Origin of the sequence: Martelella endophytica (assembly GCF_000960975.1) — a bacterium.
GTDB classification, from domain to species: Bacteria; Pseudomonadota; Alphaproteobacteria; order Rhizobiales; family Rhizobiaceae; genus Martelella; species Martelella endophytica.
Map to the genome: position 1 here is coordinate 4041810 of NZ_CP010803.1, position 223708 is coordinate 4265517.

Genomic DNA, 223708 nt, shown 5'->3' on the forward strand with positions numbered 1-223708 from the left:
AGATCCTCGTCACCTTCGGCCTCGCGATCGTTCTACAGGAAATCATCAAGAAGTTCTTCGGCGCCAACCCGATCCCGCAGACAGCCCCGTCCGCCTTTGCCGGCACCGCCAATATCGGCGCCTGGATCGGCATGGCCGATTCTTTCATCGTCTACCCTTGGTGGCGGCTCATCTATTTCGTGACCGCGCTCGCCATCATCGGCGCCGTCTTCGCCTTCCTGCAATTCACCACCTACGGCATGGTGGTCCGCGCCGGCATGCGGGATCGCGAAACCGTTGGCCTGCTCGGCATCGACATCGAGAAGCGCTTCACCGTGGTCTTCGGCATTGCCGCCGTCGTCGCAGGCCTTGCGGGCGTCATGTACACCCCCATCCTGCCGCCGAACTATCACCTCGGCATGGATTTCCTTGTGCTCAGCTTCGTCGTCGTCGTGGTCGGCGGCATGGGGTCGCTGCCGGGCGCCATCATCGCTGGCTTCACGCTTGGCATCCTGCAGTCCTTCGCCTCGATGAACGAGGTCAAGGCCATCATCCCAGGCATCGACCAGGTGATCATCTATCTCGTCGCCGTCATCATTCTCTTGACCATGCCACGCGGGCTCATGGGCCGCCGCGGCGTCATGGAGGAATAAGATCCCATGTTCGCCAATCTTTCCCGCACCGACTGGCTGCTGTTCCTGATCTTTTCGGCGATCGTGCTTCTGGCACCGATCCTGTTCATGCCGCTTGGCGCCGCATACCCCGCGCTTCTGCAGAAGTTCGCGATCTTCGGCATCTTCGCCATCGGCTTCAACATCCTGTTCGGGCTGACCGGCTATCTCTCCTTCGGCCACGCCGCCTTTCTCGGCGTCGGCTCTTATGCCGCCGTCTGGTCGTTCAAGCTGCTGACGATGAACGCGATCCCGGCGATCCTGTTCGCAATGATCTGCGCCGGCCTCTTTGCCGCCCTCATCGGCTATGTCAGCCTGCGCCGTTCGGGCATCTATTTCTCGATCCTGACGCTCGCTTTTGCCCAGATGAGCTACAATCTCGCCTATTCGGTGCTGACCCCGATCACCAACGGCGAAACCGGCCTTCAGCTTGCGCACAGCGATCCGCGCATTCTCGACCGGATGTTTTTCGAAGCCGGCGCCGGCCTGCCCTCGCCCGATTTCTTCGGCATCGAGCTGCAGGGCTATGCCGGCTTCTATTTCTGCGCGATCGCCCTGCTGATCTGCTTTTTCATCACCATCCGCATCTTCCGCTCACCCTTTGGCATGATGCTGAAAGCGGTCAAGTCGAACCAGAACCGGATGATGTATACCGGCTTCAACACAAGGCCTTACCTCCGCACGGCCTTCATCATCTCCGGCATGTTCGCCGGCCTCGCCGGTGCCCTGATGGCTGTCACCGATCCGCTGGCCGGGGCCGAGCGCATGCAGTGGACCGCGTCGGGCGAAGTCGTGCTGATGACCATCCTCGGCGGCGTCGGCACGCTGGTCGGTCCGGTCATCGGCGCCGTTGTCATCAAGTATTTCGAAAACATCTTCTCGTCATTCAACGAGCAGGCCCTGCACCAGACCTTCTCCTTCCTGCCGGACGTGATCGAGACACCGGTCGTCAAGCTTCTGTCGCTGTTCGTCGGCGATGGCTGGCACCTGACGCTGGGCCTGATCTTCATGGCCATCGTCATCTTCCTGCCGGGCGGCATCATGGAGGGCGTCAAGCGACTCAGGGCCCGCTTCGGCGGTGGTGGCGGTCGTGCCGCAGAGACCAAACTTCAGGCGGCGGAGTAGCACCATGTCCGACATCGTTCTCCACGTCGACAATGTCCACAAGAGCTTCGGCGGGCTCCGCGCCCTTTCCGACGTCAACCTCGAAGTCGAAAGCGGCAAGGTCCACGCAATCATCGGCCCGAACGGCGCCGGCAAGTCGACGCTGCTCAACGTTTGCATCGGCCGCATCCGCCCGAGCCACGGCAAGGTGGTCTTCGATGGCCAGACGCTGACCACCCATGCACCACATGAGATCAACCAGATGGGTGTCTCGCGCGTGTTCCAGACACCGGAAATCTTCCCCGACCTGACGCTTTTGGAAAATGTCATGATCCCGGCCTTTGCGCGCCGCGACGGCGCCTTCAGGCTCAACGCCATCCGTGCACTTTCCGGCGAGAGCGAAATCCGCGAGGAGGCCGAATTCATCCTCGAGGACATCGGCCTGTCGGCCCGTCGCCATCATGAGGCCGGTTCGCTGTCGCGCGGCGACAAGCGCCGGCTGGAACTTGCCATGTGCCTGATCCAGAAACCAAAGCTCCTGCTCCTCGACGAGCCAACCGCCGGCATGGCCCGCCACGACACCAACCGCACCATCGAACTGCTGCAGCGCATCAAGGCCCGCGGCATGACCAAGGTCATCATCGAGCACGACATGCACGTGGTCTTCTCGCTCGCCGACAAGATCTCCGTTCTGGCGCAGGGCCGCATCATCGCCGAGGGCTCGCCCGATGAAGTGCGCGGCAATCCCAAGGTCCGCGAGGCCTATCTTGGCGAGGCAGAGGCATGAACATGCACAAGAACATTCCCGTCGAGGAGCAGATGGTCACAAATCAGGGCGACGCCTTCTTCAGCGTTCGCGACATTCACGCATGGTATGGCGAAAGCTATATCGTACAGGGCGTCTCCTTTGAGATCGAGAAAGGCGAAGTCCTCTCCCTCCTCGGCCGAAATGGTGCCGGCAAGACCACGACACTGCGCACGCTCGCACGTCTCGACAATCCGACGCTGAAAAGCGGCGAGATCTGGCTCGACGGCGAACCGCTCCACACCCGCCGCGCCTTCCAGGCCGCGAAATCCGGCGTTCAACTCGTCCCCGAGGACCGTCGCATCATCGGCGGGCTGACCGTCGAGGAAAATCTGGTTCTGGCGCAGGTCTCGGGCGAAAAGGGCTGGTCGGTCGAAAAGATCTACGATCATTTTCCCCGGCTTGCAGAACGCCGCAAACAGGAAGCCGTCACCATGTCCGGCGGCGAACAACAGATGCTCGCGGTTGCCAGAGCGCTCGCCCGCGACATCAAGATCCTGTTCCTCGACGAACCCTATGAGGGCCTCGCGCCGGTCATCGTCCAGGAGATCGAAAAGATCGTGCGGCAGATCCGAGACCTCGGCATCACCACCATCATCGTCGAGCAGAATGCCGTCGCGGCACTCCGTCTCTCCGACAGGGCGGTGATCATGGATACCGGCCAGGTCGTCTTTTCCGGCAGCGCGAAGGATGTCCTGGACAACGCCGAACTCCGTGAGGAATACCTCGCCATCTAGACCGGCCGCCGACTCAGCGCCCGGTGCGTCAAGAGCCGGGTGCCTATGGTTAACATCTTTCTAACGATTTCCGCCTAAGCTCCTGCCAGAGTGACAATAAACTGCCGGGAGCAAGACCGTGGTCGACCGTTATCGGGAACTGGAAGGGCTTAAGAGCACGCGCAAGCTGGATGTCGTGCTGATGGCAACCGTCTCGAGCTTCGGTGCGCTCGGCAATCCGGCCTCCGGCGAGCTTCGCCGCTTCGCCGAACTCTTCCCCCCCGTCTACGAGGCCTCCAGCGTCGAAGCGCGCCGTCAGGCCGTCGCCGCGCTATCGGCGCTGCCGAACATTCCGCAGAGCGTCTGTCGCTTCATCGGCTCGCAGGAAATCGCGATCGCCGCGACATTCCTCGCCCGCTCGCCCGCAATCTCGGATGAAACGCTCATCGGCATCATCGAGAGCATGGGCGAGGAGCATGTCCGCGCCATCATTCACCGCAACGATCTCTCCCAGCGCGTCGTAGAGGCCCTCATTGGCACCCATCGCCCGGAGGATACGGTCGAACCTTCCGGCAATTTCGACATCGGCGCCGGGAGCCGCGACGATACCGAGGCCCTGCGCCAGACGCTGAAGGCCATGGCCGCCAAGGTCGCCGACGATGCCGACGACCGGCTCGGGCTTTCGACGCTCTCCGAGCTACAGACCGCCCTCCTCGTCCGTTTCGCCCGCCGTGGCGAGACGCCGCTGTTTCTGGAGACCTTCGCCCGCGCGCTTGGCGGCGATCGGGTCCTGGCGCATCGCATCATCGATGATATCTCCGGCCGCCGGCTCGCCATGGCGCTTGTCGCGCTCGGCATGAACAGCGCCGACACGACCTATATCCTGCCGCGGCTCTGCGCACCGCTAGCCGGCGAAGACGCCGAGACGGAGAACCTCGTCGCCTCGCTGAAGCCCGCGCAGTGCATCGAAAGCCTTCTCGTATGGCAATCCGAACGCGAGCAGGAAGTCGAAATCGAGGCCCCCGCCGAAGAAACGGCCGAAGACCGTCGCCGCCGCTCCGCCTGAAGGCACTATTCCTCGGCCAGAGCGAACAAACCTTCGACGGTTTCGGTTTCGAGCGCGACGACCCAGAGGTCGCTGTCGAACTTCAGTTCCTTTTCAAGAGCCTCGGACACCTCGAACGATGCCGCATCGTCCTTGCGCACCTCGAAAAGCCGGTCGACGTCGCCCTCTTCCATGAAACTCTGCGGCGCCGGCATGAAGAGCGTCTCTGTGCCATCCCGCTTCAGCTGCCTTATCGCGATCGCTCCGGCCTCGGGCGAGCCCTTGTGTTCGACGGCCGCAAAACCACCCGCGGAAAACACCCGCCGGATCAGCGCCGAGACGAAGATATCGGATCGAACCCGCATCATGGCCGGGTCACCTTTCAGGGGCGTCAAAGCGCCCCGATTTCCTTGAGCTTGTCGAGCACACTCTCGCTCGGTTCGCCGGTTTCGGGCAACCGGTAATGCTTCTGGAATTCCAGAATGGCATGCCGCGTGCCGGGACCGGCGACGCCATCGACGGTCACGCCATCATAAGCGATATTGATCAGCCCGCGCTGGATTTCGACCACCATCGGATCCGAAGTCTGGGGGGCGGCGCTTTGAGAAAGAAGGCCCGCAACGGGATCGGCGGAGGCAACCTGATCCGGCCGCGGCTGCGGCAAAGGGGTCGACTGCTTCAAAAGCGCCTGAAGACCGGCGTCGGCGACACCCGTTTCGGGCAAGCCTTCAGCCGCCTGAAACTTCCGGATCGCCGCCTCCGTCATCGGCCCGTTCACACCATCCGGCTTGCCGTTGTAATAGCCGCGGGCTGCAAGCGCTGTCTGGATGTCGAGAAGGTTGACAGGAACCGGGGCTTCGGTGTCGGCAGCAGGCGGCGCGGTTTCAGGCACCGGCGGCGCAATATCGGCGGTCGAAACGGTCTCCGCAGCCGGAACGGGCGGCTCTTCCTGAACCTGTTCGAGGATCGCCATCAGATCGTCACCGCCGGCCTCACTTTGCAGGCTGGCAACCTCCACGCCATCCTCTTCGCGCTCGATGCGGAAGGTATCGACGGCGCCGGTGTCCGCCGCCATGTGGCGTCCGGGCACCGCATAGGGATCGGAAAGCTGCCGCGTTTTCATCAGCGGCTCGGGATGCGGGCCGGCCTGATACCAGAGCGCATTCGCCGAGACGAAGCTGAAGACGACGCCAAAAACCAGCGGACCGCCAACCCAACCCGGGTGACGCGCCACAAAGGCGCCCGCCCCGCCCACCGCGCGCAGCACGAGCGGCGTGGATTTCTTCCTGCGTTGTCCTGACTTCTTTTTCTTCGTCTTCGCCATTCACCCGTCATCCGCGATTTTTTTGCACGTTTCGCGAGCCTTCCGCTGCGGTCCGGCAAGGCCCGATTCCGCGCCACCATACAAAGCACGGTTTAACGAAGGGTAATGCAGCCGGCCACCGCCATCCAGTCAAACCGGCCATGATGGGCGAGCCCATCAGCCGGTTTTCTTGCATCATGGTTAACGGAAACGGTCGGCGAAATCGCACGAGAACGGCAGGTTGTGCAAGCAAGCCCTTGAAATCGAAGGGGCCGTCCAAAGCAAGACAAGAACAGGCGCGCAGACCTGTTAACGCCTGTGGCGATCAACCTTGCCCTTTTAGCGGCTCATTTACCCTCATAGATTAAAGTCTCCACCAGTGCCGCAAAGCGGCCGGGACAAAGGACGAGACGCGGACGGGTTCATGAGATTTCTTCTGAAGTCAGCTTTCACGATTTTTCTGCTGCTTCTGGTAGTGCCCTTCTTTGCGCCCTTCCTGCTCGACAGGCCGGTGACGCGCGAAGAGCAGGCCATGCCTTCCGGCCGCGATATCGGCGGCGCAATCTCCGCCGCGCGTGGCACGATCGACTATATGAGCGGCATCTGCAACGACCGCCCGGATGTCTGTGAGGATGGCGCCGGGCTGCTCGGCTATCTCGGCAGTCGCGCCCGACAGGGGGCCGAGATCGTCTATCTCTATCTCGGCCAGCAGTTTGGCGACGAGCAGAAGCCTCCGCAGCAATCTCCCAAGACCGACCGCCCCGAAACTACGTCCGAAAGCATTCTTGTCGATGAACCGACTGTCGCGCAGGAGCCCCCGCCGCCGGCCGACATGGACCCGGTGCGCACCGGTGCCATCGTCGAGACTGCGCCAGCCCCCGACATCCCCGGCCCCGTCCCGGGCCTTGTAACGCCGTCGGCCGAAGTTCCGGTGGCACTGCATATCCCGGGCTATCCCGACCGGGGCCCGGTTCCGACACCGCGGCCGCGCTGAAACGGTGCCTGTTTTCTGCCCGCGGCGATTTAAATCCCCGGCTCACGGGTCTATATGGAACCCAACAGACATGAAGGGCCGGCCATGACCACCAAACTCGACCAGATTCTCGAAGACTTTGCCTTTCTCGATGACTGGGAAGACCGCTATCGCTATGTGATCGAGCTCGGCCGCGAACTGCCCGATCTGCCGGATGCCGAGAAGACCGAGGAAAATCGCGTCCATGGCTGCGCCAGCCAGGTCTGGCTGGTGACCGAGATCGGTAACGGCGACGACCCGATGATGACCTTCAGGGGCGATTCCGACGCCCATATCGTGCGCGGCCTGGTCTCGATCGTCCTCACCGTCTATTCCGGGCTGAAGGCCTCGGAGATCGCCCGGACCGACGCGATCGAGACCTTCCGCAAGATCGGCCTCGTCGAACACCTCTCCGCCCAGCGTGCAAACGGCCTCAATGCGATGGTGACCCGGATCCGCGACCTTGCGGCCCGGGCCTTCGCCGCCTGAGCTGAAGGCTGCCAGTTCAATCCTCAGCAAAAAGTGCGGCAATCTCCGGCCGATAACCCGCCTCACCCCAATGCCTGACACCGCCCCGCGCCGGCGGCGGCGCATAGTGGCGGGCAAGGGCCTGAAGCGCGGTGCGCACCATCAGCTTGGCCGAGCGAACCGGCCACTGCCGCTCCCGCTCCATCCGTTCGAGCCCCTTCATGAAGCAGCAGAAATCGATAGCGACATCGGCGAGTTCCGGCCCGATTGCGCCCAGTGCAGCGCTGACCCGCTTTCGGGCGTCGAGCATTGCGTCGGTCATGTCCGACGGCCCTCGCCATCCGCCGCGTCCGCGGCTTTCGAGCCTTGGCGTCAGCGCCGCTGACACCCCCGGCAACATACCAGCGCGGTAGAAATCCCGCGCCAGCCTCTCGCCCGCCTCGAAGGCAGCCTCCGACAGGAAAGGCTTGCCGTCGCGCGCAACCATCCGCGCCATGACCTCCAGCGGTGACTTTTCGCCGCGCTCAGACATCGTCATGCACCCCCGCAGCGACCACGACCGAAAGCGCCAGGCGCTCCACAGAGGCAATGAACTCGTCGAAATCCCGCTCATCGCGGCGATCCTCGATGACCCGGCAGGAATAGGCCACGGTGGTTCTGTCACGCCCGAAAGCCTGGCCGATCTCGCTCAGCGAGAGCTGCAGCGTCACGTGGCAGACATACATGGCGATCTGCCGGAAATGCGAAACCGGCCGCCGCCGATCCTGATGGAACGAGATCCGGTCGCCGGCGACGAATGCCATTTCCTTGGTGATCAGAAGGACAATCCGGCAGGCCCTGCGGATGGCGCTGGCATTGCTGCAATTCTCCCAGTTTTCCCGCATGCCCGCACCACCGGCGTAGCGGTCCGATACGTATCGGGTCTCGGTAGCAAGCTCTGTGTGTGTGCTCATCGTTCTCCCCAACATGGATAGGAATTAATTCTTACATATCCTACCTAAGCGGGGAGACAACATGGCCTTACATCGGGAGCCTCATTTGTTTTCGTTCAATTTTCAATTTTTACGATAGGATTATATTCCTATTTCGTTCCACCATCAAAATTGCGGCGAATCAGGCAACCCACCGACAGCGTTTGCCCGTCAGCCTAAAAGGTCACAACCAAGAGTAACGAAAGATCAGGTGGAGAACCCGTAAGTCATCATGTCGTCTGCGGCATTAAAAACAACGAGAATGCTGAGGATACAGATCCCAAAACAAGAAACCGGCCCGCTTTTGGCGAGCCGGTTCAAAAAAAAGGATCAGGCCTGATCAGCGCTTGCGACGCTGGCCCAGCCCCATTTCCTTGGCAAGCCGCGACCGGGCTTCGGCGTAGGAAGGGGCCACCATCGGGTAATCGGCCGGGAGATCCCACTTCTCGCGGTAAGAGTCGGGCGACAAATCATGATGGGTCATGAGATGGCGCTTCAGCGACTTGAATGTGCCGCCGCATTCCAGGCAGACCAGATGATCACCGCTGATCGACTTGCGAACGGAAACCGCCGGCTTCTGCTTTTCGGCAGCCGGCAGACTGCCGACCGGCTTGGAGGTATTGCTGAGAGCAGCGTGGACTTCCATGATAAGCCCAGGCAAATCAGTAGTTTGCACGACGTGATTGCTGACATAGGCCGCAACGATATCGGCGGTCAGTTCAACCAGATTCTGGGTCTCCTGTTCGACCACAGCGTCCGTCATCATAAACTCCTATCCAATCAAAATATCTGTCTCAACCAACAAAGCAGCGCGTCGCATGCATCGCGACGGTATTCCCCCAACACGCCTTAGAGCGGCACTGCTTAAGCGCGGCCGATCACAAGACATACACGTCCTAAAGCATTTGATCCGTAACGATCTCTTAACCGTTTTCCGGAAAGACAGAGGTTGTTATAGTGACGAGGCGCGCATATGCGCACATCTGCTGGTGAAATATCACTACCCGCACAAATGTAAAGTTATAAACGCTGAAAATTCTTTTTTATTTGCAAAAAAGTCGTTTTTCGGCTCCGAAAGCATACAGAGACGCTTTAATACTTAAAAACATTCAAAACAGGAATGACGGCCTGTCAGGCTTTGTCATCTCTACTGTCGAGATCATCCAGAACAGTCTTTTCGTAAAGAGGGTAACCAATCTCGTGGGCCGCACGGGCAAGCAGATGGGCAGAAATCGGTGCGGTCAGGATGAAGAACAGGATACCGGCCAGCGCCCGTACAAAGGTCGGAATATCGCCCGAATGAATGCCGACGGCGAGGAAGATCAGCCCGGCGCCGACGGTACCGGCCTTCGAGGCGGCGTGCATGCGGGTATAAAGATCAGGCAGGCGCAGGATGCCGATCGCAGCCGTCAAAGCAAATGCAGAGCCGCCAAGCATCAGAACCGAAACCAGGATTGCAACGACATAGGCCATCCGTCAGCCCTCCTTGTCCGCATCGGCGGAAACCACCGGAATGCCATCACCGCTTTCGCCCTCGTCATAGGCCATCGGGTGCGGCTTGACGGCAAAGCCGGCCTCCGTCTCCGCGCGCATGCCGCTTGAGCGGATGAAGCGGGCGAAGGCAACGGTGGCGAGAAAGCCGACTAGGCCAAGCGCGATCGCGATATCGATATAGAGCGTGAAGCCGCTGCGGATCGCGATGACCACGATAAAGCCCATGCCGACCGCGACGATCATGTCGAGTGCCAGAGCCCGGTCCGGCAGCGTCGGCCCCTTGACTGCCCTGAAGGCCGTCAGCAGAAGCGCGATCGACAGGAATATGATGGAGATATCCGCAGCCCAGCGGACGATGAGGTCAGGCGTCATCAGGCAAAGGCCTCCCTGATTTTCGTCTCGAACCCGTCCGCGATGCCGCGGCGGATGCCGTCGGGGTCGGCGCAGTCAAGCGCATGGATGTAGAGGTACTTCTTGTCATCGGAGACATCGACCGAAAGCGTGCCCGGCGTCAACGTGATCATGTTGGCAAGCAACACGATCTCGAAGTCCCGCTCGAGGCGAAGCTCGTAGCGGAAAATACCCGGCTTCAGCTCCATACGCGGCGAGCAGACAAGTTTCGCGACGCTCCAGGCCGAAACCATCAGCTCGTAGAGAAACAGCAGGAACAGCGAGATGATCCGGCGCATGCGGGTATAGTATCCTCGCCCGCCCACCTGATAGCGCACCAACGCCACGCAGATTGCCCCGACAATGAAGCCGAAGACCAGATTGTGCAGGGAGGCGCTACCAGTCACTGCGACCCAGATGATGGCAAGAACGAGGTTCAGCACAAACATGTTCATCAGAGCCCTCCTCCCGGAAATACCGACATGAAGTAGCCTTCCGGCGAAAGAATACCCTCGACAGCGCGGGAAACGACGGCAAGCAGCGGCTCCGGATAAAGGCCGAAGATGATCACCAGCGCCGAGAGCCCGATGAGCGGCAGCCATTCGAGCGTCGAAAGCCGGATCACGGGCCCGCCTCCGCCAAGCGGCGCCGGGCGCCAGTAGGCCAGAAGGAAGACGCGGCCGAGCGCGAATGTCGAGAAGAAGCCACCGATGAGAATGGCGGCGGCCAGCCACCAGCTGCCATCGGCGAGCGCGGATTTCACCAGGATCGCCTTCGGCCAGAACCCGGAAAACGGCGGCAGACCGGCGGCTGCGAAAAACAGCGCAAGACTGAGCCCGGAGAAAGCCGGCGCGCGCCGGTAAAGTCCGGCGATCGCGCCGATCGAAAAGCCTCCCGCAAGCTTGCCCGCAAGGCCGGTGACGAAATAGAGCGCGGTCATCAGGATGATGGAGTGCAGCGCATAGAACACCGCGCCCTCAAGCCCTTCCACGCTGCCGATCGCGACACCGGCGAGCATGTTGCCGATGCCGACGATGACGATGTAGCCGACGGCGCGGCGCATGTCGTGCTGCGCGATCGCACCCATGCCGGCCAGCAAGATCGTGAGAAAGGCGGAAATGCCGATCAGCATGCCGAGATTGGCCAGGTCCCCCGGCAGGATCATCACCATGACCCTGAGCAGCGCGTAGATGCCGACCTTGGTCAGGAGACCGCCGAACAGCGCCGAAACGACGGTGCGTGGCGTGTGATAGGAGGCGGGCAGCCAGAAATTCACCGGAAAGGCCGCTGCCTTCATGCCGAAAGCCAGCACGAACAGCGCGGCGATCGTCGCCGTCGGCAGCGTCGCATCATCACGCGCCCGCATGGCGACGTCCGCCATGTTGAGCGTGCCGAACACGGCGTAAAGATAAGCCACAGCGATCAGGAACAGCGTCGTGCCGATAAGGTTGAGGACGGCATATTTCATCGCGCCGTCGAGCTGCTCGTGGGTCGAACCCAGGATGAGCAGGCCGAAGGAGGAAATCAGCAGGACCTCGAACCACACATAGAGGTTGAAGATGTCGCCGGTCAGGACGGCGCCGGAAACGCCTGCCAAAAGCAGCATCAGGAAGGGATAGAAGCCATAGCGGCGGCCGCTTCTGTTGACGTCGTCGACAGCGAAAATCGCGCCGGCAAGGCCAACGATACTGGCCGCCAGTGCAAACAGCGCACTCATGATATCGGCGGAAAACGCAATACCGAATGGCGGCAGCCAGCGACCGGCGACCATGGTGATCGGTCCAGTGGTGCAGACCGCGTAAAGCAGCATTGCGTCGATCACCACCAGAAGAACGAGCGCCGGAATGGCGATGACGGGGTGCCAGAACGTGTGCTTTCGCACCAGCATCAGCACCGCGCCGACGATAATGCATAGCGCCACCGGAAGAATGACCAGCCATTCGCCAAGCGGCGACGGCGCGGTAATCATGGCCTGGGCAATATCGACGGCATGTGTGGAGGAAGAGGAAGCCATGGTGTTCTTGTCGTTATCCCCGTTCAGTAGCCGGTCGGCGGCATTGGCTGATCCTTGGGTTCAGCCGATCGCATGTCGTCGGTATCGTCGGTGTTGAGGTCCTGGTAGGCCCGGTAGGTCAGCACCAGCAGGAAAGCCAGGAAGGAAAAGGAGATCACGATCGCCGTCAGGATCAGCGCCTGCGGCAGCGGATTGGCCGTCCCGGCACCCAGCGTATCCGCCCCCTCCTCAATGATTGGCGGCGTCAGGCCGGTTATCCGCCCGGCCGTGAAAATCAACAGGTTGACGGCATTGCCGAGAATGGCGATGCCCAGCATGATGCGGATGCTGTGGCGTGAGAGCATCAGATAGATGGCGGCGGCAAAGAAGATGCCGACCAGGACCGCGAGCACCGATTCCATCAGCAATGGTCCTTTTCTTCAAGGGCCAGAAAGATCGACGAGATCGACCCGACCACGACGAGATAGACCCCGATATCGAAGGTCGTCACGGTCGAGATCGGCACCTCGACGCCGAAGATGACCGGATAGATCCAGTGCGCGGTCATGAACGGCACATGGGCGAAGATCGAAATGAAGCCGGAAAGAGCTGACAGCAGCAGGCCCGACCCCGCGATCGTCATCGGATGAAAGTAGAGTGCCCGACGCACGGCGGAGACGCCCATGGCGATGCCGAAGATCGCCAGCGCCGAGGCTGCGATCAGCCCGCCGATGAACCCGCCGCCCGGTGCATTATGCCCCCGGAGCAGCACGAAGATCGAAAACAGCATCATCAGGGCGGAAAGAAAGGGTGCCGCCGTGCGAAAGATCAGCGTGTTCATCGGACCGTCTCCTCGTCCACGGGATTGTCGGTGCCCTGCCGCCCTTCGGCGCTGCGGCCCGCGCGAATGCGGATGAGCGCCAGAATGGCAAGGCCGGTAATCATCACCACCGCAATCTCGCCCAGCGTATCCGTTCCGCGGAAGTCGACGATGATCACGTTGACGACGTTGTGCCCGTGGGCAATCACTTTCGAGTAGCTGTTAAAGAACTGCGTCAGCGCATCATTGAACGGCACTTCGGTTGCCCGCATCAGCAACAGCGAGAAGCCGAGGCCGCAGGCAACGGCGATGGTCCCGTCGAACACCTTCTGGATCATGGAGCGATGGTCGGAGGGCACCAGGTTCAGCCGGGTCATGACCAGCGTCAGGATCACCACCGACAGGGTCTCGACCATGAACTGCGTGAACGAAAGGTCCGGCGCGCCGAGCAGCAGGAACAGCACCGCCACCGCGAACCCCTGAATGCCGAGGGTAACGATCGCGGTCAGGCGGTTATGCGCATTGATCACCGCAAGGAGGCCGATGATCGCGAGCGCAAAGATCACCCAGTGGCCGAGCTCGAAATTCCGCGGAATGCTCGGCAGGTCCGGCATCTCGCCGAAAGAGACCAGCGAAATCAGCAACACCGCCGCGACCGAAATGAATGTCGCCGTGATGTAGAACTCAAGACGGCCCGGCTGAACACGCTGGCTCACCCGGAAGGACAGGGCGACAAGCCCGCGCACGAAGCCATCGAACCAGGTGTCCGGCCCCGGCCCGAGGCGCGTGAACAGCGTATCCGCCGCAGCCCTCGCTGCGGTCAGCCGCATATAGACAACGATGGCGATGATCACCGTCAGCACCGAAAGCGCAAGCGGAATGCCGATATGGGGAATGAGCGAAAGATGGATTTCGACCGTCTCGCCAGCGACGGCGCTTGCCATCGGCCCGGAGAAATGGCCATTGAAATAATGCGAGAACAGGGCGGCCAAGAGAGCCGTCACACCGAGCGCAACCGGGCCGATCCACATCAGTGCCGGGCCTTCATGGGCGTGTTTCGGCGTCTCGACCTTGGGTCCGACGAACGGCTTCAGCCCGACACCGAACCCGACCGCAAACATCAGCGCATTGCCGATGATGGCGACCACCAGGAAGATCAGCGCGAAAACGCTGCCTGTCGCCAGCGCCTCGTAAATCCCCTCCTTGGCGAGGAAGCCGACGAAGGGCGGCAGGCCGCCCATCGAGATCGCGCCTGCAAGTCCTGCAGCGAAGGTGATCGGCATTGCCTTTGCCAGCCCGCCGAGCCTGGTGAGGTCACGCGTGCCCGTCTCGTGGTCAATCAGACCTGCGACCATGAACAGGCCGCCCTTGAACAGCGCGTGAGCGATCAGGTAGAGCACCGCGCCCTCGATGGCATGCGGCAGCCCCATGCCGGTCATCATCACCATCAGGCCGAGCGATGCGACGGTGGTATAGGCAAGCATCTGCTTCAGGTCCGTCTGACGGATCGCGAGCAGCGAACCGACCATCAGCGTCACCCCACCGAACAGCGGCAGAACGGTGGTCCAGAGCGCTGTGTCGCCCATCACCGGGTTCAGCCGCATCAGCAGATAGACACCGGCCTTCACCATGGTGGCAGAGTGGAGATAGGCCGACACAGGGGTCGGCGCTTCCATGGCGTTCGGAAGCCAGAAGTGGAACGGAAACTGCGCCGACTTGGTGAAGGCGCCGCCGAGCACCAGGATAAAGGCCGCGAGATAGAGCGGGCTGTCGCGCAGCACATTGCCGGTGGCAAACAGTTCGGAAAGCGAATTGGCACCAGTGATGTTCTGGATCAACAGCACGCCGGCGAGCAGGATCAGCCCGCCGCCACCGGTCACCACCAGCGCCTGCAGCGCCGCGCGCCGCGAGGCTTCCCGCTCATTGTCGAAGCCGATCAGCAGGAACGAGGTGATCGAGGTGAGCTCCCAGAAGACGAACAGCATCAGAAGCCCGTCGGAAATCACCACGCCCAGCATAGAGCCCATGAACATGAACATGAAGGACAGGAATCGCGCCTGAAGGGCATGTCCCTTCATGTAGCCGCCGGCATAAAGCACGATCATCGTGCCGATACCGGTGACCAGGATCGCAAAGGTCAGCGAAAGCCCGTCGAGGAGGAAGGAGAAACGGATGCCGAGACTCGGAATCCAGTCATAGCCGCCGGTCAGCGTTTCGCCGGCAGCGACCCTCGGAACGAGCCGCAGAAATTGCAGCAGCGAGAAGAGCGGAAGCAGCGCCAGCAGCCAGGGGGCAACCGAGCCAAAGAGCCTGTAGAAGATGGGAGACAGGACCGCGCCCAGGAAAGGCAGGCCGAGGGCCAGAAGGATCAAAGCCGTTTCGCTGGCGGTCATGGCGTCTCCAACAACAAGTACGTACCTGAGCGGCCGCGACCACGGCCTTGGTTCAATTACGGCAATATCTACGCCATCTCAAGTGCTTGGAGGTCATTTTCCGCAGTTGCACAATGGCAGCGAGAGCCCAGCACCGGTTCCGCGCCGGCCGGGCATTGCTTTTCTTCAAGCTCAACCACATTTTAAGGGCCGAAATGCCATTAAACGGCAAAAAGGATCGGAGCGCGACATTGACACAAGGCAATAAACAGAAAAAAGCACTCACGGAACAGGAATGGCGCGAACAGCTGACGCCGGAACAGTTTCACATTCTGCGCGAGCATGGCACCGAGCGCGCCTTTACCGGCCCCTATTGGAACAGTTTCGAGACCGGAACCTACTACTGCGCCGCCTGCGAAACCCCGCTTTTCAAGTCCGACACCAAGTTTGACGCCGGCTGCGGCTGGCCGAGCTTTTTCGAGCCGGTCGCTCCGGATGTGGTGACCGAACTCCGCGATGATTCACTCGGCATGGTACGGACGGAAATCCGCTGCGCCAATTGCGGCGGCCACCTCGGCCATGTTTTCCCCGACGGACCACCGCCGACCGGGTTGCGCTACTGCATGAACGGTCACGCCATGCATTTCGTCCCGGACGCCAAGTAAAATTTCCGAGAGCATGCAAGAAACCGGCCTTCAGGGGCCGGTTTTTCTTTGGAAAGCTAAGGAGGCGCATAAAGCAAGCGCTAACATAAGACCGGCCGACCGATTTCCCGGGACACGAGGAATCCCTTTGGGTCATCGGCCGGCCGACCCCACGACTCCAGGAGATGCGGCGGACCTGAGCATCATGGGGTATTGGTAAATGCTGAAATAGTTAATAAGTCCGGACCAACTCGAGAATCAACCATTTTCGCTAGTTTTACGCGAAATCTGTCGATTATATGGTTAATGACGCGCCAGGCGCAGTCGCACTGCGCGCGTTACTTCCCAAATAAACATCACGTTATCGCTCACTAGGCAGAAAAACGACGGGCTTTCAAAGCGTTCGGCGATATCTGTTGCAGTGCAGTATAAAACTTGCTTTTCGTCAAATCTAAGTCTTAGCTGACATCCATTAGCGCTGTCCGCAGATCGGCACCCTGGGTGCCCTCCTCGGCGTCGGCGTGCAAGCGCTGAAGATTGCTCCAGCGGGCATCAAGCCGGGCCCGCAGCAGGTCGATGGCGGCCTCGGCATCGTCGCGAAGGCGATCGGGGTAGAGGATGGCAAAAAGCCCTTCCTCGACCCGGCTTGCCGCCTCGCGACCCTCAAGGTGGGCGCGGATGAGCGCGGCAACGGCCTCGATCGCATCGTCCTGTGTGCCTTCCGGCAGACGGACAATCCCCATGAACAGAGGCGTGCCGGCCGAACCGGCATCCCGCCGCATCGCACTCAGCGTTGCGGCGAAGCGCTCCGGGGCCAAAAGTCCGGTAATGCCGTCGAGCGGCGCGGTCTCCTCGATGCTGGCATCGACCTGCTCGGTGAGCGTCTCCAGATAGCGCTTGCGGCGCAGGTGCAGCAGTGCCCGCAGCACCAGTTCGCCGGTCTCTCCGGGCCAGGTCATGCAATCGTCGGCATTGCGCGCGGCATCACCCGCGGCGGCAATATTGCCGCCCGGTTCGCTGAGCGCGATCAACGGGACGAAGCGCATCGCGGGGATGCATCGAAGCTGGCCGCAGATGCGCAGCGCATCGGCAAGCAGCGGGCCGCCGTCAACGAGCACGAGGTCGAAGCTTTGCCGGGCCGCAAGATAGAGCGCTTCGGCGAGGTCGCCGGTGGCCACCGTCGCCGTCAGCGACAGCATGCTTTTCAAGAGATCCTGCCGGGTTGCAGGGTCTTCGGCGACCACGAGCACGCGTACTGAAGTGTCCGGCACCGCGCTCGCATAGGCGAGCCTTCCCTCGCCGATGCCAGCCTCGCTCTGCAGCGTGTTGTAGCGCAGCAGCGCCGATATCCGTGCCGCCGCGGATGAGAGATTGTGCTCGAGGCCGATAACGTCGTCCGCCCCTGCGCGCAGCGCCGCCAGGCGCAGCACGGCATCGGCATTCTCCGCCGTGACCAGGGCCACCGGAGCGCGGACGCCGGAATCATGTTCCTTCAGGATTCCGCAGCAGGCCAGCGCCGGACCCGCGTCCTCCTCGTCGACCGCGACAAGGATGAGGCTTGCGGCATTGACCGCCTCCATCGTGCCGTCGCTGTCGCTGAAGTCGGCCTGATGAAACGCCACGGGCCAGTTCGCAAGCATCGCCTGCAGCGTCAGAGCCACAGCGCCCTCGCCGCCGATCAGAACTATGCTTTCATGCCTTGCGGTATTCACGTTCGCTCCCTCACGCGTCGCCGAGATAGGACTTCACCGTCTTGATGAAGTGCGGCACGGAAACGGGTTTGGACAGATAGGCGTCGCAGCCGGCCTCGCGGATGCGCTCCTCGTCGCCGCGCATGGCAAAGGCCGTGACCGCGATGATCGGAATCTTGGCAAGTTCCCGGTCGGCCTTCAGGCTGCGGGCGATTTCAATGCCGGAGAGTTCGGGCAACTGGATATCCATCAGAATCAGTCCGGGGCGATGCCGGCGGGCGAGCTCCATGGCGTCGACGCCGGTGCGCGACAGCACCGCCTCGTAGCCGGAAGCTTCGACGAGATCACGAAACAGCTTCATATTCAAATCGTTATCTTCAACAATCAAGACCTGTTTCGCCATCAAACGCCATCCCCTTGCCCGGCTTGGAAAGCAGCCGGCGAAGCGCTAGAATCGCTTCCACCCCGTCATGGGCACATCTGCCGCCGAGTTTAGGGCGATTTGGTTAAGAAACGGAAATCCCGCGTGCAACATTCTGAAAATCCTTCCGCCGCCACAGCGGAGCATGAGCTCGCCGTCGCCATCCTCGTCTGGCTTGCCAGCGAACCCGAGCTCCTGTCGCGCTTTTGCGCACTCACCGGCGTTGATGCCGGCGAACTGCGCGCGCTTTCGGAAGGCGATGGCTTCGAGGCCGCGATGATCGGCTTCATCGCCGGCCACGAGCCGACCCTGATGGCCTTTTGCAACGACAATCAGATTGCCCCCGAAACCATCACCCGCGCCTGGCAGAAGCTCGAATATGGCAGCGGAGGCAACGATTTCTGATGGCCGACAAACTGAGCGACATCGCGGCCGACGACCTTGATATCGGCCACAGACCGCTTGTCGTCTGCGATGTCGACGAGGTCGTGCTGCAATTCGTCGCGCCGTTCAAGGCCTTCCTCAAGGCGAACGGCCACGAACTGGTGCTGCGCACCTTCTCGCTGAACGGCAATGTGTTCTCGCTGGAGACCGGCACTGAAATTCCGGATGCGGAGGTCGAAGCTCTGCTGACCGCCTTCTACGATGCGCAGGAGGATTGGCAGGAGCCGTTCGAGACGGCACGCGAGACGCTCGAAGGCCTCACCGACATCGCCGACGTGCTGCTGCTCACCGCCATGCCGCCCCGCCACCGCGAGAAGCGCCGGCGCCTTCTCCGGCGCAACGGCTTCGACTTTCCGCTGATCGCCACCGAGCGCCCAAAGGGTGAGGTCCTGAGCGCGCTTTGCGCCACCCACCCGCCTGCCCTCGTCTTCATCGACGACATGCTCTACAACTGCCGCTCCGTCACCCGGCACCTGCCCGGCGCGCTTGCGATCAATCTGCTGATCGATGACGATTACCGGGCGTTGGCGCCGAAAACCGAGCCGCCCTCGGTTGTCGCTGCCGGCTGGAAGGAGGCGGAGATGTTGATCCGCCGGCACATCGCCGAAAGCCGTTGAGCGTTTTTGCCACCGGCTTGCTTTCGCTTCTGCCCGGGGTTAATTTCGGACGTTCAACTTTTGTTCCTGGCTGCCATGGCTCCGATTGCGCCTTCCCGAAACGGTCTCTGCCGCGATTGCCTGACCGGCACTTCGGGCGACGAGCGGCGTTGTCGCCGTTGCGGCAGCCCGCGCCTGTTGCGCCATGCGGAGCTCGACACCCTTTCGATCGCCCATATCGACTGCGACGCCTTCTATGCGGCGATCGAGAAGCGCGACAATCCCGAGCTGGCCGACAAGCCGGTGATCATCGGCGGCGAGAAGCGCGGGGTCGTTTCGACAGCGTGCTACATCGCCCGCATCAGTGGCGTGCGCTCGGCGATGCCGATGTTCAAGGCGCTTGAGGCCTGTCCGAACGCCGTCGTCATCCGCCCGAACATGGAGAAATATGTCGCGGTCGGGCGCCAGTTGCGCCAGATGATGCTCGAGCTGACACCGCTTGTCGAACCGCTCTCGATCGATGAGGCATTTCTCGATCTCTCCGGGACTGAACGCCTGCACAAGGCGACGCCCGCCGAAACGCTCGCCCGCTTTGCCAGGCGCGTCGAGGACGAGCTCGGCATCACCATTTCCATCGGCCTCTCCTACTGCAAGTTCCTCGCCAAGATCGCCTCCGATTTCCAGAAGCCGCGGGGCTTCTCGGTCATCGGCAAAGCGGAGGCGCAAAGCTTCCTCGCGGACAAGCCGGTCGGCATGATTTGGGGCGTCGGCAAAGCTTTCACCGAGACGCTGAAGCGCGATGGCATCACGACCATCGGCCAGTTCCAGCGCATGGAAAAGAACGACCTGATGCGTCGCTACGGCACGATCGGCGCGCGGCTCTATCATCTCGCCCGTGGCGAGGACAACCGCAGCGTCACGCCGGAACGCGCCGCAAAGAGCGTCTCAAACGAAACCACCTTCGTCACCGACATTGCCGATTTCGACAAGCTGGCTGCAATCCTGCGCCGTCTCAGCGAGAAGACGGCGCGTCGTGCCAAGGCGGCCGAAACCGCCGGCCATACCGTCGTGTTGAAGCTGAAGACCGCCGATTTCAAGACCCGCACCCGCAACCGCAGGCTAGAGGCACCAACCCAGCTTGCCGACCGGATCTTCGCGACCGGCCTGTCGCTGCTGAAAGCCGAGATCGACGGCACGAAATTCCGCCTCATCGGCATCGGCATTTCCGACCTTTGCGACCCGGCGCTGGCCGATCCGCCCGATCTCGTCGACCGGCAGGCCACGCGCCGCGCCGCCGCCGAAACCGCCATCGATGCACTGCGGGGAAAATTCGGGCTCTCGGCCGTGGAGACCGGCTACACCTTCCGCCCGCATCCGAAGGAAGACCGCGGCAGAAAAGAGTAGCCGCCTCAGCTCTTCAGCCGCTCGGCCTTCACCGCCTTCTGGAACCGCGTCAGCGCGGCGCCGGTCAGCCGGTCCTCGACGATGAAATGCACCGACATCGGGTCGACCTTGCGGCCGTTGATCGCGACCTCGTAGTGCAGGTGCGATCCGGTCGTCAGTCCCGTGTGGCCGACATAGCCGATCAACTGCCCCTGCTCCACCTTGACGCCGGACTTGATGCCCTTTGCGAACTTGCTCTGGTGGGCATAGGAGGTTTCGTAACCGTGACCATGGTCGATGGTCGTCATTTTGCCGTCGCCGCTGTTTGTGCCGACAAACGTCACGACACCATCGGCCGCGGCATAGATCGGCGAACCCGCCGGCGCCGCCCAGTCCTGACCGGAATGCATGCGCGTATAGCCGAGCACCGGGTGGCGCCGCATGCCGAAGCCCGACGTTGCCCGTCCTTTCGGCACGGGATTGCGCAGAAGATACTGACCAAGCTTCTCGCCCTTGGCGTCGTAGTAGGCGGCCTTGCCGCTGTCCGGATCGCGGAAGCGGAAGAACTTCACCTGATCATCCCCGAACCGCATCACCATGTTGAAGGCGGAGGATGCGCCCGTGAGCGTCTGCGGCCCCGGCGTTGGCGCATAGGCGAGCCGCAGCTGATCATCCGGCCCTGCCGTCGCCGTCGCATCCCCTTCAAGCGGGCTGACGAAGTGGTCGACGACATTCTCGCTGCTGTCGGTCATGAGCTCCGAAGTACAGCTCGAAAGCATGATGGCCGAAGCAAGCGCGATAAACGTAACCCTGTTCACGAATTTCTTTCATCTCTGTTTTCACAAACGCCGCCAATGGCCTGCAAAGACGACGAAAAACCGGATGAGAGAGTGGAAAGAATAGGGCAGAATCAGGCGAAATAGAGTTTGTAAGTTTTCGCCGAATTACTGATGCCAGTGCCGGAATAGAAAGATTGCAGTTTTCAGTTGGAAGAGCGGCCTCGCAAGCGCTATATTGCTTGCATGAGCGACATTGACCGACAGGTTCCGAAACAAGCACTTTTGACGGCCGCTGACAGCCGGGCGGAAGAGGCAGGTTATGCGCTTTGGAAAGAACGCAAAGTCAAAAAAAGCGTAGAAGCGTCGCAGGATCGCAAAAATCTCGTTCCTGCGAAGGACGTCTGGAAACTGTTCGGCTTTGAACGTTAACTTTACGCAGCAGGCGGTTGATGACCTTCGGGAAATTCATGCCGCGATCGCTGAGTTCGATGCCCCGACCGCAGGGCGCGTCATTTCGCGGATCAGACAGGTTGTCGAAATATTCGAGAACTTTCCGCTTCTCGGAAGGCCCGGTATTGTAGACGGCACCCGTGAATTTGCGATTTCCGGCCTTCCCTACACGATTGTCTACCGGATCGCATCCGCGACCGAACTTGATATTCTGACAATTATCCACCAGCGCCGAAAATATCCGCCCGAACAGAACTAAAGGAACACTACGAGTTCTTCGGCATCCGGCGGAGATCAGGAAACCGCCCGTGAAAGCCGCGTCCGGTGGAACGGGATGCCGAGGTCGCGCGACTGGGTCTCCCTTTGCCAGACGATCACAAAGCCGTGGCGGCGATAGAGGCGGATGGCGCCTTCGTTCAGCGTCCAGGTTTCGATGAAGGCGGTCGAGACGCGCTCCTCCGCCATCTTCGCAAGGAAGTGTTCTATCAGGGCGGAGCCGACGCCCCTGCCCTGCGCGACGGGCGCAATCCAGAGGTCCGAGATCGTATCCGGCCCCTCGCTGCGAGCGCCCCAGCCGGCGGGGACACCATCGACGAACGCCATCTGGATGTCGCCCTTGAGGATTTCCGGAAACTGCGCGAAGGCGGATTTCGCCCGCGCCCTGATTTCGGGCGCGGTGAAAACCGGATCGGCGATGCTGCTGGTCAGCCAGGCCTGATAGCCCGTCTCGCTCATCGCGGCAGCATCCTCATCCGGCACGAACGGCCGAATGACGAGGCTTACCACCACTTGGACGGCGCAAACCGACCGGCCGCCTTTTCCATCACCGCGGCGGTGCGGAACAGCGTCTCTTCGTCGAAGGGCTTGCCGATGAGCTGCAGGCCGAGCGGCAGCCCCTTGGCGTCGAGGCCGGCCGGCACGGAGATGCCGGGAAGGCCTGCCATGTTGACCGTCACCGTGAAGATGTCGTTCAGATACATCTTCACCGGATCGTTCGCCATGTCCTGATCGGCGATGCCGAAGGCGGCAGACGGCGTGGCCGGCGTCAGGATGGTGTCGACGCCTTCGGCGAAGACCTTCTCGAAGTCGCGCTTGATCAGCGTGCGCACCTTCTGCGCCTGCAGGTAATAGGCGTCGTAGTAGCCGGCCGACAGCACATAGGTGCCGATCATGATGCGGCGCTGCACTTCCTTGCCGAAACCTTCCGCGCGCGTCTTCTCATACATGTCCATGATGTCCTTGCCGGGCACGCGCAGGCCGTATTTCACGCCATCATAGCGGGCAAGGTTGGACGAGGCTTCCGCCGGCGCGACGATATAATAGGCCGGCAGCGCATATTTCGTGTGCGGCAGGGAGATATCGACGATCTCCGCGCCTGCATCCTTCAGCCAGGCAATGCCCTGCTGCCAGAGCTTTTCGATCTCTTCCGGCATGCCGTCAACGCGGTATTCCTTCGGAATGCCGATCTTCATGCCCTTCACCGACTGGCCGATCGCGGCCTCGTAGTCCGGCACAGGAAGGTCGACGGAAGTGGTGTCCTTGTCGTCGACGCTCGCCATCGACTTCAGCAGGATCGCCGCATCGCGCACGTCGCGGGCAATCGGGCCTGCCTGGTCAAGCGAGGAGGCGAAGGCGACAACGCCCCAGCGCGAGCAGCGGCCATAGGTCGGTTTGATGCCGACCGTGCCGGTGAAAGCGGCTGGCTGACGGATCGAGCCGCCGGTATCGGTCGCCGTGGCGCCGGCGCAGAGATTTGCGGCAACGGCAGCAGCCGAACCGCCCGACGAGCCGCCCGGAACCAGATCCTGGTTCGAGCCCTCGGCCTTCCACGGGTTGATCACCGGACCGTAATAGGAGGTCTCGTTGGACGAGCCCATCGCGAACTCGTCCATGTTGAGCTTGCCGAGCATCACCGCACCATCATCCCAGAGGTTCTGGGTGACGGTTGATTCATATTTCGGCTTGAAGCCGTCGAGAATGTGCGATGCCGCCTGGGTGTGGACATCGCGGGTACCGAACAGATCCTTGATGCCGAGCGGGATGCCTTCCAGCGCGCCCGCCGTGCCTTGCGAAAGCTTCAGGTCCGAAGCCTTCGCCATGGCCAGAGCCTTTTCATGGGTCACAGCGACATAGGCATTGAAGGTGCCGTTATAGTCGTCAATCGCCTTCAGATAGGAGGCGGTCAGCTCGGTCGCGGTGATCTCCTTCGCCTGCAGCTTTTCACGGGCCTCGGCGATGGTCAGGCTGGTCAGTTCGGTCATTTCTGTCACTTTGTCGCTTTACTTGAGCGCCTTGCGGAAAAACACGGAATGTTTCGAAGGCGCGTGATTGAGCACTTTTTCGGTCCGCTCGAAGCCGGATAGCTCACTGAAGGCAATGGAATCGGCGAGCCGTGCGTCGGTCACCATCACCAGTTCCTTGAGCCCCTCGGATTTCGCCAGCGTGCTGATGTGGCGCAGCACCGCCTTGCCAATGCCGTGCTTGCGATAGCCCGGCTCGGTAAAGAGCCGCTTGACCTCGCCAACCCCGCCGCCATGGCGCACCAGCGATCCCGTCGCGACCGCCTTGCCGTCGACACGGGCGACGAAGGTCGTCGTACCCGGCGAACTGACGTCGACGGTCAGCTGGTAATCGATCACGTCGGACGACGACATATGCGCCATCGACGTCTTCAGTTCGGTGAAAAGCGACCGCAGGTCGTCCTGTTGCGGGCTTTCGATGTCAATTGTCGGCCGTACCATCCCTCACTCCACTACTTTTGGCACCAGAAAGAAATTTCGCTCCGTATCTGGCGCGTTGGCCACGATGTCGTCGGCTTTATCGCCGTCGGTAATAGCATCTTCGCGCTTTTTCATGTCCATCGGCATGACAGAGGTCATGGGCTCGACGCCTTCGACATCAACTTCGCCGAGCTGCTCGACGAAGCCCAGGATCGCATTGAGCTCGCCCGTCATGCGAAGGGCGGCCTCCTCGTCAACGGCGATACGGGCAAGGCGGGCAACGCGCTTAACTGTTGCTGTGTCTACGGACATGAAAGGTCTCCGGAACAAGAATTCATCTGACGCTATAAAGGGCCCCGCCGCCCTTCGCAACGGGGCATTTGGTCAGAACTCGATCGTTTCACCCGGTTTGGGCGTGCGCACTTCCGTCGGCCCGGCGCCCATGCCCTCGACAAAGGCCTCCGGTGTCTGGTCGATGATCGGGAAGGTGCCGTAGTGGATCGGAATGACCGTATCGAAGGTGAAGTAGCGCTTGCAGGCAAGGGCCGCCACCGCGCCGCCCATGGTGAACCTGTCGCCGACCGGCACCAGCCCGATCGAAGGCTGATGCAGTTCGTTGATCAGCGCCATGTCGGAGAAGATGTCGGTATCACCCATGTGATAGACCGTCGGCTCGTCATCGATATGCAGCACAAGCCCGTTGGGATTGCCCAGCGCATGCGACACGCCATCCTCGGTCAGGAAGGCTGAAGAATGCAGCGCATTGGTGAAGGTTACGGTGAAACTGTCGAAATCAACCGTGCCGCCGGTATTGCCGGGCTGCAGGTTTTCCACGCCCTTGGTGGAGAGCCAGGTCGCCAGATCGGCGTTGGCGAGAACGGTCGCGCCGGTTTCCCTGGCAACCTCGATGGTGTCGCCGAGATGGTCGGCGTGACCATGGGTGAGAAGGATGTGCGTGACGCCCTTCGTTACGGCGGCGCGGTCGAGCCCCTCAAAGGAGGCATTGCCCGTCAGGAACGGGTCGATCAGGATCGTCGCATTCGCGGTTTCAAGGCGGGTTGCGGAATGTCCGAGCCAGGTGAGCTTCATTTTGCTTTTCCTTTCTGCTGGGGCTAAACGGTGATTGACCAAACCTAATGCGGCCGCCCGCCTTTTTCCATCAAAGAGCGGCAAACGCGCGAGAAAAGAACGATGACAATCCTCACCGTGGAGGAACTGGCGGCGGCGCTTCCCGAGCGGGCCGCAATCGCAGGCCTCGATCTCGGTACCAAGACCATCGGCCTTGCCGTCTCCGACCTGTCGCGCCGGTTCGCCACGCCGCGTCCGGTGCTGAAGCGGGTCAAATTCACCCGCGACGCCGACGACCTCCTGGCCTTTGCGGCAAAGGAGAGTATCGCCGCCTTCATCATCGGCCTGCCGATGAACATGGATGGCAGCGCCGGGCCCCGGGTGCAGGCGACCCGCGCCTTCGTGCGCAACATGGAGCCGAAGACCGCCCTGCCCTTCACCTATTGGGACGAGCGGCTCTCGACCGTGGCCGCGGAACGGGCCTTGTTGGAAATGGATGTCTCGCGACAGAAGCGCGCCGAACGTATCGATTCGGCGGCGGCGGCCTTCATTCTTCAGGGAGCCTTGGACCGGCTATCGGCACTTGGCTGAAGCTCATCCTGCGCCGGCGGCGTGAGATGGGCGCTCAGCATCCGCTCGGCGTCGAACATATAGGCAATGAAGGCGACCACGATCAGCAGCGCACCGCTGACGGCAAGGTCCATCGGCAAGCCGGCAAAAGCCACCGCGAGCACGCCGATATTGAAACCATCCCGATTGCGCATTGATCTGTGCCTCTTCTTAAGTCCTTCTGGCAGAATTCCGCCCCGCATGGCAAGCCTTGTTCAGCCGCAACGGTTAACTTACGAAAAACGAAAGCCCGGAATAACCCGCATGCTGATCATCTTCGAAAGCGTCCTGCCTATTTTCCTGACCGTCGCGCTTGGTGTGGCGCTGAAGCGCCTGCCGATCTTCGACGCCGGTTTCTGGGCCGGGCTCAACCAGCTCGGCTACTACGTGCTGTTTCCGGCACTCCTGTTCACTACGCTGTCGCGCAGCGACTTCTCGTCGCTGGCAACGGGCGACATCGGCGTCGTTGCCTTTGGCGGCGTCGCAGTGCTGACAGCGATCGTTCTGGCGCTCTGGCCGCTTCTGAAGCGCGCCGGGCTCAACAAGCCCGCCTACACCTCGGTGTTCCAGACGACCACGCGCTGGAACGGGTTCATGGCGCTGGCCATCGCCGACAAGCTCGCCGGTGCGCAAGGCATGGCAGTCGTCGCGCTGATCATGACGGTCAACATCGTGCCGCTCAACGTCATCAATGTCTTCGTGCTGGTCTCGTTCTCGGAGGAGCGGAGCGATCTTGGAATGATGATCCGGAAGATCCTTACCAACCCGCTCATCATCGCGGCGCTCGCCGGTATCTTCTTCAATCTCCTGTCGCTACCCGTCTATGAGCCGGTCTTTGTCGCCTTCGATCTGATCGCCCGTTCCGCGCTCGGCATGGGCCTCGTTCTCGTCGGCGCAGGGCTGGTGCTGACGGATGCGCTCAAGCCGAAACCGGTGGTGCTGCTGCCTTCGGTGCTGAAGCTCATCGTCTTCCCGGTGACCGTCTTCACCCTTGCCCGGTTCCTCGGCATCACCGGAACCCCTCTCGCCATGCTGGTGCTCAGCGCCGGCGTGCCCACAGCGATGAACGGCTATGTCCTTGCCCGCCAGCTTGGCGGCGATGCACGGCTCTATTCGGCGGTCGTCACGGTGCAGACGATCCTGTCGTTCTTCACGCTGCCGGCCGTTCTTCTGCTCGCCGGCGGACAATGATCTCCCTGTCACCGACCGCCTTCGGAGCCGGACATGAAGTCACCCGTTTTCATCAACACGCTGATCTTCGTTGCCGATCTCGACCGTGCGACGCGGTTTTACCGTGACGTGCTCGGTCAGACTGTCCTTGAAAGCGCAGGAGATTTCGTCCGGCTTGAAAACGGACTGGCGCTGCACACCGGACGTGCTCTGGAGGAAACGACCTTCGGCGAGAGCGAGCCGGACAGCCGCCCCTATGGCCGGCGCAACCTCGTCCTCTATTTCGAGAGCGACGAAATTGAGGCCATGCTCGAGCGCGTTTCAACCGTTTCGGAGCTGATCCATCCGATCGAAACCCAAGCCTGGGGTCAGCGTGTCTTCCGGTTCCATGACCCCGATGGCCACATCGTCGAAATCGGCGAACCGATGTAACGCTACGAAAAAGGCCCCGCCGGTTTCCCGACGGGGCCTTTCTGGAATTCGATGAGTCGAACTTACTCGACGATCGAAGCGACGATGCCGGCGCCGACGGTGCGGCCGCCTTCGCGGATCGCGAAGCGCAGCTTTTCTTCCATCGCGATCGGAACGATCAGCTGAACGTCAACGGTGACGTTATCGCCAGGCATGACCATTTCCGTGCCTTCCGGAAGCGTCACGATGCCGGTCACGTCCGTCGTGCGGAAGTAGAACTGCGGACGGTAGTTCGTGAAGAACGGCGTGTGACGGCCACCCTCTTCCTTCGTCAGGATGTAGGCTTCAGCCTTGAACTTCGTGTGCGGCGTTACAGAGCCGGGCTTGCAGAGGATCTGGCCACGCTCGACCTGGTCACGGTTGATACCGCGGATCAGCGCGCCGATGTTGTCGCCTGCCTGGCCCTGGTCGAGCAGCTTGCGGAACATTTCAACGCCGGTAACCGTCGTCTTCTGCGTCGGGTTGATACCGACGATTTCGACTTCTTCACCAACCTTGACGATGCCGCGCTCGACACGGCCGGTCACGACCGTACCACGACCCGAGATCGAGAAAACGTCTTCGATCGGCATCAGGAACGGCTGGTCAACCGGACGCTCGGGCGTCGGGATGTAGTCGTCGACAGCAGCCATCAGCTCGCGGATCGCGTCTTCGCCGATCTTCTTGTCCGAATCTTCCAGAGCAGCAAGAGCAGAGCCCTTGATGATCGGGATTTCGTCGCCGGGGAACTCGTAAGTATCGAGCAGCTCGCGAACTTCCATTTCGACGAGCTCGAGAAGCTCTTCGTCGTCGACCTGGTCAACCTTGTTGAGGAACACGACGATCGCCGGAACGCCAACCTGACGGGCAAGCAGGATGTGCTCGCGGGTCTGCGGCATCGGGCCGTCGGCAGCCGAGCAAACCAGGATCGCGCCGTCCATCTGGGCAGCACCGGTGATCATGTTCTTGACGTAGTCGGCGTGGCCGGGGCAGTCGACGTGCGCGTAGTGGCGCTTGTCGGTTTCATACTCGACGTGCGCCGTCGAGATGGTGATGCCACGGGCCTTTTCTTCCGGGGCCGCGTCGATCTGGTCGTAGGCGCGGAAATCACCGAAATACTTCGTGATCGCAGCCGTCAGCGACGTCTTGCCATGGTCAACGTGGCCGATCGTGCCGATGTTTACGTGCGGCTTGCTCCGCTCAAACTTTGCTTTTGCCATGTGAATGCTTCCTGTAACTGGTAAACACGGATGCCCCGGCGAACCGGTTTAGTGCCGCCGTTTAAGGCTTTCCACCACAATAAGCAAGACAAAATCTGCTTTGGCCGCCAAGCCCCCGCAAAGCCCCTGCCAGCGCCACGGCCATCGCCGCCGCCAGCGCTCCCAAAAGCAGAACCGGCGAACGACCGCTCAAGAGCGGCCTCCCCGGAAAAACTTGCGATTTCATAAGAATACGGGAGCGCGCGGCGGTATGACGGCCGCTGAAAGCCTCAGCCGAAATCTTCCGCCCGCCGTGGCTCACGCATCAGCGGAACCACGGTTCCAGCATCATCAGGGCGCTCCCCGGCGGGTGGATTGGCACCGCCGACAACGCGGTTCCGGCCAAGCCGCTTGGCCTCATAGAGCGCGGCATCGGCGGTCACATAAAGCGTCTCGTAACCGCGCTCGATCTGCAGGGTGGCCGCGCCGACGCTGCAGGCAGCCGGCAGCTCGTGCCCCTCGACGTAGACCTTGTCTTCGCCAAGACGCCGGCGGATGCGCTCGCCGAGCGCGAGGGCGCCGGCGGCGTCGAGGCCGACGGAGAGGATCGCGAATTCATCGCCGCCGAGGCGCCCGACCACGTCGCCATCCCGCGAATGATCGAGAAGCACGGAGCCGACCCGTCGCAGCACGGCATCGCCGGCAGGATGGCCTAGCGCATCATTCGTCGACTTGAACTCATCGATATCGAAAAGCACCAGGCTCACCAGCGCCCGCGACTGGCTCGCATAGATCGCAGCCACGGCCCGCTCGAAGCCCGCGCGGTTCAGCACGCCGGTCAGGTGGTCGCGGTCGCGCAGCGTGTGGATCTTCTCGATCCGCTCGACGAAGTGCGAGGCAAGGATCGCCAGCGTCAGGATCATCGCCAGAAGCAGGATATAGAGCTGCATGAAGCCCCAGAAGGCGGATTGCGGATCGACGATGTCCTCATTGAAGAATACGCCCGTGGACCGCACGGTGTGCATCACGCCCAGTGTGATGAAGGTCCAGAAGATCAGCTTGTCGTGCATGTCGTCGTCGCGCCGGATCCAGATATGGCGGAGCGTCATCACGAAGACGAGGAGCAACCCGCAATTGATCCCGACCGTCCGAACCGTGAGCGTCGACGTGGCATAGAGCAGGCAATAGAGCATCGACATGGTGACGAAGAGCGTGACGATAACGCTGAGCCCGAACGTCTTGCCGCGCCGTTCGAGCAGTGATTCGCCAAACGCGATCTGCGCGGCGATGAACAGGATGTTGGCAAGCGGCAGTGCGACGTCGGCCGGCATGATTGGCCGCAAAAACATGACGACGACGCCGAGATCGACGAAAACAAGCGCGGCGGCAAAGATCAGCAGATAGTTCGGACGGCCACCCGTATACCAGGCAAGGATGAAGCTTGCGGCCAGAATGGCCAGCCCACCCGTCACGATCATAGCCTGCATGATACCCACTGGCCGCAGAACCCCGTCAGTACGTTCCCCACCGCCGCCGCCGCAACGACGGGCGGCCCGGACGACACGAGGACTTGAATGTGTTGGTACCGGACGCGCATCATCCCCTCAGAAAGGCTCGTAAATTGCGACACGCGAGCCCCTTTTTCACGAGAAATCGGCGCCCAAGTCAAGTCTCATCCCCGTGCGACCAGATGATACAGCAATTACGGGTTGCACAAAATAGAAAATGATCGGCTTGCGGTTTCATCGCGACTGTGGATACTCGCATTCAGGGTGGCGACAGGGGGAAACATGATGATGAGACCGGCACTTGCGCTTCTGGTGACGCTGATCGCCGCGACCGGCTGCGTAACGGCTCCAGAGCCGAAAACGGCCTTCAATGCGGATGAGGCGGCCTTCGTTCACGCCGAGGGCCGCAACACGATTACCGGACAGGCGTTCCTTCGACGCAATGACGGCGTCGTCGTTTATGCCGCCGGCTCCGACGTTCATCTGATCCCGAAGACCGCCTATTCCACCGAACGGATGGACGGCATCTATCGCGGTGCCAAGATCAATACCTACATCCAGTCGCCTCCAATGCCTGACGGTTATCTTGCCGCCATGCGCGACACCCGTGCCGATGGCGAAGGCCGTTTCGCATTCGCCGGCGTGGCCGATGGCAGCTACTACATCGTGACCACGGTGGAATGGCTGGTCGGCTACACGCCCCAGGGCGGCAATCTGATGGAAGAGGTTTCGGTGAAGGGCGGCGAGACGCGCGACATCATCATGACGGGGCGCTAGAGCCTTGCCGCAGACGCCTGGCAGAAACAGAAAGTTGGGATGCTGTGCGCTGGAGCGGGTAGCGGGAATCGAACCCGCATATTCAGCTTGGAAGGCTACGAATTTCGCCAATAGAATCAACATTCTATTTCAATGCCCAGCTGACCCGCTCCAATCAAAATGTAACAGCGTTTCACTGATGTTCACGTTGAAGAAAACATGGATTGCCCGTTTGGGCTCAGCTTGTTGATAACGCCACGAAGCGTTTCGGCGCTCCCTCTAGGCCCACTTACGACCCCCAGTCGCCGCAATTACATCTGATCCAGTCTACCGCCTTGGACTTCGGTCCGGAACAAATTGTCCTTCCAATGGTTCAGCTGGCGTTCCATCCCAAGCAAAAGGAGGATACGCTCATGCACACGCAACCGAACTCGATCGGCAGATATCCCTACCGCACCATCTTTGTTCCCTTTCCGCTGGTAGCGTTTACCTTTGCGCTGGTGACGGACATCCTCTACTGGCAGACGTCCGTTCTGATGTGGCAGAATTTTTCGGCCTGGCTGCTCCTGGGCGGTCTGGTTTTTGGCGCACTGGCGATCCTGGCCGGCCTTGGCGACGTTCTGCGCGCCAATGCCCGGCATTACAGGCCGGGCTGGGCCGAAACCATCGGTTTTGCCGTCATCCTCATTCTCGGTCTGGTCAACAGCTTCGTCCACGCAGGCGATGGCTGGACGGCTGTCGTGCCGGGAGGCCTGATCCTCTCCGCCCTCACCTTCATCGCGATCATTGCCACGCTCTGGCTTGCCGCCGTCAGCCCGCTTTCCCAAGAATGGAGAATCCTCCATGACTGATTTCTGCCCCGCCCGTAAACGCATACTCACTCTTGCCGCGAGCTCGGCGCTCATCACCCTTGCAGCCTGCGGCGATGGCGGCCAGATCGATCCGGCCGAGCAGATCGGCGCCGATCCCACCCTGCCCGAACCAGAACATGCGCTTCTGCCCAGCATGAAGGTAGCCGAGGTCGTCGGCTGGGAAGACGGCCAGACCCCACAGGTACCCGATGATCTGACGATCTCGGCCTATGCTACGGACCTCGCCAATCCGCGGACGGTCCACACCCTGCCGAACGGCGATGTCCTCGTCATTCAGGCGCGCGGCCCCTCCGGCGAACCGGTGACACGGCCGAAGGATTTCATCCGCGGCTGGATCATGTCGATCGCCCATGGCGGCGGTGGCGGCGAGCAGAAGGAAAGCAATCTCATCACGCTGCTGCGGGATACAAACCGCGACGGGGAGGTCGACGAACGCCATGACCTGCTGACCGGCCTGAACTCGCCTTTCGGCGTCGCCTGGGCAGACAATACGCTCTATGTCGCTGCAACCGACGCAATTCTGGCCTACCCTTATGAACTCGGACAGGACGAGATCACGGCGACTCCCGAGGTGCTGACGCCGCTGCCGGGCGGCCCGATCGACCATCACTGGACCAAGGACCTAGCATTGAGCCCGGACGGCGAAACGCTCTACGCCTCGGTCGGCTCGAACTCCAACATCGTCGAGAACGGTATCGAAGCCGAAAAGGGCCGCGCCGCGATCTGGCAGGTTGATCGGGAAACGGGTGCGGCCCGGATCTATGCCTCCGGCCTGCGCAACCCCAACGGCCTTTCGTTCAACCCCGACACCGGCGAGCTCTGGACCGTCGTCAACGAGCGCGACGAACTGGGGCCCAACCTCGTGCCGGATTACATGACTTCCGTCCAGGAAGGCGCCTTCTACGGCTGGCCATGGAGCTATTACGGCGATCATGTGGATAAGCGTGTGCATCCGCAACGGCCGGACATGGTGGAAAAGGCCATCGCTCCAGACTATGCGCTTTCGAGCCACGTGGCGCCGCTCGGCATGGCCTTCTCGCATGGCTCCGCCCTGCCGGATGACTATGCCTCCGGCGCTTTCGTCGGTGAGCACGGGAGCTGGAACCGTACGGTGTTCAACGGCTACAAGGTCGTCTTCGTGCCGTTCGTGAACGGTGAACCGGCGGCCGCTGCGGTGGACGTCGTCACCGGCTTCCTCGACGGAGACGAGGCTCATGGCCGCCCGGTCGGAGTCGGCATTGACGGCACTGGTGCGCTGCTCGTTGCCGATGACGCCGGAAATACCGTCTGGCGGATCGCATCCGACGATGGCGCGATCGCGCCGGAGCCGCTCGGCACAGACGAAATGCCGGAGGGCTCTGCAGCGGCCAGCACCGCGGCATCCGGCGGTGGCGAAGGCATAACCGGTGCACCGGCAGCAGGAAGCTCATCGGGTTCAGTTCCAGAGAGCGCGAGCGAAACGACCGACGAAGCGCCGTCACCTTCCGTTGACGAACAGCTCACCGGCCAGGAGCCGGCCGAAAGCAGCGAGACGGAAACGCCCTCCCAGACCGAGATCGTGCCGGCAACCGAGCCGCCCGGTAGTGTCGAGGCCAGCCAGTAGCAGAGAAAAGTGCGGGCGGGAGCACTCTCCTGCCCGATATGGAAACGTGGTGGCGTCATGCCACCCGGCAGGAGGAGACAGACATGAAACCTTGGAGCATTGCAGGCGCGGCGGTCATCATCGTGGTGATCATCGCCGCCCTGGCGATCGGCATGAACGGTAACGACAATAACGACCAATCGGAAAAGGCACCGCCGAACGCCATGGATCCGAGCAACTGACCATGACAAAAAAGCGCCGGGCAAAGCCCCGGCGCTTTTCGTTTCGGAGTTGACCTCTCTTGATCAGGCTGCCTTGACCTTGGGCTCGCGGTCCCAGACGCGCAGCTTGGCGCAGGCGGCGATGAAGTCCTCGGCATCATCCGCCACGGAGAGTTTTATGCAGCCATCGTCCAGGTCCGATGCAAGCCCGGTCTTTTCGAACAGCGACATGACGGCCGCATTGTAGGCGATGAACTTGCAATGGGCGAAGGCGTCGTTGACGAAGTCCTTTGCCGTCGATTCCTGCATCAGCGTAACGATCTCTTCCTCGCTCGCGAGGATCGCCACGGCATCATAGAGCACCGACGGACCGCCGTTGACCTTCTGGTCTGCCTCAACCCAGGTGCCGTCGCTCGCTTCGACGCCGCCGACCATCGGGGCGACGAATTCGATCATCGCGCCAGCCTTCTCCGCGGCCTGCTTCAACGCCTTGACGAGGCCGATATCAACGCCATCGGTCAGAAGCACGCCAAGCTTGCGGCCGACGAAGCCCTCCGGACCGTTGAGAATGATCGAAAGCTTCGGCGAGAGCTTCAACCCGTCCTTCACAGGCATCGCGCTTTCCGCCGGCTCCGGCATGGTCTTGAGCCTCAGCCCCGTCCCGACCTTTTCGGCCAGCGCCTCGTCGACGTTCAGCAGATGGGCGACCATGCGCGCGCGGATAGCCGGTGTTTCGACCTTGGACAGCTCGAAGGTGAAGGCATCGGCGATGTGGCTCTTCTCCGTGTCTGTCTGCGACAGGTAGAACTGCCGCGCCTGGCTGTAGTGATCGGCGAAGGTTTCCGAACGGTAGCGGCCCTTCGGCGCCTCGATCTCTTCCGGATGCGAGGTGAAGCCGCCCTTCGGATCCTCGCGCGGTCCGCCGGTTTCCGGTCCCCAGGAGTTGGGCTCGTAGTTCGCCCGCGTCGTCGGGTTATGGAAGGCCATGTGGCCATCCTGCTGGAAATGGTGGAAGGGACAGCGCGGCGCATTGACCGGCAGGTGGGTGAAGTTGGTCGAGCCGAGGCGGCTCAGCTGGGTGTCGAGATAGGAGAAGTTGCGCCCCTGCAGCAGCGGGTCGTTGGTAAAATCGATGCCGGGCACCAGATTGCCGGTGTGGAAGGCGACCTGCTCGGTCTCGGCAAAGAAGTTGTCGACCACGCGGTTCAGCGTCATCTTGCCGACGATGCGCACCGGAACCTCTTCCTCGGGGATGATCTTGGTGGCGTCGAGCACATCGAAGTCGAACTTTTCGGCAAAGTCCTCATCGAAGAGCTGCATGCCGAGCTCCCATTCGGGATAATCGCCCATCTGGATCGCGTTCCAAAGATCGCGGCGATGGAAATCCGGGTCCGCGCCGTTGAGCTTCAGTGCCTCGTTCCACATTACCGACTGCATCCCCTGCTTCGGCTTCCAGTGGAACTTGACGAAGGTCGACTTGCCCTCGGCATTGACGAGACGGAAGGTATGGACGCCGAAGCCCTCCATGAAGCGGAAGGAGCGCGGAATGGTGCGGTCGGACATGATCCACAGCGCCATGTTCATCGATTCCGGCGTCAGCGATATGAAGTCCCAGAAATTGTCATGCGCGGTCTGCGCCTGCGGAAAGCCGCGGTCCGGCTCCTGTTTGGCGGCGTGAATGAGATCGGGAAACTTGATCGCGTCCTGAATGAAGAAAACCGGAATATTATTGCCGACGATGTCCCAGTTGCCTTCCTTGGTATAGAATTTTACTGCAAAGCCGCGCACATCACGGGCGACATCGGCCGAGCCCTTGTTACCCGCCACAGTCGAGAAGCGCACGAAGACCTCGGTCTTCTCGCCCTTGCGCTGGAACAGATCAGCGCTGGTGATATCGGTAAGCGGCTCATAGGTCTCGAAGACGCCATGGGCACCGAAGCCACGAGCATGGACCACGCGCTCGGGAATGCGCTCATGATCGAAGTGGAAGATTTTCTCGCGAAAGACCTGATCCTCCATCAGCGTCGGACCACGCGTACCCGCCTTCAGCGAATTCTGATCGTCGGCGACCGGCACGCCCTGCGCAGTGGTCAGCCTTTCGACGCCGTCGCCGCTGGTCTGGTGGATTTCGCCGCCGGTGCCGCGCAATACCTTCTGGTCCGCGATTGTGCCCTGCTTGAGGGTTTCGGTCCGCCTCGTCATGATCAATCTCCCGAACACGGTTCGATGGAAGGTCGAAACGCGCCCCGTGCTGTCAGCACGCCCGACCTTTGGCCTAACCGCAACCCGTGGCGATTGTTCCAGCTTTGGCAGAGATTTCCGGACAGGAATTTTCGGCACGGCAGAGCGCGGCCCGGACGCTCCGCTCAATCATGATCTGTCGTCGATAAGGCGTGCGTTGCGCTGACCTGTGAGGAAGGTCCAGATCCACTGAACGCTGACAAGCAGGCGCTTCTCGAAGTTCACCAGCAGATAGACATGCACGATCGCCCATAGCCACCACGCAAGCCGACCCGTCAGCTTGAATCGGCCGGACTGGAACACCGCCGCGTTGCGGCCGATGACGGCGGTGATGCCGCGATTGCGGAAGCGGAACGGTGCATCATCATGTCGGCCCTCGGCCGAAAGTCGCAGCTTTCTTCCAAGATATTGACCCTGCTGCTTGGCAACCTGCGCCAGCGCCGGAAACGGCCCACCTTCGCCCTGAACAGACGCCGCATCGCCCAGAACGTAGATATCCTCGAAGCCAATGGCGCCAAGATCGGGCGCGACCGCCACCCGGCCACCGCGCTGCGGCTCCACGCCAAGCCATTCCGCCACCGGCGTTGCCCTGACGCCCGCGCCCCAGATGACGCAAGCCGTCGGGATTTTCTCACCGCCCGCAGTAACCTCTTCAGCAGCGATAGCCTCAACCGGTGTGTTGACGCGGACATCCACGCCCCGCGCCTCAAGCCGCCTCAGCGCATACTGCGCCAGCTTCTCATCGAATCCCGAAAGAATGCCCGGCCCGGCTTCCAGCAGGATGATGTTCAGCTCCTTAGGGGCGATGTTCCTGAAATCGCGCTGCAGCAGAAAAACGCCCAGTTCGGCGATGGCGCCAGCCAGCTCGACTCCGGTCGGGCCTCCGCCGACGATCACGAAGGTCAAAAGCTTGCGGCGCTCTTCCGGATCGAGCGTCAGTTCGGCACGCTCAAAGGCGAGAAGCAGCGTCTCGCGCACCTGCCGGGCATCGCGGTTGGTCTTGAGGCCGGGGGCATGTTGCTTCCATTCGTCATGGCCGAGATAGTTGTCGACGGAGCCGGTTGCGATCACCAGCGTGTCGTATTCCACCGGCGCTCCGTCACGCGTCAGCACCGCCTTACGCTGCGCATCGATGCCGACGACTTCGGCCATGACCACATCGATATTGCGCTTTTTCCCGAGCGTTCGCCGCAGCGGCTCGGAAATATCGGCGGGCGACAGGATGGCCGTCGCGATCTGATAGAGCAAAGGCTGAAACAGATTGTGGTTACGCTTGTCGATCAGTGACACATCGACCGGCGCGCCGCCAAGCTTCGAGGCACAGGCCAACCCGCCAAAGCCACCGCCGACAATGACAATGCGATGTCCGCCGACCTGTGGCAGATCTAGACCGACCGTCTCGGCAGAACCTGCAATGCTTGTGTCTTCGCTGATTGCGGTCATGGGCAATGCTCCTTGTCTGTCGGGGAAAACGATCTCGGTTGCCCATCGAACCTGATCAGGCAGCAAATGTTCCGCGACGGAGAAAAGTTCAGGAACAAATCCCAAGCCTCGATGTTCGACGGCAGCGATGACGTTGCTGGACTTGCATGGCCAGCACCAGAAGCCGGAACCGAACGGGCATGCCGGTGTGAATGAAAGAAGTTGCTCCCGCGGGGCAACGCCGATCAAGGGGACCGGCGTGGCACAGATTTTCACCGCTTCAGCGGATGCGAAGCTTCGGCTTTTCGCCGGAGCGGTCGCGCTCGCCATCCTGATGGCGGGTGCCCTGTGGTGGTCGGCGGCCAGTTCCAGCTATCGCACCGGCGTCGACTGGGTCAGCGAACAGCCTGTGCCCTTCAGCCATCAACACCATGCCGGCGAACTCGGCATCGACTGTCGCTATTGCCACGACACGGTCGAGACGAGCGCGAAAGCCGGCCTGCCGCCGACCGAGACCTGCATGACCTGCCATTCGCAGATCTGGACCGATGCGCCGATGCTGGCTCCGGTGCGCAAGAGCCTCGCCACGGGAGAACCGCTTGAGTGGAACCGCGTCGCGCGGGTTCCCGACTATGTCTATTTCGATCACTCGATCCATGTGGCCACCGGCGTGCCTTGCAAGACCTGCCACGGACGGGTGGACCTGATGCCGCTGATGAAACAGGCAAAGCCGTTCGAGATGGGCTGGTGCCTCGATTGTCATCGCGATCCCGCCCCCGAACTGCGCCCCCCAAGCGAAGTCACCCGCATGGACTGGTCGGGCTTTGACGACGATCTCGCGGCGCATCGCGATTACGGCGCGCTCGTCGTCGAGGCACGCGGGATCGAGCCGGACCGTCTCGACGACTGCAATGTCTGTCACCGATGAAGGAGGGCACGTGACGCAAGGATCCGATATCTTCCGCAAGCATCTCGACGGCCGTTCGGGCAAGGCGCTCTGGCGCGGGTTGGAGCAGCTTTCCGCGACAGACGAATTCAACGCTTTCCTGACGTCGGAATTCCCGGCGCTTCAGGCCATCGGCGACGGCATCACCCGCCGCGGGCTGTTGAAGACCATGGCCGCTTCCTTCGCCCTTGCTGGCCTTACGGGCCGCGAGGCCCGCGCCGACGAGGATGCGCTGCCCTATGTGCGCGCCGCCGCAAACAGCGAAGAGCCGGTGCTCTATGCGACCGCCACGCGTCTTTCCGGCTATGCGCTTCCAGTGCTCGGCCAGACGGTCGCGGGACGGCCGGTGAAGCTCGAGGGCAATCCCGATCATCCGGCCACCGGCGGCGCCACCGATGTCTTCCTGCAGGCAGCCCTCCTCGGCCTCTACGACCCCGACCGGTCGCAGGCACCCAGGGAATTCGGCGATCCGGCGAGTTGGGCTTCCTTCGACGCCTTTCTGGCGGAAAAACGCGCGACCCTCGACCCGACCGCGGGCGCGGGGCTCAGCATACTCACCGGTCAGATCACCTCCCCCACAATGATCCGTCAGCTGGAGACGCTGCTTGCCCGCTGGCCGCTGGCGCGCTGGCACATCACAGAGCCGGTCAACGAGGACAATCGCATTCTCGGCGCCGAGGCGGCCTTCGGCCGGGCACTGATGCCGCAGCCGGATTTCAGCCGCGCAGAAACCATCGTCTCGTTCTCGGATGATTTTCTGGGCCCCGGCCCGCGCCAATCGGTCAACGCCCGGCAATGGAGCCAACGGCGCAAGGCCTTTCGCGTCGGCGACGGCGAGAGCCGCATTCTTGTGGCCGAGGCAAGCCCGAGCCTTACCGGCGCCCGCGCCGACGAGCGGCTGATCGCCGCCGAACAGCGGATGCCGGCCCTGCTGTCGGCACTTGCGGCACGGCTTGGCGTCGTCGATGAGGCGCCGGAACTGATTGAAAGCGAAAGCCGCTGGGTCGACGACGCCGTGTTGAAGGTCGAAGCCCGGCCGGAACGCGCGCTGGTAACGGTCGGGGCGCATCACGCGCCGGCGCTGCATGCGCTTGCCTACCGGATCAACCAGCATCTCGGCGCAATCGGCGAGACGCTCGCCTTCACCGAACCCATCGTCGTAACGCCGGCTGGCCAGCGCGATCTCGACAGCCTGATCGATGACATGGACGCGGGCACGGTCTCGACCTTGATCGTGCTCGACTGCAACCCCGCCTATGCCGGGCCGCCCGCTTTCGCCGAGGCGATGGCCAGGGTCGAAACGTCGCTTCATGCCGGGCTCTACTACGATGAAACAGCCGCGCTCTGTCGCTGGCACCTGCCGATCCCCCACGATCTTGAAAGCTGGAGCGATGCGCGCGCGGCCGACGGCACGGCGAGCGTCCTGCAGCCGCTGGTGCAGCCCTTCTATGCCGTCCGCTCGCCGCATACGCTTCTTGCCAACCTGATGGGCGAAGCCGAGACGGATGCCCGCGCGATGGTGATGGCGACTTGGCGGGAACGGCTTGCGGGCGACTTCGACGCGCAATGGAATGAAGCCCTGTTTGCCGGTTTCGTTGACGGCACGGCGGCCCCGACGATTGCACCAACTGAAGCCGCGGGCGGGCCATTGGCGATGCCGGCCACAGAAAACGCCGCGCTCACACTGCTCATCCAGCCGGACCCGTCGGTCTGGGATGGCCGTTTCGGCAATAATGGCTGGCTTCAGGAAACGCCGAAGCCGATGACCAAGCTGACATGGGGCAATCCGATCCTCATCAGCCCAGCACTTGCTGAACATAAAGGCCTCGCCGCCGGCGACGTCATCCGGCTCCGCCATGGCGAGAGAACGGCGGAAGGCCCGGTCTGGATCCTGCCCGGCCAGCAGGCCGAAACGCTCATTCTCGCCCTCGGCTATGGCCACCGAAGCTTCGGCACGCTCGCCGATGGTCTGGGCACCAATGCCTATCCGCTGGCGGCGGGCGGCACCATGCTGAGCGGGATCACACTGGAGAAAACGGGCGTGCGCGAAAAGCTCGCCTCGACCCAGCTTCACCAGGCAATGGAGGGGCATGATTTCGTCAGGACCGTCACCGCCGAGGCATCGCGTCAGAGGGCCGCAAAGCACGAAGAAAAGCCGGTAAGCTTCTATCCGGAAAAGCCAAAAACCAGCCCGGCCTGGGGCATGTCGATCGATCTTGATGCCTGCATCGGCTGCAATGCCTGCGTCGTGGGCTGCAATGCGGAGAACAATATTCCGGTCGTCGGCAAGGACCTTGTGGCCGAGGGGCGTGAGATGCACTGGCTGCGCATCGACCGCTACTACGAAGGCCCGCCGGAGGCGCCGCTTTCCTATTTCCAGCCCGTGCCCTGCATGCATTGCGAGGATGCGCCCTGCGAGATGGGCTGTCCGGTCAATGCCACCGTCCACAGTTCCGACGGGCTTAACGTGCAGGTCTATAACCGCTGCATCGGCACCCGCACCTGCGCCTCCTACTGCCCCTACAAGGTGCGCCGCTTCAACTGGTTCGACTATACCGGCGACGACCCCGAACAGGTCCGCGCCATGCGCAATCCGCAGGTCACCGTCCGCTCGCGCGGCGTCATGGAGAAGTGCACCTACTGCGTCCAGCGGATCGAGACCGCGCGCATCGACGCCGATCGCGAAAATCGGTCGCTTCGCGATGGCGAGGTGGTTACGGCCTGCCAGCAGGCCTGCCCGACACGGGCGATCAGCTTCGGCGATATCGCCGATCCGGACACCGAGGTCAGCCGACGCAAGGCCGAGGCGCGCGACTACCTGCTGCTGGAAGAGGTCAACACCAAGCCGCGCACGTCCTTTCTCGCGCGGGTGGAGGGGTGATGACGGAGGCAAGGCCACTTTCTGCCGAACGGATCGACGTCGTCACCGACCTGCCGCTCGGCTTTCCGGCACCACGGACGTGGGCGCTCTGCTTCGCCTTCGCGCTGCTGCTGCTCCTCTGCTTCGCCGTCGCCGTCACGGTGCTGTTCTGGCGCGGCGTCGGCGTGTTTGGCAACAATATCCCGGTCGCCTGGGGCTTTCCGATCGTCAACTACATCTGGTTCCTCGGCATCGGCCATGCCGGAACGCTGATCTCTGCGCTGCTGCTTTTGACCGGCGTCGGAAAGCGCAATGCGCTTAACCGCTTTGCCGAGACGATGACGCTCTTTGCCGTCATCTGTGCCGGCCTCTATCCGATCCTCCATCTCGGCCGGCCGTGGCTGTTTTACTGGACGGCCCCCTATCCGAACACGATGAGCATCTGGCCGCAGTTCAAGAGCCCGCTCGCCTGGGATTTCTTCGCCGTGCTGACCTATCTCGTGGCCTCCGCCGCCTTCTGGTATGTCGGCGCGATCCCCGATTTCGCCCGTCTGCGCGACCGGGCAAAGGGCCGCCTCGGGCAGGTCTGCTACGGGCTCGCCGCCCTTGGCTGGCGCGGCTCGATGCGGCACTGGCGGCGCTGGGAACAGGCCTATCGGCTCTGCGCCGGGCTTGCCGTCACGATGGTGTTCATCATCACCGCGGCCTATTCGCTGCTGCTCGGTGGCGGCCCGATCCCCGGCTGGAACTCGTCGATCTTTCCGCCCTATTTCCTCTGCGGCGCGGTATTTTCAGGCTTTGCGGTGGTGGCGGTGATCATGGCGGTGCTGCGCCGCGCCTTCCGGCTCGATGACATTCTCACCGATGCCCATAGCGACCTGATCGGCAAGCTGCTGCTCGCGGTCGGGCTGATGACGGCATACGGCTACCTCGCCGATATCTTCAACGCGCTCTATTCCGGCGAACAATCGGAACTCGAAACGCTGCATGACCGGATTTCCGGCGCCTATGCCTGGAGTTTCTGGGGCGCGGTCATCTGCAATTTCGTGCCGTTGCAGCTGCTCTGGCTGCGGCGCGTGCGGCGAAACAGCCTGCTGCTTGCCGCCATCGGCGTTTCGGTCGCCGCCGGCATGTGGATGGAGCGCTACATGCTGATCGTTACCGGGCTTTACCGCGATCATCTCGTCTCCTCCTGGGGCATGTTTCAGGCAAGCCTCTGGGACTGGGCGCTGTTTGCCGGCATGATCGGCGTCTTCCTGGCGCCGTTCCTGCTGTTCGTCCGCCTGCTGCCGATCGTCTCCGGCTTCGAGCTGAAAAAGGCGTCAGAGGAGGCCCGCCATGCCCGCTGACCGCTCCGAGACGCATTATCACGCCGCAGCCGCCGGCTTCGCCGGACCAGAGGGGCTTGCTTCCCATCTCGCAACATTGCGGCAGCGCGGCTACCGCAAGCTGGACGTTCTCGGCCCTTATTTCTCCAGGGAGATCGCCGATGGGCTCGACGCCGGCAACAACCGCGTTACCTGGATCACGCTCGCCGGCGGGCTTTTCGGCGCGCTCGCCGGGCTCGGCGTGCAGATTTATGCAAATTATGCCTATCCGCTGAATATCGGCGGGCGGCCCGTGTTCGCCTGGCAACCGCTGCCGATCATCACGCTGGAAGTCGCGGTGATGTCGGCCATCGTCTTCGCTGTGATCGGCACGCTTCTGTCCTGCCGGCTGCCGAAGCTGCATCACCCCGACTTCGAAATCCCGGATTTTTCCACGAGCGACCGCTTCTACATCCTCGTCCACGCAACGGACGAGCAATTCGATACCGCTCGAACTCTGGATGACCTGAAGAACCTCGGCGCAGAAACCGTCGCCCTGGTGCCGCTGCCGGAGGCGCCATCATGACCCTGCAGCCCTTGCCCCTTCTCGCCTGCCTTCTCATCCTTGCCGCCTGTGACGGCATGGACCACCAGCCGCGCTATGACGATTATGAGGAAAGCTCGCTCTTCTCCGATGGCAAGGCGCTCCAGCATCCGCCGCAGGGCACCGTCTCGCGCAGCGCCCCGGCCCAAACCGCCGCGCTTCAGACCCGCCCGCCGATGGACCGGGCGTTGCTGGAGCGGGGGCAGGAGCGCTACGCGATCTTCTGCGTGCCGTGTCACGATCCCGCCGGCTACGGCCATGGCCGCATCCCCTCGCGCGGCTTTCCCGCCCCGCCGAGCTTCCATTCCGAACGTCTGCGCAACGTCGATCCGCGTCATATCGTGGATGTCATCACCGAAGGCTATGGCGTGATGTATTCCTATGCCGGCCGCGTGCCGCCACGCGACCGATGGGCAATCGCGGCCTATGTCAAGGCGCTGCAGCTCAGCCAGGATGCGCCGGAGCGGCTGCTATCGGCGGAAGACCGGCAAAAGCTTGCGGAGGCGCGGCCATGACCCTTCGACCAACCGCTCCGTTGATCCGCCTGATTGCCGGCCTGCTGCTGTTGGCGGTCGCCGGATTGCTGATCGCCGACCGGCCGGAACCAGGCCTCGCCGGCCTGCTGACGGCCAGCGTTTTCGCGAGCGCCATCCCGATCGGCGCTGCCTTCCTGCTGCTCGGCATGGCGCTCACTGGCGGGCGCTGGCAGCGCGAGTTCGCCGGGGCGACGGACGGTCTCGCCCGGCTTGCGCCGATCTTCGTCGCCTTTCTGCCGCTGCTACTGTTCTCGCCAGCGCTCTATGGCTGGCAGGGGATGGAGCGCGACTCCACGTTCCGTGCTCTGTTTCTCAACGAATGGTCCTATGCGCTCGTAACGATCGGCCTCCTGCTGGCACTGCTGATCGCGCCATGGTGCGCGACGCGCTCCCGCGCCACAGCGGCCGTTGCCCTCATCCTGTTCGTCATCCTGCAGGGGCTGGCGACAAGTCTGTGGCTGATGCCGCTCGCGCCGGGCTATTTTTCCTCCGGCTTCGCGCTCTATGTGCTGTCGCTCCAGGTCAGTATCGCGCTCTGCCTGCTCGTGCTTTCAGCCCCTGCAGCGCGCACGCCGCTCTCCGGCACGCTGCTGCTGGTCGCCGTGCTGTTCTGGCTCTATTTCGCCTACATCCAGTATTTCGTGTCCTGGAACGTCAATTCCGCCGCGGGGCTCGAATGGTTCGAACCGCGCAGCGCGGGGCTCTGGCGCTATGTCGAATACCTGCTGGCAGCAAGCGGCGCAGTGCCCGCAGCGCTGCTGCTCTTCCCCCCGATCCGCCAGTCGCGACGCTGGGCGGTGGCGCTCGCCGCCATCATCCTCGCCGGCAAGATAGTCGAATGCCTCTGGCTTGCACTTCCCGGCCGCGGCGGCCTTGCCGTAGCATTCCTTTCCGGCGCGGGCCTGATGCTCGCGGCAAGCGCCGGGTTTCGCCTGCCACGGGAGGCCGGGCCATGAGCGAGAACAATAAAGGCGCCAAGTATGAACAGCGCGATGTCTCCGTCCGCATGGTCCTTTATGCCGGCGCCATCCTCGTGGTCTTCGTGGCCGTGTCGCTGGCCTTCGTCGCTTTCCTCACCGGCCTTTTCAGCGTGCCGGATCGCGAACCGACGCCCGTCCGGACCGCCGAAAGGCCCGTCGCCGGCCCACGGCTGGAAGTCTATCCGAAGGCCGATCTTGACGCGCTGAACGCAAACAACCGACGCCTTGTCGAAACCTACGGCCGCAGCGAGGACGGCCGCATCCGCATTCCCGCCGCTCGCGCCATCGACATCCTCGCCGACCGCGGCTGGCCGAACGATACCAATGGAGATGGCCGATGACGAAGCTCCCGTTCCTGGCATTGCTCCTCGCGCTTCTAGCCGTTCCAGCACTCGCCGCCCGCGACGCCAATTTCGACCCGTTCGGGCTTGCGGGCATTGACGAGCGGCCGGACGCCGAGATCCCCCTCGATCTGCCTTTCCGGAACGCCGACGGCGAGACGGTGACGCTCGCCGAACTTGCCGACGGAAAGCCGATCGTGCTGGTCCCGGTTCTGCACGACTGCCCGAACATCTGCGGCGTGACGCTGTCGGGCGTCATGCAGGCGATCCGGGCGCAGGAATTCAAGCCGGGCGAGGATTTCACCATGATCGCCTTCGGCATCGATCCGGCCGAAGGGCCGGAGGTTGCCCGCGCCGATCTCGCAGTGCTGCAAAAATCCTTCCCGGACATCGATATGACCGGCGTTTACGCGACGACCGGCACGAAGGAGAACATCCGCGCGGTCACCGATGCGCTCGGCTATCGCTATGCCTATGACGAGCGCATCAGCCAGTACGCCCATGTCGCCGCCACCGCCTTCCTGACCCGCGACGGCCATTTGAGCCGCTGGATCTATGGCCTCACGCCGCAGCCGACCGACATGAAGCTGGCGCTGACGGAGGCCGGCGAAGGCAGGATTGGCGACTGGGGCGACCAGATCCTGCTGCTCTGCTACCACTATGACCCCGTCACCGGCCGCTATGGCTCGCTGGTGCAATCCATGCTGAGGATCGGCGGCGGACTGACGGCGCTCGCGGGCGGCGGACTGATCGCGGTGGCGCTGGTGCGCGAGCGCCGGAAGCGGAAGGAGGCAGCGGAATGAGCGATTTCATCGCGCTCTGGCCACAATCCGCCTCCGCCTATAGCGGCCGGATCGACCTTTTGATGTGGGTGTTCACGGCGCTCGTCGTGGCGCTCTCGGCGCCGGTCTTCATCCTGATCGCCTATTATGCCTGGAAATACCGTGCCGGCCGCAAGGCGGACCGCAGCGACCGGGTCAACCGCAACACTTTGCTGGAGATCTCCTGGGCGCTGATCCCTTTCATCCTGATCGTCATCCTTTTCGTCTGGTCGACGCGGATGTTCTTCACCGTCCATCAGCCGCCGCCGGATGCGATGGAGATCAACGTCGTCGCCAAGCAGTGGATGTGGAAATTCGAGCATGCCGGCGGCCAGCGCGAGATCGACGAACTGCATGTCCCGGTCGGCGAGCCCGTGCGCCTGTCGATGGCCTCGCAGGATGTGATCCACAGCCTCTACATTCCGGCGCTGCGGCTGAAGCAGGATGTGGTTCCCGGCCGCTATACCTCGCTCTGGTTCACAGCCGATAAGCCCGGCACCTACCACCTCACCTGCGCGGAATTCTGCGGCGCCGACCATTCGGAGATGACCGGCCGTTTCATCGTCATGGAAAAACCCGCCTTCGCCGCCTGGCTGGAACAGGCGGGAACCGATGCGTCGCTGGCGGCGGAGGGCGAAAAACTCTTCCGCAGCAATGGTTGCAGCGGTTGCCACGGCCCCGCCGCCACCGTGAAGGCGCCCGATCTCGAAGGGCTTTACGGCAGCCCGGTTCCGCTTGCCGACGGCAGCATGGTGACGGCCGATGACCAGTATATCCGCGACAGCATCCTGTTGCCGCAATCCGAGATCGCCGCCGGCTATCCGCCGATCATGCCGACATTCAAGAACGTGCTGAGCGAGGACGAGGTGATGAAGCTCGTCGCCTATATCAAGTCGCTCGCCACGACGGAGGACACGCCGTGACCGCCAACCCGCCAAGCTATCTCAATGCCGGCCATACCATCCGCTCCTGGCTGCTGACGACCGATCACAAGCGCATCGCCGTTCTCTATCTGGTTTCGGTGACCTTCTTCTTCCTGGTCGGCGGGGCAGCCGCCGGGCTGGTGCGCGCCGACCTTTTGACGCCCGAAGGCGATTTGCTGACCAATGAGGGCTATAACCGCGCCTTCACGCTGCACGGCGTCATCATGGTCTGGTTCTTCCTGATCCCGTCAATCCCCAATGTCTTTGGCAATTTCCTGATCCCGCTGATGATCGGGGCGCGCGATCTCGCCTTTCCCAGGCTGAACCTTCTGAGCTGGTACATCTATATCCTCGGCGGCCTGTTCACGTTGATCGTGCTGCTTGTCGGCGGCGTCGATACCGGCTGGACCTTCTATACGCCGTTGTCATCGATGTTCTCGAACGGCAATGTCGTGCTGGTTGCCGCCGCCGTGTTCATCGTCGGCTTTTCGTCGATCTTGACCGGCCTCAACTTCATCGTCACCATCCACAGGCTGCGCGCGCCCGGCATGGGCTGGGGACGCATGCCGCTGTTCGTCTGGTCACACTACGCCACCTCGATCATCCTGGTGCTGGCAACGCCGGTGCTGTCGATCACGCTGGTGCTGATTGCGGCCGAACGGCTGTTCGGCCTCGGCATCTTCGATCCGTCACTCGGCGGCGATCCGCTGCTGTTCCAGCATCTCTTCTGGTTCTACAGCCACCCGGCGGTCTACATCATGGTGCTGCCGGCGCTCGGCGTTATCAGCGAACTTGTGGCCGCCGCCGCCCGCAAGCCGGTCTTCGGCTACAGCTTCGTCGCCGGCTCATCGATTGCGATCGCGATCATCGGCTTCTTCGTCTGGGGCCACCACATGTTCGTCTCCGGTCAGTCGATGTATGCAAGCGCGGTGTTCTCGTTTCTGAGCCTCGCCGTCGCTGTTCCCTCCGGCATCAAGGTCTACAACTGGACGGCGACGCTCTACAAAGGCAATATCCTGCTCGATCCGCCCTTCCTGTTCGCCATGTCCTTCATCGGGCTCTTCGTCGTCGGCGGGCTGACGGGGCTGGCGCTGGCGATGCTCTCCATCGACGTGCATGTCCACGACACCTATTTCGTCGTCGCCCACTTCCACTACATCATGGTCGGCGGCACGATCTCGGCCTATTTCGGCGCGCTGCATTTCTGGTGGCCGAAGATGTTTGGGAGGATGTACCCGCTCACCTGGGGCCGGATCACCGCGGCCACGATCTTCTTCGGCTTCAACCTGACATTTTTTCCGCAGTTCATCCTCGGTTTTCTCGGCATGCCGCGGCGCTACCACGTCTATGCGCCGGAGTTCCAGACGCTGCATGTCCTCTCGTCCGCAGGCTCCACCCTGCTCGGCTTAGCCTACCTGCTGCCCTTCGTCTATCTCGGCTATTCGCTCGTCGCTGGCAAGCGCGCGAGCGCCAATCCCTGGGGCGCGACCGGGCTCGAATGGACGGTACCCTCGCCGCCGCCGAAGCATAATTTCGTCGAGATACCGACCGTCACCGGCAGGCCCTACGATTATCCGGTCGACAAGGAGGACAGAAGATGACCGAGGATCTGCCGCGCCTGAAGGAGCCCTACAGCACGCGCGGGCAGCAGCGCGAGGCCGACATGCTCGGCGTGTACCTGTTTCTCGCAAGCGAGATCATGCTGTTCGGCGGCCTGTTCGCCGTGATCTTTATCGCCCATTTCCTCCACCCGGAAGAATTTGTCGCGGCATCGAAGAAGATGCATGTGGCGATCGGTACCGCCAACACGATGATCCTGTTGACATCGAGTGCTCTGGTGGCGATCGCGGTAAAGGCGGCGCGTGCCGGCCATGCCCGGCCGGTCTGGCGCTGCCTTGCGCTTTCGGCACTGCTCGGCGTCGCCTTCCTCGGCCTCAAGGCCTATGAATACTGGAGCGAATATCAGGATGGCCTGCTGCCTTTGCCGGGCGCCCGAACCGATTTCACCTCTCCCCGCGAGCATCTGTTCATGAACATCTACCTGATCGCAACCTCGCTCCATGCACTGCATCTGACGATCGGCATCGTGGTGCTGAGCCTGTTCGCATGGCTCGTCCGTTCCCGACGCGTGAAGCTCCCGGCAGGCGCCACGGCCACCGAGACGGCGGCGACCTACTGGCATCTGGTCGACATCATCTGGATCTTCCTGTTTCCCGTCCTCTACCTCGCGCGGTGATCGCTATGCGCCAATATCTGCAGACCTCCGTTATCTGGCTGCTCCTCGCCCTCCTGCTGGGCCTGACGGTGCTGGCAAGCCATGTGCTCACCGGCCCCGTCAGCCTGTTCGCAGGCCTGTTCATCGCGGCGATGAAGGCGGGACTTGTCCTCTGGTTCTTCATGGGCATGCGCCACGAGACGCCGATGATCCGCCTATTCGGCACAGGAGCGCTGTTCTGGCTTGCAGCACTGCTTCTACTCAGCTTCATCGACTATCTGTCGCGGGGTGCCGTCTGACGGGAAGGGCCTGCTTGAAACAAAATACGCCGAAAGGTGTTCGGTCACTAAACAGCTTGTTCAATCGAACCTCGCCCGCAGCAAACAGAAAGGAACGATCCCGTGCCTGTCTGGATCCATATTCTCTCCATTCTTTCGCTGATCGTCGCGATCGCCTGTGCCTTCATCATCGCGCTCGACCTAAACCGTCATCCGCAGCACATGTGGATCATGAACCTCGTCTGGCCGCTGGTGGCGCTTTTCGGTTCCGTGGCCGCGCTCTGGGCTTATTTCCGCTATGGCCGGCTCGCAACAGCCGCCGCGCACCACGAGGCGATGGAGCACGGCCGAAAGCCACCGAGCCAGACCGAGACGCCATTTTCGGCCATGGTCGGCAAGGGAGCGGCCCATTGCGGCAGCGGCTGCGCGCTGGGCGACCTGATAGCCGAATGGCTGGCCTTCTTCGTGCCGGCGGTAGCCGTCTGGTTCGGCTGGCAGACGATCTTTGCGGAGAAGATGTTCGCCGTCTGGGTGCTGGACTATTTCTTCGCCTTCTCGCTCGGCGTCGTGTTCCAGTATTTCACGATCAAGCCGATGCGCGGCCTGTCTGTCGGCCAAGGCATCATCCAGGCGATCAAGGCCGACTTCCTGTCGTTGACGGCCTGGCAGGTCGGCATGTACGGCTTCATGGCCTTCGCCCAGTTCTTCCTCTTCCGCCACCTCCTCGGCATCAAGCTGGAGGTCCCGACCGTCGAGTTCTGGTTCATGATGCAGATCGCCATGTGGGCCGGCTTCGCCACCGCCTATCCGGTCAACTGGTGGCTGCTTTCGAGAGGCATCAAGGAGAAGATGTGATCGCAAGGCCCGAAGCTTTTTTGCACGATCAGGGCTGGCGCGATATGAACGGCCAATGGCCCTGACGAATCCTTGGCCCGACCAGCGCGACAGGAACCCGCATGACGCTCACTCCAAGAACCTTCCTGACTGTCGGCGTAAGCGCCTCGGCGCGGGATATTGCCGCCGTGGAGCGCTTCTTTCGGGGCCTGCCGCAAGACCATGATATGGCATTTGTGCTCCTGATCCACCACCACAAGGAAGCGGGAGACCTGGTCGAGACCCTGCGCAGCCTGACGTCGATGCGGGTGATGAAGGCAGAGGATGGCCAGCAGCTGGAGAAGCACAACGTCTATCTCGCCACTGAAGATACCTCGCTTTCGATCCGGGACGGCGCCTTCTGCCAGCTGCCGCCCTCGGAGACCTCCGACCTGCGCCCCGCCGATACGCTGTTGAGTTCCATCGCAAAGGACCAGGGCGATCATGCCGCCGCGGTGATCCTCTCGGTCCCGGATGGCATGCTCGGCGCCAAGGCGATCAAGGAACAGGGCGGCCTCACTCTCGCGCAGACGAGTGATACTTCATCGGCAAAATCAGGGTTCTTCCGCAACGCGCTGCGCGAAAGCGTGATCGACATCACTGACGATGCCGCGAGCATGGGCCAGCGGCTCGCCGACTACGCCCGCGGGTTTGTCCTGCTCGCCGATCTCGAACGCGACGACGATCACATCGACCGCATTCTCGATGCCGCTCGCCTGTCGATATGTTCGGTGCTGAAGGAACATACCGGACACGACTTTTCGGGCTACAAGACCAAGACCTTCCTGCGCCGCGTCCGTCGCCGCATGCAGCTGAAGAATATCGAAAAGATCGATGACTATCTCGATTTCTTTCAGAAGGAAAAGGAGGAGGTCGACGCCTTCTATCGCGACCTGCTGATCAATGTCACGAGCTTCTTCCGTGATGCCAGGGCGTTTGAGATCCTCGCAAGCGACGTCCTGCCGCGCATCTTCAAGAGCAAGGGCGCTTCCGACAGCGTCCGCATTTGGGTGCCGGGATGCGCGACCGGCGAGGAGGTCTATTCGATCGCCATTCTGGTGCGGGAATACCTGAACGCGCATGACGGGCCGAAGCCGCGCATCCAGATCTTTGCAACCGATATCGATGAGGACGCGCTGACGATCGCGCGGGCCGGCCGCTATCCGGAAATCCTGCTCGAGGGCGTATCCGCGGAACGCCGGCGCCGGTTCTTCAACCGTGACGGCAACACCTATGTGGTCAAGAACGACATCCGCGAACTGTGTATCTTTTCGCCGCACAGCGTCATCCAGGACCCGCCCTATTCACGCATGGAGCTTGTGTCCTGCCGCAACCTGCTGATCTATTTCGGCCCGGAGCTACAGAACCGGGTGATCCCGACCTTCCATTATGCGCTCAAGCCTACCGGCTATCTGTTTCTCGGTACATCCGAAAGCGTCGGCCGCCACAGCGATCTCTTCACGCCGGTGGACAAGCGCAACCGCATCTATCAGGCAAGCCCCTACGCCAACCCGACCAGCCATCTGCGCCATTTCTTCGGCGAAACGCCTGGCGTGACGCGCAATATCAGCGGACGCGGAGAGAGCCGTCGCTCGTCGAGCTTCGCGCTGACGACAAATGTCGAAAAGCAGGTGCTGGAACACTTCTCCCCGCCCCATGTCGTCACCGACAAAGATGGCGACATCGTCTACTATTCCGCCCGCACCGGACAGTTCCTCGAGGCCCAGCAGGGCCTGCCCAACCGCCAATTGCTGGCGATGGCGAAATACGGTCTGCGGCTTGAGCTGAGGGCCGCCTTCGCAGAGGCGGTAGCCCGCGGCGAAAGGGTTGTTCGTGAAAACGTCGCATTCGAGCAGGCCGGAGACCGCGCGAAGATCGTGCGGATCACCGTCGAGCCCCTAAGTCACGAAAAGGACGTCGCCGACCCGCTCTATCTGGTGCTTTTCGAGACGACCGGCACCAAGCCCGAACTTTCCGACCGGCAAACGCCGCCGCCCGGTGCCGACGCGATCGCGGGACTGGAGCGCGAACTCCAGGAAACGCGCGAGCGCATGCACTCAACCATCGAGGAATACGAGACGGCGCTTGAGGAGTTGAAGTCCTCCTACGAAGAACTGATGTCGGTGAACGAGGAGGCGCAATCGACGAACGAGGAGCTCGAAGCCTCCAAGGAGGAAATGCAGTCGCTGAACGAGGAACTGGGCACGATCAATGCTGAGCTCAACAGCAAGATTGAGGAGCTCGGCCAGGTCAACAACGACCTGAAACACCTCTTCGCCAGCACCGAGATCGCCACGATCTTTCTCGACAAAAGCCTTGTCGTTCGGAATTTCACGCCTGCGGCGAGCGTTCATTTCAACCTCAGAAGCCACGACGTCGGCAGGCCCCTCACCGAGCTGTCGAGCACGCTCGATTATCCCGACCTCGCAGACGACCTCGCGACGGTTCTGAGAACGGAAACCGGGCTTGAAAGACATATCCCGCAGGATGGCGGCGCGCGGACCTATCTCGCCCGCATCCTGCCGTACCGCACTGCCGACGGCACAACCGACGGCGCCGTGTTCACACTCACCGACATCACCAATCTCAAGGAAGCGGAAGCGCATCAACAGGTGCTGATCTCCGAGCTCAATCACCGGGTCAAGAACATGCTGGCGGTTGTCTCGGCCGTGGCCGACCAGATGCTCGATTCCTCTTCGTCCATGGAGCAGTACCACAGAGCACTGATCGGACGGCTCGATGCCATGTCGCGCGCCTATGTGCTGCTGTCGCGCGAGCAATGGCGCCAGGCCTCGATCCGCCAGATTCTGACGGCCGGACTTGAACCCATCAGCCTGCCACGGATCATCCTAGACGGCCCGGAGCTGAAAGTCGCGCCGGAAACCAGCCTGGCGCTTGGCATGGTGGTTCACGAGTTGGCGACGAATGCGGCCAAATACGGCGCACTCAGCACCAACGACGGCACGGTCGAAATCTCCTGGCTGGTCGGCGACGGCCAATTCCAGATGAACTGGCACGAAAAATGCGAGGTTTCGATCGACCCGCCCGAAAGCCATGGCTTCGGCAGCAGCCTCATCAAGGGCGAGATCTCGTACCGCCTCGGCGGGACCTTCGAGACCGAATATGCCCCCTCTGGGCTGATCGCCACGATCCGCATACCGTTCGAAAAGCTGAATGCCGCTGAGGAATAGGGCCTTCAGGCCGATCTTGCACAGGGGGGTATCTTTTGCCGGACAATGCGCCTATGCTCTTCGCCAAGGTTGCAACATCTATCCATGCCGGACAAGCACTTGCGAAACCCGCGAGCATGCATCCAAGGGAACAGCAACCGTTCCCGCGCGTGCTGTCCAGGAAGCCGGCCACTCCATCGAGACACCTGCTTTTTAGGAAAGTTCAGTCGCGAATGCGTTTGGATCACCGACCGTTTTCGGCTGGTGAGCCCTGCGTCGTGCATACTGACATTCACCGAATTGGAGACCTCAGATGCAATACCAACCGGAAATGCCGGACCAGGATATCCAGGACCTCGATGACCATGCCCTGCAGGGAAACCTGGGCAGGCTGCGCGGATCGCGGATCCTGATCGTGGAGGACGAATACCTGATCGCCCGAAACCTTTCCCGCACCTTCGAAAAGGTCGGAGCCCGCGTTCTGGGTCCCGTTGCCTCAATCGCGCAGGCGATCCCGCATCTCGGCAAGGCCGATGCCGCCGTCCTCGACATCAACCTCGACGGCACGCCGGTGTTTCCGCTGGCGGATATCCTGCACCAGAACCACACGCCCTTCGTGTTCTTCTCCGGATGCGCCGAGATCGTCATCCCAGATCGCTTCCGCTTCATCAGTGCGCTACCGAAACCGAACGGCATCCGCGAGATCATCGCCTCTCTCGTTTCGACCTATGATCGCCCGGGAACGGACAGTACCCGCGATGAAGGCGAGGACGTAACGGCACTCGTGCCAAGCCTGCGGCTCGCGGCGCGTCTATTGATCACCGACGATGCGGCCGCCGACAGGCTCGTCGAACGGACGCTCGAGCACGCGATCACCCATGTGGACGACAAGCCCGCCGATGCCTCACGCCTCGAATGGCTGCTTTCGGCGCTCGAGGACATGCGCCTGAACGACGGCCGGAGCGTTTTGAACTAGGCCCCGCCCGGTCCCGCCGATGCCTTGGTGACGGGCACTTGGCGTTCGACCCAGATCTTCTGGACGAGCACGAAGGCGACGACCGTCAGCGGTGCGCTTAGCAGAAGGCCACCGACACCGAGCAGCGCGCCGAAAGCCAGAACTGCGAAAATCATCACACCCGGTGGAATATGCACCGACCGTTTCTGGATCAGCGGCGCGATCAGCACGCCTTCTGCCTGCTGGATCACCAGATAAAGCAAGACCACCCAGACGGCATCCCAGATGCCGCCGGTCAGCGCCACGGCGATGGCCGGAACGGCGCTGGCGATCGGTCCGATATAGGGCACGATCTCGAGAACGCCGGCAATCAGCCCAAGCGCGAAGGCAGATGAGATGCCGAGGCTGACGAGCCCCGCCGTGGTCAACACGCCGATGATCACCATCGCCACGAGCTGGCCGGCAAACCAGTGAAAAAGCGCATTCGAAAGCGCCGAAAGCAGATCGTCGACCCTGGCCCGCGCGCGCATCGGCGCCAGAGCCAAGAGACCGCGCCGATAGACCGCCGGATCCACCGCGAAGTAGATCCCGCCCGCGACCATCAGCAGGGTTCCGGCCGCCGCGGAAACAAGACCTGTCGAAAAGCCCGTGATGTTGCCGACCATTGCGCTGTCCCCGATGAGAGATTGTGCGTGGGCGCCGATCCAGTCTTCCAGTTCACCGAGGTCGATATAGTCGCTGACGTCCGACATCGTCTGCGGCAGTTCACCAGCAAGCCGCGTCATTTCGGATGCAATGCGAGCGCCGAGGAAAAAGAAAAAACCCGAGAGCGACAGAGCAAAGATCAGCACCGTGGCGATCAGGCACAGCCGGTATCCGATGCCGGAGCGCTTGCTCAGCATCGCGGCGGAGCGGACAAGCACCAGCGCGATCAGGCTCGCCCCCAGCACCATCAGAAGCAGATTGGCGAGTTTCCAAGCGACAAGCGCGAGCAACCCAAGCGCCACAACGGCTACGATATTCGGCAGCAGCAGGCCACGCCTGGTGCGGTCATCGTTTGTTGATGTCGTGATAAGCGTCTCCCTGAAACCTCGTTCGCCCGCCTAATCCGATCCGGCACGATATGTTCCAGGACCGCATCAACGGATTGCCCGGAACAAACATGCCACCATCACGATTAGGCAACACGTGTCGCAACAGAGGTTCCAAACCATGACATCATTGCCTATCCACGCAACGCCAGACCACCGCACCGTGGTCTTCAAAACGGTGAACAATGCCACGGTGACGGTCACCTTTCCGCAGCCGGTCGAAAACCCGGAATATTCCGCCCGCTCAGTGATCACCCGGTTGGGGGATTCCATAACGAGAAGCGAGCTCGAGGCCGAGCAGGAAAGCGCGCTAGAGGAAGGACTGGAAGACAGTTTTCCGGCGAGCGATCCCGTTTCCGCCAGCATCACCACGGTACTTCCCAAGGGGCATAACGGCGAAAGCTGATTGACCGCACCGGGCCGGGAACATTTCCCTGAACGTCCTGTTAGGGCTGGTCAATACGCCAACAAGGGAGAGGCATCCATGGCTGAGAAAACACTCAACGACCTGTTCTACGAAACGCTGCGCGACATTTATTATGCGGAGCGCAAGATCGTGAAAGCCCTGCCGCGCATGGCCCATGCAGCCAATGATGACAAGCTGAAGCAGGCCTTCGGTCACCATCGCGAAGAGACCGAGGATCACATCAGCCGCCTGGAGGACATTTTCGAAATCCTCGAAAAGCCGGCGCGCGGTCGCACCTGCGACGCGATCAACGGCATCCTCGATGAAGGCGACGAAGTGATGCAGATGTTCAAGGGCACAGCCGCCCTCGATGCCGGCCTTGTTGCCGCGGCGCAGGCCGTCGAACATTACGAGATCGCCCGCTATGGCACGCTGAAGACCTGGGCCAAGCGCCTCGGCCATGATGACGTGCAGGCGCTGCTCGAGCAGACGCTTTCGGAAGAAGGCAACGCTGACAGCAAGCTGACAGAGATCGCCGAAACGGCAGCCAATGCCGAGGCGGAAAAGAAGGTCGCCTAAGCGCGGCCGGGAGTGGGTGCGCCACTTCGAAGCCCGTCGCTTGCGAGCGGCGGGCTTTTCTTTGTGTGCGGAAATAATAAGCAAGAGCGTAGAGGCAGGCAACAACTCGGCTAGCCTGCCCCTCACCTGACTATCGATCGTTGTTGTTCAGCTGCGATGCCGGGGAATCGAAATTGCCCTCGGGCCTGACCCGCAAGTTGTTCTGAACATGGGAGACGCCGGAGACGCTGTCGGCGCAGTCTTCGGCACGGCGCTTCTGCCGCCGGCCAATGACGTAGCCGTCAAGCGTCACTTCGCCATTTTCGACGGAGACGGAGATGTCGCTTGCGTCCAGTGTCGGTTCGTCGGTCAGGCGGTCGTGCACATCCTCGTTGATACGATCGTCGGAGCGTTTGTAGCCGCGCGGCCCCTTGCCGCTATGGTCGGCCTCGCGGCGCTGCTCGGCATCGTCATCGCCGAACCAGGACTGAACCTCGTCACTGGCCTTGTCCCAGAAATCTCGGTCATCGCGACCTCGGCCGCGCCTGCGGTTATCGCCGCCGCCGTAATATCGGTCCGAACGGGTACGGGCCGGCGGATAAAGTCCGGGAAAGACCGGATAACCGAATTCGTCGTAATCGGAATAATAGCGATCCTCGTCATAGCGTGGATTGCCTTCTCGGCCGCGACGATCGCCATAGCCGAGATCGTCGGTCTGCCAGTCCTCGTGCGCCGGGCGGCCGCGCCATGGGCGCGACGGCATGTTCCGCTCGCGATCGCGCATCTGTCTGAATCTGTCGTCTGCCATTTTTCTACTCCCTGTTTCCTCTTTTCTCGAGGTGGCGACCAAACAGGGAAACCGGCGCAATGTTCCTGAATTATTTGGCCCTATTGCGTTTCGCCGAGCTCCTCGAGCAGCAACTGGCGGGCCCGGTTGATGCGGCTCTTGACGGTACCGATGGCGCAGCCGCAAATCTCGGCGGCGTCGATATAGCTTTCGCCAAGTACCATCACCAGGATGAACATTTCGCGGTAGTGCGGGGGAATGCGCGAGAGCGCATCCATCAGTTCCTGACCGCGCATCGACCAGTCCTGCGTCGCATCATGCTGCGGCAAACCGGCAACGCAGTCCTCCGCCCCGGGCGCCTCGCGGTTCCTGGCCTTGATCTGGGTGTAGAAGGTGTTGCGCATGATCGTGAACAGCCACGACTTCAGCCGCGTTCCGGGCTTGAACTTGTCGAGGTTGGCGATGCCCTTCAGCATCGTCTCCTGAACCAGATCATCGGCATCGTTCGGATTTCGGCAGAAGGTCCGGGCAAAGGCCCGCAGCGCAGGGATGAGATCGACAATCTCCTGGTGTTGCTGGCGCGTCAAATCTTTATCGTGCTGGTTCATCGCCAACTCCCTGGATACCTGTGATCCTCGGAGAGCAACGAACCAGGTAGCGCTGTGGTTCCTTACTTTCTGGCTGAACGTCGTTTGGCGCTCTTCCTGAACGTGAAATGGCGGTCGAGGCCGCCATTCTTTTCGCATGGTCCGGAAGGCCCGATCAACCGCCGCCGGTGACCGGGAGCACTTCACCGGTGATGTAGCTCGCCGTGTGCGACGATGCGAGAAAGACATAGGCCGGGGCCAGTTCCTCCGGTTGCGCCGGCCGTTTCATCGGTACCGATCCGCCGAACTGCGCGATGTCTTCCGCTTCCCGATCCGAGGGGTTGAGCGGCGTCCAGACCGGGCCAGGCGCGACGGCGTTGACCCTGATGCCGCGCGCGATCAGGCTGGATGCGAGCGAGCGGGTGAAGGCGTGTATGCCGCCCTTGGTGATCGAATAGTCGAGCAGCTGCGCCTTGCCGTGCAGGCCGACGACCGAACCGCTGTTCACAATCGCCCCGCCCTCGCCCATCTGCGGCACAGCGGCCCTGCACATATTGTAGAGACCGTAGAGATTGGTTTTCATCGTCTGGTCGAAATGCTCTGCCGAAAGGTCTTCCAGCTCATTCGCGTGGACCTGAAAACCTGCATTGTTGACCAGAATATCGAGCTTGCCGAGCGTGGTCACAGCCTCATCGACAAGGCTGCGGCAATAGTCGAGGTCGGCGATATCGCCGCGGCTCAGGATACAGCGGCGCCCTTCCGCCTCGACCGCACGCTTGGTCTCCTCGGCATCGGTATCTTCGGAGAGATAGGAGACGACGATATCCGCGCCTTCGCGGGCATAAAGGATCGCGACGGCGCGCCCGATGCCGGAATCAGCACCCGTGATGATCGCTACCTTGTCCTTGAGTTTTTCGGAGCCCTTGTAATACGGCGCGTCGTACATCGGGCGCGGCTCCAGCTCATGCTCCTGACCAGGTTTTGGCAGGCTCTGCTCGGGTAGCGGCGGCTCCGGATAGTTTCGGGCGCCTGCCTGCATAGCGCCACTGTTGCCCGATGACGTTCCACGCTGGTCGCGCTCGTGGATTTCCTCCTGGATATCGCGCTGGTGATCCGCGGTCCGTTCGCTCGGTTGCTCGTTTGTCATCTCTGGTCCTTTCGCTGGTGTCGATCTGGAGTGGTGCTGTTCGGCTCGTCGCCTTCCTCGTCGTAGAGACGCTCGATGGAGGCGTCGCTTTCCGCCCGTTCCCGGCGCGAATAACGGCGTTCGCGGTACTTGCCATAGGCGATGGCGCCTCCAAGCAGCACCGGGCCGACGGCAACCGCGAAAAGCCAGAGGGCTACGGAGAGAGACATTGGCTTTCCTTTCGGTCGTGATCGCCCCCGAACAGGAAGAAGGCGTCGATGTTCCCGTTCGCGGCCGACAAAAATCCGGGAACAACCTTCGTTCAGATCAGTTCTGCGGCACCTCAGTTGAAAGAAAGGAAAGAATATGGCCCCGTCCTTCCGTCGCTATTCAAAGGAAGCCGCAACCCGCGACACTGTTCTCCTGCGCGTCATCCAGCGCGGCGATCGCCCCGTCGGCTTTGTCGATTCGATCGACTTTGGCAACGAGGACACGCCCTACTACCCGACCGAGGAACTCCCCATGCCCGACGCCATCCGCCTAGCGGAGAACCGCAACGACACCGGCGGACCGATCATGGTCGAACTTGAGGAAGATGCCGAATGGAACCCGGAATGGGGCACGCTGGAATGAACGGGCTGCCGAAGCCATCGGTCCTCGAGGACAAGACCCTGTCGCTGCTGCGGGAGGGCTATCTCTTCCTGCCGCAGCGGCTTGCGCAACGCGAGCCGCCGATCTGGCGCACGCGGCTGATGCTGCGCGATGTCGTCTGCCTCGCCGGTCCCGAAGCCGCAGAGCTATTCTATGCCGGCGACACCGTCACCCGCCGTGGTGCAATGCCGGGTACGACGCTGCGACTGCTTCAGGACAAGCACAGCGTTCAGCAGCTCGACGGAACGGCCCACCGCAGGCGCAAGGCGATGTTTGTCCGCATGCTGGTCGATCATCCCACGAGCGTCGATGACCTCTTGCTCCGGTTCAGGGACGCCTGGATTCGGAGGCTGCCGCAGTGGGAACAGCGGGGTCAAGTGAGGCTTTCCGAGGTCGCGGAGACTACACTCACCGAGGCGGCCCTCTCATGGGCAGGGCTGCCCGCCACCCGTCATGCCGTGATGCGCGACGCGCGAGCGCTTTCCGGCATGGTTGCCAATGCGGGACGCTTTGGCCCGCAAACCGCGCTGGCGCTGCTGCGCCGCAGCCGGATGGAAAAGCGTTTACGGGGAGAAATAACGGCCCTGCGGGCCGGTAGGCGGGCGGTCCGCGAGGGCGCGCCGATCGCAGACATCGCCAGTCATCGTGACTGCGACGGCCGGGAGCTGCCCGCCTCCGTCGCTGCGGTCGAATTGCTGAATGTCGTGCGGCCGATCGTAGCCGTCGCCCGCTATGTCACCTTTGCCGGGCTGATGCTGCATCACAAGCCCGCCTGGCGCGAGCGTTTTGCCGATGGTAGCCGCGAGGGCCTCTCCCAGTTTGCCGAAGAGGTGCGGCGCTTTTCACCTTTCTTTCCCTTCATCGGCGGCGTCCTGACGCGTGAGGCCGAGATTTACGGCCATCGCCTCGAGCGAGGCCAATGGTTGCTGTTCGACCTCTACGGAACTTGCCACGATCCACGCTGGTTCAGCGAACCGCAGGACTTCCGTCCCGAGCGTGACCTGTCCTGGCAGAAGGACAAGAGCCGCTTTGTGCCTCAGGGCGGCGGTGACGCCACCCAATCGCATCGCTGTCCCGGTGAGAAGGTCACGGTTGCGCTGATTGCCGAAGCGGTGCGACTGATGACGCATGAGATGACCTTTGACGTCCCCGCGCAAAACCTCGAAGTTCCACTCGCAACCGTGCCGACCGGCCCCGCGAGCGGCCTCCTTCTCGACAATATCCGCAGGCGCTGAACACCCTATTCTGCGGCGAGACCGTTTGCCTCGATGCCGGGACTTCCAGAAACAAATTTCAGGTCGTCCGTGGAATGTCCCCCGAACAGCCCCGCTTCCAGTGCGGCCGCGATGAAGGCCTCGCGTGCAAGCGCGAGCCAGCCCGGCCCCGCGAGTGCGAGATCGCAATAGGTCACAGCCGTGGCGTAGTGCGGGCCCGCCCTCCAGGGCCAATGCCCCGACAACAGGCTCCTGGCCTCCGCCGGCCCGGTGACGGCAAGCGGATGTCCGTCGCCAAACCTTAGGTAGACCGGCGCGATCCATTGGGCGAAAATGCCTGACATGCTCTGATCCTCCATCTGAACGCTTCCGCGTCCGCTAGTCCTTGCGTTTTGTCTTCGGGGCGTCGGTCAGGTCGCGCTTGCGCGGATCCTTGAGATTTTCCCGCATAGCATCGCGATCCTTTTCGGGATCGTCCTTTGCGGGCCGATAAGCGCTCGGGCGGCTTTCCTCTGGCCCCTCCCAGCGCGGCCGTTCATCGCTTGTGCCCGGACGGGCGGCGGATGGCTTCCTGTTCATGACACATGCCTCCTGTTTTCCGATCCGATGCGAACCATGGACGGAGCAATTTGTTCCTGTCAGTTTTTCTGGAACAATAAATCGGGGTCATTGTTTGTGGGTCGCGGCACCCGACAGCAGAGTGATGGTTGCCTGAGCGGATGTGATCAGCGCAACGCTCCCACAGAAAAGTGAACGGGGCTTGGAAACCGACTTCGGTTGAAAGCGCTGTCGGTCGTTGTGCCCTGAAACTGGGCTACGACGGATCTTCCTTCGCAAGCAGGCAAACCGAAAAGGTCCCCAAAAGGCCAAAATGTGGCACTTCCGTACTATCGAAGGTTTGATTCGGGGGGCAGATCGTGCAAAGAACCTGATCCGATCGGACTTCAACAGCGTAAGGTCGGATAACGTCAAAAAATACGAAGAAGACAGGACAGGGCACTATAATGGCGGAAGACGGTAACAATAGCCTTGGTGCGGCGAAAGATCCGGAATCCAAGCTGGACCGCAAGACGACCGAGTTGCTTTCCCAGATCAAGCAGGAACCGATCCCCGATCGGCTGCTGGAGCTTGCCATGAAATTGCAGCAAGCGCTGAACGAGCGGGAAACCAAGCCGTCCTGACTTCAATTGCCGCTCTTCGTCACTGGCCAAAAAAACGCCGTGCGAACCCGCACGGCGTTTCTGTATCGAAGTCTTTTTGCGTTTACCGCATCATGAACTCATCCGGATTGTCGCCGAAGGCGTTGGCATCATATTCCGGCTGATCCTCAAGCTGAGACTCCGTGAACTGCGTGAAGACCGCGAAATCGTCACCATCGCGGCGCACCGTCAGGTTTTCCGATGACATGGCGACCTCTTTTTCGCCAAGACCGAGAAAGCCCCCGACATCCACGATGAATGCCTGGACTTCGCCTTCCGGCTTCAGGATAACATCCCCAATATCCCCGATCTCATCGCCATTTTCGCCATAGACCACAGCGCCAATCAGGTCGTCGGCCCTGAGGCTCTCATTGGATACCTGCTCCATGTCGCGCCACGCCATGCCGGCGCTGGAATCGGTCATGGTATTATAGCCGATGTCGCCTGCCCCTTCCGGCGCGGTGCTGCTGCCCTCGCCCGCCATGCGGTCGGTCGGAGTCGTCGGGGCGGTCTCGCCATCAGGATAGCGATCGCTGCGATCGGCAGCCATGTCCTCATTGTCGGAAATATCGGTCCGCATATCGGCGGAAGGTGTGACCGCCCGATAGTCGAAATCCGGAGCGTTTTCCAGTTCCTCACGGCTCGTGGCGAGCGTCAGATGCAGCATGTTTTGATCGTCGCGGGTCTGCCCGACCTTCGCAAATGGTACCGCCACGTTCTTCTCGGCAATCCCTAGAAAGCCGCCGACGCCGATGATCAGGCCAGCGATCTCGCCGTCCTCATCAACAAGCAGGTCATCGACATCGCCGACGGCATCAGCATCCTCATCCTGCGACGTATAGACCGTGGCCCCCAGCAGTTCCGAACCCAGAAGCTGATTCGGGGACGTCTCGACCGTCGACATGTCCATGGTCTTCATGGTGTCGGCCTGCGTTGTCGTCTCGTTTGCGGGCTGATCCTGCGCATAGACACTGCCGGCAAGCAGTGCGCAGGCCGCTACGGTCGTCGTAAATCTGGTGACAGACATATCAATCCCTCTCTGTTGTTGCACATGTCCGCGAACGGGAGCGAGAGCCCGAGAGGCTCGCTCCGTTCGCTGCCCCCTGCCAACTGTGAGGCGCCGGCGATGTTCCAGCCGAGGCCGGAAAACCAGGAATTTCTGCCTCCGTGCTTGGCAGGCGCGTGCGCAGGACGGCACGGGAACAAAACCGGTGCGACCCGGTTCGGGCGAAAACACGTATCCAACGACGGAGATTGGACCTTGGCTAGAGATAGAAAAACGACCGACCGTTCTTCGGCGCGACCGGAATTTCCGGAGGAACAGGCGAAGCAGGGAACAACGGTGCTCAGGACACGGTTTGCGCGGCTCGTCTTCATCGGCGGGCTCGTCCTGATCATCCTCCTTGCCTTTTCGACGATGTTCTATCCTTGGCGTAAGGACACGGACGCGGCGAACCCGACGATCACCACGCCCGGCTAACCGGGTGGCACGAGGAAACGGATCGCCGCCGACCGCGTTATTCAGAAAAGCGAGAGAGAGGAGTGCGCAATGGAAAAGGAACTTCCCCCTAAGAAGGCGAGACAGGGGCGCCGATCCCCCCGCGCCTTCGTCATTCTTGCGATCTCGATTGCGCTGGCGCTGGTCGCCTGGGCAGCCGTCGAGCTTTTCTACAATGTCGCAATGGAACCGGAAGGCGCCGATCAGAACGCCGACGCTCCGGCAGTCGAGCGGCCTTCGTCCCCGTCCGAGGACCGGGCGCTGCCGCCGGCCAATGAGTAACAAGGGCCGACGGCCTCAGCCTGATCAGGACTTGTGATCCGGCTTTCGCTTGCGCTTTCCGGAGGCCATGTCGTCGAGTTCCTTCTCCGACATGGACTTCTCCATCTGGCGAGCCGGCCCCTTGAGATCGCTTTTCTTCTGCTCGCCACGCTTGGCGGCGAGTGCAGCACCGGCGGCTTTCTGCTGGGATTTCGATTGTGCAGGCATGATCATCGTTCTCCAACTGTTGGACATGCCCCCGAACAGCGAAAGCCATCCCATGTTCCAGTCGCGAACAAAAATCCGTTTCAGGCGTTTGGCAGGACGATCCAGCATCAACGATGCCCAAAAGGAAATCATCATGACCAACAATTCTGAGAGCAATCAACCCGACATAGTACACTCCCCTGTTGGCGCAGAAGCAGATGTCGAAAGCGTCGCAGAAGAGATTACCTCGCGTCAGATCTCGGCGCAGACGTATGGCGGCGATCCTGTAGAGGAACGCAAGCAGCGCCTAAAGGACATTATTGCGGAGTTGGAAACCCGGACACAGGCCAGCGAGCGCGGAGAGGATCTTAAGCCATTGCTCGAGGAAGCACGATCTTCCCTTGAAATCGTCGAAACACAATCCGCGCGTGGCGAGCGTTGAAGCCTCCCGTCAATTGGCCCGTCGCTAGAAACCTATCCAACATCTTCTTCGGTAGGGTTTTCAGCCGGGCTGTCGCTCGACCGACCGGTGACGGTGCCCTGACCTCTGTATGAACTGCGACCGGGCAAACAGCCAAGGCCGTTATCCCAGGCGCGATGCAAGTTGATTAGCTAGAGGAGATGGAACGATGTTTGACAGGCCTGTGGTCAGACATGACAGAGAAGTCCCTGAAGAAGTCGTTGAAGTCGGCAATAAGAAGCGGGCCAGATTCCGGATGTTATTTTCGGCTGATCGTACGGAGACCCACAGCCTGACCTGCGGCATCGCCAACCTTGACCGTGATAATCCCTTGCCTCTGCACCGGCATGCACACGCGGAAATTTACATAGGACTGTCGGGAGAGGCGGAGGTCAAGGTCAAGGGGCAGAGCTTCCGCCTCTCTGAAGGGACCGCTGTGTTCATACCTGGAAACCTTGAGCACGCCGTGCATAGCGGGTCGAACGCCAAGCTGCTCTTCATGTTTTCGGCCGACAGCTATCAGGACGTCCACTACGTCTATCTGGACGATGATTGAAAAGAACATCAGTGAGACTCACGCCTTATTGTCACGGGAGCTGATACATTTGACCCACAGTTCAACCCAGCCCTAAACTTTAGCCTCGACTTTAGGCTTTGAATTTAGCCTCAGACTGGGCAACCCGCGCGGTGCCAAATACCCGCAAGGGCAAGGGGCTGAGGAAGGACCCACCGTTTTGTTGGAGGCTGGCGGACCCGGTAAACCAAAGGGCGGACCGCCGAAACGATCCGCCCCTCTACACCCGTCCCAGGCACTCAGTCAGAAGCTCTGATTCTGCACGCCGGGAACGCGATGATTTAACAACGCATCAATGACGCCGACAATCCGGCCACTCGGCTACACCTTGCTGACACAAGCCAACGGCACGATCATCGGCGTCATCCGCCCGAACAGATCGACCTCGATCACGACATCACCCTTGCCCGTGGTGTTGGGCGTCACCACCGTCCCGACCTGCCCGGCAAAAATCCCGTCCTCGACGGTCACCCTGTCACCGGCAACGACCTGCACATCGCTTTGCCGCTCATAATCGAAAGCGCCATTGTCCGCCTTGCGCATCAGGGCTGAGATGGCATCGGCCTTGAGCGCATAGGGTGTTTCCCATCCGCCGAGGATCGCCGTCACATGCTCCTGCCTCAGCAATCCTCTCAGTGCCTTCGCCGTGCTGACGAAGCGGACGAGGACATAGCCGGTCATCAGCACCTCGTCCTGCGGCGGCAGCAGCTTTCCACGTCGCTTGCGCCGCTTGCCCCGGCGCATCGGCACCAGCGCCTCTGCCCCGATCGCCTTCAGGGCTGTCTCCGTCTCCTGCTCATGGCCCGGATGAACAACGGCCACATACCAGCTGGCCGTGTCGCTTTCGGTGTCGGAGGCTAGCGCCCCCTGCTCGTCCCGCCGCATCCGCCGGAGCGCATCATCCCGCTCCAGCTTTCGCAGACTGCGTTCACCGAGTTCCGCTTCCATGCTGCTCGTCATTGTGATCCTTGCCGTTGCTGCTGCCGTCATCTCCGCCACCGTCCCCACTATCGTCATTGTGCTGCCGCCTCGCTCTGTCCGATCCGCTGTAACCTGTCGAAGAAGCCGTTGAGCGCCGTTGCCGGCGTGCCGTCATCAAGCGGCGGGAAGTAAATCCATTCCGCCCTGCCCGTATCTGAAAGCCACGGATACCCCCGGGCCTTATGCTCCTGCTCCCATGCCAGCCAGAGATCGTTTCCAACCTTCACCGGCTCGAAGTCAGAGCCGAGCAGCACCGTTTCTGGCGAGACCCGGACACCCCGGCCCGGATAACGCACCGCCTGGTCATGCATCGCATTCACCGACGGCCAGCCCATCTTCTGCATCCGCTCATGCTGGAGGGCGTTGCGGTCCGTTCTGCCTGCCGCGATCTCATGCTCCTGGAACCGGGTGAGCGGCGGTAGCGGTGTGCAGGGCTCTGCTAGCCGGATGAAGCGTTCGGCCATCCAGGCCTTGCCGAAGGTTGCGGCCATGGCAGGGCCGGTGGCCGGGGCTTCCATGCCTTCAGGCACATCCTGCCAGCGCTTGTCCCGGAGATAGGTGCTGGCAGCAAACTTCACCGCCCTGCCCTTCATTGCGGCAAGGGTGAGGAAAGCCGGAAGCAGGCTCGATGCCCTCTCCCGGTCTTCTGCCGTCAGTCCCTGCCATTCGACAAAGGCCCGCTCGTCGCTGTCATCGCCGAAGGTCGGCCATTGCCGGTAGAACTTCAGGAAGCTCTTTCTGAGTGTCCTGCGGTCTTCGCTGTCAGTGGCGGTCATCGTGGCCTCCTGTGGTTCGGTGAGCCGCGGCTCCGGCGATCAGGGCCTTGACGGCTGCGACCTTCTCCCGACGACGCTGCTTCTCCTCCGGTGAGAGCGATGCGGAAAGCCGCCGGCGTTCTTCGATGCCACTCACCCGCTCGCGCTCGATCCGAAGCATCTCCCGGTCATGGCGGGCGGCGTCATCGACAAGGACGGAGAGTTCGGCCGGCTTCGGCAGGAACGAGCGGAAGCGCTCATAGCGGCCAAGCCTGAGGTTCTCGAACACCCGGCGCATGGCACCGACGGGTTTGTCCCTCAGCACGTCCGCATAAAGCTCCGGCGCCATCTCCGGATCGATGCTGTCGGGGAGGATGAAGCCGTATTGCATCAGCTTCGCCAGCATCAGATCGGAGCGGTGTGCACCTGCCGGTTCAAGTGCGGCTCTCAACCGTCCAGTCAGTTCTGTCGATGTCGATGATGTCTGCATCTCGTTTGCCATTGTTCTGCCCTGTGCGTTTGTCGAAGGATGCCTGCGCCCGCCTGTGGTGTTCACGCAGATGATCGGCGCGTGATGGCGGCCATGGCGGTGATCTGGCCGATGATGCGGCGGGCGACGTCGCAGGCTGCACGGCCGGCCTGTCGGTCCAGCGATCCTGATTGAGCCATGTCGAGAGGTTGCACCACGGCCGATCGTCGGTCTTGGCGACGTAGCGCTTCAGACCGGCGATGATCGTGTCGAAGTCGGCCCGCTGCCGTGCCGAGGCCCATGCCTTCAGCGCGGTCTTGCGGGCAACCTTCTGCGGATAGATCGGCCAGACAGCGTCGTCGAACTCCGCCGTCAGGCCGGTGATATCGCCACCGTGACGACGCGACCGGCGCTTGGCGGTGCTGACGGCATCGCCTGTTTCCCCTGCCCCTGCCGGTTCGGCTCCGAGGTCTGCCCCGGAACCGGTGCTGAGACCGGTATCCGGTTCTGCTGCAAACAGACCCGCTTCAGCCCCGACGGGGGGATCTTTCTTTTGGGCCCCTTTAGGGGCCTTTTCTTTCAGGGGGGAATTTTTCTGATAGGGGGTTTGGGGGGAAGTGTCTTTTGCCGGGTCGGCGCAAACGCCGCTGACCGTCTTAAATTCAGACGCAGGCGTCTTAAAACCGTCTGACACCGTCTTAATTTCGCTGTCAGGCGTCTTAAAGTCGCCCTCACCCGTCTTAATCCCGTCTGAAAGCGTCTTAACGGCGTCTGAATCCGTCTGATCAAGACGCTTCGCAGATGCCTTGCGCCGCTCATAGTATCGACGGTTGCGCGCACGCCGGGACGCACCGGCACCTTCGTTGGTACCGGTGTCGTCATCCGCCTCGCCGGTGGCCGGCACGAACACAGGTTCGCGCTCGGCCAGCGCTGCAGCCGTGCGGCCGATCAGATCGGCATCAACGCCTGCACGCACCAGATCGGCTATGAGGGCGGCAACCGGGGTCATCAGCCGAGTTCCCGCTCGATCCGCTTGCCGATGCGGGCAATCTCGTCGGCCTTGCCGGAAAGATCCAGGGCCAGCTTCAAGAGCCGGTCATGTTCCTCGCAGTGCGCCTTGCGGGCCGCCATGAAGCCGGCATGGAGACGGTCAAAACCTTCTTTCTCGGCGGTGTATTCGTCCAGCAGCGGATTGCTGCCCTCCGGCCCGAAGAAGGCCTCGCGGACGTCGCTCACCCAGGCCCGCGGAACATTCAGGTCCCGGGCGAGCGTGGCATCGGTCCAGGATCCGCGATAGCCGCGGTCGCCATAGACGTCATCCAGCTTCTCGGTGATGATCCGCCGGTCTTCCCGGTCCATCGCCGGTGGCGGGTCTGCCTGCGGCGCGGTGGTGGCCTCTGAGGATACCGGGGCTGCTGTGAGGGCTGTTGTTGCCTTCACGGCGAAGGCCTTCGTTGCAGCCTTTCGCGGCTTTGCGGTTGCCATGTCCTGTCCTTTCGTTTGGGTTCGGGTGTTTCGGCGGCAGGCCGGGCACCGGTCGTCTGCCGGTGTGGCTCCGACCTTCCAGCCGCCGGTGCGGAAGTGGTCCGTGATGGCCTCGGCTGGTGCCTGCCGCAGCGTGGCGGTGAGGATCGCGTAGCCGCTCGCCTCGCAGCAGCCGCAGACGATCCGCAGGGCTGCAGCCATGCTGCTGCCGTGCGCGACGGTGGTGCGCTCGAAGTGGCGAAGCGGAGGTGAGGCGATCACCATGCCGGCGTCCTCCTCTCGTAAGGGCGGTACATCAGCTTCTGGTGTTCCGGGCAGTAGGCAGCGCCTTCTGCCACCGGTCTGCCACAGCAGGGTGCATCCGGGCCGAGCCGTTCGCCGCCCGGGGTCAGCACCAGTCGGCAGCGGAATTCGCCGCAGTCGATGAACGGCACGGTGGGACTGCCCGGGAGCTGCATGTGCTGCGTGTCATAGGCCTCGATCGGCACCTGCCTGCGGATCGGTGCATCGATGGCAGTTGTTGGTGCAGGCTTCTTCTTCCGCTTCGCCAGCAGCCTTGCCGCCTTCGCCTTGCGCTCGGCCTCGATGGCGGCTGCCTTCTCCGCTTCGGTCTTCCTCTCCCTGACGGGAAACAGGTCCGGATTGCGGCGGGCAATGCCGGCAACGACCATGCGCGAGACACCCCACGCTTTGGCAATCGCCGTCAGCGCCTTGCCATCACGGCGCATCGCGGCCATCGCCTCGATCTCCTGACGGTCCCAGTGCTTCATGCTGCACCAGCCTTCCGATCGACCGTCAGGCCGGATCCGTCCGCCAGAAAGTGTTCACGCGGCCGCCAGTCGGTACCGCTTTCGATCACCCTGCGGATGGCCGCGTCTTCGGCCTCCTCCTGTGCATCGGCACAGGGCGCCTCGATCATCGGATGATCGCTCCAGCCGCAGCGGCAAAAGCTGAACCCTGCCACCGAGACGAGATGGCAGGAGATGCGGGGCGAAAGATCTGTGCCCGTCATCGGCCGGCTTTTCCGTCGATCACCGAAAGACCGCCGCCGGCAATCGCGCCGATCAGGCAGCGCTTCAGCCGATCCTCGCTGATTTCCTTGTCGGAGAGCTTCTGCAGGCAGAGCTGCGCCTCGGTCGGCGTCACATGACCGTCGGCCAGCGCCTCGAGGATCGTGCTCATCAGCTCGCCTTCGCTCGCCTGATCGCCCGCCATGCACTGGATCAGCGACAGTGCCGTCCTGCTGCGCTCATCCGATTCCGTCAGCCTGCGTCCGGCAGCGGCTGCCATGGCTTCGGTCACCAGCGGTGCATCGGTATCCTCTTCCAGGATCCTGACCACCGGGATCGGCATGATGTCGGTATCGCGCTTGCCGTTCCAGCGGCCGACGGCACTGGTCGAGCGGTTGGTGATCAGGGCAACGCGCTCGATCCCCCCTGCCCTTTTGATCAGGTCGCGCTGGGCGCAGCGGATGGTGAGGATGAACGGATCGATGGAGGGCTCTTCGGCCATGTCTCTCCCTTTCGAAAACAACAAAAGCCATGCGCGCCGGGAAAGGCCCGGCGTCGTTTCCCATGGCGGGACGGTGGATCGCGGTTTAGGGTCAGGTCAGTCGCAAGGAGCGCCTAGGCGGGTGCAGCCGGGAAGGGACAGCTTGACCTGCGCGAAAGGCAGAATGGGAAGACCGGGCAACAAACGCTGGGCCGCAATAGCGCGCAGCAATTACGAGAAAGAGCGACCAAGGTCTCCGGCCTTCCGCTTTCGTCGATGCACGGCTGGGGCTCGATGAAGAGGTCATCCAGGTCATTTGGAGACGTCCTCGGCTTGATCCGAAAATTCCATATCAGCCAGGGAGAGACGTCCCGCTGTGCTCTCGATTATCTTAAGTTTCCACCGAGCAGGTATGTTCGATCTCTCGAGCCATTTCCGACGAGCCCAATAGCCAACCCCACAGGCTTCGGCAGCCTCACAGATTTCGTTCCAGCGCGTTGGGGCATTTCGACAACTCATAGCGCATAAATCGGACATTTTGTCCAACCTGTCAACAGCGCAAATGTCCCAACACAGACTTATTGTCCAATGTTAAGATTGAGATATGAGCGAATCGGAAGAATTCATCTTCAACAACGAATATTGCGGCCGCGTGAAGCGCTTCCGTCAGGAAACCAACATGTCTGCAGCTCAGATGGCGACCCTGCTGTCAATTCCACCTGAACGTTATCGCAAGTACGAAAGCCGTAGCCCACTTCCGCCATATCTTGTCGGCAAATTCTGCCAGATTGTAGGCTGCGACCTGGAACACCTGCTGCTCGGAAAGCCTCGATCGCGCGTAAAGCCCATGATCGTGGCGCGTGGAGATGCCACACCTTCGCAAAAGAAGAAAACAGGCACCAGCGAATAGTCCAGCGGGCAACGGACCTCGTGAGGGCAACCGAATATCTCGCTTGACGTTGTTCAACTCCAGAAAACAACCTGCCGAACAACTCAAAGCAACATTCCCTTAGCATCCCTTAATCGAGACAGGCACAGCAGAGGCACCAAAGCCCCAGCTGCACGCATAACTCGTCACAAACCCCGGCATTAAACCTTCTGGTCCAAAACGTCCAGAACAAAATTTTGTCCATTTTGTCCAATTACTGTATTTAAATATTGGACATATTGTCCCATTTTCGCTTCAGAAATCGCTATTCCATTCAAACGGCAAGCAGGAAAATGGGAAGGACGCTGATGAAAGCCTCAGATCAGGACCACCTCTCGGAAATCAACTCCGCAATAGGTGGCAACGCTCTCGGTGATAGTCTCCGTTTGCTCCCGCCATCCCCTCACTTTGGCAGACTGCGTGTCAATCAGCGTTGTAATGGGACCCCATTTAGGCGTCCAAAAGGAACCCCTCCCTTGGGTTGCACTCGGCGATCAGCGCGCGCAGGCCCGGAGCCATCAATTTAGCGTAGAGGCTTGCGGGCGCGGGTTGTTTGGCTTCTTCGGCTTTAGCTTTGAGAACGGTTTCTGAAGCGCCAGGATTCGTTTCCGGTTTCGATGATCTCGCAGTGGTGCGTGAGCCGGTCGAGGAGCGCAGCGGTCATCTTTGCGTCGCCAAACACGGCTGGCCACTCGCCGAATGCAAGATTGGTGGTGACGATGATTGATGTGCGCTCGTAGAGCCTGCTGACCAGATGGAAGAGAAGCTGGCCACCAGCCTGGGCAAACGGAAGATACCCCAGTTCATCCATGATAACGAAGTCGAGTCTGGTGATGAAGTCGGCGAGCCGCCCTTGTTTGCCATTTCGTGCTTCTGTCTCGAGCTGATTGACGAGGTCGACAACATTGAAGAACCGTCCTCTTGCCCCGTTGCGGATCAGGGCGCGGGCAAGTGCGATCGACAAATGCGACTTTCCTGTTCCCGTTCCGCCGACCAGAACCAGGTTATGTTGCGGAGAGAGGAAGTCGCCTGTGGCGAGCTGGCGGACCAATCCTTCGTTGACCGGCGTATCCGAGAAGTCGAAGTCATCAATGTCCTTAGCCAGCGGCAACTTGGCGACGGTGAGCTGGTATTTGATGGAGCGCGCCTGCTTCTCGGCGATCTCAGACTGCAGCAGGTTACCCACGATGCGCGGCGGCTCATGCTGCCGCTTGATACCGGAGGCCATGATCTCGTCGTAGGCGCCACGCATACCGAACAGCTTCAGCGCACCCATCATGTCGAGGATTTGGGATCGTTCCATATCAGCTTGCCCTCCGGAGGCTATCGTAACGTGCGCAATCTGCCAGAGGCTCATGGGTCAGACGAAGGGCGTCGGGAATGGAGAGAATGGCGGGTGGCTGCGGATCACGATTGCGAGCCAGGATATTGATGATGATGGCGGCCGAGAACACGCCTTGATCGAGCGCTTCCTGGCAGGCCGCCTCGACAGCGGGAAGTCCGTCCAGCCCTACACATTCCAGGATCGACACCATCTGACGATCACCGTCAGCCATGGCCTTTAGCCGACGGCGCACCTTCTCCATGGCAGCCGGCAGAACCCAGTCATGGAAGGGCGCGCCGTTTCTGAGTGCTCCCGGCTTGCGGGTCAGGACCGGTACATAATGCCAGGGATTATAGATCGTCTCGCCGCGGCCGAAGCAGCGCTCATGCTGACCGATCTCGACGCCATCCTGGCGAATGACGATGTGCTCAGCGTATGCGTGGATCTCGGCCGGACGGCCCACAGCGGTCGACAGTACGGAATACTTGTTGTTGTCGAAGCGGACGAGGCAAGTCTTGCCGATCGCGGCCTGAACAGCATGGAAGCCATCGAACTTGCCCGGGTATCCGATCAGATTGGATCGCTCTTCCTCGAAGACGTCCCAGACCGTGCGCTGTGGCTGATCGACATGTTTGTGGGCACGGGCGTAATTGATGCATTTGTCCAGCAGCCACCCGTTCAGCTCCCCATAGGACTTGAAGCGTAGTCTTGGTGTGAAGAAGCGCTCCCTGACCAGGTTAACCTGGTTCTCGACCTGTCCCTTCTCCCAGCCGGACGCCGGCGTACAGGCCACTGGCTCGACAAGGAAATGACTGCACATCTGTGAGACAAACGGCGGTTGTATTGCCTTTCCTTGCCGACAAAGACCGTCTCCACCGCGGTCTTCATGTTGTCATAGATCCCGCGCGTACAAGCCCCGCCGAAGAAGGCGAATGCCCGGTCATGGGCGTCGAAGACCATCTCCTGTGTCTCTCGCGGATAGGCCCTTACATACATCATCCGGCTGTGGCAGAGCCGGACATGCGCCACCTTGATGGTTGTCGTCACGCCGTTCAGCACGACAATCTCGTGGCTCCAGTCGAACTGGTAGGCCTCACCGGGTGCGTAATAGAGCGGCACATAGGCTTCTGTCGAAACAGAACCGCGCTCCTTAGACCATTTGCGGGCATAACGCCGGACGGCATCGTAGCCGCCTTCGTAACCTTGATCGCGCAGATCTTCATATATCCGGATGAGCGTCAGCCGTTCGCGCGACGGCTTGGCATCATTGGCGAGCAGTATTCCATCGAGCTGGTCCTGCCACGGTCCAAGCTTCGGGCGAGGCTGCGTCGTGCGCTCATAGGAGAACGCTGTCTCACCACCGCGCAGAACCTTCCGTACCACTTTACGCGAAATGCCCAATTCCCGGCAGATCGCTTTGATCGGCATGCCTTGCGTCAGGGCAAGCCGGCGTATCTTCGCAATTGTTTCCACAACAAGCATCCAAATAAAAAGCCTCCGAGATAAACCGGAGGCTGTTGTAACCCCTGTGCCAGAAGGGGTCCCTTTTGGAAGCCGATCACCCCTCTAACGGGGTCCTTATTCCACGCCTAATCACAACCGTGCTATTTCATCGCTTCGTGCCTCCGATTTTCGGCGTTGGTTCGAGAAATGGCGTACCAAGGGTCATCGTCGCGCCTCAGGTGCGATCAAGTTATTACGGGTGATATTGTCCTATGGCGCAGGCGAAAGGCTTTCTGGCTGTGCCCAGGCCCGCGAAATCCTGGCGGTAATGCGCTTCGAGCAACCGAAAGGACGCAGTGTTGCAATGACATACGACCATTGCCTTGCGATTATCAGGGCAAGTGCTGCGATGGGTTGCCCGTCAATCGGCTTTGTTGAAGCGCTTAAATTCGAGACAGGGCTGCGACGGATCGATGTCATTGGGGAATGGATGCCGGGCGATGCTGGTCAGCCGTTCCACTGGCGCGGTCTCACCGCCGGTAACATATCGAAGGATCTGATCCTCACAATTGAGACAAGCAAAACACATGTCGGTGTAGTGCGCGACCTGACGGTGTTGCCGCTCGTAGTCGAAGCCATGAAGGCCTATGCGCTCCCTAAATTGGGGCCGGTCGTCATCAACGAGGAAACTGGAAAGCCCTATTATGACAACCGGTATACGAAAAGATTCGCACGGGTCCGGGAAACGGCGGGTGTTCCACAATATGTTTGGTCCATGGATTCGCGGGCTGGGGCAGTCACGGAGACCATTGCAGCAACCGGATCGATCGAGCGTGCACGAGATCTTGCCACGCACACTACCGCGAAGATGACAGAGAGGTACGCGAGGAGTAATGGCCTCGAGGAGGCTCGTCAGGTTGCCGAGGCCCGCGAAAAACTGCGCCAGTGTAACGCAGTGAAACGAGTGTAACGGCAACCACATAAGTTATTGAAAACGTTGGAGCGGGTAGCGGGAATCGAACCCGCGTATTCAGCTTGGAAGGCTGCTGCTCTACCATTGAGCTATACCCGCCCGGGTTCGTTCATCAGGTCAGGTGGTGGAGGAGGTTGGATTCGAACCAACGTAGACTAAGTCAACGGATTTACAGTCCGTCCGTTTTAACCACTCACGCACTCCTCCAGTACCAGCCTGGATCGCGGCTTTGCCGCCGATCGGTTCGGTGCGTCCCTCGCCGATCTGCGCCGCGTATATGACCGGCTGCTTCCGCTCTGTCAACACGGGTCACCGGAAAAAAATGACGAAAAAATAACAAGCCGCCGACAGTCCTGACGGGAATTCGAGATAAACCACGCGCGATCGGCCTAGCGAGAACGCTCTGCCAGCTTTATAAGACCCCATGAGCAAAAAACACGATTCCGACGGTGGCGGCAAAGACGCCCATTACGCCAAGCTGAGACGCGCCCACCGCGATGCCAAACGCGCCCGCGGCGAATTGCCGCCTGCACCGCGCCGACCCGGCGGCAAGGCGCCTGCCGGTCCGCTGCCCGTCAGCGACGACGAGGTGCTGCTTTACGGCCTGCACACGGTTCGCGCGGCGATCGAGAACCCGGAGCGCACGCTGATCGCGCTGAAGATCACCCAGAACGCGCTTGCCCGGCTGACCGACGGGCTGACGCTGCCGGAAGCGCTTCCCGTCGAGATCGTCCGCCCCAAGGACATCGATGACATTCTCGGCACGGACGCAATTCACCAGGGCGTGATGCTGACGGCAAAGGCGCTGCCTGTGCGCCGGCTCGATGCGCTTCAGGAAAGCCCGCTGCTTCTTGTGCTCGATCAGGTCACCGACCCGCACAATGTCGGCGCCATCCTGCGTTCGGCGGTGGCATTTTCGGCCGGCGCGGTGATCACCACCATGCGCCACAGCCCGGCGGAATCGGGCGTGCTCGCCAAGTCGGCCTCCGGTGCGCTGGAGCTGATCCCCTATATCCAGATCACCAATCTCGCCAATGCGCTCGACGAACTGCACCGTATGGGCTTCACCAGCATCGGTCTCGATTCGGAAGGTCCGGCTCCGCTCGAAGGCACGCTGAAGGGCGGCAAGGTCGCCCTCGTTCTCGGCGCCGAGGGCAAGGGACTGAGACAGAAGACCCGCGAGACCGTCACCGCGCTGGCACGGCTCGACATGCCGGGGCCGATCAAGTCGCTCAACGTCTCGAACGCCTCGGCCATCTCGCTTTACGCCGCTCGGCAATATCTCGCCGGCTCCAACCGGAGCTGATTTTTTCGACGCAGCACGAACATCTTGCCGCGTCAGGCGTTTATAGGGCGGTTCCAGAGGGCGTGCCGAGCCGGACCGGCTCGGAGCTGCGTCAGCGAAATCCGAAGTTCACGCATCGCTTCAGCGCTGCGTGACCGTCCTTGAAGCACTCCGCGCCTGCGAAAGGTCTGCCATGCATATCGTCTTCACCGACCTCGACGGCACCCTCCTCGACCACGAAACCTATTCCCTTGAACCCGCCCGTCCGGCGCTCGCAGCGCTGAAGCAGCGCGGCATTCCGCTCATTCTGGCGAGCAGCAAGACCGAAGCCGAAATGCGCCCGATCGCCGCCGATATCGGCATTGACGACCCGATGATCGTCGAGAATGGCGCAGGCGTCGTCAATCTTCCCGATGGCGCGGCCGGCGAGGACGGCGTCTACGCTCGACTGCGCGCCGTGCTCGACGACATGCCGCGTGACCTGCGGCAGAACTTTGCCGGCTTCGGCGATTGGAGCGACGAAGAGGTTGCGCAGAAGACCGGAATGCCGCTCGAGACGGCGAGGCTCGCCCGCATGCGACGCTTTTCGGAACCCGGTCTCTGGAACGGCAGCGAAGACGAGCGCGATGCCTTCCGCGGCATCCTCGATCAACACGGCTTTCAGGCTGTGCAGGGCGGACGGTTCTTCACCCTGATGCCGAAGACTTCCAAGGCCGATGCCATGCGGAAGGTGGCTGCCCTCTACCGCGAAATGAGTGACGAACCGCTCGTCACCGTCGCGCTCGGCGACGCGCCCAACGATGCGGCCATGCTGGAAGCGGCCGATATCGGGATCATCATCGCCAATCCGGCCCATGCCGCCCTGCCGGAAACCGCCCGAGAGCGGGCCGGCTTCATCCGCCGCTCCGAAAAACCGGGACCGGCCGGCTGGAACGACATGATACTGCAATTATTGGTATAATAGTTTTCGCAAGGGCCTTCCCCAGGCCGAATCAGAACAGGAGCGCCCGCATATGGCTGACTTTCATCAAAACGGCGTCGTCGCCACGCTTCACAATCTGCGGGAGCGCTCGCTGCACCGCGTCGAACGCGAACTGACGAGCTTTTCGGCGACCCGGCCGATCACGCTGATACTGCCCTCGCTGTTTTCCGAGCTCGAGGCCGAGGCGCTGGACAATATCGTCAATCACCTTACCGAGGTGCCGTACATCTCCAATATCATCATCGGTCTCGATCGTGCCGATGAGGAGCAGTACCGCTTCGCGCTGAATTACTTCAAGCGCCTGCCGCAGAGCCACGTCGTCTTGTGGAACGACGGGCCGCGGATGAAGGCAGTGCATAACCGGCTGGACGATGCGGCGCTGGCGCCGAAGGAACCCGGCAAGGGCCGCAATGTCTGGTATTGCATCGGCTATGTTCTCGGCGCCCGCAATTCCTCCGTCGTGGCGCTGCACGACTGCGACATCGTCACCTATTCGCGCGAAATGCTGGCGCGACTGGTCTATCCGGTCACCAACCCCGCCTTCCCTTACGTCTTCTCCAAGGGCTACTATCCGCGCATCGCCGATGGCTCGCTGAATGGCCGCGTCACCCGCCTTCTGGTGACGCCGCTGCTGCTGAGCCTCGAGAAGACCATCGGCCATCAGCCTTATATCGACTACCTGAAGGCCTTCCGCTATCCGCTCGCCGGCGAGTTCGCCATGCGCACCCACATCCTGCCCGATATCCGCATTCCGTGGGACTGGGGTCTGGAGATCGGCGTTCTGTCAGAGCTCTGGCGCAACTATTCCAACACCGCCATCTGCCAGGTCGACATCTCCGACGCCTATGACCACAAGCACCAGCCGCTTTCGGCCGAAGACGCCAAGGCCGGGCTGTCGCGCATGTCGACCGATATCTGCAAGGCGGTGTTCCGCAAGCTCGCCACCGACGGGGTCACCTTCTCGCAGGAGACGCTGCGAACGGTGAAGGCGGCCTATTTCCGCACCGCCCTGGATCTTGTCGAAATCTATCACAACGATGCCCGGATGAACGGCCTTTCGACCGACCGTCACAAAGAAGAACAGGCCGTCGAACTTTTCGCCAAGAACCTGATCGACGCCGGCAATTCCTTCCTGGAAGAGCCGGACGCCACCCCGCTGATGCCGCGCTGGAACCGCGTCTTGAGCGCCATTCCGGACATTCTTGACGAAATGCAGGCTGCCGTGGCCGCCGACATGGCGGAATACGGCTGAGACGAGGGTTTCCGGCAGAACGGTCACAAATCCATTACGCAGCAGTAATAGTTTCCATTCGTCCAATCGCCGTATTAATCTCAGGCTGGTTGTATCCTTTTGGGAGCTCTCGTGATGTCCAATACGTTTTTCGACCATTCCGCCGACTTCGGCCGCCGTCATTTCCTCACGCTTTCGGCTGCCGCCATCGCTTTCGCGACGGCGCTGCCCGGCATCTCCGCGGCAGCGGATTTCGACCAGGCGCTTGTCGACGCCGCCAAGGGCGAAGGCACGCTGAACTCGATTGCCCTTCCGCCGGACTGGGCCAATTATGGCAAGATGATCTCGACCTTCGAGGAGAAGTTCGGCCTCAAGGTCAACAACCAGTCGCCGAACGCCTCCTCGGCGCAGGAGCTGCAGGCGATCCGCTCGACCAAGGGCCAGTCCCGCGCCGTTGACGTTGTCGACGTCGGTTCCTCCTTCGCGCTCGCCGGCACAAAGGAAGGCCTGTTTGAGCCCTACAAGGTCTCGACCTGGGACAGCATCCCGGCCGAGATGAAGGATGCCGATGGCAACTGGTACGGCGACTATTTCGGTGTGATCTCGTTTGTCGTGAACACCAACATCGTCAAGAACGTCCCGCAGAGCTGGTCCGACCTGCTGAAGCCGGAATACAAGGGTCAGATCGCGCTGAACGGTTCGCCGATGGGCGCTGCCGCCGCCTTCTCCGGCGTCTGGGCAGCGTCTCTGGCCAATGGTGGTTCGCTTGACGATATCGAGCCCGGTATCAAGTTCTTCGCCGAGCTTTCGAAATCCGGCAACTTCATTCCGGTTGACGCCACGCCGGCGACGCTGCAGAGCGGCCAGACCCCGATCGTCATCGACTGGGACTATCTGAACCTCGGCTACCAGAAGCAGTTTGCCTCGACCACGCCGCTTCAGGTCGTGATCCCCTCCGACGGCGTCTTCGGCAACTATTATGCCCAGGCGATCAGCGCCTTTGCCGCCAATCCGTCGGCCGCCAAGCTCTGGGAGGAATTCGTCTACTCCGACGAGGGCCAGCTCATCTACCTTGAAGGCTTCGCCCACCCTGCCCGCTTCAACGACATGGTCGAACGCGGCGTCATCCCGGAAGAGCTGATGAACGCGCTGCCGCCGGCCGAGCCCTATCAGCAGGTCAAGTTCCCGAACTCGGACCAGTCGGAAAAGGCGCAGTCGACGCTCCAGGCCAATTGGCAGAACGAAGTCGGAAACTGAGCAGATGGCCGACAGTCATCTGCCGGCCAGCGCCGCCCTTCCGGGCGGCGCATCCGACGGCCACTATCCCGAAAAGCCGGCAGTGCGCAGGCGGCAGGGGCTCGCCTCCCTCATCCCCTGGTTCTTCATCGCGCTCTTTTTCCTCTTCATCACCGCATTCCTGATCCTGCCGTCGATCACCGTTCTTCTCGGCGCCTTCTTCGAAAATGGTGCACCGACGCTGAAATTCGTCCGCCAGATCTTCGGGCGGCACTATCTCCACGCCTATATCGTCACCACCGAGCTTGCCGCGCTGACCGCCCTGATCGCGACCGTCGCCGGCCTGGTAACGGCCCATATCGTGCAGATGCGCGGCACGCCCCAATGGGTGCGCACCGGCATCACCTCGTTTTCCGGCGTCGCGGCGAACTTCGCCGGCGTGCCGCTGGCCTTCGCCTTCATCTCGACGCTCGGCACGCTCGGCATGGTCACCGTCTGGCTGAAAGTGATCGGGATCGATATCTACAGCCAGGGCTTCTCGCTCTTTACCTTCACCGGCCTCACCATCACCTACCTCTATTTCCAGGTTCCGCTGATGGTGATCGTGATCACGCCCGCCGTTCAGGGCATGCGCAAGGAATGGCGTGAGGCCTGTGACAATCTTGGCGGATCGTCCTTCACCTACTGGCGCAGGATCGGCATCCCGATCCTCACGCCGCCGACGCTTGCCGGCTTCATCCTCCTGTTCGGCAATGCGTTTGCCTCCTACGCCACGCCCTATGCGCTGACTTCGGGCCTCATCCCGCTGGTACCAACCGAAATCGGCAATCTGCTCTCCGGCAATGTCATGGCCGCACCCCAGCTCGGTCAGGCGCTGGCGCTCGGCATGATCGTCGTCATGGGGCTTGCCATGCTCCTCTACTGGCTGCTGCAGAAGTGGGCTTCGAAATGGCGATAGCATCCCGCGCCGCAAGGCAGGCGAAACTTCATCGCGATCGGCCGGGCCTGCTCGCCTGGTTCTGGCTTGTGGTGGTCGCCGGCTATTTCATCCTGCCGCTGATCGCCATGGGAATGTTTTCCTTCTGGGCCGGCGGCTCGAACTACAACTTCAGCGCCTATGTGGCATTGTTCCAGGACGGCGACATGTGGCGCTCGCTTACCTTGTCGCTCAGGCTCGCGGTCGAGACCATCGTCATCACTCAGGTGCTGCTGATCCCGACGGTTCTGTTCGTGTCGCTGCGGGCGCCGAAGTTGCGCCTTGTGCTGGAGATGATCTCCAACATGCCCTTCGTGGTGCCAGCCATCGTCCTGGTGGCGGGCCTTTCGGCGCTCTACCGCGGCCCGTCCTGGTTCGTCTCTTCGCCGGAGTTCATGATCCCCGGCTATGTGATCCTGGCGCTGCCCTATACCTATCGTGCGCTCGACGTCGGTGTGCAGGCACTTGATGTGAAGACACTGACTCAGGCCGGCCTCAGCCTTGGCGCCTCCTGGACGCAGATCTTCCTTAGGGTGATCATCCCGAACCTGCGCAGCGCCATCATCGGCTCGACGCTCCTGATGCTCGCCATCGTGCTCGGCGAATTCACCTTCGCGAATGTGCTGCTGTTCAACACCTTCGCCGTCTATATCAACTATATCGGCCAGACCTCGGGCACGGAGGCTGCGGCATTGTCGCTGTTCTCCTTCCTGTTCACCTGGCTTGCGATGCTCGGCATCATGATCACCGGCGCCAAGCGCGGTGGCCGCTGAAGGAACTGCACCATGGCAAACCTCACCGTCAGACAGGTCAACAAGTCCTATTCCGGCCGACCGGTTCTGAAGAACATCGATGCCGAGCTGAAGTCCGGCGAACTCGTCACGCTTCTCGGTCCTTCAGGCTGCGGCAAGACCACGCTTCTCAGAATCATCGCCGGGCTGGAAAACACCGATAGCGGCGAGATCCTGCTCGATGGCACCGATATCGCCGGCCTCGCCGCCAACCGCCGCAACATGGGCATGGTGTTCCAGGCCTACAGCCTGTTTCCGAACATGACGGCTGCCGAGAACGTCGGTTTCGGGCTCACCGTGCGTGGCCAGGGCTCCACCCGCATCAAGGCCCGTGTCGGCGAGTTGCTCGACCTTGTGGGCCTTACCGATTTTGCCCACAGCTATCCGCACCAGATGTCGGGCGGCATGCAACAGCGCGTGGCGCTGGCGCGTGCGCTTGCGATCGAGCCGAGCCTTCTGCTGCTCGATGAACCGCTGTCCGCACTTGATGCCAAGGTCAGGGTGCAACTGCGCGAAGAGATCCATCGTATCCAGAAGGAAACCGGCATCACCACCATCTTCGTCACGCATGACCAGGAAGAGGCGCTGTCGATCTCCGACCGGGTCGCGGTGATGTATCAGGGCCGCATCGACCAGTTCGCCGCCCCTGCCGATATCTACTACAATCCCGCCACCCGCTTCGTGCTGGAATTCATCGGCACCTCGACCCGCCTCGACGGCAAGGTCATAGACGGCCAGTCCGGCGTCATAGACCTCGGCGGCCACCGCTTTGCCCACGAGGAGGCCAGAGGACTCGGCTCCGGCGAAGCGGTCTCCGTCTATGTACGCCCGGAAGCCTTTGCGCTTGCCGAACCCGACGGCGCCTCGGCCTTGCTCGGCAAGGTCAGCGATCGCACCTTCATGGGCGCCAATACCCGTGTCGAAGTCACGCTTGGCGACCGCCGCAGGCTCGTTGCCGATATGCCGAGCACCGATGCCCGCCATCTTCCAGACGGCGCCGAGATCGCGCTGAGTTTCAGGCCCGATCACGCGCATCTGGTCAAGGGTGATCCGGCGTCCGGCCAGTGACCGCCGGAGCTTTGCCCCAAACACAAAAAGGCGCGGCCCCGGAGGGACGCGCCTCAGTGTGTTGACAAACCTTTCCTTAAACTCGGCGTCATCCTCGTGCTTGACACGAGGATCCAGGCAGTGTGGCAAGGGCGCGCGATAAGTCTTCGGCAATTCAATGCGTTAATCCGCCTGGATGCTCGGATCCAGTCCGAGCATGACTCCTGTGGGGAGGCTCGCGGCGGGATCAACATACGCCTCCAAGGGTTTGCCAGTGTTCTGAGGCGCGGCCCCGGAGGGACGCGCCTTTTCTTTCGGCCAGATATCTCGAACTAGTCGAGCATATAGGCAATGACCGAATCGCCTGGCGTGGTGCCGAGCGAGCCGTGGCCACCGGCTGCAATCACGATATACTGCTTGCCGTCTTCGCCGCGATAGGTCATCGGCGTGGCCTGGCCACCTGCCGGAAGGTGATGCTTCCACAGCGTATTGCCGGTCTTCATGTCATAGCCGCGGATCGTGTCGTCGAGTGCGGCGCCTGAGAAGGCGACGCCACCGGCCGTCGTCAACAGGCCACCATGAGCGAGCATGCCCATCTCGAACGGGATCGGGAACTTCACCCCAGCGATCTTCTCGCCGGCGACCGTACCGTTGCGATACTTCCAGGCGGTCTTGCCGGTCGTGAGATCGACGCCGACGCGCACGCCCCATGGCGGGGTATTGCACGGAAGTGCCAACACCGGCGATTCCATGTGCTTGATCGAGACCGCGTAAGGTCCGCCGAGGTTCTCGTTGCCGGGCTTCGATTCGCCGCCGGCACCGCCGGAGGAGAACATGCGCTTGTCGAGGTCGTCCTCGGGGCGCGGCACGAGGTGATAGACATAAGGCAGGAACTGCGGCGTCGCGATCATCCACTTGTTGACCGGATCGACCGAGACCGAACCCCAGTTGAACACACCGATATTGCCCGGCCAGACGATCGAGCCGTCAATGGTCGGCGGCGTGAACGGATTGCCGTCATAACGGTTGGAGCGGAAGGTGGTGCGGCAGACCATCTGGTCGATCGGCGTGACGCCCCACATGTCGCTTTCCTTCAGCGGTGCCGGCGTGAAGGAGAGCGACGACATCGGCTGAATCGGCGACAGATTCTCGTTCGGAATGTCGGTTTCGGTCGAAACCTTCATTTCGTTGACCGGCAGGACCGGCTTGCCGTCGCGGCGGTCGAGAACCCAGACATTGCCGCCCTTGGTGGGCAGAACGACCGAAGGCACGTCCTCGCCATCATGCGGCAGCGTCATCAGCACCGGCTGGGACGGATTATCGCGATCCCAGAGGTCATGGTAGGAGGTCTGGAACGTCCAGATCAGCCTGCCGGTCTTCAGGTCCAGCGCGGCGAGCGCATCGACGAAGCGCTGGTCTTCCTCCGAACGGAACACGCCGACCTGGTCGGGGCTCTTGTTGCCGAAGGGAATGTAGACCATGCCGAGGTTTTCATCGGCCGAAAGCTGCGTCCAGGCGACGGCCGAGTTCGGCTCGTAGAGTTCACCCGGCTCCAGCGGAGACGTGTCCTCCGGCTTGCCGGCATCGAACTTCCACACGACGTCGCCGGTGCGCACGTCATAGGCGCGGATCACGCCCGACGGATTGTTTTCGTAGTAGTTGTCGGCAATGGCGCTGCCGAGGATCGCCAGATCCTCGGTGACAAGCGGGGCCGAGGTTTCCTGGTAGGTGGCGCGCTCAAGGTTGGGCATCTGCGCCTTGAGGTCGACGAAGCCCTGATCGCCAAACGTCTCGCAAAGCGCGCCGGTATCGGCGTTCATCGCGTAGAGGCGGGCATCGACGCTGGTGGCGATGATGCGGCGCGGGCATTCGGCAACGGCATCGGCAATCGCCTGGGCCTTTTCCGGATCCGTGCCAGCCGGAGCGACATAGCCGGTGGAGTCGTTATAGGAAACGCCACGGCAGGTCTGGTGCTGATACTGGCTGTCGCGCTCCATCATCGGGTCGAACTTCCACACCAGCTTGCCGGTTTCCGGCTGCAGTGCTTCGACGATGTTGTGCGGGGTGCAGAAATAGAGCAGGCCGTTCACCTTGATCGGCGTCGCCTCGAAGGTGTACTCGCCCGAATCCTGGTCCGCCTGGCGCAGATCACCAGTGTGATATTCCCAGGCAACCTTCAGGTTCTTCACCGTGTCGGTGTTGATATCGTTCAGGGCCGAATAGCGCTGGCCGAGATTGGTGCCGCCATAAGCGACCCAGTCGTCGGCGGGATAGGCCACACCGGAGGGATCCGTCGAGGCGTCGGCGGAGGCCGTCTGCTGCGGGGCGAGATCACCCTTGAGCATGATCGGGTCCATGAACCAGGATACCACGCCGAGAACGACGATGACGGCAATGACGGCACGCAGCACGAACGGTCCGTTGGAAAGCGCCGGCGACCAGAGCTTCGCGGGACGATCCTTGAGGCCACGCACCACGAAAGGCAGTGCCAGCCAGATGCCGAGGAAGGTGATCAGCGCGCCGCGCGGAATCCACTGCCACTTGTCGAAGCCGACTTCGTAGACTGTCCAGATGAAAGTGAGAACAAGGGTGAGAGCATAGATCCAAAGACCGGCCTGGCGGCGCAGCATCAGGAGAATGCCGGAAATGGTGAGCCCGAGGCCCATGATAACGTAGAAAGGCGTGCCGCCGACAAGGGCAAGCTTGCATCCGAAGTAGAGGATGACAAGGCCCAGCAGAGCGGCAACAGCCCCACTGATACGAGAAATCATTGATTATATCCTTTGTCAGGATTTGATGATCATCAATTGATGGAAGCGCCGGGAGGAAGCGCTTTAGAATGGCTGGGAGGAGCCACTTCTCGTCATTTATCCCTGTATAATGCAGGCTTCAAGCAACCAAAGGTAGCGTAAACGCTGTGTTCACACCGCCGAGGCAACGGTCGACACTTTTGACGCTCGTCAAAAAAGACATTGCAGCGGTGCCCAAACAGATCCAGGGCCGGAACGAAGGTCCCGGCCCTGGTTTGTGCGGTCTCGCTTATGCGGCGCCTCAGAAGTCGTACGAGAACCGCAACATGCCGGAATTACTCGACGTGTTTTCCGAGAAGGCTCCGTCATATTCGGCGCGCAGATGCATGCCGTTGCCGAGATTGGTCAGTTCCGCGCCAAGGCTGATCCGGCCGAAGACACCATCCATCGGCAGGGTGACATCGAAGGTCCCTGCTCCGGCTGGCGCCGCGGTGAAGCGGGCCTTCGTGGTCCAGTCGTCACGCGACGAGAAGGTCACGCCCGCCCGCGCATAGCCGCGCAGCTGGTAGGTCTCCGACAGGGCGAAGCGCGATCCGATCTCGAAGGAGGGCGATGCCATGATTGCCCACTGATCGCTGTCGTCCACCGTCTGGTTGAAGACGCCCGCCCCGGTTTCGGTGTAGCCGCCGGCATTGGCGTAGATCAGGTCGATATCGACATAGGGCTTCGCATAGAAGCTGTCCTGCGCGAAGGTGTAGGCCACGCGCCCGCGGGCGGCGAAGGTCGACACGTCGCTAGAGCTTGTCGCCAGCCCACCTGCCGAGCCGAGGATCGACTGGCGGCTGTTGTCGAACGAGCCGTAGCTGCCGGAAAGCGCGCCGGCGAACGTCCAGGGGCCCGGATTGTATTTGAGGCTTGCCCCGACCGCGAAGGTGTCGCCGTTGACCGAGGTGCGGCCGTCCGCGCCGTTGATGTTGCTGTTCTCGTAAGCGGCCGTCAGCCCCATGAAAAGATCATCGGCAATGGCGAACTGTCCGCCAAGCGCATAGCTATAGGTGGTATCGTCATAGCCGCTGACGCCATCGATCGTGCCCTGATTGAAGCGCTGGCCGCCGAACTGCGCCCAGATGCATTCCGTCTGGACAATCATCGCCGTCGGGCCGTCGAAGACCGGGCAGCTCATCAGCCGGTCGAGACGCTGCTGCGCCATCGAGGCCGACTGCGCCGCGGGCACCGCCGGCATTGGCGAATGGATTGCGTCGATGGCATTGGCAAGTCCGCCGCCGCCGGCCCTGGCGAGCTCGGCAAACGCCGTGCCGAAGCCCTCGCCGCCCGCGTCCCAGACCCTCTGGAAATAGTTGGCGATGCGGGCGCGGTTACCGGTCAGGCCGAAGCGCGAGCCGTCGAAGTCGGCATCCACCGACAAGGCCAGCGAGGAGCCCTCCTCCAGAACCCGGTAAGTGAAGATGTCATGCAGCTTGCCAGTCAGCGTACCGGTGCGCGCGCCATCCACCGTGAGGAAGGACAGCTTGCGCGGCAGAAGCGAGATCGGCGCGACGTCGAGCGTGCCCGAAAGCGTCGCATCCTGCTGGAGGATGAGCTGGTCGATCCTGTTGTTCTCGAAATCGGCATCGACCACCAGCGTGCCGCTGTCTTCCTGCCGGAAGTCACCGGTCACGCGGGTCTCGCCGATGCCGTTCTCGTCGCCGACGAAGAGCTGGCCGTGGTTGACCACATTGGCCTGCAGCGTTTGCGCGCCCCGGCTTATGCCGAAATTGTTGAAGGTGCCGGCGTTGTAGGGCACAGCGATGAACGCGGTCGAGGCGAAACTCTGAGTCGCAAGGTCATATTCATCGCCAGCGCCCGAGCCGTTGCCGTCGGCGTTTTCCAGCAGGACATCGCCAGCCACGACGCCGTAGCTGTAGATGTCGAGCCTGCTGCCGTCGGCCGACGACCTGTCGCCGACGAAACGGACCGCCGTGCCGGAATAGGCGCTGACCATGGCCCCGTTATCGACGAGCAGCACGTTATCGCGTCCGCCGCTGACGAACACGCCGGCGCCCTGATTGGTGCCGCCGCCGACCGTGCCGCCAACCTCGATGCTGATCGTGCCGAGATCGGACGCATCGGTGCTGGCAGCGCCCTGGCTCTGCGCGAAAATGCCGATGCCGTTCGAACCGATCGCGTTGATCTCGCCGCTCTGGACCACGTTGACATCGCCGCCGTGACCATCGCCGAACAGGCTGGTCGAGCCCGCGAACGCGCCGGAACTGTCGCCGCCGAACCCGCCGCCGCCGCCGATCGACTGCGCGACGATGCCGAAAGCGTCGACGCCGGAGACGTTGATCGTGCCGTCGAACTGAACGCCGACATCGCCGCCGTCGCCGCTGCCCTCGATACTGTCGAACTTGCGGTCGAGCGAGAGCGTCGAGGTGGTCGCGTCGCCGGCAATGCCGCCGCCGCCGCCGACCGACTGGGCGACGATGGCATGCGCGCCGCTGCCATTGGTTTCGATATAGCTGCCATTGCCGGAGATGATGGTGACATCGCCGCCATCGCCGCCGGCCCCGCCAAGGCCGCCAAGCCCGAGCGACAGGATGACATCGGACGCGCCGACCGCGCCGATGCCGCCGCCACCGCCGACCGACTGGGCGAGCACGCCGAAGGCGCGGCTGCCATTGGTGGTGATGTTGAGGCCGGACTGTATGTTGACATCGCCGCCATGAGCGCTGCTTCCGCCCGTTCCGCCGACCTGCAGCTGCAGCGTCGCATCACGCAGGCGATAGGAATCCTGTCCGCTGCCGATCGCGCCGAGCCCGCCGCCGCCGCCGACCGACTGGGCAATGAGGCCGATCGCGTCATTGCCATAGGTCGCGATGTTGGCCGTGCCGCCATTGACGGTGACGGTGTCGCCATCGGACCCCTCCCCGCCATCGCCGCCGAAATTGGCGCCGAGCACCAGCGCGCCGAAGGGATTGTCGGTCGCATCGCCGCCGACACCGCCGCCGCCGCCGATCGATTGCAGCAATGCCCCATGGGCCATCACGCCGTTGGTGACGATCGCATTGGCGTTTTCGAAACTCGCCGTCACCGTGCCGCCATCGCCGCCGTCGCCGCCCGTGCCGCCGAGCAGAAGGTTGGCTTCGCCGGTCACCCGCCCGCCGGGGATTGTCGCCGCGCCGCCGAGGCCGCCGCCGCCGCCGATCGACTGGGCCATGATGCCGATCGCGTGATCACCGTAGGTGCCGATCGAGCCGCCGAAGGTGAGATCAATCGCGCCGCCAACACCGCCGGTACCGCCCGCGCCGCCGATGCCGACATTGCCCTGATAGGTCTGGTAAAGCAGCGAGAGGTTGGAGCCCGCCGCGACATCATTGCCGGCAACCGAGCCGCCGATGCCGCCCCCGCCACCGATCGACTGCGCCGCGATGCCGATGGAGCCGACGCCGGTCGTCGTGATTGTGCCATAGTCGGAAATCGTCACGTCGGAGCCGTCGCCGCCGAGGCCGCCCTTCAGCCCGAGCGTCATGGACAGCGAGCCGGTCACCGTCATCGGCGTTCCGCTAACGCCGACCTTGCCGGAAATGCCGAAGGCGCTGCCCTGCGAGGTGCCGCCGCCGCCGCCAATCGACTGCGCCACGATGCCGTGGGAATTGTCGCCCGAGGTTGCGACGCCGGCGCCATTGGCGAGCGTCACCGTGACATAGTCGCCATCGCCGCCCGCGCCGCCATCGCCGCCGAGCTGCTTCTTGCCGGTGAAGCCGGCGAGGCCGAACGAGGCCGAGGCCCCTGTCGAGGCCCGGCCGGCATTGCCGCCGCCGCCGCCGATCGATTGCGCCACGATGCCATCGGCATTGTTGCCGCTGGTTGTGACCGAGGCCGTGTCGTTGAGCGCCACCGTGACGGTGTCGCCCTCGCCGCCGGACCCGCCCTGGCTGCCGAGCGTCTCGCCGAAGGATGCGGTAAGCACGCCGGCGCCGAGGCCGCTGGTCATGGCATAGGTCCAGGAATTGCCGCCGGTGCCCCCGCCGCCGCCGATCGACTGGGCGAGAATGCCGTGCGAGCCGTCGCCGCCGGTCACGACGCCGGTCGCGCCGTTGAGTTCGACATCGACATCGCCGCCCTTGCCGGCCGCGCCGCCGTCGCCGCCCGCAGACAGGGTAAAGCTCATCGAAACCGGCACTTCGACCGGAATGACCTGGGCAATCGCCGCGGACATGGCCCGCCCGCCGATGCCGCCGCCGCCGCCGATGGATTGCGCGATGATGCCGATCGAATCCGAGGCGTCGTCGCCGGCCGCGCCGGTGGAAATCAGGCTGTCGGTCAGACTGACATTGACGCGGTCGCCGTCGCCGCCCTCTCCGCCCGTGCCGCCAAGCGAGAATGTCGAGGCGAAGACCAGTGATTCATCCGCGCCATAGGCCGCGCCGCCAATGCCGCCACCGCCGCCGATCGACTGGGCGACAATGCCGTTGGCATTGGAGCCGAGCGTCGAGGCCTGCAGATTGCCGAAGGCGACATCGACCCTGCCGCCGGTGCTGCCGTCGCCGGCATCGCCGCCGACCGTCAGCTGCGCCACCGTCAGAACGGCCTCGCTCACCGCATTGCCGCCGGTGCCCCCGCCGCCGCCAATGGACTGGGCGAGAATGGCCGAGGCATTGTCGCCAGCGGTGCTGACGAGCGGCGCGCCGGTATAGGCCCCGGTGTCGAGATTGCGGTTGCCGACGGAGACATGGCCGCCATCGCCGCCGATCCCGCCGCTGCCACCGACGCCAACGCCGATCAGCACGCCGAAATCGAGCACATCGCCGCCATCGCCGCCGCCGCCGCCGATCGACTGGGCGGAAAGGCCATAGGAGAAATCGCCGCCGGTATAGATCGAGCTGTCTTCGAGGAAGGCCTGCACTTCGCCGGCATCGCCGCCCTCGCCGCCCTGGCCGCCGACGGAAATCAGGCCGAAGCCGCCCGCCCCCGCGCCGCCGCCGCCGCCGATCGATTGCGCCAGGATGCCTGTCGAGGCGTCGCGGTTGGTCTGCACGGAACCGCGATTATAGACCTGCACGAGGCCCCCGGCCCCGCCGCCGCCGCCGGTTCCGCCGACGATGAGCTTGCCGCCGCCAAGCGTGCCGGCAGCACCCCCGCCGCCGCTGATCGACTGGGCAATGATGCCGCGTGAACCATAACCGAAGGTGGCGATGGTACCGGTATTGGTGACCGAGACATCGCCGCCATTGCCGCCAAGGCCGCCATCGCCGCCGAGACTGATGATCGAGGCGACCGGCAGGTCGCCGGCCCCGCCGCTCCCGGCGATCGACTGGACCAGCATGCCGGGCGCCAGATTGCCGGAGGTATAGAGGAGGCCGACATTGGTTGCGGTGATCGCGCCGCCGTCGCCGCCCTGGCCGCCCGCGCCGCCGGCCCCGAGCACGGTGATGAAATCGCCGCCGGTGCCCCCGCCGCCGCCGATCGACTGCAGCGCGATCGCCGCGGAATAATCGCCGGAGGTCTCCGTTGCCGTGCCGCTGTCAGCCGTGAAGGTAATGCGCCCGCCATTGCCGCCGACGCCCCCGCCGCCGGTCTGTCCCACAAGCGCGGTGTTGTCGCCGCCATCGCCGCCGGTCCCGCCGATCGACTGGGCAAGGAAGCCATAGGCGGAGGTTCCCGAGGTGGTGATCGTCGCGGTATCGTAGATGCCGACGGAAACGCGGCCGCCATTGCCGCCATCGCCGCCGGAACTGTCGCGCGAGCCATCCTCGCCATCGCCGCCGTCGCCGCCCCGGCTCATCAGGACAACGCCCGAGATTTCCTCGCCCTGGGTCGAGATCCCGGCGCTGCCGCTGAGTTCGGCCTTGCTGATGCCCGCGACATCGCCGCTCGTGTCGCCGGCATTGGCGCCGTTGCCGCCCTTGTTGCTGCCGGGCGCCTTGCCGCCGTCGCCGCCCTGGCTGATGGCGACCACCGCGCCGGAAAGCCCGTCGACGTGGTTGTCGGAGACGATATGGATATCGTTGTTGACGTAGACCTCGACCTGGTAGCCGGCCTCTCCCTTGCCGCCCTCATCGCTGTTGTCTTCGGAATCGCGGCCATCGCCGCCCTTGCTCAGCGCGTAGATGCCGCGCACGCCGTCATCGGAGCCGTTGTGGTCGTTCCAGTAGATGTCGATCGTGCCGTTATTGGTGACGACGATATTGCCGCCCGTGCCGCCATTGCCATTATCATGGCCGCCCTTGTTGCCTTCGGCGATCGCGGCAATGCCCCAGCCGAAATCGCGGCCATCGATGTGGGCGCTGCTCGTGCCGAGCGTGATCGCGCCATTGTTGACGATGGCCATATCCTTTGCGTCGCCGCTACTGCCGCCGCGCTGGTTGCCGACCGTCGAATCCTGGTCGCCGCCCTTGCCGGCATGGGCGAGCGCATAGATGCCCGCGCCGCCGTTCGGCAGCGCCTGCTGCAGCGAGATGGTGGAATTGTTCTCGATATAGATCGTGCCGCTGTCGCCGCCGCGTCCGCCATCATCGCCGCCGGCGCCGGTATCGTCCTCGTCGCCGCCGCCATGACCGCCGAGGCTCTGGACGAGAATGCCGTAGACCTCGTCATTCGAGGATCCGGCAATGGTGATCGGGGCGTAGTTGTAGACCGAGAGATTGCCGCCATCGCCGCCATCCGTATGGCCGTCATCGTCGCCGTCGCCGCCGCTGGAGGAAAGCGCCAGACCATAGCGGCCGTCATCGCCGATGGTGATCGTGCCGTAATTGTCGAGCCGGTAGTCGGGGCCATCGTCGCCGTTGCTGTCGTCGTCGCCATCATCGCCCTCGCCCACAAACGGGTAGCTGGCGCTATAATTGCCGGCCGAAATGGTGCACGAGCCGGCATTGTCCGGGGACGGGCAGAACACGGTCTGCGCCCCGGCCGTCGGCGCCATCAGCAGGGCGAGCGCGGAAACTGTCGACAGAAAAGCCGAGACCTTGATTGCTCCCCTCATCCCGTTAGCGCGCAATCCGTCGCGATCGGACCCCATACGCTTCCAATCTTTGGTCATGAACCCATCCCCGTTGCATAAACTGACAAAACCGGCGCATTGCGACTGCGGAACAAGACGGCCGCGGAGGACCTGGCAATCGTCAAGCTCTTCGCGGCTATAAGCCGGCTGGCGGTAAGTCAACGCGAACTCGATGAAACGGTCGTTTGGCTAGATGAACCGACATACAGATCCTGCATTGCAACTTAAGGAAGCATTCAACTTCACCGTTCTCGCAAGCACTTCGATGTTTACCCGGGCAAGGCGCTCTTGCATGCCGCTCTGACCGGGGCTGGAGCAGCTGTCCGCCACGGACGAATTCTAAAAGAGGTGGCTCGGCTTATTCGAACCGTTTAGCGTTTGTTCTGAAGTGGATTTCCGCCTCGATTATGTCGGCGCCAGCGCGTTGAAATAGGCCTGATCCGGCGTTTGTCGGTCAAGGGATGAGTGTGGGCACCGAGTGTTCTAAAAGGCTAGATAGCCATCGATGCGAGCGCGGGCCACGGACACTGTTTTTTATGCATGGAGATAGACCTCCCCATATTTGTTTGACTGCCACAGTCGTTCAACGAAGACATTGTCCCGCCAAGCACCCTTGCCGTCCATCGAGATGTCAATCTCCGACTTTTTCAACATGGTGATGAAGTCAATAGAGGTGAACTGCGATCCTGATCTGTGTTGAAAGTTTCCGAACTGCCGTAACATGGAAGCGCTTCCTCCACAGCTTCGATGCAGAAGGCTGCTTCCATCGTGATCGACAGCAGCTCGGCCACCATATCAAGCAAGGCATGCGAGCGATCCGCTTCGACGCGAAGATCGTTCAAACGACCGTCCAAATCGGACACCCTATCTGCCCCGCCACATCTTGAGCGCTGACATTTGGTTTGTGTTTGGCGGCTGCTTGTGGGAAGCCGTGAACTCCACTCCCTGTCGAGATACTTCCTATGACTGACTATTTCATCGGCATCGATGCCGGTTCATCCGTCCTCAAATGTGCGGTCTTCGACCGTGCCGGTCGGCAGCTTAGCGAGTCTGTCGAACGCACCCCCATCGGCCGGCCGAGACCCGGCTTCAGCGAACTTGACCCTGCCCGTTCCTGGGAGGCAGCGAAGAAAGTAATCGCTGAAGCGGTGAGACAAAGCGGCGTCGATCCGGCAAAGATCGTTGGCATGGGGCTCTCGGCGGCGATGGTCGGGGCGTGGATCGTCGATGCTGCGGGCCAAGCACTGAGGCCCGGCATCATCTGGGAGGACAGCCGCAGCCAGTCGATTATCGATGAGATGCTCGCGGAAGATCCCGGCATGATGAGCCGGATCTTCGACAGTTCGGGCTCGGTGATGCAGCAGGGCTGCACCCTGCCGGTGCTGGCGTGGCTTGCCCGCCATGAAGCCGATGTTCTGCAACACGCGTCGCACGTGTTCGGTTACAAGGACTTCCTCAGGATGAAGCTCACCGGGCTTGCGGCAACCGACCGGGTGGAAGCTTCCGTCATTCCGGGCGATGCCAGAGCCCGCACGCGCAGCGATGCCATGATTTCACTGTTCGGCCTCGATCCGTGGCGTCATCTCCTGCCGGAGGTCCGCGATTCGGATACCGTTCATGGCGGCCTTCTTGCCGAAGTTGCCGCTGAGCTCGGCCTGCCCGAAGGCCTGCCGGTTGCCATTGGCGCCGGCGACGTGGCGGCGACGGTGATCGGGGCAGGCGGGCTGGTTCCCGGGTCCATCACCGCCGTGCTCGGGACGACCGGCATGGTCGGCCGCTGCCTCGACGAGCCGCTGTTTGAACCCCGGGACATGGGGCTCCTGTTCACCCTTCCGGGCGATTGCTGGTACCGGTCCATGGTCAATGTCGCCGGCACGCTCAATCTCGACTGGGCCATCGATTCGCTGGCGCCGGACCTGCGGGCGCGTCCGGATTGCTATGCCTTCATCAACGAAATGGTGGGCGCCGTGGAGAAAGGTGCGGACGGCGTCACTTACCTGCCCTATCTCAGCGAGAGCGGCATCATCGCGCCGGTTGTCGACGCCAATGCCCGTGCGGGCTTTTCCGGGCTGGCGCCGCGTCACGGCCGCCCTGCCCTCTTCCGCGCCGTGTTCGAGGGCGTCGCCTTCGCCTTCGCCGATCTCTTCGAGGTGCTTGGCGCGCCGGAAGGACAGATCGTACTGACCGGTGGCGGCGCGCAGAGCCCGCTCTGGTGCCAGATGATCGCCGACGTCACCGAACGCGACCTGTTTGTGCCCGATGGCACCCAGTTCGGCGCGCGTGGCGCGGCGCTGCTGGCGGCAACGGCAACAGGGAAATTTTCTGATATCCGGGAGGCTTCGGCCGCAATGAAAGGTGAAGGCCGGCATTACAGACCCGACCCCACCTCGACCGCAGCCTATGCGCCCGCGCTCAGGCGCTACCGCGATACGCGCGATGCCGCATTGAGACAAAGCGCCTGACAGCTTCGTTTTTCCGCTTGCCTTTTCCAAACTGGTATATACCATGATACGCGTGGTATATACCGGAAGGAAGTCATGTGACCGGAGAAGACGTCCCGCAATATCTGCAGATCGCTGACAGCCTGGCAGCGGAGATCGTTGCCGGTCGCCTGAAGGCCGGGCAGAAAATCGCCTCCGAGCGCACTATCGCCGATGATATGGGCGTCAGCCGGATGACGGCACGTCACGCCATCCGCGTGCTGACAGAGCGTGGACTTGTCGAGGCGCGCGCCGGTCAGGGCACCTTCGTCGGCGCCCGCGTCATCGAACAGAAGCTTCATTCGCTGACCGGCTTTACCGAGCAGATGGCGCTTCTGGGGCGCAAGAGCTCCTCCATCATCGTCGGCTGCGACCGGCGCGCTGCCGATGCCGAATGCCAGCGCGCGATGAAGCTTTCCGCGGACGACCAGGTCTACCGGCTCGAGCGTATCCGTCTCGCCGACAATGCGCCGGTCGCGCGGGAAACCACCGAGGTGCTGGCCTCGGTCGCACCCGGCCTGCTCGATCTCGCCGATTTCGGCCGCGAATCCCTTTACCGCACCCTGACTGAGAACTTCGGCCTTCGGCCGACCACAGCGAGCCAGACGCTTGCCGCCGGTATCGCCGACGAGACCAATGCTCGCGTGCTTTCGCTCGCCGTTGGCGATCCCGTTTTGAAACTCACCCGCCTGACCTTCGACGATCGCGGCGCGCCGTTCGAATATGTCCGATCGGTCTATCGCGGCGATGCCTTCGTCATGAAGGTCAACCTCACTGTTTCCGAAGAGCATACCCAATGACGACTGCCTCAGACCGATACCTTTCCGAACTCATCGAGCGGCTCCAGACAATCCGCACAGCGCTGGCGGACCCGATGGCGGATGCCGTCGACGCGATCGTCGAGGCCGCGCGCTCCGACCACCGTTTGTTTGTCTTCGGCACCGGCCACTCGCACATGCTGGCCGAGGAAGTGCATTACCGCGCAGGCGGACTTGCCATCACCGTGCCGATCCTTGCCGGACCGACCATGCTGCACGAAGGCGCCGTTGCCGGCACACAGTATGAACGCACTGTGGGCATCGCCCGCGCGGTGTTCGAGCGCTACACGATCGGCGAAGGCGACGTGCTGTTCGTCATCTCCAATTCAGGCGTCAATGCCGCGCCACTGGAAGCCGCCCGCGCAGGACGGGAACGTGGCGCGAAGATTATCGCGATCACCTCGAAATCCTATTCCACGGCGGCCGCCAAGGGAGGCGACAGGCTGATGGATCTCGCCGACATCGTGCTCGACAACAACGCACCGCCCGGCGATGCGGTGCTCGATGTGCCCGGCAGCGAGCTCAAGGTCGCGCCGGTTTCCACTGCCATCGGCGTCGCCATCATCAACGCCATCCTGGCCGAAGTAGCGACCCGGCTTGCCGGCGATGGCGGCGCTCCGATCTATCTCAGCGCCAATATGCCGGGTGCTGACGACATAAACCGGAAGCTCGTGGAACGCTTCCGGCCCCGCAATCCGCATCTGTGAACTACCCGAACCAACCGACAACAAAGGGGAACTGACATGAAAAGATTCGCATCCATGACCCTGGCCGCTGTGCTCATCAGCTCGGCGGCCTATGCCGCACCGGTCGAGCTGACGCTCTGGCACATGGAACAGCCGCCACAGCGCGTTCAGCGCATTCAGGAAATGCTCGACGCCTTCAACGACAGCCACCCCGACATCTCGGTCAGCCAGGAACCGCAGAGCTGGGGTGAGGTCTACGCCAAGGCGCCCGCCGCTCTTGCCGCCGGCGCCGGTCCGGACATGATCTTCACGATCCCGGATTTCACCCCGGTCCTGAAGGATCTCGGCAAGGTCCAGTCGGTCGCCGATTTCGTCGAGAAACTCGACAGCGAACACCATTTCATTCCGGCTACGCTGGAGCCCTACACCTATGACGATGGCGTCTGGGCCGTGCCGCTCTACAACATGTCGATGAACATGTGGTACCGTAAAAGCGAATTCGAAAAGGCCGGCATCTCCGTTCCCGAAACCTGGGACGACTGGCTGAAGGCGGCCGAGACGCTGGCTACCAGCGAGATGTACGGCATTGGCGTTCCGGCCAACAAGCAGCTCTACACCGACCAGACGATCTATTCCGTCATGGCCAATGGCGGCGCCAGCGAACTCTACAACGAGGACGGCACGCTGCGTTTCGACAATCCTGAAACCGTCGCGGCCTATGATTTCTATTCGAAGCTCGTCGCGCTTTCCCCGCCGGACGTCAATTCCTGGACCTGGGGCGAGGCCGAGGCCTGCTTCACCTCGAAAAGCTGCGGCATGATCATGCAGTTCTCGGTGATCTCCACCTATGACACCCAGGGTGGCGGCGCGCCGGAGGACCTCGGCATCGCGGCCATTCCCACCAAGAATGCCGGCGGCGAACACAACACCATCGCCTATCCGAACGGCGTAATGCTGCTAACCGACGACAAGGCCAAGACCGAAGCCTTCGAGACCTTCGTGTCCTGGCTGCTGGAACCGGAAAACTACGGCAAGTTCCTCAACATGGAGCCGGGCCTGTTCATGCCGGTGACCGAAGACGGCGCCAAGGCCGAAAGCTTCTGGAGCGACCCGATGGTCGAGAAGTACAAGCCGCAGATCGAAACGGCGATCGCCAATTCGAAGAACGGCAAGCTTTTCGGCTTCACCTCCGGCCGCATCTTCCCGTCGATCGCCGCGATTTCGGCCCAGAACCTCCTGGCCGCGACCGTCCAGGACGTCACCGTCTCGGGCGACAGTGCCGCCGATGCGGTTGCCGCCGGTCAGAAGACCATGGAAGAAGCCGCCGAATAAGGCTGGCGTCGAGGATCAGGAGACCGTTTCATGCGCAATTCCAGCCTGCTGGCATTCGCCTTTGTTGCCCCGGCCATGCTGGTACTGCTCCTGATCCTCGGCTGGCCGCTCGTTTCGGCCGTCATCCTGAGTTTTCAGGATGTCCGCTATGTCGGAACCGAACCGCACTGGGTCGGTTTCGCCAACTATATCAAGGTGCTGTCGGGCTCAAAGCTCTTGTCCTCGATCGGCCTTTCGCTGATCTGGGTCGTCGCCAATGCCGTGCTGCAGACTATGCTGGCGCTGGCAGCCGCCCTTGCTCTCAACGAGCGCTTCCGCGGAGCGAAGGTCGCCCGCACCTGGATCATCCTGACCTGGATCGTGCCGACCGTGGTGGTGGTAATGATCTGGCGCTGGCTGTTCTCGACATCGGGCGGCATGATCAATCCGCTCCTGATCCAGATGGGTATCATCGATCGTCCGATCGGCTTCTTTGCGAGCCCCGCCGGCGCCTTCGCCACCCTCGTCTTCATCAATTCATGGCGCTGGTTTCCGTTCATCACCCTCATGCTGCTGGCCGGCATGACGCGCATTCCAGGCGATCTCTACGAGGCCGCCCGCATCGACGGCGCCAATGCCTGGAAGCGGTTCACCCGCATCACCTGGCCGCTTCTGAAGCCGACGCTCGGCGTGCTTGCCGTCATCGGCACGCTCCTGTCCTTCAACGTGTTCGATATCATCTGGCTGCTGACGGCCGGTGGCCCGGCCAACGGAACCCGCACAATGCCCGTGCTGATCTACGAGACCGCCTTCAAGGGCTATCGCCTCAGCGAGGCGGCGACCGTTTCGGTGATCGCCACCATTCTTCTGCTCGCCTTCGCGCTGATCACCGCGCGGGCGCTTGATCGCGAGGAGAACTGATCATGAAGCGTTCACTCGCCGTCAACATTCTGCTGGCGCTTACTCTTCTCGCGCTCGTTATTCTGGTGGCACTGCCGTTCTGGTGGGTCATCTCCGGATCGTTCAAGCTGCCGCAGGACATCATCGCGCGGAAACCGACCTTCTTTCCGCATTCCTTCACGCTGCAGCATTATGTGAAACTGCTCGCCAATTCCGCCTACACCACCTATGTCGGCAACAGCCTGATCGTGGCGACGTTTTCGACGCTGATCACCCTGGCACTGGCGGTGCCAGCTTCCTTCGCCTTCTTCCGACTGAAATTCCCCGGTCGGCGTACGCTGTTCCGCATCATCCTGCTCGCCTACGCGTTTCCAAGCATCGTGGTGCTGATCCCGCTTTTCGGCATGTTCACGAAACTCGGCATCATCGACACCCTGCCCTCACTCGTGATCGTCAATGTCGCCTTCGCGCTGCCGTTCTCGATCTGGATGCTGCGTTCCTTCTTCGCCACCGTGCCGAAGGAAATCGAGGAAGCGGCGGTGATGGACGGCGCGCCGCCGACGGTCATTCTGCGCCGGGTGATGTTGCCACTGATTGCACCGGGCATGGCAAGCGTCGGCATCTTCGCCTTCATCTCTTCATGGACCGAATATGTGTTCGCCTCGGTTCTCATCATCTCCGACGACAAGCGCACGGTTCCTGTCGGCTTTGCCGGCATTATCGGCCAGTACCAGATCGACTGGGGCCTGCTTCTCGCCGGCGTCGTTCTGGCGGTCGCGCCGGTCGTCATTCTCTTCGCCTTCATCGGGCGCTGGTTCGTCAGCGGCCTGACCGAAGGCGCGGTCAAATAGGATAGCTTCGATGGCAGAACTCTCGCTCCGCAATGTCCGCAAGTCGTTTTCCGGCACAGAAGTCATCCACGACGTCAATCTCGATGTCGAAAGCGGCGCCTTCGTCGTCTTTGTCGGCCCGTCCGGCTGCGGAAAGTCGACGCTTTTGCGCATGATCGCTGGCCTCGAAGAGGTGACCGCCGGCAAGATCGCGATCGAAGGCCAGGACGTCACCAACACCGATCCCGCCAGGCGCGGCATCGCCATGGTGTTTCAGTCCTATGCGCTTTACCCGCACATGACGGTGGAAGAAAATATCGGCTTTCCGCTGGAAATGGCGGGCATGAGCAAGGAAGCCCGCAAGGCGGAAGTGCAGAAGGCCGCCGACATCCTGCATCTCGGCCCCTATCTGCAGCGCAAGCCCAAGGCGCTTTCCGGCGGCCAGCGCCAGCGCGTCGCCATCGGCCGCGCCATCGTGCGCAATCCGAAGATCTTCCTGTTCGACGAACCGCTTTCCAACCTCGACGCGGAACTCAGAGTGCGCATGCGCCTCGAGATCGCCCGGCTGCACGAGGAGATCGGGGCTACGATGGTCTATGTCACCCACGACCAGGTGGAGGCGATGACGCTCGCCACCAAGATCGTGGTGCTGCGCGATGGCAATATCGAGCAGGTCGGCGCACCGATCGAGCTCTACAATGACCCCGACAACATGTTCGTCGCCGGCTTCATCGGCTCGCCGAAGATGAATTTCATCCCCGCCCGGGTGACCGGACGCGGTGATAGCGACGCGGCCATTCTCACCGTTCCCGAGCTTGGCCTCGAAGCGCTTGAAGTCATGCCGCGCGATCCGGCAGCTTCACTGGCAGGCGACGTCATGCTCGGCATCCGGCCGGACTGTTTTGGCGCCGAGGGCGCTGCAGCGCCCGTCGCCGTGAACCTGACCTGCGAAGTGACCGAGCGGCTCGGCAACGTCACCTATATGCACGCGCTGGCCAGCGACGGCGAAAGCATCGTCGCCGAACTGCGCGGGCAGCCCGCGATCCGCACCGGCGATACAGTTCCCCTGTCGCTCGATGCGGGTCGCCTGATGCTGTTTTCCAAGGATGGGCGGCGCCTCTAGAGACACTGGAGCGGGCCGCGGAACAGCAGTCGGTCAGGGCGCGGTTTCGAAGATTGCGAGATCCTGCGGGGGAATGGTTCTGTTGCCGAGCAGAAAGCGGCGGGCGGCAAAGGGTATGGTGTATGGCTCCGGGCCGTAGTTGAAGATCACCGCCATGTTTCCGCGCCGCACCAGACGCACGGCCTCCGGCATTTCGACACGGGCAATATCGGCCTCATCCAGCAGGCGGCCGAAGAGTGCGTGGAGAAGCGCGGGATCGAGCCACGCGCCGAGATAGCTCGCCATTTTGCTTGAAACCATCACCGGTTGGCCGTCTTCGGTGGCAAGCCGCGAAGGAAGCGCCGTCTCCAGTTGCTCCAGCCAGCGGGAAGCCGTGCCGGAGAGCGCCTCGCCGGAAACGGGAATGGCAAGGCCAGGCCGGAGCGAGGAGACTTCTGCGACCTTCAGCGGCAGGAATGCCTGAAGCGGGCCCGGTGGCAAGCTGTCCGGAATCGCGAAATTCTGAAGTTTCGAACCGGAGCGCGGACCGAAGACGATATGGGCATCCGTCTCCTGAAAGGCGCTGCGGGCTGCTTCGGACACCACCGGCATCGACGGCACGAAGACAAGTTTGTAGCCCGCAAGCGACCGGCCCGGCACCAGCACATCGACATTGATGCCATGGCGGCGCAAGGCCTCGTACCAGCGGTGCAGCAAGAGCTTGTAGTTGAAATCCGCACCCTGCGGCTCGATCGTGGTAATCCAGGCGGCCTCGTAGTCGAGCACGATGGCGACATCGGCGCGTGCGATCGGCGGTAGCGCGCCCACCTCGGCGGTCTCACGGCCGAGCCGTGTCACCTCCTTGCCGCCCGGCGAAAGCTGGCGGTCCGGGCGGGTGAGACCCGCATGCATCTGCTCCTGGGCAAACGGCACCTGCCGCCAGCGGAAATAGCTCACCACCTCGGCGCCATGGACCAGCGCCTCCCAGCCCCAGAGCCGGACCATGCCCGGCTTTGGCGCCGGGTTCCAGTGAGCCCAGTTCACCGGGCCGGGCTGCTGCTCCATGATCCAGAAGCGGTCATTGCGGAGCTTGCGGTAAAGCTCGTGGTGAAAAGCGGAAAAGTCGGGATGCGAGGTGTTGTACCAGCGCGCCCGCTCGCTGTCGGAAAGCGGGAAATGCTCGATCTTGCCAAGCGGATAGGAATCCCAGGAACAGAAGTCGAGGCTTTCCGACAGCCTGTCGTGATCGAACTGGTGAAAGAAACCCATGAAATTGTGGGTTATGAAGCGTCCGGGCGAGTGCTTCCTGAGGATTCTCGCTTGCAGCCCACAATAGTCCGACAGGCTGTCGGAGGAATAACGCCAGAAATCGAGAAGTGCCGCCGGATTGGCGTCGGAAACTTGACCGGCCGGCGGGATCACTTCGTCGAACGAGCGAAATTCCATTGACCAGAAGACATTGCCCCAGGCGCGGTTCAGCGCTTCGACAGACTGGTAGCGCGTTTTCAGCCAGTCCTGAAAACCCGCCGCATCTTCGGGGCCGTAGAGCAGAACCGTATCGTCGCCGCCGAATTCATTGTCGATCTGCCAGCCAACGACCGCTTCGTGGGAGCCATAGCGTTCTGCCATCGCGGTGACGATCCGGTCCGTCTCGGCGCGGAAGGTTGAGGAAGCGGCGGTATAGTGCCGGCGCGAGCCGAAACCACGGGCGCGGCCATCGGCAAAGACCGGCAGCACATCCGGATGGGCGTCAATCAGCCATTTCGGTGCAGCGGCGGTCGGCGTGCCAAGCACCACCTTCAGCCCTTCCGCGGCAAGCGTATCGATGGCGCGATCGAGCCAGGCCCAGTCATAGCGACCGGGCTCGGGTTCCATCCGGCTCCAGGCGAATTCGGCGATACGGACGTAGGCTATGCCCATTTCGCGCATCTGCCGGGCATCCTCGGCCCACCAGTCTTCGTTCCAGTGTTCGGGGTAGTAGCAGACGCCCAGCATGGGAATATTTTCCTTAAACTGCCGCAGAAGCGACGGAAGCGAAGATGATGGTTTCGCCGGCGGCATCGAAAACCTGGCAGGCTTCAGGGCGCAGGCCAAGGGAAATCGCATCGCCGTAACGCAGGCGGGAAACGCCATCCGCCTTGACGGTCAGCACCGTATCGTCGTCGACGCGAACGGTCAGCAATGTTTCCGATCCGAGATGCTCGACCAGTTCGACCGTTCCGGACAGTGTCGCCTGAGCCGCCTCGCCGACGACGAAATGCTCCGGCCTTACGCCGAGCGTCACAGCAGCTCCCGGCGCGACCGTCGTAGCACCAGCCGGCAACGCCACCACTCCGCCGCCGGGCAGCGGCAGGCTGGCAAAGCCATCGGAAAGCGTGGCGACCGATGTCTCGATCGTGTTGATCTTCGGCGAGCCGAGAAACTCGGCAACGAAGCGGTTTGCGGGCTTCAGGTAGAGATCGAGCGGGGAGCCGATCTGCTCGATCTTTCCGCCCGAGAGCACCACGATCTTGTCGGCCATGGTCATCGCCTCGACCTGATCGTGCGTTACATAGATCATGGTCGAGCCGAGGTCGCGGTGAAGCTTCAGGATCTCCACCCGCATTTCGTGACGCAGCGCCGCATCGAGGTTCGAAAGCGGCTCGTCGAACAGGAACACGCTCGGATCACGCACGATGGCGCGGCCGATCGCGACACGCTGGCGCTGGCCGCCGGAAAGCTGGGCGGGCCTGCGTTCGAGCAGCGGTTCCAGATGCAGCATCTGCGCCGCGCGCGAAAGCCGCTCGGCAATCAGCGCCTTGTCGACCTTGTTCATCCGCATGCCGAAGGTGATGTTGTCGGCAACCGTCATATGCGGGTAAAGCGCATAGGACTGAAACACCATGGCGATGCCGCGATTGGCGCTGTCGAGCCTGGTGATGTCACGGCCATCGATAGCGAGCGCGCCGCCCGTGACCTGTTCGAGCCCGGCGATGAGACGCAGCAGCGTCGACTTGCCGCAGCCCGACGGGCCGACAAAGACGACGAACTCGCCCTTTTCGATGGCAAGCGAGATGTCATCGATGACGCGGGCCGGACCAAAGTCCTTGGTGATGTGATCGAGGGTTACATAGGACATGGGAGTTCCCTTGGTTCAGCCCTTGGTGGCGCCGAAGGTGAGGCCGGCGATGAACTGGCGCTGCATCAGGAAGAAGACGAGAACCGGCGGCACGGCGGCGAGCAGCGAGCCCGCAGAGATCAGGTGCCAGGTATTGGTCCAGGTCTCCTTCAGCGCCTGAATGCCGGCGGTCACAGGGCGGGCGCTGTCCGACTGTACGAGCACGAGCGACCAGAAATAATCGTTCCAGACGAAGGTGAAGATCAGCACGAAGAGCGCGGCCATGGCAGGCCGCACCAGCGGCAGGATCACATGGAGAAAGATCTTGATCTCGCTGACGCCCTCCACCCGCGCCGCCTCGATCAGCTCGTTCGGCAGTTCGGCGATGAAATTGCGCATGAAAAGCGTGCAAAAACCGGTCTGGAAGGCGATGTGGAAGATCACCAGCGCCCAGATCGTGTCGTAGACCGGGATGACATGGAGCGCGATGTCGCGCACCGGGATCATCAGCATCTGGAACGGTACGAAATTGCCGGCGATGAACAGCGCCAGAAGCAGCGTCGCGCCGCGGAAGCGGTAGCGGCTGAGCGCAAAGCCAGCCATCGCCGAAAGCGCGATCGATCCGACGCAGGCAAGAAGCGTGATCACCGTCGAATTGAACAGGAAACGCAGCATCGGCGAGGAGGTGAAGACCCGGGTGTAGTTGGCGACAGCGCTGATGTCCGTCGGCCAGCCCCAGTAATTGCCGGCATTGAGATCCTGGACCGAGCGGATCGAGGTGACGGCGATGCCGATGATCGGCAGCAGCCAGACGATCATCGCGATCCAGACGGTGATGTAATAGGCCCTGCGGCGGGCGGGCGTGGCGTTTTCGATCGGGGTCGGAAACATCAGCGAGCCCTCGCGCGCGGCAGCGACCGGATCAGATAGATCACGATGCAGATATCCATGAGGAAGAACAGGCATGAGGCGATCGCCGCGCCATAGCCGATGCGGAAGGCGCCGAAAGTCTGTTCGTACATGTAGTAGGCGAGCACTGTGGACGACTGGTAGGGGCCGCCATCCGTCATCACCGAGACGAGGTCGAAGGAGCGGAGCGCGCCGACGACGGAAACGATAAGCGCGATGGAGGTTGCGGGCTTCAACTGCGGCAGCACGATATGCCAGAGCAGCTTGAAGCCCTTCACCCCTTCCATTCGGGCAGCCTCCAGAAGCTCCGGGTTGATGGCCGTGAGCCCTGTCAGATAGAGGATCATGCAATAGGCGACCTGCGGCCAGAGCCCGGCGGCGATGATGACGAAGGTCGCGCTGTTTTCGCTTTCCAGCAACGCCACCGGCGGCAGGCCGAAACCTTCGAGGATGTGGTTCAGCAGTCCGAAATCGGCATTGAAGAACCAACTGAACATCAGCCCGACCACCACCTGCGAGATGACGAATGGCATGAAATAGAGCGACTTCACGAAGCGCATGCCAAAGCCGGACTGGTTCAGGAACAAGGCCAACAGGAGACCGAGCGCGGGCGAGACCAGGAAGGCCACCAGCCAGTAGATATTGTTCTTCAGTGCCGTCCAGAACACCGGATCGTCACGGAAGAGTTCGACATAGTTGCCGAGCCCGATGAAGCGTGGTGCTGAAAGCCCGTCCCAGTCATAGAGGCTTAGGCGCAGGCTCTCGATCACCGGAACAACCACGAACACGGTAAACATGATCACGGCGGGGGCGAGAAACAGGATAGGCGCAAGCCGCCGTTGGTTGCGGCGCCAGAAACCCGGCGCGGCGGGGCGCTGCCCCGTCATCATCTGGTCGGCCAAGCGGAATTCTCCTTCGTCGGCGGGCGGAGCCCAGCCTGTTCTTCAACCGATATCCCGCCGCTGGCATGACCAGCGACGGGGAAAGGTGCGGTTGCAGACGGAATTATTGCGGATAGGCGCGCTGCTGGGCCCGGTCGATATTGGCGAGGATTCGATCCAGCCGCTCGGGATGGACCAGGAACTCCTGGAAGCCGTCCATGGCGACAGTGGCGACCTGGCTATCGGTATCGCGGTCGATGAACTGCGCATAGTATTCGGCACCGGCAGCAAGTTCGGCGCTGTCCTTCAGGAGACGGACATCCGGCGGGCTCGCTTCCGGGTTTGCCGGCAGAACCGGATAGATTTCCGACATCAGCGACTGGGTCGAGGGCTCCATCAGGAAGGCGAGGAACAGCTTGGCTTCAGGGATATTCTTGGCCTTTGCGGGAATGTGATAGGTTTCGATCGGCGCATCCTCGGCGCGCGGAATATCCGCGTTGATCACCGGGAAATTCATCGCGCCGGTTACCGGCTCGCTCTCCGGCGTCAGGCTGGCAATCAGATAGTTGCCCATCAGCATCATCGCCGCCTCGCCCTGGTTCATCTTGGCAAGGCCCTCGCGCCAGGCGAGGCTCGTGTGATTTTCGGCGAAGCAATCGGCGTCGACGAGCTTCTTCCACTCGGCAAAGACAGCCTTCACCTTATCATCGCTCCAGGCCACCTTGCCGTTCATCAGGTCCATGTGGAACTTGTAGCCGTTGAGGCGCAGGTCGATATAGTCGAACCAGCCGGCAAGCGGCCATGCGCCCTTGGAACCCAGCGCAATCGGGATTATCCCGTTGTCGCGGAAGGTCGTGCAGGCGGCAACAAGATCATCGAAGGTGGCGATCGGAGCGGTTACACCGGCCTTCTCGAACAGATCGGTGCGATAATAGATCGCCCATGTCGAGTACGAGGTCGGCACGCCGTACTGCTTGCCGTCGACGCTGATGCTGTCGACCATGCCGGGACCGAACTCGGTCTTTTCCTCGTCCGTCCAGATATCGGAAACGTCGGCGAGAAGTCCGGGTTCGACCAGCTGCACCATCTTGTTGCCAGCATACCATTTGACGATATCGGGCGGGCTGGTCGTCAGCCAGTTGCGGATCGCCGTCTTGTTGCTTTCCTCGTCGTAGAAGTTGATATCGACATCAATGTCGGGATGGATCTTCTCGAAAGCGTCGACGGCGGCCGTGACTGCGGCGCGATCGGGGTCGCTTGCGACCGACGCGTTGAACACCACCGTACCAGCGTAAGCGTTCGTCCCGGCCATGAGGCCGGCACCGACGAGTGCGGTGGCAATATGCTTTGAAATTGTCATGAATGGCCTCTGGAGTTCTTGTTATTGAAAATTGCCTCTTGATTGTATGCAGATTGCGCACAAGAATTCATCTTGTCCAGAGCCCATTTATTCCCGGATAGTCAGATTCCTGCATGACCACATTGCGCAAGGCCCCGTTCGGCATCGCCGAAGACCGTTTCTCGGCCGACAGGCGCGACCGCGTGCTACCGATGCGCGGCCCGCACATGCACAATCAGGTTGAACTCAACCTGATCCTCAGCGGCACCGTCCGCTATCTCTTCAACGGCAAGGTGGTTGAAGTCGCCACCGACGACTTCGTGTTCTTCTGGGGCGCCGTGCCACATCAGGTGGTCGAAGCGGACGACGATGCGCATTTTTCCTGCATCTATGTGCCGATCGAGACCTTCATGTTCGCCCCTTTCAGCCGGGCATTGAAAACCGCCGTGCTCAATGGCGGCTTCATTCGCATCGATGAAAAGATGGCGTTCGACACGGAACTGATGCTGATGGTGCAGAAGGAACTGCGCGCAAACGCGGAGATGCTGTCGACGCTGAACTATGCGCATCTCGAGTTGCGCCTGCGACGCGCCGACCTCAACGGCTGGACCGACCTGATGGCCGATGCGCCGAGGGTGTCCAGCACCTTGAGAGGCAATCATCGCAAGGTGGTCGAAATGACCCGCTATATCAGCGATCACGCCGACACGGAGATCGTCGTTGCCGACATTGCCCGGGCGGCCAACCTCAATCCGAAATACGCCATGAGCCTGTTCAGGCAGTCGACCGGCATGACGATCGCCCAGTATCTTATGCGCTGCAGGCTGGTGACGGCGCAGCGGCTGCTGCTCAGCACCGAAAAGAACGCCGCCGCCATTGCCTTCGAAGCAGGCTTCGGCTCCGTCAGCCGCTTCTACAAGGTCTTTCACGATCAGACCGGAATGTCGCCAAAACGCTTCCGCAACGCCTATCGGCTGGAAGAGCCTGCCAGCTAATCGCCCCCCTGCTTGGGCACAGCGCCCGCCGGTTCAGGCCAGCGGATCGCGGTTCCAGTGCATTATTAGTCGCCGAAATAGCGTAAAGAGAGTGAGGGTGCCGCCCTTGCTCAGTCGTTCGAACCGTTCCCAGACGCTATTCCACTTGCCGAAACGCTCCGGCAACGCACGCCAGGTAATGTTATGAACCGCGGATATGAAGGGCCTTCAGAAAAAACCGGTCATCCCGGCCTTTGTCGCCACGTCGGGGTAGCGATGCCTGAAAAACCTCAAGCGCAACCCGCCTCGGTCATCTTCGTGCACATGCCGACCTCCAATCAATCGACATCCCGTGAAACAGACAAAGTTCAAAAGAGGAATCCCATTTCTTCAAGCCGCAGCAATCCCTCCACACCGCCTAGTTCTTCCTTCAGTTCCAGGAGCGGACCATCGGTTCCCGGCCCCGTTTCCGCCAGTCAGCAAAGCGCCCTCATTTCAGACGTTTAAGCCCCGACAGCCTTTGCCACGTGCAGACACAGCAAGGGTGGTGACTGCATGACCGCGTCGTGATTGGGAAGTGATGGGATCCGGTAGGCCTGCCAGATTTTGCGAAACATACTCCAATCATATGCGGATGGAATTCGGGACTTTTGCAGGCGAGTCCAACACCGACTTCCGAAGATGACAGAAGACGAATCTCTGGCCTGCCTGCTGGATTTTGCAACGCGCCCCGAAACGCGGCTACCGATTAGTTTTTTGTCATTTCTCGCATGGCGCGCTTTACCATGTGCCGACCAGACCCTACGCTCGGTATATGCGGTATCTTGATATTGAATTTTCAACGGATTTTCTGACGGCTGATCGCGACGGGGACGGCGTCAGTCTGGCATTTACAAGGCAAGAACGAACCCTGCTTCAGCATTTCACGGCCAATAGCGGCCGCCTGCTCAACCGCAGTGACCTGCTTTCTGTTCTCGGTGAGCAAAGCGAAAACATCAGCGATCGACATGTCGACTTCCTGATCAACCAACTGCGACGCAAGCTTCAGGACACGCCGCGAGCGCCCCGCTTCATTCGCACACAATATGGCGAAGGCTATGTCTGGGTCGCGCCGCGCTCGCCGCAGAGTGCAGAAAATCCGGATGCATTCCTGATCATCGGCCCTGTTCGCGGCCTCCGACGCGGGGGTGTCGAAGCACAAAATTACATCGTTCAACTCACTGAGGGGCTTCATGCCGGCCTCGGTCCCGACAGGAAGGTGATTGTCGACGAGACCAGCAGGCTTGGGACACAGCACTTCACGATAGAAGTGGTTTTTCATCGACACGACGGCATCCTGCATGCAGCCCTGCTTCTAAGGCATGCCGGTCAGTTTATCGGCATGAAGCGGATAGATCATCGTGCAGGCAGCAATGATGTCGGCACAGAAGATATCATTCAGGCCATCTGGTCGCATCTCGCCCTGCCGCCGCCAAGCGGCGGATTACCTGATGACCTGCCGCCATGGATCCGCCAGCACGATGCAGCGCTCATTCTGAGCGGCAACCCGGATAAGGTGAGCTGGCGCGACAATGCGCGCATGCTCGAGAAGGCCATGGATGAAAGTCCGCATGATCAAAGACTAAGGGTCATGTGGGCACTCAACCTCTATGCCCGCCTTCTGCAGAGCATGAGTGAGCCGGATCAATGGCTTTCTCAACACGAATGGCAGGCGATCGAGCGGGAAATCGAAGAGACAAGCCTGTCTGTCCTGGCCGGTTTGCAATGGATGCCTGAAATGGGTCTCGCCGTCGCCAAGCTGCTTCTGTTCGTCAACAATGATCACACGGTCCTGGCCGAAGGGCTGGTCGATCAGGCACTTCGGCACGGTTCGGCCTTTGCCACTGCGGCGGCTCTGCGGGGAGAGATCGCGGCGATCGAGGGGGAGATCGATGCCGCATGCCAGCTATACGACGAGGCGTTGGAATTGTCCGAGCCGGGCACGGAGTTCTTCATCTATCTGATGCTGCTGAAGGCTTCCGCGCTTCGCGCCGGGAACAGGCTGGATGAGTTACAGGCTCTCGCAGAGCAACTACGCAAGACAGCCCCGCTTGCGCACGCGCGCCTGGCTCTGCTGCTCTCACCCAGCCTGGGCGCCAGCCAAACAAGCCGCAATCTCGTGGGCGCCGAGCTGACATCAAGTGTCGCAGCCCAGATGCTTCAGCTGCTCTACAATGTCTTTGGCCGCCGTTTCAAGAATGCCGAACACCGCAGGAACATCATGAACGCACCGATCGCCGCATTTTCGATCGCTTTTGGCGACGATGTCGTCAGCGAGAAGATCAGATGTGGGATATCTGATCCGGCGTGAAGCTGATCGCCCGACAGAGAGGCTGCTGCGCTTTCGGGGCGACAGTACAGATGGCACCTCGATGTATCGGACCCGCAAACTTGCGAAAAAGCAATAAAATCGACTGTTTCAAATATTGAGCAAATAATCTTGTGGCATGACCAGACTGTACTGTTTCGCGCATTCAGATGGAGTGGGCATGGGTCAGTTGTTCAACCTGTTCAGGGGCCCTTACCGCCTTCGCTTGCCGAAGCATGTTTGAGACAGGTCATGATTGGAAGTGCGTATGCCCATAACTCCCGCCCCTCTTCGCCTCCGTTTCGCCGGTCGTTTGGGAAACGTCGCCATCTCAGCCATGCTTGCGTCGACCCTGCTGGCGACTGGCGCACTGGCAGAAGCCGACGACGTATGGACACGACCTGCTGAAGATACAGAGGCCCTTTCCGATCTCTCATCGGAAACGGTAAGGACAGCACTGCAAGAGGCAACCCTCTATGGTCGCAAATCGCTCCTTGCCAGTGTCGTCGAGAACGTCCGACTGACGCCTGAACGCGCCGATCTGATCGAAACGGAGGCAAGAAAGCTTCGGCCAGATCTAGCTGGATCAATCTCCACGGCCGCTGCTTCCGGCCGCCACCTCGCAAGCCTGTTTCCCACGGCTTCGGTTTCCGCGACGCAGGTCTCGACGCAAACTTCAGCAACGTCCCCGGCAGCGCGGGCCATGCCTTACCCCGGCGGCAATCCCGATATTGAGAAAGATGCGCTCAGCGAATATCAGCGGAACTATTCGCTTGATGCCATGCACGTCGACGCCGCGCTGGCAAAGGGATTTACCGGCAAGGGCGTTGTCGTCGGTGTTATCGACACCAACATTGACCGTAGCCCCGACGGCTCGGTCCATCCCGAATTCGAAGGACGTGTTGATCCGCGCTCGATAAGCTATCTCCACTGGTTCGACACCGACCTCGACGGCGAGACCCTGACGCTTGAGGAATTCGAGGCAGGTTTCCTTCAGGGCGAAACCGACACCTATGCTCTCGATGATCACGGAACGCATGTCTCGGGGATCATTGCCGCAGGGCGGAATGGTTTCGGCATGGAAGGCGTCGCAACTCAAGCCACCATTCTTTCTGTCGGAGCAATCCCGGGCGCGGACGGAATGGTCACTGTCGATCTCGGAAACGGGCGTTTCATCGATATCGGAATCGGTCTGCTGGAAGTGTGCGGCCCGACAGCAATTTTCCACGACTGCGATTCCATCAGCGGTTTCGATGAGCCGGATACAGCCGGTTTTCACTATCTCGCGCAATTTCCCGACGTGAAGGTTATCAATGGCAGCTTTGGCGCCGAGATCGATGTGGATGCGACGTCATGGGAGATACCTGTCAAGGAACAAGATCAGTTTCTGGAGGATGCAACCGCGATGCGCGCCAGCCTTGATGCCGGGCAGATCATCGTCATGGCCGCAGGAAACGAGAACTACCAAGCGCCCGTCGTCGCTGAAAATCCAATCGGGAACGGTTTGTTTCCGTTTATTCAGCCCGGGAATGAGAGCGCGACAAACTCATCCGGCAACGTGATCTATGACGACGAAGGCACTGGGCTGGACCTGAGCATCACCTCCGCGGCGGCCCTTCAAAAGGCTGAAAAGCAGGATGGAATTGCGCGCGGAAGGGTCGTCGTCGTCGTCGCGCTTGATGCCTATAACGAAATCTCGGCTTACTCCAACAGGTGTGGCGTTGCGGCAGAATGGTGTGTCGCTGCCCCAGGCGGAAACCAGTACCTCCCGGGCACCTCCCCGCCTGACGGTCGCTACGACAGCGGGATCTATTCGAGTGTGCCTCGGGACGACGGCTTCTACGGCTCCAATAGCGGCACCTCGATGGCCGCGCCGAATGTGTCCGGTGCCGTCGCCGTGCTGACCGAGGCCTATCCGAGCTTCACGCCGGCGGAAATCGTCAAAATTCTGTTCATGACCGCCGAGGATCTGGGCGCTGCCGGCATTGACGAGATCTATGGTTGGGGACTGGTGCGGCTTGACCGCGCGCTTTCCGTGGGACCGGTCGGCATGACCGGCGAGGGCGTCTACACCGTGGGCGCCGATGGTTCCGATACGACGTGGATCGTCTCCTTCACAAGCGATGGAAGCCTTGAAAAACAGGGCGGCGGCACGCTTTCGATCCTCAACGCCGCGACCTTCCGCCAGGGCGCGGGCGTCAAAGGAGGATTGCTGGCGGTTGATGGTTCGTTGACGGCGCCGTTTTTGAATGTCGGCAGGAACGGCACGCTCGGCGGTACTGGGCTCGTTACGGCCGATGTGAATGTCGAGGGTACGCTTGCACCCGGCCAGTCGCCTGGAACAATTACCATCGCCGGTAATGTCAGCCTTGCGCCAACAGCAACCACGGAAATAGACATCGACGGAACCGGGACGCAGAACGGGGCCGGCAATTATGACCGCATTCTTGTGACGGGGGCCGGTCATGACTTTGCTGCCAACGGCACCCTGCAGCCGCGCTTGCGCGGTATTTCCGGCGCCGCCACCAATGCCTTCACGCCGATGCCGGGCGAAGTCTTCACTTTTGTTCAGGTCGCAGACGGCAGCGTCACCGGAAGCTTCGCCGGCCTTGAGCAGCCGGATGCGGGGCTGGTGCCGGGCACCCGTTTCGACGTGCTCTACTGGCCGGACGCTCTGTCATTGGCAGCTACGCCGGAGAGCTATGCAAACCTTTCCGCTTTCGGCGTTTCCGCCACGCAGAACGAAAGGGCGCTGGGCGCTGCGATCGACGCAAGTCGGCCTGCTGCGGGTGTGCGCCCTGATGCCGCCTATAATGACAGCTTCAACAGGCTCTATGCAGCCGACAGCGAAGCCCTTGCCGGCGGGCTTTCGTCCCTGACCGGGCAGCTTCATGCCGAAGTGGGCACGAGCGCCGTGCGCGCGATCGGCCGCTTTGCAGACCGGATCGGCGAGCGTCAGATGGGGCTTGCCTCAGGATGGCTGTCGGAGACCGGGGCACCCTATGGCACCGGCGAGGTCTGGATCAGCGGGAACCATGCCTATACGGATGTGGGGGCTTCGGGCGGAATTTCCGGCTATGACGTGAGCGCGAACAATGGCGCCTTCGGCATCGACTGGCGCTTCGGACAGAATGCCGCGGGCCTTGCGGGCGCCTATGAATATGCCGACGTTTCGGCAAACGCCAACGGCGCCGGCAATATCGGCACCTACCAGGCGGCCGCCTATGCCACGTTTGAGACCGGCGGCCCGACATTGGCCGTGCGCGGCGGGCTTTCCTATGGCGACCTGTCGACCAGCCGCCTCACAACACTGGGAAGTTATGCCGCAATGGCCAAAGCCTCGGGCCATGGCACAGGCGGGTTTGCGGAAGTCAGTGCCTTTCAGGATTTCGAGATGGATACGCTGACCTTTACCCCGTCCGCCACGCTCGGCTACCGCGGCTTCCACCGCAATGCCATGACCGAAACGGGCAGCCTCTTCGCACTGTCATTGCCGGATGCGACATTCTCCGAAACGCAGGCCACACTGGCCCTTTCCGCTTCCCACCGCTTTGCGTTCGACAACGGGCTGAAGCTGGAGCCGGTGTTGAGCGCGGGCTGGCGATATGATTTCGGTGATCTGGACCGGTCTTCGAGCCTTGCGATCTTCGGTAGTAGCTTTGAAGCAGCCGGGGCGGAAATCGGGCGCAATGCCTTCATTGGCCGGGTTGCCCTCAATGCCATCGCCTCGGATCGCTTCACCTTTGGCGCAAGCTACGAGGCTGAGCTCAGGGACAATCTCAAAAGCCAGGTCTTTTCTGCCAATGCCAGCCTCAAATTCTAGAGGACGGTCTTCATACACAGGACAAGGGACAACATTTCATGAAACTCGATCTTTCATACGTCACGATGCCGTTTCTCGCCGGGGCCGGCCTTTTGCTTGTTGCGGGTCTGACCGGGTGCGAGGTTTCAGACGGTGCAATGCCGTCGGTTTCGGCAACGCCAAGCTATCAGACGGCTGTGGCGCAACAGGATATGAAGGATTCTGTGGTCGGAAAATGGAAAATGTATCCGGCAGTCGGCCCGACGAAGCGTGATTGCTCGATCGAATTCAAGGCTAGTGCCTTCAATCCTAACAAGGGTAGCGTCAGCACATTCGCCTGCAATCTGGTCGAAGGCCTCGGAAGCATCAACGGCGTCAGCCGCATCAACGGGTGGGAACGCAAGGGTAGCACGATCATCCTTTCCGGCATCGCGACGTCCAATATCGGCTCGTTCGATCTACCGGTCGATTCCTACCGCGACCGCGTCTACGGCAGCACAAAGGACGACCTCCGCTTCGTCATGGTCCGAAATTGAGCCGGGCGGTCACGGGAGCGCCCGACCGCTCGAAGCAGATTTCTCAGCGGCGAGGCGCTACCGCCGGTGCTCTGCTGCACTGCACCAGCTTTATAGCATCAAAAGGGTTTTAGGGCTTGGCGACGCAAGCCGTCGCGGAACGGCGTCGAAACCGATCCTGGTGCTCACTCCGCGCCTACCTGAAAATTTTCCGGAGCAGGAGCAAGAAATGCGAATTTCTTAAGTAAATGAAATATTATATAAAAAATGGTGATCCCGACGCGATTCGAACGCGCGACCCTCAGGATTAGGAATCTACGACAAGTCCCTAGAAGCGTTTCTGCGCGTTCCGCAGCCATACTGGATTGATCTCATGGCGCGATATAGTCGTAGGCGTCGCGGGCGAGATAAATCCCGGACGGTTCGTGTTGCACGGGCTCCCCACTTTCGGTAGGCCACCCGTCGCCGCGAAGATAATGCCGATCGGATTGTTGTTGGCGAGCATCGCGATGCCGGCGAAGCCGTAGCCCGGCGAGAAATTCTCGTAGAAGGCACGGTACTGACCGAGAACCCGTTCGGCCCTTCCAAGGCGGGCGACGCCCGAGCTGACAAGAAATATCGTCAGCGCACGACGACGCACGCGAGTGCCGCCGCTCTTGCTTTCGCCTGGTGATAAAAAGCACGCCCTCACCTTCCGGGAGAGCGCGCAATTTGCTTACGAGTAGCTGAAGGTCTTCTACTTCAGCCGGGGCTTCGGCCCAGCAGACCGCGCCAGTTGACCTTGAAATGGTTGAAGACGATCAGAACCAGGATGATCGCGCCCCACATGGCGGTGACGAAGAACGGATCGACGCGCATCAGGTTCACGCCCGTCGATATCATCTGCAGGATGATGACGGCCAGCACCACGCCGCGCAGCCGGCCCGCGCCGCCGAAGGGATCGACGCCACCAAGGAAGCAGGCAAGCACCGTCACCAGCACATAAGACTGCGCATAGTTCGACTTCACCGAGTTGAACTGTCCAATCATCACGAAGGCCGTGAGCGCCGAAAACAGCGACGACAGGACATATTCCCACATCAGCACGGCGCGCACGCTGATATTGGAAAAACGGGCCGCGACGGGATTGGCGCCGAGCGTATAGAGGTTGAAACCGAACGGCATGCGCGCGATCAGCACCGCCATCAGCGCCACCACCACGATCAGCATCAGGAACGAGAACGGGATGCCAAACACCATGCCATTGCCAATGAAGAGCAGAGAATCCGGAAAGCCGGAGAGCGTGTAACCCTTGGTCAACAGGATGTTTATGCCGTTCAGCAGCATCATCATGCCGAGCGATGCGAGAATGGCAGGCACTTCGAGATAGGCAATGAAGAATCCCATCAGCGCGCCACTCAAAAGTCCCGCGACAAGGCCACACAGCATGGCAAGGCCGGTAATCGCCAGCGATGCACTCGCCGGGTCACCCTGCGTCAGCCCCTGAAGTGTCAGCGCAGTGATGATGCCGACGAAGTTCGCGGTGCTGACGATCGCGAGGTTGATGCCGCCGGTCAGCATCGTCACCATCATGCCGATCGACAGGAAGGCCAGGATCGGCAACTGATAGGCCATCGAGGTAACGTTTCCGATGGTGAGGAAGCGACCTGCATTCATAAAGGTCATCAGAACGAAGATGCCGATGGCAATGACGAACAGCGGACCATCTGCTGTCAGGTGCTTTTTGACGTTTGACCAGCTCATGGGTTGAGTGCCTCCACCTTGACGTTGACGCGCGCGCGGCGCGCCTTGATCTGCTGGTAGGCGCTGATCGAGATACCGATCATGATCGCGACGCCAATCATCACGTCGTACCAGTAGGACGATATGTTGAGCAGAACGAGACCGTTACGCATGATCGCAAACAGGAGGATGCCGAGTGCGGTCCCGATGATCGTTCCCTTGCCGCCGAACAGGCTGGCGCCGCCGAGAACGACTGCGGCAATGATCTCAAGCTCGCGACCGACGATCGAATTCGGGATCGCCGACTGCACCAGCGCCGTATGGGCGACGGCAGCCAGCCCCGCCAGAAGGCCGACGAAGGCGAACACGAATATCCTCGTCGCGCCGGTGCGCACGCCGATACGCTCGGCAGCGACCTCGTTGCCGCCCATGGCGAAAATGCCGCGACCGAGCACCGTCCGATTGAGAATGAACCAGCCGACAATCAGCACCACGAGCCACATTACCGGCAGCAGTGACAGGCCATAAGGCACGCCGGAGGCCGTTTGCGACGAAAACAGGAGATAGTCACCAAAGGCTCGGAACGAGGCCGGGACTTCGAAGATGACATTACCCCCGCTGAAGACATAGAGCAGGCCGTAATAGAGATTGAAGGTGGCAATGGTCACGACGATGGTCGTCACCTTGAAGAAGTGGATCATCACCCCGTTGAGCGCGCCCAGAACGGCCCCCATCACGGTCGCCAGCGCCAGCGCGACGTAGATATCACCGCCATGCTGCAGCATGATCAGCACGATCACATATTGCACCACCTGCGCAATCGCGGTGAACGAAACATCCGGCGTGCCGCCCAGAATGAGCACGAAAAGCACGCCGACCGCCATGATGCCGTCGACCGAAGCGGTCTTGAGAAAGCCGTAGATATTCTGCCCCGTCAAGAAAGATGGGTTCATGACGGTGATACCGGCGGCGATGACGACAATCAGCAAGGCGAGATAGAACTCGTTGCTTTTGAGAAGGTTTTTCATCGTTTTATCCGAATATGATTGGGTGAGCCCGAAGGCTCACGCCGCCTCGACCTTGGCCTGGATTTCGTCCGCCTCGATATTTTCGGTATCGAGTACCTCGCGTATCCGGCCGCCGCGCATCAGCAAAAGCCGATTGCTGTTGTTGACGACTTCCGGAACCTCGTCGGAAATCAGGATCACGCCCGTTCCCTGCGCAGCAAGTTCGCGCACGATCTCGTAGATACTGCTCTTGTTACCGATATCGACACCGACAGTCGGGCCATCGAGGATGAGGATCTTCGGCTCCGTCGCCAGCCATTTGCCGATCACGACCCGCTGCTGATTGCCGCCTGAAAGCGTCTGAACAGGCACATCGGGATTGGCAACCTTGATCGAAAGCGAACTGATCCAGCGATCGATCAGTGTTTCGCGCTTTTCGGTGTCGATAAGGCCCGAAGGCCGCGTGCACCGCTTGATGATCGCGGTAATCAGGTTGTCGCCGACAGAGCGGCGGAGCACCAGGCCCTGGGTCATCCGGTTTTCCGGAACATAGGCAAGCCCGGCCTTCACCGCGTCGCTCACATAGCGGATGGATGTCCTCTGCCCTTCGACGATGATTTCGCCGCTGTCTGCTGGTGAAATGCCGAAGAGAGCATGAGCAAGCTCCGTTCGTCCCGAACCGATAAGCCCGGCAATGCCAAGGATTTCGCCCTCATGCAGATCGAAGGAGATGTCGGCAAAATTGAAGCGCTTCGTGAGACCGCGCACTTCGAGAATTTTCCGGCGCTCGCCCTTGGGAAGATAAAAGCGCGTATTCTTCAGCGCCCGGCCGGCGATCAGCTCTTCAAGAGCCTCCATCGTCAGTTCGGACCGATCAAGCGAACCTGCCTTGGCACCATCGCGCAGCACCGTCACACGGTCGGCGACGTCGATGATCTCGTTCAGCTTGTGCGACACGAAGACGATGGCAATGCCGCGTGATTGCATGTCGCGTACAACTTCGAGAAGACTATCGATCTCGGACTTGGTCAGCGACGCGGTCGGCTCATCGAGGATGAGAAGCTTGAGCTCCGCCGTAAATGCGCGGCAGATAGCGACCATCTGCTGAAGACCGACAGGCATGTCGCCTACGATCTCGTCAAGATCGAGTTTCGCCCCGATCCGTTTCATCGCCCGGGTTGCAATGTCGCGAACCTTGGCGCGGCTGAAGACCTTGTCGCCCGAACGGACGATCTCGGCGAGTGCGATGTTTTCCGCCACCGTCAGGTTCGGCAACAGCGACAGGTCCTGGTAGATAACCTGAATGCCGCGATGGATCATTTCCGAGGTCGTGGCATGGTCGACGGCCTTGCCGTCAACGACCATGCTTCCCGCATCCTGCGGCTGCACACCGGAAATGATCTTGATCAGTGTAGACTTGCCCGAGCCGTTTTCGCCGACCAGGCAATGGACTTCGCCAGCACGCACATTCATGTCGACGCCTTTCAGGGCGTAAACCCCGGCAAAGCGCTTTTCTATTCCTTTGAGTTGCAGGAAATCGCTCATCCCTAGCCTCTCTCCTCATGTCCGATCACACAGGCACGCGACCCGCGCAAGAAACTGGATTGACGGCGACCGTCTCCCTGCAGCTTCAGGGCTGCAGGGAGACAGCCGGGGCCGGTCAGAACGTCATGTAGTCGTCGATGTTGTCGGCAGTCACGACCAGCGGCCGATCATAGATCAGCGTGTTGCCGTCGAGTTTGGCCGGCTTGCCGAGAGTCGGGATATCGAAGTCGGCGGTGATCTGGTCCTTGTTGCCCTCCAGAATGGTCTTGGCAATAAAGACCATGCCGTAAGCGGCTTCCGCCGGATCCCAGAGCACGCTCCCCGTCATCGAGCCACGCTTGACATACTGTGCGGCCTGCTGCGGCGAGGTCGTGCCGACAGCGGCAACCTTGCCCGAAAGTCCACGCTCTTCGATCGCTTGGGCGGCGCCCGGTGCACCCTGGCTGCCAAAGCAAAGGAAGCCCTTGATGTCAGGGTTTGCAGTGATGATGTCGAGCGCGGTCTGACGCGACTGCGCCTGGTCTTCGGAAACCGGGTAGCGGTCGCCGAGCTGAACGATGTTCGGATAGGCTTCCGCCGCACGGTCGAGTGCGCCCTTGGACCAGATCTGGTGAGCCGGCACAGTCAGCGAACCGACAAAAATTGCGATCTTGCCGCCATCCGGGCCGATCGCCGAGGCGAGTAGGTCCATGGCCTTGGCGCCGAATGCTAGGTTGTCGATCATCTCGATGTCGAAATCGGCATCGGGCTGCTGGGGCGATTCATGGGTGATAACCGGAATACCCTGCGCCTGAGCACGCTTGAACGCCGGGACGAGCGAGTTGGCATCGTTGGGAACGACGAGAAGACCGTCGATACCCTGGTTGACCGCATCGTTGATCAGGCGAACCTGGAGGGCTTCATCAGCCGATTCCGGCGCCTGCTGATAGGCATCGACACCGAAATCCTTGCCGGCTTTCTTGACGCCGACCTCAAAACGGTTAAACCATGGCGAGCGAAGCTTCGGGATTGCCACCATCGTGTATTCGGTCGCGGCATGTGCCGTACCGAGTGGAATGCCAAGTGCCGAAAAGCCGAGGGCTCCTCCCGCAAGACCTGTCCAGCTGAGAAATTCACGCCTACGCATGTTAAGGTACCTCCTTACCTAAAGTCATCATTTGGATTTAGTCAGATGCCCGCGTCCTGCGCGGGCAGGCATCCCGGTCAGGCCGGGAAGCGCCGCTCCGGTTCGCGGATCTTGCCGTTGTTGCCGATTTCAATGATGTAGCCGAGACGTTCCTCGGTGTTGAAATAGTAGAACTCGTCCTCATCGATCTTGCCGCTCTGAATGATTTCAAAGCCGCGCTCCTTGAAAAGACGAATGCCCTTCTGGCAGTCTGGATAATAAAGCTTTATGTGATGCAGGCCTTCGCCGCGCTGCTCGAGAAAATCGTCGTAGATGCTGCGGCCGGTTAGCGGCTGCATCAGTTCCATCTGGACTTCGTCGAGCCACGTTACGGCGAGCAGATAGGCATGATCGGACGGCTTGCCGCGCACCATGGAGTCACGCACGGCCGGCGGCGCAAAGGTGTAAACATCCCACGACTTGATGCCGAGCGTGTCGCAGTAGGACTGCATGGCCTTGTCGATGTCGCGCACGACGTGCGCAACCTGAATAATGTTGCCTTCTTTCACGAAGAGCCTCCCTTACGATGGACGCGCGGCGCTCAGTCCGAAGAGCCGGGCCTCACTCCAAATGCCGCCTCGTCCGTTAACGCCGTTGACCATATTGAATCAAAATTGGAAATTCAATGGTAATTTTTGTTTCACTAAAAAGTTTTCTAATTTATTTCCAATTCATAAATCCAAAACGGTTTGATTGCTAAAAAGCCCCTCGAGAAAAACACAATAATCTCTTCACTAAATTCATATTTCTCAGCAATTTACGGTCAAAAAGACCAAGCCACCCTCACTCCCAAAACGAGAAACGTTGGAAACTTATTTCTCACCTTCATATCAAAATTTTGTTGTGAGCCGCATGAATCAATGGTAACAAATCACGGAAAATTGGACCAATAAATTTTACCAATTCAACGTATCGTTGCCAGCAAGGATGGCGCGATGGAGAGTACTGGAGGAGCCAAATGGGAAATTTCTACGAACAGGCCCTGGACGATCTCAAAGCCGTCTTCCGAGGGCTCGATGACGCCTATGTCGAAAATGCGATCACCGTGATCAAGGATGCCAATCGCATCTCCTTTTATGGCTGCGGCCGAGAGGGCTTGCAGATCAAAGGGTTCTGCATGCGTCTCTTTCACCTCGGACTTGATGTCTCGATGGTCGGCGACATGACAACGCCGCATATCGGCAAGGGCGACCTCCTGGTCGTCACCGCCGGCCCTGGCAACCTGCCAACCGGCATGGCGCTGATTGGCGCCGCAAAGAAGGCCGGCGCCAGCATCATGGTCGTGACCGCCCAACCCCAGTCTCCGATTGCTCTCGAAGCCGACCACCTCCTTGTCATTCCGGCACAGACCATGGCGAACGATCAGGGTGGAGGCGTCTCGGTATTGCCGATGGGATCGCTGTTTGAGGGGGCTGAGTATGTCCTCTTCGAGGCTATGGTCCTTCGCCTGCGCGACGTACTTGGCGAGACCGCAGAAACCATGCGCACACGTCACACCAACCTAGAATAGGCCTTCGTGGGCGACAGCGGAGCAATGCCGTCAGTCCTGACACCCCTTACCGGGAACGGGCTGCCGGCTCACAAGCCCTATCCGCATCCAGCCGATAGATTGAGCTGCCGCGGCATTGATGTCAGGTCAGTCCGCAACAAACAGCCGGACCTTGCCGGGCAAGCCCAGTCGATGAAGCCGGCGGAACTGCGCGGCACCAGGGAGCAAAGCATGAAATTCGGGATCTACTACCCCTACTGGGAACGTGAGTGGAGCGGTGACTGCCGCAAGTATATCGGCAAGGTCGCATCGCTCGGCTTCGACATTCTCGAAATCGCCGCGCAACACGTCAACGCCTATACGAGGGCCGAGATCGCCGACATCCGCCACTGCGCTGAGGATAACGGAATCATCCTCACCGCGGGCCTCGGTCCGTCGCAAGACCGCTATCTGTCCTCTCCCGATGCGGCCGTGCGACGGGCCGGGCACGCCTTCTTCGAGGAGGTGCTGACCAATCTCGGCGAGCTCGGCATCACGACGCTCGGCGGCGGCCTCTACAGCTACTGGCCGGTGGACTTTTCCAAACCCGTAGACCGCAGCGGCGATCGCGCCCGTGCGCTGGAAGGTATTACCGGCATCGCGGACTTTGCCGGAGACTGTGGTGTCACACTTTGCCTTGAGGCCCTTAACCGCTTCGAGAACCATGTCATCAACACCGCCGAAGAGGGGGTGGCCTTTGTTCAGGAGGTGAACAAGCCGAACGTGAAGCTGATGCTCGACACATTCCACATGAACATCGAGGAAGATAGTTTCGGTGGCGCCATCAGGCTCGCCGGCGATTCACTCGGACATTTCCACACCGGAGAATGCAACCGCAGGCCGCCTGGCCGCGGTCGTATTCCGTGGAGCGAAATCGGCGACGCTCTGAATGCGATCGGCTATGACGGCGCCGTCGTGATGGAGCCATTCGTCAAACCTGGTGGCGGCGTCGGCCGCGACATCAAGGTCTGGCGCGATCTCAGCAATGGCGCCGATGAGGCGGCGATGGATCAGGCCGTAAAGGAGTCACTCGCCTTTTCTCGCTATGTTCTCGACCGCGGCTGAATGCCCGCCGAAACAACGCTGCAAACACCTTCCTCATGTCCGAAGGATGAGTTGTGAGGTCGGCGACAAATCCACTACTTATGTTAGAATTTATATAGACAAGTGTCATGATACGGCCAAGAAAGGCCTCCCAACAGATTGTTCATCCGAACTGACTGATCGTGGGTTTGTATCATTGAGGAGCGAGACTTGAAGTCGAACGACATCTATTCCGATCTGCTGACGCAAATCGAGCGCGGCACATGGGCGGTCGGCGATCAGTTTCCGACCGAGCGCGTGCTTGCGGAGCGCTATGACGTCTCTCGCCCAACCATCAGCCGGGTGCTGAACCGGCTCAGAGATTCCGGCCATCTCACGCGTCTGGTCGGCGCGGGCACCTTCGTCGCCACCGATCATCCGGCACCCTCGGCCAAGTCGAAAAGCCTCGGTCTGTTCATACCCGGCCTCGGCAAGGGAGAAATCTTCGAGCCGATCTGCGCCCACATTGCGCAGATGTCCGCACGCCACGACGCCACCGTCATCTGGGGGAGCATACCCGCCGAGAGCGGAACGAACCGGGTCGAGATGCTCGTCCAGTCTGCCCAGCGTCTCGTCAAGAACGGCGTCGACGGCGTATTCATGCAACCGATCGAGCGCGAGGAAAATGCCGAAGCAAAAAACCGCGCCGTCGCCGAAGTGTTCGAGAACGCATCTATCAAGATCGTCCTGCTCGACGCCGACTATTCGCCCTACCCCAAACGAAGCGGCCACGACATGGTCGGCATCGACAATATCGCCTCGGGCTTCAGTCTCTGTCAGCACTTCATGGACCAGGGTGCCCGGCGCATCGACTTTCTGTGGCAGGAGTTCACCGCTGAAACCTGTTCCCAGCGCCTGATAGGTTATCGCGAAGCCCTTTTCCGTGCAGGTCTGGGCCCTTCGCCCGAATTCGAACATCAGGGCGACCCGCGCGATCCTGAGTTCGTTGAGAGCCTGGTGAAAGCCGGCGTGACGGACCTGATCTGCTCGAACGACGAGACCGCTGCATTGACGATGCAGAGCCTCGACCGGTTGGGGATCAACATTCCCGGCCAATTCCGCATTGCCGGCTTCGACGACGTCAAATACGCGCGTCTGGCCCGGGTGCCGCTCACAACCATCCGCCAGCCCTGCGAGGAAATCGCCGCAGTGGCCCTCAAGACCATGATCGAACGCATCGAAACGCCTGATCTGGCGGCCCGCCTGATCCTGATTGGTTCAACGCTCTGCGCCAGAACGTCAACCCAACGAAAGTCACAGGAATAGCATACCATGTATCTGGGGATCGATCTCGGGACAGGCTCCGTCAAGCTCATGCTGGTGGATGGAGCCAACCAGATTCACACTGCGTCATCGCCCTACCGTGTCGAAGCGCCAGAAGCTGGATTTGCCGAGACCGATCCTGCAGCCTGGATTGTCGCCATTCGCGATGCCGTTGCAAGGCTGCCTGACCTGACCGGACTGAAAGGCATCGGTTTTTCCGGGCAGATGCACGGCGTTGTCGCTGTCGATCGAGAGGGCGCGCCGCTCATGCCGGCTATCCTGTGGGCGGACCAGCGTGGCGGCCCCTACCTCGGTCGCTTTGATACTCTTCCGCCGGCTATGCGCCTGCGGTTGCTCAACACACCGGTCGCGGGGATGGCTGCAACGACGTTGCTATGGCTGAAACACGAACGGCCTGCTCTTTATGACCGCACAGCAACCATCCTTTTCCCGAAGGATTATGTGCGACTCCTGATGACCGGCGCGATCGCCACCGATTATTCCGACGCCAGCGGCAGTCTGCTTTACGACTTCGAAACCAGAGACTGGTGTCTTGGCGCTGTCGATACACTCGGCCTGCGCACCGACTTTCTGCCGCCGATCCACCCGAGCCTTAGCCAGGCCGGCCAGATAAATGCATCCGGAGCGAGGCTCTTCGGTCTACCGGAAGGCACTCCGGTTGCCGTGGGTGGCGGCGACGCGCCGGTCGGCATGTATGGAAGCGGGTTGCGTTCGTCAGATGAGGTCCAGATATCGGTCGGAAGCGGAGCCCAGATATTCCGACCGATCGAAACGGACCGGCTGCCCGACCTGAACCCAAGCCTGAATGTCTTCGAAGGCATTGCCACGCACGACCGGTATCAAGTAGCCGCGATGCTCAATGCCGGCATTGTGCTCGAATGGGCACGGGCAATCGTCAAGAGTGACTGGCATTCGATCTATGCCCGGCTCAACGACCGTCACCTCGGCCAGGCGCCTTCCCTGCTGTTCCTCCCCTATCTCAACGGCGAACGGACCCCCTACATGAGCGCGACCCCTTGCGGGGCATGGCTTGGCCTTTCGCTCAACGACGACGCGTTCGATATGATGTTTGCAGCATTGCTCGGTGTCGCCTGCACAATCCGTCTCGGTCTTGAAACGCTGGACGCGGCGGGTGAGATCAGGACAATCCGCGCCGTTGGCGGCAGCCTCAGGCACGAATACTGGCGCAGACTGCTCGCCTCCGTCATCGGCCAGCCACTGGTCATTTCGGAGAGAACCGACATTTCGGCTTTCGGTGCTGTCAGGATCGCCAGCGACATGCTGCAGGACACGCTTCGACTTCCGGAAGACCCGACGACCGTTTACCAACCGTCCCCGCTTCCGTGGATCGAGAACTATTTCAGCCGTTTCAAGCAGGCATATTCGTCGTTGATCAACCTCACCTGAAGTGGCCGAGTGTAAACGCCGAGTCAGTTCTCAGTGGCAATCAACACCTTGGCCTTCAACACAGGACGGTCGGGAAGCGCCCCTAAGTTGCCGGTCAGCAATGCGCCGCCATTTCAGTCATTCACCCCATGAGTTCGTGACCCTGAAAGCCGTCATTCCGTCTAGATAAATTTCGCTTTGCGGGACCATTCAACCCGTGCGAACTAGTCCTGTATGGGCAAGGAACCGACTGCTGCACACAGCACCGCGGCCGCAGACTCGTTTGTCATTGGGCTGAGTTCCCGTTTTGGGCGCGCATCATTTCCCGCGCATGGATGCCGAGCATCATCAGGGCTGGCCACAGCAGGTAGGCTTCGATTTCGATGTTCTCGCCGAATGTCAGGACGATCATCACGAACACGATCGAAAGCGGTAGCCGGCCGCGGGGATGGCGCACGCAATCGACGATGACAATGAAGGTCTGGACCAGCAATGGCACGAGCAGCGCCAGAAACCCCGTGAGGCCCTTGACGAACAGGAGGCCGAACCAGGTGTGGTGCGATCCGATAGGCATGTATTCGACCAGATGTGGTCCCGGCTGCACCGTGCCGTGTCCGAACCAGTAGGCTTCCGACCACCGATCATAGGCGATGCGCTGCAGGGCCTCGCGCACGCGGGTGCTGTCGGCGCGGGCGTTCTTGAAGGCATAGATGCCGCCTTCGACCATGGTGAAGACGGCCCCGCCGAAGATCGCCATCAGGGTCGCGAAAGCCGCGGCGAGCCGCCAGGCATAGACCTTGGCAACGAGCGGTAGCATGCGCGGGCCGACGGTACAGACCACGACACCGACGAGGCTCATCCGCGACTTGGTGAGCACGATCATCGCCAGACCGGCGACAATTCCGCAGGTTTTCCAGAAAGGCTGTTTTTCCTCCAGCGCGAACGCCACCATGACGATCCCGAGAAGCCCGGCAAAGGGCGACCAAGGGGCGTAGAATTGCCAGCGTGGCGTCCAGCTTGAGGGATCAAGCGTGTAGAAATAGACCGAGAAATATTCCGGGCCCGGACCGCCGACAGCCTTCAGCGGCGACACGAAGATGCGCTCCGGCAAGCCGGCATAAGGTGCGGCAAACATGATCGGCAGAAGGATGAGTGTCCACAGACCGATGACGCACTGACCGCGCACCAGCGTTTCCCGCCGCACCTGAAGGATGGCGCCGGCGAGCGGAAAGAGCGCCAGCAGCGCCCAGCCCTTGGCCCAGCCAATGCTCGACTTGATAGTCTGCTTGAGACCGAGCCCCCATTGCATGTGACCACCCCAGAGCGCCACCAGCATGACCAGCATTCCGGCTATCCACAGCCAGACGATGAAGGGCACAGGCCCCGCCGGCCGCAGCGATGGCCTGAGCGATGGTCCGAAATAGAGCGCAATCACCGCAAGGCCGAACAGCAGCCATCCGAGAACCGGGCCGACGACATAGAGCCCACCGAAGGCATAGAAGAGCCAGGTGAAGACCAGCGTCTTGTAGACGATGGTCTCCGGCAGGTTTGCGGGGCGGAACGACATCTCACTTGCCTTCGGTGAAGAGCCTGACGGCCCGTCCGAGGATCGGCTGGCGGATCCAGGCAAGAAGCAGGCTGAACAGAGCGAAGGCACTACCGGCAACGCCGCCGGCAACCGCGATCTTGATATTCGGCGAGGTCGGCTCGTATTCGATTGACGGGCTGCTGACGACCTGAACCATCGGGTAGGACGCGAAAATGTCGGACTTCGCCGTGTTGATGCGGGCGAGAGCCGATGCAAACACGGCCTCCGCCACCTTGTACTCACGCTTCAGGGCATCTAGCTTTGCGGCCGCATCCGAAAGAGAGCGCACGCGCGCCTCGCCGCGCGCCAGCGATTGCTCCTTCGCGCTGATTTCGGCCGAAAGGCCGCGGGCTTCGGCTGCAAGTGTGACGAGCGAGGAAAGGAGCGCAGCCCGCTGACCGTCAGCAAGCGCGTCAACATCGCCGGCGAGTTCCAGCGTGTCGAAACCGGCAAGGATCACGCCACGGTTCGACAATCGGTCGCTCAGACCGGCGACACGATTGTTGGCACCGACGATCTTCGGATGGTTCGGGCCGAAATTCACCGCCAGCTTGGCAAGGTCCGCCCTGTCACGGGCGAGACTGTCGGCAAGCGTCACATATTCGGGATCAGCCCGAAGCTTGAGAACCAGGGCGGCCATGTCGGGGGTGGTCTCCAGCGACCTGCCGAGCGTTTCAATGCGCTCGGCAAGCTCCTCGAGCCTGGCCTGACCGGCAGCGATTTCGAGCTGCAGGTCTTCATTGTCGGCGATGATGGCATCGTATTGTTCGTTGGATTTCAGGCCGCTGTCGCGCTGCAGATCCGCAATTGCCCTGCGGGCGTCGTCGACCTTGGCCTGATAGGCGTCGATCGCCCCAACGACGGAGCTTTCACGGCGCGCGATCTCGTCGCTGCGCAGCTTGTCGAGCTCGAACAGGAACGCATCGAGCAGCGCTGCGTTTCGGGCGCGTGCCTGCTCCGGCGAACCGCCCTTCAGCGCGACCTGAATGAAGCTGGTCTGATCGAGCAGCTTGACGCGCGGCTTGCCGAACGCCGCTGGAATGTCGTCGAGTGCCTTCGCCGCGCGCTCGAGCACCTGTGGCGATGACAGCAGGCTCTGATAGGTGACTGTCGGACTCAGGGTCGAGCTGGAATAGGCGGAATTCGCTGAAGACGATGCCTGGCCGATATCGGAGAGGTTGATCGAGGTCGAGGCGCCGGCACCGGGCAGGATCAGTGCCATTTCGGAGGAATAGCTGAGCGGCGCGTAGCGGACATAGCTGATGACCGGCGCCCAGATCGCGGCCAGCATCATCGCGCCGAGCAGGATGTAGCGCGGCAGGCGACCGGAATCATCGAGACTTCCGCCGGATGCGACGCGCCAGAGGCTGATCCGGCCGCCACGGCTAAGACGCAACAGGCGCGGCAGGAAAGCGAATCCTCGCAGGAGAAATTTCAGGCCTCGCAGAAGCCAGGCAAAGGGACGAAGCAAACGTGGCGTGCGGCTTGAAGGATGCTGGGCGGTTTCAAGGTTGCTGATCTTCATCAAACGGTCCCCCGGTTCGAGTTCGCGTTCTCAGATAAAGACTTTCGGGCGTTGCAGACCGGCACGATGGCACAACCACTGCGCCCATTCGCATGTCCGCCTACGCTTTCGGATAGGAATCAGAACAGGCCGGCATTCTTTGCAATCATCGCGGCCATGGTGCGGTTGCGAGCTTCAAGCTTGCGGCACAACGTCTTGACGTGGAGCTTGACGGTCACCTCCTGCAGGTCGAGCTCGCGCGCGATCTCCTTGTTGGACTGGCCTTCGACCAGCCCCTTCAGCACATCCATCTCGCGCTTGGTCAGCTTTTCCTCCAGCGGGTGCGTCGTCTTTTCCTCTTTCTCTGTCATGAATTGGACCGGTGCGTACTGTTCGCCCGCGGCCATGAACCGAACCGCGTGTATCAGGGACTTGGCGGGCAGGCTTTTTGGCAGGAAGCCGGCCGCACCCGACGCCAGCGCCTCCTCGGCGATATCGCGCGAGGCCGTGCCTGAAAGGATCGCGACCGGGCTGCCGAAGTTCAGCGTCTTCGCCTTTTCCAGGCCCTCGAGACCATTCATGCCTGGCATGGAATAGTCGAGGAGCACGAGGTCGAATGGCCCCTCCTTGTTCATCAACTCCGCAGCGCCGTGAAAATCGGCCGCCACGGAGATCCGTAAACCCGGCTCGCTCGCGAGAAAGGCGGAAATGGTGTCGCGCACCAGTTCGTGATCGTCAGCAATCAATATCTTCATCAGCGCCCGTGATCTCCGCTGCGTATTTCAGCCATAGCTTAAAAAGCGATAGTCTGTCACCACTTCTAGCTGAGTTATAGCCTAAGGGATATGAGGAGTGGCCGAAACCCGCCCTTCGGATAGGCTCTTCATCCGTTAGAAGCGAACGACGTTTTAACGGCTCCATCGCCTATGCTTTCAGAAGTCCCTGCTGCCCTTCCTCGATAAGGCGGCCCAGCCGCGCGTCAGACATGCTCTCCGTCAACAGCAACACGCATGATGGAGGGGCACATGGCCGCTTTCAATACAATCTCACTCTTCGGTCTTCCGATCGTCAGCGCAACGCAGAGGGAAGCCATTGCCGGCATGTTTGCCACGCGGGACGAGAAGCGGACCGCCGCATTCCTGAACGCGCATTGCATGAACACGCACAAGGATGATGCCTCCTATCGCTGGGCCATCAGCAAAGCAGACTACCTTCTGCCCGACGGGTCCGGCATGAAGCTTGCCGCCAAGCTGCAGAAGAAGAGCTTCGAAGCCAACCTCAACGGAACCGACCTTTTTGTTCCGCTCTGCGAGGAAGCTGCACACCGCGGCCGCTCGATCTATTTCTTCGGCAGTCGTGAGGGGGTCGCGGAGGAAGCAGCCAACCGCGCCTGCGAACTGGCGCCGGGGCTGAAGATCGCCGGCACGCGGCACGGCTATTTCGAAAAGGAAAGCGAAGCCTCGATCATCGCTGAGATCAACCGATCCGGCGCCGATATCGTGCTCGTCGCGCTCGGCGTGCCGATGCAGGATGTCTGGATCGCTCGCAACCGTCACAAGCTCGAGGCCGGTCTCGTCATGGGCGTCGGCGCCCAGTTCGATTTCTGGTCGGGTCGCGTGACGCGCGCGCCGCTCGTCTTCCGCAAGGCCGGATGCGAGTGGGTCTGGCGTCTGATGATGGAGCCGAAACGGATGGCCAAGCGCTATCTCGTTGGCAATGCCCGGTTCGTGGTCAACGCTTATCGCGAAGCCCGCGCGGTGCGCGCCGGCGCATCGGCTGCTGCCCGTGTTCCGGGCAAGCGTCTGCTCGACATCGCAGTCGCCTCCTCGGCGCTGATTATGCTGTCGCCGCTGATGGCCAGCACGGCGCTTGCCGTTGCGGCGACCTCACGCGGCCCCGTCTTCTTCCGACAGACCCGTGTCGGCGAGAACGGCAAGCCGTTCACCATGTACAAGTTCCGCTCGATGTATCGCGATGCCGAAGCCCGCCGCGCAGCGCTGCTTGCCACCAGCGACCGCGAGGGCATCTGCTTCAAGTCGCGCAAGGATCCGCGCATCACCACGGTCGGCCGGATCATGCGCAAGCTTTCGATCGACGAACTGCCGCAGCTCTTCAACGTGCTGAAGGGAAACATGTCGATCGTCGGCCCGCGCCCCGCCCTTCCTCAGGAGGTGGCGGCCTATGCGCCGGAAGCGATGTCGCGGCTCGCGGCCAAGCCCGGCATCACCGGCCTCTGGCAGGTCTCGGGCCGCGCCGAGATCGGCTTTGAACGCATGCTTCACATGGACAACGCCTATATCCGCTCGCGCAGCATCGTGCTCGACCTGACCATCATCGCACTGACGGTTCGCGCGGTTTTCTCCGGCCGCGGCGCCTATTGAGGCTCAACCTCCGCCCGAAAAAAGGGCTGGCACCGCAGCGTGCCGGCCCAACCTAGCCATTGGTATAGCATGGCAACACTTGTTCGCCCCGCAGCCTGAAGAGTTCTCACGTAAGATCGGGGCCATTCCAACCAACCGAGGACGATCCGATGACCAATCTGCGTCAACTTCTTGTTCTGACCGTTTTCATTCCGCTCATCTCGTCGCCCGCAGCACTGGCGGACGACCTGCCGACGCCTGGCGACCGCGTCATTCTGACGGTCTCAGGAAAACTTGGTGTGACCAACACCGAAGAAGGCACAGCAGCGTTCGATCTCGCCATGCTGGATGCCCTGCCGCAGGCGAGCTTCGAGACCGCCACGATCTGGACCGATGGCGTGGCACGCTTTTCCGGCGTCGAACTGTCGGCGCTGCTCGAGGCCGTCGCGGCAGAGGGAACCGAGCTGCTGATGACCGCGCTCAATGACTATGCGATCGAGCTTCCCGCAAGCGAAGCGATACCCGGCGGCCCGATCCTTGCGACGCGCGTCGATGGCAACCCGCTTTCCGTGAGGGACAAGGGGCCGATCTGGCTCATCTATCCCTTCGATGACAACCCATCCTACAAGACCGAAGTGACCTACTCGCGCAGCATCTGGCAGCTGAAGTCGATCAAAGTGGAAGACTGATCCGATGCATCACATCGCTGGCAGTTCCCGCAAGCCGCGGGAACGGAAAGGCATCTATGTTGCCGCCGGGCTCGTTCTGGTCGCGGTCACGCTTGTCCTGAGCCTGCTCGCTGCACAGCTGATGCAGGAGCTCTCGCGGCTCAGATCAGCCTCGACCGACAACGTCCAATGGTCGCTGTCACAGGTACAGGTCGAGCTTCTGGTGCTTGAAACGGCCATCGACGATGCGCTCCATGGCGAGACCGCCCTTGATGAGGTGCGCCAGCGCTTTGACATCTTTTACAGTCGCATCGACACACTGCGCCGGGGCGCGGTATTCAGCGGCGTCACCCGACAGGCGCAAGCGCGCAGCAGCCTCGACAGCGTTGCCGATGTGCTCGACAGTGCCGTTGCCCTCATCGACGGCCCGGACCCGGTTCTAGCCGCGGCCCTGCCGGCGCTTGGCGCAACCTTGAGCGAGCTGCGCGGCGAGGTCCGCAACATCGCGCTCACCGGCGTCCGTCTTCTGGCGGAGCAATCCGATCGCGACAGGCAGATCTTTTCGGGCGTGCTGTTGCGCACCGGTCTGGTGACGGTCGGCGTCATGGTATCGATGTTCCTCGCCCTCTTCCTCGCCGTCTGGCAGTTTCGGATTGCAAGGCGCAGATCCGAAGACCTGCAGGCGCAGAACATGCTCTACGAGAGCGCGATCAACGCCTCCCTCGAAGCCATCATCGTTTCTGACGAGACCGGCAGCATTCTCGATTTCAACCCGGCTGCAGAGCGCTTGTTCGGTTACAAGCGCGAACACGCGCTTGGCGTGGATGCGGAAAAGCTCATCATTCCCAAGGCAGACGTCCAGCTCCATCGCGACCGGCGTGCGCAGCTGCTCGAGCAATTTCGCAGTGGCGAGGGTAATCTCTCCGGCCGGCTGGAGATCAATGCGATGCGAGCGAGCGGCGAAGTCTTCCCGGCCGAAGTTTCCATCGGCCTCACCCGGCGCGGCGCCGGCCGGATCATCGTGACCTATATGCGCGACATTTCCGAACGCAAGCTGGCGCAGCAGAACCTCACCCAGGCGCGTGACGACGCGGTGGCGACCGCCAAGGCGAAGTCCGACTTTTTGGCGGTGATGAGCCATGAGATGCGCACGCCCCTCAACGGCGTCATGGGTCTGCTCGACATGCTGAGCGAAACCCGCCTGACCCGCAAGCAGCGCGACTATGTCAAGACGGCGATTTCCTCAGGTGAAATTCTGCAGGGGCATATCGACGACGTTCTCAACATCACCCGTATAGAGGCCGGTGTGACCCGGCTCAATTCGTCGCGCTTCGACGTCGAGCCGCTTCTGACCGAGGTGAAGAAGATAAACGATCCCGCAGCAGCATCGCGCGGAAATGTCATCGAAGTCGAAACCGCTCCGAGTGTCGCCCTCTTCGGTCAGGATCGCCATGGCCTGCGTCAGGTCCTGATCAACCTTGTCGGCAATGCGGTGAAGTTCACCGAACACGGAAGGATCGTGATCCGCGCCCTCCCACAGGGTGAGAACGGATGGATCGAGTTTTCAGTCAGCGATACCGGCATCGGCATCGCTGAAACGGACGCCAAGCGGATTTTCGATGATTTCGTCATGCTGGATCCATCCTACAAGCGGACCGCACCGGGCTCGGGTCTCGGCCTTGGCATTTCGCGCCGGCTCGTCGATCTGATGGGCGGAGAAATCGGTGTGGAGAGCGCACCGGGCAAGGGCAGCCTGTTCTACCTCCGCCTGCCGCCGCTTGACGTCGCCGAAGAGAGAACAATCGCGCCAGAAGAGACCAAGGCTGTGGACCTCCCGGTGATTGAAGACACGGGCCTTTCGGTTCTGCTCGTCGAGGACAACGAGACCAACCGTTTCGTGGCGCGCGAGATGCTGAAGAAATACGGTTGCCGGATCGTCGAGGCCCATGACGGCGTCGAAGGCGTGGAAAAGGCCTCAGCCGAACGTTTCGACGTCATTTTCATGGATGTCAGCATGCCGCGCCTCGATGGCATCGGCGCCACGCAGGCGATCCGTGAGGGCGGGGGCCTCTCTCGCGAGACCCCGATCATCGGCCTTACCGCGCATGCACTACCCGACGAACGCCGCAGGCTCGAGGAAGCGGGCATGAAGGATTGCATAATCAAACCGCTCAGAAGCGCCAAGGTGCGCGACGTGATCGGCCAACTTCTGAACCAGCGCCAGGCGAGCGAAGCTGCGTCACATGAGGTCGGCGACCCCACCGACGATCTTGACCTGATCGACCAGGAGACGCTGGCGGAACTGACCGACACGCTCCCGGCCGCTCTTCTGACGCGTCAGCTCGAACGGTTCAGGAGCGAACTCGCAGAGACGTCGGAGCGCTTCTTACGCGATGCGGATCAGACCACCGACCTGGACGAACTGGCCGGCTGCGCGCACAAGCTCGCAGGCTCCGCCGCCGTCTTCGGCGCAGTGGCATTGCGTGCCACCTTGCTGGAACTCGAATCTGCGGTGAAGTATGGCGTCCGCGAAGACCTGCATCCTCTCTGCGTGGCGGCACACGAAACCGCCACGAAGACACTGAAGGCGCTGAGTGAACTCACTGACGAGCATGCCCAGGCCTGACCGGTCCTAGATGATGACGCCGAGCGCGCCGATAATGCCAAGCTTGGTTGCAAGGTCGGTGATGTTGATCACCGAGGAATCGTAGCAGGCCAGCGCGTCGCCGGGCATCAGGTAAGGATCGAAGTCGTCGCGGTCGCTGCGCCGCAACAGGTCTTCGAGATTTCGCTCGATAACGATCGACTGCCCGGTGATCGGATTGCGCGTGAACAGCACAGCGGAACGGCTGGAATTCGTCAGCCGCGCACCACCGACACAGTTCAGGCTGAACACGGCCTGCAGGAAACGCGTCCCGTAACGCAGTTCGACCGTATCCTTGGAAATCGCCGCCTGGGAATTGGACGATGCCGGAACGGAAAGGTTGGACATGAACACCTTGGCGCCTGGCGGAGACACGGCCGAAGGTGCCATCAGTTCTTCCTGGAAGCAGCCCCGGCTCGGTATTTCAACCTGATCTCCCTCCAGCAGGACGGGATCGGGATAGGCATGCCCGGTAATCACCGGCCGCATGTCGTAGACCTTCTTCGATCCGCCTCGCCAGACCGTGACGCGGGAAAGATCCGCATCCGGGCGAACACCGCCGGCCGACTGGAGCGCGCGCGCAAGGCGCCGCTCGGTCGTGCGCCCGCCGAGCGTCTCCTGCCGCAGCCTGTCGATCGACGTCACGGCGACCGAGCCGACCGTCACCGATCCCGGATCGAACACAGCACCGGCGACGAACACCCGCGCAGGCGCGAAATCCATCACCCGGATCGAGACCAGCGGCACGGTGTTGTAAAGCCCCTGATCGATCAGGGTGCGCCGGACCGATTCCTCTATGGAGTCGACCGAACGTCCCTTGGCGCTGACGGGTGGAACATGCATCAGGCGGAGCATGCCGTCCTGCGACACCTCATACTTGCCTGAGATCACGTCATCATCGGAAATCGACACGTCGATCAGGTCGCCCGGCGACAGGAAATCGATATCGGGCGGAACGCGCTGGCTACCGGCGGGGCCGAGTTTCTGGTCTGGAGCGCAGCGCTGGGCGTTCATCAGGACCGATGATTTGCGCGCCCGCTCGGCCTCGTCGTCCGCTGTCGCCCGATATTGCGCCTGATAGCTCTCGCCCTGACCGACATTCTCGCTGTTTTCGATAGGTTGGAGTGACGCGCACCCCTGCCCAAACGCAAGAAGAGCGACGATCGCGATCCGGCTTGTTGCCGATTTCAGACGGTTTTCCAAACGCAATGACCCATACTGCAAGGCGGCTTCTGTCAGCCGCCACTGAAACTCCCAGTAATCACATGGTCCCGCAGCCTGTCCCCTATGCCAAAGGATAGATGGCAGCGCCCAATGGGCGTTCTGATGACCTTCGGGACCCCCTCGAACCAACCTCCTCTCCTTTATAAGCCTAACACAACAAAAGCCGACGTCCACCGATTGTAACAAGACGGGAATGCGCGATGACCGTGCTCAGAAACAAGATTGCCGATGCTGCCGCCTCGCCGCTCCTGCGCGGCGCTTCGGCCTATCTGGCATCGGAGGCAGCCGCAAAGGTGTCGCGCCTCGCTGTCGTCGTCGTCATGGCCCGTTTCCTTTCGCCTGCCGAAATCGGCATCGCCGCGGCGGCCATGGCCGGCTCGGACATCCTGAAGTCGCTCGCCGAAAACGGCGTCGGCCAGCGCATCATCATCGCCGATGAGACCGAACTGGAGGCCGTGTGCAAACAGGCCCACCGGATCTTCTGGGCCTGGTGCTCGGGCCTGACCCTTCTGCAGGTCGCTGTCGGCGCTGGCGTCTGGCTTGCCGGCGGCAGCGTCATGACCTTTGCCCTGATGGCGATCCTCGGTCTCGAATACCTGTTCATGCCGGGCGGCCTCGTGCAGTGTGCGCTCGCCATGCGCAAGGGCATGCTGGCCCGCACGGCGGCCGTATCCGGCGCGCAGAATGTCAGCGCCAACCTCCTGACCTGCGTCCTGGTGGCGCTGTTCCCGAGCCCGCTGTCGGTGGTGCTGCCGAAGCTCATCTCCGCGCCCGTCTGGCTTGTCGGCATGCGCCGCCTGGTCACATGGAAGCCTGCCTTGAGCGTCACGCCGGCGCCGCTCTCCGCCTTCATGCGCTTCGGTGCCTCCGTGCTGGGCATCGAATTCGTCAAGGCCGTGCGCGCCCAGGCAGACAAGCTGATCGTCGGCGCCGTTCTCGGCACGGAAGCGCTTGGCATCTATTTCTTCGCCTTCAATGCCGGGGTCGGGATCTCGACCTCGCTGGCAACAGCGCTGTCGACGGTCCTGTTTCCGTATCTATCGACCAGCGGCGACCGGACTCTTGCCCTCAAGCGCGGCCTGACGCTCGCGATGACAGCCATCTCCGTTGTTGCTCTGGCACAGAGCCTCGCAGCTTCGTCCTACGTGTCGCTGGTTTTCGGCAGCAAGTGGGCATCCGTCGCGCCGCTGGTGGCGATCCTGTGCCTGACGGCGATCCCCAATATGCTGTGGTCGGTCGCCGCCCAGTGGCTGCGCTCCGGCGGCCGTGCCGACCGGGAACTGCTCCTGTCGATGGCCTCCGGCGTCACTATCACCGCCGCCGTCATCGTCGCAGCACCTCACGGTCTGCATGCACTCGCCTGGACCACGCTTGTCGTCGCAACGATCGCGCAGGTCGCGGTGTCGCTGCCGGTCCTCATGAAAGCCTTCGGTGCCCGCACCGGCCATGCCTGCAACCCCTCGCTTCAGGGAGCCTGAACATGACCCGATTTTCCGTCGTCATTCCTTGCTACAACGCCGCCGGCACGATCTCCGAAACGCTGAACTCGGTCCTCGCCCAGACAGTCCCGGACTTCGAAGTGATCGTCATCGACGACGGCTCCACCGATGACACGGTCGCAATCGTCGCCCGGTTTGCCGACCGCAACAGCCGCATCCGGCTGGTGGAGCAGGCCAATCAGGGGCCGAGCGTTGCGCGCAACCGCGCGGTATTCGACCATGCCGAAGGTGAGCTGGTCGCTTTCCTCGATGCCGACGACATCTGGCCGTCCGATCGCCTCAATACCTTCGAGAAGCGTTTTGCCGCCGAAGACGCCCCTGATCTCGCCTATGGCCGAGTCGGCTTTTTCAGCAAAACCATCGCTGAGATCGAAACCCATTCGACGGTTTCGAAAACGCCGCTCGCCGTGGCCGACCTGATTGCCGAAAACGAAACCTGCACGATGTCGAACATCGTCGTCACACGGGCCGCCTTTCTGGCCTCCGGCGGGTTCAATGCCGGTATCGTGCATGGCGAGGATGTCGAATGGCTGGTCCGTCTCGCCGCCGCCGGCTTCAAGATCGAGGGCATCGACCAGCTCGCAACTTACTATCGCGCCAGCCGGAAGGGCCTCTCATCCGACCTTTCCGCGATGCGGTTTTCCTGGGAGACGGCGCTCTCGACCGCACTGAGCCTCGATATCGCGCTCACGAAGCGCGAAATCGCCGCGGCCGAAGCAACGCACCTTCGCTACCTTTCCCGTCGAGCGCTGAGGCTCGAAAGCACGCGCGGCACAGCGCTCAAGCTCGCCATCAAGGCACTGAAACTGAGCCCGCGCGCTTTCTTCAAGCAGCCGCGCCGCGGTCTCATGACCCTCGCGGCGGCGACCGCCGAAGCCCTCTGCCCGGGCGCCTTCAAGCGCCTTGCGGCAAGCCACTAACCGATCGATCAGGAGACAACGACCATGAACAACCCGGCAGCCAGCATCATCGTCCCCGCCTATAATGCGGCAACGACCATTCGCGAAACGCTCGACTCCCTGCTCGACCAGACCTTCGCCGACGTCGAGATCATCGTCGTCGACGACGGGTCATCGGACAGCACGGTCGCCATCGTCAACAGCTACTCGGATCCACGCATCCGCCTGATCTCGCAGGCCAATCGTGGTCTCGCCGGCGCTCACAACACCGGGATCGCAGCAGCGCGGGGCACCTATGTCGGCTTTTGCGACGCCGATGATCTGTGGCTACCCGAAAAGCTCGAGCTCCATATCCGCCACCTTGAGGAAAGCCCGGATGTCGGCATCAGCTTCTCCGGCTCCAGCCTGATCGACCGCAACGGCAAGCCTGTCGGCATCAACCAGTCTCCGAAGCTGAAGAACATCAGCGCTGCGGATGTGTTCTGCCGCAACCCGATCGGCAACGGTTCCGCCGCCGTGATGCGCATGGAAGCCCTTAAGGGCTTTGCCTATCGTCCCGCCGGCGAAACCGAGCGCGACTGGTGGTTCGACGAAAACTTCCGCCAGTCCGACGATATCGAAGGCTGGCTGCGCTTCATCGTGACGCAGGACTGGAAGATCGAGGGCATCCCCGGTCACCTGACGCTCTACCGCATCCATATCGGCGGTCTCTCTGCCAATGTCGAAAAGCAGTTCCAGACCTGGCTTGCCATGCGCGACAAGATTGCGCGGCTGGCGCCGGGACTGGTCGAGCGCCACGGTGATCGCGCTGCGGCCTACCAGCTGCGCTACCTCGCGCGGCGCTGCGTTTCCATGCGCCAGGGGCGCGCCGCGCTCGGCTATGCGATCCGTTCGCTGAAGGCCTCGCGCAAGCCCTTCATCGAAGAACCGGTGAAGTCGCTCGTCACCCTTGCCGCCGCCGCCTTCATCGCCATCGCCGGCGGCGGCTTCTACGACAATATCGAAATCCGCCTTCTCGGCACCAGCAACGCCTGATTTGAGGAGAACACCCATGACCATTTACCACCTCGTTGATGATGCCGGTTTCGGCGGTGTCAACCGCATGCTCGATCACCTTACCCGGATGATCGGGACGCGCACCGAGGCGCACCAGATCGTGCGCATCAAGCGCGGCCAGCTTTCGCCGCCACGCCTTGCCGGCGCCAGCCACGTCGTCTCGCATCTGTCGATCTGCTGGAAGAACATGCCGCTGATCACGGCCCTTCGCGCGCGCTACGCCGAAACGCCGCTCATTCACGTCGAGCACAGCTATTCGGAACGCTTCGTCGCGGCACGGGTTGAAAACCGGGATCGTTTCGAGACGCTGCTTTCCGCAGCCTATGCGCTCTTCGACAAGATCGTGGCCGTCAGCCGGCAGCAGGGCCAGTGGCTCGCCCGCAAGTTCGTCGGCGACGACCGTCTCGAAATCATCGAACCCTGTGTCGCGCTTGACGATTTCTTCGCACTTCCCGATCGCTTTCCTGCCGGAAAGATCGTGATCGGCGCGATCGGCCGTTTCGACACGCAGAAGGGTTTCGATATCCTGATCGAGGGGCTGCGCAGGTCTGACCGGCAGGACATCGAGCTGCATCTTTTCGGTTGCGGAGAGGAAGAAAAGCGGCTCCGCAAGCTTTCCGAAAACGATCCTCGCATCGTCTTCCGCGGTTATGCCAAAAGTCCGGCAGCGGCCATGGCATCCTGCGACGTGATTGCCATGCCCTCGCGCTTCGAGCCCTACGGTCTGGTCGCGCTTGAAGCCATGGCCGCTGGCCGGCCGGTGATTGCCTCCGACGCCGATGGCCTTGCCGGTCATATCGAGAACGGTGCCATCAATGTTGGCGACAACACGCCGCAGGGTTGGACGCGCTTTCTCGACGCCTTCGAGCTCCGGACGATCCGCCGTGGCGATGCGTCCCGCAGGAGGCAGGCCAGAGAGGCCGAACAGCTGTTCGCACACCGTTGGCTGGCCCTCCTCGACGCCCTGGCAGAGGAACCCCACCACCTCCAGTCCGCCGCGTAGTATCCTCGACGCATCGCTCAAAAATCTGCCGAAACCGATCGGCAGATTTTTGAGCAGGACTGGATAACCCGGACGCGCTCCGCTGCTGCCGCGCTGAACGGCGCGCCGTTTCTCCCCGGCGGTTCCCGATTCTGGACGCGCGGCCTCCGAGGGTCAGGCTCGGGTTAGCCTGGGCGCTGCCAGCGTCTGCATGTACAGCCCGAAGACATAGGTAACAGAATGTCCCTAAGACATGGGTGACAACCTCGTACCGAACGGGTTGTCGATTGTCTGCAATGTTTTCTGTCCCAGATCGATATATCCGAGATCATAGCGCATGAAGCTGATCAGCCAAATTCCATCGTCGACCTCCTTGATGCCGAGCCTCTGACCGGCGAGCATGGTCGAGATATTGAGCTTTTTTTCGCGCCATGCAGATACGACCGCACGCCGTGACGATGATGTCGCGGTCGTGGAAGGGGTATTCCAAGCCCGGCAGGCCTTCATAAGGCGGTTGAAGATCTTGTAACCGGTCTTGCAGGAAATCCCGAAATCACGGCAAACATCGCTCATGCCTCCTCCTTCCAGAAGGCGGGCAACAAATCGTAGACGTTCTTCCATAACCGAACTCTCTTTCCACGGCATCGACACCTCCCGCAAAGCGAAAAGTGTTACCAATGTGTCCGGGACAAAACGTCACCTATGTCTCGGGTCGCTCAGCAATGAATGGTTACGCCGATTGGCCGGACGAGCACCATGCTGGCCCGGCAGCCTTCTGTCGTGCATGTGAGAGAATGCGCAGCCAACATACCTTCTCAGGCCGCCGCCGAGTGCATGACCGGCTATCTGCGGGAGGCTGTTGCGGTCAGCCCAATGAATAGGCTGGGCAGTGACGGCGATGACAGCGCCAGTTTTACAGAATCAAGAGGGTTTTATGGTTTGGCCACACGGGCCGTAGCGGCACCGCCTCGAAACCGATCCCGTTGTTTACCCCGTGCTTACCTGAAAAACAGGCAAAAAAAACCACGAGAAAACAGAAGAGGTAAGCGACTGATTTTAAGGGGTAAAAATGGCGCGCCCGAAGAGATTCGAACTCCTGACCCCCAGATTCGTAGTCTGGTGCTCTATCCAGCTGAGCTACGGGCGCGTGCCGTTTTGCGAAGCGCCGCGTCGTCTGCGGCGTGCGAGAGGGCTTCTAGAGCCTTGCGATTTGGAATGCAAGCGGGTTTGCGAAAAAACTTGTCATTTTCCTGTGAGGTTCGGCAGTCAGGTTTGAACGCCGCCCATGATGCGGCCATGCCTCAGCCGCCGGCCTCGGTCTCGCTGCGCCAGGCCTCCAGCGCCACCGGGCGGTCCGGAATTTCGATGCGGAACAGCGTCCCCTGCCCGGGTTTTTCCACAAGCGCGATCGTGCCGCCATGGGCAAGCACGAGCTCGCGGGCAATGGCAAGGCCAAGCCCCGTGCCGCCGGAGCGGACAGCCCCGCGGAAGGCGGCAAACAGGTTCTCACGGGCCTTTCGCGGCATGCCGGGGCCGGTGTCGTCGATCGAGATCGAGACGACGCTGCCGTGACGCTGGGCCGAGACGATAAGGCAGCACAGCGAATCGCGCCGTTCCGTCGCCTGCTGGGTCAGCGCCTGGACGGCGTTGCGGCAGAGATTGAAGACCACCCGGAACAGCTGCTCGGCATCGGCGTCGACCTTGAGCCCCTCCGGCACCTTGTTGATCCACTCGATCGGCACCTCGGCGGAGAGCTCGAGATAGTCGTGCACATCGTTGACCAGCACGGCGAGGTCGATCATCGCGCGCCGGGGTTCGGCCTCCGCGACCTGGCCATAGCTCAGCACCGAGCGCGAATAGGCTGCCGCCCGGTCGATCGCCCGCAGCAGCTTCGGCGCGATTCGCCGCACCACCGGGTCCTCGGTATCGGCAATGCGGTCGGACATCAGCTGCGCCGAGGCGAGGATGTTGCGCATGTCGTGATTGATCTTGGAGACGGCAAGGCCGAGTTCGGCGAGGCGCTTCTGCTGGCGCAGCGTCTTCTGCAGCTCGCTCTGCATGGCTGCAAGGTGACGGCCGGCAACGCCGAGCTCATCGGTCGAGCGGCCCGGCTCGAACACGCTCTCGACAGCTTCCGGCTTGTCGGAAAACGCCTGCATGCTGGCAATCTGCCGGCGCAGCGGCCGCACCATCAGGAAATTGAGACGCAGGAAGATGAGCAGCGCCGTCACCGTCGACAACAGGATGCTGAGCAGGAAGATGTTGCGGGCATAGATCAGCAGCGCATGGCGCAGCTCATTGTCCGAAATCACCAGCTCGATCGTGTCGCTGCTGTCGCCGATGGGGCCGAGCACCCGGATGGCACGATTGCCGCCAAAGAGCAACTCGTCGAAGGCATCGAGTACGGCGGCGACCGGGCCGACCGTGGCGAGGTCATAGGTGGCGCTGATTTCCGGCGGCATGTCGGTGATGGCGAGGAGCTGGGTGGTATCGTCCTTCCTCAGCACGATCGCCTTGGTGCCGGTCGCCATCAGGGTCTCGTCCTGCAAAGCGCGCGGCAGCGTCTGCGGCTGCAGGCCGTCGATGACGGTTGCGGCGGCGGCGGCGGTGTTCAGCCGGTCATCGAGCCAGCGCAGCCGCATCTGGGCAAGCGAGGGCACGAAGAATACCAGTTCGGCGCACATGATGACGGCAATGGTCAGCGTCAGGATCCGGCCGGAGAGACCGGACAGGAATCCCGGCAGGGCAAATGCCCCGCCCGACCGTCCGTCGCTCTTCTCCAGCCCTCTTCGCCACATGCAACAAAACTCCGCTGGCAATGCACGCATTCTAGCCCATCGCGCCGCAAAAGCCCAATGCGCAAGCACGATGCATGACGCAGGCCGGTTGCGGCGATTGACATTTCCCGCGTCTTTACCTTATAAGCCGCGCAGTTTCGAAGCCGGGATCGCGTTTTCGCGTTCACAAAACCGGCATCGGCGCAAACTCCAAACGCTTAAGCCGCTCGAAGAGCGCATCAAGAAGGGCCGCACACCGCGGTATTAAAACAAATGTCTACCAAGCGTACCTATCAGCCTTCCAAACTCGTCCGCAAGCGTCGCCACGGCTTCCGTTCGCGCATGGCCACCAAGGGTGGCCGCAAGGTTATCGCCGCGCGCCGCGCCCGCGGCCGCAAGCGTCTGTCGGCCTAAGGCCGGCGAGCCCGTGACCACCGGGCAGGACGAGAATGCCGAAATGACTGTCGGGCGGCTGAAAAGCCGTCCGCAGTTTTTGGCTGTCCAGAAGGGCGATCGCCTCAAGGGCCCGCTGTTCCTGCTCGAATTTCTGGATCGCGGCGAGCCCGATACACCCGCCCGCGTGGGCTTTACCGTCACCAAACGTCAGGGCAATGCCGTCGAGCGCAATCGCATGCGCCGGCGTCTGAAGGAAGCGGTGCGCCTCAAGGGCGCATTTGCAATGAAGCCCGGTTGCGATTATGTCGTCGTGGGCCGGCGAGATGTTCTTGAGGCCCCCTTCTCCAGGCTCGTCGATGCGCTGGAGGAACGGATTTCGAAACCGCCTCGAACCGGACGGAGCCAGAAGGCGTCCGCACCAGGAAGAAAAGATGCAAAATAACCGCAATTCGATCATTGCGATCTCGCTCACCGTCCTGGTCGTCCTGGCCTGGCAGTTCCTGTTCATGGGCCCCCGCCTGGAAGCTCAGCGCGCCGCCCAGGAGCAGGCCGCGCAGCAGGAGCAGGCCCAGCAGGCCGAACAGACAACGGCAGAGGGAACATCCGGCACGGGCAGCGCCGCCTCCGGCACCACGACCGCGCAGACGGGTGATGACGCCGTGTTCTCCGGTTCCGGAAGCCAGACTGCGGCCGCACCGCGCGTGACGATCGACACCCCGTCGCTGGCCGGCTCGATCAATCTTGCCGGCGCCCGCATCGACGACATCAAGCTCAAGGACTACCACGTCACCGTCGACAAGACGAGCCCGATCGTGACGTTGTTCAGCCCGGCCAATACGGAGAACGGCTACTTCGCCGAGCTCGGTTTCGTGCAGGGTGAGAACTCCGGCAACGTGCCCGGCCCGCAGACGGTCTGGACGCTGGAAAGCGGCAGCGAGCTGACGCCATCGACGCCGGTCGAGCTCTCCTACACCAATGATTCCGGTCTGCAGTTCCTGCGCACCTTCTCGATCGACGATCATTACATGATCACCGTCGACGACAAGGTGGTCAACAACTCCGACAAGCAGGCGACCGTTTCGCCCTATGGCCGCATCACCCGCTTCAACAAGCCGGACGAGCCGTCCGCATGGGTGCTGCACGAGGGCTTCCTCGGCGTGTTCGGCGCCGATGCCGGCGTCACCGAGGACACCTACAAGTCGGTCGACAAGGAAAATTCGTCCTACGACAATTCCACCGGCGGCTGGTTCGGCGTGACCGACAAGTACTGGGGCAGCGCCATCATCCCGCAGTCGGACGTCAACTACGATGCGCGGTTCTCGCACTTCAACGACGGTCGCGCGCGCTACCAGGCCGACTACAGCGACAACAATCCGCTGGCGATCGCACCGGGTGCGACGGCCGAACTGAAGACCATGGTCTTCGCCGGGGCCAAGGAAACCAATGTCCTTTCCGGCTACGAGAAGCAGTACAACATTCCGCTGTTCGACCGGATGATCGACTGGGGCTGGCTGTGGTTCATCACCAAGCCGCTGTTCCAGCTGATGGACTACATCTATCACCTCGTCGGCAATTTCGGCATCGCCATCCTGATCACCACGGTCATCATCAAGGCGCTGTTCTTCCCGCTCGCCTCCAAGCAGTATGCCTCCATGGCCAACATGAAGCGCATGCAGCCGAAGATGAACGAGCTGAAGGAGCAGTATGGCGACGACCGCATGGGCCTGCAGAAGGCGATGATGGAGTTGTACAAGAAGGAAAAGATCAATCCGGTGGCCGGCTGCTGGCCGGTTCTGGTGCAGATCCCGATCTTCTTCGCGCTCTACAAGGTGCTCTACGTCACCATCGAAATGCGCCACGCGCCGTTCTTCGGCTGGATCCAGGATCTTTCCGCGCCTGACCCGACGAGCGTCTTCAACCTCTTCGGTCTTCTGCCCTGGTCGGTTCCCTCTGCGCTGATGATTGGCGCCTGGCCGATCATCATGGGCTTCACCATGTGGATGCAGATGCGCATGAACCCGACGCCGCCGGACAAGACCCAGGCGATGATCTTCAACTGGATGCCGGTCGTGTTCACCTACATGCTGGCGCAGTTCCCGGCGGGTCTGGTGATCTACTATGCATGGAACAACTCGCTTTCGATCCTGCAGCAGTCGATCATCATGAAGCGCCACGGCGTCAAGATCGAGCTCTTCGACAACCTGAAGGGCCTCTTCCGCCGCAAGAAGCCGGCTTCGGAATAACAGGCGGGGCCGGCCCTTGGGGCCGACACGCGCCTCGCCCTTCTAAAAAAGTCAGGCCCGGCAGTTTTGCCGGGCTTTTTCTTCGTGGTAAGGAACGGACATGAACCAGCCGATCGACAGAGAAGCAGCCCTTTTTGCCCGGCCCTGGGTTTTCATCCGTGGGGTTCCGTCGCTGAAGTTCCTGCCGCCCGAAGGGCCGCCGGAGGTCGCCTTTGCCGGGCGCTCGAACGTTGGCAAGTCGTCGCTCATCAATGCGCTGATCGGCCAGAAGGGCCTTGCCCGCACATCCAACACGCCCGGCCGCACGCAGGAGCTGAACTATTTCGTTCCGGACGGCTATTCCGGCGAGGGCGAAGACCTGCCGCCAATGGCGCTGGTCGACATGCCAGGCTATGGTTATGCCCAGGCGCCCAAGCAGCAGGTCGAGCAGTGGACGAAGCTGGTGTTCGACTACCTGCGCGGCCGCGCGACGCTGAAGCGCGTCTACGTGCTGATCGATGCCCGCCACGGCATCAAGAAGAATGACGAGGACGTGCTGACGCTGCTCGACAAGGCGGCCGTCTCCTACCAGATCGTGCTGACCAAATGCGACAAGATCAAGCCGCCGGCGGTCAGCAAGCTGATGACCGCGACCGCCGAGAAGATCCGCAAGCGTCCCGCCGCCTTTCCCGTGGTGCTCTGGACCTCGTCGGAAAAGGGCGGCGGTCTCGAAGAGCTCAGGCAGACGATCGTCGAAACCATCCGCACATAAAAAAGGACCGCCCCAAAGGGCGGCCCAGACAACACCATGGGTGGGGTGTCAACCGCCGGGTCTCTTCGAGCGGACCCGGTCGGTGACCGCGACGCACGGCAGTCGAGGGGGGATATCCCATGCGTCGAGACTGGTGTTGATTTTCAAATCAACCCGCGGAGAGGTTCGGTGCGCTCCCCTCCCCGCGGTCTTGCTGCCCGACCCCTGTTCAGTTGGCGGGCAGAAGCACGGTGTCGATGACGTGGATGACGCCATTCGACTGCTTGACGTCGGCGATCGTGACGTTGGCCGTGCGGCCGGTCTCGTCGGTCAGCATGATGGTGCCGTCCATTTCGGTCGCCTTCAGCGTGCAGCCGCCGACGGTCGGGACATCGTGCTCGCCACCGTCATCGGCAATCATCTTCTCGATGGCCATCGACATGGCATCGGCTGCGACCACGTGGCAGGTCAGTACCTTCACCAGAGCGTCCTTGTTTTCCGGCTTCAGCAGGTTGTCGACCGTGCCTTCCGGCAGTGCGGCAAAGGCTTCATCCGTCGGGGCGAACACCGTGAACGGGCCTTCGCCCTGAAGGGTTTCGACAAGACCGGCGGCCTTGACGGCAGCGACCAGCGTCTTGTGATCATTGGAGTTCATGGCGTTTTCGACGATGTTCTTGTTCTCGTACATCGCTGCGCCACCGACCATCGGATTGTCAGCAAGCGCCGGAAGCGCGGTACCAGCGACCAGGGCTGCGGCGATGGCGGTGCGTTTGAAAGCGTTCAGCATGGTAGTCTCCTCTTGTTGTTCATCCCCGCACCGTGCGTGCCGGGTATGAAACAAAGGACGGAGGCCTGTCGAAAAGAGTTTCACTTTTCTCGATTTTTCTCTTAAGTAGAAGAAAACAAACGTTTTTTTCTTGAAACTCAGAGCGAGCGAAGTTCGCCTGCGGCAATGATCGGGCCGGTCGCCTTGCCGGTCGGCGAGCCGCCGAAGGGCTCGATGGTGATCGCAAAGGCCGCACCGGCGCCGATGCGGTCGCTGATGTTGCGCGGCACGACAATCTCACCCTCGCCGGTTTGCGGCAGAACGCCAAGCGAGAGCGGCGGATTGTCGCCTTCGATCAACCAGAGCTCGAGGGACTTGTCGTTGGCCGCGCCGGCGGCGACGGGCGTGATCGACACCATGCCGTTGCGGGCATTGAAGCGTGCCACAAGATTGACGGTATTGTCGGGCCCGGAGAGTTCGGCCGAGAGCGTCGGCCCGGACGGGGCAAACAGGTTCGCGTTGAGACCAGCCGCCACGACGGCGACGACAAGGGCCGCGAGCGCGACGCCGCGCCAGAGCGCCACCGAGCCCCACAGCGCGGCGAGCCAGGATTGGCGGCCGGCGGGCTCCGCGCCGAAAAGACGGTCCTCGATGACGTTGAAGGCATGCGCCGGCGGAGCGATCTCGCCATAGTCTTCGTCGAGCGGCTCCAGCCGTTGCTGCCAGTCGCGGACGAGCGCGGCAAAGGCTGCATCGTCGGCCATGCGCGCCTCGACCTGACGGCGCGCATCCGAAGACAGCGTGCCGAGGACATATTCCCCGGCAAGGATGCCGTCCTGCGGCTCGCCGCTTTCATATCCGACCGACGTCGTCATGCTTCCAGACACTCTTTCAGTTTCATCAGGCTGCGCCGCAGCCATGTCCGCATCGTATTCAACGGCACGCTATAGCGTTCCGCAAGCTCATCATAGCTCAGCCCGGCAACATAGGCCTCGCGCACGGCCGCCGCATGATCGGGCTTCAGCCGATCCATGCAGCGATCGATCCGGCGGCCCTCGCCCGACAGATGGGCGCTTTCCTCCGGACTGTCGGCGTCATCCGCCAGATCGTGGGCCTCTTCGATGTCGCGCGCCACCGGCTTGCGCTGGCGCAGACGGTCAATGGCGTGATTGCGTGCGATCGTTGCAAGCCAGCCGGTCGGCGAGCGGGTTTCAGCCGAAAAGGTCTCCGCGCGCTGCCATATGCGCACGAAAATCTCCTGCAGGGCATCTTCCGCCTCGCCGGCATCACCCAGTATACGAATGCAGATCGCAAAAAGTTTCGGACTGGTTTTTTGATAGAGCACGGCAAAGGAGGCGCGGTCCTTGAGCGAAACGCGCAGGATCAGTGCGTTCAGGTCGTCGCTGTCCATTAATCCCCTTCCCCGGTTGTCTCCACGTTATAGGGCGCTGTCGCAATCCGGCAAGACGGCCCAGGCAATACTTCTCCGAACAATGTTCACTAAGGCGTCATCATGCGCTAAAAGGCCGCGAGGCCAAATCCATCCCCGGGGTAATCGATGTCACTGTCGGAAAGCGAAGTTCAGGCACGCCTGCTGGTTCAGGCTCTGCCCTACATGCAGAAATACGAAAACAAGACGATCGTCGTGAAATATGGCGGCCACGCCATGGGCGACAGCGAGCTCGGCCAGGCCTTCGCCAGCGACATCGCGCTTCTGAAGCAGTCGGGCGTCAACCCCATTGTCGTCCACGGCGGTGGTCCGCAGATCGGCAACATGCTGAAGCGGATGGGCATCGAATCCAAGTTCGAGGGCGGCTTGCGCGTCACCGACCAGGCGACCGTAGAGATCGTCGAAATGGTGCTCGCCGGATCGATCAACAAGGAGATCGTCGCTCTGATCAACCAGACCGGTGAATGGGCGATCGGCCTTTGCGGCAAGGACGGCAACATGGTCTTCGCGGAGAAGGCGAAGAAGACCGTCATCGATCCCGACTCCAACATCGAGCGCATCCTCGACCTTGGCTTCGTCGGCGAAGTCGTCACCGTCGACACGACGCTGCTCGATCTTCTGGCCAAGTCCGAGATGATCCCGGTCATCGCGCCGGTTGCCCCCGGTCGTGAAGGCGAGACCTACAATATCAATGCCGACACCTTTGCCGGCGCCATTGCCGGTGCGCTTCGCGCGACGCGCCTCCTGTTCCTGACGGACGTTCCCGGCGTCCTCGACAAGAACGGCGAACTGATCAAGGAACTCTCGGTCCAGGAAGCCCGCAACCTGATCCTCGACGGCACCGTTTCCGGCGGCATGATCCCGAAGGTCGAGACATGCATCGAGGCGATCGAGGCCGGCGTCGAGGGCGTCGTCATCCTGAACGGCAAGGTCAAGCACTCTGTGCTTCTCGAGATCCTGACGAAGGGCGGCGCGGGCACACTGATTGTGCGCTAAGCCGCACACCCATTCGCGCGCATGAAGCGCCCCGCACGCTCAGGCGACGTGCGGGGCGTTTTCCGTTTCCGCCTGCGGCTTCTTTTCCGCCGGCAGAAGCAGGGCCAGCACGATGACCACGGCATAGGCGCAGAGATTGTAGACCAGCGCCAGTGCGAAGGCGTCGACATAGGCGGCGTGGCTTCCCGTTCCCGACGTCATCAGTGCGGCGAGGCGAGCGAAGAAGATGCCGGAAACCAGGGCGATGCCGAAAGCGCCGCCCAGCTGCTGCACCGCCTGCAGCGCACCGGAGGCTGAACCCGCATCCTCATGCGGAACGCCCGCCAGCACGAGCTGGAAGATCGAGGCGATCGCGATGCCGAGGCCGAGGCCGCCGATCATCAGCGGCAGGAACAGCGCCCAGTGCGAAATGGTGTCCTCGATGCTCAGCACGTAGAAACGCAGCCAGACGATGCCGGCGGCGAGCAGAGCGATGCCGAAGACGACCCTGAGCTTCAGGAAGACCTGCCCGAGCCGGCCGCTGATCAGCGAGGCGACGAATACGCCGAGCGAGAATGGCACGGTCGTCAGACCCGACTTCAGCGGCTCGAAGCCGAACCCCACCTGCAGGAACATGGCGAGGCAGAGGAAGAAGCCCGGCATCGTCGAGAAGAAGAAGAGCGCCATCACCCCGCCCTGCAGGAAATTCCGGTTCTTCAGCAGGTGGAATGCGAGAAGCTGCGGCGCATTGCGACGGCTCTGCGCCTGCTCCCAGCGCACGAAGGCGAAGAGCACCGGTAGCGCCGCAACCATCATCGCAAAGCACCACCAGGGCCAGCCGAAGCTCCGTCCCTCGACCAGCGGAAAGATCAGCAGGAACATGGCAATGGCAATCATGCCGATACCGGGGTAATCGTTGCGGGCGCCCGGTCGTTTCGGCGTCGAGGGCACGATGCGTGCGCCAGCGATGATGGCGAACACGCCGATCGGCAGGTTGATGAGGAAGATCGCCCGCCAGCCGAGGCCGAACAGGCCATGCTCGACGAGGAAGCCGCCGATCAGCGGCCCGCTGACGGTCGCAAGTCCCGCCATCATGCCGAAGAAGGAGAAGGCGCGGGCGCGTTCGTGCGGGGGAAACATCACCTGCGCCAGGGCCAGCACCTGCGGCGTCATCATCGCAGCCGAAAATCCCTGGAACAGACGCGCCGCCACCAGCATCAGCGTCGTATGCGACAACCCGCAAAGCGCCGAGCCGACGGTGAAACTCGCGACACCAATGAGGAACATCGTCTTCTTGCCGATGATGTCGCCGAGCCGGCCAAAGGGCAGCAGCGCCAGCGCGAACATCAGCACATAGCCGGCGACGATCCACTCAATTGCCGAATCGGAAGCGCCCAGCGCCTCCTGGATCGACGGCAGCGCGACGTTGACGATGGTGACATCCAGCATGTTCATGAACACCGCCGAAAGCAGAACGGCAAGCGCCAGCCAGCGTCGGGGATGCGGTTGGGTGGTCTCAGGCATTGCCATCGAATGTCTCCTTGCCTTCCGGCGAAAGAACGGACCGCATGAGCTCGGCGAAGATGCGGCTCATGACGGTGGGATCGTTGCTGGCCGCTTCGCCACCAAAGCCGCCGAGTGCGGCCGCAATCAGCGTTGCAAAGGCCGGCGTGTCAAGGTCGTCGCGAAAAACCCCCTCTTCGATCCCAGCCCGCAGGATTTTCTCAAATCCGGCGATCCAGGCATCGCGCAACGGATGAATGCGCCGCGCGACTTCTTCGTCGCGCGAGGCATGGCGGGAGAGCTCGGCAAAGGCCGCGATCAGGATCGGACGCCGGACCCGGTTTTCGGAAAAATCGGAAAATTCCTGATTGAGCTGCGCGATCGCCCCTTTCCCGCCGGATAGGCCACGCTGCTCGTGCTGAGCAATGAAATCGGCACGGATTTCGTCGGTGACCAGCGCCAGAAGATCATCCTTTGTGGTCACGTGGTAGTGCAGTGTCGCGATGTTGATGCCGACGGCGTCCGCGACCGCGCGCATGCGCAGCCCCTCCAGCCCCTTTTCGGCAATGATACGTCGTGCCGCGCGGGCTATATCCCGTCGGCGCTGGTCGCCTGCAATATGTGCGGTTTTCTGCTTCCCCATCAATCAAGCAATTGATTGAGAAATGGGTGAGAGTCAAGCTGTTCTTTCGCAGCTGATCGCATAACAGGTAGACGTGGCAAAGCGATGACGGGGCGGCAAAAGGGACCTTTCACCGTTGACGGTCACAAGCCTCCCCTCGAAGAGCCTACCCCATCAACATCGTGTCATTCGCCGCGCCCGTAGGATCGATCTTCGGCAGGAACAGAGCCGCGACGAAGACGGCGGCGAGCGCGGCGATCATGTAACCGACGCTGGTGGTGAAGCCGGCAACATAGGCATCCGCGGTCGCCTCGCTCGCCGCCTTTTCTGCGGTAATGGTGGCGAAGAACAGCTGGCTGGCAATCGCGATACCGAGCGCGCTACCGGCCTGCTGGATCGCCTGCAGGGCACCGGAGGCCGAGCCGGCGTCAGGCCCGGAAACCACCGACAGGACCGTCTGGAACAGTGGCGAGGATGTCATGCCGAGCGCGAAACCGCAGATGAACAGCGGCGGCGCGAAGGCCAGGATATGGATGCCGGCATCGGCGCCGCGCACCACGAAAAACAGCAGCACATAGCCGCATGCCATCGCCGCTGACGCCCCGAGGATGCGTTGCTTCAGGAAACGGTCGGAAAGCCGGCTGTTGGTGAAGGCGGAGAGAAAGGCGCCGAGCGGGAACGGAATGGTGGAAAGCCCGGCTTCCAGTGCCGTAAAACCGAACCCCTGCTGCAGGAATATCGCAAACGTCATGAACAGGCCGGCCGGCGTCGAGAAGAACATCATCGCGATGAAACCGCCGAGCATGTAGGTGTTGTTGCGCATCAGCGACACCGGCAGGAGCTGCGGCGCGCCCAGCCGGTCCTGCCGCCGCTCGTGCAGATAAAAGCCGATGAAGGCCGGGATCGAGAGCACCATCATCGCGATGCACCAGAGCGGCCAGCCGAAGCCGCGCCCCTCGACCAGTGGAAAGATCAGCAGCAGGAAGGCGGCGGCGATGATTGCCACGCCTGTGACGTCAAGCCGCGCCTTGTCATCTGCAGGAACATCCGGAATCAGGATCCGGCCGGCGATGACGGCGGCGATGCCGACCGGCACGTTGATGTAGAAGATCGAGCGCCATTCAAGCCCGAAAACATCGGCAGCGACCAGCCATCCGCCGATCAGCGGCCCGCTGACGATGGCGATGCCGCTGGTGATGCCGAACATCGAAAAGGCGCTGGAGCGCTCCTTGGACACGAACATGTCCTGTACCAGGGCCAGCACCTGCGGCGCCATGATCGCCGCGCCCAGGCCCTGGCAGAGCCGGGCAACGACAAGAAAGTCGATGTTCGGCGCCGCACCTGAGCAAGCGGAGGCGAGCGTGAAGAAGGCGACGCCGAAGAGAAACATCCGCTTGCGGCCGAGGATGTCGCCGATCCGGCCGCACGGCATCAGCGCCAGCGCGAACACCAGCACATAGCCGGCCACGACCCATTCGATGGCGCTGTTCTCGGCGTTGAGATCCTTCTGGATCGATGGCAGCGCCACGTTGACGATGGTGGCGTCGAGCAGGTTCATGAAGGTGGCCGCAATCAGCACGAACATCGCCAGCCAGCGGCCGGGATAGCCTCCTTCCCTCTCCAGAGCGGCGTCGGTCATGCAGTCCCCCGAATGTGTTGCTGACCATCCATTGCCGCTGCAGGAAAGCCTGTCAATCCGGCTGCCGCCTTCATATCTCAGGTCTCAGGCCAGGAGGAGCGTGAGGACGCCGCAGACGACGAGGACGCAGCCGATCACTTCGGCGCCCGTCATCCTCTCCTTGAACACCAGCACCGCGGTCGCGAAGGTGAACAGCATCTCGACCTGCCCCACGGCCTTGACGATCGAGGCCTGCTGCAGCGTCATTGCCGTGAACCAGCCGAACGAGGCGGTGGCGCCGACGAAGCCGACGACAAGCGCCGGGCGCCACGCCCGCGCGACCTTCACCAGTTCGCCACGGTCGAAGGCGAGCATCCAGGCCGTCATCGCCACCGTCTGCATGAAGATCACAATGAGCAGCGTGAACGCCGCCTGCATGACGCTGTCGGGCGCGGGAAGGCTCGGCGCAAGCGAGAGCGAGGCCTGCCGGTAGGAGATCGCCGAAAGCGCGAACAGCGTGCCCGAGGCGATGCCGATCAGAGCCGTCCGGGTCGTCAGACCCAGGATCAGCCGTTTCAGGCCGACCTCATTGCGCGACAGCGAAATCAGGATCACGCCGGCGATGGAAATGAGGATCGCGGCGACAGCGGCAAACGAGATCGTCGCCCCGAAGAACAGAAAGGCGAGGATCGCCGCCTGCGCCGGTTCGGTGCGGGAATAGGCGGTGCCAACCGCGAAGTTGCGAAAGGAGAACAGGTAGACGAGCAGAAAGGTCGCGGCGATCTGGCCTGCCGCGCCGATCGCCGCCCAGATGGCGAATTCGCCGTTTGCGGCCGGCACCGGACGTTCGAAGCCGGCAGCAAGGATGCCGAAATAGAGGGCCGCGAAGGGCAGTCCGAAGCCGAAGCGGGTGAAGGTTGAGCCGAGCGTGCCCATCCGCCCCTTCAGATATTTCTGCAGCATCGAGCGCATGTTCTGCAGGAATGCGGCGGCAAAGGTAATGCCGATCCAGAGTTCCATGAAATGTGACCTTGTATGAGAGCCTGTCAGCGGCCGGAACGCCGCGGGATGGGAGGGATCAGGCTCTGGGAAGTCGCCCGCAGGCGGTCTTGCAGAAGGTCGCGAAGAAGCGGGCCGGCAGGCGCTTGCGGTCCTGCAGGATAACGGCACGGTTCGAGCTCATTCCCGTTCTCATGATTTCCGCTTACCATGTTCCAAGGCGCGCCGGAAGCGCGCCCGCATGACGAAAGGCAGTTTCCTTCGCCGGCCGGCTCTGCCATAAGTCAGGCAATGACCAAGCCGATGACACACCCCGTAGCCGCCGATTTCGAAACCATCCACGACTGGGTCTTCGACCTCGACAACACGCTCTATCCGCATGACATCAACCTGTTCGCGCAGGTCGACCGCAATATGACCGCCTATGTCGCCGAACTCCTGTCGCTGCCGGCAGACGAGGCCCGCATCCTGCAAAAGCAGTACTATCGCGACCACGGCACGACGCTGCAGGGGCTGATGCTGAACCACGAGGTCGACCCGGACGACTTCCTCGAAAAGGCGCATGCGATCGACTACTCGATGCTTGTGCCCAATCCGGCGCTTGGCGATGCCATCAAGGCGCTGCCCGGCCGCAAGTTCATCTTTACCAACGGTTCGGTCCCGCACGCCGAGAAGGTCTCTCGCGCGCTCGGTATTTTCGACCACTTCGACGATATCTTCGACATCGTTGCCGCCGGCTATACGCCCAAGCCTGCCGCCGATGCCTATAGCCGCTTCCTCGAACGCTCCGGTGTCGACACCGCCCACGCCGCCATGTTCGAGGACCTGCCGCGCAACCTCGTCCAGCCGAAGGCGCTCGGCATGAAGACGGTGCTGATCGTGCCGCGCAATCTCGAATACGGCTTCACCGAGACATTCGAAAGGCTCGGAACGGAGACGGCGCATGTCGATTATGTCACGGAAGACCTTGCGGGCTTCATCGCCGCAATTCTGCCGCAAGTATAAACCCGAGATGAATTACCAATAATTCAGCTTACCTTTCCGATAATTAAGTCGTTTCCGCGACGTTACAGGCTTACCTTGAGATGGTCACAACAGCCAATCGAGGAATTTAGCCATGTTCGGGAAGAGACTGACTACCACGGCACTCGTCGCCACCTTCGCTCTCGGCGCAACCGCGCTGCCGAGTCTCGCACGCAACGGCGACGGCGACGGCCCGATGGGCCCCGCCCGTGCGGACCGCGGCTTCATCTACCTGCTGAAGACGTCCGACGCCAACAAGGACGGCAAGATCACCAAGGATGAGGTCGTCGCGTTCCAGAACGGGCGCTTCGAGGAAATCGACGCCGACAGCGACGGCGTCATCACGCCCGGCGAATTCGAAACCTTCCACAAGGCCCGTATGGAAGCCTTTATGGAGGCGAACCCGCGCCCGCAAGGTCAGGCCGGCCCGCAGGGCAAGATGGCCGCCAACGGCGACGGCCCGGCCAAGCCCGGTCCGAACGGCAGGATGGCCGATGCTGACGGCCCCGGCGGCCCGAACGCTCCCGGCAAGCCCCACCGTATGGCGATGAATGGCGACGGCCATCACGGCTGGAACCGCGACATGCACCGCGCCGGCTGGAACGATCACCACCGCAACTGGGGCAAGCCGCAGCGCGGTGGCATGGAGCGCATCTTCTTCGTACGCGCCGACACCGACAAGAGCGGACAGGTGAGCGCTGCGGAATTCCAGGCCGTGGCCGACAAGATGTTCACGCGGATGGACACCAACAGCGACATGGTGATCACCGTCGACGACCTGCCGAACATGCCGATGCAATAACAACCGCCTCCGCAACCCGCGGAAGCAGCACTTCAGACCGTCTCCTTCGGTCCATGCCGGCGCCTGACATTTGCCAGACGCCGCAACGCCCCCGCCTCTCGCGGGGGCGTTTGTTTGTCCCCTCGTCCGCTGCCAGAGATTGACGACGTCCCAAGCCTCCCTTAGAGCAGGTTTCCGAGGCTTTCAGCCACGGATGACGACCGCGCGCCCGGCGCGACAGGCAAAGGACAGATGATGACCGATCTCACTTCCCTCGAGCAAACCATCGAAACCGCTTTCGAAAACCGCGGCGAGATCTCGATTTCCACCACTGGCGAGATCCGGGAGGCGGTCGAGGAATCATTGAACCTGCTTGATTCCGGCAAGGCGCGTGTCGCCGAAAAGCAGGAGAGCGGCGCGTGGAAGGTCAATCAGTGGCTGAAGAAGGCGGTGCTGCTTTCCTTCCGCCTGAACGACATGGAAGTCGTCAAGGGCGGCCCCGGCGATGCGACCTGGTGGGACAAGGTGCCGTCCAAGTTCGCCGGCTGGGGTGACAACCAGTTCCGCGCCGCCGGCTTCCGCGCCGTTCCCAACGCGGTTGTTCGCCGCTCGGCCTATGTTGCGCCCGGCGTGGTACTGATGCCCTCCTTCGTCAATCTCGGCGCCTATGTCGACGAAGGCACGATGGTCGATACCTGGGCGACGGTCGGCTCCTGCGCCCAGATCGGCAAGAATGTGCACCTTTCCGGCGGTGTCGGCATCGGCGGCGTTCTAGAGCCGATGCAGGCCGGCCCGACGATCATCGAGGACAATTGCTTCATCGGCGCGCGTTCGGAAGTCGTCGAGGGCTGCATCGTGCGCGAAGGCTCGGTGCTTGGCATGGGCGTCTTCATCGGCAAGTCGACCAAGATTGTCGACCGCGCCACCGGTGAGATCACCTTTGGCGAAGTGCCGCCCTATTCGGTCGTCGTCGCCGGCTCGCTGCCTGCGGCCAAGCCGATGGGCAATGGCCAGCCCGGCCCCGGCCTCTACTGCGCCGTCATCGTCAAGCGCGTCGATGAAAAGACCCGCTCCAAGACCGGCATCAACGAGCTGCTGCGCGACTGACATCTCGTATTTCCGGCCACAAAGCCCAGATTAAGCCCATGACCGTCTCCGATCCCGTCGAAAACCTGTCGAAGCTGATCCGCTGCCCCTCCGTGACCCCGGAGGAAGGCGGCGCGTTGACGGCGCTTGCGGGCATGCTGGAGCCGCTCGGCTTCACCGTCGAGCGGATGACGGCACGGGAGGCGGGCACGCCGGATGTCGAAAATCTTTATGCCCGGCTCGGCGCTGCAGGGCCGCACCTGATGTTTGCCGGGCACACCGACGTCGTGCCACCGGGCGATGAGAGCGCCTGGAAGCATCCGCCTTTCGCCGCCGCGATCGATGACGGCCGCCTTTACGGGCGCGGCGCCGTCGACATGAAGGGCGGCATCGCCTGCTTCGTTGCCGCACTCGCCCGCCACGTCGAAGAGCACGGACCGCTTGCCGGTTCCGTCTCGTTTCTGATCACCGGCGACGAGGAGGGCCCGAGCATCAACGGCACCGACAAGCTGTTGCAATGGGCCCATGCACGCGGCGAGCGCTGGGATGCCGCACTCGTCGGCGAGCCGACCAATCCCGACGCGCTTGGCGACATGATCAAGGTGGGCCGGCGCGGCTCGCTTTCCGGCCGCATCACCGTGACCGGCACGCAAGGCCACGTCGCCTATCCGCACCGTGCCGACAATCCGCTGCGCGCGCTGACGGCGATGCTTTCGGCGCTGATGGCCACGCCCTTCGACGACGGCACCGACCGGTTTCCGCCGAGCAATCTCGAAGTAACCTCGGTCGATACCGGCAATCCTGCGACGAACGTCATTGCGGCTACCGCCACGGCCGTCTTCAACATCCGCTTCAACGATCGCTGGAGCGAGGAAACGCTGAAGGCCGAAATCGCAGCACGGCTGGAACGGGCCGCGGCCGATACCGCACTGCGCCCGGGCCGCGAACCGGCGCGCTTCGCGCTTGAATGGCTCGGCCGTGTCAGCCCGGTGTTTCTCACCCGCGACGATAAGCTCGCCGGCGGGCTCAGCGATGCCATCAAGGCCGTCACCGGCCGGGAACCGGCGCTGTCGACAACCGGCGGCACGTCGGATGCGCGGTTCATCAAGGATTACTGCCCGGTCGTCGAGTTCGGCCTTGTCGGCGAGAGCATGCACAAGGTCGACGAAAACGTGCCGGTCGCCGACCTCGAGCAACTGACGCGGATCTACCGCGCCTTCATCGAAAGGTGGTTTGCCATTGCCGTCGCCCGGTGAAGTCCTTTTCTATCTGCGCGGGCTTTGGCTCCTCTTCCGGGGCGATGCCGGCCATGCACGATATCTCGACTTCACCGAACGTGGCTTTCGCCGCTCTTTCTGGGCCTTTGCCTACAGTTTGCCGATGATGGTGATCAGCGAACTGCTGACGCTGTCGCGGCTCAGCCGCGTGCCGGTGGAGATCGACGCCACCGTGATCTTCCGTTCGGCTCTCATCCAGGGGCTGAGCTGGATGGCGCCGCTCGTCGTCATCGGCGTCGTCTGCCTGGTCTCCGGCCTGCCGCGCGCCTTCCTGAAGGTCGTCGTGGCGACCAACTGGCTGAGCCTGCCGATCAATCTCATCGCGGTGATCGCCATCTTCCTCGCAGCGACAGGGCTGGAGCCGCTTGCGAGCCTCGTTCTGATCCTGCTGCAGGTGGTGGTGCTCGCCGCCTTCCTGTTCGAGATCCGGATCGTCTACATGCTGATGGGCGAGCGGGCGCTGCCGACGGCCGCCGCCGTCATCGCTTCCGCGATGACCGCCCTCATCATCACCGATTTCGGCACACGCTACATCGTCGGGCTATGACCGACGGGCCTTTGAAAGCCATTCCGATACTGCCAACGATAGGCTAGTTTAGGGCATAGACTGCAGACTGGGGACGCAGGACATGAAAATCAAACTGATCGCATTGACGACGCTTCTGACGCTTGCCGGCTGCCAGGTCGGCCCGCTCGACGTGCTCTACAAGGAAGGCAGTACCCGTTCCGAACGACAGCTCGCCTACGATCAGTGCTTCATCTCGGCACTGAAGGAAGTGCCGCAGAACATGGTCACCGAGGTCACCGGCGGAGACTGGATCCCGGGTGTCGTCAGGTGCAAAACCGATTCCAACAACAACACGACCTGCGGCGAAATCGGCGGCTACGCGACCCCCATCGACAGCTACAGCTACGATACCAACAAGAAGCTGCGCGACCGCGTTATCGATCGCTGCCTCGCCGACAAGGGCTTCAGCACCATCGTGCGGCCGGTCTGCAAGACCAAGGAAGAGCGCGCCGCCTACGCCATGCTGCCGAACCAGCCCAACGCCTCGACGATCGCCTGCGTCAGCGGCCAGAGCTTCGACCCGAACTGAGTCTGTCTGAACGGACAGCGGCTCAGTCGCCGGGATAATCGACTTTCATGAAGTAGAGCCCTTCCGGCGGCGCCACGGGGCCGCAGGCGCTGCGGTCTCGCGCTTCGAGCGCCGCCGTGACGTCATCCGCCGACATCTTGCCCTCACCCGCAAGCTTCAGCGTACCGGCGAAGGAGCGGATCTGATTGTGCAGGAAACTCTGCGCCGAAGCGCGGATCTCGATGAAATCGCCGTCTCGCGTCACATCGAGCCTATCGAGCGTGCGCACCGGCGATTTCGCCTGACACTGGACGGAGCGAAACGTCGTGAAGTCGTGATGGCCGACGAGCCGCTGGGCTGCTTCATGCATGGCTTCGTGATCAAGCGGCTTCGGAACCCACCAGACACGCTTGCGCAGGAGCGCGGCATGGGCCCTGCGGTTCAGGATGCGATAGAGGTAATGCCGTTTCAGCGCCGAGAACCGGGCATCGAAATCATCGGCCACCACCGCGACGTCGACCACGGCGATCCGTTCCCTGGCGAGCCGCAGATGCGCATTCAGCGCATTCAGCAGCGTGAACGGCGTCCATTCGCGGGCAAGATCGAGGTGCACGACCTGACCTTCGGCATGGACGCCCGAATCGGTTCGTCCCGCGCCCTTGATCGTCACTTTCTCGCCGGCAATGCGAAAGGCGGCGGCTTCCAGCCCGCCCTGCACCGAACGGCCATTGTCCTGCCGCTGCCAGCCGACATAATCCGTGCCGTCATATTCGACCGTCATCCGGTAGCGTGGCATCAGACAAGCACCGTGCCTGCGGGAAGCGGCGTGCCGCGCAGGAAATCGTCGGCGTCGAGCGCCTTGCCGCCGGCCTTCTGCAGCTTCAGGAGCCGCACGGCGCCACTTGCGCAGGCGATCGTCACACCGGGGCCTTCAAGCACCGTTCCTGCCCGCCCCTCGCCTTCGCCGAGCGCGCTTTCCAGCACCTTGACCCGATCCAGCCCGCGGCCGGTCGGCACCTCGGTCCAGGCACCCGGAAAGGGCGCAAGGCCGCGTATGTGGTTGTGAACCTCTTTGGCGGGGCGGCTGAAATCGATCCGGGTCTCGGACTTCTCGATCTTCTTCGCGTAGGTCACGCCCTCTTCCGCCTGGGGCGTCAGGGGCAGGTCGCCGGCCTCAAGCCGCACCATAGCCTCGGCCATCAGCCTCGCGCCGACATGCATCATCCGATCATGCAGTTCGCCGGCGGTCATGTTCTCGCCGATCGCGACCCGTTCAGAGAGCGCCACGGGGCCGGTATCGAGGCCCTTTTCCATGCGCATCACCATCATGCCGGTTTCAGCATCGCCTGCCATGATCGCGCGCTGCAGTGGCGCCGCACCGCGCCAGCGCGGCAGCAGCGAGGCATGGCCATTATAGGCACCAAGACGGGCGCCGGTGAGGATTGCCTCCGGCAGAAGCAGGCCGTAGGCGACGACGACCGCGACATCCGCGTCGAGCACGCGGAAGGTCGCACGGTCTTCCTCCTCGCGGAAATTGAGTGGCGTGCGGACCGGGATGCCAAGCAGTTCTGCGGCCTGATGGACCGGCGACTTGACCTCTTCAAGCCCGCGCCGACCGGCAGCGCGCGGCGGCTGGGTATAGACCGCCGCAATTTCGTGACCGGCTTCCGCCAGCGCCCTCAGCGTCGGAACCGAAAACGCCGGCGTTCCCATGAAAATGATCCTGAGCGCCATGTTCCGTCCTTTCGCGGCCGGTCAAAGCTTGTGCTTTGCGACCTTGCTGAATTTCTTGATCACCCGCTCGCGCTTCAGCCGCGACAAGTAATCGATGAACAGGGCGCCATCGAGATGGTCGATCTCGTGCTGAAGGCAGGTGGCGAGCAGGCCATCGGCCTCGATTTCCTGCTGCTTTCCGGCAAGATCGGTGTAGCTGACGCGCACCGAAGCGGGTCGCTCGACCTCGGCATAGAATTCCGGGATCGACAGGCACCCTTCCTCGTAGACCGAGCGCTCGTCCGAGGAGGTCAGGATGGTGGGATTGATCACCACCAGAGGATCTTTCTCCTCGTCCTCCTTGTTGGAAACGTCGATCACCAGCATCCGGCGCGGTATGCCGACCTGGATCGCGGCAAGGCCGATGCCCGGAGCCTCGTACATGGTCTCCAGCATATCGTCGGCAAGTTTCTTCAGGTCGGCGTCAACGCGCTCGACGGGGGCGGAAACCTTGCGCAGCAAGGGGTCCGGCAAAATGATGAGTGGCATGGTCGTCATGGGCCTCAAATAGCGCAAACTTGTCGCCACGCAAATGGTTTCGTCGTTTTGCACGGTGGACTGAACGGGAAAGTTTTACGTGTTCACGTTTTGATCTTTTCTTTCGGTGAGCATCTGCTAGGCTGGCCACATGTGAGGGAATGCCATGAACAGCCTGTCCGAGTTGATCCTGACTGCCGATCCCATGGTCGTCGCGCTCGTTGCCTGCGTGCTCGTGCTGCTCGGGGTGCTCGCCTTCGCGCTCAGGCGCGGCGGGGGAAAGCGGGAGGATGTGCTCACCGATCAGCTGCAGAACCTCGTGCAGGCGCAGAGCGAGATGCAGGGGCGGATGGCGACCATGGCCGAACTCTTCGGCAGCCGCCAGTCGGAGCTCAATGCCGCGCTCGGCTCCAGGCTCGACGGCCTCAGCCAGCGCATTGGCTCGACGCTGCACCAGCAGCACCAGACCACGCATGAAAACCTCCGGCGACTGCAGGAGCGGCTCGCCGTCATCGATGCCGCGCAGAACAACATCCAGTCGCTGGCAAAGGACGTCGTCGGCCTTCAGGCGATCCTCTCCAACAAGCAGACCCGCGGCGCCTTCGGCCAGGGACGCATGGAGACGATCATTGCAGACGCCCTGCCCTCCGGCAGCTATCATTTTCAGGCGACGCTTGGAAACGGCACCCGCCCCGATTGCCTGATCGACATGCCGAACGGCGCCCCGCCGCTGGTCATCGATGCCAAGTTTCCGCTGGAAGCGTGGAATGCGCTGCGCGACAGCGCAAGCGACGAGGAGGCCCGCGCCGCAAAGCAGCGCTTCCGCCGCGATTTTGATACCCATATCCGCGACATCGCCGGCAAATACCTCATACCCGGTGAGACGCAGGACACCGCCTTCCTGTTCGTCCCCTCCGAATCGATCTTCGCCGACATTCACGAGCAACACGAGGCGATCATCCAGCGCGCGCACGCCCGCCGCGTCGTGATCGTCTCGCCGACCCTGCTGCTGCTCTCGATCCAGGTCGTGCAGGCGGTGATGAAGGATCAGCGCATGCGCGAGCAGGCCCATCTGATCCAGGGCGAAGTCGCGCATCTCATGGGCGACCTGACACGTCTGAACGAACGGGTGGAAAAGCTCGCCGGGCATTTCTCACAGGCCCGTCAGGACGTCGAGCAGATCCGCGTTTCGACAGGCAAGATCGCCCGGCGCGGCGAACGTATCGGCGCGCTTGAATTCGAGGTGAAGGAGCCCGCAGTGACGGAAGAGGAGCGGCCGCTGTCGCCTTCGGACCTCGGCCGCATGAAACTCAGGATCGTCGACGAGGACTGATTGTCATCATCGCCCGCCTCCCATAAAACATCCCGATCGGCCCTGAGCGCTGGCGGCGGGCCTATAAATTCGGGAGAACACCATGATCACGGTCTTCGGTTCCATCAACATGGACCTCATCGCCACGACGAAACGCCTGCCGGAACCGGGCGAGACCGTGACGGGGACATCCTTCGCGACCGCGCCGGGCGGCAAGGGCGCGAACCAGGCTCTCGCAGCGCGCCGGGCTGGCTCCCGCGTCGCAATGGCCGGCGCCGTCGGCACCGATGAATTCGCTGGGCCGGCAACGGCGCTTCTTGACGCTGCCGGCGTCGATCTCTCCGCGCTGAAGACAACCGATGGCCCGACGGGGACCGCCATGATCCTCGTCGGCGGCGATGGCGAGAACGTCATCGTCATCAATGCCGCCGCCAACGGCACGCTCGATGAAGCGGACGCCAGGGCCGCCGTCGACAGCATGGCGGCCGGCGATATCCTGATGCTGCAGCTCGAAATCCCTGCCCCCGCCATTCGCACAGCACTCGAGGCCGCGCGGGCGAAGGGTGTCAGAACCGTGCTCAACACCGCGCCGCTCACCGACGAAGCCGCCGAACTCAGCCTGCTCGCCGATATCGTGATTGCCAACGAGACGGAATTCGAGCGCCTCGTCGGTGCCAACGAACTCGGCGACGCGGGCCGTGCCGCGATGCTGAAGACCCGCCATGATGAGACCGGCCAGACGATGGTCATCACGCTCGGTGGCGATGGCGTCATCGCCGTGCACGAAGGCGCCTTCCACAAGATCGACAGCCTGAAGATCGAGCCCATCGACACGGTCGGCGCCGGCGACACCTTCTGCGGTTATCTGGCAAGCGGCCTCGACCGCGGCCTTGCCTTCGAGGAGGCGGCCCGCCAGGCGGCGGTGGCCGGCGCGCTTGCCTGCCTCAAGCCCGGCGCCCAGCCGTCCATTCCGGTGATCGCCGAGGTCGAGGCGAGACTTTAAAGTCTCGCCAGGCGCTCGGTCAGAAGCGCGAAGAAGCCGTCGGCATCGGCCTTGCCGATGACCATGGCGTTCTGCTTGCGCTCCGTCACACGCCACCAGTCGATCACGGTCTCGCCGAGCGTCAGCTCCGAGGCGGTCTCGATCTCGACATTGCACATCCGGCCGGAGAAAAGTTCTGGCCGGATGAGGTAGGCCGTCACCGAGGGATCATGCAGCGGGCCGCCATCGGAGCCGTATTTCTCGATATCGAAGCGCTCGTAGTAGCGCAGCATCGCCGCCATCGCCTGCGCCGCGGGCCGGCCGATCGCATCGATGCGCTCGACCCGCTCCTTGAGGCAGAGAAGCTGGTGGGTGACGTCGAGGGGCATCATCACGATCGGAATGCCAGCGCCGAAGACCGCCTTTGCCGCCTCCGGGTCGACATAGATGTTGAACTCGGCCGAGGGTGTGATGTTGCCGCCCTCGAAATAGCCCCCGCCCATCAGCACGATCTCCTGGACGCGCGCCACGATATCCGGCGCCTTCTCGAAGGCGGTCGCGAGATTGGTGAGCGGCCCCAGCGCGCAGAGCGTCACGGTCTTTTCCGGCTCGGTCCGCAAGGTTTCGATGAGGAAGTCGACGGCGTGCGCATCCTGCAGCGGCATGGTCGGCTCCGGCAGGTCGGGGCCATCGAGGCCGGTCTTGCCGTGAACATGTTCGGCGGTCACAAGGTCCCGATTCATCGGCTTGTCGCAGCCGGCAAAGACGCGGATGTCGGGGCGGCCGGCCAGTTCGCAGACGATGCGGGCGTTGCGCTTGGTCAGCGCCAGCGGCACATTGCCGGCCACCGCCGTGATGCCCAGCACCTCGATCTCTTCCGGGCTCGCCAGCGCCAGCAGGATGGCGGCGGCGTCGTCCTGTCCGGGGTCGGTGTCGATGATGATCTTGCGGGCGGCCATGCGTCTTCTCCTGTAGCGGGCACCAGTCTGGAATGTGAGCACTGCAGCCTGGACATTCACTTGTCAAGCAAGCCAGCCCTTGCGATCACGGCCATGACCGGCCATATGGAAAGGGCAAGCCCGGAGCCGAGCCATGCCGAGAATTGATCTGAGGATCGACCCGCATTACCTGGAAAATGCCGCGCGCGATGGCCTGAAGGGCGGAGCCGGCTATCCGCCTTTCGACGTCTGCTGGTTCCCGGATGAGCCGGATGGCGTTTTCCTGCGCATCACGCTCGCCGTTGCGGGCTTCGCCGAGGACGAACTCGACGTCGTGGCCGAAAACAGCGTACTTTTCGTCAGCGGCCTGCAGGAAGAGCGGGCCGAGGGCGAGTTTCTCTATCGCGGCATCGCCGGCCGGCAGTTTCGCCGCCAGTTCACCCTTGCCGACGGCATGGATGTCGTCGGCGCCAGCCTCGAACGCGGCCTTCTGGAAATCGATATCGCCCGCAGGCCGAAAGAGGTACGGAAAATTAATATTTCCGTTTCAGACTAGCCTTCAAAGACTGGCCGCGCCCGCGGCCGCCCAAGGTCAGGAAAGGCATCCATGAAAACCCCGAGCGCGAACTTCGCCCGTGAAGCCGAACAGCTAGCCGCCTTCGGCGCCGGCAACCTTGGCTATTTCCGCGCATTCGAGCGCGAGGAGGCCCTGAAGCGCTTCCCCGAGGCCGAGCTGAAATCCGCCGAGACGCTCTGGGCCCTGTTTGCCGCTGACGGCACGCTGCTGCTTCTGACCGAAAACCGCACCAGCATCTTCTTCAAGGCGATGGAAGACGAACTCACCACCGTCACGCTGCACTGAGACTTACGGCAATCGACGGAAGGTGAGATAGGCGCTGCCGCGCCCCTCGCGCCGGGCCTTCGCCTCGTAGCGCGTGCTGGGCCAGCCGGCAAACGGCGTCAGCCAGTCCTGCGCTTGCCGTGCCGTCCAGGCGAAGCCGCCATGGCTGCGGCAATGCAACAGCGTCCAGTTGACATAAGTATCGATGTCCGAGGCAAAGCAGAACAGCCCGCCCGGCTTCAGCACACGGTGGAAGCGGGCGAGATTGGCCTGAGAGACGAACCGCCGTTTCCAGTGTTTCCGCTTCGGCCAGGGGTCGGGATAAAGAAGATCGATCTGATCGAGCGAGCCATCGGGCAGCCAGTCGAGGATGTCGACAGCATCGTCATCGTAAAGCCGGAGATTGCCTGGCGGATCCACCTCGACCTCGCCCAGGAGCTTGGCCATCGAATTGACGAAGGGTTCGATGCCGATGAATCCGGTCGCGGGGTTTTCCCGCACCCGGTGCATCAGATGCTCGCCGCCACCGAAGCCGATCTCGAGGCGAAAATGTTCGACATCGGCGGCAAAAAGGGTGGCCAGCGCGGCTGGCCGAGGCGAAGCGGGATCGAGCGCAAGCCGAGGCAGCAACTCGGCGAGATTGCGCGCCTGCCGCTCGCGCAATGCCTTGCCTTTGCGCCTTCCGAAGAAAGCACGTCCCGTCTGGTTTCCGCTATCTGCGCTCACGAGCCTACCGTCAGTTCTTCAGCGCCTGCTTCAGCGGACGCACGAGGTCAAGCTTTTCCCAGGAGAACGAGCCGTCACGGCCAGCCTTGCGACCGAAATGGCCATAGGCGGAGGTCTTGGCGTAAATCGGCTTGTTGAGCGCCAGGTGGCGACGAATGCCGGAGGGCGAAAGGTCCATCACCTCGCGGATCGCCTTCTCGACGGCTTCCTCGGTGACCTTGCCGGTGCCGTGCAGATCGACATAGACGGCGAGCGGCTGCGAAACGCCGATGGCGTAGGCAAGCTGGATGGTGCACTTTTCGGCAAAGTTCGCGGCAACGACGTTCTTGGCGAGATAGCGCGCGGCATAGGCCGCGGAGCGATCGACCTTGGTCGTGTCCTTGCCGGAAAAGGCGCCGCCGCCATGGGGCGCTGCACCGCCATAGGTGTCGACGATGATCTTGCGGCCGGTAAGGCCGGCGTCGCCATCCGGCCCGCCGATCACGAACTTGCCCGTCGGGTTCACATACCAGACGCAATCATCGGCAATCGGCAGCTCGCCGAGAGCTTCGCGAACATAAGGTTCGACGACGCTGCGCACCTTCTTGGAATCCCAGCTCTCGTCGACATGCTGGGTCGAAAGCACGATGGAAACGACCTCGGATGCCTTGCCGTCCTTGTAACGCACGGTCACCTGGCTCTTGGCATCGGGGCCAAGCAGGGCAACCTCGCCCTCGCCGGCCTTGCGGGCCTCGGCCAGCGTCTGGAGAATGCGGTGGGCGTAATAGATCGGCGCCGGCATCAGCTCAGGTGTCTCGCGGCAGGCGAAACCGAACATGATGCCCTGATCGCCCGCGCCTTCGTCGCCCTGGCGATCGGATGCGTTATCAACGCCCTGCGCGATGTGGGCGGACTGGGCATGCAGAAGCACGTCGATGCGGGCCGTCTTCCAGTGGAAACCGTCCTGCTCGTAACCGATGTTGCGGATGGCGCGTCGGGCGGCAGATTTGAACCGCGACGGATTGACGATTTCCTTGCCGTTCTTGTCAAGCTTCATCAGGCTCGGCGGCAGGCGGACCTCACCGGCGATCACGACCCGGTTGGTGGTCGCCAGCGTCTCGCATGCGATGCGGACCGACCACGGGTCGACACCGGTCTTGACGGCCTCGCGATAGACGAGGTCGACGATTTCGTCGGAAATACGGTCACAGACCTTGTCGGGGTGGCCTTCGGAAACGGATTCGCTGGTAAACAGATAATTGCTGCGCATCGGGATTCCCCACATAGAAACTAGCCCGATTTGTTAGTCATTTCGCGGCGAGATGACAAGCGCACAACGATATAAATATACCTTTATGTCCAATCGCGAGGCATGCGGATGCGCGCAAGCAGAAGGCGGTTATGGCCGCCTTCCAGCGCTGCTAGGGACATTTTCTCGCAGACGGGTATCTATTCGGCTTCAGCAGCCAGCGTCTTGACGAGATCCACCAGCTTGCGGCGGACCTTGGGGTCGCCGATCTTCACGAAAGCACGGTTGAGCTGCAGCCCCTCGGAGGATGAGAGGAAATCGACCACATAGCTGGAGCTCGAAGCTTCGGCCATGCCCGTCGCGCTGCGGGCCTGATCGCCCGGCGCATCTTCAAAGAAGAACGAGACCGGTACGTTGAGGATCGTGGAGATGTTCTGAAGCCGGCTGGCGCCAACGCGGTTGGTGCCCTTCTCGTACTTCTGGATCTGCTGGAATGTGATACCCAGGCTTTCACCAAGTTTCTCCTGGCTCATGCCCAGCATGGTACGGCGCAACCTGATCCGACTCCCAACATGCACGTCGATGGGGTTCGGCTTCTTTTTATTTTCTATCATTTTTCTTCCTAACTTCGCTAGCCTGACAAGCGGCCGTGGCCGCCACCCAGTCAGATGGACATACAACCATCGGATTTCGGCGAGAAAAAGCCCTAGTTGAGTATCAGGCGTCGGTACTATGCAATTTTAGGGTAAACGGGTCAATTACGCGCCAATTATAAAACCTTTGGGTGAGTTATCTATCCCTAAAGCAAATTTTCTAGTCACGCGTATAAGACGAATAGCCTTTCGTATAGCCTATTTTGCAGCCTTTGGATGCAGAATGTGTACATCGAGAAATCCACGCGTGTCGAAAGGCAAACGATCTCTAACACGTCCATGAGCGTCTACAACCGCCGTGACCCCATTTTCACCGACGCGAATCAGTGGCTTGCCAGTCTCGATTGCGCGCAGCCGCGCCTGCATGAGGTGCTGGAACGGGCCGGGCGTGTAACCGAACCACGCATCATAGGTTACATTGAGCAGCGCCACGGCGTCGCCGGTGCCATCGGCCACCAGCCGCGGAAAGACAGCCTCGTAGCACACCAGCGGGAACAGGCTGGTGCCGTCCGGCAGAACCAGCATCTGGCGGTTGGCGGCCGGCACATAGCTTCCGGGCAGCCGGGTCAGGGCCGAAAGGCCGATGGAGCGGAAGAAGTCCTCGAAGGGCAGGTATTCGCCGAAAGGCACAAGGTGCGTCTTTCCGGCTATGGACACGGTCTCACCCTCGTCGTTGAGCACATAGACGGCGTTATGGAACTGCGGCCAGCCATCCGGCTTGCGGCCGGCAAACCGGGCCGCGCCGAGGATCAGCACCTGTCCGGGCTGCAGCATGCCGGAAATGGCGGTGCGTGCATCCGGACGCTCTTCCAGCAGGAAGGGGAGCGAGCTTTCCGGCCAGACGATCACGTCCGGCGGCGGCGTTCCGGGCGCCGGCGGTTCGGACGAGAGTGCCATGAGCGTTGCGAAAACCTTGCCCCGCCCCTCTTCCGTCGCCCAGTCCTGATCGTCGAAATCCGGCTGCACCAGCCGGAAATTCAGCACCGAACCGGCCGCCGGCTCCGGCTGCGACAGGCGGTGCCAGCCATAGCCAAGGCTTGAAACCACGATCACCATCGCGGCAGTGAGGCCTGCAATACGGCCAGACCGATCGGCCAGAAAGGCGGGAGCGCCGAAGACGAAGACGGCAAGACCGCCCATGACATAGATGCCGGTCAGCCGGTCGGCCTGCATCAGGATGGGGACCGGCATGGCGGTATAGCCGATGGCGTTCCATGGAAACCCGGTGGCGATGTGCCCGCGAAGCCATTCTGCGAGCACCATCGCGATCGCGAAGGCCAGAAGCCTGAGCGGCCCGCCGCGCCAGAACGGCGCGGAAATGGCGCCGGCCAGTCCGTAAAACAGCGCCAGGACCGCCGGAAAGCCGAGAACGGCGAAGGGCAGCGCCCAATAGGCTCCGTCCTTCCAGATCGCCACACCGAGCCACCAGAGGCCGAAAACGAAATAGCCGAGACCGAACCACCAGCCCGCCGCAAAGCCCGCCCGCACCCGCGCAATGCCGGCGCGGTCGGCAAGCGCTCCGTCGATCACCAGCACGACCAGCGGCATCGCGATGAACATCACCGGCAGAAAGCCGAAGGGCGCGAGCGCAAACGTGGCAAGCGCGCCGGCACAGACGAGCGCGACAATGCGTTCCACGCGGCCGAGCCCCCGAAGATAATCCGCCAGGCGTTTCAACACAAAATCCCTGCTTGCCGCGCGGCATGGCGCCCGGATTTCAAAAGAAGACAAGAGCCGTCCCGCCCTCGCCCGAATAAGCGACCAGCCTGCCGATGGTCTCCCCCCGGCAGGCTGTTGGCGGGAGGCTATTCTGCAGAGCCGCTCGTCTCGTCCGCCGGGCGGGCGGTATCACCGCGGCCCTCTTCCTGATCGGCGATGCGGGCGGCGAGGCGCCTGCGGACCGGGCCGCGCTTGCGCAGGATGCGTACCCGGCGGATCCGGCGCGGGTCGGCATCGAGGATGTGAACCTCGAAGCCCGGCAGCGACTGGATCACCTCGCCGCGCGCCGGGATCCGGCCGATCTCGGAGAAGATCAGGCCGCCGAGCGTGTCGACATCCTCGGCGTGATCGTCAATATCGAAGTCGGGGCCGATGGCTTCGGCGATGTCTTCCAGCTCGATGCGGGCATCGGCCAGGAACACGTCGTCGGAAACGCGGGTAAACATCGCCTCCTCGCTGTCATGTTCGTCGTCGATCTCGCCGATGACCATCTCGACGATATCCTCGTGCGAGACAAGACCATCGGTACCACCGTATTCATCGATGACGAGCGCCATCTGGGTACGTCCGGCCTGCATGCGCTGCAAGAGGTCGGAGGCCAGCATGGAGGGCGGCACGAACAGCACCGGGCGGATCAGCCCTGCTTCGACGATCGTCTTCTGCAAATTGACCTTGGCGAGATCGAGCACCGGCTGCGGGGTCTTTGATGGCTTCTCCGGCGCCTTGGAATCACCGTCGCGGGCCGCTGCGGGACGCGCGCGTCGGCGACCACGGGCCTGCTTCGACAGATAGGCCAGAAGATCGCGGATATGCACCATGCCGCGCGGGTCATCGAGCGTCTCGCAATAGACCGGCATGCGCGAGTGGCCGCAATTCTCGAAGACAAGCAGCAGCTCGCCGACGGAGATGCTCTGGTCGATCGCGTCGATATCGGCACGCGGCACCATTACATCCTCAACCCGCACCTCGCGGAAACTGAGGATGTTGTTGAGCATGGCGCGCTCTTCGGGGGAGAAGTCGTTGTCGCCGGAGTTGTCGGTTGAAAGGGCATCCTCAAGGTCTTCGCGCAGGCGCGATGCTCCATGTCCGTTACGCCGGAAGCGCAGGAGCAATCCTCTGAGGGGTGAGCCCGCTGGTTTCAGCTTGTCCAAAGCCGGACTGTTGGGCTCTTCGATGGTAGATCCGTCTTCCGAATCCTGGCCGCTCTCTTCGGTCGGCACGATCTGTCGCTGGTTCATCTTTCCTTGGGTGCTAAATCGGGTCACTGCCCTGATAGGGATCAGATAGGCCAAGTGTGGCCAAAATGCGAGTCTCCAAGCCTTCCATCAGTTCAGCTTCTTCATTTTCGATATGATCATAACCCAAAAGATGCAGAAATCCATGCACCAGAAGATGGGTAAGGTGATCCTCGAAGCTCTTCTCGAGTTCGTCCGCCTCGCGCGCGACGGTCTCGTAGGCGATCACGATATCACCGAGCATCGGCCCTGGCATGTCGCCGGGGGCGACGGGAAAGGCGGGAAACGACAGGACATTGGTGGCCTTGTCCTTGTCCCGCCACTCCGCATTGATTTCACGGATGGCCGCGTCATCGGTAAACACCAACGAAAGCTCCACCGGTATCACCGGAAACGGCTGACCTTCCTCGGCGACGAGATAGTCCGCTGCTGCGCCGATCACCCGGCCGGAAAGCACCTCAAGCGCTGCCTCGTCCGCCCAGCCATCGGCCTCGCGGCTCACCTGATAGTCAAACTCGACCATGTTAGTCGTTTTCGCCTTCGGCTGGCCCAGCCGCAGCGGGGGCGCGACGTCCTCCTTCATAGGCAGCCACAATACGGGCAACCAGAGGATGACGCACCACGTCCTTGTCGGTGAAACGCACCGTCGAAACCCCCTCGACGCCGGTCAGCACATCAAGCGCCTCCACCAGACCGGACTTGACGCCGCGCGGCAGGTCGACCTGGCTCGGATCGCCGGTGACGATCATCCGCGAATTCTCGCCGAGACGCGTCAAAAACATCTTCATCTGCATCGACGTCGTGTTCTGCGCCTCGTCGAGAATAACGGCCGCGTTGGTCAGCGTGCGGCCGCGCATGAAGGCAAGCGGTGCGATTTCGATGACACCCGCCGTCATCGCGCGCTCGACGCGATCACCGGGGATCATGTCATAGAGCGCGTCATAGAGCGGGCGCAGATAGGGATCGACCTTCTCCTTCATGTCGCCCGGCAGGAAGCCGAGCCGCTCGCCGGCTTCCACGGCGGGACGCGAAAGAATGATCTTCTCGATGGCGCCGCGCTCCAGAAGCTGGGAAGCGTAGGCAACAGCAAGATAGGTCTTGCCGGTACCGGCCGGACCGACGCCGAACACCAGTTCGTTGCGTTCCATGGCGCGGATATAGGCGTCCTGCACAGGCGTGCGGGCGGCGATCGATTTCTTGCGGGTCGAAATCTGCGACATGGAAAGACGCGCCTTGCGTTCCATGGTCGGCAGGGTCAGCTGGTCGTCGGCGGCCTGGGCCATGCGAATGGCGCCCTCGACATCGGATTTTTCCACCTGTGCCCCTTTCTGAAGCTGGGCATAAAGATAATCAAGCGCGCGTCGCGCCTGGTGGGTTGCAAGCGTGGACCCGCTCAGCGCGACGGAGTTTCCGCGCGGAACGGCCGTTATGCCCAGCTGCTTTTCCAGAAGTTTCAGATGCTCGTCAAACTGGCCGAACAATTCGCTGGCGTGGCGGTTGTTCTCGAAGGTGAGCACGAAGTGGCTTGCGTCAGGCCTTTGCGCGTGCTCTGCGACCATTTCAGTAGCGTTCAAGCGGTTCAGCTCCTTGGTAAAACCCGAAAGCGCCGCAGAACCGGCCCGCGACCGGCATCAACGGCGTCCTGTCCATTACAATTGTGGGGGACATAGACGGAGTTAAGTAGGCAGAAATGTGAGTCTCTTCTCGCCTGTCACTCTTCATGATGAAAGGCTAAACGCGATTCCACGTTTTGTGAAGCGAATTGTATTTGCCGGCTGTCAAATTCACCGGGCTGTCACAGTCAACCGATGCGGGTTGCGGCAAGGCTGTTGGCGCTTGCCTCGGTGATCTTCACCCGCACCATCTGCCCGATCTCGGACTCGTCCGCGGCGACCACCACGGACTGCAGCCAGGGCGAACGGCCGATCATCTGGCCTTCATTGCGGCCGGGCTTTTCGAGCAGGATATCCATCTCCATGCCGATCCGCGACTGGGCGAATTCGAGCTGGTGACGCGTCAGCAGCGCCTGAAGCCGCTGCAAGCGCCCCGCCTTCTCGTCTTCCGGCACCTGATCCGTCAGTTCGGCGCCAGGTGTGCCCGGACGCGGCGAATACTTGAAGGAGAAGGCCTGCGCATAACGCACCCTCTCGACAAGCGCGAGCGTCGCCTGGAAATCCTCTTCGGTCTCGCCCGGAAAGCCGACGATGAAATCGCCGGACATGGCAATGTCGGGTCGGGCTTCACGGATGCGCTCGATGAGCGCGAGATATTCCTCAGCCGTATGCTTGCGGTTCATCGCCTTCAGGATCCGGTCGGACCCAGCCTGCACAGGCAGGTGCAGATAGGGCATCAGCTTGCCGAGCTCGCGATGCGCCTGCATCAGCCGATCGTCCATGTCGCGCGGGTGGCTGGTGGTGTAGCGCAGCCGCGCAATGCCTTCGATGCTTGCGAGTTCGAACAGCAGGTCGCCAAGCCCCCATTCGGCGCCATCTTCGCTTTCGCCATGCCAGGCGTTGACGTTCTGGCCGAGCAGCGTGATTTCGCGCACGCCGTTTTCGGCAAGCCGCCGCGCCTCATCAAGGATCTGCTTCAGCGAGCGGGAAATCTCCGCGCCGCGCGTATAGGGCACCACGCAGAAGGTGCAGAACTTGTCGCAGCCTTCCTGCACCGTCAGAAAGGCCGAGACATTCTTCGGGCGCGCGCCGCGCTCCTTCTTCGGCAGATAGTCGAACTTGTCCTCGACGGCATATTCGGTATCGACCACGCGCTCGCCGGCCTTGGCCTTGACGAGGGCCTGCGGCAGGCGGTGATAGGTCTGAGGACCGATGACGACGTCAACGGCGGGCGAGCGGCGGAGGATTTCCTCGCCCTCGGCCTGAGCGACGCAGCCGGCAACGCCGATCAGCGTCTCCCGGCCTTCGGCCGCGCGCGCGGCCTTCAGGTCGCGGTAGCGGCCAAGCGCAGAATAGACCTTTTCCGCTGCTTTCTCGCGGATGTGGCAGGTGTTGAGCAGGATCAGATCGGCGTCCTCGACATTGTCGGTGGGCTGGTAGCCATCGGCTGCCAGCGCCTCGCCCATGCGCTCGGAATCGTAGACGTTCATCTGACAGCCATAGGTCTTGATGAAAACCTTGCGCTGGTTGTCAGCGGCCGTCGCCGCACTCTGCCGGATCAATGTCGTTTGCTCTGTCATGGCGGCCTTTTAACGTTAATTGGCGCGCGAGAAAATCAAAAAAAATCGTCAGCGCCCGCGCAGGCGTTCGGCGAGCATCTCGCGCATCCGCGCCTCGACCTCGGCTGCGGCCTCCTTGCGCTTCGTTTCGGCGTCGAAGACGACGCTCTCGCCGAAACAGACGTCGACATCAAGCGCGCGGGCATCGATCACGCCGGCAAGCGATGGCAACATCTCGACATCGCCGGGCCAGGCGACGATCGGTCGCTGGAACCGGCCCATCGGCATGCCCTGAATGCCGGTATAGGCGACGACGGCCGGCTGCACATGAACCTTGCCGGAGGGCGAGAACGGCACGGCGCTGGAAGCGGCGCCGAACAGCGAATACTTGATCGGCCACAACCGGTTGCCGTCAGACGTCGTTCCCTCGGGAAAGAGGATGATGATCTCGCCACCGGCGAGCCGCTCGGCAATCGTATTCACCTGCTTGTCGGCGCCACGCCGGTCGGCACGCTCGATGAATACCGAATTCTGCAGCCGGGCGAAGAGGCCGAAGACCGGCCAAGTCTTCACCTCCGACTTGGCGATGAAGGCGACGTCGGCGATGCGGCCAAGCACGACGATATCGAGCCAGCTCGTGTGATTGACGGATAGCAGCAATGGCCGGGCGCGATCGATCTCGCCATGGACATGGATGCGGATGCCGAGCACGAAGCAGGCGACCATGTGCCAGTAGCGCGGCAGCTTGCGCGCGAGCTTCCAGCCACGCCAGAGACAGAGGATCTGCAACGGCGACAGCACGATGGTCGTGATCAGCAGCACAATCGCGACATATGCGTAGCGCAGATAGCGAAACGGCGATGATGCAGGCCCCACGCGCTCGCCCTCCCCGGCCCTGTCAGGCATGTTCGGCAATTCTTTCATGGTCTTCCCGCCGAAGCCTCATAAACCGAAATCGGGTTAGCCGAGTTCGCGGCGCATGACAAGCGCGCTCGAGCGGCTGCCATCGGCGTGGGCGTAATAGGCCTTGCGGCGGCCGACCTCGACGAAGCCAAGCTTGCGGTAAAGCCCGATCGCCGGCTGGTTCAGCGCGTCGACCTCGAGCAGCATGTAGGTCGCCCCGCGCGCCCGCGCCTCTGTCATCGCCGCCATCATCAGCCGCCAGCCGATACCGCTGCGCGCATGGCGGGCGTCGGTGCAGATGGTCAGAATCTCCGCTTCCTCATCAACACTCCGGGCCAGCACGAAACCGGAGGCCGGCGGGCGGATGACCCGGTTGGTCTGGCGCATGATGAAGCCGAACACCGGCTTCTGGCCGAGAAGCTTCCTAAGCTCTCCCGCGCTCCAGGCATGGGTAAACCGCTGGCGATGCAGCTCCGCCGCAAGCCCCAGATGCTCGTCTTCCAGCGGAAAATGCTCGAATTCGGCGTGCCTGCGCCAGAAGGTCGGGATCATCGGGGAACCTCCCATCGATCTCCCCCCTTGAGGGGGAGATGTCGCGAAAGCGACAGAGAGGGGTAAACCCTGTCCAATTGAATCAGAATGAGCGACTCGCGCTGCACCCCTCTCTGCCCCTGTCGGGGCATCTCCCCCTCAAGGGGGGAGATCGAAGGGAGCGTTACGGCGAGGACTGAAGACATGGCCGCCGCCTCACGCACGCGGAAGGGTGAAGCCGGCTTGGGGGCGGGCGTCGGCGGCGCGGAGGTAAAGCGGAGAGACGGAAGCACCGGGGGTGACGGTCAGGCCCAGCCTGGCGATGGTCTCGATCTCGACATGATCGGCCGTGGACGCCTCACAAAGGCCGGCAATGATCGCACCGGAACCGGTGGCGACGGCATCGAAACGAGCGGCGAGCGCTGCGAGATCCTCGTAGGCGGTGGCGGCGGGTTCTAAGAGGATGGCGCCATCGGAAGCGTAGACAGCGGAGAAGGCCTCGCCGCGGCGGGCATCGATGGTGACCAGAACCGCACGGCCGGGATGTGCAGCCAGCTGCTGCTCGCCCAGCACCGCGAGCGAGGAGACGCCGACGCATTCGCAGCCGATCGCCAGCGCCAGGGCACGGGCGGCGGAAACGCCGACACGGATGCCGGTGAACGAGCCGGGACCGATATTGACGGCGATGCGGTCGATATCCTGGAGCGTAATACCCGCCTCGTGCAGGCAGGCGTCGAGAAGCGGCATCAGGCGCTCGGCGTGGCCCTTGCCGATGGTCTCCACGGCACGCGACAGCACGACGTCGCCATCAGCGATCGCGACCGCGCAATCGGCGGAAGCCGTATCGAGCGCCAGAATGATCATCTTGCCCCCCCGGGGAATGCCGTTCTCAGACGGCTTCCACGTGCTCCACCTCGGGCACGAAGTGATGCAGAAGGTTCTGCACGCCGTGCTTCAGGGTCGCCGTCGAGGACGGGCAGCCGGAGCATGCGCCCTTCATGTTGAGGAACACCGTGCCTTCGCGATAACCGCGGAAGGTGATGTCGCCGCCATCCTGCGCCACGGCAGGACGAACGCGGGTCTCGAGCAGTTCCTTGATCGTGGCGACAAGCGTCTCGTCGCCGGCATCGAAGAATTCCTCGCCGCTGTCGTCATCAAAGACGGGCGCTTCGGCGGCCATCACCGGCGCGCCGGACATGAAGTGCTCCATGATGGCGCCGAGGATCGCCGGCTTCAGGTGCTGCCACTCGGGCTCGCCCTTGGTGACGGCAATGAAGTCGTAACCGAACATGACGGCTGTCACGCCCGGCACGGCAAAGAGCCGCGTTGCCAGCGGCGAGACAATCGCGTCATCGGCGGAGCGGAATTCGGCATTGCCGGCCTCCATCACCACCTTGCCAGGCAGGAATTTCACGGTTGCCGGGTTCGGCGTGGTTTCGGTCTGGATGAACATCATCATCTCCAAATCGGTCTTCGGGCGGCCTCGCCGCGCAAGTGGCCGGTCGAAAGACCGGCACTGATTTTTCCACCCCTATATCGGCCCTTTGGCCGCGATCCGCAAGGCCGATGGTCAGCAGAGTGCGTCGATATCGCCGTCATCAAGCCCATCGGGCAGAACGGTGACGGGAATGGTGAAGGCCCTGCCGCGCCCGGCAAGCAGCGAGACCAGCGGCCCCGGCCCTTCCTTGGCGCCGCCGGCGGCGAGCACCAGGATCGCGATATCGCGGTCTTCCTCGACGGCGGCATTGATCTCCTCGGCGCGATTACCCTCGCGGATGACGATCTCCGCCTCGATGCCGATCGCTTCGCGCACCCGTTCGGCAGCGCGGTTGGCGATCGTTTCGGCCTCCTCGCGCGCCTCGGCCCGCATGATCTCCTGCACGCCGATCCACTGCTGGACGTCGTGCTCGGGGATGACATAGAGCAGCACCAGGCCGCCGTTGGAATTCTTGGCGCGGCGGCCGGCATAATGCACGGCGCGGGCACATTCGGGCGTATCGTCAACGATCGCCATGAATTTGCGGCGATGGCCGGTCTCGCCGGAAAGACGCTTGGAAACCATGTTCGCAGCACTCCGTTTCGATGATGCAGCCAACCGTGAAAGCGGGCTGAACAACGCGTGATCTCAACACGTTTCAGCCCGTTTTCAAAGGAAAAATCCGGTCACGCTGCGGCTCCGGCCGAACGGCCGGTCTGGCGCCACCTTATCACAAATGGTGAAAAATCAAGCGTCAGAGCAGACCGACGATGTTGTGAACATCCTTCATCGTCTTCTCGGCGATCGCCCCTGCCCGCTCGCCGCCATCCTTCAAGACGGCGTCGATATGGGCGGGATCGTCCAGCAGTTTGCGCATCTCGGCGGTGATCGGCGACAGCACGGTGACCGCGAGATCGGCGAGCGCCGGCTTGAATTGCGAGAACTGCTGGCCGCCGAATTCGGCAAGCACGTCAGCCTTGGTGCGATCGGAAAGCGCGGCGAAGATGCCGACGAGATTGTCGGCTTCCGGCCGGCCCTTCAGCCCGTCGACTTCGCTCGGCAGCGCATCCGGATCGGTCTTGGCCTTGCGGATCTTGCGGGCGACGGTGTCGGCATCATCGGTCAGGTTGATCCGCGACAGGTCGGAAGGATCCGACTTCGACATCTTCTTCGAGCCGTCCTTCAGGCTCATGACGCGCGGCGCCGGGCCTTCGATCAGCGGCTCGACCATCGGGAAGAAGGCGTGCACCGGCTCGTCACCGACGGTGATGTCGATGCCCGTGCCGCTCTCGCGGATCTTCTTCGCGAAGTCGAGGTTGAACTTCATCGCGATGTCGCGGGTCAGTTCCAGATGCTGCTTCTGGTCGTCGCCGACCGGCACATGGGTGGCGCGATAGACGAGAATGTCGGCGGCCATCAGGCTCGGATAGGCGAGCAGGCCGAGCGAAGCGTTTTCGCGGTCCTTGCCGGCCTTGTCCTTGAACTGTGTCATCCGGTTCATCCAGCCGATGCGGGCGACGCAGTTGAAGATCCAGGCAAGTTCGGCGTGCTGCGGCACAGCCGCCTGGTTGAAGACGATATGCTTCACCGGGTCGATGCCGGAGGCCAGATAGGCCGCGGTGATCGAGCGCGTCTGGCCCTTCAGGTCGTCATGGACGAGCTGCGCGGTGATCGAGTGCATGTCGACGACGCAGTAGATGCAGTCCATCTGGTCCTGCAGCGCCACGAACTTGCGCAGCGCACCGAGATAATTGCCGAGGTGAAGGTTGCCGGTCGGCTGCACGCCGGAGAAGATTTGCGGCTTGAATTCGCTCATGTCTGGTCTCTTTCGGACGGGTGGAAGGCCCGGATGGTTGAATTTTTATCGGTGCGCTTATGCACGGCGGTGCGGGCGGCGTCAAAGAAAATTGCGTGGCCTCACCCGCGCTTCACCAGCCGTTTCAATAGCGCGCGATTGACGCCGCCGGTGGCGAGCACGAGGCCGAAATAGACGACGAGCGCGATGGCGAGCAGCAGAATGATGCCGCCGAGCTGGACGAGGAACGGCGTTTCCGGCTGGAACCATCGGGAATAGTGCACCGCTGCAAACTTCACCGCACCGGCCATCGCCCCGCCGGCAATCAGGATGAGCGGGATGCGTCGCAGCAGCAGGCTGTCGAAGCGGAGCTGGCCGCTGATGACGAGTGTCGATGCGAGCAGCACGACGTTGGTCCAGCCCGACACGACTTCGGCGAGCGCGATGCCGCGTTCGGCGAGGATCGGGAACAGGCTGATGGCGAGAACGGAATTGATGACGACGGCAATCAGGGTAAAGCGCATCGGCAGCTTGGTGTTCTCGCGGGCATAGAAGGCGGGCTGCAAGGCCTTGGTCAGCGCGAAGGCCGGCAGTCCGAAGGCATAGACCGTCATGATCGCGGCGACCAGCGCCGTGGTCTCCGGCATGAAGGCGCCACGCTCATAAAGCACGCGGGTGATTTCCGGCGAGATCGCCATCAGCCCGAAGGCGGCCGGCACCGTCAGGAACAGCACGAATTCGATGGTGCGGTTCTGGACGTGCGAGGCCTCGGCAACATTGCCGGCCTTCAGCGCCCGGGACAGCTCAGGCAGCAGCACCACGCCACCCGCGACACCGACAACGCCGAGCGGCAACTGGTAGAGCCGGTCGGCATATTGCAGAGCCGCGATCGCTCCCTCCTTGCCGGAGGCGACCGCCTGGCCGATGATCTGGTTGATCTGGATAACGCCGCCGGTGATGGCAGCCGGCACGGCAAGCGCGATCAGCCGCCTGATCTTCGGCGTCATCTTCGGCATGCGGAAACCGAAGCGGATGCCGGCGCGGCGCACATCGATGGCAACGACGGCAAGCTGCAGGATACCGGCAACGAGAACGCCCCAGGCGAGATAATGCGCCATCCGTTCGGGGTTGGCACCCTGATAGACGCCGTAGCCGAGGACGGCGATCAGGACGACGTTGAGGAAGACCGGCGCGATCGCCGCAGCGAAATAGCGGTGCAGCGAATTCAGCATGCCGCTCATCATCGCCATCAGCGACATGCAGATCAGATAAGGAAACATCACCATCGACAGGCGGACGGTCATGTCGAACTTGTCGGGGTCGCCGGCAAAGCCCGGTGCGATGATGAAGCGCACGATCAGCGGCATCGCCAGCTCCATCACCAGGGTGATGACGAAGAGCGCCGAGAACAGCACGCCGAACACCTGCTCGGAGAAGCGCTTGGCACCCTCCAGCCCGTTCTCCTCGATCTCCTTTGAGAACAGCGGCACGAAGGCGGCGTTGAAGGCGCCTTCAGCAAAGAGCCGGCGGAACAGGTTAGGGAACCGGAAGGCAGCGTAGAAGACGTCCGCCATCGGCCCCGTGCCGAGGGCGGCCGCCATCATGGTTTCGCGGGCAAAGCCGAAGATACGGCTGGCCAGCGTCGCGCCCCCGACGGTCGCGAACTTGCCGGCGAGGCTCATTGAGCGTCGTCCTCGTCCTTCCCGATGTCGCGCCCGGCCTCGGCCGGCAGCAGCATGCCCGGCGGCATGCCCTTTCGATAGGCGTCGCTATTGTCGTCGAGCACCGCTTTCATCCTTTCAACGATTGCCGCCTGGCGGTTCTCATTGGTGATTTTGGCGCCAACGAGGTCGGTCACGTAAAAACTGTCGATCACCTTCTCACCGAAGGTGGTGATGCGCGCCGACTGAATGTCGAGCGAGAGCTCGGAGAGCGTCTGCGTCACGTCTGCAAGCAGGCCTGTGCGGTCGAGGCACTCGATCTCGATCACGGTGAAGACGTTGGAGAGCAGGTTCGATACGGAGACATGCGGCTGCACGGAGAAGGGCTTCGCCGCCTTGCGCTCGCGCGAGCGGGTGGCGATCACATCGGGCAGGCGCTTGCGGCCGGAGAGCACATCCTCGATCAGCTTGCCGATCGTGGTTGCCCGGCGCAGCTCGTCGGCATCATCTTCGAAAGCGCGGTTGAGCAGGACCGTGTCGAGCGCGCGGCCGTCCGTGGTGGTGAAGATCTGCGCATCGGCAATGTTGGCACCGGTCGCCGCGCAGGCACCGGCGACGATCGACAGAAGCCGCGGATGGTCGGGCGCCAGGAGCGTGATCTCGGTGATGTCGTGGAACGCGTGAGTGCGAACCATGGTCGCAAACAGCTTGCCGTCCTTGTCGGCAGAGCGGATGAAGCGGGCATGGCGCACCTGATCCTCGAGCGGCACGGAGAGCAGGTAGTTCTGGTACTGCAGGCTCGAATATCTCTGCCGGTCGGCATCGCTCCAGCCGGCAAGCGCTTCCGCCAGCGCTTCCACGGCGCGCTCGGCGCGGGCTTTGCGCGACACCGCGGAGAAGCCGCCGGAGAGCAGGATCTCGGTCTCGTAGTACAGCGTGCGGAGAAGCTGCCCCTTCCAGCCGTTCCAGACGTCCGGGCCGACGGCGCGGATGTCGCAGACGGTGAGGATCAAGAGCAGGTTCAGCCGGTCGAGCGACTGCACCTGGTCCGAGAAGTCGATCACGGTCTTGCGGTCGGAGAGGTCGCGGGTCTGCGATGTCATCGACATCAGCAGGTGCTTATCGATCAGCCAGGCGACGAGTTCGGTCTGCTTCGCCGTCAATCCGAGACGCGGGCAGAGCTTTCGCGCCACCCTTGCGCCGGCGATCGAATGATCTTCCTTGCGGCCCTTGGCGACATCATGCAGCAGCACGGCGACATAGAGCACGGTGCGATCCTCGATGCGGCCGATCAGGCTTGCCGCCAGCGGATGCTTCTCGGAAGCGCCCTCGCTGTTTTCGATTTCCGACAGCACGCCAACGGCGCGGATCAGATGCTCGTCAACGGTGAAGTGATGATACATGTTGAACTGCATCATCGAGACGATGCGGCCGAATTCCGGCAGGAAGCGGCCGAGTACGCCGGCTTCGTTCATCCGCCGGAGATAGAGCGCCGGATCGTTGCGGGAGGTCAGAATGGACAGGAACAGCCGGTTCGCCTCATCCTTCTCGCGCAGCTCCGCATTGATGAGCGATAGCGAGCGGGTGACGACCTTGAGAGCGTCCGGGTGGAATTCGAGGTCGTTGATCACCGCGACGTAGAAAAAGCGGATGATCGCCACCGGATCGCGACGGAAGACGTCGGGATCGGCAAGGGCGATACGGCCAGAATCATTGACGAACTCGATGGACCCCGGGATCTTGCGCTGGCGCCGTGCAAACTTCGTCCAGACCCGGCCGATGGTCGGCGCCGCCTTTGCCTGCTGCTCCTCGAGATCCGAGCAGAAGATGCGGGTAAGATCGCCGACATCCTTGGCCACCAGGAAATAGTGCTTCATGAACCGCTCGACCGCCGAGAGCCCAGGCCTGTCCTGATAGCCGAGCGCCCGAGCAATGTCGTTCTGGATCTCGAAGGACAGCCGCTCCTCCGCCTTGCCGGTCAGGAAATGCATGTGGCAACGCACGGCCCAGAGAAAATCCTCGGCCCGGTTGAAAAGCTTCATCTCCTGTCGCGACAGCACGCCGAGCGACACCAGTTCGGAGGGCTCGCGCACACGGTAGAAATACTTGGCGATCCAGAAAAGCGTGTTGAGGTCGCGCAGCCCCCCCTTGCCCTCCTTGACGTTGGGCACGACGAGATAGCGCGTATCGAAAGACTTGCGGTGGCGCTCGTCGCGCTCGGCAAGCTTGGCGGCGATGAAATCGGGGCCGGTGCTGGCGACGATCTCCTTGTCGAAGCGCCGCTCCAGCGTATTGGCGAGCGTCTTGCGACCGGCGATGAAGCGCATCTCGAGGATCGAGGTGCGGATCGTCATGTCGGCCTTGGAGAGCTTGATGCATTCATCGACATTGCGGGTCGCGTGACCGACCTTCTGGCCCATGTCCCAGAGCATGTAGAGAATATATTCGATCGCCTGCAGCGTCTCTCGGCGGTCTGAACCGTTGATCAGGAACAGAAGGTCGATATCGGAACCCGGCGCCAGCGTGCCGCGGCCATAACCGCCAACGGCGGTGACGGTGAAATCGCTCGCCGCATCGGGAAAAAGATCCTTGGAGACGAGGTTATGCAGGGCGATCAGTATCTGATCCTGCAGCCAGGAAATCCGCCGCGCACAGCCCAAACCGGTACCGTCTTCCTTCAGAAGCGTATAGGCGTGCTCACGGCCGAGGCGGTTCACCTCCTTCAGATGCGCGAGCAGGACCTGACGGGTCTTGTCCGTATTGCCGCCATTGCGCCTGGCAATCGCCCGAAGCTCCGTCTTCAGCGCCGACGGATCGAGGATATCCGTCATCGCGAACAGGTCGGTCTCGGCGGTTTTCAGTTGAGCAGCCTTGTCGCGCTGCGCCTCTGCGGTGGTCTGCATTGCATTGCCTTTTTATCGGCGGATTGCGCCTTTGATGGCTTTCTAGAGCAAATCAGTCGCCAAGGGAAATGTCCTCGCTCAATTTCCGCTTCAGCGCATAGAGCGCATCCAGCGCCTCGCGCGGCGTCATGTCATCCGGCTTGAGCGTTTCAAGCAGGGCCGTCACCTCGGACGGCTTCTGCGCGGCCGGGTCGGCTCGCATCGCGGTCTGGAACAGCGGCAGGTCGTCGATGAGGTTCGCGGCCGGGTTCTTGCGGTCGGCGTCCTCAAGTCGCGCCAGCACCGATTTCGCCCGTTTGACGACGGCTGAAGGCAGGCCGGCAAGGCGTGCGACCTGGATGCCGTAGGAGCGGTCCGCCGCCCCCGGCCCGACCTCGTGCAGAAAGACGACATCGCCCTTCCATTCCTTCACCCGCATCGTCGCGTTGACGAGACGCGGCAGCTTTTCGGAGAGCACCGTCAGCTCGTGGAAGTGCGTCGCGAACAGGCCGCGGCAGGTGTTGACGTCATGCAGATGCTCGACCGCAGCCCAGGCGATCGACAGGCCGTCGAAGGTCGCCGTGCCACGGCCGATCTCGTCGAGGATCACCAGCGAGCGGGGACCGGCCTGGTTGAGGATCGCCGCCGTCTCGACCATCTCGACCATGAAGGTGGAGCGGCCGCGGGCGAGATCGTCGGACGCACCGACGCGCGAAAACAGCCTGTCGACAATGCCGATATGGGCGCTTGCCGCCGGCACGTAGGCACCGATCTGGGCGAGGATGGCGATCAGCGCGTTCTGCCTCAGGAAGGTCGATTTACCGCCCATGTTCGGGCCGGTCAGCAGCCACAGGCAGCCCTCGGCGCCACCATTCCTCGGCGAGAGTTCGCAATCATTGGCAACGAAGGGGCCCGCCGACTGCTTGCGCAGCGCCTGCTCGACAACGGGGTGACGCCCGCCCTCGATCTTGAAGGCGGTGGTTTCGTCCACCATCGGCCGGCAATAGGCCTCGGCCTCTGCAATCACCGCGAAGGCGGCGGAGACGTCGAGCACCGAAAGTGCCAGCGCCCCGGTCTTCAGGCGCTCGGCCTCGCCAACCACATGGGCGCGCATCGCCTCGAACGCCTCGAGTTCGATGGCGAGCGCCTCGCCGGCGGCATTGGCGATGCGGCTTTCGAGATCGGCGAGCTCGGCGGTGGTGAAACGCATCGCGTTCGCCATGGTCTGCCGGTGGATGAACTTGGCCTTGGCCGCATCGCTGCCGGTCAGCGCCTGGGCATTGCCGCTGGTCACTTCGATGAAATAGCCGAGCACGTTATTGTGCTTGATCTTCAGGCCCTTGACGCCGGTCTCTTCCGCATATTGCGCCTGCAGCCCGGCAATCACCCGCCGCGATGTATCGCGCAGTCCCCTCGCCTCGTCGAGCCCGTCATGCGCGCCTTCACGCACGAAGCCGCCATCGCGCTTCAGCAGCGGCAAGTCGTCGGCAAGCGTTTCGGCCAGCCGCGTTTCGAGATCGCCGGGCAGATCGCGGAGCGCCGCCAGCGCACCGGCGAGCTCCCCCGGCAGTTCGGCGCCGGTGAGCGCATCGCCGATGGCGCGGGCCACTTCGAGACCGCGCAGGATGGCACCAAGATCGCGCGGGCCGCCGCGATCGAGCGCAAGCCGCGACAGCGCCCGCGGCATGTCCGGCAGCTCCTTCAGATAGGCACGCACGCCATCCTGTCGCGATGCGTCATCGAGGAAGAAGGCGACCGAATCGAGCCGCGCATGGATCGCGTCGGGTTCGGTCAGCGGCGACATCAGCCGTTCGCCCAGAAGCCGGGCGCCACCGCTGGTGACTGTGCGGTCAATGGCCTTCAGCAGCGAGCCGTCACGACCGCCCGCCATGGTGCGCACCAGTTCGAGATTGGCGCGCGTGGCCGGATCGATGAACATCCGCGAGGCCGAGCCGTCCTGCTCGGGAATGCCAAGCGGCGGCCGCTCGTTGATCTGGGTCTTTTCGACATAGGCAACGGCAGCCGCGGCAGCCGAAAGCTCGGGACGGGAAAAACGGCCGAAGCCATCGAGCGTCGCCACGCCGAAGAAACGGGCAAGCCGGTCCGTTGCCGTGGCGCTGTCGAACAGCACCGCAGGCTGTGGCGAGACGACACGGCCGAGCAGGTCGAAGACCGGCCGCAGCTTCTCCTCGGAAAACAGTGTGTCGGCGACGATCAGCTCGCGCGGCTCGACACGCATGATGTCGGCCGCCAGCCGCGCCTCGGTGGTGGCGGAAACGCGGAAGATGCCGGTCGAGATGTCGATCCAGGCGAGACCATAGGAGGCCTCCCCCTCGCCGCGGATGCGCGACAACGCCATCAGGAAATTGCTTTCGCCGGGCGCCAGAAGCTTCTCTTCCGTCAGCGTACCCGCTGTCACCAGACGGGTGACATCGCGACGCACCACCGACTTGCCACCGCGCTTCTTCGCCTCCGCCGGGTCCTCGGTCTGCTCGCAGACCGCGACCCGAAAGCCGAGCGCAATCAGCTTCTGCAGGTAGTCATCGGCGGCATGCACCGGCACGCCGCACATCGGAATGTCGCGGCCGAGATGCTGGCCGCGCTTGGTGAGGGTGATGGACAACGCCCGCGAGGCCTGTTCGGCGTCGTCAAAGAACAGCTCGTAGAAATCGCCCATGCGGTAGAACAGCAGGAGATCCGGGTTTGCCGCCTTGATCTCGATATACTGCTCCATCATCGGCGTTGCCGATGCGCGGCTATCCTCGGAAATCAGTTCTTCGGTCGGGATACGATCTGCCACGGTCACTTGCTGCGCTCGCAATGAAGGGATGTTTTCCTTTCATCTGTCACGATTTGCCGGCCGCCGGAAGAGCGCAACGCGAGAAAGCTGGGCAAAACGTGGATGTGCGCGGATGCCGCGCAAACGCCGCCACACATGACGCCGACCAGCGGTCGGCTCAGCTCGCGAAACGGCCTGCGTCGGCACCGTAATAATTGATGTAGCGATCGGAGATCGATGCTATCGGCAGCACCACCAGCACGTCGGTGGTGTTGAAGGCATGGTCGACGACGGCGCCATCGCCGATCATCGCGCCGAGGCGCAGATAGCCTTTCACCAGTGGCGGCAGCGCCGTCAGCGCGCGGCGTCCCGAAACCTCTTCCGCCGGCAGCATGTTCATGTCCACGGCAAGCTCCGGCCGGGCCGAAACCGCCCAGTCGCCGGTGGCACGGGCATTGTGGTAGAGGAAGGAGAGCGCCGTGGCGTGGGCCGCCGGATCGGTTCCGTGAAACGAGGCGCAGCCGAACATCACGCCGATATTGTGCTTCAGCGCATAGGCCCAGTTGCCCTGCCAGAGCAGCTCGACCGTGCGCTTGGAGCGATAGTCGGGCAGAACGCAGGAGCGGCCGAGCTCCATGAAGCGGATATCCGGATGGCGGGCGACCAGCGCCTCGGTCAGGTATTCGGAATCGGAATAAAATCCGCCGTGCTGCATCGCCACGTCCTGGCGGAGCAGGCGGTAGGTGGCGACGATCTGGTCCTCCGGATCGCCGTCGATATTGCGGTCAAGCACCAGAAGGTGGTCGCAGATGTCGTCCCACTTGTCGAAATCGCGCTTGCGCAGCATGGCTTCGGCCGGAAGCTGCGCCTGCATCTCCTCGACGAACACGCGGTAGCGCACAGCCTGCGCCGCATCGATCTCGCTGTCGGTCAGCGCGATCCGCGTTTCCAGGCTGCCGATCCTGCCGAGCACACCATCGGTGGGGACGCTTGCGGGCGCCGTGCCCATGCGGTCCCCAGGCTGAAGGTAGTCAAGCGCGTCCATCGTCATGATATGATCCGGATCGTTTGTCTTGGATGTCATAAAGCATTTAACTGCGACAGGTTCGTGACAGCCGCATCCCGCTTCCTCAGGTTGTCTCGGGCGGCGCAAAGCTCCTTGGCTACATATCCACCATTGCGCCACTTGCAACTGCGGACAACCGCTCTAAGAAAAAGTCTAGTACAAGCAAAAGGGGTCGTCCAGATTCTTTTGAAAATCAGGATGATATGTTCCCGACAACATTTCATGTAAATATCTGATTTGCCGTTGCAATCATGCGGTTTTTGATCGGCGGATCAACGCTTGTCGGTGTCGGCCTGTCTGGCCGGGAACAGGAACTCCTGCACGAAGATCAGCACGGCGCCAACGGTGATATAGCTATCGGCAAGGTTGAAAATCGGGAAGGTCCAGTTGCCGACGTGGAATCGGATATAGTCGACGACTTCGCCGTAAATGAAGTGGTCGATGATGTTGCCGAAGGCGCCTGCCACCACGAGCGCAAAGCCGAAATGGGCAAAGACTTGGCCCGGCGCGGTGCGCCGCCAGAGCCAGAGCACGACCGCGACAATCACAAGCCTGAGGCCGACCAGCCCCCAGCCGTTGGTGTCGGACAGCATCGAGAAGGCGATACCGGGATTGTAGGTCTTGTAGAGCCCGAGGAAGGGAATCACATCGATGGGCTGCTGCAGCGGCAGGTAGATCTCGACCGCATACTTGACGGCGGCATCGAGAAGTACGGCAACGATCACGAAAAGGACGGCCGGAAACGGACGCGAAAGCGGCGAAGTCATCGGCCGGAGGCCTCCCTGTCATCAAGCGCCAGCAGGTGGCGGCGCGCCTCGTAGAGCATTACGGCGGTAGCGACCGCGAGATTGAGCGAATCGGCCCTGCCCTGCTGGGGAATGCGTGCCAGCCGGTCGGCGCCTTCGGCGAGTTCCGGTGGCAGGCCCTGCTGTTCGTTGCCCATCAGCAGAACCGTCGGGCGCTTCGCATAGTCGATGGTGCGGTAGTCGACCGAGCCCGCGAGATGGGTCGCGACGATTTCGGCGCCGCTCTTCTTCGCCCAGGCCAGGAAGTCCCTCGGATCGGCCCGCGAAACCGGGATCGCGAACACCGAACCCATCGTCGCCCGCACGGTCTCGATCGAAAACGGATCTGTCGTCTCGCCGACCAGGATCACGCCGGCGGCACCGGCGGCATCCGCCGTGCGGATGATCGTGCCGAGATTGCCGGGATCGCGGACGCGGTCGAGCGCGATATAGGTCTCGTCCTTTGCCGGAGCGATATCGGCAAGCGGCCGGTAGCGGCTCGCAAACACGCCAACGACCATCTGCGGATTGTCGCGCCGGGTGATCGCCCCCAGAACCTTTTCCGAGACCTCCAGCACCAGCCCGCCGGAGGCGACGGTCTTGGCCGCCGCCTTCTCCACAGGCGGCTTGCCCTTGGCGGCCTTGGCGTAGATCAGCGTGCGGATCGACCAGCCGAGTTCCAGCGCGTCGATGACGAGCTTGAGCCCTTCGGCCAGAAACGTGCCGCTTTCCTCGCGGTGCTTTTTCTGGCCGAGCGCCCTGATATCCTTGATGATCGGGTTGGAGAGGCTGGTGACCTCCTTGACCGTGCCGACGCGCGGCGCGCGTTCCTTGTCGAAGCTCATTGTGGCAACCACCGCGCATAAAGTGATGTCGAAAGCGCCCTGCCCGGCTCGGTCCCGGAAAGGCCGCCCTCGCGGATGACGAGTTCGCCCGATTCGACCACGCCGCCGAAGCCGCGCATGGTCTCCATCATCAGTTCATGAACCGAATAGAAGCTGGCGCGGATCGAATAGGCGGTCAGCACGAGGCCCATGGCATCAGGCTTCAGGATCGAGCGGCAGAGATCGAGCATCCGCGGCAGGTGTTCGAACAACTGCCAGACCTCACCATTGGGACCGCGGCCGAATTTCGGCGGATCGGTTAGGATGATGTCGTAGTGGTTGCCGCGCCGCTCCTCGCGCTCGATGAACTTCATCGCGTCGTCGCAGATCCAGCGGATCGGCTTGTCGTTGAGACCTGACAGCGCCTGGTTCTCGCGCGCCCAGCCGATCGCCTTTTTCGAGGCATCGACATGGGTCACCTCGGCGCCGGCTGCGGCAGCCACCAGCGAAGCGACGCCGGTATAGCCGAAGAGGTTGAGCACCTTCGCCTTCTGACCGCCGCGCCTTGCCTCCAGCACATCGCGCATCCATTGCCAGTGGGCAATCTGCTCGGGAAAGACGCCGACATGGCGGAACGAGGTGAAGCGCCCCAGAAAGTCGATATCCATGATCCGGAGAGGCCAGGTCTCGCCAAGAGCGGCTTCGGGGAAACGCCAGCGGCCCATGCCGTCTTCATCGGTATCGCCAGTGAAGATCGCATCGGCCTTCGCCCACACCTTCTCTTCGAGCAAGGGCGGCCAGAGCGCCTGCGCTTCGGGGCGGACGATCCGGTAATTGCCGTATTGCTCGAGCTTCAGCCCATGGCCGCTGTCGATCAGATGAAAACCGTCCGCGGAGACGGATTCGAGAATATGCGGAATACGCTCGGCAGGCCGGTCGCCATCCTTCAGCGCCACCCATTGCGGCTCCGGCTGGCGCCGTTCGGATGATTTGCTGCGACTATCCTCGCGCTGAGGGCGTGTGACATCGTTCCCGCGCTTCTTCGGCGGATGCGCTGGCGCCGCCTTCCGGCGCGCCCTGTCCTGTCTAGAAGGCGTCATGACAGCCTCGGCATTGATCGGAAAACGCGCTTTAGCATTCCCGCGCCCGCGATGAAAGCCCGCTCAGGCGGAAGGAAGCTGGTCGAGTGGACGGGCACCGGCGATCTGCTCGGCGCGGGACTTGTGCTTGTCCGCCTCTTCCCGCCAGAGCGCAGCCTCGCGCGTCGAATGGCGGGCGTTGCGGCGATGCTTGCGCTGCGCCACCCAGGTGAAAAGCGAGCCGAGAACGGCCCCCAGAATGAAGGCAATGAAGATATAGACGAAGAACGGCGCCGACACCGACAACACCGTGTCGTCAGGCCTGAATGGATTGAGCGCCATCGTCACGGCGCCGCGATTGGCCACCGAAAGAAGCACAAGCACAATCCCGATCGGCAGAAGAATCAGGATGTTGATCAGCTTTCTTGTCATTTCGTCCGCCCCTGCGGTTCAGTCTTTCTGATCGGGGTTGAGGCGCTCGCGCAGTTCCTTGCCGGTCTTGAAGAACGGCACCCACTTCTCCTCGACGAAGACAGTGTCTCCGGTGCGCGGGTTGCGCCCCGACCGCGAAGGTCGGTTCTTGACGGAAAACGCGCCGAAGCCGCGCAGTTCCACCCGGTTGCCTGCGGCGAGCGCATCGGCAATCTCGTCGAGGATTGCGTTAACGATGTTCTCGACATCGCGGTGATATAGATGCGGATTGCGCTGCGCCACAATCTGGACCAGTTCCGACTTGATCACGCCTTGCCCCTCAAATCCATGATTTTCATTACCATTTACTTTGCCCCACCGACAGGAGGCCGTCAACAAGGCCGAGCTGTTCCAGCATGTCCGGCCTCAGAAAACCGCCAAGCCCGAGCGTTTCAAGCGCCCTGCCAGCCACCCACGCCAGATTGAAACCGAATTCGTCCCTGTTTACGCCATCCCACGAGCGGATTTCAAGATCGCCGTCGACGCCCTGATCGGCGAGAAACGCCCGGATGTCATCGCGGTTGCCGATCTCGTCGATCAGGCCGGCCTCGAGAGCCTGGCGACCGGTGAGGATGCGGCCGTCGGCGAGCGCAAATGCCGCCTCGCGCGGCATCGCGCGTCGTTCCGCGACAAGGTCAACGAACCAGTCATAGGTGTCCATCACCAGCGCCCGCACCATGTCCTGCGCTTCGGGGCTGGCATCGGTGAAGGGCGACGGCTCGGCCTTGAGCGGCGCCGACTTCACGGCGTCGACCGAAACCCCGAGCTTGTCGAGCAGTTCCTTGGCCTGCGGATACATGAACAGGACGCCGATCGAACCGGTGATCGAGGTATTGCCGGCAAAGATGCGATCGCCGGCGAGCGCGATCATGTAGCCGGCGGAGGCCGCTTCACCACGGATCTCGCTGACAACGGGCTTCTTTTCGGCGACCGCGCGGATCGCCTTGTAGAGCACTTCGCCACCATAGGTCGTGCCGCCACCGGTCGACAGCGAGACGATCAGGGCGCGGGCACTCGGGTCATCGCCGATCTCGCGGATGGTTTCGAGCATGATCTCATCGTCAACGACGAGGCCGTTGATCGACAGTTCGGCGATATGGGGACGACCAAGGGCGGAAGACGGACCGGCATAGACGCGGTAGACGAGCGCGACCAGCACCACGGCGATGATGATCGCCACGGCCCGCCACCAGCCAACCCGCCGGCGCAGCCGCCTGCGTTCGAGAATGTCCGAAATGTTCATGTCTTGTCCTGCCGCCTCGCCGACCTCTGCCGGCGCCAAGCCCCTGCTCAAGCTTCGCGAATGTGCGCGGCCATGCCCCCATCTGTCAATCACGGACGGTGTTTTTATGCAGTAATCCTTGTTCGGACGGTCAAAACATACTACCTCGTTGGAGCCGGCACCAAGGTCCGCCATCTGGGCGGTAACGCGCTCTCGTTACAGCGGAGCGAGGCGGCCGCCGGAACAGATGAAAACGGAACACGATGAGCATATCGCAGGCAGAAAACGGTATCCCGCCCCGGCGGAGCGTGGACGCGGCCTTTCGCAAGGCGGCCAAGCATTCGCGCCATGTGCGCCTGCTGAAGGTGCTACTGCCGGTTGCCGCCCTTCTGATCACCGCCGGCCTGATCGCCGCGACGCTGCTGCGCGACATGGTGCCCGACAATCTTTCGCTGGACGCGGCCTCGATCGAAAACGGCATGATCGTCATGACCAATCCGGGCATGTCAGGGCGCAACAAGGACGGGATTGCCTATTCGCTGAAGGCGGATCGCGCGCTTCTGCCGGCCGCCGATCCCGATAACAGCGACGTCACGCTGGAGAATGTGATTGCCACCGTACCGGTGGACGACGGCGTGACGGCGGTCGTCAACGCGACCAGCACGCTGTTCAACCGCCTCACCGAGCAGCTCAATATCGGTGAGCCCTTCACCATCAAGCTTTCGAACGGCATGACGGCCGATTTCCAGTCCGCCAATATCGACATCAAGGCGGGCACGCTGGTGAGCAATGATCCGGTCTCGGTCGACTCGCCGCAGGCGTCGGTGGTTGCCCGAAACGTAAATATCACCGATAACGGTCAGAAAATTGAATTCGGCGGCGGCGTGCATGTTGAGCTCGCGCCCTCGGCGCTCGGCCAGCAATGAGGTTTTCGATGAACTTGAACATGATCTGGAATGGCATTTCGAAACCCGCAACCGTCGCGGCGCTTTCGCTCGCATCCGTGCTCGCGGTCCTGCCGGCTGATGGCTTTGCGCAGTCGACCCGCACGAGCGGCTTCCAGATTTCCAACGATCAGCCGATCAATATCGATGCCGACAAGTTCGATGTCGACGACCGCACCAAGCTCATCACCTTCACCGGCAATGTCGTGGCCATCCAGGGCGAGAACCAGGTGAAGGCGGGCAAGATGGTGGTGCGCTATGCCGGAGGCTCGACCGGCCTTGCCGCCGGCCAGGGCGATATCGAGCGCATCGATCTGAGCGAATCCGTCCAGCTCGACACCGCGACCCAGAAGGCAACCGGCGACACCGGCTATTTCGACATGACCAGCCAGCACTTTGTGCTGCAGGGCAAGCAGGTCGTGCTGTCTGAAGGCGGCAATGTCTTCGTCGGCTGCAAGCTGACGGTCAACATGGCCACGAGCCAGGCCAATCTCGATGCCTGCGGCGGCCGGGTACAGGTCAAGCTCAACCCGCAGTCGGCACCGCAGAGCAACTGACATCCATGCGCAGACAGACCATAACAAACGGCGAAGCCGAAGACGAACTCAACGGCAGCAAACGACCGCTCAACGGCGGCGATCGCTATCAGGGCACGCTGATCGCCCAGGGCCTGACGAAGACCTATCGCAACCGTCGCGTCGTCAACGGCGTTTCGCTGGTGGTGCGTCGTGGCGAAGCCGTCGGCCTGCTGGGCCCGAACGGCGCGGGCAAGACCACCTGTTTCTACATGATCACCGGCCTTGTCCCCGTGGACGAGGGCCAGATCGTGCTGCACGGCAACGATGTCACCCAGTTGCCGATGTATCGGCGCGCCCGCCTCGGCGTCGGCTATCTGCCGCAGGAAGCATCGATCTTCCGCGGCCTGACGGTCGAGGGCAATATCCGCGCCGTGCTGGAGCTGACCTCCCTGAAGAAAAAGGAACGCGAGGAAAAGCTCGAGCAACTGATGGAGGAGTTCGGCATCACCCGGTTGCGCAAGTCACCGGCCGTGGCGCTGTCAGGCGGCGAACGGCGGCGGCTCGAGATCGCCCGGGCGCTCGCCACCGACCCGGCCTTCATGCTGCTCGACGAACCCTTTGCCGGCGTCGACCCGATTTCGGTCAGCGACATCCAGAACCTCATCCGCCACCTGACACGCAGGGGCATCGGCGTGCTGATCACCGATCATAACGTGCGCGAGACGCTCGGCCTCATCGACCGGGCTTACATCATCCATGCCGGCGAGGTGCTGACGCATGGACGGGCAGAGGAAATCGTTGCCAACAGCGATGTCCGCCGCTTCTATCTCGGCGACAATTTCAGCCTCTAGGCTGACGATCGCGATCGCCCGACACACTCCCCGAGACCGCGAAACTGTGCTGCGTACCACGCAGGCAGATTCAGCCTTGATCAACAAGCAATTTTCGTGCCAGTCTATCCTTCAGAGGCTGAGGCGCCTGTCACGTTTTCCGGAGGCCGGGGGCAATCCGAAACGGTAGGGCGATGGCCTCGGAGGCGTCGCAATGTCCGGGGGGATGGTGCGCGCATCGTAAAGGGAGTTTCGCGTCCGCATGGCATTGAACGCCAGCCTTTTGCTCAAACAAAGCCAGTCGATGGTGATGACGCCGCAGCTGATGCAGTCCATCCAGCTGCTGCAGATGCCGCACCTTGAGCTTGCCCAGTTCATCGCTCATGAGGTCGAGAAAAACCCGCTGCTGGAACTGTCGAACTCGGACGAGACCCGCGGCGAGGATGCCGCCGACGCCGCTGAAGCGCCCGAGGCAGGCGCGATCGCGAACGACTGGTATAGCGACGACCAGCAGCCAAGCCCGCAGCTCGCCGAAAGCCTCGACAGCAACTACGACAATGCCTTCACCGACGATGCGCCGGCGATGCGGCCGGATGCCCCGGAGCTGATGAGCCAGTGGAAATCGATGCCCGGTGCGGGCGGTGACGACCATGTCGACCTCGACGAGTTCGTCGCCGAACGTCCTTGCCTGCGCGATCATCTCGTCGGGCAGATCGCCCTCTCCTTTCGCACTGCGGCCGATCAGGCCATCGCCCGCTACCTCGTCGACTATGTCGATGAAGCGGGCTATTTCCGGGGCGAGGTGGACGATATCGCCGCGCTCACCGGCGTTGCGTCCGCCGACGTCGTTGCTGTGCTGGCCCGGCTGAAGTCCCTTGATCCGCCCGGCATCTTTGCCGAATCGCTCTCCGACTGCATGCGCCAGCAGCTTTCCCAGACCGGCAGGCTCGATCCGGTGATGTCGGTGCTGATTGACAATCTCGACCTGCTGGCCCGCCGCGATTTCGCCCGCCTGAAGAAGCTCTGCGGCGTCAACGAAGACACCCTGCTTGCGATGCTGCGCGAACTGAGGACACTGAACCCGAAACCCGGCAGCGCCTTTTCGGTGGAACCGCCGGAATCGGTGATCCCGGACGTCATCGTCAGCGCGCGCGGCGATGGCGACTGGCAGATCGAGCTCAATCCCGAGACCCTGCCCCGCGTGCTGGTCAACCGTCCCTATCTTGCAGAGGTTCGCGCCGCACAGGGCATGTCGGAAGCGGATCAGAACTTCCTCAACACCTGCCTTCAGAACGCCAACTGGCTGACCCGCAGCCTCGACCAGAGAGCACGCACCATCCTCAAGGTCGCCGGCGAGATCGTGCGCCAGCAGGACGCCTTCCTGCGCCAGGGCGTCCACTATCTGCGGCCGCTGAACCTCAAGACCGTTGCCGATGCGATCAAGATGCATGAATCGACGGTCAGCAGGGTAACCTCGAACAAATACATCCTGACGCCGCGCGGCCTTTACGAGCTGAAATATTTCTTCTCGGTTTCGATCGCGACCGCCGATGCGACCGGTGACGCCCATTCGGCCGAATCGGTGCGCCACCGCATTCGCCAGATGATCGGCGCGGAGACCGCGGATGCTGTCCTGTCCGACGACGACATCGTCGCGATCCTGGCGAAAGACGACATCACGCTTGCCCGGCGCACCGTGGCGAAATACCGTGAAGCGATGAATATCCCCTCATCGGTGCAGCGACGGCGCGAAAAACGTGCCCACGCCAAGGTCATGGGATCATAGGCGAAATCGCGCCGCACCGCGCTGATGCCGGCCGCGGGCCCCGCCGCGTCATTGACTTGCCGGCCCATGAGGGCTAGAAGCCCGCCGCAACCGGGGCCTGGTGCGGGCCCCGACCCCATGCGCCGTTAAGGATGATGCGACTTCGGCTTTGGATTGCGACCCTGAATATGGAAACGGTGCTGGCAAACGGCCGAAAAATGCCCAAATAAAATATGATGGCCTCTGGTCATCAAGGGACAGCATCAGCCACGGCCGAAGGCCTTGGAGGAGTTCATGGGTTGGCATAAGCTGATGCTGGCAAACACCAGAAGAAGGGAAGATCATCCATGAGTGTGCGCGTCTCGGGAAAACAGATGGAAGTCGGCGAGAGCTTCCGCGAAAAAATCGAAGACCAGATCGAAGAGGCGGTTACCAAGTATTTTGATGGTGGCTATTCCAGCCAAGTGACGGTGGAGAAGGCCGGCAGCGGCTTCGAAGCCGATTGCAAGGTTCATCTCGACAGCGGCGCTGTGCTCCATGCCACCGGCAAGGCACATGACCCGCAGGCCGCTTTCGAAGCTGCTTTCGAGCGTATTGCCAAGCGCCTGCGTCGCTACAAGCGCAAGCTCAAGGATCACAATCACCACGACCATAACGATCTCGAAGTGGCCTATTCGGTGATGGACCTCCCGCCTGAGGGCGAAGATGAAATCCCCGAGGACTATGCGCCGGCGATCATCGCCGAGAGCAAGACCGAGGTTCGCACCATGGCCGTCGCGACTGCCGTCATGGCGCTCGACATGACCGACAAGCCGTTGATGCTGTTCCGCAATCCGGACAACAAGACGCTCAACATCGTCTACCGCCGCCCCGATGGCAATATCGGCTGGATTGACACGGCCGGCATTGGTGGCTGATCTCTAAAACCCGGCGGGTGCGCAAGCACCCGCCACAACTATGCCAGGACCTTCCGACATGGCTCTCGACGACCTGCTGAAACAGGAGGCGATCATTCCCGCCCTCAAGGCCAATTCCAAGAAGCAGCTGCTGCAGGAATTGTCTGCCCGGGCGGAGGCCATCACCGGTGTGCCCGAACGGGAAATCTTCGAGGTGGTGCTGCAGCGCGAACGTCTCGGCTCCACCGGTGTCGGCAATGGTATCGCCATTCCGCACGGCAAGCTGCCGAACCTCGATCACATCGTCGGCGTCTTCGCGCGCCTGTCGCATCCGGTCAATTTCGATGCGCTGGACGATCAGCCTGTCGATCTCGCCTTTCTGCTGCTTGCGCCTGAAGGCGCGGGCGCCGATCACCTCAAGGCACTGTCGCGCGTCGCGCGGCTTCTGCGCGACCCGGAACTGACCCGCAAGCTCCGCGCCTCCAATTCGGCAAGCGCCATCTACGCCTTCCTCAATTCGGACCCCGACACCTCGGCCGCCTGAGCGTCTTTGAGACCAAGGCGGGGCGATGCGCCGTCCCGGTTCTGGCTCTTATTCTCATCCATCCGTTGAACGGGTCAGCGTTTCCCAATCCGCAATTTCCTGCGTCATGTGTTCCAGCCGCTGGCGCACGAGCCCGAGCGCATCGCTGCCGAGCAATAGCTGCGGCGGCGGATTGTCGGAGGCCACAAGCGTCAGCACCGCCTCCGCCAGCTTGTCCGGATCGCCAAGCTGCTGACCGCTCTTTTCCTGGCGGGCCGTGCGGATCGGATCGAAAAGCGCATCATAGTCCGCAATCGACCGTTCGGTGCGGACCATCGAGCGACCCGCCCAGTCGGTCCGGAACGAACCCGGGCACAGCGCCGTCACGTGCACGCCGAAGGGCGCCATTTCAGCCCGCATGACCTCGGAAATACCCTGCAGGGCAAACTTGCTTTCACAGTAATAGGCGATCCCCGGCAGGGTGATCAGCCCGCCCATAGACGTCACGTTGACGATGAAGCCCGCGCGACGTTCGCGAAAGCGCGGCAGGAAGGCCTTGGCAACGGCGACGGCACCAAACACGTTGACGTCGAACTGACGACGCATCTCATCAAGGGAGGACTCCTCGAGAACTCCTTCATGACCGTAACCGGCATTGTTGATCAGCACGTCGACCGGCCCGTGCTCCGCTTCCGCCGTGGCGACGACATCCGGTATCCGGTCGAATTCCGTCACATCGCAGGAAACCACGCGAACCTCGGGCAGCCGTTCCAGAAGCGCGGTTCGGGCGGTTTCTGAGCGCACGGTCCCGATAACCCTGTGCCCCGCCTTGAGTGCGGCGGCGGCGATGGCAAAACCGAAACCGGAGTTCGCACCGGTGATGAAGAAGGTTTTGATTGACATGGAAGCCTCCTGAACTAAGTGAACGATGAATTGACAAATAATTCCGGATCACCCACCCAGACAGAGCAGATACTGTGAATACCTTGCACGATCCTATAAACGAGACCTTTCAAACCGCAATGACGGCGCTTGCCCTGCGGCTCGCACCGCGTCCCGGCTACAATCGCACGGCGCTCCCGTCCGTTCGCATTCTGAGGTCGAATACGGTTCTCGAGGATGTGCCCGTTCTCTACCGTCCCGGCGCGGTTTTCGTGCTTCAGGGCTCCAAGCAGGGCTTCCTCGACGGCAACATCTACCGTTACGATGCGGACCACTACCTCACCGTCTCCGTTCCGGTTCCCTTCCGGATGGCGTCGCAAGCGTCGCCGGAGACGCCCCTGCTGGCCGTCTATGTCGATTTCGATCTGCAGCTTGCGGCCGAAATTGCCGTCACCCTGGAGGCCGCGCAGCTGGATATCGCGACCGCGCCGGCGAAAAGTCTCGTTTCGAGCCCTATGGAACCTGCGATCGCCGACGTGATCCGGCGTCTCCTTGAGGCGCTGTCCGATCCGGCGGAGATTAGCGTTCTGGGATCGGCGCTGCTGCGTGAGCTGCATTACCGGGTCTTGATCGGCCCGCAGGGCGGAGCACTGGTCGCCGCCCTGAAGCAGCGCGGCGCTTCCGGCAAGATCATCCAGAGCCTTGCCGCCATTCGCGCGGGCTTCGCCGACGGGATTTCCGTGCCCGACCTTGCCGCAGCAGCTGGCATGAGCGTTCCGTCCTATCATGCGCATTTCAAGGCCCTGACCGGCAGCACGCCAATCCAGTACGTCAAGTCGATCAGGCTGCACGAGGCGCGACTGATGCTGGCTCGCCAGAAGGGGCCGATCGCGACGGTGGCGGCCGAGGTCGGCTATGCCAGCCCAGCCCAGTTCAGCCGGGAATTCAGACGACACTTCGGCCGCAGCGCCACCGAGGAAGCGCGCTGGATGCGGGAACATCTGGGTGAATTCATCTGAGCAAGGCCATAGCAAAAAGCCCCCGCGGTCTCCCGCGAGGGCTTGTCAATAGATTGCCGCGCCAACCGGCTCGGGTTACGGCGTCTCGACGCCGTGCTGCCCGTTCAAGACCTGATTACTCAGGCTTTTCAGCGGTTGCCGCAGGCTGCTCGGCCTTGGGGCCGCCCTTGGATACACCGACCATGGCCGGACGCAGCACGCGCTCGCCGATGGAATAGCCGGCCTGGACCACCTGAACCACGGTGTTGGCGGGAATTTCGGGGTTCGGAACCTCGAACATCGCCTGATGGAAGTTCGGGTCGAACTTCTCGCCCTCGGCCTTGATCTCCTTGACGCCGTGGCGCTCCAGCGCGGCGATCATCGAACGCTCGGTCATCTCGACGCCTTCGACAAAGCCGGCGATCTCACCGGTGCGCTTGTCTTCCGGAATGGCATCAAGCGCGCGGCGCAGATTGTCCGCAACGTTCAGCATGTCACGGGCGAAGGCGGTCACGGCATAGGCCTTGGCGTCCTTCACGTCGCGGGCCGTACGGCGGCGCAGGTTTTCCATCTCGGCGGCGAGCCGCAGAAGCTGGTCGCGCTGCTTTTCGTTTTCCTCGCGCAGGATGTCGAGCGGGTCGAGTTCGGGCGCCTCTTCGGCCTGAGCCTCGGCGGCAGCCGTTTCAAGATCGATAACGGTTTCCTTGTTTTCTTCTTCGTGGCCGTTCTTCTTCGTCTCGTCGGTCATGACGTCTCCGCAGATTGTCCTGAATTGATAGTTGGCCCCGATATCGAGGTTCTCAGCCTAAAAATCAAGGCCCTGCCCACCTCAGCGCGAACGGGAAAGCCTGGAAAGAAGGTGGGCGGTGTAATCCACCATCGGCACGACCCGCGCATAGTTGAGCCGGGTCGGCCCGATGACACCGACAGCACCCACGACCTGATTGTCACTGTCGCGATAAGGCGCCACCACCAGCGAGGAGCCGGAGAGCGAGAAAAGCTTGTTTTCCGAGCCGATGAAAATCCTGACACCTGGCCCGGTTTCGGCGAGATTGATCAGTTCGATCAGGCTGTCCTTGCGCTCCAGATCGTCGAACAGCATGCGCAGCCGGTCTATGTCGCCGGCATCGGCGAGACCTTCCAGCAGATTGGCACGACCGCGCACGATCAGTCGTCCCGGCTTGCCCTCTTCCGTGCCGCCGGACCAGACCGCCAGCCCGCGACCGACCAGATCCTGCGAGAGCTGATCGAGCTCCCGCCTGACCTCGTCCTTCAGCTGCGTCAGCACACTTCTGAGCTCGGGCAGCGTCTGGCCGTTCAGGTGGGCATTGAGAAAATTGGCGGCGGCGGTGAGCTGCGACGACGTGGTGCCCGCCGGAAGTTCGATGATCCGATTTTCGACCTGGTTGTGCTCGCCGACAAGCACGGCCAGCGCCTTGGTGGGCTCCAGCCGGATGAACTCGACATGCTTCAGAACGGTATCGCTCTTGGAGGTCATCACCAGACCGGCACCGCGCGTGAGGCCGGAGAGCATCTGGCTCGCCTCGTCGAGCAGCGTATCGACCGGCCGGCCGCGCTCGCCGCTCAACATGTGACGCTCGATTTCGGCGCGTTCGTTTTCGGCAAGGTCGCCCACCTGCATGTAGGCATCGACGAAGAAGCGCAATCCGCTTTCGGTCGGAAGACGGCCGGCGCTGACATGCGGGGCGTAGATGAGGCCGAGCTCCTCAAGGTCGCTCATGACATTGCGCACCGAGGCCGGCGACAGCGACATCGGCAGCAGGCGCGACAGATTGCGCGAGCCAAGCGGCTCACCGTTTTCCATATATGTCTCGACGATCTTGCGAAACACCTCCCGCGAGCGGTCGTCGAGCGAAAAATCGGTTCTGTCTTCCCTGGGTCGCTGGTCTGCGGTCATGCCTTTGCCGTGGAATGATGTGTTCGTTGTTTTATATAGGGACCGCGCCCGGATGCGCAATTCGCTTTGACGCGTCTGGCGAATTCGTTTTCCTTTGCAAAACCGGCGCCGCCCCCTTAGAACCGCGAACACGGAAAAACGGGAAGGAACCACATAATGCGGCCATCAGGCAGACAACTCAACCAGATGCGCAACGTCTCATTCGAGCGCGGCTATTCCAAACATGCCGAGGGCTCCTGTCTCGTAAAATTCGGCGATACCCACGTCTTGTGCACCGCAACGCTTGAAGAGCGCGTGCCGCCGTGGCTGCGCAATGCCGGCAAGGGCTGGGTGACGGCCGAATACGGCATGCTGCCGCGCGCCACCGGCGAGCGCATGCGCCGTGAGGCCTCCGCCGGCAAGCAGGGCGGTCGCACGCTGGAAATCCAGCGCCTGATCGGCCGGTCGCTGCGCGCCGTTGTCGATCTCGAAGCGCTCGGCGAACGTCAGATCAGCATTGACTGCGATGTCATCCAGGCCGATGGCGGCACCCGCACCGCTTCGATCACCGGCGCCTGGATCGCTCTTTACGACTGCCTGAAGTGGATGGAAGCCCGTTCCATGGTCAAGACCGACAAGGTCCTGAAAGACCATGTTGCCGCGATCTCCTGCGGCATCTTCGCCGATCAGCCCGTCATCGACCTCGACTATCTGGAAGATTCGTCCGCCGAGACCGATGCCAACTTCGTCATGACCGGCACCGGCGGCATCGTGGAGATCCAGGGCACGGCCGAAGGCAAGCCGTTCAGCCAGGACGAGTTCCTGACGCTGATGGATCTTGCCCGCAACGGCATCGCCGAGCTCGTCGCAATGCAGAAGACCACTGTCGGAGCCGCCTGAGCGCGATGACCAGCCCCGTCGCCGCCATTCTGGAAACCGCGCTCTACGTCGATGATCTCGACGCGGCGGAAGCCTTCTATGGCGGCGTTCTCGGGCTCGAAAAAATCACCCGCGTCGCAAACCGGCATGTCTTCTTCCGTTGCGGCGCCGGCGTGTTGCTGATCTTCAATCCGGACGAGACGGAAAAGCCGGCTGCTGCCGATGCCCTCCCCGTGCCCGCTCATGGCGCGCGCGGTGCGGGTCATGTCTGCTTCCGGCTGGAGAGCGACGACTTCGACGTCATGACAGATCGTCTTGCCGCCCGTGAGATCGCCATCGAAAGCGATTTCCGCTGGCCGAACGGCGCCCGCTCCATCTACTTCCGCGACCCCGCCGGCAACAGCCTCGAATGTGCCGAGGCGAAGCTTTGGGGGCTTTGATGCCAATGCCAGATCTTCTTCGCCGCACTGAAATCACATCGTTTATCAGGACCTGACATGCGCAAACTCGACACCAAGACCATCGTCGTCGCCAGCCACAATGCCGGCAAGATTGCCGAGATTGCCGACCTGATCGGCCCGCTCGGTTTCTCGGCGAAATCGGCGGCCGAACTCAATTTCGATGTTCCGGACGAGACCGGCACAACCTTCGAGGAAAACGCCGCAATCAAGGCGCTGGCTTCGGCGCAGAAGTCCGGCATGCCGGCGCTGGCCGATGATTCGGGCATCGCCGTCGATGCGCTTGATGGTGCGCCGGGCGTCTACACCGCCGACTGGGCGGAAAAGCCCGAAGGCGGTCGCGATTTCGCCATGGCTATGGAAAAGGTCGAGAAGCGCCTCGTCGAAAAAGGCGCGACGACGCCCGATCAGCGCGGTGCCCGCTTCGTCTGCGTGCTCTGCCTCGCCTGGCCGGACGGTCACACCGAAACCTTCCGCGGCGAAGTCGAGGGCGCGCTGGTCTGGCCGCCGCGCGGCGACAAGGGACATGGCTATGACCCGGTGTTCATGCCGGCCGGACATGACAAGACCTTCGGCGAAATGGAAACCGACGAAAAGACCCATGGCGGTCCTCAGGACGGTGGTGCCCTGTCGCATCGCGCCCGTGCCTTCCGCCTGTTCGTCGAAACGGGACTTTCACACTGAGCGCGCTCGACACCATTTCGGTAAACCGGGATGACGGCACGCCCGGTTTCGGCATCTATCTGCACTGGCCGTTCTGCGCGGCCAAGTGTCCCTACTGCGACTTCAACAGCCATGTCCGCCATCAGCCGGTGGATCAGGAGCGCTTCATGCGCGCCTTTATGCGTGAGATCGCGCACATGCGCGGGCTCTCCGGTCCACGCACGGTGACCAGCATCTTCATCGGCGGCGGTACGCCATCGCTGATGAAGCCGGAAACCCTCGGCGGCATTCTCGATGCCGTGGCGGATGCCTGGCATGTGCCGGCTGGTATCGAGGTCACGCTGGAGGCAAACCCCTCGAGCGTCGAGGCGGAGCGTTTTCGCGGCTATCGTGCCGCTGGCGTCAACCGCGTTTCCATGGGCGTGCAGGCACTGAACGACCGGGAACTGAAATTCTTGGGCCGCCTGCACAATGTCGAACAGGCGCTCGGCGCCATCCGCCTTGCCCGCGAGATCTTCCCGCGCATGTCGTTCGACCTCATCTATGCGCGGCCGGGCCAGACCAACGCGGCCTGGGAGGCGGAGCTGAACCAGGCAATCGACCTTGCCGCCGATCATCTGTCGCTCTACCAACTCACCATCGAGGAAGGCACGCCGTTCTATGCTTTGCATAAGGCCGGCAAGCTCACCGTGCCTGACGAGGACCGCGCTGCCGACCTCTACGAGATCACGCAGGCTGTGACCGCGGCACGCGGTCTGCCGACCTATGAAGTCTCCAATCACGCCCGGCCAGGCGCGGAAAGCCGCCATAACCTCACCTACTGGCGCTACGGCGACTATGCCGGCATCGGCCCCGGTGCCCACGGCCGCCTTACGACCGGTGACGGCAAGATCGCGACCGCGACCGAGCGACACCCGGAAACCTGGCTCGCCAAGGTCGAGGAAGGTGGCCACGGAATGGTGGCCGACACGCCGCTTTCGACAGAGGAACAGGCCGACGAACTGCTGCTGATGGGCCTCAGGCTCCGCGAGGGTGTCGACATCGCCCGCTGGTCCGAGCTTTCCGGGCGCATGCCAGATGCCGAAAGCGAGGCCTTCCTGCTCGATCTCGGCCTCATCGAGCGGATTGGCAATTCACGCCTGCGCGCCACGCCGCAGGGCATGCTGCTACTGAACCGGATCGTTACGGAACTCTCCTGACGCACCTCGCGCAAGGTGGTATATTCGCCACCGGAACATGGAAGTGGTGCGCCGCGTTTTTTTTTGACAGCGGGGAGCAGGACGCTCCCCGAAGAGAGGTCCAAAATGGCATCCCCTTATACCCACCGCATCATCCGCGATCGCGTCAGCGCCGCTGTCAGCATCATCTTCGGCGTCTATATGGGCTACCTCGCCCACGGCGACGGCGTCGCGCTCGGACCATCGATCTTCTTCGGCCTGATCGCCTTCGTCATTCTGGCCGTGGTGCTGATGGTGCTGCGCAGCTTCGTCTACGCCGTGCTGATTGCGGCACTCCTGGTGTGGCTCGCCGCGCGCATGGGCTTCGGCTGGGCGGATCAGCTGATTGCCTATATCGAGCAGCTCTGCCGGCTCGGCTACTCCGAGTCCCTCAAGCTGTTCATGTCCACCGACAGGAACCTCACAACCTGACGTGCCTCAGGCAGCAGCAAGCAGGCTCTTCAACGCGGTTTCCGCTTCTGCCGAGCGTTCCGAGCGGTTGATGAAGCCGCCGCCGAAGACGCGGGCATCGTTGCCGGGCGCATCGTACAGCACGCAGGCCTGGCCGCTGGCAATGCCCGCCTCGCCTTCGGCAAGATCGACATAGGCGCCATCGGGGCCGGCATAAAGCACCGCCGGCAGCGGCGGACGCGTGGAGCGAACCTTGGCGAAACAGGCAAAGCCTTCCGCCGCGGTTTCCGCCAGCGTCAGGTCACCAAGCCAGTTGACGTCGCGCAGGTAGATGCGACGCGTCTCCAGCGCCTCGCGCGGGCCAACGACCACGCGGCGCGAGCGCGCATCGAGATAGACCACATAGAGCGGCTCGCCGGTCGCAACGCCAAGGCCCTTGCGCTGGCCGATGGTGTAGCGAACGATCCCCTCGTGGCGGCCGAGAACCCGACCGTCGAGATGGACGATATCGCCGGAAAGATCGGCATTCGGCTTCAGCTTGGCGATAACGTCGGAATACTTGCCCTGCGGCACGAAACAGATGTCCTGGCTGTCCGGCTTGTCGGCAACGATCAGGCCCATCTCCTCGGCGAGCTTGCGGGTCTCCGCCTTCGGCAGGCCGCCAAGCGGGAAACGCAGGAAGTCTATCTGTTCCTGCGTCGTCGCGAACAGGAAATAGCTCTGGTCGCGATCGGCATCGACAGGGCGGTAAAGCGCCCGGCGCATCGGCTGATTGGCAGTCGGATTGGCCTTGGAGCGGATGTAGTGCCCGGTCGCCAGCGCATCGGCACCGAGTTCGCGGGCCGTGGTCAAGAGATCGGCGAACTTGACCGTCTGGTTGCAGGCAACGCAAGGGATCGGCGTTTCACCGGCGATATAGCTTTCGGCAAACGGATTGATCACGGTTTCGCGGAACCGCGCCTCGTAATCCAGCACATAATGCGGAATGCCGAGACGTTCCGAAACCCGGCGCGCGTCATCGATATCCTGTCCGGCGCAGCAGGAGCCGGCGCGGTGCACGGCAGCGCCATGGTCATAAAGCTGGAGGGTGATGCCGAGGACGTCATAGCCCTCGCGCTTCAAAAGCCCGGCAACCACCGAACTGTCGACGCCGCCGGACATCGCGACAACAACGCGCGTGTCCTCCAGCTTCTTGTCAAAACCGAGTGTATTCATCTGATCCGCCAGTCCAGTTCAAGGTTGGATGTAGATCTTGTTTTCATGCGGCCTTGGCCGCGGCTGGCGGTGATATAAAGCTCAAGCGCTCCGGAGGCAAGCGTTTCAGGCCGCAAGCGCCGGGGCGATATAGGCCGCGTGCACCCAGCCTCTGAGCGCCCCTTCCCGCCCATCGACATCTTCAGGCGCCACGAAGGCCCAGTCGCCGGTGCGGGAGAGCACCTTCAGCCGCGTTCCCTTCAGAAGCGTTCCGGGCGGCACGATCTTTTCAAAGGCCGTGCCCGGCCCGCCCCGCAGATTGAGCCGCCCTGCCGTGACCACCATCGCAGGCTCGCGGTCGGCGGCCTCGCCGAGGAGCCCGCGGAAACGATCCATCGGGAAGGCCGGCCCCGGATCGGTCTTCCAGCCGCGCGTATCGATTTCCTCATGGCTGACGATCGCGCGGATCGGATAGGTGGCCAGCAGCGCCTGCAGCACATCCAGCCCCGTCTGAAGCTGGGCTTCGGGAAAGAGCGGCCAGGCGAACGTGCCCGAACCGACCCGCGCATGGGGCGCGAGCGTATATCCACCGGCCTTGTTGAGGTCGCGCGCTGTCATCCGCTTGCCATAGGCGTCGATGAAATCGCCGAGCCCGTTCGGCTTCAGCCAGCCGGCGTTGACGAATTCGATGCCGACGGAGACGCTGTTGATGCCCTCGATCTCGCCATAGCGCGACGGCCCGGCGTGCCAGGCGGTGCGGTTGAACGGCGCGATCTGCCAGGCCGTGCCGTCCCGGTCGATCACCACATGGGCGCTCGAGCCACGGTTTGCGGTTCCGCCCGCCTCCCCCATCAGCCAGTTGCGGCTCGCCTTGCCGTTCCAGCCGGTGGTGTAGTGCAGCACGACGATGACCGGCGGCTTTTCCCGCTGAGCGCCGAGATTGGATGACTGGCCGTACCAGATGCCCGGAATGCGGTGGTTTTCGATGCGCATGGCGCCTTGTCCCCAGTTGCGTTGCAAGTGCGGGAAATCGTAGGCGCCGGCGGCCGGGCGGGGATTTGCGGGGAAAAGCGGGCAACGAAAAAGCGCGGTCCCGTGCGGGGCCGCGCTTCTTCAAATCAGCTTGCGGACGATGCCTTATGCAGCGGTCTTCGCAGCGATCTTGGCAACATGGGCGCCCTGGAAGCGTGCAGCATCGAGTTCAACGGCGGACGGCATGCGCGAGCCATCGCCTTCGGTGATCGTGCTGGCGCCGTAGGGCGAGCCGCCCTTGACTTCGTCAACGCCCATCTGGCCGGCAAAGGCGTAAGGCAGGCCGACGACGATCATGCCGTGATGCAGAAGCGTCGGGATGAAGCTGAGGATGGTCGATTCCTGGCCGCCGTGCTGGGTTGCGGAAGCGGTGAACACCGAGCCCACCTTGCCCACCAGCTTGCCCGAGGCCCACAGGCCGCCGGTCTGGTCGACGAAGTTGCGCATCTGCGAGGCGACCGTGCCGAAACGGGTGCCGGCGCCGAAGATGATGGCGTCGTATTCTTCCAGTTCGGCCGGCGTAGCGATCGGGGCTTCCTGGTCGAGCTTGAAGTGCGAAGCCTTGGCGACTTCTTCCGGAACCAGCTCGGGAACGCGCTTGATGGTGACTTCGGCGCCTTCGGACTTGGCGCCCTCAGCTACGGCCTTCGCCATCGCTTCGATATGGCCATAGGCCGAGTAGTAGAGAACGAGAACTTTTGCCATTTCAGTAAACTCCTGTTCTGACACATCGTCAGAGATTGAAAACCTGTCACCGAGTTAATAGCGGGGTCGGGAAGTGTCCAGACAGCCAAGAGAAGACGCACTGTTCACCCGATGCCCACGGCGGGCTTGAACAAAACGTCATAAATGTCCAAGAGTGTGACCGCCCACCAGAAAGAGACCCGATCATGACCGACGCCACCGCGATTCCCACCGCCGCCATGCTCGCCATCGGCGACGAACTGCTCTCCGGCCGCACCAAGGACCGCAATATCGGTCACCTCGCGGACCAGATGACGCTTGCCGGCATCGAACTGAAGGAAGTGCGCATCGTCGCCGATGACCAGGATGCGATCGTCGAGGCGGTCGACGCGCTTTCCGGGCGCTACACCTATGTCTTCACCTCCGGCGGCATCGGCGGCACGCATGACGACATCACCGCCGATGCGGTCTCCGCGGCCTTCGGGCGTCCATGCATCTACAATGACGAGGCGATGGCCATCCTGACGGCGCACTACCAGCGCCGCGGGGTCGAGTTCACCAGCTCGCGCCAGCGCATGGCGCGCATGCCGGAAGGTGCCGCCCTCATCGAAAACCCCGTCTCCGCCGCCCCCGGCTTCATCATCGGCAACGTTCATGTCATGGCGGGCGTGCCGCAGGTGTTCGAGGCGATGCTCGCCAATGTTCTTCCGACGCTCAAGGGCGCAGCCCCGGTGATCAGCGAGGCCATTGATTGCCCCTATGGCGAGGGTGATTACGGCGCCCTGCTTGCCGATATCCAGAAGGCGCATCCGCAAACCTCGATCGGCTCCTATCCCCGCTTCGGCGCCGATGGCTTCCACAGCCAGATCGTCGTGCGTGCCCGCGACCGCAGCCTTGTCGAAGCGGCCGCTTCGGCCGTGCGCGAAATGATCGTCACCCTCGAACGGAAACGCGGCTGAAAGGCGAGCGAAACCGGGTGATTGCGAGCGTTTTAATCTCGTATTCGCCGTGGCCGGCATTATGTTAATGTAAGGAAAACGGAAGAGACCGGACAACGGCCTCCGATGGTTTCGACAGCGGGTGAAACAACGGCTCAAAGGAGTTACGAGATGACCTACAAGACCATTCTTTCCGTGATGGAATCACCGGACCAGGCTGGCGGATTCCTTGATTATGCCGTTCAGCTGGTGCGCATGTTCGACGCCCACCTCGTCGGCCTGCACGCTGAAACCGTCAGTGCCACGCCGATCGTCGCGCCGATGGAAATTCCCGACCCGGTCTCGATCCAGGCGCTTCAGGATGTGGCCGAAAAACGCAGCGCGGAGCTTGCCGAGATTTTCCGCAACCGCTGCGACCGCGAGGGGATTTCCTACGAATGGCGGAAGATCGCGACCTCAGTCGGCTTCGCCGGCTCTGCCGTCGTTGACAGCGCCCGCACCGCCGACCTGATCATCGCCCCGCAGGCGAGCCCCGACGCACCCGGCGATGCCCGCGCCGATTTCGAGAGCTTCCTGTTCGAAAGCGGCCGGCCGGTACTCCTCGTTCCGCATGTCGCACGGGCTGCGAAGTCCTTCGACAAGGTACTGATTGCATGGAACGGCTCGCGTGAGGCGGCCCGTGCCACCTTCGACGCCATGCCCTTCCTGAAAAGGGCAAACGAGGTGGAAATCTTCTCGGTCAATCCGCGCGATACAGGTGACCAGACCAGCGACATGTCGAGCGCCGAAATTGCCGCGACCCTGTCGCGCCACGGCATCAATGTCACTGCCGTCAACGCGCATGCCGACAAGGCGAAGGCGGCGACACTCATCGAAAACCGCATGTCCGACAGCTCCATCGACCTTCTGGTGATGGGCGCCTACACCCATTCGCGCCTGTGGGAATTGCTGTTCGGCGGCGTCACCCGCACCCTGCTGGAATCGATGACGGCCGTGACGCTGATGTCGCGGTAAACGCATTATCGGCAACGTCCTTGCCGAAAACACCGGAACAAAAGGGCTGAAGGCAAGCTCCGGCTTGCCTTCCGTCGGCGATTGCGGCTATTAGCGTGCAAATTGCGCCCGGCGGCGGTGAGCTGCGGGCGCATCCTTGTTGCAACAGGCGCTCGCAACGGCGCCGCCCTGACGGTTCGGAGCACGCCATGTCCCTTCCCGAAAAAGCCTTTCCCGTTTCCTGGGACCAGTTCCACCGCGACGCCCGCGCGCTCGCCTGGCGCCTTTCGAGCGCCGGCCGCTCGTTCAACGCGATCGTCTGCGTTACCCGCGGCGGGCTTGTACCGGCGGCAATCATCTCGCGCGAGCTCGAAATCCGCCTGATCGAGACGGTCTGCATCGCGAGCTATCACGACTACACCAGCCAGGGCGAGACGCTGCTGCTGAAGGGCATTTCCGAGGAACTGACGAAGGATGGCGGCGAAGGTGTGCTGATCATCGACGACCTCACCGACACCGGCAACACCGCCCGCGAGGTGCGCGAAATGCTGCCGAAGGCACACTTCGCCTGCGTCTACGCCAAGCCGAAGGGCGTGCCCCTGGTCGATACCTTCGTCACCGAGGTCAGCCAGGACACGTGGATTTACTTCCCCTGGGACATGGGCTTCACCTATCAGGAGCCGATCTCGAAGGGGCCGAAGTAAAAGTTCATCCAGGACAAACAAAAAACGCCCGGCCGTCTTCCCAGCGGCCGGGCGTTTTCGCTGCGGCAGGGGGTGTTACCGCTTGCGGAGGCGCTGCACCGGTCGCGTCGTCATCGGTGCGAAATAGTGTGTCAGCACCGGGCCGGAGACCCAGGCGATCAACAGCATTGCGGGGATCAGAAACATCTTCGCGTTCTCAAGCGTCGGCACCATGGTGATGATGGTCACAACGAGCGAGAAACCGATCGCAATCACAAGATAGGCAAAAAAGCGGGCTGGGAGCTTTTCCATTTCCGTCTCCATTCGTGTTGCATGGTAAACGCGAGGTGAAGAAAAGAGTTCCTGCCGGTGTGAAGATTGCGGGTTTACCGTGAACATCGCCGCATTCGATCCTTTTCCATGAGGGGGAGATCGTTTTGGGCTTTGTTGCGCGTGTTGAAAGCTTGGCGGACAAAGCCGCCGACGCCCATTCAGGCCTCAGCGGCCGCGCTCTTTCCTGAGCTTGTCCCACCATTGCAGGCGCTTGGCGATTTCGCGCTCGAAGCCGCGTTCGGGCGGATCGTAGAATTTCTGCCGCCCGAGTTCGGTGGGAAAATAGTCCTGCCCCGAGAAAGCGTCCGGCTGGTCGTGGTCATAGCGATAACCGTCGCCGTAGCCTTCGGACTTCATCAGCTTGGTCGGCGCGTTGAGGATGTGCTTCGGCGGCAGCAGCGAACCGTGCTCCTTTGCCACCCGCGTGGCCGCCTTGAAGGCGGTGTAGACGCCGTTCGATTTCGGTGCGGTGGCGAGATAGACGCAAGCCTGCGCCAGTGCCAGTTCGCCTTCCGGCGAACCAAGGAAATCATAGGCATCCTTCGCCGCATTGGCGACAACCAGGGCCTGCGGGTCGGCGAGACCGATGTCCTCGACGGCCATGCGCACCAGCCGGCGGCCGAGGAACAGCGGGTCCTCGCCAGCATCGAACATGCGGGCGAGATAATAGAGCGCGGCATCGGGATCGGAGCCGCGCACGGACTTATGCAGCGCCGAGATCAGATTGTAATGCCCGTCCTGGCCCTTGTCGTAGATCGGCGCCCGGCGCTGAACGATCGCGAGCAGGCTCTGCGGGTCGAGGCGTTCATCGGCCCGCGCCGAACGCCAGATCTCCTCCGACAGCGTCAGGATCGCGCGGCCATCGCCATCGGCCATCATCACCAGCGTCTCGCGCGCCGCGTCATCGAGCGGCAGCGGCTTGCCCTCCGCCGCCTCTGCCCGCGTCATCAGTTCGGCCAGGCTTTCTGCGTCATGCGACCGGAAGGTCAGAACACGGGCCCGTGAGAGCAAAGCGGCGTTGAGCTCGAAGGACGGGTTTTCGGTGGTCGCGCCGACGAGGATGATCGTGCCATCCTCCATGACCGGCAGGAAACTGTCCTGCTGGGCGCGGTTGAAGCGATGGATCTCGTCGACGAACAGCAGCGTCTGGCGGCCGTTCATCCGTCGGGCGCGGGCAGACTCGAACACCTTCTTCAGGTCCGCAACGCCGGAAAAGATCGCCGATATCTGCTCGAAGGCGAGGTCCGCCTCGCCCGAGAGCAACCGTGCGACCGTGGTCTTGCCGGTGCCCGGCGGCCCCCAGAAGATCATCGACCCGAGGGAGCCGGAGGCGATCATCCGCGTCAGCGCCCCATCGGGACCCGTCAGGTGCGGCTGACCGGTGACTTCGGAAAGATGCTTTGGCCGCAGCCGGTCGGCAAGCGGCCGCTTCTTTTCGACGTCCTCCGGGACTTTCGGGGCGAACAGGTCATTCATCTCAGAATCTGGTTTATCATCCTGCCGCCGCGGTTCAAGGAAAGACGCCAGTAGCCGGGGTTTTCTGAAGCCTCGTCTTCCAGCGTTCCCGTCGAATCGATCTCGTTGCCGTTGACGGCGACAATGATATCGCCCTTGGCAAAGCCGATCCGCGCCGCGGGCGAGCCGTTGGCAACATCGGAAACCGCCACACCATCAGATATATCGGGCAGGCGCAACTCCTGCGCCACGCGCGGCGACACATTTTCCACCGTCAGTCCGGCGAAGGGATTGTTGCCGCCGATCACCCGCGTGTCGCGCGGCGGGTCTTCGGGCGCAAGCGAAAGCGGCAGCTTGACATCGGTGAGCTCGCCGTCACGCTCGACGGAGAGATTGGCCGTATTGCCCGTGCCGATCACCGTCAGCCGGTAAAGCAGAGCATCGGGATGCTGGATCGGGGTGCCGTTGACGGCAACGATCACGGAGCCGGCCTTCAGCCCGGCCTTGTCTGCCGGACCACCCTTGCGCACCGCAGAGACGATGGCGCCGCGCGCGGCCTTCAGGCCGACGGCCTCGGCGATATCGGAAGAGACCGGCCCGAAGGTTGCCCCGACATAGGGCGTCTGGAAATAGTCCTGGCCGCTTTCGGCAGCGGCGACGAAGACCTTGACCATGTTGGCCGGGATGGCAAAGCCGATGCCGTTCGAACCGCCGCCCTTGGAGAAGATCGCCGTGTTGATGCCGATGAGTTCGCCCTTCATGTTGAGCAGCGCGCCGCCGGAATTGCCGGGGTTGATGGCCGCGTCGGTCTGCAGGAAGAAGCCGAACTCGCCGTCGGTGATCGAGTTGCGGGCAAGCCCCGATATGATGCCGCTCGTCACCGTCTGGCCGACACCGAACGGATTGCCGATCGCCAGCGAAATGTCACCGACCTCCACGGCATCGGAATCGCCGATCGGGATGGTCGGGAAGGTTTCGTCCGACGTGATCTTCAGCACCGCCAGATCGTAGCGATCGTCCTTCATCAGCACCTTACAGGGAAATTCGCGCCCATCGGATAGCGCGACCCGGACATCGTCGGCGTCGGCAATCACGTGGTTGTTGGTAATGACGATGCCGTCCTTGGCGACGATCACCCCGGAGCCGAGCGCCATCTGCTTTTCCGACCGTCCAGGCATCTGCTGGCCAAAGAACTGGCCGAAGAAGGGATCGGAGAAGAGCGGCGACATCCGCCGCGTCACCATGCGTTCGGCGTAGACATTCACCACCGCCGGCGTCGTCTGCTTCACCAGGGGCGCATAGGACATCATCACGTCGGATTGGGAGGATGGCACGGCACGGACGTCGTCGGCGAGCGCGCCGGTAAAGCTCATGCCGACGATAAGGGCGGCGGCGGAAATGCGGGTGAAGGCTGCGGTCATCTTGGTCCTGTCTTCCTCGATACGTCCATGGGTGAGCGCGCTTTTCGACCTGATGATATCAGATCAGCGCCAGAAATGCGTGGCACGGGCGCAAGACACCCACGCCACTCCCTCGCAGCCGATTTATGGGGTCAAAATGGGCGGAACAATGGGCAAGAACATTAAAAAACGGACCGATTTTGCAATCGATCCGTTTGTATTCACTTTCCTTCCCGCACTAAGCGTAGCTGGGCAGCGGTTCTCCGCCGGCATCCTTCAGAACCAGCGAGAACATATGTTTCACAATATCCGGATTATCGGCAGCAATGTCGTTCTGCTGATCGGGATCGGCGACGATGTCGTAAAGCACGGCCTCGCTGCCATCGTTCTTCGAGATCATCGTATATTGCCGGTCGGAGACCCAGACATAATCGTTCATGCCGGAGGTGAAGTAATCCCGCGGATCGGATGGCGTCTCGCCCTCCAGCGTCGGCATCAGGTCGACACCGTCCAGCCTGGTTTCCGGTTCGATGCCGGCGAAGGACAGGATCGTCGGGGCAATGTCGTGGGTCGATGCGAAGTAGTCCATCGCCTCGCCGGCGCGCTTGCCGTCGGGATGGCGGATGAAGAACGGCGTGTCGGTCATCTCCGGCCACAGCGCGAAGGACGGTTTGCCGAGCGCTCCATGCTCGCCGAGCGCCATGCCGTGGTCACTGGTCATGATCACCAGCGAATTTTCCAGGAGCCCGAGCCGCTCCGCCTGCCCCATGAAATAGCCGATCCAGCGATCGACCATGGTCATCTCGCCGGCATAGAGCGCGCGCATGCGCTTGAGTTGCCGATCGGTCAGGTAGTCGCTCTTGCCGTAACGCGGGGAAACCGGCTCGGGATCGGTATAGCCGGGATCGTAGAGATCGGCATAGTGGCGCGGTGCATCCCAGGGCTCATGCGGATCGAAGGAATCGATCGCCAGGAAGAAGGGCTGGTCGGGCGGCGTGCTTTCGAGCATGCGCGCGGCGGTGCGAAACACCTTGGCGCAGAGATAGTCCTCCTCGCGGGCACGATCGGCATTGTTGGCAAGATACTGCTTCAGTTCGTTGGCAAGCAGCAGGTTTTCGCCCTTGGACGTCAGTTCCTCGCCGCCGGCATCCTGGTACATGTACTGATCGAGGAACCGGTCGTCGGCGAGCCATGGCGGCATGTAGTCGTCGCCCTCCTGCCCCCTTATCCACTGCAGCGACTTGAAGCCGCGCGCGAAATTCATCGAGGGCTTGAAGGTGTGCGGATTATCCGAGACCAGGATCGTCGTATAGCCGCCGGCCGACATCTGTTCGGCAAGCGTCGGCTGGTCATCGGGAATGTGCTGCCAGCCCCAGACGCCCGATTCGTTGCCGCTGCGCTTGACCCAGTTTCGGAAGGGGAAGGTGCGCATGCCGCTGTGGATCGACCGCCGCGCCGGCACGGTGGGCATCGCCTCCGGTACTGCGCGGGTGAAGCGCAGGCTGTCGGCGGCGAGCTTGTCGAGGTTCGGTGTCTGGATCCAGTCATTGCCATAGGCGCCGATATGGTCGCGCCGGGTCGTATCGGTTACGATCAGGATCACATTCGGTTTCTCAGACCGGCTGGCCGCCGCGGCGGTCTGCGCTTGCGGTTTCTGTTCGGCCGCCAGCGCGCTGCCGACAACGCCAAGGCTGACACCGGCCGCTGTGCCGGTGAGAAGACTGCGACGAGAAATGGAAAAAGCCATTGAAGCACTCCGTTGCGATAGCGAAGCCAGACGGTCTGCTGGCCCGAAAGCTTAATCGCCTGATTTACGAAGAGTTCCCTCTTGCGGTCGCTGCAACCGCAAATACCTCGAAATGGTCATAATTTGTTCAGCGAATTCGATTATCTGCAATTTGAACGAGAAGGAGATTGCAATGACTAACTTCCAAAACAAGGCAACACGTATCGCCATGGCCGCCGTCTTCACGACCGCGACCTGCATCGGCAGCGCTCTCGTCACAACGACGCCGGCCGCTGCCGCGAGCTTCGACTGCAACGCATCCGGCCTGACGCCGAATGAGAAGACCATCTGCGACAACCGCGCGCTGAACGACGACGACGTCAAGATGGCGACGATGTACACCATGCTGAAGGGCCTGTTCGCGATGGGCGTTTCCGGCAACATGGGCGACGACCAGAAGGCCTGGCTCCAGACCCGCGAAGCCTGCGGCACCGATGTCAGCTGCATTGGCAAGGCCTATGACACGCGGATCGAACAGCTTCAGAAGCTTTACGACGGCATCGACAAGCCGCTCTGATCGGCATTGAACTCAAAAGAAAAGCGCGGGACCTGAGCCCGCGCTTTTTGTTGTTTTCCGTCGGTTATCCGGTTGCTTATTCCGGCAGGATCCGGACAGCGCCCTTGTCGGCGCTGGCGGCGAAGGCGGCGTAGGCCTTGAGCGCCGTCGTCACCTGGCGGCGACGCGGGTGCTCCGGCTTCCATCCCTTCTCATCCTGAGCGGCACGACGCGCTTCAAGCTCCGAAGGCGAGATACGCAGGCTGATGGTGCGGCCGGGGATATCGATATCGATCATGTCGCCGTTTCGGACGAGGCCGATGGCACCGCCCTGCGCGGCCTCTGGCGAGACGTGGCCAATCGAAAGACCGGACGTGCCGCCCGAGAAGCGGCCATCGGTGATCAGCGCGCAATCCTTGCCGAGGCCCTTCGACTTCAGATAGCTGGTCGGGTACAGCATTTCCTGCATGCCCGGCCCGCCCTTCGGCCCCTCGTAGCGGATGACGACGACATCTCCGGCCTTCACCTCGTTTGAGAGAATGCCCTTCACCGCGGCGTCCTGGCTTTCGTAAACGACGGCCGGACCTGAAAACTTCAGGATGCTCTCGTCAACGCCAGCCGTCTTCACGATGCAGCCGTTAAGCGCGACATTGCCCTTCAGCACGGCAAGCCCGCCATCCTTGGAAAAGGGATGCTCGGCATTGCGGATCGCACCCTTGACGCGGTCGAGGTCGAGCTCGGCCCAGCGGCGGTTCTGCGAGAAGGCTTCCTGCGAGGGAACGCCGCCCGGGGCCGCCATGTAGAAATTGCGGACGCTTTCCGAATTGGTGCGCACGATGTCCCACTGGTCGATGGCATCGCCGAGGGTCGACGAATGCACGGTGGGGCTCTCGCGCTTGATCAGGCCGGCGCGATCCAGCTCGCCGAGGATCGCCATGATGCCGCCGGCGCGGTGAACGTCTTCCATGTGAACATCGTTCTTGGCGGGCGCGACCTTGCAGAGGCAGGGCACGTGGCGCGACAGCCGGTCGATGTCGTCCATGGTGAAATCGAGCTCCGCCTCGTGGGCAGCCGCCAGAATGTGCAGCACGGTATTGGTCGAGCCGCCCATGGCAATATCGAGCGTCATGGCGTTCTCGAAAGCGGCCTTGCTGGCGATGGTGCGGGGCAGCGCAGCCTCGTCATCCTGCTCGTAATAGCGGCGGGCCAGATCGACGATCTGGTGGCCGGCCTCGACGAACAGGCGCCGACGATCCGCATGGGTAGCAAGCGTCGAGCCGTTGCCCGGCAGCGACAGGCCAAGCGCTTCCGTCAGACAGTTCATCGAATTGGCGGTGAACATGCCGGAGCAGGAACCGCAGGTCGGGCAGGCCGAGCGTTCGATCGCCTGGACATCGGCATCGGAATACTTGTCATCGGCGGCGGCGACCATGGCGTCGACCAGATCGAGCGCCTGCTCCTTGCCGTTCAGCACCACCTTGCCGGCTTCCATCGGTCCGCCGGAAACGAAGATTGCCGGAATGTTGAGGCGGAGCGCCGCCATCAGCATGCCGGGCGTGATCTTGTCGCAGTTCGAGATGCAGACCATCGCGTCGGCGCAGTGGGCGTTGACCATGTATTCGACACTGTCGGCAATGACCTCGCGCGACGGCAGCGAATAGAGCATGCCGTCGTGGCCCATGGCGATACCGTCATCGACGGCGATCGTGTTGAATTCCTTGGCGACACCACCGGCGCTTTCAATCTCGCGCGCGACAAGCTGGCCGAGGTCCTTCAGGTGCACGTGACCCGGCACGAACTGGGTAAACGAGTTGACGACGGCGATGATCGGCTTTCCGAAATCACCTTCTTTCATGCCGGTTGCGCGCCAGAGACCGCGCGCGCCGGCCATGTTTCGACCATGGGTCGTCGTTCTGGAACGATAGGCAGGCATGGGGCTTCCTTTCTTAAAATCGGGGCGATGAGCATATCCGGCCAGTCCGGCCCTCCTCGATATACTGCTGCGACACGCGCAGAAACGCCTCTTTGTCTGCGTGGTACCGCATATTCGCAGGGCTGTCACTATCGCTTGGCGGCAAAACGGTACTCTCCGGTACGGTTATGGCCGCAACCCGTGTCTTGCCCCTCAGCAAGTGCTTACGCGGCCACCGCTCAGCCATAAGCAGATGGACGAGACGACCGCCCGGCAGCAGATCGGAAGCCGTTGCGCTCCACGTCCGGGGCGCCTCAGCAAGAAAGGAATTCCCATGATCCGTTCCCTGATGCTCGCCGTTTCGATCATCGCCGTCCCTGCGGCGGCCTTCGCCATGCCGGTCGTCGGCGATATTGTCGGCACCAACCCGACGGATGCGGCTGCTGCTCTTCAGAAGGCCGGCTGCAATCTCAAGGGCTTTGAGGCCGAGGGCCGCATGATCGAGGCCAGGTGCTATGACCAGGACAATATGATGCATGAGGTCTATATCGACCCGAAGACCGGCGCGATCGCCAAGATCTCCGGGAAAGACTGATATGCCGACCGACAGCCGAACAGGGAAAGGGGCAGCGATTGCCCCGCCCGATCCGTGGGACCCCGTCGTGCGCCTCAGTCACTGGATCATCGCCATCGCCGTCATCGTCAACGGCCTGATCTCCAAGCCGGGTGGAACCGTTCACGTCTGGATCGGCTGGATCGCGATGGCCGTGCTGGTCATCCGTCTGGTCTGGGGCTTCATCGGACCAGACGAAGCGCGGTTTTCCTCCTTCCTGCCGGATCCGCGTGCCGCGGTTTCGCATCTTCTCGCTGTTCTGCGCGGAAGGCCCAGGGAATACCCGTCCCACAATCCTGCCGGAACGATGATGGTCTATGCGCTCTGGATATGTCTCGCCGCAGTCATCGCGACCGGGTTGATCATGACGGACGCAAAAACGCCGGTCGCCATCGCCAAGGAGCGGGCGGCAGTGGAACAGGGCGACTGGTCCGTAATGGTAACGGATGGCGAGGGCGAAGGTGGAACGGGCGACATCGCAAAAGCGATACATGAAACGGCGGCCAATCTCATGCTAGTATTGGCGCTCGTTCATGTCGCGGGCGTTGCGGCCGAAAGCTACGCGCTCAGGCGAAATCTCGTCCGTCCGATGATCAAGGGTCCACCCCGCTGATGAAAATCCGCAAGATCAAGGCGCAAGGGCGGTCGCAAACGGTCGCCCTTGCGCTCTTCATGGTGCTGCAGAGCATTGCCGCACTTTTCTTCGTCGCCGATGCCGTTCGTGACCTAGTCGATGGCCCCCTCGGCGTCGAATCCGTCATCGAGGCGCTGACCGCCTTCGTGCTCGTGTTCGGTATTTTCATGGCCGCCTGGCAATTGCGGCTGACGCTCGAACGCATGGCCGCTCAGGGCCGCGCTCTCGATATCGCGCGCGGCGATTTCGTTCGCATCATCGAAACGCAGTTCGACATATGGGGGCTGACGGCGGCGGAACGCGAGGTTGGCATGCTGGCGCTGAAGGGCATCGACATCGCCGAGATTGCGCGCCTCAGGGGATCGGCCCAGGGCACTGTGCGCACGCAGATGACCCGCATCTATGCAAAGTCCGGCGTTTCCGGGCGCGCCCAATTCGCGGCATGGTTCGTCGAGGAACTTCTGGGAGACGGCATCTCGCAGCCGCATGGCGAGGAAAAGACGTAGTTCGGTTCCGGCAACCGATGCAGTTTTACCGCGTCGCGCCTCAGCCTCACAACCCCTACACAAAAATGTGGTCGCAACGTTTCTTGTTAAAGATGAAACTATCGGCGATGTTCCTGCGTATCAGGTTCAGCACGAACATTACGGGAGGCAGCCCATGTCCGCCTACAAGCCGCCGCATATTCCGGCTTCGGAAATCACCCCGGAACATCTTTATCTGAAACGCCGTACGCTCATCGCAGGGCTCGCGGCCGGCGCCACGTTCCTTGGCGCGCCCGGTGCATTCGCCGCTGCGGACGACCTGAAGCAGGGCGAAGATCTGAAGACCGTCAATGGCCCCTTCCCCGCGCCTGCCGACCGTAAGGTGACGAGCTACGAGGACATCACCCACTATAACAATTTCTACGAATTCGGCACCGGCAAGGAAGATCCCTACCGCAACTCCGAAAGATTCCAGCCCTATCCCTGGACCTTCGAGATCGGCGGCATGGTGCAGAAACCGCAGACCGTCGACATCGAAACCCTGATGACCAAGTTCCCGCTGGAAGACCGCGTCTACAGGATGCGCTGCGTGGAAGCCTGGTCGATGGTCATCCCCTGGGTGGGCATTCCGCTGAAATCGATCATCGATATGGCAGAGCCAACCGGATCGGCCAAATACGTCGCCTTCGAAAGTGTGGTGCGGCCGAAGGAAATGCCCGGCCAGAGCGGTTTCGGCCAGCCCATGCCGTGGCCCTATGTCGAGGGTCTTCGGCTTGACGAAGCCAATCACCCGCTCACGATCATCGCCGTCGGGCTTTACGGCAAGACGCTGCTCAACCAGTCGGGCGCGCCGATGCGGCTGGTGGTTCCGTGGAAATACGGCTTCAAGGGCATCAAGTCGATCACCAAGATCACGCTCACCGACAAGCAGCCGCCGAACAGCTGGAACCTGCTGCAGTCGAACGAGTACGGGTTCTACGCCAACGTCAATCCGGATGTGCCGCATCCGCGCTGGAGCCAGGCCTCCGAGCGCGTGATCGGCTCCGGCGGCGGCTTTTTCGGCGGAGAACGCATTCCGACGTTGAAGTTCAATGGTTATGGCGACGAGGTCGCGAGCCTCTATGCCGGCATGGACCTCACCGCAAACTACTGACCGGCAGGACACGATGAACGCCAACGCAGCGACACAACGCCCGGCCGCCAGTTGGTGGCGACCGGCCTCGGTCTGGGCCCTCTATGTAGTGGGCCTGCTGCCGGCCGTCTGGTATTTCTACCTCGGCGCCACCAACCAGCTCGGCGTCGACCCGGTGAAGACATTCGAGCATCTTCTCGGCATCTGGGCGCTGCGCTTCATTCTACTGACGCTCTGCATCTCGCCGCTGCGCGAGCTCGCCGACGTCAACCTGTTGCGCTATCGCCGCGCGCTCGGCCTGCTCGGCTTCTATTATGTGTGCTTCCACTTCCTGGTCTATTTCGTGCTCGACCAGCGCATGGACGTCAACACGGTCGTTCAGGACGTCATCAAGCGGCCGTTCATCACCTTCGGGATGATCGCACTGGTGCTCCTCATCCCGCTGGCGCTGACCTCCAACAACTGGTCGATCCGCAAGCTGAAGAAGAACTGGACCAGGATCCACTCCTTCATCTACGAAATCACGGCGCTCGGCACCCTGCATTTTGCCATGGCCCGCAAGGTGATCGGCCCGGAAATCATGATTTATATCGCCATCGCCGTGCTGCTGCTTGGCTACCGCTTCCTGCGGCCGACCCTGATGGAGCGCAAGCGCGCCCGTAGGAAGGCAGCCCGGATGCAGATGGCGCCGAAATAGAACAGAAGCTCCCAAGCGACAAAAACGCCCGCGCCGATGGTCGCGGGCGTTTTTGTCGGATCGGAGCTATGCCTTAGCCGACCACCTTGAGCATGCCGGGATGTGCCCGAACGGTTTCCTGCCGGGCCAGCCAGCCATCGATGCCGACCCACTGCCCCGCACCCTTGATGGCGATGTAAAGAAGGGTGACGATGTGGTAGTCGATCAGCAGGTTGTTGTGATCGCTGATGAACGGGAAGGTCATGTGCGCCATCCAGTAGAAGAACAGGATGCCGGCCCCGATCGGAGCACTGATGCGCACCAGGCAACCGAAGAGCAGCGACAGACCGATCGCCAGGTGGCCATAGGCAACCAGGAAGCTCATCACCGGCGCGATGGCCGGCGCGGTGAGCGGCGCGAACAGCCAATGGAAGGTGGTGGTGTGGCTGAGGAAGCCGGTGACGCTGAAGTTCGGGTCGAAGACCTGGTGCGAAGACGCGTAGAGGAAGGTCCAGGCCATCAGGAAACGCATGACCAGGAGAAAGCGTTTGTCAATTTCGGTAATCATGGCACTCTGCCTTTTGAAAGAGTTCTGACGAATTCGCTTGAGCGAAAGGTCGGACCTGTCGTCGGTCAGATCGTCATCGCGAAGGATGACGGGATTTCCGTTTGATGCCGGACCGGCGGCTTGTCGGATGTCAACCGGATGTTGTCCGGAGCAACCTTTTGTTCGAGGCCAAAACTACGCTTCGATCGATTTGGCCGCCTGATCGAGATCAAAAAACAGGCTTCGCTTTATTGGACACAGTGTTCACCTTTTGCGTGCCTAGGGTGCAAAAAGATCGGTCAGGCATTCTGGAGTGACGGAGGAGACAGGCATGAAGGTCATGATTCTGGTCAAGGCGACCGCTGAGAGCGAAAAGGGCGTGATGCCCACCATCGAACTGCTGGATGCGATGGGTCGCTTCAATGAGGAACTGGTGAAGGCCGGTATCCTGCAGGAGGCAGACGGTCTGAAGCCCTCCTCGCAAGGCAAGCGCGTCGCTTTTGATGGCGCCGGCCGCACCGTCATCGACGGCCCCTTCGGCGAGACCAGCGAGCTTGTCGCCGGTTACTGGATCTGGCAGGTCAAGGACATGGACGAGGCGGTGGAATGGGTAAAGCGCTGCCCGAACCCGATGCCCGGCCCGAGCGAAATCGAGATCCGCCCTGTCTACGCGGCCGAGGATTTCGCCGAGCTCTTCGACAAGACATGACCATCATCCTGATCGGCGGCACGTCGCACACCGGAAAATCCACGCTCGCCGCCCGGCTCGGCGACCGGCTCGGCATTGATGTCATGTCCACGGACAAGCTTGGCCGCCATCCCGGCCGGCCCTGGCCGGTGGTGCGGCCCGAGGTTGCCGAATTCTACCGGAGCCTTTCGCCGGAGACGATCCACTGGTTCCTGAAGGTGCATCATGAGAACATGCGCCCGCGGCTTGGAAACCTGATCGAGACGGCCCCCGCAGCGGGCCTCGTCCTCGAAGGCTCGGCCCTGCGTCCGGAATATATGGCCGGATGGAATGCCACCGCCCGCGTGTTTCTCCACGCCGACCCCGCCTTTCTGACAGACCGCATCCGCATCAGCAGCCAGTACGACACGCTGAGCACCGAGGCGCGTGCGCTCGTTGACGTCTTCACCGAACGCTCTCTGCGGGAGAATGCAGAGGGGCTCGAAGCCGCGCGCCGTCACGACATCACGCTCATCGATGCGGCCGATGGTGATACCATGGCGAGGCTTGCGGAAAGCCTGGTCTCAGATCACAGGAGACTTGCCGAAGAGCCGGCAAAAGATTAGAAACATTCGAAACTGCTTTCCGAGGAAACGGACATGATCGCAGGCAGGCACAAAGGCAGGATGAAGCGGATCGTGCGGCGCGCGCTGGGCGGCCTGGGGCTCTTTACACTTGCCTCCGGGCTCTATCTCGGCGGCCTGCAGCTCTCAGGCAATTTCCACGAGGTTAAGGCGGGCGAGCTCTATCGCTCCGCTCAACCGGATGCCGCCGAACTTTCCGACTATGTGCAGCGCTACGGCATCAAGACGATCATCAACCTGCGGGGCGCCCGCCCGGGTAAGGGCTGGTACGATGCTGAGGTTGCCACAAGCCGCAAGCTCGGCGTCGAGCACATCGATTTCGGCATGTCCGACCGCGAGATGCTTTCCGTCGACCGCAGCATGGAGCTGATCGCGCTGATGCGCGATGCGCCGAAGCCGATCCTGATCCATTGCAAGGCAGGTGCCGATCGCACCGGGCTTGCCTCGGTGATCTACCTCCAGCAGCTTGGTGGCATCGGTGAGGAGCAGGCCGAATGGCAGCTCTCCCCGATTTACGGTCATATCGGCATTCCCGTGATCGGCCCTTACGCCATGGACGAGACCTGGGAAGGGCTCGAGAAGGTTTTCGGCCTGCCGAGCTGACCGTCAGAGCAGAATTTCAGGGCGCAAACCGCGCCCTCTCCTCCCTGAAACGCCGGGTCAGAAAGCCACGCAGCAGCGCGATGCGGGCGAGACTGCCGGTGTCGGGATGCGACAGCAGGTGATAGGACCGACGGAAGCCGATGCCGGGCAGGATCCGCCTGAGCCCCGGCACATCGCGGGCGGCGAAATCATGCAGGATGCCGACGCCGATGCCGGCCCTCACCGCTTCCATCTGCCCCGCGACGCCGGCGCAGCGGAACTGCCGACCGGCAAAGCGCGCCAGATGCCCGGCATAGTTCAACGACGATGCATAGGCGTAGTCCTCCACCCCGGTGACCACGACATGGCCGGCCAGCGCCTCCTCTTCCTCCGGTACGCCCGCATGCGCAAGATAATCTTCCGCCCCATAGACGCCGAGCGTATAGTCGGCGAGCCGCGAGACCACCAGCCGTCCTTCTTCCGGCGGATCGAGTGCGATGGCGAGATCTGCCTCGCGCTTGGACAGCGAAAAGGTGCGCGGCAGCGGTACCAGTTCGACGATGAGATCGGGATGCTCCTGCTGCAGCCTGCCGAGTTCGGCCGCGAGGAAATAGGTGCCGAGCCCATCCGGCGCGCCGATGCGCACCGTTCCGGAAAGTCCGGCGCCGTGGGCACGGGTCTCTTCGGTGACGTTGAGGATTTCCGTCTCCACCCGCTCTGCCGTCGTCAGCAGCCGCTCGCCCGCCTCCGTCAGCGTCGAGCCGGAAGGACGCCGCTCGAACAGCGGCTCGCCCAGAGCCTCCTCGAGCGCGTTGATCCTCCGTGCCACCGTCGCGTGGTTCAGCCCCAGCGCCTGCGCCGCCGAAAGCATCTGCCCACGCCGCGCCACCGCGAGAAAGACCCGCAGATGATCCCAGTCCATATGCCCATGCCCTTCAATTTACGCACAATGGATTTTTGAAATATCCTGTTTCTTTGCAGAAATGAATAGGCGAAGGTGTTGGCGTAG

The 223708-nt window shown here is 62.2% G+C and carries 224 protein-coding genes, 3 tRNA genes and 3 pseudogenes (1 of these 230 running past the window's edge); 114 read left to right on the plus strand and 116 right to left on the minus strand.

Features of this window, described 5'->3' with window-relative positions; translation table 11 throughout:
• The 5 genes from TM49_RS18645 to TM49_RS18665 all read left to right on the plus strand — a co-directional run.
• Positions 1 to 632, plus strand: partial view of a branched-chain amino acid ABC transporter permease gene (locus TM49_RS18645; protein ID WP_045683469.1) — the 3' portion only. 385 nt of this gene lie to the left of the window's left edge; 632 of the gene's 1017 nt are visible here — the last part of the coding sequence; its start codon lies off the left edge, out of view; its stop codon occupies positions 630 to 632.
• A 6-nt stretch (positions 633 to 638) separates the two neighbouring features.
• Positions 639 to 1775 carry a branched-chain amino acid ABC transporter permease gene (locus TM49_RS18650; protein WP_045683471.1) on the plus strand — a complete coding sequence of 379 codons (1137 nt, stop codon included), beginning with the start codon at positions 639 to 641 and terminating at the stop codon, positions 1773 to 1775.
• Positions 1776 to 1779: 4 nt separating this feature from the next.
• Positions 1780 to 2541, plus strand: a complete 762-nt coding sequence (locus TM49_RS18655; RefSeq protein ID WP_045683473.1) for an ABC transporter ATP-binding protein — start codon at positions 1780 to 1782, stop codon at positions 2539 to 2541.
• Positions 2538 to 3296, plus strand: coding sequence for an ABC transporter ATP-binding protein (locus TM49_RS18660; protein WP_045683475.1), 759 nt, complete (start codon positions 2538 to 2540; stop codon positions 3294 to 3296). Before TM49_RS18655 ends, TM49_RS18660 begins: the two co-directional genes overlap by 4 nt.
• Positions 3297 to 3414: 118 nt before the next feature.
• The gene (locus TM49_RS18665; RefSeq protein ID WP_052699935.1) at positions 3415 to 4341 is read left to right on the plus strand and encodes a DUF2336 domain-containing protein; all 927 of its coding nucleotides are present in this window, start codon (positions 3415 to 3417) and stop codon (positions 4339 to 4341) included.
• Between the two features lie 5 nt (positions 4342 to 4346).
• Here TM49_RS18665 and TM49_RS18670 read toward each other — a convergent pair whose 3' ends face one another.
• Positions 4347 to 4685 (minus strand): DUF1491 family protein, encoded by a 339-nt coding sequence (locus TM49_RS18670; protein WP_045685486.1) that lies wholly within the window; start codon positions 4683 to 4685, stop codon positions 4347 to 4349.
• Between the two features lie 26 nt (positions 4686 to 4711).
• Positions 4712 to 5644: a peptidoglycan-binding domain-containing protein gene (locus TM49_RS18675; protein ID WP_045683476.1), complete on the minus strand. Its 933-nt coding sequence runs from the start codon at positions 5642 to 5644 to the stop codon at positions 4712 to 4714.
• Positions 5645 to 6047: 403 nt separating this feature from the next.
• Here TM49_RS18675 and TM49_RS22760 point away from each other — a divergent pair, with 403 nt between their 5' ends.
• Together TM49_RS22760 and TM49_RS18685 are read left to right on the plus strand one after the other, a co-directional pair.
• Positions 6048 to 6617, plus strand: a complete 570-nt coding sequence (locus TM49_RS22760) for a DUF5330 domain-containing protein (protein WP_052699936.1) — start codon at positions 6048 to 6050, stop codon at positions 6615 to 6617.
• 84 nt (positions 6618 to 6701) lie between these two features.
• Positions 6702 to 7124 (plus strand): SufE family protein, encoded by a 423-nt coding sequence (locus TM49_RS18685; protein ID WP_045685489.1) that lies wholly within the window; start codon positions 6702 to 6704, stop codon positions 7122 to 7124.
• A gap of 16 nt (positions 7125 to 7140) precedes the next feature.
• Here the strand turns inward: TM49_RS18685 and TM49_RS18690 are convergent, their stop codons facing one another.
• From TM49_RS18690 to TM49_RS18735, 10 genes are all read right to left on the minus strand, one after another.
• Entirely contained in the window at positions 7141 to 7641 is a 501-nt protein-coding gene (locus tag TM49_RS18690) for a DUF6456 domain-containing protein (protein ID WP_052699937.1), read from the minus strand.
• Positions 7628 to 8056: a helix-turn-helix domain-containing protein gene (locus TM49_RS18695; protein WP_244464756.1), complete on the minus strand. Its 429-nt coding sequence runs from the start codon at positions 8054 to 8056 to the stop codon at positions 7628 to 7630. The genes TM49_RS18690 and TM49_RS18695 overlap by 14 nt, the downstream gene beginning before the upstream one ends.
• 358 nt (positions 8057 to 8414) lie before the next feature.
• The gene (locus tag TM49_RS18700; protein WP_045685493.1) at positions 8415 to 8837 is read right to left on the minus strand and encodes a Ros/MucR family transcriptional regulator; all 423 of its coding nucleotides are present in this window, start codon (positions 8835 to 8837) and stop codon (positions 8415 to 8417) included.
• 368 nt (positions 8838 to 9205) lie between these two features.
• The gene (gene mnhG / locus TM49_RS18705) at positions 9206 to 9547 is read right to left on the minus strand and encodes a monovalent cation/H(+) antiporter subunit G (RefSeq protein ID WP_045683477.1); all 342 of its coding nucleotides are present in this window, start codon (positions 9545 to 9547) and stop codon (positions 9206 to 9208) included.
• Between the two features lie 3 nt (positions 9548 to 9550).
• The gene (locus tag TM49_RS18710) at positions 9551 to 9940 is read right to left on the minus strand and encodes a cation:proton antiporter (protein WP_082074814.1); all 390 of its coding nucleotides are present in this window, start codon (positions 9938 to 9940) and stop codon (positions 9551 to 9553) included.
• Complete coding sequence (locus TM49_RS18715; protein WP_045683479.1) at positions 9940 to 10413, minus strand: Na+/H+ antiporter subunit E; 474 nt, start codon at positions 10411 to 10413, stop codon at positions 9940 to 9942. The genes TM49_RS18710 and TM49_RS18715 overlap by 1 nt, the downstream gene beginning before the upstream one ends.
• On the minus strand, positions 10413 to 11972 hold the full coding sequence (locus TM49_RS18720) for a Na+/H+ antiporter subunit D (RefSeq protein WP_045683481.1): 1560 nt from the start codon (positions 11970 to 11972) through the stop codon (positions 10413 to 10415). The genes TM49_RS18715 and TM49_RS18720 overlap by 1 nt, the downstream gene beginning before the upstream one ends.
• A gap of 23 nt (positions 11973 to 11995) precedes the next feature.
• Positions 11996 to 12373 carry a Na+/H+ antiporter subunit C gene (locus TM49_RS18725; RefSeq protein ID WP_045683482.1) on the minus strand — a complete coding sequence of 126 codons (378 nt, stop codon included), beginning with the start codon at positions 12371 to 12373 and terminating at the stop codon, positions 11996 to 11998.
• Positions 12373 to 12792 carry a Na(+)/H(+) antiporter subunit B gene (locus TM49_RS18730; protein WP_045683484.1) on the minus strand — a complete coding sequence of 140 codons (420 nt, stop codon included), beginning with the start codon at positions 12790 to 12792 and terminating at the stop codon, positions 12373 to 12375. Before TM49_RS18730 ends, TM49_RS18725 begins: the two co-directional genes overlap by 1 nt.
• Positions 12789 to 15164, minus strand: a complete 2376-nt coding sequence (locus TM49_RS18735; RefSeq protein ID WP_045683486.1) for a putative monovalent cation/H+ antiporter subunit A — start codon at positions 15162 to 15164, stop codon at positions 12789 to 12791. The genes TM49_RS18730 and TM49_RS18735 overlap by 4 nt, the downstream gene beginning before the upstream one ends.
• Positions 15165 to 15319: 155 nt before the next feature.
• Here TM49_RS18735 and msrB point away from each other — a divergent pair, with 155 nt between their 5' ends.
• Positions 15320 to 15808, plus strand: coding sequence for a peptide-methionine (R)-S-oxide reductase MsrB (gene msrB / locus TM49_RS18740; RefSeq protein ID WP_425283258.1), 489 nt, complete (start codon positions 15320 to 15322; stop codon positions 15806 to 15808).
• A gap of 437 nt (positions 15809 to 16245) precedes the next feature.
• Here msrB and TM49_RS18745 read toward each other — a convergent pair whose 3' ends face one another.
• Entirely contained in the window at positions 16246 to 17499 is a 1254-nt protein-coding gene (locus TM49_RS18745) for a PleD family two-component system response regulator (RefSeq protein ID WP_045683490.1), read from the minus strand.
• A 10-nt stretch (positions 17500 to 17509) separates the two neighbouring features.
• Positions 17510 to 17881 (minus strand): response regulator, encoded by a 372-nt coding sequence (locus tag TM49_RS18750; protein ID WP_045683492.1) that lies wholly within the window; start codon positions 17879 to 17881, stop codon positions 17510 to 17512.
• A 123-nt stretch (positions 17882 to 18004) separates the two neighbouring features.
• Here TM49_RS18750 and TM49_RS18755 point away from each other — a divergent pair, with 123 nt between their 5' ends.
• The 3 genes from TM49_RS18755 (at position 18005) to TM49_RS18765 (ending at position 20343) form a co-directional block, all read left to right on the plus strand.
• A complete protein-coding gene (locus TM49_RS18755) occupies positions 18005 to 18304 on the plus strand; it encodes a DUF3572 domain-containing protein (protein WP_045683494.1) in 300 nt (99 codons plus the stop codon).
• A complete protein-coding gene (locus TM49_RS18760; RefSeq protein ID WP_045683496.1) occupies positions 18304 to 18960 on the plus strand; it encodes a hypothetical protein in 657 nt (218 codons plus the stop codon). The genes TM49_RS18755 and TM49_RS18760 overlap by 1 nt, the downstream gene beginning before the upstream one ends.
• A 75-nt stretch (positions 18961 to 19035) precedes the next feature.
• The gene (locus TM49_RS18765; RefSeq protein ID WP_045683498.1) at positions 19036 to 20343 is read left to right on the plus strand and encodes a DNA polymerase IV; all 1308 of its coding nucleotides are present in this window, start codon (positions 19036 to 19038) and stop codon (positions 20341 to 20343) included.
• A 5-nt stretch (positions 20344 to 20348) separates the two neighbouring features.
• On the opposite strand, the gene TM49_RS18770 is transcribed toward TM49_RS18765, so the two are convergent.
• A complete protein-coding gene (locus TM49_RS18770; RefSeq protein WP_045683500.1) occupies positions 20349 to 21074 on the minus strand; it encodes a M23 family metallopeptidase in 726 nt (241 codons plus the stop codon).
• Positions 21075 to 21344: 270 nt separating this feature from the next.
• On the opposite strand from TM49_RS18770, the gene TM49_RS23520 reads away from it, so the two are divergent.
• Both TM49_RS23520 and TM49_RS18775 read left to right on the plus strand, forming a co-directional pair.
• Positions 21345 to 21530 (plus strand): hypothetical protein, encoded by a 186-nt coding sequence (locus tag TM49_RS23520; RefSeq protein ID WP_144409613.1) that lies wholly within the window; start codon positions 21345 to 21347, stop codon positions 21528 to 21530.
• Positions 21520 to 21810 carry a type II toxin-antitoxin system RelE/ParE family toxin gene (locus TM49_RS18775; protein ID WP_045683501.1) on the plus strand — a complete coding sequence of 97 codons (291 nt, stop codon included), beginning with the start codon at positions 21520 to 21522 and terminating at the stop codon, positions 21808 to 21810. The genes TM49_RS23520 and TM49_RS18775 overlap by 11 nt, the downstream gene beginning before the upstream one ends.
• A gap of 35 nt (positions 21811 to 21845) precedes the next feature.
• Here the strand turns inward: TM49_RS18775 and TM49_RS18780 are convergent, their stop codons facing one another.
• From TM49_RS18780 to TM49_RS18800, 5 genes are all read right to left on the minus strand, one after another.
• Positions 21846 to 22286, minus strand: a complete 441-nt coding sequence (locus TM49_RS18780) for a GNAT family N-acetyltransferase (RefSeq protein WP_045685496.1) — start codon at positions 22284 to 22286, stop codon at positions 21846 to 21848.
• 44 nt (positions 22287 to 22330) lie between these two features.
• Positions 22331 to 23812, minus strand: a complete 1482-nt coding sequence (gatA, locus tag TM49_RS18785; protein ID WP_045685497.1) for an Asp-tRNA(Asn)/Glu-tRNA(Gln) amidotransferase subunit GatA — start codon at positions 23810 to 23812, stop codon at positions 22331 to 22333.
• Between the two features lie 18 nt (positions 23813 to 23830).
• Positions 23831 to 24292: a GNAT family N-acetyltransferase gene (locus tag TM49_RS18790; protein WP_045683503.1), complete on the minus strand. Its 462-nt coding sequence runs from the start codon at positions 24290 to 24292 to the stop codon at positions 23831 to 23833.
• A 3-nt stretch (positions 24293 to 24295) separates the two neighbouring features.
• Entirely contained in the window at positions 24296 to 24583 is a 288-nt protein-coding gene (gatC, locus tag TM49_RS18795) for an Asp-tRNA(Asn)/Glu-tRNA(Gln) amidotransferase subunit GatC (protein ID WP_045683505.1), read from the minus strand.
• A 72-nt stretch (positions 24584 to 24655) separates the two neighbouring features.
• A complete protein-coding gene (locus tag TM49_RS18800; protein ID WP_045683507.1) occupies positions 24656 to 25360 on the minus strand; it encodes a metal-dependent hydrolase in 705 nt (234 codons plus the stop codon).
• Positions 25361 to 25462: 102 nt separating this feature from the next.
• On the opposite strand from TM49_RS18800, the gene ruvX reads away from it, so the two are divergent.
• Positions 25463 to 25930 carry a Holliday junction resolvase RuvX gene (gene ruvX / locus TM49_RS18805; RefSeq protein WP_045683509.1) on the plus strand — a complete coding sequence of 156 codons (468 nt, stop codon included), beginning with the start codon at positions 25463 to 25465 and terminating at the stop codon, positions 25928 to 25930.
• On the opposite strand, the gene TM49_RS18810 is transcribed toward ruvX, so the two are convergent.
• The gene (locus tag TM49_RS18810; protein ID WP_045683511.1) at positions 25894 to 26103 is read right to left on the minus strand and encodes a hypothetical protein; all 210 of its coding nucleotides are present in this window, start codon (positions 26101 to 26103) and stop codon (positions 25894 to 25896) included. The two genes, ruvX and TM49_RS18810, sit on opposite strands and share 37 nt — an antisense overlap.
• 109 nt (positions 26104 to 26212) lie before the next feature.
• Here TM49_RS18810 and TM49_RS18815 point away from each other — a divergent pair, with 109 nt between their 5' ends.
• Together TM49_RS18815 and TM49_RS18820 are read left to right on the plus strand one after the other, a co-directional pair.
• Positions 26213 to 27139 (plus strand): AEC family transporter, encoded by a 927-nt coding sequence (locus TM49_RS18815; RefSeq protein WP_045683512.1) that lies wholly within the window; start codon positions 26213 to 26215, stop codon positions 27137 to 27139.
• A 33-nt stretch (positions 27140 to 27172) separates the two neighbouring features.
• Positions 27173 to 27550, plus strand: a complete 378-nt coding sequence (locus tag TM49_RS18820) for a VOC family protein (protein ID WP_045683514.1) — start codon at positions 27173 to 27175, stop codon at positions 27548 to 27550.
• A 62-nt stretch (positions 27551 to 27612) separates the two neighbouring features.
• On the opposite strand, the gene tuf is transcribed toward TM49_RS18820, so the two are convergent.
• Positions 27613 to 28788 carry an elongation factor Tu gene (gene tuf / locus TM49_RS18825; protein ID WP_045683516.1) on the minus strand — a complete coding sequence of 392 codons (1176 nt, stop codon included), beginning with the start codon at positions 28786 to 28788 and terminating at the stop codon, positions 27613 to 27615.
• A gap of 269 nt (positions 28789 to 29057) precedes the next feature.
• The gene (locus TM49_RS22765; protein WP_082074815.1) at positions 29058 to 30254 is read right to left on the minus strand and encodes a GGDEF domain-containing protein; all 1197 of its coding nucleotides are present in this window, start codon (positions 30252 to 30254) and stop codon (positions 29058 to 29060) included.
• 309 nt (positions 30255 to 30563) lie between these two features.
• Between TM49_RS22765 and TM49_RS18835 the strand changes: the two genes are divergently transcribed.
• From TM49_RS18835 to TM49_RS23715, 4 genes are all read left to right on the plus strand, one after another.
• A complete protein-coding gene (locus TM49_RS18835; protein ID WP_158498664.1) occupies positions 30564 to 31052 on the plus strand; it encodes a carboxypeptidase regulatory-like domain-containing protein in 489 nt (162 codons plus the stop codon).
• Between the two features lie 392 nt (positions 31053 to 31444).
• Positions 31445 to 31882, plus strand: coding sequence for a DUF2231 domain-containing protein (locus TM49_RS18840; protein WP_045685500.1), 438 nt, complete (start codon positions 31445 to 31447; stop codon positions 31880 to 31882).
• Positions 31875 to 33506, plus strand: a complete 1632-nt coding sequence (locus TM49_RS18845) for a PQQ-dependent sugar dehydrogenase (protein ID WP_045683520.1) — start codon at positions 31875 to 31877, stop codon at positions 33504 to 33506. Before TM49_RS18840 ends, TM49_RS18845 begins: the two co-directional genes overlap by 8 nt.
• 83 nt (positions 33507 to 33589) lie before the next feature.
• Complete coding sequence (locus TM49_RS23715) at positions 33590 to 33727, plus strand: hypothetical protein (protein ID WP_158498665.1); 138 nt, start codon at positions 33590 to 33592, stop codon at positions 33725 to 33727.
• A 63-nt stretch (positions 33728 to 33790) separates the two neighbouring features.
• On the opposite strand, the gene TM49_RS18850 is transcribed toward TM49_RS23715, so the two are convergent.
• On the minus strand, positions 33791 to 35908 hold the full coding sequence (locus tag TM49_RS18850; RefSeq protein ID WP_045685501.1) for a catalase: 2118 nt from the start codon (positions 35906 to 35908) through the stop codon (positions 33791 to 33793).
• Between the two features lie 168 nt (positions 35909 to 36076).
• Positions 36077 to 37390, minus strand: coding sequence for an NAD(P)/FAD-dependent oxidoreductase (locus tag TM49_RS18855; protein WP_244464757.1), 1314 nt, complete (start codon positions 37388 to 37390; stop codon positions 36077 to 36079).
• A 238-nt stretch (positions 37391 to 37628) separates the two neighbouring features.
• On the opposite strand from TM49_RS18855, the gene TM49_RS18860 reads away from it, so the two are divergent.
• The 15 genes from TM49_RS18860 to TM49_RS18930 all read left to right on the plus strand — a co-directional run bounded on the left by TM49_RS18860 (position 37629) and on the right by TM49_RS18930 (position 54199).
• The gene (locus TM49_RS18860) at positions 37629 to 38297 is read left to right on the plus strand and encodes a cytochrome c3 family protein (protein WP_045685506.1); all 669 of its coding nucleotides are present in this window, start codon (positions 37629 to 37631) and stop codon (positions 38295 to 38297) included.
• Positions 38298 to 38307: 10 nt separating this feature from the next.
• Positions 38308 to 41196, plus strand: coding sequence for a TAT-variant-translocated molybdopterin oxidoreductase (locus TM49_RS18865; RefSeq protein WP_045685508.1), 2889 nt, complete (start codon positions 38308 to 38310; stop codon positions 41194 to 41196).
• The gene (nrfD, locus tag TM49_RS18870) at positions 41196 to 42524 is read left to right on the plus strand and encodes an NrfD/PsrC family molybdoenzyme membrane anchor subunit (protein WP_045683522.1); all 1329 of its coding nucleotides are present in this window, start codon (positions 41196 to 41198) and stop codon (positions 42522 to 42524) included. The genes TM49_RS18865 and nrfD overlap by 1 nt, the downstream gene beginning before the upstream one ends.
• Positions 42514 to 43068 (plus strand): DUF3341 domain-containing protein, encoded by a 555-nt coding sequence (locus tag TM49_RS18875; protein ID WP_052699940.1) that lies wholly within the window; start codon positions 42514 to 42516, stop codon positions 43066 to 43068. The genes nrfD and TM49_RS18875 overlap by 11 nt, the downstream gene beginning before the upstream one ends.
• Positions 43065 to 43601, plus strand: coding sequence for a c-type cytochrome (locus tag TM49_RS18880; protein WP_045683524.1), 537 nt, complete (start codon positions 43065 to 43067; stop codon positions 43599 to 43601). The genes TM49_RS18875 and TM49_RS18880 overlap by 4 nt, the downstream gene beginning before the upstream one ends.
• A complete protein-coding gene (locus TM49_RS18885; RefSeq protein ID WP_144409614.1) occupies positions 43598 to 44578 on the plus strand; it encodes a hypothetical protein in 981 nt (326 codons plus the stop codon). The genes TM49_RS18880 and TM49_RS18885 overlap by 4 nt, the downstream gene beginning before the upstream one ends.
• Entirely contained in the window at positions 44575 to 44943 is a 369-nt protein-coding gene (locus TM49_RS18890; protein WP_045683527.1) for a hypothetical protein, read from the plus strand. The genes TM49_RS18885 and TM49_RS18890 overlap by 4 nt, the downstream gene beginning before the upstream one ends.
• A complete protein-coding gene (locus tag TM49_RS18895; protein ID WP_045683529.1) occupies positions 44940 to 45746 on the plus strand; it encodes an SCO family protein in 807 nt (268 codons plus the stop codon). Before TM49_RS18890 ends, TM49_RS18895 begins: the two co-directional genes overlap by 4 nt.
• On the plus strand, positions 45743 to 46687 hold the full coding sequence (coxB, locus tag TM49_RS18900) for a cytochrome c oxidase subunit II (RefSeq protein WP_045683531.1): 945 nt from the start codon (positions 45743 to 45745) through the stop codon (positions 46685 to 46687). The genes TM49_RS18895 and coxB overlap by 4 nt, the downstream gene beginning before the upstream one ends.
• Positions 46684 to 48288 (plus strand): cytochrome c oxidase subunit I, encoded by a 1605-nt coding sequence (locus tag TM49_RS18905; protein ID WP_045683533.1) that lies wholly within the window; start codon positions 46684 to 46686, stop codon positions 48286 to 48288. Before coxB ends, TM49_RS18905 begins: the two co-directional genes overlap by 4 nt.
• On the plus strand, positions 48285 to 48923 hold the full coding sequence (locus TM49_RS18910; protein ID WP_045683535.1) for a cytochrome c oxidase subunit 3: 639 nt from the start codon (positions 48285 to 48287) through the stop codon (positions 48921 to 48923). Before TM49_RS18905 ends, TM49_RS18910 begins: the two co-directional genes overlap by 4 nt.
• Before the next feature lie 5 nt (positions 48924 to 48928).
• Complete coding sequence (locus TM49_RS18915; protein ID WP_045683536.1) at positions 48929 to 49201, plus strand: cytochrome C oxidase subunit IV family protein; 273 nt, start codon at positions 48929 to 48931, stop codon at positions 49199 to 49201.
• Positions 49202 to 49303: 102 nt separating this feature from the next.
• Positions 49304 to 50035, plus strand: coding sequence for a DUF4396 domain-containing protein (locus TM49_RS18920; RefSeq protein ID WP_045683538.1), 732 nt, complete (start codon positions 49304 to 49306; stop codon positions 50033 to 50035).
• A 101-nt stretch (positions 50036 to 50136) separates the two neighbouring features.
• The gene (locus TM49_RS18925) at positions 50137 to 53244 is read left to right on the plus strand and encodes a CheR family methyltransferase (RefSeq protein ID WP_045683539.1); all 3108 of its coding nucleotides are present in this window, start codon (positions 50137 to 50139) and stop codon (positions 53242 to 53244) included.
• A 292-nt stretch (positions 53245 to 53536) separates the two neighbouring features.
• Entirely contained in the window at positions 53537 to 54199 is a 663-nt protein-coding gene (locus TM49_RS18930) for a response regulator (RefSeq protein ID WP_144409615.1), read from the plus strand.
• Here TM49_RS18930 and TM49_RS18935 read toward each other — a convergent pair.
• The gene (locus TM49_RS18935) at positions 54196 to 55185 is read right to left on the minus strand and encodes an AI-2E family transporter (RefSeq protein WP_342021299.1); all 990 of its coding nucleotides are present in this window, start codon (positions 55183 to 55185) and stop codon (positions 54196 to 54198) included. The two genes, TM49_RS18930 and TM49_RS18935, sit on opposite strands and share 4 nt — an antisense overlap.
• A gap of 205 nt (positions 55186 to 55390) precedes the next feature.
• Here TM49_RS18935 and TM49_RS18940 point away from each other — a divergent pair, with 205 nt between their 5' ends.
• Together TM49_RS18940 and TM49_RS18945 are read left to right on the plus strand one after the other, a co-directional pair.
• A complete protein-coding gene (locus tag TM49_RS18940) occupies positions 55391 to 55675 on the plus strand; it encodes a hypothetical protein (RefSeq protein WP_144409616.1) in 285 nt (94 codons plus the stop codon).
• A gap of 78 nt (positions 55676 to 55753) precedes the next feature.
• Complete coding sequence (locus TM49_RS18945) at positions 55754 to 56254, plus strand: YciE/YciF ferroxidase family protein (RefSeq protein ID WP_045683547.1); 501 nt, start codon at positions 55754 to 55756, stop codon at positions 56252 to 56254.
• A gap of 130 nt (positions 56255 to 56384) precedes the next feature.
• Here the strand turns inward: TM49_RS18945 and TM49_RS23190 are convergent, their stop codons facing one another.
• The 4 genes from TM49_RS23190 to TM49_RS18965 all read right to left on the minus strand — a co-directional run bounded on the left by TM49_RS23190 (position 56385) and on the right by TM49_RS18965 (position 58963).
• A complete protein-coding gene (locus tag TM49_RS23190; RefSeq protein ID WP_425283296.1) occupies positions 56385 to 57017 on the minus strand; it encodes a BON domain-containing protein in 633 nt (210 codons plus the stop codon).
• A 104-nt stretch (positions 57018 to 57121) separates the two neighbouring features.
• Positions 57122 to 57628, minus strand: a complete 507-nt coding sequence (locus TM49_RS18955; protein ID WP_045683549.1) for a sigma-70 family RNA polymerase sigma factor — start codon at positions 57626 to 57628, stop codon at positions 57122 to 57124.
• A 154-nt stretch (positions 57629 to 57782) separates the two neighbouring features.
• Positions 57783 to 58754, minus strand: a complete 972-nt coding sequence (locus TM49_RS18960; RefSeq protein ID WP_045683551.1) for an SDR family oxidoreductase — start codon at positions 58752 to 58754, stop codon at positions 57783 to 57785.
• On the minus strand, positions 58751 to 58963 hold the full coding sequence (locus TM49_RS18965) for a hypothetical protein (RefSeq protein ID WP_045683553.1): 213 nt from the start codon (positions 58961 to 58963) through the stop codon (positions 58751 to 58753). Before TM49_RS18965 ends, TM49_RS18960 begins: the two co-directional genes overlap by 4 nt.
• Positions 58964 to 59099: 136 nt before the next feature.
• Here TM49_RS18965 and TM49_RS18970 point away from each other — a divergent pair, with 136 nt between their 5' ends.
• On the plus strand, positions 59100 to 59366 hold the full coding sequence (locus TM49_RS18970; protein ID WP_045683554.1) for a hypothetical protein: 267 nt from the start codon (positions 59100 to 59102) through the stop codon (positions 59364 to 59366).
• Positions 59363 to 60619 (plus strand): cytochrome P450, encoded by a 1257-nt coding sequence (locus tag TM49_RS18975; protein ID WP_052699942.1) that lies wholly within the window; start codon positions 59363 to 59365, stop codon positions 60617 to 60619. Before TM49_RS18970 ends, TM49_RS18975 begins: the two co-directional genes overlap by 4 nt.
• A 5-nt stretch (positions 60620 to 60624) precedes the next feature.
• On the opposite strand, the gene TM49_RS18980 is transcribed toward TM49_RS18975, so the two are convergent.
• Positions 60625 to 60942 carry a DUF982 domain-containing protein gene (locus tag TM49_RS18980; RefSeq protein ID WP_158498666.1) on the minus strand — a complete coding sequence of 106 codons (318 nt, stop codon included), beginning with the start codon at positions 60940 to 60942 and terminating at the stop codon, positions 60625 to 60627.
• A gap of 34 nt (positions 60943 to 60976) precedes the next feature.
• A complete protein-coding gene (locus TM49_RS18985; protein WP_045683559.1) occupies positions 60977 to 61177 on the minus strand; it encodes a hypothetical protein in 201 nt (66 codons plus the stop codon).
• Between the two features lie 425 nt (positions 61178 to 61602).
• Between TM49_RS18985 and TM49_RS23720 the strand changes: the two genes are divergently transcribed.
• Positions 61603 to 61779 (plus strand): hypothetical protein, encoded by a 177-nt coding sequence (locus TM49_RS23720; RefSeq protein ID WP_158498667.1) that lies wholly within the window; start codon positions 61603 to 61605, stop codon positions 61777 to 61779.
• An 82-nt stretch (positions 61780 to 61861) separates the two neighbouring features.
• Here TM49_RS23720 and TM49_RS18990 read toward each other — a convergent pair whose 3' ends face one another.
• A complete protein-coding gene (locus TM49_RS18990) occupies positions 61862 to 62824 on the minus strand; it encodes a PRC-barrel domain-containing protein (protein WP_045683561.1) in 963 nt (320 codons plus the stop codon).
• 234 nt (positions 62825 to 63058) lie between these two features.
• On the opposite strand from TM49_RS18990, the gene TM49_RS23525 reads away from it, so the two are divergent.
• Positions 63059 to 63277 (plus strand): hypothetical protein, encoded by a 219-nt coding sequence (locus TM49_RS23525; RefSeq protein ID WP_144409617.1) that lies wholly within the window; start codon positions 63059 to 63061, stop codon positions 63275 to 63277.
• A gap of 69 nt (positions 63278 to 63346) precedes the next feature.
• Positions 63347 to 63577, plus strand: a complete 231-nt coding sequence (locus TM49_RS18995) for a hypothetical protein (protein WP_045683563.1) — start codon at positions 63347 to 63349, stop codon at positions 63575 to 63577.
• Between the two features lie 24 nt (positions 63578 to 63601).
• Here TM49_RS18995 and TM49_RS19000 read toward each other — a convergent pair whose 3' ends face one another.
• The gene (locus tag TM49_RS19000; RefSeq protein ID WP_045683564.1) at positions 63602 to 63784 is read right to left on the minus strand and encodes a DUF3008 family protein; all 183 of its coding nucleotides are present in this window, start codon (positions 63782 to 63784) and stop codon (positions 63602 to 63604) included.
• A 133-nt stretch (positions 63785 to 63917) separates the two neighbouring features.
• On the opposite strand from TM49_RS19000, the gene TM49_RS19005 reads away from it, so the two are divergent.
• Both TM49_RS19005 and TM49_RS19010 read left to right on the plus strand, forming a co-directional pair.
• Positions 63918 to 64205 carry a hypothetical protein gene (locus tag TM49_RS19005; RefSeq protein WP_144409618.1) on the plus strand — a complete coding sequence of 96 codons (288 nt, stop codon included), beginning with the start codon at positions 63918 to 63920 and terminating at the stop codon, positions 64203 to 64205.
• A 187-nt stretch (positions 64206 to 64392) separates the two neighbouring features.
• Complete coding sequence (locus TM49_RS19010) at positions 64393 to 64779, plus strand: cupin domain-containing protein (RefSeq protein ID WP_052699943.1); 387 nt, start codon at positions 64393 to 64395, stop codon at positions 64777 to 64779.
• Between the two features lie 339 nt (positions 64780 to 65118).
• Here TM49_RS19010 and nusG read toward each other — a convergent pair whose 3' ends face one another.
• Genes nusG through TM49_RS19050 form a run of 8 tightly spaced genes read right to left on the minus strand, consistent with a single transcriptional unit; the run spans position 65119 to position 69999 of the window.
• Positions 65119 to 65814 carry a transcription termination/antitermination protein NusG gene (gene nusG / locus TM49_RS19015; protein ID WP_082074817.1) on the minus strand — a complete coding sequence of 232 codons (696 nt, stop codon included), beginning with the start codon at positions 65812 to 65814 and terminating at the stop codon, positions 65119 to 65121.
• Entirely contained in the window at positions 65811 to 66554 is a 744-nt protein-coding gene (locus TM49_RS19020) for a hypothetical protein (protein WP_045683567.1), read from the minus strand. The genes nusG and TM49_RS19020 overlap by 4 nt, the downstream gene beginning before the upstream one ends.
• On the minus strand, positions 66541 to 66984 hold the full coding sequence (locus TM49_RS19025) for a hypothetical protein (protein ID WP_158498668.1): 444 nt from the start codon (positions 66982 to 66984) through the stop codon (positions 66541 to 66543). Before TM49_RS19025 ends, TM49_RS19020 begins: the two co-directional genes overlap by 14 nt.
• Complete coding sequence (locus TM49_RS22770) at positions 66968 to 68011, minus strand: prolipoprotein diacylglyceryl transferase (protein ID WP_052699945.1); 1044 nt, start codon at positions 68009 to 68011, stop codon at positions 66968 to 66970. Before TM49_RS22770 ends, TM49_RS19025 begins: the two co-directional genes overlap by 17 nt.
• On the minus strand, positions 68011 to 68751 hold the full coding sequence (locus TM49_RS19035) for a hypothetical protein (protein WP_045682098.1): 741 nt from the start codon (positions 68749 to 68751) through the stop codon (positions 68011 to 68013). Before TM49_RS19035 ends, TM49_RS22770 begins: the two co-directional genes overlap by 1 nt.
• Complete coding sequence (locus tag TM49_RS19040) at positions 68745 to 69257, minus strand: GcrA family cell cycle regulator (protein WP_045683571.1); 513 nt, start codon at positions 69255 to 69257, stop codon at positions 68745 to 68747. The genes TM49_RS19035 and TM49_RS19040 overlap by 7 nt, the downstream gene beginning before the upstream one ends.
• Complete coding sequence (locus TM49_RS19045) at positions 69254 to 69499, minus strand: hypothetical protein (RefSeq protein WP_045683572.1); 246 nt, start codon at positions 69497 to 69499, stop codon at positions 69254 to 69256. Before TM49_RS19045 ends, TM49_RS19040 begins: the two co-directional genes overlap by 4 nt.
• The gene (locus TM49_RS19050; protein ID WP_045682092.1) at positions 69496 to 69999 is read right to left on the minus strand and encodes a hypothetical protein; all 504 of its coding nucleotides are present in this window, start codon (positions 69997 to 69999) and stop codon (positions 69496 to 69498) included. Before TM49_RS19050 ends, TM49_RS19045 begins: the two co-directional genes overlap by 4 nt.
• Before the next feature lie 583 nt (positions 70000 to 70582).
• On the opposite strand from TM49_RS19050, the gene TM49_RS19055 reads away from it, so the two are divergent.
• Positions 70583 to 70888, plus strand: coding sequence for a helix-turn-helix domain-containing protein (locus tag TM49_RS19055; RefSeq protein ID WP_045683574.1), 306 nt, complete (start codon positions 70583 to 70585; stop codon positions 70886 to 70888).
• Positions 70889 to 71474: 586 nt separating this feature from the next.
• On the opposite strand, the gene istB is transcribed toward TM49_RS19055, so the two are convergent.
• Positions 71475 to 72209, minus strand: a complete 735-nt coding sequence (istB, locus tag TM49_RS19060) for an IS21-like element helper ATPase IstB (RefSeq protein WP_045681447.1) — start codon at positions 72207 to 72209, stop codon at positions 71475 to 71477.
• A pseudogene (gene istA, locus TM49_RS19065) lies at positions 72106 to 73712 on the minus strand (IS21 family transposase). Before istA ends, istB begins: the two are co-directional and overlap by 104 nt.
• Positions 73713 to 74037: 325 nt before the next feature.
• On the opposite strand from istA, the gene TM49_RS19070 reads away from it, so the two are divergent.
• Positions 74038 to 74643, plus strand: coding sequence for a site-specific integrase (locus TM49_RS19070; RefSeq protein WP_144409620.1), 606 nt, complete (start codon positions 74038 to 74040; stop codon positions 74641 to 74643).
• Positions 74644 to 74671: 28 nt separating this feature from the next.
• Here the strand turns inward: TM49_RS19070 and TM49_RS19075 are convergent.
• Positions 74672 to 74745 (minus strand) — tRNA-Gly (locus TM49_RS19075).
• Positions 74746 to 74768: 23 nt separating this feature from the next.
• Positions 74769 to 74853 (minus strand) — tRNA-Tyr (locus tag TM49_RS19080).
• Between the two features lie 217 nt (positions 74854 to 75070).
• Between TM49_RS19080 and TM49_RS19085 the strand changes: the two genes are divergently transcribed.
• From TM49_RS19085 to TM49_RS19115, 7 genes are all read left to right on the plus strand, one after another.
• The gene (locus TM49_RS19085; protein WP_045683578.1) at positions 75071 to 75952 is read left to right on the plus strand and encodes a TrmH family RNA methyltransferase; all 882 of its coding nucleotides are present in this window, start codon (positions 75071 to 75073) and stop codon (positions 75950 to 75952) included.
• 172 nt (positions 75953 to 76124) lie between these two features.
• Entirely contained in the window at positions 76125 to 76892 is a 768-nt protein-coding gene (locus TM49_RS19090; protein WP_045685515.1) for an HAD-IIB family hydrolase, read from the plus strand.
• Positions 76893 to 76944: 52 nt separating this feature from the next.
• Positions 76945 to 78165: a glycosyltransferase family protein gene (locus TM49_RS19095; protein ID WP_045683579.1), complete on the plus strand. Its 1221-nt coding sequence runs from the start codon at positions 76945 to 76947 to the stop codon at positions 78163 to 78165.
• A gap of 114 nt (positions 78166 to 78279) precedes the next feature.
• Positions 78280 to 79401, plus strand: a complete 1122-nt coding sequence (locus TM49_RS19100; RefSeq protein WP_045683581.1) for an ABC transporter substrate-binding protein — start codon at positions 78280 to 78282, stop codon at positions 79399 to 79401.
• 4 nt (positions 79402 to 79405) lie between these two features.
• On the plus strand, positions 79406 to 80338 hold the full coding sequence (locus tag TM49_RS19105; RefSeq protein ID WP_052699946.1) for an ABC transporter permease: 933 nt from the start codon (positions 79406 to 79408) through the stop codon (positions 80336 to 80338).
• Positions 80329 to 81129, plus strand: a complete 801-nt coding sequence (locus TM49_RS19110; protein ID WP_045683583.1) for an ABC transporter permease — start codon at positions 80329 to 80331, stop codon at positions 81127 to 81129. The genes TM49_RS19105 and TM49_RS19110 overlap by 10 nt, the downstream gene beginning before the upstream one ends.
• Positions 81130 to 81141: 12 nt before the next feature.
• Positions 81142 to 82215 (plus strand): ABC transporter ATP-binding protein, encoded by a 1074-nt coding sequence (locus tag TM49_RS19115; RefSeq protein WP_045683585.1) that lies wholly within the window; start codon positions 81142 to 81144, stop codon positions 82213 to 82215.
• A 311-nt stretch (positions 82216 to 82526) separates the two neighbouring features.
• Here the strand turns inward: TM49_RS19115 and TM49_RS19125 are convergent, their stop codons facing one another.
• From TM49_RS19125 to TM49_RS23535, 3 genes and pseudogenes are all read right to left on the minus strand, one after another.
• The gene (locus TM49_RS19125) at positions 82527 to 84965 is read right to left on the minus strand and encodes a membrane-bound PQQ-dependent dehydrogenase, glucose/quinate/shikimate family (RefSeq protein WP_045683589.1); all 2439 of its coding nucleotides are present in this window, start codon (positions 84963 to 84965) and stop codon (positions 82527 to 82529) included.
• A 280-nt stretch (positions 84966 to 85245) separates the two neighbouring features.
• The gene (locus TM49_RS23725; RefSeq protein ID WP_158498669.1) at positions 85246 to 91983 is read right to left on the minus strand and encodes an autotransporter outer membrane beta-barrel domain-containing protein; all 6738 of its coding nucleotides are present in this window, start codon (positions 91981 to 91983) and stop codon (positions 85246 to 85248) included.
• A gap of 366 nt (positions 91984 to 92349) precedes the next feature.
• Positions 92350 to 92723: pseudogene (locus tag TM49_RS23535) on the minus strand (transposase); the annotation flags it as partial.
• 183 nt (positions 92724 to 92906) lie between these two features.
• Between TM49_RS23535 and TM49_RS19140 the strand changes: the two are divergent.
• The 7 genes from TM49_RS19140 to TM49_RS19170 all read left to right on the plus strand — a co-directional run bounded on the left by TM49_RS19140 (position 92907) and on the right by TM49_RS19170 (position 100092).
• On the plus strand, positions 92907 to 94406 hold the full coding sequence (locus TM49_RS19140; protein WP_045683590.1) for a xylulokinase: 1500 nt from the start codon (positions 92907 to 92909) through the stop codon (positions 94404 to 94406).
• 77 nt (positions 94407 to 94483) lie between these two features.
• Entirely contained in the window at positions 94484 to 95224 is a 741-nt protein-coding gene (locus TM49_RS19145) for a GntR family transcriptional regulator (protein WP_045683592.1), read from the plus strand.
• Positions 95221 to 95949 carry an SIS domain-containing protein gene (locus TM49_RS19150; protein WP_045683594.1) on the plus strand — a complete coding sequence of 243 codons (729 nt, stop codon included), beginning with the start codon at positions 95221 to 95223 and terminating at the stop codon, positions 95947 to 95949. Before TM49_RS19145 ends, TM49_RS19150 begins: the two co-directional genes overlap by 4 nt.
• Positions 95950 to 95985: 36 nt before the next feature.
• Positions 95986 to 97260, plus strand: coding sequence for an ABC transporter substrate-binding protein (locus TM49_RS19155; RefSeq protein ID WP_045683596.1), 1275 nt, complete (start codon positions 95986 to 95988; stop codon positions 97258 to 97260).
• Between the two features lie 30 nt (positions 97261 to 97290).
• Positions 97291 to 98160 carry a carbohydrate ABC transporter permease gene (locus TM49_RS19160; protein WP_045683598.1) on the plus strand — a complete coding sequence of 290 codons (870 nt, stop codon included), beginning with the start codon at positions 97291 to 97293 and terminating at the stop codon, positions 98158 to 98160.
• Positions 98161 to 98162: 2 nt separating this feature from the next.
• A complete protein-coding gene (locus TM49_RS19165; RefSeq protein ID WP_045683600.1) occupies positions 98163 to 98990 on the plus strand; it encodes a carbohydrate ABC transporter permease in 828 nt (275 codons plus the stop codon).
• A gap of 10 nt (positions 98991 to 99000) precedes the next feature.
• On the plus strand, positions 99001 to 100092 hold the full coding sequence (locus TM49_RS19170) for an ABC transporter ATP-binding protein (RefSeq protein ID WP_045683602.1): 1092 nt from the start codon (positions 99001 to 99003) through the stop codon (positions 100090 to 100092).
• A gap of 33 nt (positions 100093 to 100125) precedes the next feature.
• Here TM49_RS19170 and TM49_RS19175 read toward each other — a convergent pair whose 3' ends face one another.
• The 5 genes from TM49_RS19175 to TM49_RS19195 form a co-directional block, all read right to left on the minus strand.
• A complete protein-coding gene (locus tag TM49_RS19175) occupies positions 100126 to 102066 on the minus strand; it encodes a beta-galactosidase (RefSeq protein ID WP_045683603.1) in 1941 nt (646 codons plus the stop codon).
• A 13-nt stretch (positions 102067 to 102079) separates the two neighbouring features.
• A complete protein-coding gene (locus TM49_RS19180; protein ID WP_045683604.1) occupies positions 102080 to 103189 on the minus strand; it encodes an ABC transporter ATP-binding protein in 1110 nt (369 codons plus the stop codon).
• A gap of 15 nt (positions 103190 to 103204) precedes the next feature.
• Positions 103205 to 104059: a carbohydrate ABC transporter permease gene (locus TM49_RS19185; protein WP_045683605.1), complete on the minus strand. Its 855-nt coding sequence runs from the start codon at positions 104057 to 104059 to the stop codon at positions 103205 to 103207.
• The gene (locus tag TM49_RS19190; RefSeq protein WP_342021301.1) at positions 104059 to 104979 is read right to left on the minus strand and encodes a carbohydrate ABC transporter permease; all 921 of its coding nucleotides are present in this window, start codon (positions 104977 to 104979) and stop codon (positions 104059 to 104061) included. The genes TM49_RS19185 and TM49_RS19190 overlap by 1 nt, the downstream gene beginning before the upstream one ends.
• 103 nt (positions 104980 to 105082) lie before the next feature.
• The gene (locus TM49_RS19195) at positions 105083 to 106318 is read right to left on the minus strand and encodes an ABC transporter substrate-binding protein (protein WP_045683606.1); all 1236 of its coding nucleotides are present in this window, start codon (positions 106316 to 106318) and stop codon (positions 105083 to 105085) included.
• 113 nt (positions 106319 to 106431) lie between these two features.
• On the opposite strand from TM49_RS19195, the gene TM49_RS19200 reads away from it, so the two are divergent.
• Complete coding sequence (locus TM49_RS19200; RefSeq protein WP_045683607.1) at positions 106432 to 107292, plus strand: helix-turn-helix domain-containing protein; 861 nt, start codon at positions 106432 to 106434, stop codon at positions 107290 to 107292.
• 33 nt (positions 107293 to 107325) lie between these two features.
• Here TM49_RS19200 and TM49_RS24085 read toward each other — a convergent pair whose 3' ends face one another.
• Positions 107326 to 107490 carry a transposase gene (locus tag TM49_RS24085; protein ID WP_082074818.1) on the minus strand — a complete coding sequence of 55 codons (165 nt, stop codon included), beginning with the start codon at positions 107488 to 107490 and terminating at the stop codon, positions 107326 to 107328.
• Positions 107491 to 108085: 595 nt separating this feature from the next.
• On the opposite strand from TM49_RS24085, the gene TM49_RS22775 reads away from it, so the two are divergent.
• The 3 genes from TM49_RS22775 to TM49_RS19215 all read left to right on the plus strand — a co-directional run bounded on the left by TM49_RS22775 (position 108086) and on the right by TM49_RS19215 (position 113956).
• Positions 108086 to 109621, plus strand: coding sequence for a winged helix-turn-helix domain-containing protein (locus tag TM49_RS22775; protein ID WP_052699948.1), 1536 nt, complete (start codon positions 108086 to 108088; stop codon positions 109619 to 109621).
• Positions 109622 to 110321: 700 nt separating this feature from the next.
• Positions 110322 to 113441 carry a S8 family serine peptidase gene (locus TM49_RS19210; RefSeq protein ID WP_045683608.1) on the plus strand — a complete coding sequence of 1040 codons (3120 nt, stop codon included), beginning with the start codon at positions 110322 to 110324 and terminating at the stop codon, positions 113439 to 113441.
• 38 nt (positions 113442 to 113479) lie between these two features.
• Positions 113480 to 113956 (plus strand): hypothetical protein, encoded by a 477-nt coding sequence (locus tag TM49_RS19215; RefSeq protein WP_045683610.1) that lies wholly within the window; start codon positions 113480 to 113482, stop codon positions 113954 to 113956.
• Positions 113957 to 114263: 307 nt separating this feature from the next.
• Here TM49_RS19215 and TM49_RS19220 read toward each other — a convergent pair whose 3' ends face one another.
• From TM49_RS19220 to TM49_RS19245, 6 genes are all read right to left on the minus strand, one after another.
• Positions 114264 to 114575, minus strand: coding sequence for a hypothetical protein (locus tag TM49_RS19220; protein WP_045683612.1), 312 nt, complete (start codon positions 114573 to 114575; stop codon positions 114264 to 114266).
• A 101-nt stretch (positions 114576 to 114676) separates the two neighbouring features.
• Positions 114677 to 115678, minus strand: coding sequence for an ABC transporter permease (locus tag TM49_RS19225; RefSeq protein ID WP_045683613.1), 1002 nt, complete (start codon positions 115676 to 115678; stop codon positions 114677 to 114679).
• A complete protein-coding gene (locus TM49_RS19230; RefSeq protein ID WP_045683615.1) occupies positions 115675 to 116685 on the minus strand; it encodes an ABC transporter permease in 1011 nt (336 codons plus the stop codon). Before TM49_RS19230 ends, TM49_RS19225 begins: the two co-directional genes overlap by 4 nt.
• 36 nt (positions 116686 to 116721) lie before the next feature.
• The gene (locus TM49_RS19235) at positions 116722 to 118209 is read right to left on the minus strand and encodes a sugar ABC transporter ATP-binding protein (RefSeq protein WP_045683617.1); all 1488 of its coding nucleotides are present in this window, start codon (positions 118207 to 118209) and stop codon (positions 116722 to 116724) included.
• A gap of 115 nt (positions 118210 to 118324) precedes the next feature.
• Positions 118325 to 119335: an autoinducer 2 ABC transporter substrate-binding protein gene (locus TM49_RS19240; RefSeq protein WP_052699949.1), complete on the minus strand. Its 1011-nt coding sequence runs from the start codon at positions 119333 to 119335 to the stop codon at positions 118325 to 118327.
• Positions 119336 to 119412: 77 nt separating this feature from the next.
• Entirely contained in the window at positions 119413 to 119883 is a 471-nt protein-coding gene (locus TM49_RS19245; RefSeq protein ID WP_045683618.1) for a VOC family protein, read from the minus strand.
• Between the two features lie 449 nt (positions 119884 to 120332).
• On the opposite strand from TM49_RS19245, the gene TM49_RS19250 reads away from it, so the two are divergent.
• The 4 genes from TM49_RS19250 (at position 120333) to TM49_RS19265 (ending at position 124676) form a co-directional block, all read left to right on the plus strand.
• Positions 120333 to 120884, plus strand: a complete 552-nt coding sequence (locus tag TM49_RS19250; protein WP_045683620.1) for an SIS domain-containing protein — start codon at positions 120333 to 120335, stop codon at positions 120882 to 120884.
• Between the two features lie 210 nt (positions 120885 to 121094).
• Entirely contained in the window at positions 121095 to 121967 is an 873-nt protein-coding gene (locus TM49_RS19255; protein ID WP_045685521.1) for a D-psicose 3-epimerase, read from the plus strand.
• A 189-nt stretch (positions 121968 to 122156) separates the two neighbouring features.
• Positions 122157 to 123251: a GntR family transcriptional regulator gene (locus tag TM49_RS19260; protein WP_052699950.1), complete on the plus strand. Its 1095-nt coding sequence runs from the start codon at positions 122157 to 122159 to the stop codon at positions 123249 to 123251.
• Positions 123252 to 123257: 6 nt separating this feature from the next.
• Complete coding sequence (locus TM49_RS19265) at positions 123258 to 124676, plus strand: xylulokinase (protein ID WP_045683623.1); 1419 nt, start codon at positions 123258 to 123260, stop codon at positions 124674 to 124676.
• Between the two features lie 265 nt (positions 124677 to 124941).
• Here TM49_RS19265 and TM49_RS19270 read toward each other — a convergent pair whose 3' ends face one another.
• From TM49_RS19270 to TM49_RS19280, 3 genes are all read right to left on the minus strand, one after another.
• Positions 124942 to 126222 carry an O-antigen ligase family protein gene (locus TM49_RS19270; RefSeq protein ID WP_045683624.1) on the minus strand — a complete coding sequence of 427 codons (1281 nt, stop codon included), beginning with the start codon at positions 126220 to 126222 and terminating at the stop codon, positions 124942 to 124944.
• Between the two features lies 1 nt (position 126223).
• A complete protein-coding gene (locus tag TM49_RS19275; RefSeq protein ID WP_082074820.1) occupies positions 126224 to 127768 on the minus strand; it encodes a GumC family protein in 1545 nt (514 codons plus the stop codon).
• Positions 127769 to 127887: 119 nt separating this feature from the next.
• Positions 127888 to 128502 carry a response regulator gene (locus tag TM49_RS19280; protein ID WP_045683625.1) on the minus strand — a complete coding sequence of 205 codons (615 nt, stop codon included), beginning with the start codon at positions 128500 to 128502 and terminating at the stop codon, positions 127888 to 127890.
• Positions 128503 to 128772: 270 nt separating this feature from the next.
• Between TM49_RS19280 and TM49_RS19285 the strand changes: the two genes are divergently transcribed.
• The 3 genes from TM49_RS19285 to TM49_RS19295 all read left to right on the plus strand — a co-directional run bounded on the left by TM49_RS19285 (position 128773) and on the right by TM49_RS19295 (position 133401).
• Positions 128773 to 130128 carry a WecB/TagA/CpsF family glycosyltransferase gene (locus TM49_RS19285; protein WP_201777016.1) on the plus strand — a complete coding sequence of 452 codons (1356 nt, stop codon included), beginning with the start codon at positions 128773 to 128775 and terminating at the stop codon, positions 130126 to 130128.
• A gap of 149 nt (positions 130129 to 130277) precedes the next feature.
• On the plus strand, positions 130278 to 130796 hold the full coding sequence (locus TM49_RS19290; protein ID WP_045683627.1) for a putative pterin-binding protein: 519 nt from the start codon (positions 130278 to 130280) through the stop codon (positions 130794 to 130796).
• Between the two features lie 4 nt (positions 130797 to 130800).
• A complete protein-coding gene (locus tag TM49_RS19295) occupies positions 130801 to 133401 on the plus strand; it encodes an ATP-binding protein (RefSeq protein ID WP_045683629.1) in 2601 nt (866 codons plus the stop codon).
• 6 nt (positions 133402 to 133407) lie between these two features.
• Here TM49_RS19295 and TM49_RS19300 read toward each other — a convergent pair whose 3' ends face one another.
• A complete protein-coding gene (locus TM49_RS19300) occupies positions 133408 to 134622 on the minus strand; it encodes a polysaccharide biosynthesis/export family protein (protein WP_052699951.1) in 1215 nt (404 codons plus the stop codon).
• 221 nt (positions 134623 to 134843) lie between these two features.
• Here TM49_RS19300 and TM49_RS19305 point away from each other — a divergent pair, with 221 nt between their 5' ends.
• Genes TM49_RS19305 through TM49_RS19320 form a run of 4 tightly spaced genes read left to right on the plus strand, consistent with a single transcriptional unit; the run spans position 134844 to position 139100 of the window.
• Positions 134844 to 136121, plus strand: coding sequence for an oligosaccharide flippase family protein (locus TM49_RS19305; protein WP_082074821.1), 1278 nt, complete (start codon positions 134844 to 134846; stop codon positions 136119 to 136121).
• A gap of 2 nt (positions 136122 to 136123) precedes the next feature.
• Entirely contained in the window at positions 136124 to 137062 is a 939-nt protein-coding gene (locus TM49_RS19310; protein ID WP_045683631.1) for a glycosyltransferase family 2 protein, read from the plus strand.
• Between the two features lie 24 nt (positions 137063 to 137086).
• A complete protein-coding gene (locus TM49_RS19315) occupies positions 137087 to 138076 on the plus strand; it encodes a glycosyltransferase family 2 protein (RefSeq protein WP_045683632.1) in 990 nt (329 codons plus the stop codon).
• A gap of 16 nt (positions 138077 to 138092) precedes the next feature.
• Positions 138093 to 139100, plus strand: a complete 1008-nt coding sequence (locus tag TM49_RS19320; RefSeq protein ID WP_045683634.1) for a glycosyltransferase — start codon at positions 138093 to 138095, stop codon at positions 139098 to 139100.
• 225 nt (positions 139101 to 139325) lie between these two features.
• On the opposite strand, the pseudogene TM49_RS23210 reads toward TM49_RS19320, so the two are convergent.
• From TM49_RS23210 to TM49_RS19335, 3 genes and pseudogenes are all read right to left on the minus strand, one after another.
• Positions 139326 to 139590, minus strand: a pseudogene (locus TM49_RS23210) (hypothetical protein); the annotation flags it as partial.
• 559 nt (positions 139591 to 140149) lie between these two features.
• Positions 140150 to 140226: transfer RNA gene (locus TM49_RS19330), tRNA-Arg, on the minus strand.
• Between the two features lie 154 nt (positions 140227 to 140380).
• Complete coding sequence (locus TM49_RS19335; RefSeq protein WP_045683636.1) at positions 140381 to 141877, minus strand: sensor histidine kinase; 1497 nt, start codon at positions 141875 to 141877, stop codon at positions 140381 to 140383.
• Positions 141878 to 142129: 252 nt separating this feature from the next.
• Between TM49_RS19335 and rpmH the strand changes: the two genes are divergently transcribed.
• From rpmH to yihA, 4 genes are all read left to right on the plus strand, one after another.
• Positions 142130 to 142270: a 50S ribosomal protein L34 gene (gene rpmH, locus TM49_RS19340; protein ID WP_045683638.1), complete on the plus strand. Its 141-nt coding sequence runs from the start codon at positions 142130 to 142132 to the stop codon at positions 142268 to 142270.
• A 43-nt stretch (positions 142271 to 142313) separates the two neighbouring features.
• On the plus strand, positions 142314 to 142694 hold the full coding sequence (gene rnpA, locus TM49_RS19345) for a ribonuclease P protein component (protein WP_045685526.1): 381 nt from the start codon (positions 142314 to 142316) through the stop codon (positions 142692 to 142694).
• Positions 142684 to 144495, plus strand: coding sequence for a membrane protein insertase YidC (yidC, locus tag TM49_RS19350; RefSeq protein WP_045683640.1), 1812 nt, complete (start codon positions 142684 to 142686; stop codon positions 144493 to 144495). Before rnpA ends, yidC begins: the two co-directional genes overlap by 11 nt.
• Before the next feature lie 100 nt (positions 144496 to 144595).
• Positions 144596 to 145246, plus strand: coding sequence for a ribosome biogenesis GTP-binding protein YihA/YsxC (yihA, locus tag TM49_RS19355; RefSeq protein WP_045683642.1), 651 nt, complete (start codon positions 144596 to 144598; stop codon positions 145244 to 145246).
• Between the two features lie 208 nt (positions 145247 to 145454).
• On the opposite strand, the gene TM49_RS19360 is transcribed toward yihA, so the two are convergent.
• The 3 genes from TM49_RS19360 to TM49_RS19370 all read right to left on the minus strand — a co-directional run bounded on the left by TM49_RS19360 (position 145455) and on the right by TM49_RS19370 (position 147402).
• Entirely contained in the window at positions 145455 to 146012 is a 558-nt protein-coding gene (locus TM49_RS19360; protein WP_045683643.1) for a fasciclin domain-containing protein, read from the minus strand.
• 137 nt (positions 146013 to 146149) lie between these two features.
• Positions 146150 to 146866 (minus strand): anti-sigma factor, encoded by a 717-nt coding sequence (locus TM49_RS19365; protein WP_045683644.1) that lies wholly within the window; start codon positions 146864 to 146866, stop codon positions 146150 to 146152.
• Complete coding sequence (locus TM49_RS19370; protein WP_045683646.1) at positions 146863 to 147402, minus strand: sigma-70 family RNA polymerase sigma factor; 540 nt, start codon at positions 147400 to 147402, stop codon at positions 146863 to 146865. The genes TM49_RS19365 and TM49_RS19370 overlap by 4 nt, the downstream gene beginning before the upstream one ends.
• 147 nt (positions 147403 to 147549) lie before the next feature.
• Between TM49_RS19370 and argB the strand changes: the two genes are divergently transcribed.
• Positions 147550 to 148437, plus strand: a complete 888-nt coding sequence (argB, locus tag TM49_RS19375) for an acetylglutamate kinase (protein WP_045683648.1) — start codon at positions 147550 to 147552, stop codon at positions 148435 to 148437.
• Positions 148438 to 148476: 39 nt separating this feature from the next.
• Here the strand turns inward: argB and TM49_RS19380 are convergent, their stop codons facing one another.
• The 4 genes from TM49_RS19380 to TM49_RS19395 form a co-directional block, all read right to left on the minus strand.
• Positions 148477 to 149946: an MFS transporter gene (locus tag TM49_RS19380; RefSeq protein WP_045683650.1), complete on the minus strand. Its 1470-nt coding sequence runs from the start codon at positions 149944 to 149946 to the stop codon at positions 148477 to 148479.
• Positions 149933 to 150562, minus strand: coding sequence for a TetR/AcrR family transcriptional regulator (locus TM49_RS22785; RefSeq protein ID WP_052699952.1), 630 nt, complete (start codon positions 150560 to 150562; stop codon positions 149933 to 149935). The genes TM49_RS19380 and TM49_RS22785 overlap by 14 nt, the downstream gene beginning before the upstream one ends.
• 145 nt (positions 150563 to 150707) lie before the next feature.
• Entirely contained in the window at positions 150708 to 152180 is a 1473-nt protein-coding gene (locus tag TM49_RS19390; protein ID WP_045683652.1) for an MFS transporter, read from the minus strand.
• An 84-nt stretch (positions 152181 to 152264) separates the two neighbouring features.
• Positions 152265 to 153179: a DMT family transporter gene (locus tag TM49_RS19395; protein WP_045683654.1), complete on the minus strand. Its 915-nt coding sequence runs from the start codon at positions 153177 to 153179 to the stop codon at positions 152265 to 152267.
• Positions 153180 to 153461: 282 nt separating this feature from the next.
• Here TM49_RS19395 and TM49_RS19400 point away from each other — a divergent pair, with 282 nt between their 5' ends.
• From TM49_RS19400 to TM49_RS19425, 6 genes are all read left to right on the plus strand, one after another.
• Positions 153462 to 154163: a pyrimidine 5'-nucleotidase gene (locus TM49_RS19400; RefSeq protein ID WP_144409621.1), complete on the plus strand. Its 702-nt coding sequence runs from the start codon at positions 153462 to 153464 to the stop codon at positions 154161 to 154163.
• Between the two features lie 112 nt (positions 154164 to 154275).
• A complete protein-coding gene (locus TM49_RS19405; protein ID WP_052699953.1) occupies positions 154276 to 154983 on the plus strand; it encodes an EF-hand domain-containing protein in 708 nt (235 codons plus the stop codon).
• A gap of 234 nt (positions 154984 to 155217) precedes the next feature.
• Positions 155218 to 156069: a 2,3,4,5-tetrahydropyridine-2,6-dicarboxylate N-succinyltransferase gene (gene dapD, locus TM49_RS19410; RefSeq protein ID WP_045683655.1), complete on the plus strand. Its 852-nt coding sequence runs from the start codon at positions 155218 to 155220 to the stop codon at positions 156067 to 156069.
• Positions 156070 to 156107: 38 nt separating this feature from the next.
• Positions 156108 to 157304, plus strand: coding sequence for a succinyl-diaminopimelate desuccinylase (gene dapE / locus TM49_RS19415; RefSeq protein ID WP_045683657.1), 1197 nt, complete (start codon positions 156108 to 156110; stop codon positions 157302 to 157304).
• The gene (locus TM49_RS19420) at positions 157288 to 157872 is read left to right on the plus strand and encodes a hypothetical protein (protein ID WP_052699954.1); all 585 of its coding nucleotides are present in this window, start codon (positions 157288 to 157290) and stop codon (positions 157870 to 157872) included. Before dapE ends, TM49_RS19420 begins: the two co-directional genes overlap by 17 nt.
• An 82-nt stretch (positions 157873 to 157954) precedes the next feature.
• Complete coding sequence (locus TM49_RS19425) at positions 157955 to 158422, plus strand: hypothetical protein (protein ID WP_045683659.1); 468 nt, start codon at positions 157955 to 157957, stop codon at positions 158420 to 158422.
• 22 nt (positions 158423 to 158444) lie between these two features.
• On the opposite strand, the gene truA is transcribed toward TM49_RS19425, so the two are convergent.
• Genes truA through def form a run of 3 tightly spaced genes read right to left on the minus strand, consistent with a single transcriptional unit; the run spans position 158445 to position 160672 of the window.
• A complete protein-coding gene (gene truA / locus TM49_RS19430; RefSeq protein WP_045683661.1) occupies positions 158445 to 159197 on the minus strand; it encodes a tRNA pseudouridine(38-40) synthase TruA in 753 nt (250 codons plus the stop codon).
• On the minus strand, positions 159197 to 160135 hold the full coding sequence (gene fmt, locus TM49_RS19435; RefSeq protein ID WP_045683663.1) for a methionyl-tRNA formyltransferase: 939 nt from the start codon (positions 160133 to 160135) through the stop codon (positions 159197 to 159199). Before fmt ends, truA begins: the two co-directional genes overlap by 1 nt.
• A 21-nt stretch (positions 160136 to 160156) precedes the next feature.
• Positions 160157 to 160672, minus strand: a complete 516-nt coding sequence (gene def, locus TM49_RS19440) for a peptide deformylase (protein WP_045683665.1) — start codon at positions 160670 to 160672, stop codon at positions 160157 to 160159.
• Between the two features lie 145 nt (positions 160673 to 160817).
• On the opposite strand from def, the gene TM49_RS19445 reads away from it, so the two are divergent.
• A complete protein-coding gene (locus tag TM49_RS19445) occupies positions 160818 to 161984 on the plus strand; it encodes a DNA recombination protein RmuC (RefSeq protein WP_045683667.1) in 1167 nt (388 codons plus the stop codon).
• An 82-nt stretch (positions 161985 to 162066) separates the two neighbouring features.
• Positions 162067 to 162966 (plus strand): ribokinase, encoded by a 900-nt coding sequence (locus TM49_RS19450; RefSeq protein WP_045683668.1) that lies wholly within the window; start codon positions 162067 to 162069, stop codon positions 162964 to 162966.
• Here the strand turns inward: TM49_RS19450 and TM49_RS19455 are convergent.
• Complete coding sequence (locus TM49_RS19455; protein ID WP_045683669.1) at positions 162963 to 163904, minus strand: nucleoside hydrolase; 942 nt, start codon at positions 163902 to 163904, stop codon at positions 162963 to 162965. The genes TM49_RS19450 and TM49_RS19455 overlap by 4 nt on opposite strands.
• Before the next feature lie 133 nt (positions 163905 to 164037).
• Between TM49_RS19455 and TM49_RS19460 the strand changes: the two genes are divergently transcribed.
• Together TM49_RS19460 and TM49_RS19465 are read left to right on the plus strand one after the other, a co-directional pair.
• Complete coding sequence (locus TM49_RS19460; RefSeq protein ID WP_052699955.1) at positions 164038 to 164439, plus strand: Hsp20 family protein; 402 nt, start codon at positions 164038 to 164040, stop codon at positions 164437 to 164439.
• Between the two features lie 51 nt (positions 164440 to 164490).
• The gene (locus tag TM49_RS19465; protein WP_045683671.1) at positions 164491 to 164745 is read left to right on the plus strand and encodes a BQ00720 family protein; all 255 of its coding nucleotides are present in this window, start codon (positions 164491 to 164493) and stop codon (positions 164743 to 164745) included.
• Between the two features lie 3 nt (positions 164746 to 164748).
• Here the strand turns inward: TM49_RS19465 and trmB are convergent, their stop codons facing one another.
• The 24 genes from trmB to sppA all read right to left on the minus strand — a co-directional run bounded on the left by trmB (position 164749) and on the right by sppA (position 190953).
• Positions 164749 to 165450 (minus strand): tRNA (guanine(46)-N(7))-methyltransferase TrmB, encoded by a 702-nt coding sequence (gene trmB / locus TM49_RS19470; protein ID WP_045683673.1) that lies wholly within the window; start codon positions 165448 to 165450, stop codon positions 164749 to 164751.
• Between the two features lie 10 nt (positions 165451 to 165460).
• Complete coding sequence (metK, locus tag TM49_RS19475; protein WP_045683675.1) at positions 165461 to 166699, minus strand: methionine adenosyltransferase; 1239 nt, start codon at positions 166697 to 166699, stop codon at positions 165461 to 165463.
• A 179-nt stretch (positions 166700 to 166878) separates the two neighbouring features.
• The gene (locus tag TM49_RS19480) at positions 166879 to 167292 is read right to left on the minus strand and encodes a helix-turn-helix domain-containing protein (protein WP_045683677.1); all 414 of its coding nucleotides are present in this window, start codon (positions 167290 to 167292) and stop codon (positions 166879 to 166881) included.
• 237 nt (positions 167293 to 167529) lie between these two features.
• A complete protein-coding gene (lnt, locus tag TM49_RS19485) occupies positions 167530 to 169008 on the minus strand; it encodes an apolipoprotein N-acyltransferase (RefSeq protein WP_045685532.1) in 1479 nt (492 codons plus the stop codon).
• A 128-nt stretch (positions 169009 to 169136) separates the two neighbouring features.
• The gene (locus tag TM49_RS19490) at positions 169137 to 170288 is read right to left on the minus strand and encodes a hemolysin family protein (protein ID WP_045683679.1); all 1152 of its coding nucleotides are present in this window, start codon (positions 170286 to 170288) and stop codon (positions 169137 to 169139) included.
• Between the two features lie 13 nt (positions 170289 to 170301).
• Positions 170302 to 170808 (minus strand): rRNA maturation RNase YbeY, encoded by a 507-nt coding sequence (gene ybeY / locus TM49_RS19495; RefSeq protein WP_045685533.1) that lies wholly within the window; start codon positions 170806 to 170808, stop codon positions 170302 to 170304.
• A 1-nt stretch (position 170809) separates the two neighbouring features.
• Positions 170810 to 171844: a PhoH family protein gene (locus TM49_RS19500; RefSeq protein ID WP_144409702.1), complete on the minus strand. Its 1035-nt coding sequence runs from the start codon at positions 171842 to 171844 to the stop codon at positions 170810 to 170812.
• Positions 171845 to 172086: 242 nt separating this feature from the next.
• Entirely contained in the window at positions 172087 to 173478 is a 1392-nt protein-coding gene (gene miaB / locus TM49_RS19505; RefSeq protein WP_045683683.1) for a tRNA (N6-isopentenyl adenosine(37)-C2)-methylthiotransferase MiaB, read from the minus strand.
• A 48-nt stretch (positions 173479 to 173526) separates the two neighbouring features.
• Entirely contained in the window at positions 173527 to 174363 is an 837-nt protein-coding gene (olsA, locus tag TM49_RS19510; RefSeq protein WP_082074932.1) for a lyso-ornithine lipid O-acyltransferase, read from the minus strand.
• 54 nt (positions 174364 to 174417) lie between these two features.
• The gene (locus TM49_RS19515) at positions 174418 to 174912 is read right to left on the minus strand and encodes a GNAT family N-acetyltransferase (RefSeq protein ID WP_045685535.1); all 495 of its coding nucleotides are present in this window, start codon (positions 174910 to 174912) and stop codon (positions 174418 to 174420) included.
• A 195-nt stretch (positions 174913 to 175107) separates the two neighbouring features.
• Positions 175108 to 175755, minus strand: coding sequence for a tRNA (adenosine(37)-N6)-threonylcarbamoyltransferase complex dimerization subunit type 1 TsaB (gene tsaB, locus TM49_RS19520; RefSeq protein WP_045683685.1), 648 nt, complete (start codon positions 175753 to 175755; stop codon positions 175108 to 175110).
• Positions 175756 to 175780: 25 nt separating this feature from the next.
• Positions 175781 to 176344 (minus strand): NifU family protein, encoded by a 564-nt coding sequence (locus tag TM49_RS19525; protein ID WP_045685536.1) that lies wholly within the window; start codon positions 176342 to 176344, stop codon positions 175781 to 175783.
• A 117-nt stretch (positions 176345 to 176461) separates the two neighbouring features.
• Entirely contained in the window at positions 176462 to 176953 is a 492-nt protein-coding gene (locus tag TM49_RS19530; RefSeq protein ID WP_045683687.1) for a universal stress protein, read from the minus strand.
• Positions 176954 to 177122: 169 nt separating this feature from the next.
• Positions 177123 to 178184, minus strand: coding sequence for a tryptophan--tRNA ligase (trpS, locus tag TM49_RS19535; RefSeq protein WP_045683689.1), 1062 nt, complete (start codon positions 178182 to 178184; stop codon positions 177123 to 177125).
• A gap of 101 nt (positions 178185 to 178285) precedes the next feature.
• Entirely contained in the window at positions 178286 to 179845 is a 1560-nt protein-coding gene (gene murJ / locus TM49_RS19540) for a murein biosynthesis integral membrane protein MurJ (RefSeq protein ID WP_045683691.1), read from the minus strand.
• Positions 179842 to 182727: a [protein-PII] uridylyltransferase gene (locus TM49_RS19545; protein ID WP_045683693.1), complete on the minus strand. Its 2886-nt coding sequence runs from the start codon at positions 182725 to 182727 to the stop codon at positions 179842 to 179844. Before TM49_RS19545 ends, murJ begins: the two co-directional genes overlap by 4 nt.
• Positions 182728 to 182779: 52 nt before the next feature.
• A complete protein-coding gene (gene mutS / locus TM49_RS19550; RefSeq protein ID WP_045685537.1) occupies positions 182780 to 185506 on the minus strand; it encodes a DNA mismatch repair protein MutS in 2727 nt (908 codons plus the stop codon).
• 157 nt (positions 185507 to 185663) lie between these two features.
• Positions 185664 to 186530 (minus strand): l-ornithine N(alpha)-acyltransferase, encoded by an 867-nt coding sequence (olsB, locus tag TM49_RS19555; protein ID WP_045685538.1) that lies wholly within the window; start codon positions 186528 to 186530, stop codon positions 185664 to 185666.
• A gap of 293 nt (positions 186531 to 186823) precedes the next feature.
• Entirely contained in the window at positions 186824 to 187318 is a 495-nt protein-coding gene (gene lspA / locus TM49_RS19560) for a signal peptidase II (RefSeq protein WP_045683695.1), read from the minus strand.
• Positions 187315 to 188181, minus strand: a complete 867-nt coding sequence (locus tag TM49_RS19565) for a TrmH family RNA methyltransferase (protein WP_045683697.1) — start codon at positions 188179 to 188181, stop codon at positions 187315 to 187317. The genes lspA and TM49_RS19565 overlap by 4 nt, the downstream gene beginning before the upstream one ends.
• Complete coding sequence (locus TM49_RS19570; RefSeq protein ID WP_045683699.1) at positions 188178 to 189260, minus strand: RsmD family RNA methyltransferase; 1083 nt, start codon at positions 189258 to 189260, stop codon at positions 188178 to 188180. Before TM49_RS19570 ends, TM49_RS19565 begins: the two co-directional genes overlap by 4 nt.
• Before the next feature lie 63 nt (positions 189261 to 189323).
• The gene (locus TM49_RS19575; RefSeq protein WP_045683701.1) at positions 189324 to 189671 is read right to left on the minus strand and encodes a LapA family protein; all 348 of its coding nucleotides are present in this window, start codon (positions 189669 to 189671) and stop codon (positions 189324 to 189326) included.
• Between the two features lie 18 nt (positions 189672 to 189689).
• Positions 189690 to 189980 carry an integration host factor subunit beta gene (locus TM49_RS19580; RefSeq protein ID WP_045683703.1) on the minus strand — a complete coding sequence of 97 codons (291 nt, stop codon included), beginning with the start codon at positions 189978 to 189980 and terminating at the stop codon, positions 189690 to 189692.
• A 28-nt stretch (positions 189981 to 190008) separates the two neighbouring features.
• Entirely contained in the window at positions 190009 to 190953 is a 945-nt protein-coding gene (gene sppA, locus TM49_RS19585; RefSeq protein ID WP_045685539.1) for a signal peptide peptidase SppA, read from the minus strand.
• Positions 190954 to 191195: 242 nt separating this feature from the next.
• Here sppA and TM49_RS19590 point away from each other — a divergent pair, with 242 nt between their 5' ends.
• The 6 genes from TM49_RS19590 to ptsN all read left to right on the plus strand — a co-directional run bounded on the left by TM49_RS19590 (position 191196) and on the right by ptsN (position 196429).
• Positions 191196 to 191858, plus strand: a complete 663-nt coding sequence (locus tag TM49_RS19590) for a hypothetical protein (RefSeq protein ID WP_045683705.1) — start codon at positions 191196 to 191198, stop codon at positions 191856 to 191858.
• Between the two features lie 8 nt (positions 191859 to 191866).
• The gene (locus tag TM49_RS19595; RefSeq protein ID WP_052699956.1) at positions 191867 to 192433 is read left to right on the plus strand and encodes an LptA/OstA family protein; all 567 of its coding nucleotides are present in this window, start codon (positions 191867 to 191869) and stop codon (positions 192431 to 192433) included.
• Between the two features lie 5 nt (positions 192434 to 192438).
• Positions 192439 to 193245 carry an LPS export ABC transporter ATP-binding protein gene (gene lptB, locus TM49_RS19600; protein ID WP_045683707.1) on the plus strand — a complete coding sequence of 269 codons (807 nt, stop codon included), beginning with the start codon at positions 192439 to 192441 and terminating at the stop codon, positions 193243 to 193245.
• A 241-nt stretch (positions 193246 to 193486) separates the two neighbouring features.
• On the plus strand, positions 193487 to 195010 hold the full coding sequence (gene rpoN, locus TM49_RS19605) for an RNA polymerase factor sigma-54 (protein WP_045683709.1): 1524 nt from the start codon (positions 193487 to 193489) through the stop codon (positions 195008 to 195010).
• 326 nt (positions 195011 to 195336) lie between these two features.
• The gene (gene hpf / locus TM49_RS19610) at positions 195337 to 195906 is read left to right on the plus strand and encodes a ribosome hibernation-promoting factor, HPF/YfiA family (protein ID WP_045683710.1); all 570 of its coding nucleotides are present in this window, start codon (positions 195337 to 195339) and stop codon (positions 195904 to 195906) included.
• 58 nt (positions 195907 to 195964) lie between these two features.
• On the plus strand, positions 195965 to 196429 hold the full coding sequence (gene ptsN, locus TM49_RS19615; protein ID WP_045683712.1) for a PTS IIA-like nitrogen regulatory protein PtsN: 465 nt from the start codon (positions 195965 to 195967) through the stop codon (positions 196427 to 196429).
• Between the two features lie 54 nt (positions 196430 to 196483).
• Here the strand turns inward: ptsN and TM49_RS19620 are convergent, their stop codons facing one another.
• Positions 196484 to 197311 carry an oxidoreductase gene (locus TM49_RS19620; protein WP_045683714.1) on the minus strand — a complete coding sequence of 276 codons (828 nt, stop codon included), beginning with the start codon at positions 197309 to 197311 and terminating at the stop codon, positions 196484 to 196486.
• Between the two features lie 119 nt (positions 197312 to 197430).
• Between TM49_RS19620 and TM49_RS19625 the strand changes: the two genes are divergently transcribed.
• Complete coding sequence (locus tag TM49_RS19625) at positions 197431 to 198309, plus strand: AraC family transcriptional regulator (RefSeq protein WP_045683716.1); 879 nt, start codon at positions 197431 to 197433, stop codon at positions 198307 to 198309.
• Positions 198310 to 198424: 115 nt separating this feature from the next.
• Here the strand turns inward: TM49_RS19625 and grpE are convergent, their stop codons facing one another.
• Both grpE and hrcA read right to left on the minus strand, forming a co-directional pair.
• Entirely contained in the window at positions 198425 to 199036 is a 612-nt protein-coding gene (grpE, locus tag TM49_RS19630; protein WP_045683717.1) for a nucleotide exchange factor GrpE, read from the minus strand.
• Between the two features lie 81 nt (positions 199037 to 199117).
• On the minus strand, positions 199118 to 200206 hold the full coding sequence (gene hrcA / locus TM49_RS19635; RefSeq protein WP_045683718.1) for a heat-inducible transcriptional repressor HrcA: 1089 nt from the start codon (positions 200204 to 200206) through the stop codon (positions 199118 to 199120).
• Between the two features lie 156 nt (positions 200207 to 200362).
• Here hrcA and rph point away from each other — a divergent pair, with 156 nt between their 5' ends.
• The 5 genes from rph to TM49_RS19660 all read left to right on the plus strand — a co-directional run bounded on the left by rph (position 200363) and on the right by TM49_RS19660 (position 203834).
• Positions 200363 to 201085, plus strand: coding sequence for a ribonuclease PH (gene rph / locus TM49_RS19640; protein ID WP_045683719.1), 723 nt, complete (start codon positions 200363 to 200365; stop codon positions 201083 to 201085).
• A gap of 5 nt (positions 201086 to 201090) precedes the next feature.
• A complete protein-coding gene (locus TM49_RS19645) occupies positions 201091 to 201504 on the plus strand; it encodes a VOC family protein (protein ID WP_045683720.1) in 414 nt (137 codons plus the stop codon).
• 57 nt (positions 201505 to 201561) lie between these two features.
• Complete coding sequence (gene rdgB / locus TM49_RS19650) at positions 201562 to 202206, plus strand: RdgB/HAM1 family non-canonical purine NTP pyrophosphatase (RefSeq protein ID WP_045683721.1); 645 nt, start codon at positions 201562 to 201564, stop codon at positions 202204 to 202206.
• On the plus strand, positions 202203 to 203384 hold the full coding sequence (gene hemW, locus TM49_RS19655) for a radical SAM family heme chaperone HemW (protein ID WP_045683722.1): 1182 nt from the start codon (positions 202203 to 202205) through the stop codon (positions 203382 to 203384). The genes rdgB and hemW overlap by 4 nt, the downstream gene beginning before the upstream one ends.
• A 105-nt stretch (positions 203385 to 203489) precedes the next feature.
• Positions 203490 to 203834 (plus strand): hypothetical protein, encoded by a 345-nt coding sequence (locus TM49_RS19660; protein WP_045683724.1) that lies wholly within the window; start codon positions 203490 to 203492, stop codon positions 203832 to 203834.
• A gap of 6 nt (positions 203835 to 203840) precedes the next feature.
• Here the strand turns inward: TM49_RS19660 and mnmA are convergent, their stop codons facing one another.
• From mnmA to wrbA, 3 genes are all read right to left on the minus strand, one after another.
• Positions 203841 to 205028, minus strand: a complete 1188-nt coding sequence (mnmA, locus tag TM49_RS19665) for a tRNA 2-thiouridine(34) synthase MnmA (RefSeq protein WP_045683726.1) — start codon at positions 205026 to 205028, stop codon at positions 203841 to 203843.
• Between the two features lie 105 nt (positions 205029 to 205133).
• Positions 205134 to 206000: an N-acetylmuramoyl-L-alanine amidase gene (locus tag TM49_RS19670; protein WP_045683727.1), complete on the minus strand. Its 867-nt coding sequence runs from the start codon at positions 205998 to 206000 to the stop codon at positions 205134 to 205136.
• A gap of 144 nt (positions 206001 to 206144) precedes the next feature.
• Positions 206145 to 206744 carry an NAD(P)H:quinone oxidoreductase type IV gene (gene wrbA, locus TM49_RS19675; protein ID WP_045683729.1) on the minus strand — a complete coding sequence of 200 codons (600 nt, stop codon included), beginning with the start codon at positions 206742 to 206744 and terminating at the stop codon, positions 206145 to 206147.
• 185 nt (positions 206745 to 206929) lie between these two features.
• Here wrbA and TM49_RS19680 point away from each other — a divergent pair, with 185 nt between their 5' ends.
• The 3 genes from TM49_RS19680 to gpt all read left to right on the plus strand — a co-directional run bounded on the left by TM49_RS19680 (position 206930) and on the right by gpt (position 209358).
• On the plus strand, positions 206930 to 207682 hold the full coding sequence (locus TM49_RS19680; protein ID WP_045683730.1) for a competence/damage-inducible protein A: 753 nt from the start codon (positions 206930 to 206932) through the stop codon (positions 207680 to 207682).
• A 150-nt stretch (positions 207683 to 207832) separates the two neighbouring features.
• Positions 207833 to 208675 (plus strand): universal stress protein, encoded by an 843-nt coding sequence (locus tag TM49_RS19685; protein ID WP_045683732.1) that lies wholly within the window; start codon positions 207833 to 207835, stop codon positions 208673 to 208675.
• A 188-nt stretch (positions 208676 to 208863) separates the two neighbouring features.
• Positions 208864 to 209358 carry a xanthine phosphoribosyltransferase gene (gene gpt, locus TM49_RS19690; protein WP_045683733.1) on the plus strand — a complete coding sequence of 165 codons (495 nt, stop codon included), beginning with the start codon at positions 208864 to 208866 and terminating at the stop codon, positions 209356 to 209358.
• Positions 209359 to 209433: 75 nt separating this feature from the next.
• Here gpt and TM49_RS19695 read toward each other — a convergent pair whose 3' ends face one another.
• The 4 genes from TM49_RS19695 to TM49_RS19710 all read right to left on the minus strand — a co-directional run bounded on the left by TM49_RS19695 (position 209434) and on the right by TM49_RS19710 (position 214272).
• Positions 209434 to 209649, minus strand: coding sequence for a hypothetical protein (locus tag TM49_RS19695; protein ID WP_144409622.1), 216 nt, complete (start codon positions 209647 to 209649; stop codon positions 209434 to 209436).
• Positions 209650 to 209835: 186 nt separating this feature from the next.
• Positions 209836 to 211146 carry a replication-associated recombination protein A gene (locus TM49_RS19700; RefSeq protein ID WP_045683736.1) on the minus strand — a complete coding sequence of 437 codons (1311 nt, stop codon included), beginning with the start codon at positions 211144 to 211146 and terminating at the stop codon, positions 209836 to 209838.
• Positions 211143 to 212498, minus strand: a complete 1356-nt coding sequence (locus TM49_RS19705) for a DegQ family serine endoprotease (protein WP_244464875.1) — start codon at positions 212496 to 212498, stop codon at positions 211143 to 211145. Before TM49_RS19705 ends, TM49_RS19700 begins: the two co-directional genes overlap by 4 nt.
• Before the next feature lie 265 nt (positions 212499 to 212763).
• Positions 212764 to 214272 (minus strand): sulfatase, encoded by a 1509-nt coding sequence (locus tag TM49_RS19710; RefSeq protein ID WP_244464760.1) that lies wholly within the window; start codon positions 214270 to 214272, stop codon positions 212764 to 212766.
• A 208-nt stretch (positions 214273 to 214480) separates the two neighbouring features.
• On the opposite strand from TM49_RS19710, the gene TM49_RS19715 reads away from it, so the two are divergent.
• The gene (locus TM49_RS19715; RefSeq protein WP_045683739.1) at positions 214481 to 214828 is read left to right on the plus strand and encodes a lysozyme inhibitor LprI family protein; all 348 of its coding nucleotides are present in this window, start codon (positions 214481 to 214483) and stop codon (positions 214826 to 214828) included.
• Between the two features lie 76 nt (positions 214829 to 214904).
• Here TM49_RS19715 and ilvD read toward each other — a convergent pair whose 3' ends face one another.
• Positions 214905 to 216740, minus strand: a complete 1836-nt coding sequence (gene ilvD, locus TM49_RS19720) for a dihydroxy-acid dehydratase (RefSeq protein WP_045683741.1) — start codon at positions 216738 to 216740, stop codon at positions 214905 to 214907.
• 313 nt (positions 216741 to 217053) lie between these two features.
• Between ilvD and TM49_RS19725 the strand changes: the two genes are divergently transcribed.
• The 5 genes from TM49_RS19725 (at position 217054) to msrQ (ending at position 220280) form a co-directional block, all read left to right on the plus strand.
• The gene (locus tag TM49_RS19725) at positions 217054 to 217314 is read left to right on the plus strand and encodes a PepSY domain-containing protein (RefSeq protein WP_045683742.1); all 261 of its coding nucleotides are present in this window, start codon (positions 217054 to 217056) and stop codon (positions 217312 to 217314) included.
• 1 nt (position 217315) lies between these two features.
• Positions 217316 to 217945, plus strand: a complete 630-nt coding sequence (locus TM49_RS19730; RefSeq protein ID WP_045683744.1) for a cytochrome b/b6 domain-containing protein — start codon at positions 217316 to 217318, stop codon at positions 217943 to 217945.
• Positions 217945 to 218472 (plus strand): helix-turn-helix transcriptional regulator, encoded by a 528-nt coding sequence (locus tag TM49_RS19735; protein ID WP_045683745.1) that lies wholly within the window; start codon positions 217945 to 217947, stop codon positions 218470 to 218472. Before TM49_RS19730 ends, TM49_RS19735 begins: the two co-directional genes overlap by 1 nt.
• Positions 218473 to 218626: 154 nt before the next feature.
• On the plus strand, positions 218627 to 219604 hold the full coding sequence (gene msrP, locus TM49_RS19740) for a protein-methionine-sulfoxide reductase catalytic subunit MsrP (RefSeq protein ID WP_045683747.1): 978 nt from the start codon (positions 218627 to 218629) through the stop codon (positions 219602 to 219604).
• Between the two features lie 13 nt (positions 219605 to 219617).
• Entirely contained in the window at positions 219618 to 220280 is a 663-nt protein-coding gene (msrQ, locus tag TM49_RS19745) for a protein-methionine-sulfoxide reductase heme-binding subunit MsrQ (RefSeq protein WP_045683748.1), read from the plus strand.
• Positions 220281 to 220353: 73 nt separating this feature from the next.
• Here msrQ and TM49_RS19750 read toward each other — a convergent pair whose 3' ends face one another.
• Positions 220354 to 220827 (minus strand): DoxX family protein, encoded by a 474-nt coding sequence (locus tag TM49_RS19750; protein ID WP_052699957.1) that lies wholly within the window; start codon positions 220825 to 220827, stop codon positions 220354 to 220356.
• Positions 220828 to 221137: 310 nt separating this feature from the next.
• Between TM49_RS19750 and TM49_RS19755 the strand changes: the two genes are divergently transcribed.
• The 3 genes from TM49_RS19755 (at position 221138) to TM49_RS19765 (ending at position 222720) form a co-directional block, all read left to right on the plus strand.
• Positions 221138 to 221515, plus strand: a complete 378-nt coding sequence (locus TM49_RS19755; protein ID WP_045683749.1) for a YciI family protein — start codon at positions 221138 to 221140, stop codon at positions 221513 to 221515.
• A complete protein-coding gene (locus TM49_RS19760; RefSeq protein WP_045683751.1) occupies positions 221512 to 222099 on the plus strand; it encodes a hypothetical protein in 588 nt (195 codons plus the stop codon). Before TM49_RS19755 ends, TM49_RS19760 begins: the two co-directional genes overlap by 4 nt.
• Before the next feature lie 93 nt (positions 222100 to 222192).
• Positions 222193 to 222720 carry a dual specificity protein phosphatase family protein gene (locus tag TM49_RS19765; RefSeq protein WP_045685543.1) on the plus strand — a complete coding sequence of 176 codons (528 nt, stop codon included), beginning with the start codon at positions 222193 to 222195 and terminating at the stop codon, positions 222718 to 222720.
• Positions 222721 to 222736: 16 nt separating this feature from the next.
• Here the strand turns inward: TM49_RS19765 and TM49_RS19770 are convergent, their stop codons facing one another.
• Positions 222737 to 223621: a LysR family transcriptional regulator gene (locus tag TM49_RS19770; RefSeq protein ID WP_045683754.1), complete on the minus strand. Its 885-nt coding sequence runs from the start codon at positions 223619 to 223621 to the stop codon at positions 222737 to 222739.
• Between the last annotated feature and the right edge of the window lie 87 nt (positions 223622 to 223708).

What these genes read in the sequence shown, in the direction of transcription:
- TM49_RS19255 (WP_045685521.1), top strand. Translation starts at nt 121,095, where the DNA reads ATGAAATTCGGGATCTACTACCCCTACTGGGAACGTGAGTGGAGCGGT.
- TM49_RS19020 (WP_045683567.1), bottom strand. Translation starts at nt 66,554, where the DNA reads ATGACCGCCACTGACAGCGAAGACCGCAGGACACTCAGAAAGAGCTTC.
- TM49_RS19595 (WP_052699956.1), top strand. Translation starts at nt 191,867, where the DNA reads ATGAACTTGAACATGATCTGGAATGGCATTTCGAAACCCGCAACCGTC.
- TM49_RS18970 (WP_045683554.1), top strand. Translation starts at nt 59,100, where the DNA reads ATGGCCCCGTCCTTCCGTCGCTATTCAAAGGAAGCCGCAACCCGCGAC.
- TM49_RS18880 (WP_045683524.1), top strand. Translation starts at nt 43,065, where the DNA reads ATGACCCTGCAGCCCTTGCCCCTTCTCGCCTGCCTTCTCATCCTTGCC.
- TM49_RS18800 (WP_045683507.1), bottom strand. Translation starts at nt 25,360, where the DNA reads ATGAAGCTCACCTGGCTCGGACATTCCGCAACCCGCCTTGAAACCGCG.
- TM49_RS18945 (WP_045683547.1), top strand. Translation starts at nt 55,754, where the DNA reads ATGGCTGAGAAAACACTCAACGACCTGTTCTACGAAACGCTGCGCGAC.
- TM49_RS22760 (WP_052699936.1), top strand. Translation starts at nt 6,048, where the DNA reads ATGAGATTTCTTCTGAAGTCAGCTTTCACGATTTTTCTGCTGCTTCTG.
- TM49_RS22775 (WP_052699948.1), top strand. Translation starts at nt 108,086, where the DNA reads ATGCGGTATCTTGATATTGAATTTTCAACGGATTTTCTGACGGCTGAT.
- TM49_RS19670 (WP_045683727.1), bottom strand. Translation starts at nt 206,000, where the DNA reads ATGCGCATCGAAAACCACCGCATTCCGGGCATCTGGTACGGCCAGTCA.
- TM49_RS19335 (WP_045683636.1), bottom strand. Translation starts at nt 141,877, where the DNA reads ATGTGGCGAAGAGGGCTGGAGAAGAGCGACGGACGGTCGGGCGGGGCA.
- hrcA (WP_045683718.1), bottom strand. Translation starts at nt 200,206, where the DNA reads ATGACCGCAGACCAGCGACCCAGGGAAGACAGAACCGATTTTTCGCTC.
- TM49_RS19170 (WP_045683602.1), top strand. Translation starts at nt 99,001, where the DNA reads ATGGCAGAACTCTCGCTCCGCAATGTCCGCAAGTCGTTTTCCGGCACA.
- yihA (WP_045683642.1), top strand. Translation starts at nt 144,596, where the DNA reads ATGAACCAGCCGATCGACAGAGAAGCAGCCCTTTTTGCCCGGCCCTGG.
- TM49_RS19095 (WP_045683579.1), top strand. Translation starts at nt 76,945, where the DNA reads ATGGCTGACTTTCATCAAAACGGCGTCGTCGCCACGCTTCACAATCTG.
- TM49_RS19365 (WP_045683644.1), bottom strand. Translation starts at nt 146,866, where the DNA reads ATGACGACGTCGGTCGGATATGAAAGCGGCGAGCCGCAGGACGGCATC.
- TM49_RS19370 (WP_045683646.1), bottom strand. Translation starts at nt 147,402, where the DNA reads ATGGACAGCGACGACCTGAACGCACTGATCCTGCGCGTTTCGCTCAAG.
- TM49_RS19210 (WP_045683608.1), top strand. Translation starts at nt 110,322, where the DNA reads ATGCCTTACCCCGGCGGCAATCCCGATATTGAGAAAGATGCGCTCAGC.
- TM49_RS19400 (WP_144409621.1), top strand. Translation starts at nt 153,462, where the DNA reads ATGACACACCCCGTAGCCGCCGATTTCGAAACCATCCACGACTGGGTC.
- TM49_RS18725 (WP_045683482.1), bottom strand. Translation starts at nt 12,373, where the DNA reads ATGGAATCGGTGCTCGCGGTCCTGGTCGGCATCTTCTTTGCCGCCGCC.
- fmt (WP_045683663.1), bottom strand. Translation starts at nt 160,135, where the DNA reads ATGGCGCTCAGGATCATTTTCATGGGAACGCCGGCGTTTTCGGTTCCG.
- TM49_RS18810 (WP_045683511.1), bottom strand. Translation starts at nt 26,103, where the DNA reads ATGCGCAATCGGGATGGTTTCAATATCGGCGTGCTCGCGGTGGCTTTT.
- TM49_RS19115 (WP_045683585.1), top strand. Translation starts at nt 81,142, where the DNA reads ATGGCAAACCTCACCGTCAGACAGGTCAACAAGTCCTATTCCGGCCGA.
- TM49_RS19280 (WP_045683625.1), bottom strand. Translation starts at nt 128,502, where the DNA reads ATGAAGATATTGATTGCTGACGATCACGAACTGGTGCGCGACACCATT.
- metK (WP_045683675.1), bottom strand. Translation starts at nt 166,699, where the DNA reads ATGCGCAGCAATTATCTGTTTACCAGCGAATCCGTTTCCGAAGGCCAC.
- TM49_RS19320 (WP_045683634.1), top strand. Translation starts at nt 138,093, where the DNA reads ATGACCATTTACCACCTCGTTGATGATGCCGGTTTCGGCGGTGTCAAC.
- wrbA (WP_045683729.1), bottom strand. Translation starts at nt 206,744, where the DNA reads ATGGCAAAAGTTCTCGTTCTCTACTACTCGGCCTATGGCCATATCGAA.
- TM49_RS18885 (WP_144409614.1), top strand. Translation starts at nt 43,598, where the DNA reads ATGACCCTTCGACCAACCGCTCCGTTGATCCGCCTGATTGCCGGCCTG.
- rdgB (WP_045683721.1), top strand. Translation starts at nt 201,562, where the DNA reads ATGCGCAAACTCGACACCAAGACCATCGTCGTCGCCAGCCACAATGCC.
- TM49_RS18735 (WP_045683486.1), bottom strand. Translation starts at nt 15,164, where the DNA reads ATGACCGCCAGCGAAACGGCTTTGATCCTTCTGGCCCTCGGCCTGCCT.
- TM49_RS19150 (WP_045683594.1), top strand. Translation starts at nt 95,221, where the DNA reads ATGACGACTGCCTCAGACCGATACCTTTCCGAACTCATCGAGCGGCTC.
- TM49_RS18930 (WP_144409615.1), top strand. Translation starts at nt 53,537, where the DNA reads ATGCAATACCAACCGGAAATGCCGGACCAGGATATCCAGGACCTCGAT.
- olsB (WP_045685538.1), bottom strand. Translation starts at nt 186,530, where the DNA reads ATGGACGCGCTTGACTACCTTCAGCCTGGGGACCGCATGGGCACGGCG.
- TM49_RS19250 (WP_045683620.1), top strand. Translation starts at nt 120,333, where the DNA reads ATGGGAAATTTCTACGAACAGGCCCTGGACGATCTCAAAGCCGTCTTC.
- TM49_RS18835 (WP_158498664.1), top strand. Translation starts at nt 30,564, where the DNA reads ATGAGACCGGCACTTGCGCTTCTGGTGACGCTGATCGCCGCGACCGGC.
- gatA (WP_045685497.1), bottom strand. Translation starts at nt 23,812, where the DNA reads ATGACCGAACTGACCAGCCTGACCATCGCCGAGGCCCGTGAAAAGCTG.
- TM49_RS18710 (WP_082074814.1), bottom strand. Translation starts at nt 9,940, where the DNA reads ATGACGCCTGACCTCATCGTCCGCTGGGCTGCGGATATCTCCATCATA.
- TM49_RS19315 (WP_045683632.1), top strand. Translation starts at nt 137,087, where the DNA reads ATGAACAACCCGGCAGCCAGCATCATCGTCCCCGCCTATAATGCGGCA.
- TM49_RS19195 (WP_045683606.1), bottom strand. Translation starts at nt 106,318, where the DNA reads ATGACAATTTCAAAGCATATTGCCACCGCACTCGTCGGTGCCGGCCTC.
- TM49_RS19090 (WP_045685515.1), top strand. Translation starts at nt 76,125, where the DNA reads ATGCATATCGTCTTCACCGACCTCGACGGCACCCTCCTCGACCACGAA.
- truA (WP_045683661.1), bottom strand. Translation starts at nt 159,197, where the DNA reads ATGCCACGCTACCGGATGACGGTCGAATATGACGGCACGGATTATGTC.
- TM49_RS19705 (WP_244464875.1), bottom strand. Translation starts at nt 212,498, where the DNA reads ATGAGCTTTACCGGCGCGCTCGCCGACGACGTCCGTGCCGTGCCATCC.
- TM49_RS19055 (WP_045683574.1), top strand. Translation starts at nt 70,583, where the DNA reads ATGAGCGAATCGGAAGAATTCATCTTCAACAACGAATATTGCGGCCGC.
- olsA (WP_082074932.1), bottom strand. Translation starts at nt 174,363, where the DNA reads ATGCCTGACAGGGCCGGGGAGGGCGAGCGCGTGGGGCCTGCATCATCG.
- TM49_RS19070 (WP_144409620.1), top strand. Translation starts at nt 74,038, where the DNA reads ATGACATACGACCATTGCCTTGCGATTATCAGGGCAAGTGCTGCGATG.
- istB (WP_045681447.1), bottom strand. Translation starts at nt 72,209, where the DNA reads ATGGAACGATCCCAAATCCTCGACATGATGGGTGCGCTGAAGCTGTTC.
- TM49_RS19360 (WP_045683643.1), bottom strand. Translation starts at nt 146,012, where the DNA reads ATGCTGAACGCTTTCAAACGCACCGCCATCGCCGCAGCCCTGGTCGCT.
- hpf (WP_045683710.1), top strand. Translation starts at nt 195,337, where the DNA reads ATGAGTGTGCGCGTCTCGGGAAAACAGATGGAAGTCGGCGAGAGCTTC.
- TM49_RS19310 (WP_045683631.1), top strand. Translation starts at nt 136,124, where the DNA reads ATGACCCGATTTTCCGTCGTCATTCCTTGCTACAACGCCGCCGGCACG.
- TM49_RS19185 (WP_045683605.1), bottom strand. Translation starts at nt 104,059, where the DNA reads ATGTTTCCGACCCCGATCGAAAACGCCACGCCCGCCCGCCGCAGGGCC.
- TM49_RS19380 (WP_045683650.1), bottom strand. Translation starts at nt 149,946, where the DNA reads ATGGCAATGCCTGAGACCACCCAACCGCATCCCCGACGCTGGCTGGCG.
- TM49_RS19445 (WP_045683667.1), top strand. Translation starts at nt 160,818, where the DNA reads ATGAACAGCCTGTCCGAGTTGATCCTGACTGCCGATCCCATGGTCGTC.
- TM49_RS18975 (WP_052699942.1), top strand. Translation starts at nt 59,363, where the DNA reads ATGAACGGGCTGCCGAAGCCATCGGTCCTCGAGGACAAGACCCTGTCG.
- TM49_RS18895 (WP_045683529.1), top strand. Translation starts at nt 44,940, where the DNA reads ATGACGAAGCTCCCGTTCCTGGCATTGCTCCTCGCGCTTCTAGCCGTT.
- TM49_RS18685 (WP_045685489.1), top strand. Translation starts at nt 6,702, where the DNA reads ATGACCACCAAACTCGACCAGATTCTCGAAGACTTTGCCTTTCTCGAT.
- TM49_RS18995 (WP_045683563.1), top strand. Translation starts at nt 63,347, where the DNA reads ATGGAAAAGGAACTTCCCCCTAAGAAGGCGAGACAGGGGCGCCGATCC.
- dapD (WP_045683655.1), top strand. Translation starts at nt 155,218, where the DNA reads ATGACCGATCTCACTTCCCTCGAGCAAACCATCGAAACCGCTTTCGAA.
- rpmH (WP_045683638.1), top strand. Translation starts at nt 142,130, where the DNA reads ATGTCTACCAAGCGTACCTATCAGCCTTCCAAACTCGTCCGCAAGCGT.
- TM49_RS19760 (WP_045683751.1), top strand. Translation starts at nt 221,512, where the DNA reads ATGACCATCATCCTGATCGGCGGCACGTCGCACACCGGAAAATCCACG.
- TM49_RS19235 (WP_045683617.1), bottom strand. Translation starts at nt 118,209, where the DNA reads ATGAGCGATTTCCTGCAACTCAAAGGAATAGAAAAGCGCTTTGCCGGG.
- TM49_RS19590 (WP_045683705.1), top strand. Translation starts at nt 191,196, where the DNA reads ATGAGCATATCGCAGGCAGAAAACGGTATCCCGCCCCGGCGGAGCGTG.
- ruvX (WP_045683509.1), top strand. Translation starts at nt 25,463, where the DNA reads ATGACAATCCTCACCGTGGAGGAACTGGCGGCGGCGCTTCCCGAGCGG.
- TM49_RS19290 (WP_045683627.1), top strand. Translation starts at nt 130,278, where the DNA reads ATGACCAATCTGCGTCAACTTCTTGTTCTGACCGTTTTCATTCCGCTC.
- TM49_RS19040 (WP_045683571.1), bottom strand. Translation starts at nt 69,257, where the DNA reads ATGAAGCACTGGGACCGTCAGGAGATCGAGGCGATGGCCGCGATGCGC.
- TM49_RS18915 (WP_045683536.1), top strand. Translation starts at nt 48,929, where the DNA reads ATGCGCCAATATCTGCAGACCTCCGTTATCTGGCTGCTCCTCGCCCTC.
- TM49_RS19125 (WP_045683589.1), bottom strand. Translation starts at nt 84,965, where the DNA reads ATGATTTCTCGTATCAGTGGGGCTGTTGCCGCTCTGCTGGGCCTTGTC.
- TM49_RS19225 (WP_045683613.1), bottom strand. Translation starts at nt 115,678, where the DNA reads ATGAGCTGGTCAAACGTCAAAAAGCACCTGACAGCAGATGGTCCGCTG.
- TM49_RS19455 (WP_045683669.1), bottom strand. Translation starts at nt 163,904, where the DNA reads ATGGCCGCCCGCAAGATCATCATCGACACCGACCCCGGACAGGACGAC.
- TM49_RS19750 (WP_052699957.1), bottom strand. Translation starts at nt 220,827, where the DNA reads ATGATTACCGAAATTGACAAACGCTTTCTCCTGGTCATGCGTTTCCTG.
- TM49_RS18750 (WP_045683492.1), bottom strand. Translation starts at nt 17,881, where the DNA reads ATGGCGAAACAGGTCTTGATTGTTGAAGATAACGATTTGAATATGAAG.
- TM49_RS18780 (WP_045685496.1), bottom strand. Translation starts at nt 22,286, where the DNA reads ATGAGCGAGACGGGCTATCAGGCCTGGCTGACCAGCAGCATCGCCGAT.
- TM49_RS19390 (WP_045683652.1), bottom strand. Translation starts at nt 152,180, where the DNA reads ATGACCGACGCCGCTCTGGAGAGGGAAGGAGGCTATCCCGGCCGCTGG.
- TM49_RS18720 (WP_045683481.1), bottom strand. Translation starts at nt 11,972, where the DNA reads ATGGCTTCCTCTTCCTCCACACATGCCGTCGATATTGCCCAGGCCATG.
- coxB (WP_045683531.1), top strand. Translation starts at nt 45,743, where the DNA reads ATGAGCGATTTCATCGCGCTCTGGCCACAATCCGCCTCCGCCTATAGC.
- TM49_RS18760 (WP_045683496.1), top strand. Translation starts at nt 18,304, where the DNA reads ATGGCCGACAAACTGAGCGACATCGCGGCCGACGACCTTGATATCGGC.
- TM49_RS19450 (WP_045683668.1), top strand. Translation starts at nt 162,067, where the DNA reads ATGATCACGGTCTTCGGTTCCATCAACATGGACCTCATCGCCACGACG.
- TM49_RS19695 (WP_144409622.1), bottom strand. Translation starts at nt 209,649, where the DNA reads ATGGAAAAGCTCCCAGCCCGCTTTTTTGCCTATCTTGTGATTGCGATC.
- TM49_RS19270 (WP_045683624.1), bottom strand. Translation starts at nt 126,222, where the DNA reads ATGTCGTTCCGCCCCGCAAACCTGCCGGAGACCATCGTCTACAAGACG.
- TM49_RS18960 (WP_045683551.1), bottom strand. Translation starts at nt 58,754, where the DNA reads ATGACAAACGAGCAACCGAGCGAACGGACCGCGGATCACCAGCGCGAT.
- TM49_RS18765 (WP_045683498.1), top strand. Translation starts at nt 19,036, where the DNA reads ATGGCTCCGATTGCGCCTTCCCGAAACGGTCTCTGCCGCGATTGCCTG.
- TM49_RS19165 (WP_045683600.1), top strand. Translation starts at nt 98,163, where the DNA reads ATGAAGCGTTCACTCGCCGTCAACATTCTGCTGGCGCTTACTCTTCTC.
- TM49_RS18845 (WP_045683520.1), top strand. Translation starts at nt 31,875, where the DNA reads ATGACTGATTTCTGCCCCGCCCGTAAACGCATACTCACTCTTGCCGCG.
- TM49_RS18965 (WP_045683553.1), bottom strand. Translation starts at nt 58,963, where the DNA reads ATGTCTCTCTCCGTAGCCCTCTGGCTTTTCGCGGTTGCCGTCGGCCCG.
- TM49_RS18875 (WP_052699940.1), top strand. Translation starts at nt 42,514, where the DNA reads ATGCCCGCTGACCGCTCCGAGACGCATTATCACGCCGCAGCCGCCGGC.
- TM49_RS19530 (WP_045683687.1), bottom strand. Translation starts at nt 176,953, where the DNA reads ATGGTTTCCAAGCGTCTTTCCGGCGAGACCGGCCATCGCCGCAAATTC.
- TM49_RS19105 (WP_052699946.1), top strand. Translation starts at nt 79,406, where the DNA reads ATGGCCGACAGTCATCTGCCGGCCAGCGCCGCCCTTCCGGGCGGCGCA.
- TM49_RS18770 (WP_045683500.1), bottom strand. Translation starts at nt 21,074, where the DNA reads ATGACCGACAGCAGCGAGAATGTCGTCGACCACTTCGTCAGCCCGCTT.
- mnmA (WP_045683726.1), bottom strand. Translation starts at nt 205,028, where the DNA reads ATGAATACACTCGGTTTTGACAAGAAGCTGGAGGACACGCGCGTTGTT.
- TM49_RS19710 (WP_244464760.1), bottom strand. Translation starts at nt 214,272, where the DNA reads ATGGCTTTTTCCATTTCTCGTCGCAGTCTTCTCACCGGCACAGCGGCC.
- mnhG (WP_045683477.1), bottom strand. Translation starts at nt 9,547, where the DNA reads ATGGCCTATGTCGTTGCAATCCTGGTTTCGGTTCTGATGCTTGGCGGC.
- TM49_RS23520 (WP_144409613.1), top strand. Translation starts at nt 21,345, where the DNA reads ATGAGCGACATTGACCGACAGGTTCCGAAACAAGCACTTTTGACGGCC.
- TM49_RS18980 (WP_158498666.1), bottom strand. Translation starts at nt 60,942, where the DNA reads ATGTCAGGCATTTTCGCCCAATGGATCGCGCCGGTCTACCTAAGGTTT.
- TM49_RS19010 (WP_052699943.1), top strand. Translation starts at nt 64,393, where the DNA reads ATGTTTGACAGGCCTGTGGTCAGACATGACAGAGAAGTCCCTGAAGAA.
- dapE (WP_045683657.1), top strand. Translation starts at nt 156,108, where the DNA reads ATGACCGTCTCCGATCCCGTCGAAAACCTGTCGAAGCTGATCCGCTGC.
- TM49_RS18675 (WP_045683476.1), bottom strand. Translation starts at nt 5,644, where the DNA reads ATGGCGAAGACGAAGAAAAAGAAGTCAGGACAACGCAGGAAGAAATCC.
- TM49_RS18790 (WP_045683503.1), bottom strand. Translation starts at nt 24,292, where the DNA reads ATGGTACGGCCGACAATTGACATCGAAAGCCCGCAACAGGACGACCTG.
- TM49_RS18815 (WP_045683512.1), top strand. Translation starts at nt 26,213, where the DNA reads ATGCTGATCATCTTCGAAAGCGTCCTGCCTATTTTCCTGACCGTCGCG.
- trpS (WP_045683689.1), bottom strand. Translation starts at nt 178,184, where the DNA reads ATGAGCGAATTCAAGCCGCAAATCTTCTCCGGCGTGCAGCCGACCGGC.
- TM49_RS18715 (WP_045683479.1), bottom strand. Translation starts at nt 10,413, where the DNA reads ATGAACATGTTTGTGCTGAACCTCGTTCTTGCCATCATCTGGGTCGCA.
- TM49_RS18840 (WP_045685500.1), top strand. Translation starts at nt 31,445, where the DNA reads ATGCACACGCAACCGAACTCGATCGGCAGATATCCCTACCGCACCATC.
- TM49_RS19215 (WP_045683610.1), top strand. Translation starts at nt 113,480, where the DNA reads ATGAAACTCGATCTTTCATACGTCACGATGCCGTTTCTCGCCGGGGCC.
- TM49_RS19565 (WP_045683697.1), bottom strand. Translation starts at nt 188,181, where the DNA reads ATGAGCTTCGACAAGGAACGCGCGCCGCGCGTCGGCACGGTCAAGGAG.
- TM49_RS23190 (WP_425283296.1), bottom strand. Translation starts at nt 57,017, where the DNA reads ATGCGCGATCGCGAGCGGAACATGCCGTCGCGCCCATGGCGCGGCCGC.
- TM49_RS18910 (WP_045683535.1), top strand. Translation starts at nt 48,285, where the DNA reads ATGACCGAGGATCTGCCGCGCCTGAAGGAGCCCTACAGCACGCGCGGG.
- TM49_RS19240 (WP_052699949.1), bottom strand. Translation starts at nt 119,335, where the DNA reads ATGCGTAGGCGTGAATTTCTCAGCTGGACAGGTCTTGCGGGAGGAGCC.
- TM49_RS19425 (WP_045683659.1), top strand. Translation starts at nt 157,955, where the DNA reads ATGAAAATCAAACTGATCGCATTGACGACGCTTCTGACGCTTGCCGGC.
- TM49_RS22770 (WP_052699945.1), bottom strand. Translation starts at nt 68,011, where the DNA reads ATGACCCCGGTTGCCGCCCTCATAGCCGATCTGGTGCGTGCAGGCGTT.
- miaB (WP_045683683.1), bottom strand. Translation starts at nt 173,478, where the DNA reads ATGACAGAGCAAACGACATTGATCCGGCAGAGTGCGGCGACGGCCGCT.
- TM49_RS18890 (WP_045683527.1), top strand. Translation starts at nt 44,575, where the DNA reads ATGAGCGAGAACAATAAAGGCGCCAAGTATGAACAGCGCGATGTCTCC.
- TM49_RS19715 (WP_045683739.1), top strand. Translation starts at nt 214,481, where the DNA reads ATGGCCGCCGTCTTCACGACCGCGACCTGCATCGGCAGCGCTCTCGTC.
- TM49_RS19275 (WP_082074820.1), bottom strand. Translation starts at nt 127,768, where the DNA reads ATGAAGATCAGCAACCTTGAAACCGCCCAGCATCCTTCAAGCCGCACG.
- TM49_RS18730 (WP_045683484.1), bottom strand. Translation starts at nt 12,792, where the DNA reads ATGAACACGCTGATCTTTCGCACGGCGGCACCCTTTCTTTCCGCCCTG.
- rph (WP_045683719.1), top strand. Translation starts at nt 200,363, where the DNA reads ATGCGGCCATCAGGCAGACAACTCAACCAGATGCGCAACGTCTCATTC.
- TM49_RS19515 (WP_045685535.1), bottom strand. Translation starts at nt 174,912, where the DNA reads ATGATCCCGACCTTCTGGCGCAGGCACGCCGAATTCGAGCATTTTCCG.
- def (WP_045683665.1), bottom strand. Translation starts at nt 160,672, where the DNA reads ATGACGACCATGCCACTCATCATTTTGCCGGACCCCTTGCTGCGCAAG.
- TM49_RS19175 (WP_045683603.1), bottom strand. Translation starts at nt 102,066, where the DNA reads ATGCTGGGCGTCTGCTACTACCCCGAACACTGGAACGAAGACTGGTGG.
- TM49_RS18955 (WP_045683549.1), bottom strand. Translation starts at nt 57,628, where the DNA reads ATGAACCAGCACGATAAAGATTTGACGCGCCAGCAACACCAGGAGATT.
- TM49_RS22765 (WP_082074815.1), bottom strand. Translation starts at nt 30,254, where the DNA reads ATGCAGGCTATGATCGTGACGGGTGGGCTGGCCATTCTGGCCGCAAGC.
- ybeY (WP_045685533.1), bottom strand. Translation starts at nt 170,808, where the DNA reads ATGGTCGAGTTTGACTATCAGGTGAGCCGCGAGGCCGATGGCTGGGCG.
- TM49_RS18850 (WP_045685501.1), bottom strand. Translation starts at nt 35,908, where the DNA reads ATGACGAGGCGGACCGAAACCCTCAAGCAGGGCACAATCGCGGACCAG.
- nrfD (WP_045683522.1), top strand. Translation starts at nt 41,196, where the DNA reads ATGACGGAGGCAAGGCCACTTTCTGCCGAACGGATCGACGTCGTCACC.
- lspA (WP_045683695.1), bottom strand. Translation starts at nt 187,318, where the DNA reads ATGACTTCGCCGCTTTCGCGTCCGTTTCCGGCCGTCCTTTTCGTGATC.
- lptB (WP_045683707.1), top strand. Translation starts at nt 192,439, where the DNA reads ATGCGCAGACAGACCATAACAAACGGCGAAGCCGAAGACGAACTCAAC.
- ptsN (WP_045683712.1), top strand. Translation starts at nt 195,965, where the DNA reads ATGGCTCTCGACGACCTGCTGAAACAGGAGGCGATCATTCCCGCCCTC.
- TM49_RS19005 (WP_144409618.1), top strand. Translation starts at nt 63,918, where the DNA reads ATGACCAACAATTCTGAGAGCAATCAACCCGACATAGTACACTCCCCT.
- TM49_RS19140 (WP_045683590.1), top strand. Translation starts at nt 92,907, where the DNA reads ATGACTGACTATTTCATCGGCATCGATGCCGGTTCATCCGTCCTCAAA.
- TM49_RS18700 (WP_045685493.1), bottom strand. Translation starts at nt 8,837, where the DNA reads ATGACGGACGCTGTGGTCGAACAGGAGACCCAGAATCTGGTTGAACTG.
- sppA (WP_045685539.1), bottom strand. Translation starts at nt 190,953, where the DNA reads ATGAACATTTCGGACATTCTCGAACGCAGGCGGCTGCGCCGGCGGGTT.
- TM49_RS19570 (WP_045683699.1), bottom strand. Translation starts at nt 189,260, where the DNA reads ATGACGCCTTCTAGACAGGACAGGGCGCGCCGGAAGGCGGCGCCAGCG.
- TM49_RS19035 (WP_045682098.1), bottom strand. Translation starts at nt 68,751, where the DNA reads ATGGTGATCGCCTCACCTCCGCTTCGCCACTTCGAGCGCACCACCGTC.
- TM49_RS19045 (WP_045683572.1), bottom strand. Translation starts at nt 69,499, where the DNA reads ATGACGGGCACAGATCTTTCGCCCCGCATCTCCTGCCATCTCGTCTCG.
- TM49_RS18670 (WP_045685486.1), bottom strand. Translation starts at nt 4,685, where the DNA reads ATGCGGGTTCGATCCGATATCTTCGTCTCGGCGCTGATCCGGCGGGTG.
- TM49_RS19525 (WP_045685536.1), bottom strand. Translation starts at nt 176,344, where the DNA reads ATGTTCATCCAGACCGAAACCACGCCGAACCCGGCAACCGTGAAATTC.
- TM49_RS18820 (WP_045683514.1), top strand. Translation starts at nt 27,173, where the DNA reads ATGAAGTCACCCGTTTTCATCAACACGCTGATCTTCGTTGCCGATCTC.
- TM49_RS19645 (WP_045683720.1), top strand. Translation starts at nt 201,091, where the DNA reads ATGACCAGCCCCGTCGCCGCCATTCTGGAAACCGCGCTCTACGTCGAT.
- yidC (WP_045683640.1), top strand. Translation starts at nt 142,684, where the DNA reads ATGCAAAATAACCGCAATTCGATCATTGCGATCTCGCTCACCGTCCTG.
- tuf (WP_045683516.1), bottom strand. Translation starts at nt 28,788, where the DNA reads ATGGCAAAAGCAAAGTTTGAGCGGAGCAAGCCGCACGTAAACATCGGC.
- TM49_RS23720 (WP_158498667.1), top strand. Translation starts at nt 61,603, where the DNA reads ATGGCGGAAGACGGTAACAATAGCCTTGGTGCGGCGAAAGATCCGGAA.
- TM49_RS19730 (WP_045683744.1), top strand. Translation starts at nt 217,316, where the DNA reads ATGCCGACCGACAGCCGAACAGGGAAAGGGGCAGCGATTGCCCCGCCC.
- TM49_RS19000 (WP_045683564.1), bottom strand. Translation starts at nt 63,784, where the DNA reads ATGCCTGCACAATCGAAATCCCAGCAGAAAGCCGCCGGTGCTGCACTC.
- TM49_RS19460 (WP_052699955.1), top strand. Translation starts at nt 164,038, where the DNA reads ATGCCGAGAATTGATCTGAGGATCGACCCGCATTACCTGGAAAATGCC.
- tsaB (WP_045683685.1), bottom strand. Translation starts at nt 175,755, where the DNA reads ATGATCATTCTGGCGCTCGATACGGCTTCCGCCGATTGCGCGGTCGCG.
- TM49_RS18855 (WP_244464757.1), bottom strand. Translation starts at nt 37,390, where the DNA reads ATGACCGCAATCAGCGAAGACACAAGCATTGCAGGTTCTGCCGAGACG.
- TM49_RS19575 (WP_045683701.1), bottom strand. Translation starts at nt 189,671, where the DNA reads ATGACAAGAAAGCTGATCAACATCCTGATTCTTCTGCCGATCGGGATT.
- TM49_RS19305 (WP_082074821.1), top strand. Translation starts at nt 134,844, where the DNA reads ATGACCGTGCTCAGAAACAAGATTGCCGATGCTGCCGCCTCGCCGCTC.
- TM49_RS18990 (WP_045683561.1), bottom strand. Translation starts at nt 62,824, where the DNA reads ATGTCTGTCACCAGATTTACGACGACCGTAGCGGCCTGCGCACTGCTT.
- ilvD (WP_045683741.1), bottom strand. Translation starts at nt 216,740, where the DNA reads ATGCCTGCCTATCGTTCCAGAACGACGACCCATGGTCGAAACATGGCC.
- TM49_RS18655 (WP_045683473.1), top strand. Translation starts at nt 1,780, where the DNA reads ATGTCCGACATCGTTCTCCACGTCGACAATGTCCACAAGAGCTTCGGC.
- TM49_RS19680 (WP_045683730.1), top strand. Translation starts at nt 206,930, where the DNA reads ATGACCGACGCCACCGCGATTCCCACCGCCGCCATGCTCGCCATCGGC.
- TM49_RS19180 (WP_045683604.1), bottom strand. Translation starts at nt 103,189, where the DNA reads ATGTCCTATGTAACCCTCGATCACATCACCAAGGACTTTGGTCCGGCC.
- TM49_RS19620 (WP_045683714.1), bottom strand. Translation starts at nt 197,311, where the DNA reads ATGTCAATCAAAACCTTCTTCATCACCGGTGCGAACTCCGGTTTCGGT.
- TM49_RS22785 (WP_052699952.1), bottom strand. Translation starts at nt 150,562, where the DNA reads ATGGGGAAGCAGAAAACCGCACATATTGCAGGCGACCAGCGCCGACGG.
- TM49_RS18690 (WP_052699937.1), bottom strand. Translation starts at nt 7,641, where the DNA reads ATGACGATGTCTGAGCGCGGCGAAAAGTCACCGCTGGAGGTCATGGCG.
- TM49_RS19500 (WP_144409702.1), bottom strand. Translation starts at nt 171,844, where the DNA reads ATGGTCGCAGAGCACGCGCAAAGGCCTGACGCAAGCCACTTCGTGCTC.
- TM49_RS19685 (WP_045683732.1), top strand. Translation starts at nt 207,833, where the DNA reads ATGACCTACAAGACCATTCTTTCCGTGATGGAATCACCGGACCAGGCT.
- nusG (WP_082074817.1), bottom strand. Translation starts at nt 65,814, where the DNA reads ATGACGATAGTGGGGACGGTGGCGGAGATGACGGCAGCAGCAACGGCA.
- TM49_RS18940 (WP_144409616.1), top strand. Translation starts at nt 55,391, where the DNA reads ATGACATCATTGCCTATCCACGCAACGCCAGACCACCGCACCGTGGTC.
- TM49_RS23715 (WP_158498665.1), top strand. Translation starts at nt 33,590, where the DNA reads ATGAAACCTTGGAGCATTGCAGGCGCGGCGGTCATCATCGTGGTGATC.
- murJ (WP_045683691.1), bottom strand. Translation starts at nt 179,845, where the DNA reads ATGAGCCTCGCCGGCAAGTTCGCGACCGTCGGGGGCGCGACGCTGGCC.
- TM49_RS19100 (WP_045683581.1), top strand. Translation starts at nt 78,280, where the DNA reads ATGTCCAATACGTTTTTCGACCATTCCGCCGACTTCGGCCGCCGTCAT.
- TM49_RS19160 (WP_045683598.1), top strand. Translation starts at nt 97,291, where the DNA reads ATGCGCAATTCCAGCCTGCTGGCATTCGCCTTTGTTGCCCCGGCCATG.
- rnpA (WP_045685526.1), top strand. Translation starts at nt 142,314, where the DNA reads ATGACTGTCGGGCGGCTGAAAAGCCGTCCGCAGTTTTTGGCTGTCCAG.
- gpt (WP_045683733.1), top strand. Translation starts at nt 208,864, where the DNA reads ATGTCCCTTCCCGAAAAAGCCTTTCCCGTTTCCTGGGACCAGTTCCAC.
- TM49_RS18695 (WP_244464756.1), bottom strand. Translation starts at nt 8,056, where the DNA reads ATGAGCACACACACAGAGCTTGCTACCGAGACCCGATACGTATCGGAC.
- TM49_RS18985 (WP_045683559.1), bottom strand. Translation starts at nt 61,177, where the DNA reads ATGAACAGGAAGCCATCCGCCGCCCGTCCGGGCACAAGCGATGAACGG.
- TM49_RS19770 (WP_045683754.1), bottom strand. Translation starts at nt 223,621, where the DNA reads ATGGACTGGGATCATCTGCGGGTCTTTCTCGCGGTGGCGCGGCGTGGG.
- gatC (WP_045683505.1), bottom strand. Translation starts at nt 24,583, where the DNA reads ATGTCCGTAGACACAGCAACAGTTAAGCGCGTTGCCCGCCTTGCCCGT.
- TM49_RS19405 (WP_052699953.1), top strand. Translation starts at nt 154,276, where the DNA reads ATGTTCGGGAAGAGACTGACTACCACGGCACTCGTCGCCACCTTCGCT.
- msrP (WP_045683747.1), top strand. Translation starts at nt 218,627, where the DNA reads ATGTCCGCCTACAAGCCGCCGCATATTCCGGCTTCGGAAATCACCCCG.
- TM49_RS19545 (WP_045683693.1), bottom strand. Translation starts at nt 182,727, where the DNA reads ATGCAGACCACCGCAGAGGCGCAGCGCGACAAGGCTGCTCAACTGAAA.
- TM49_RS19725 (WP_045683742.1), top strand. Translation starts at nt 217,054, where the DNA reads ATGATCCGTTCCCTGATGCTCGCCGTTTCGATCATCGCCGTCCCTGCG.
- rpoN (WP_045683709.1), top strand. Translation starts at nt 193,487, where the DNA reads ATGGCATTGAACGCCAGCCTTTTGCTCAAACAAAGCCAGTCGATGGTG.
- TM49_RS19755 (WP_045683749.1), top strand. Translation starts at nt 221,138, where the DNA reads ATGAAGGTCATGATTCTGGTCAAGGCGACCGCTGAGAGCGAAAAGGGC.
- TM49_RS19480 (WP_045683677.1), bottom strand. Translation starts at nt 167,292, where the DNA reads ATGATAGAAAATAAAAAGAAGCCGAACCCCATCGACGTGCATGTTGGG.
- TM49_RS19050 (WP_045682092.1), bottom strand. Translation starts at nt 69,999, where the DNA reads ATGGCCGAAGAGCCCTCCATCGATCCGTTCATCCTCACCATCCGCTGC.
- TM49_RS19465 (WP_045683671.1), top strand. Translation starts at nt 164,491, where the DNA reads ATGAAAACCCCGAGCGCGAACTTCGCCCGTGAAGCCGAACAGCTAGCC.
- TM49_RS19200 (WP_045683607.1), top strand. Translation starts at nt 106,432, where the DNA reads ATGACCACATTGCGCAAGGCCCCGTTCGGCATCGCCGAAGACCGTTTC.
- TM49_RS19110 (WP_045683583.1), top strand. Translation starts at nt 80,329, where the DNA reads ATGGCGATAGCATCCCGCGCCGCAAGGCAGGCGAAACTTCATCGCGAT.
- msrQ (WP_045683748.1), top strand. Translation starts at nt 219,618, where the DNA reads ATGAACGCCAACGCAGCGACACAACGCCCGGCCGCCAGTTGGTGGCGA.
- TM49_RS23725 (WP_158498669.1), bottom strand. Translation starts at nt 91,983, where the DNA reads ATGACCAAAGATTGGAAGCGTATGGGGTCCGATCGCGACGGATTGCGC.
- TM49_RS19155 (WP_045683596.1), top strand. Translation starts at nt 95,986, where the DNA reads ATGAAAAGATTCGCATCCATGACCCTGGCCGCTGTGCTCATCAGCTCG.
- TM49_RS19735 (WP_045683745.1), top strand. Translation starts at nt 217,945, where the DNA reads ATGAAAATCCGCAAGATCAAGGCGCAAGGGCGGTCGCAAACGGTCGCC.
- TM49_RS19625 (WP_045683716.1), top strand. Translation starts at nt 197,431, where the DNA reads ATGACGGCGCTTGCCCTGCGGCTCGCACCGCGTCCCGGCTACAATCGC.
- grpE (WP_045683717.1), bottom strand. Translation starts at nt 199,036, where the DNA reads ATGACCGACGAGACGAAGAAGAACGGCCACGAAGAAGAAAACAAGGAA.
- argB (WP_045683648.1), top strand. Translation starts at nt 147,550, where the DNA reads ATGTCACTGTCGGAAAGCGAAGTTCAGGCACGCCTGCTGGTTCAGGCT.
- TM49_RS19230 (WP_045683615.1), bottom strand. Translation starts at nt 116,685, where the DNA reads ATGAAAAACCTTCTCAAAAGCAACGAGTTCTATCTCGCCTTGCTGATT.
- TM49_RS18650 (WP_045683471.1), top strand. Translation starts at nt 639, where the DNA reads ATGTTCGCCAATCTTTCCCGCACCGACTGGCTGCTGTTCCTGATCTTT.
- TM49_RS19490 (WP_045683679.1), bottom strand. Translation starts at nt 170,288, where the DNA reads ATGAACCAGCGACAGATCGTGCCGACCGAAGAGAGCGGCCAGGATTCG.
- TM49_RS19295 (WP_045683629.1), top strand. Translation starts at nt 130,801, where the DNA reads ATGCATCACATCGCTGGCAGTTCCCGCAAGCCGCGGGAACGGAAAGGC.
- TM49_RS18660 (WP_045683475.1), top strand. Translation starts at nt 2,538, where the DNA reads ATGAACATGCACAAGAACATTCCCGTCGAGGAGCAGATGGTCACAAAT.
- TM49_RS19395 (WP_045683654.1), bottom strand. Translation starts at nt 153,179, where the DNA reads ATGGAACTCTGGATCGGCATTACCTTTGCCGCCGCATTCCTGCAGAAC.
- TM49_RS19700 (WP_045683736.1), bottom strand. Translation starts at nt 211,146, where the DNA reads ATGAATGACCTGTTCGCCCCGAAAGTCCCGGAGGACGTCGAAAAGAAG.
- TM49_RS19085 (WP_045683578.1), top strand. Translation starts at nt 75,071, where the DNA reads ATGAGCAAAAAACACGATTCCGACGGTGGCGGCAAAGACGCCCATTAC.
- TM49_RS19660 (WP_045683724.1), top strand. Translation starts at nt 203,490, where the DNA reads ATGGCATCCCCTTATACCCACCGCATCATCCGCGATCGCGTCAGCGCC.
- TM49_RS19285 (WP_201777016.1), top strand. Translation starts at nt 128,773, where the DNA reads ATGGCCGCTTTCAATACAATCTCACTCTTCGGTCTTCCGATCGTCAGC.
- TM49_RS19265 (WP_045683623.1), top strand. Translation starts at nt 123,258, where the DNA reads ATGTATCTGGGGATCGATCTCGGGACAGGCTCCGTCAAGCTCATGCTG.
- TM49_RS18925 (WP_045683539.1), top strand. Translation starts at nt 50,137, where the DNA reads ATGACGCTCACTCCAAGAACCTTCCTGACTGTCGGCGTAAGCGCCTCG.